203 protein-coding genes, 1 tRNA gene, 2 pseudogenes and 1 other annotated feature (2 of these 207 running past the window's edge) are annotated in these 229,110 nt (G+C 62.4%); of the genes and pseudogenes, 143 read left to right on the plus strand and 63 right to left on the minus strand.

Annotated features, from left to right (window positions below; all coding sequences use genetic code 11):
* The 9 genes from frr to rpmE form a co-directional block, all read left to right on the plus strand.
* A protein-coding gene (frr, locus tag ASE85_RS11370) for a ribosome recycling factor (protein WP_056687882.1) crosses the window boundary here: on the plus strand, positions 1 to 355 show its 3' portion. The gene continues 203 nt to the left of window position 1, outside the view; only the last 355 of its 558 coding nucleotides appear in the window; its start codon lies off the left edge, out of view; its stop codon occupies positions 353 to 355.
* Positions 356 to 398: 43 nt separating this feature from the next.
* Positions 399 to 1,139, plus strand: a complete 741-nt coding sequence (locus ASE85_RS11375) for an isoprenyl transferase (protein WP_056687885.1) — start codon at positions 399 to 401, stop codon at positions 1,137 to 1,139.
* Between the two features lie 4 nt (positions 1,140 to 1,143).
* Entirely contained in the window at positions 1,144 to 1,923 is a 780-nt protein-coding gene (locus tag ASE85_RS11380; protein ID WP_056687888.1) for a phosphatidate cytidylyltransferase, read from the plus strand.
* Entirely contained in the window at positions 1,920 to 3,077 is a 1,158-nt protein-coding gene (locus ASE85_RS11385; protein ID WP_056687892.1) for a 1-deoxy-D-xylulose-5-phosphate reductoisomerase, read from the plus strand. The genes ASE85_RS11380 and ASE85_RS11385 overlap by 4 nt, the downstream gene beginning before the upstream one ends.
* Positions 3,074 to 4,207, plus strand: a complete 1,134-nt coding sequence (rseP, locus tag ASE85_RS11390; protein WP_056687895.1) for an RIP metalloprotease RseP — start codon at positions 3,074 to 3,076, stop codon at positions 4,205 to 4,207. Before ASE85_RS11385 ends, rseP begins: the two co-directional genes overlap by 4 nt.
* 90 nt (positions 4,208 to 4,297) lie before the next feature.
* Positions 4,298 to 6,970 (plus strand): outer membrane protein assembly factor BamA, encoded by a 2,673-nt coding sequence (bamA, locus tag ASE85_RS11395; protein ID WP_200928340.1) that lies wholly within the window; start codon positions 4,298 to 4,300, stop codon positions 6,968 to 6,970.
* Positions 6,970 to 7,626, plus strand: a complete 657-nt coding sequence (locus ASE85_RS11400; RefSeq protein ID WP_056687902.1) for an OmpH family outer membrane protein — start codon at positions 6,970 to 6,972, stop codon at positions 7,624 to 7,626. Before bamA ends, ASE85_RS11400 begins: the two co-directional genes overlap by 1 nt.
* 7 nt (positions 7,627 to 7,633) lie before the next feature.
* Positions 7,634 to 8,110, plus strand: coding sequence for a 3-hydroxyacyl-ACP dehydratase FabZ (gene fabZ / locus ASE85_RS11405; RefSeq protein WP_056687905.1), 477 nt, complete (start codon positions 7,634 to 7,636; stop codon positions 8,108 to 8,110).
* A 139-nt stretch (positions 8,111 to 8,249) separates the two neighbouring features.
* Entirely contained in the window at positions 8,250 to 8,474 is a 225-nt protein-coding gene (rpmE, locus tag ASE85_RS11410) for a 50S ribosomal protein L31 (RefSeq protein ID WP_056687908.1), read from the plus strand.
* Positions 8,475 to 8,925: 451 nt separating this feature from the next.
* On the opposite strand, the gene aroB is transcribed toward rpmE, so the two are convergent.
* Together aroB and ASE85_RS11420 are read right to left on the minus strand one after the other, a co-directional pair.
* Positions 8,926 to 10,035 (minus strand): 3-dehydroquinate synthase, encoded by a 1,110-nt coding sequence (aroB, locus tag ASE85_RS11415; RefSeq protein WP_056687911.1) that lies wholly within the window; start codon positions 10,033 to 10,035, stop codon positions 8,926 to 8,928.
* A complete protein-coding gene (locus tag ASE85_RS11420) occupies positions 10,026 to 10,574 on the minus strand; it encodes a shikimate kinase (protein ID WP_056687915.1) in 549 nt (182 codons plus the stop codon). The genes aroB and ASE85_RS11420 overlap by 10 nt, the downstream gene beginning before the upstream one ends.
* A gap of 95 nt (positions 10,575 to 10,669) precedes the next feature.
* Between ASE85_RS11420 and ASE85_RS11425 the strand changes: the two genes are divergently transcribed.
* The 5 genes from ASE85_RS11425 to ASE85_RS11445 all read left to right on the plus strand — a co-directional run bounded on the left by ASE85_RS11425 (position 10,670) and on the right by ASE85_RS11445 (position 16,221).
* Positions 10,670 to 10,858: a hypothetical protein gene (locus tag ASE85_RS11425; RefSeq protein ID WP_056687919.1), complete on the plus strand. Its 189-nt coding sequence runs from the start codon at positions 10,670 to 10,672 to the stop codon at positions 10,856 to 10,858.
* 5 nt (positions 10,859 to 10,863) lie between these two features.
* Entirely contained in the window at positions 10,864 to 12,693 is a 1,830-nt protein-coding gene (locus ASE85_RS11430) for a hypothetical protein (protein ID WP_056687922.1), read from the plus strand.
* A gap of 34 nt (positions 12,694 to 12,727) precedes the next feature.
* Positions 12,728 to 13,660 (plus strand): tyrosine recombinase, encoded by a 933-nt coding sequence (locus ASE85_RS11435; protein WP_056687925.1) that lies wholly within the window; start codon positions 12,728 to 12,730, stop codon positions 13,658 to 13,660.
* Between the two features lie 10 nt (positions 13,661 to 13,670).
* Positions 13,671 to 14,615 (plus strand): acetyl-CoA carboxylase carboxyltransferase subunit alpha, encoded by a 945-nt coding sequence (locus tag ASE85_RS11440; RefSeq protein ID WP_056687928.1) that lies wholly within the window; start codon positions 13,671 to 13,673, stop codon positions 14,613 to 14,615.
* Positions 14,616 to 14,742: 127 nt separating this feature from the next.
* Entirely contained in the window at positions 14,743 to 16,221 is a 1,479-nt protein-coding gene (locus tag ASE85_RS11445; RefSeq protein ID WP_056687931.1) for a M48 family metalloprotease, read from the plus strand.
* 168 nt (positions 16,222 to 16,389) lie between these two features.
* Here the strand turns inward: ASE85_RS11445 and ASE85_RS11450 are convergent, their stop codons facing one another.
* Both ASE85_RS11450 and ASE85_RS11455 read right to left on the minus strand, forming a co-directional pair.
* Positions 16,390 to 16,551 carry a Flp family type IVb pilin gene (locus ASE85_RS11450; protein WP_056687935.1) on the minus strand — a complete coding sequence of 54 codons (162 nt, stop codon included), beginning with the start codon at positions 16,549 to 16,551 and terminating at the stop codon, positions 16,390 to 16,392.
* A gap of 139 nt (positions 16,552 to 16,690) precedes the next feature.
* Positions 16,691 to 16,876 (minus strand): Flp family type IVb pilin, encoded by a 186-nt coding sequence (locus ASE85_RS11455; protein WP_056687938.1) that lies wholly within the window; start codon positions 16,874 to 16,876, stop codon positions 16,691 to 16,693.
* A gap of 82 nt (positions 16,877 to 16,958) precedes the next feature.
* On the opposite strand from ASE85_RS11455, the gene ASE85_RS11460 reads away from it, so the two are divergent.
* Positions 16,959 to 17,366 (plus strand): (deoxy)nucleoside triphosphate pyrophosphohydrolase, encoded by a 408-nt coding sequence (locus ASE85_RS11460; RefSeq protein WP_056687940.1) that lies wholly within the window; start codon positions 16,959 to 16,961, stop codon positions 17,364 to 17,366.
* Positions 17,367 to 17,534: 168 nt separating this feature from the next.
* On the opposite strand, the gene bfr is transcribed toward ASE85_RS11460, so the two are convergent.
* The 3 genes from bfr to ASE85_RS11470 form a co-directional block, all read right to left on the minus strand.
* A complete protein-coding gene (gene bfr / locus ASE85_RS11465) occupies positions 17,535 to 18,014 on the minus strand; it encodes a bacterioferritin (protein ID WP_056687943.1) in 480 nt (159 codons plus the stop codon).
* Positions 18,015 to 18,163: 149 nt separating this feature from the next.
* Complete coding sequence (locus ASE85_RS22415) at positions 18,164 to 18,334, minus strand: (2Fe-2S)-binding protein (RefSeq protein ID WP_082462762.1); 171 nt, start codon at positions 18,332 to 18,334, stop codon at positions 18,164 to 18,166.
* A gap of 59 nt (positions 18,335 to 18,393) precedes the next feature.
* A complete protein-coding gene (locus ASE85_RS11470; RefSeq protein ID WP_056687946.1) occupies positions 18,394 to 19,635 on the minus strand; it encodes a DUF418 domain-containing protein in 1,242 nt (413 codons plus the stop codon).
* A gap of 151 nt (positions 19,636 to 19,786) precedes the next feature.
* Here ASE85_RS11470 and ASE85_RS11475 point away from each other — a divergent pair, with 151 nt between their 5' ends.
* From ASE85_RS11475 to ASE85_RS11485, 3 genes are all read left to right on the plus strand, one after another.
* A complete protein-coding gene (locus ASE85_RS11475) occupies positions 19,787 to 20,566 on the plus strand; it encodes a methyltransferase domain-containing protein (protein ID WP_056687949.1) in 780 nt (259 codons plus the stop codon).
* An 89-nt stretch (positions 20,567 to 20,655) separates the two neighbouring features.
* Positions 20,656 to 22,074, plus strand: a complete 1,419-nt coding sequence (locus ASE85_RS11480; RefSeq protein WP_162237442.1) for a GGDEF domain-containing protein — start codon at positions 20,656 to 20,658, stop codon at positions 22,072 to 22,074.
* Positions 22,075 to 22,265: 191 nt separating this feature from the next.
* Entirely contained in the window at positions 22,266 to 22,790 is a 525-nt protein-coding gene (locus ASE85_RS11485) for a GNAT family N-acetyltransferase (protein ID WP_235523496.1), read from the plus strand.
* Between the two features lie 35 nt (positions 22,791 to 22,825).
* On the opposite strand, the gene purL is transcribed toward ASE85_RS11485, so the two are convergent.
* Both purL and ASE85_RS11495 read right to left on the minus strand, forming a co-directional pair.
* Positions 22,826 to 25,003, minus strand: coding sequence for a phosphoribosylformylglycinamidine synthase subunit PurL (gene purL, locus ASE85_RS11490; protein WP_056687958.1), 2,178 nt, complete (start codon positions 25,001 to 25,003; stop codon positions 22,826 to 22,828).
* A gap of 415 nt (positions 25,004 to 25,418) precedes the next feature.
* Positions 25,419 to 25,802 carry a hypothetical protein gene (locus ASE85_RS11495; protein WP_056687960.1) on the minus strand — a complete coding sequence of 128 codons (384 nt, stop codon included), beginning with the start codon at positions 25,800 to 25,802 and terminating at the stop codon, positions 25,419 to 25,421.
* Between the two features lie 281 nt (positions 25,803 to 26,083).
* Between ASE85_RS11495 and ASE85_RS11500 the strand changes: the two genes are divergently transcribed.
* The 5 genes from ASE85_RS11500 (at position 26,084) to queA (ending at position 29,763) form a co-directional block, all read left to right on the plus strand.
* Positions 26,084 to 26,338 (plus strand): exodeoxyribonuclease VII small subunit, encoded by a 255-nt coding sequence (locus tag ASE85_RS11500; protein ID WP_056687963.1) that lies wholly within the window; start codon positions 26,084 to 26,086, stop codon positions 26,336 to 26,338.
* Positions 26,339 to 26,343: 5 nt separating this feature from the next.
* Positions 26,344 to 27,261, plus strand: coding sequence for a polyprenyl synthetase family protein (locus ASE85_RS11505; RefSeq protein ID WP_056687966.1), 918 nt, complete (start codon positions 26,344 to 26,346; stop codon positions 27,259 to 27,261).
* A 5-nt stretch (positions 27,262 to 27,266) separates the two neighbouring features.
* A complete protein-coding gene (gene coaD, locus ASE85_RS11510) occupies positions 27,267 to 27,779 on the plus strand; it encodes a pantetheine-phosphate adenylyltransferase (RefSeq protein ID WP_056687969.1) in 513 nt (170 codons plus the stop codon).
* Between the two features lie 97 nt (positions 27,780 to 27,876).
* Entirely contained in the window at positions 27,877 to 28,632 is a 756-nt protein-coding gene (locus ASE85_RS11515) for a peptidylprolyl isomerase (protein WP_056687972.1), read from the plus strand.
* A 90-nt stretch (positions 28,633 to 28,722) separates the two neighbouring features.
* Positions 28,723 to 29,763, plus strand: a complete 1,041-nt coding sequence (gene queA / locus ASE85_RS11520) for a tRNA preQ1(34) S-adenosylmethionine ribosyltransferase-isomerase QueA (RefSeq protein WP_056687975.1) — start codon at positions 28,723 to 28,725, stop codon at positions 29,761 to 29,763.
* Positions 29,764 to 29,925: 162 nt separating this feature from the next.
* Here queA and ASE85_RS11525 read toward each other — a convergent pair whose 3' ends face one another.
* Positions 29,926 to 30,111 (minus strand): hypothetical protein, encoded by a 186-nt coding sequence (locus ASE85_RS11525; protein ID WP_056687978.1) that lies wholly within the window; start codon positions 30,109 to 30,111, stop codon positions 29,926 to 29,928.
* Between the two features lie 141 nt (positions 30,112 to 30,252).
* On the opposite strand from ASE85_RS11525, the gene ASE85_RS11530 reads away from it, so the two are divergent.
* Complete coding sequence (locus tag ASE85_RS11530; RefSeq protein WP_056687981.1) at positions 30,253 to 30,507, plus strand: hypothetical protein; 255 nt, start codon at positions 30,253 to 30,255, stop codon at positions 30,505 to 30,507.
* Between the two features lie 4 nt (positions 30,508 to 30,511).
* Here ASE85_RS11530 and ASE85_RS11535 read toward each other — a convergent pair whose 3' ends face one another.
* Together ASE85_RS11535 and ASE85_RS11540 are read right to left on the minus strand one after the other, a co-directional pair.
* On the minus strand, positions 30,512 to 30,850 hold the full coding sequence (locus ASE85_RS11535) for a DMT family protein (protein ID WP_056687984.1): 339 nt from the start codon (positions 30,848 to 30,850) through the stop codon (positions 30,512 to 30,514).
* A gap of 122 nt (positions 30,851 to 30,972) precedes the next feature.
* The gene (locus ASE85_RS11540; RefSeq protein WP_056687986.1) at positions 30,973 to 31,905 is read right to left on the minus strand and encodes a DUF2171 domain-containing protein; all 933 of its coding nucleotides are present in this window, start codon (positions 31,903 to 31,905) and stop codon (positions 30,973 to 30,975) included.
* A gap of 235 nt (positions 31,906 to 32,140) precedes the next feature.
* Between ASE85_RS11540 and ASE85_RS11545 the strand changes: the two genes are divergently transcribed.
* The 3 genes from ASE85_RS11545 (at position 32,141) to ASE85_RS11555 (ending at position 33,795) form a co-directional block, all read left to right on the plus strand.
* Positions 32,141 to 32,216: transfer RNA gene (locus ASE85_RS11545), tRNA-Ala, on the plus strand.
* Between the two features lie 67 nt (positions 32,217 to 32,283).
* On the plus strand, positions 32,284 to 33,066 hold the full coding sequence (locus ASE85_RS11550) for an NUDIX hydrolase (protein WP_056687988.1): 783 nt from the start codon (positions 32,284 to 32,286) through the stop codon (positions 33,064 to 33,066).
* 3 nt (positions 33,067 to 33,069) lie between these two features.
* On the plus strand, positions 33,070 to 33,795 hold the full coding sequence (locus tag ASE85_RS11555) for an extensin-like domain-containing protein (protein ID WP_056687991.1): 726 nt from the start codon (positions 33,070 to 33,072) through the stop codon (positions 33,793 to 33,795).
* A gap of 47 nt (positions 33,796 to 33,842) precedes the next feature.
* Here ASE85_RS11555 and trpE read toward each other — a convergent pair whose 3' ends face one another.
* Together trpE and ASE85_RS11565 are read right to left on the minus strand one after the other, a co-directional pair.
* Positions 33,843 to 35,366, minus strand: a complete 1,524-nt coding sequence (gene trpE / locus ASE85_RS11560) for an anthranilate synthase component I (protein WP_056687994.1) — start codon at positions 35,364 to 35,366, stop codon at positions 33,843 to 33,845.
* 1 nt (position 35,367) lies between these two features.
* Entirely contained in the window at positions 35,368 to 37,317 is a 1,950-nt protein-coding gene (locus ASE85_RS11565) for a SurA N-terminal domain-containing protein (protein WP_056687997.1), read from the minus strand.
* Positions 37,318 to 37,517: 200 nt separating this feature from the next.
* Here ASE85_RS11565 and tpiA point away from each other — a divergent pair, with 200 nt between their 5' ends.
* The 3 genes from tpiA (at position 37,518) to ASE85_RS11580 (ending at position 40,631) form a co-directional block, all read left to right on the plus strand.
* Positions 37,518 to 38,279 carry a triose-phosphate isomerase gene (gene tpiA, locus ASE85_RS11570; RefSeq protein WP_056688000.1) on the plus strand — a complete coding sequence of 254 codons (762 nt, stop codon included), beginning with the start codon at positions 37,518 to 37,520 and terminating at the stop codon, positions 38,277 to 38,279.
* A gap of 255 nt (positions 38,280 to 38,534) precedes the next feature.
* A complete protein-coding gene (secG, locus tag ASE85_RS11575) occupies positions 38,535 to 38,909 on the plus strand; it encodes a preprotein translocase subunit SecG (protein WP_056688003.1) in 375 nt (124 codons plus the stop codon).
* A 90-nt stretch (positions 38,910 to 38,999) separates the two neighbouring features.
* Positions 39,000 to 40,631: a CTP synthase gene (locus ASE85_RS11580; RefSeq protein ID WP_056688006.1), complete on the plus strand. Its 1,632-nt coding sequence runs from the start codon at positions 39,000 to 39,002 to the stop codon at positions 40,629 to 40,631.
* A gap of 188 nt (positions 40,632 to 40,819) precedes the next feature.
* On the opposite strand, the gene ASE85_RS11585 is transcribed toward ASE85_RS11580, so the two are convergent.
* Together ASE85_RS11585 and ASE85_RS11590 are read right to left on the minus strand one after the other, a co-directional pair.
* A complete protein-coding gene (locus ASE85_RS11585; protein WP_056688008.1) occupies positions 40,820 to 41,932 on the minus strand; it encodes an NADH:flavin oxidoreductase/NADH oxidase in 1,113 nt (370 codons plus the stop codon).
* Positions 41,933 to 42,061: 129 nt separating this feature from the next.
* Positions 42,062 to 43,195, minus strand: a complete 1,134-nt coding sequence (locus tag ASE85_RS11590; protein WP_056688011.1) for a PQQ-dependent sugar dehydrogenase — start codon at positions 43,193 to 43,195, stop codon at positions 42,062 to 42,064.
* 204 nt (positions 43,196 to 43,399) lie between these two features.
* Between ASE85_RS11590 and rimP the strand changes: the two genes are divergently transcribed.
* The 9 genes from rimP to ASE85_RS11635 all read left to right on the plus strand — a co-directional run bounded on the left by rimP (position 43,400) and on the right by ASE85_RS11635 (position 52,186).
* Positions 43,400 to 43,924, plus strand: coding sequence for a ribosome maturation protein RimP (gene rimP / locus ASE85_RS11595; RefSeq protein ID WP_056688015.1), 525 nt, complete (start codon positions 43,400 to 43,402; stop codon positions 43,922 to 43,924).
* 13 nt (positions 43,925 to 43,937) lie between these two features.
* Positions 43,938 to 45,509 carry a transcription termination factor NusA gene (gene nusA, locus ASE85_RS11600; protein ID WP_056688019.1) on the plus strand — a complete coding sequence of 524 codons (1,572 nt, stop codon included), beginning with the start codon at positions 43,938 to 43,940 and terminating at the stop codon, positions 45,507 to 45,509.
* A 252-nt stretch (positions 45,510 to 45,761) separates the two neighbouring features.
* The gene (locus tag ASE85_RS11605; RefSeq protein WP_056688022.1) at positions 45,762 to 46,424 is read left to right on the plus strand and encodes a DUF448 domain-containing protein; all 663 of its coding nucleotides are present in this window, start codon (positions 45,762 to 45,764) and stop codon (positions 46,422 to 46,424) included.
* 83 nt (positions 46,425 to 46,507) lie between these two features.
* Complete coding sequence (infB, locus tag ASE85_RS11610; protein ID WP_056688025.1) at positions 46,508 to 49,120, plus strand: translation initiation factor IF-2; 2,613 nt, start codon at positions 46,508 to 46,510, stop codon at positions 49,118 to 49,120.
* A gap of 189 nt (positions 49,121 to 49,309) precedes the next feature.
* Positions 49,310 to 49,711, plus strand: coding sequence for a 30S ribosome-binding factor RbfA (gene rbfA, locus ASE85_RS11615; RefSeq protein ID WP_056688028.1), 402 nt, complete (start codon positions 49,310 to 49,312; stop codon positions 49,709 to 49,711).
* Positions 49,712 to 49,742: 31 nt separating this feature from the next.
* The gene (locus ASE85_RS22420) at positions 49,743 to 49,946 is read left to right on the plus strand and encodes an AbrB/MazE/SpoVT family DNA-binding domain-containing protein (protein WP_082462763.1); all 204 of its coding nucleotides are present in this window, start codon (positions 49,743 to 49,745) and stop codon (positions 49,944 to 49,946) included.
* A 20-nt stretch (positions 49,947 to 49,966) separates the two neighbouring features.
* Positions 49,967 to 50,842, plus strand: coding sequence for an alpha/beta hydrolase family protein (locus ASE85_RS11625; RefSeq protein ID WP_443018518.1), 876 nt, complete (start codon positions 49,967 to 49,969; stop codon positions 50,840 to 50,842).
* Between the two features lie 214 nt (positions 50,843 to 51,056).
* Positions 51,057 to 51,635, plus strand: a complete 579-nt coding sequence (locus tag ASE85_RS11630) for a thymidine kinase (protein WP_056688034.1) — start codon at positions 51,057 to 51,059, stop codon at positions 51,633 to 51,635.
* Positions 51,632 to 52,186: a GNAT family N-acetyltransferase gene (locus tag ASE85_RS11635; RefSeq protein ID WP_235523497.1), complete on the plus strand. Its 555-nt coding sequence runs from the start codon at positions 51,632 to 51,634 to the stop codon at positions 52,184 to 52,186. Before ASE85_RS11630 ends, ASE85_RS11635 begins: the two co-directional genes overlap by 4 nt.
* Positions 52,187 to 52,228: 42 nt before the next feature.
* Here the strand turns inward: ASE85_RS11635 and ASE85_RS11640 are convergent, their stop codons facing one another.
* Positions 52,229 to 52,924: an HAD family hydrolase gene (locus ASE85_RS11640; RefSeq protein WP_056688040.1), complete on the minus strand. Its 696-nt coding sequence runs from the start codon at positions 52,922 to 52,924 to the stop codon at positions 52,229 to 52,231.
* 60 nt (positions 52,925 to 52,984) lie between these two features.
* Here ASE85_RS11640 and truB point away from each other — a divergent pair, with 60 nt between their 5' ends.
* From truB to ligA, 8 genes are all read left to right on the plus strand, one after another.
* Positions 52,985 to 53,935 carry a tRNA pseudouridine(55) synthase TruB gene (truB, locus tag ASE85_RS11645; protein ID WP_056688043.1) on the plus strand — a complete coding sequence of 317 codons (951 nt, stop codon included), beginning with the start codon at positions 52,985 to 52,987 and terminating at the stop codon, positions 53,933 to 53,935.
* A complete protein-coding gene (gene rpsO, locus ASE85_RS11650; protein WP_056688046.1) occupies positions 53,932 to 54,201 on the plus strand; it encodes a 30S ribosomal protein S15 in 270 nt (89 codons plus the stop codon). The genes truB and rpsO overlap by 4 nt, the downstream gene beginning before the upstream one ends.
* Before the next feature lie 215 nt (positions 54,202 to 54,416).
* Positions 54,417 to 56,750 (plus strand): polyribonucleotide nucleotidyltransferase, encoded by a 2,334-nt coding sequence (gene pnp, locus ASE85_RS11655; RefSeq protein ID WP_056688049.1) that lies wholly within the window; start codon positions 54,417 to 54,419, stop codon positions 56,748 to 56,750.
* Between the two features lie 159 nt (positions 56,751 to 56,909).
* Positions 56,910 to 57,923, plus strand: coding sequence for a sensor histidine kinase (locus tag ASE85_RS11660; RefSeq protein ID WP_056688052.1), 1,014 nt, complete (start codon positions 56,910 to 56,912; stop codon positions 57,921 to 57,923).
* A 54-nt stretch (positions 57,924 to 57,977) separates the two neighbouring features.
* A complete protein-coding gene (locus ASE85_RS11665) occupies positions 57,978 to 58,766 on the plus strand; it encodes an outer membrane protein assembly factor BamD (RefSeq protein WP_056688721.1) in 789 nt (262 codons plus the stop codon).
* A gap of 174 nt (positions 58,767 to 58,940) precedes the next feature.
* Positions 58,941 to 60,605, plus strand: coding sequence for a DNA repair protein RecN (recN, locus tag ASE85_RS11670; RefSeq protein WP_056688056.1), 1,665 nt, complete (start codon positions 58,941 to 58,943; stop codon positions 60,603 to 60,605).
* A gap of 85 nt (positions 60,606 to 60,690) precedes the next feature.
* Entirely contained in the window at positions 60,691 to 61,077 is a 387-nt protein-coding gene (locus ASE85_RS11675) for a putative quinol monooxygenase (RefSeq protein WP_056688058.1), read from the plus strand.
* 225 nt (positions 61,078 to 61,302) lie between these two features.
* Positions 61,303 to 63,420, plus strand: coding sequence for an NAD-dependent DNA ligase LigA (gene ligA, locus ASE85_RS11685; protein ID WP_056688065.1), 2,118 nt, complete (start codon positions 61,303 to 61,305; stop codon positions 63,418 to 63,420).
* Positions 63,421 to 63,480: 60 nt separating this feature from the next.
* Here the strand turns inward: ligA and chrA are convergent, their stop codons facing one another.
* Both chrA and ASE85_RS11695 read right to left on the minus strand, forming a co-directional pair.
* A complete protein-coding gene (chrA, locus tag ASE85_RS11690; RefSeq protein ID WP_056688068.1) occupies positions 63,481 to 64,797 on the minus strand; it encodes a chromate efflux transporter in 1,317 nt (438 codons plus the stop codon).
* A gap of 138 nt (positions 64,798 to 64,935) precedes the next feature.
* Positions 64,936 to 65,334 carry a winged helix-turn-helix transcriptional regulator gene (locus tag ASE85_RS11695; protein ID WP_056688071.1) on the minus strand — a complete coding sequence of 133 codons (399 nt, stop codon included), beginning with the start codon at positions 65,332 to 65,334 and terminating at the stop codon, positions 64,936 to 64,938.
* 109 nt (positions 65,335 to 65,443) lie between these two features.
* Between ASE85_RS11695 and ASE85_RS11700 the strand changes: the two genes are divergently transcribed.
* Positions 65,444 to 66,055 carry an NAD(P)-dependent oxidoreductase gene (locus ASE85_RS11700; RefSeq protein WP_056688724.1) on the plus strand — a complete coding sequence of 204 codons (612 nt, stop codon included), beginning with the start codon at positions 65,444 to 65,446 and terminating at the stop codon, positions 66,053 to 66,055.
* 118 nt (positions 66,056 to 66,173) lie between these two features.
* Here the strand turns inward: ASE85_RS11700 and yghU are convergent, their stop codons facing one another.
* Positions 66,174 to 67,043, minus strand: a complete 870-nt coding sequence (gene yghU, locus ASE85_RS11705) for a glutathione-dependent disulfide-bond oxidoreductase (protein ID WP_056688073.1) — start codon at positions 67,041 to 67,043, stop codon at positions 66,174 to 66,176.
* Positions 67,044 to 67,129: 86 nt separating this feature from the next.
* A complete protein-coding gene (locus ASE85_RS11710) occupies positions 67,130 to 67,564 on the minus strand; it encodes a universal stress protein (RefSeq protein ID WP_056688076.1) in 435 nt (144 codons plus the stop codon).
* Between the two features lie 389 nt (positions 67,565 to 67,953).
* Here ASE85_RS11710 and groES point away from each other — a divergent pair, with 389 nt between their 5' ends.
* Positions 67,954 to 68,241 (plus strand): co-chaperone GroES, encoded by a 288-nt coding sequence (gene groES, locus ASE85_RS11720; RefSeq protein WP_056688082.1) that lies wholly within the window; start codon positions 67,954 to 67,956, stop codon positions 68,239 to 68,241.
* Positions 68,242 to 68,371: 130 nt separating this feature from the next.
* Positions 68,372 to 70,018 carry a chaperonin GroEL gene (groL, locus tag ASE85_RS11725; RefSeq protein WP_056688085.1) on the plus strand — a complete coding sequence of 549 codons (1,647 nt, stop codon included), beginning with the start codon at positions 68,372 to 68,374 and terminating at the stop codon, positions 70,016 to 70,018.
* A 140-nt stretch (positions 70,019 to 70,158) separates the two neighbouring features.
* Here the strand turns inward: groL and ASE85_RS11730 are convergent, their stop codons facing one another.
* Positions 70,159 to 70,851: a GNAT family N-acetyltransferase gene (locus tag ASE85_RS11730; protein WP_056688088.1), complete on the minus strand. Its 693-nt coding sequence runs from the start codon at positions 70,849 to 70,851 to the stop codon at positions 70,159 to 70,161.
* Between the two features lie 114 nt (positions 70,852 to 70,965).
* Between ASE85_RS11730 and ASE85_RS11735 the strand changes: the two genes are divergently transcribed.
* Positions 70,966 to 72,945, plus strand: coding sequence for a putative bifunctional diguanylate cyclase/phosphodiesterase (locus ASE85_RS11735; protein ID WP_082462764.1), 1,980 nt, complete (start codon positions 70,966 to 70,968; stop codon positions 72,943 to 72,945).
* 21 nt (positions 72,946 to 72,966) lie between these two features.
* Here the strand turns inward: ASE85_RS11735 and ASE85_RS11740 are convergent, their stop codons facing one another.
* Positions 72,967 to 73,950, minus strand: a complete 984-nt coding sequence (locus ASE85_RS11740; protein WP_056688730.1) for a crotonase/enoyl-CoA hydratase family protein — start codon at positions 73,948 to 73,950, stop codon at positions 72,967 to 72,969.
* A 238-nt stretch (positions 73,951 to 74,188) separates the two neighbouring features.
* Between ASE85_RS11740 and ASE85_RS11745 the strand changes: the two genes are divergently transcribed.
* Positions 74,189 to 74,368, plus strand: coding sequence for a hypothetical protein (locus ASE85_RS11745; protein WP_056688092.1), 180 nt, complete (start codon positions 74,189 to 74,191; stop codon positions 74,366 to 74,368).
* A 47-nt stretch (positions 74,369 to 74,415) separates the two neighbouring features.
* Positions 74,416 to 75,546 (plus strand): tRNA guanosine(34) transglycosylase Tgt, encoded by a 1,131-nt coding sequence (gene tgt, locus ASE85_RS11750; protein WP_056688095.1) that lies wholly within the window; start codon positions 74,416 to 74,418, stop codon positions 75,544 to 75,546.
* 6 nt (positions 75,547 to 75,552) lie between these two features.
* Here the strand turns inward: tgt and ASE85_RS11755 are convergent, their stop codons facing one another.
* Both ASE85_RS11755 and ASE85_RS23355 read right to left on the minus strand, forming a co-directional pair.
* Positions 75,553 to 77,058, minus strand: coding sequence for a sensor histidine kinase (locus ASE85_RS11755; RefSeq protein ID WP_056688733.1), 1,506 nt, complete (start codon positions 77,056 to 77,058; stop codon positions 75,553 to 75,555).
* A gap of 88 nt (positions 77,059 to 77,146) precedes the next feature.
* Complete coding sequence (locus ASE85_RS23355; RefSeq protein ID WP_156358286.1) at positions 77,147 to 77,401, minus strand: NepR family anti-sigma factor; 255 nt, start codon at positions 77,399 to 77,401, stop codon at positions 77,147 to 77,149.
* Positions 77,402 to 77,677: 276 nt separating this feature from the next.
* Between ASE85_RS23355 and ASE85_RS11765 the strand changes: the two genes are divergently transcribed.
* The 8 genes from ASE85_RS11765 to ASE85_RS11800 all read left to right on the plus strand — a co-directional run bounded on the left by ASE85_RS11765 (position 77,678) and on the right by ASE85_RS11800 (position 86,902).
* Positions 77,678 to 78,469 (plus strand): response regulator, encoded by a 792-nt coding sequence (locus ASE85_RS11765; RefSeq protein ID WP_056688105.1) that lies wholly within the window; start codon positions 77,678 to 77,680, stop codon positions 78,467 to 78,469.
* A 75-nt stretch (positions 78,470 to 78,544) separates the two neighbouring features.
* The gene (locus ASE85_RS24215) at positions 78,545 to 78,676 is read left to right on the plus strand and encodes a hypothetical protein (protein ID WP_056688108.1); all 132 of its coding nucleotides are present in this window, start codon (positions 78,545 to 78,547) and stop codon (positions 78,674 to 78,676) included.
* 117 nt (positions 78,677 to 78,793) lie between these two features.
* Positions 78,794 to 79,444: a sigma-70 family RNA polymerase sigma factor gene (locus ASE85_RS11775; RefSeq protein WP_056688111.1), complete on the plus strand. Its 651-nt coding sequence runs from the start codon at positions 78,794 to 78,796 to the stop codon at positions 79,442 to 79,444.
* 52 nt (positions 79,445 to 79,496) lie between these two features.
* A complete protein-coding gene (locus ASE85_RS11780) occupies positions 79,497 to 79,769 on the plus strand; it encodes a hypothetical protein (protein ID WP_056688114.1) in 273 nt (90 codons plus the stop codon).
* A 248-nt stretch (positions 79,770 to 80,017) separates the two neighbouring features.
* A complete protein-coding gene (locus tag ASE85_RS11785; RefSeq protein ID WP_056688117.1) occupies positions 80,018 to 81,406 on the plus strand; it encodes a TIGR03013 family XrtA/PEP-CTERM system glycosyltransferase in 1,389 nt (462 codons plus the stop codon).
* A 14-nt stretch (positions 81,407 to 81,420) separates the two neighbouring features.
* The gene (gene prsK / locus ASE85_RS11790) at positions 81,421 to 83,493 is read left to right on the plus strand and encodes an XrtA/PEP-CTERM system histidine kinase PrsK (RefSeq protein ID WP_056688120.1); all 2,073 of its coding nucleotides are present in this window, start codon (positions 81,421 to 81,423) and stop codon (positions 83,491 to 83,493) included.
* Entirely contained in the window at positions 83,493 to 84,857 is a 1,365-nt protein-coding gene (gene prsR / locus ASE85_RS11795) for a PEP-CTERM-box response regulator transcription factor (RefSeq protein WP_056688126.1), read from the plus strand. The genes prsK and prsR overlap by 1 nt, the downstream gene beginning before the upstream one ends.
* Before the next feature lie 5 nt (positions 84,858 to 84,862).
* Positions 84,863 to 86,902, plus strand: a complete 2,040-nt coding sequence (locus ASE85_RS11800; RefSeq protein WP_056688129.1) for a tetratricopeptide repeat protein — start codon at positions 84,863 to 84,865, stop codon at positions 86,900 to 86,902.
* 130 nt (positions 86,903 to 87,032) lie between these two features.
* On the opposite strand, the gene ASE85_RS11805 is transcribed toward ASE85_RS11800, so the two are convergent.
* Both ASE85_RS11805 and ASE85_RS11810 read right to left on the minus strand, forming a co-directional pair.
* Positions 87,033 to 87,377, minus strand: a complete 345-nt coding sequence (locus ASE85_RS11805) for a GntR family transcriptional regulator (protein ID WP_056688131.1) — start codon at positions 87,375 to 87,377, stop codon at positions 87,033 to 87,035.
* A gap of 73 nt (positions 87,378 to 87,450) precedes the next feature.
* Positions 87,451 to 88,029 (minus strand): nitroreductase family protein, encoded by a 579-nt coding sequence (locus ASE85_RS11810; protein ID WP_056688134.1) that lies wholly within the window; start codon positions 88,027 to 88,029, stop codon positions 87,451 to 87,453.
* Positions 88,030 to 88,173: 144 nt separating this feature from the next.
* Between ASE85_RS11810 and ASE85_RS11815 the strand changes: the two genes are divergently transcribed.
* The 4 genes from ASE85_RS11815 (at position 88,174) to ASE85_RS11830 (ending at position 94,189) form a co-directional block, all read left to right on the plus strand.
* The gene (locus ASE85_RS11815) at positions 88,174 to 89,697 is read left to right on the plus strand and encodes a peptide MFS transporter (protein WP_056688137.1); all 1,524 of its coding nucleotides are present in this window, start codon (positions 88,174 to 88,176) and stop codon (positions 89,695 to 89,697) included.
* Positions 89,694 to 91,091, plus strand: coding sequence for an amidohydrolase (locus ASE85_RS11820; RefSeq protein WP_056688139.1), 1,398 nt, complete (start codon positions 89,694 to 89,696; stop codon positions 91,089 to 91,091). Before ASE85_RS11815 ends, ASE85_RS11820 begins: the two co-directional genes overlap by 4 nt.
* A 59-nt stretch (positions 91,092 to 91,150) precedes the next feature.
* A complete protein-coding gene (locus ASE85_RS11825) occupies positions 91,151 to 92,440 on the plus strand; it encodes an amidohydrolase family protein (RefSeq protein ID WP_056688141.1) in 1,290 nt (429 codons plus the stop codon).
* 137 nt (positions 92,441 to 92,577) lie between these two features.
* Positions 92,578 to 92,633, plus strand: a sequence feature (sul1 is cis-regulatory element that is thought to sense ions involved in sulfur or methionine metabolism; They are found in Alphaproteobacteria).
* A gap of 65 nt (positions 92,634 to 92,698) precedes the next feature.
* Positions 92,699 to 94,189, plus strand: a complete 1,491-nt coding sequence (locus ASE85_RS11830; protein WP_056688144.1) for a SulP family inorganic anion transporter — start codon at positions 92,699 to 92,701, stop codon at positions 94,187 to 94,189.
* A gap of 218 nt (positions 94,190 to 94,407) precedes the next feature.
* Here the strand turns inward: ASE85_RS11830 and ASE85_RS11835 are convergent, their stop codons facing one another.
* The gene (locus ASE85_RS11835) at positions 94,408 to 94,905 is read right to left on the minus strand and encodes an SH3 domain-containing protein (protein WP_056688736.1); all 498 of its coding nucleotides are present in this window, start codon (positions 94,903 to 94,905) and stop codon (positions 94,408 to 94,410) included.
* A 121-nt stretch (positions 94,906 to 95,026) separates the two neighbouring features.
* On the opposite strand from ASE85_RS11835, the gene ASE85_RS11840 reads away from it, so the two are divergent.
* Positions 95,027 to 96,022 (plus strand): 2-hydroxyacid dehydrogenase, encoded by a 996-nt coding sequence (locus ASE85_RS11840; protein WP_156358287.1) that lies wholly within the window; start codon positions 95,027 to 95,029, stop codon positions 96,020 to 96,022.
* A 173-nt stretch (positions 96,023 to 96,195) separates the two neighbouring features.
* Here the strand turns inward: ASE85_RS11840 and ASE85_RS11845 are convergent, their stop codons facing one another.
* Entirely contained in the window at positions 96,196 to 96,702 is a 507-nt protein-coding gene (locus ASE85_RS11845) for a PA2169 family four-helix-bundle protein (protein WP_056688154.1), read from the minus strand.
* Positions 96,703 to 96,815: 113 nt separating this feature from the next.
* Between ASE85_RS11845 and ASE85_RS11850 the strand changes: the two genes are divergently transcribed.
* The 8 genes from ASE85_RS11850 (at position 96,816) to uraH (ending at position 106,910) form a co-directional block, all read left to right on the plus strand.
* Positions 96,816 to 97,001 (plus strand): DUF1328 domain-containing protein, encoded by a 186-nt coding sequence (locus ASE85_RS11850; protein WP_056688156.1) that lies wholly within the window; start codon positions 96,816 to 96,818, stop codon positions 96,999 to 97,001.
* Positions 97,002 to 97,006: 5 nt separating this feature from the next.
* The gene (locus ASE85_RS11855; RefSeq protein WP_056688159.1) at positions 97,007 to 97,210 is read left to right on the plus strand and encodes a DUF5818 domain-containing protein; all 204 of its coding nucleotides are present in this window, start codon (positions 97,007 to 97,009) and stop codon (positions 97,208 to 97,210) included.
* 54 nt (positions 97,211 to 97,264) lie between these two features.
* On the plus strand, positions 97,265 to 99,025 hold the full coding sequence (locus tag ASE85_RS11860) for a DUF885 domain-containing protein (protein ID WP_056688162.1): 1,761 nt from the start codon (positions 97,265 to 97,267) through the stop codon (positions 99,023 to 99,025).
* Positions 99,026 to 99,242: 217 nt separating this feature from the next.
* A complete protein-coding gene (locus tag ASE85_RS11865) occupies positions 99,243 to 102,008 on the plus strand; it encodes a bifunctional aconitate hydratase 2/2-methylisocitrate dehydratase (protein WP_056688165.1) in 2,766 nt (921 codons plus the stop codon).
* An 801-nt stretch (positions 102,009 to 102,809) separates the two neighbouring features.
* The gene (acnA, locus tag ASE85_RS11875) at positions 102,810 to 105,479 is read left to right on the plus strand and encodes an aconitate hydratase AcnA (RefSeq protein WP_056688169.1); all 2,670 of its coding nucleotides are present in this window, start codon (positions 102,810 to 102,812) and stop codon (positions 105,477 to 105,479) included.
* A gap of 72 nt (positions 105,480 to 105,551) precedes the next feature.
* Complete coding sequence (locus ASE85_RS11880; protein WP_056688172.1) at positions 105,552 to 105,806, plus strand: CBU_0592 family membrane protein; 255 nt, start codon at positions 105,552 to 105,554, stop codon at positions 105,804 to 105,806.
* On the plus strand, positions 105,803 to 106,477 hold the full coding sequence (locus tag ASE85_RS11885) for a cyclase family protein (RefSeq protein ID WP_056688175.1): 675 nt from the start codon (positions 105,803 to 105,805) through the stop codon (positions 106,475 to 106,477). Before ASE85_RS11880 ends, ASE85_RS11885 begins: the two co-directional genes overlap by 4 nt.
* 31 nt (positions 106,478 to 106,508) lie before the next feature.
* The gene (uraH, locus tag ASE85_RS11890) at positions 106,509 to 106,910 is read left to right on the plus strand and encodes a hydroxyisourate hydrolase (protein ID WP_056688177.1); all 402 of its coding nucleotides are present in this window, start codon (positions 106,509 to 106,511) and stop codon (positions 106,908 to 106,910) included.
* Positions 106,911 to 106,920: 10 nt separating this feature from the next.
* Here the strand turns inward: uraH and ASE85_RS11895 are convergent, their stop codons facing one another.
* The gene (locus tag ASE85_RS11895) at positions 106,921 to 109,248 is read right to left on the minus strand and encodes a GH92 family glycosyl hydrolase (RefSeq protein WP_056688180.1); all 2,328 of its coding nucleotides are present in this window, start codon (positions 109,246 to 109,248) and stop codon (positions 106,921 to 106,923) included.
* A gap of 110 nt (positions 109,249 to 109,358) precedes the next feature.
* Here ASE85_RS11895 and ASE85_RS11900 point away from each other — a divergent pair, with 110 nt between their 5' ends.
* Complete coding sequence (locus ASE85_RS11900) at positions 109,359 to 110,060, plus strand: glutamine amidotransferase (protein WP_056688182.1); 702 nt, start codon at positions 109,359 to 109,361, stop codon at positions 110,058 to 110,060.
* Positions 110,061 to 110,120: 60 nt separating this feature from the next.
* Positions 110,121 to 111,473, plus strand: coding sequence for a glycoside hydrolase family 27 protein (locus ASE85_RS11905; RefSeq protein ID WP_056688186.1), 1,353 nt, complete (start codon positions 110,121 to 110,123; stop codon positions 111,471 to 111,473).
* Between the two features lie 66 nt (positions 111,474 to 111,539).
* On the opposite strand, the gene ASE85_RS11910 is transcribed toward ASE85_RS11905, so the two are convergent.
* Together ASE85_RS11910 and ASE85_RS11915 are read right to left on the minus strand one after the other, a co-directional pair.
* The gene (locus ASE85_RS11910; protein WP_056688189.1) at positions 111,540 to 113,198 is read right to left on the minus strand and encodes a M28 family metallopeptidase; all 1,659 of its coding nucleotides are present in this window, start codon (positions 113,196 to 113,198) and stop codon (positions 111,540 to 111,542) included.
* Positions 113,199 to 113,235: 37 nt separating this feature from the next.
* The gene (locus ASE85_RS11915; RefSeq protein WP_056688192.1) at positions 113,236 to 113,892 is read right to left on the minus strand and encodes a glutathione S-transferase; all 657 of its coding nucleotides are present in this window, start codon (positions 113,890 to 113,892) and stop codon (positions 113,236 to 113,238) included.
* Between the two features lie 128 nt (positions 113,893 to 114,020).
* On the opposite strand from ASE85_RS11915, the gene ASE85_RS11920 reads away from it, so the two are divergent.
* A complete protein-coding gene (locus tag ASE85_RS11920; protein WP_056688196.1) occupies positions 114,021 to 115,244 on the plus strand; it encodes a polyhydroxyalkanoate depolymerase in 1,224 nt (407 codons plus the stop codon).
* A gap of 303 nt (positions 115,245 to 115,547) precedes the next feature.
* On the opposite strand, the gene ASE85_RS11925 is transcribed toward ASE85_RS11920, so the two are convergent.
* Positions 115,548 to 115,901 carry a YbaN family protein gene (locus ASE85_RS11925; RefSeq protein WP_056688201.1) on the minus strand — a complete coding sequence of 118 codons (354 nt, stop codon included), beginning with the start codon at positions 115,899 to 115,901 and terminating at the stop codon, positions 115,548 to 115,550.
* A gap of 430 nt (positions 115,902 to 116,331) precedes the next feature.
* Between ASE85_RS11925 and ASE85_RS23900 the strand changes: the two genes are divergently transcribed.
* Positions 116,332 to 116,814: an Arm DNA-binding domain-containing protein gene (locus ASE85_RS23900; protein WP_235523500.1), complete on the plus strand. Its 483-nt coding sequence runs from the start codon at positions 116,332 to 116,334 to the stop codon at positions 116,812 to 116,814.
* A complete protein-coding gene (locus ASE85_RS23905) occupies positions 116,726 to 117,493 on the plus strand; it encodes a tyrosine-type recombinase/integrase (RefSeq protein WP_443018519.1) in 768 nt (255 codons plus the stop codon). Before ASE85_RS23900 ends, ASE85_RS23905 begins: the two co-directional genes overlap by 89 nt.
* Here ASE85_RS23905 and ASE85_RS11935 read toward each other — a convergent pair.
* On the minus strand, positions 117,474 to 117,791 hold the full coding sequence (locus ASE85_RS11935) for a hypothetical protein (protein WP_056688204.1): 318 nt from the start codon (positions 117,789 to 117,791) through the stop codon (positions 117,474 to 117,476). The genes ASE85_RS23905 and ASE85_RS11935 overlap by 20 nt on opposite strands.
* Positions 117,792 to 118,385: 594 nt before the next feature.
* Here ASE85_RS11935 and ASE85_RS11940 point away from each other — a divergent pair.
* The 11 genes from ASE85_RS11940 (at position 118,386) to ASE85_RS24400 (ending at position 131,399) form a co-directional block, all read left to right on the plus strand.
* Positions 118,386 to 118,640: a hypothetical protein gene (locus ASE85_RS11940; protein WP_056688207.1), complete on the plus strand. Its 255-nt coding sequence runs from the start codon at positions 118,386 to 118,388 to the stop codon at positions 118,638 to 118,640.
* A 35-nt stretch (positions 118,641 to 118,675) separates the two neighbouring features.
* Entirely contained in the window at positions 118,676 to 122,839 is a 4,164-nt protein-coding gene (locus tag ASE85_RS11945; protein ID WP_162237443.1) for an RHS repeat domain-containing protein, read from the plus strand.
* A 59-nt stretch (positions 122,840 to 122,898) separates the two neighbouring features.
* On the plus strand, positions 122,899 to 125,475 hold the full coding sequence (locus ASE85_RS11950) for an RHS repeat-associated core domain-containing protein (RefSeq protein WP_162237444.1): 2,577 nt from the start codon (positions 122,899 to 122,901) through the stop codon (positions 125,473 to 125,475).
* A complete protein-coding gene (locus ASE85_RS22985; protein WP_156358288.1) occupies positions 125,472 to 125,765 on the plus strand; it encodes a hypothetical protein in 294 nt (97 codons plus the stop codon). The genes ASE85_RS11950 and ASE85_RS22985 overlap by 4 nt, the downstream gene beginning before the upstream one ends.
* A 425-nt stretch (positions 125,766 to 126,190) precedes the next feature.
* Entirely contained in the window at positions 126,191 to 127,378 is a 1,188-nt protein-coding gene (locus ASE85_RS11955) for a site-specific integrase (protein ID WP_235523502.1), read from the plus strand.
* Entirely contained in the window at positions 127,375 to 128,604 is a 1,230-nt protein-coding gene (locus ASE85_RS11960; RefSeq protein ID WP_056688216.1) for a tyrosine-type recombinase/integrase, read from the plus strand. The genes ASE85_RS11955 and ASE85_RS11960 overlap by 4 nt, the downstream gene beginning before the upstream one ends.
* Positions 128,594 to 128,845, plus strand: coding sequence for a hypothetical protein (locus ASE85_RS11965; RefSeq protein ID WP_156358289.1), 252 nt, complete (start codon positions 128,594 to 128,596; stop codon positions 128,843 to 128,845). Before ASE85_RS11960 ends, ASE85_RS11965 begins: the two co-directional genes overlap by 11 nt.
* Positions 128,846 to 128,909: 64 nt before the next feature.
* Positions 128,910 to 129,833 carry a HEPN domain-containing protein gene (locus tag ASE85_RS11970; RefSeq protein ID WP_056688742.1) on the plus strand — a complete coding sequence of 308 codons (924 nt, stop codon included), beginning with the start codon at positions 128,910 to 128,912 and terminating at the stop codon, positions 129,831 to 129,833.
* A 107-nt stretch (positions 129,834 to 129,940) separates the two neighbouring features.
* Positions 129,941 to 130,321, plus strand: a complete 381-nt coding sequence (locus ASE85_RS11975) for a type II toxin-antitoxin system RelE/ParE family toxin (protein WP_056688222.1) — start codon at positions 129,941 to 129,943, stop codon at positions 130,319 to 130,321.
* Entirely contained in the window at positions 130,305 to 130,634 is a 330-nt protein-coding gene (locus tag ASE85_RS11980; protein WP_082462767.1) for a helix-turn-helix domain-containing protein, read from the plus strand. Before ASE85_RS11975 ends, ASE85_RS11980 begins: the two co-directional genes overlap by 17 nt.
* A gap of 198 nt (positions 130,635 to 130,832) precedes the next feature.
* Positions 130,833 to 131,399 carry a tyrosine-type recombinase/integrase gene (locus ASE85_RS24400; protein WP_443018522.1) on the plus strand — a complete coding sequence of 189 codons (567 nt, stop codon included), beginning with the start codon at positions 130,833 to 130,835 and terminating at the stop codon, positions 131,397 to 131,399.
* Here ASE85_RS24400 and ASE85_RS11990 read toward each other — a convergent pair.
* The gene (locus ASE85_RS11990) at positions 131,396 to 132,229 is read right to left on the minus strand and encodes a DUF3800 domain-containing protein (protein ID WP_200928341.1); all 834 of its coding nucleotides are present in this window, start codon (positions 132,227 to 132,229) and stop codon (positions 131,396 to 131,398) included. The two genes, ASE85_RS24400 and ASE85_RS11990, sit on opposite strands and share 4 nt — an antisense overlap.
* A 56-nt stretch (positions 132,230 to 132,285) precedes the next feature.
* On the opposite strand from ASE85_RS11990, the gene ASE85_RS11995 reads away from it, so the two are divergent.
* From ASE85_RS11995 to ASE85_RS12025, 9 genes are all read left to right on the plus strand, one after another.
* The gene (locus ASE85_RS11995) at positions 132,286 to 134,109 is read left to right on the plus strand and encodes an N-6 DNA methylase (protein WP_056688231.1); all 1,824 of its coding nucleotides are present in this window, start codon (positions 132,286 to 132,288) and stop codon (positions 134,107 to 134,109) included.
* Positions 134,096 to 135,406, plus strand: coding sequence for a restriction endonuclease subunit S (locus tag ASE85_RS12000; protein ID WP_056688234.1), 1,311 nt, complete (start codon positions 134,096 to 134,098; stop codon positions 135,404 to 135,406). Before ASE85_RS11995 ends, ASE85_RS12000 begins: the two co-directional genes overlap by 14 nt.
* Positions 135,403 to 138,333 carry a type I restriction endonuclease subunit R gene (locus ASE85_RS12005; RefSeq protein ID WP_056688237.1) on the plus strand — a complete coding sequence of 977 codons (2,931 nt, stop codon included), beginning with the start codon at positions 135,403 to 135,405 and terminating at the stop codon, positions 138,331 to 138,333. The genes ASE85_RS12000 and ASE85_RS12005 overlap by 4 nt, the downstream gene beginning before the upstream one ends.
* The gene (locus ASE85_RS22430; RefSeq protein WP_082462770.1) at positions 138,333 to 138,626 is read left to right on the plus strand and encodes a M48 metallopeptidase family protein; all 294 of its coding nucleotides are present in this window, start codon (positions 138,333 to 138,335) and stop codon (positions 138,624 to 138,626) included. Before ASE85_RS12005 ends, ASE85_RS22430 begins: the two co-directional genes overlap by 1 nt.
* Positions 138,627 to 138,731: 105 nt before the next feature.
* On the plus strand, positions 138,732 to 138,902 hold the full coding sequence (locus ASE85_RS22435) for a hypothetical protein (RefSeq protein ID WP_235523503.1): 171 nt from the start codon (positions 138,732 to 138,734) through the stop codon (positions 138,900 to 138,902).
* A gap of 832 nt (positions 138,903 to 139,734) precedes the next feature.
* Positions 139,735 to 140,718: a restriction endonuclease-related protein gene (locus ASE85_RS12010; protein ID WP_156358291.1), complete on the plus strand. Its 984-nt coding sequence runs from the start codon at positions 139,735 to 139,737 to the stop codon at positions 140,716 to 140,718.
* 56 nt (positions 140,719 to 140,774) lie between these two features.
* Positions 140,775 to 144,113, plus strand: coding sequence for an ATP-binding protein (locus ASE85_RS23360; RefSeq protein ID WP_056688244.1), 3,339 nt, complete (start codon positions 140,775 to 140,777; stop codon positions 144,111 to 144,113).
* Positions 144,088 to 153,375 carry an RNaseH domain-containing protein gene (locus ASE85_RS12020; RefSeq protein ID WP_162237445.1) on the plus strand — a complete coding sequence of 3,096 codons (9,288 nt, stop codon included), beginning with the start codon at positions 144,088 to 144,090 and terminating at the stop codon, positions 153,373 to 153,375. Before ASE85_RS23360 ends, ASE85_RS12020 begins: the two co-directional genes overlap by 26 nt.
* Complete coding sequence (locus tag ASE85_RS12025; protein WP_156358292.1) at positions 153,368 to 155,011, plus strand: AAA family ATPase; 1,644 nt, start codon at positions 153,368 to 153,370, stop codon at positions 155,009 to 155,011. The genes ASE85_RS12020 and ASE85_RS12025 overlap by 8 nt, the downstream gene beginning before the upstream one ends.
* A 103-nt stretch (positions 155,012 to 155,114) precedes the next feature.
* On the opposite strand, the gene ASE85_RS12030 is transcribed toward ASE85_RS12025, so the two are convergent.
* On the minus strand, positions 155,115 to 156,230 hold the full coding sequence (locus tag ASE85_RS12030; protein WP_156358293.1) for a tetratricopeptide repeat protein: 1,116 nt from the start codon (positions 156,228 to 156,230) through the stop codon (positions 155,115 to 155,117).
* A 174-nt stretch (positions 156,231 to 156,404) separates the two neighbouring features.
* Positions 156,405 to 156,530 carry a DUF1819 family protein gene (locus ASE85_RS23915; RefSeq protein WP_235523504.1) on the minus strand — a complete coding sequence of 42 codons (126 nt, stop codon included), beginning with the start codon at positions 156,528 to 156,530 and terminating at the stop codon, positions 156,405 to 156,407.
* A 110-nt stretch (positions 156,531 to 156,640) separates the two neighbouring features.
* Here ASE85_RS23915 and ASE85_RS12035 point away from each other — a divergent pair, with 110 nt between their 5' ends.
* The 3 genes from ASE85_RS12035 (at position 156,641) to ASE85_RS12050 (ending at position 163,347) form a co-directional block, all read left to right on the plus strand.
* The gene (locus tag ASE85_RS12035; RefSeq protein WP_056688257.1) at positions 156,641 to 156,913 is read left to right on the plus strand and encodes a hypothetical protein; all 273 of its coding nucleotides are present in this window, start codon (positions 156,641 to 156,643) and stop codon (positions 156,911 to 156,913) included.
* 375 nt (positions 156,914 to 157,288) lie between these two features.
* Positions 157,289 to 159,937, plus strand: coding sequence for a PD-(D/E)XK nuclease family protein (locus ASE85_RS12045; RefSeq protein WP_056688262.1), 2,649 nt, complete (start codon positions 157,289 to 157,291; stop codon positions 159,935 to 159,937).
* Positions 159,937 to 163,347: a UvrD-helicase domain-containing protein gene (locus ASE85_RS12050; protein ID WP_056688265.1), complete on the plus strand. Its 3,411-nt coding sequence runs from the start codon at positions 159,937 to 159,939 to the stop codon at positions 163,345 to 163,347. The genes ASE85_RS12045 and ASE85_RS12050 overlap by 1 nt, the downstream gene beginning before the upstream one ends.
* Before the next feature lie 176 nt (positions 163,348 to 163,523).
* On the opposite strand, the gene ASE85_RS12055 is transcribed toward ASE85_RS12050, so the two are convergent.
* From ASE85_RS12055 to ASE85_RS12070, 4 genes are all read right to left on the minus strand, one after another.
* On the minus strand, positions 163,524 to 165,167 hold the full coding sequence (locus tag ASE85_RS12055; RefSeq protein WP_156358294.1) for a hypothetical protein: 1,644 nt from the start codon (positions 165,165 to 165,167) through the stop codon (positions 163,524 to 163,526).
* A gap of 78 nt (positions 165,168 to 165,245) precedes the next feature.
* Positions 165,246 to 168,254 (minus strand): C-terminal helicase domain-containing protein, encoded by a 3,009-nt coding sequence (locus tag ASE85_RS12060; protein ID WP_162237446.1) that lies wholly within the window; start codon positions 168,252 to 168,254, stop codon positions 165,246 to 165,248.
* Between the two features lie 32 nt (positions 168,255 to 168,286).
* Positions 168,287 to 170,134, minus strand: coding sequence for a phospholipase D family protein (locus ASE85_RS12065; RefSeq protein WP_056688273.1), 1,848 nt, complete (start codon positions 170,132 to 170,134; stop codon positions 168,287 to 168,289).
* Positions 170,131 to 171,324 (minus strand): DUF6361 family protein, encoded by a 1,194-nt coding sequence (locus ASE85_RS12070; protein WP_056688276.1) that lies wholly within the window; start codon positions 171,322 to 171,324, stop codon positions 170,131 to 170,133. Before ASE85_RS12070 ends, ASE85_RS12065 begins: the two co-directional genes overlap by 4 nt.
* 759 nt (positions 171,325 to 172,083) lie before the next feature.
* On the opposite strand from ASE85_RS12070, the gene ASE85_RS12075 reads away from it, so the two are divergent.
* Together ASE85_RS12075 and ASE85_RS12080 are read left to right on the plus strand one after the other, a co-directional pair.
* Positions 172,084 to 172,404: a single-stranded DNA-binding protein gene (locus ASE85_RS12075; protein ID WP_056688278.1), complete on the plus strand. Its 321-nt coding sequence runs from the start codon at positions 172,084 to 172,086 to the stop codon at positions 172,402 to 172,404.
* Between the two features lie 282 nt (positions 172,405 to 172,686).
* Positions 172,687 to 174,870, plus strand: a complete 2,184-nt coding sequence (locus ASE85_RS12080; RefSeq protein ID WP_235523505.1) for a hypothetical protein — start codon at positions 172,687 to 172,689, stop codon at positions 174,868 to 174,870.
* Positions 174,871 to 175,842: 972 nt separating this feature from the next.
* On the opposite strand, the gene ASE85_RS12085 is transcribed toward ASE85_RS12080, so the two are convergent.
* Complete coding sequence (locus ASE85_RS12085; protein WP_056688281.1) at positions 175,843 to 176,601, minus strand: DUF6118 family protein; 759 nt, start codon at positions 176,599 to 176,601, stop codon at positions 175,843 to 175,845.
* Between the two features lie 17 nt (positions 176,602 to 176,618).
* Complete coding sequence (gene traA / locus ASE85_RS12090; RefSeq protein WP_056688284.1) at positions 176,619 to 179,612, minus strand: Ti-type conjugative transfer relaxase TraA; 2,994 nt, start codon at positions 179,610 to 179,612, stop codon at positions 176,619 to 176,621.
* A gap of 173 nt (positions 179,613 to 179,785) precedes the next feature.
* On the opposite strand from traA, the gene ASE85_RS12095 reads away from it, so the two are divergent.
* Positions 179,786 to 180,091, plus strand: coding sequence for a conjugal transfer protein TraD (locus ASE85_RS12095; protein WP_056688285.1), 306 nt, complete (start codon positions 179,786 to 179,788; stop codon positions 180,089 to 180,091).
* Between the two features lie 22 nt (positions 180,092 to 180,113).
* Entirely contained in the window at positions 180,114 to 180,344 is a 231-nt protein-coding gene (locus tag ASE85_RS12100) for a conjugal transfer protein TraD (RefSeq protein ID WP_056688288.1), read from the plus strand.
* Here the strand turns inward: ASE85_RS12100 and ASE85_RS12105 are convergent.
* Positions 180,341 to 181,855, minus strand: coding sequence for a HEPN domain-containing protein (locus ASE85_RS12105; protein ID WP_056688291.1), 1,515 nt, complete (start codon positions 181,853 to 181,855; stop codon positions 180,341 to 180,343). The genes ASE85_RS12100 and ASE85_RS12105 overlap by 4 nt on opposite strands.
* Positions 181,852 to 182,268, minus strand: a complete 417-nt coding sequence (locus tag ASE85_RS12110; protein WP_235523506.1) for a hypothetical protein — start codon at positions 182,266 to 182,268, stop codon at positions 181,852 to 181,854. The genes ASE85_RS12105 and ASE85_RS12110 overlap by 4 nt, the downstream gene beginning before the upstream one ends.
* Positions 182,269 to 182,622: 354 nt before the next feature.
* Between ASE85_RS12110 and ASE85_RS12115 the strand changes: the two genes are divergently transcribed.
* Together ASE85_RS12115 and ASE85_RS12120 are read left to right on the plus strand one after the other, a co-directional pair.
* Entirely contained in the window at positions 182,623 to 182,880 is a 258-nt protein-coding gene (locus ASE85_RS12115; protein ID WP_082462776.1) for a hypothetical protein, read from the plus strand.
* Positions 182,881 to 183,257: 377 nt separating this feature from the next.
* On the plus strand, positions 183,258 to 183,656 hold the full coding sequence (locus ASE85_RS12120) for a VOC family protein (RefSeq protein WP_056688298.1): 399 nt from the start codon (positions 183,258 to 183,260) through the stop codon (positions 183,654 to 183,656).
* A gap of 217 nt (positions 183,657 to 183,873) precedes the next feature.
* Here ASE85_RS12120 and ASE85_RS22995 read toward each other — a convergent pair whose 3' ends face one another.
* Positions 183,874 to 184,257 carry a hypothetical protein gene (locus tag ASE85_RS22995; protein ID WP_156358296.1) on the minus strand — a complete coding sequence of 128 codons (384 nt, stop codon included), beginning with the start codon at positions 184,255 to 184,257 and terminating at the stop codon, positions 183,874 to 183,876.
* An 888-nt stretch (positions 184,258 to 185,145) separates the two neighbouring features.
* Here ASE85_RS22995 and ASE85_RS12130 point away from each other — a divergent pair.
* Positions 185,146 to 185,568, plus strand: coding sequence for a hypothetical protein (locus ASE85_RS12130; RefSeq protein WP_162237447.1), 423 nt, complete (start codon positions 185,146 to 185,148; stop codon positions 185,566 to 185,568).
* A gap of 158 nt (positions 185,569 to 185,726) precedes the next feature.
* Here ASE85_RS12130 and ASE85_RS12135 read toward each other — a convergent pair whose 3' ends face one another.
* Together ASE85_RS12135 and ASE85_RS12140 are read right to left on the minus strand one after the other, a co-directional pair.
* Entirely contained in the window at positions 185,727 to 185,990 is a 264-nt protein-coding gene (locus ASE85_RS12135; protein ID WP_056688306.1) for a hypothetical protein, read from the minus strand.
* 475 nt (positions 185,991 to 186,465) lie between these two features.
* Positions 186,466 to 186,837 carry a hypothetical protein gene (locus tag ASE85_RS12140; RefSeq protein ID WP_162237448.1) on the minus strand — a complete coding sequence of 124 codons (372 nt, stop codon included), beginning with the start codon at positions 186,835 to 186,837 and terminating at the stop codon, positions 186,466 to 186,468.
* A gap of 217 nt (positions 186,838 to 187,054) precedes the next feature.
* On the opposite strand from ASE85_RS12140, the gene ASE85_RS12145 reads away from it, so the two are divergent.
* Complete coding sequence (locus ASE85_RS12145; protein WP_056688312.1) at positions 187,055 to 187,417, plus strand: hypothetical protein; 363 nt, start codon at positions 187,055 to 187,057, stop codon at positions 187,415 to 187,417.
* A 721-nt stretch (positions 187,418 to 188,138) separates the two neighbouring features.
* Here ASE85_RS12145 and ASE85_RS23005 read toward each other — a convergent pair.
* Positions 188,139 to 188,663 (minus strand): hypothetical protein, encoded by a 525-nt coding sequence (locus tag ASE85_RS23005; protein WP_156358300.1) that lies wholly within the window; start codon positions 188,661 to 188,663, stop codon positions 188,139 to 188,141.
* Between the two features lie 439 nt (positions 188,664 to 189,102).
* Positions 189,103 to 189,924: a hypothetical protein gene (locus tag ASE85_RS12150; protein WP_056688315.1), complete on the minus strand. Its 822-nt coding sequence runs from the start codon at positions 189,922 to 189,924 to the stop codon at positions 189,103 to 189,105.
* Positions 189,925 to 190,134: 210 nt separating this feature from the next.
* Between ASE85_RS12150 and ASE85_RS23010 the strand changes: the two genes are divergently transcribed.
* The 7 genes and pseudogenes from ASE85_RS23010 to ASE85_RS23020 all read left to right on the plus strand — a co-directional run bounded on the left by ASE85_RS23010 (position 190,135) and on the right by ASE85_RS23020 (position 193,905).
* The gene (locus tag ASE85_RS23010; RefSeq protein ID WP_156358301.1) at positions 190,135 to 190,596 is read left to right on the plus strand and encodes a hypothetical protein; all 462 of its coding nucleotides are present in this window, start codon (positions 190,135 to 190,137) and stop codon (positions 190,594 to 190,596) included.
* Between the two features lie 246 nt (positions 190,597 to 190,842).
* A pseudogene (locus ASE85_RS23920) lies at positions 190,843 to 190,983 on the plus strand (DUF5818 domain-containing protein); the annotation flags it as partial.
* Between the two features lie 22 nt (positions 190,984 to 191,005).
* Entirely contained in the window at positions 191,006 to 191,200 is a 195-nt protein-coding gene (locus ASE85_RS23015) for a DUF6961 family protein (RefSeq protein ID WP_156358302.1), read from the plus strand.
* A gap of 103 nt (positions 191,201 to 191,303) precedes the next feature.
* Positions 191,304 to 191,804 carry a MucR family transcriptional regulator gene (locus ASE85_RS12155; protein WP_056688319.1) on the plus strand — a complete coding sequence of 167 codons (501 nt, stop codon included), beginning with the start codon at positions 191,304 to 191,306 and terminating at the stop codon, positions 191,802 to 191,804.
* Between the two features lie 286 nt (positions 191,805 to 192,090).
* On the plus strand, positions 192,091 to 192,324 hold the full coding sequence (locus ASE85_RS12160; protein ID WP_056688753.1) for an excalibur calcium-binding domain-containing protein: 234 nt from the start codon (positions 192,091 to 192,093) through the stop codon (positions 192,322 to 192,324).
* Between the two features lie 341 nt (positions 192,325 to 192,665).
* The gene (locus tag ASE85_RS24405) at positions 192,666 to 193,082 is read left to right on the plus strand and encodes an excalibur calcium-binding domain-containing protein (protein ID WP_443018523.1); all 417 of its coding nucleotides are present in this window, start codon (positions 192,666 to 192,668) and stop codon (positions 193,080 to 193,082) included.
* A gap of 262 nt (positions 193,083 to 193,344) precedes the next feature.
* Positions 193,345 to 193,905: a hypothetical protein gene (locus tag ASE85_RS23020; RefSeq protein WP_156358303.1), complete on the plus strand. Its 561-nt coding sequence runs from the start codon at positions 193,345 to 193,347 to the stop codon at positions 193,903 to 193,905.
* A 22-nt stretch (positions 193,906 to 193,927) separates the two neighbouring features.
* On the opposite strand, the gene ASE85_RS12170 is transcribed toward ASE85_RS23020, so the two are convergent.
* The 3 genes from ASE85_RS12170 to ASE85_RS12180 all read right to left on the minus strand — a co-directional run bounded on the left by ASE85_RS12170 (position 193,928) and on the right by ASE85_RS12180 (position 196,416).
* On the minus strand, positions 193,928 to 194,263 hold the full coding sequence (locus ASE85_RS12170) for a GrlR family regulatory protein (protein WP_056688324.1): 336 nt from the start codon (positions 194,261 to 194,263) through the stop codon (positions 193,928 to 193,930).
* A 230-nt stretch (positions 194,264 to 194,493) separates the two neighbouring features.
* Positions 194,494 to 194,979 (minus strand): toll/interleukin-1 receptor domain-containing protein, encoded by a 486-nt coding sequence (locus tag ASE85_RS12175; protein WP_235523507.1) that lies wholly within the window; start codon positions 194,977 to 194,979, stop codon positions 194,494 to 194,496.
* A gap of 306 nt (positions 194,980 to 195,285) precedes the next feature.
* Entirely contained in the window at positions 195,286 to 196,416 is a 1,131-nt protein-coding gene (locus tag ASE85_RS12180; protein ID WP_056688329.1) for a hypothetical protein, read from the minus strand.
* Here ASE85_RS12180 and ASE85_RS23365 point away from each other — a divergent pair.
* On the plus strand, positions 196,415 to 196,804 hold the full coding sequence (locus ASE85_RS23365) for a hypothetical protein (RefSeq protein ID WP_056688332.1): 390 nt from the start codon (positions 196,415 to 196,417) through the stop codon (positions 196,802 to 196,804). The two genes, ASE85_RS12180 and ASE85_RS23365, sit on opposite strands and share 2 nt — an antisense overlap.
* Positions 196,805 to 197,391: 587 nt before the next feature.
* Here ASE85_RS23365 and ASE85_RS12190 read toward each other — a convergent pair.
* Positions 197,392 to 199,158, minus strand: a complete 1,767-nt coding sequence (locus ASE85_RS12190) for a ParB/RepB/Spo0J family partition protein (RefSeq protein WP_056688335.1) — start codon at positions 199,156 to 199,158, stop codon at positions 197,392 to 197,394.
* Positions 199,159 to 200,707: 1,549 nt separating this feature from the next.
* On the opposite strand from ASE85_RS12190, the gene ASE85_RS12195 reads away from it, so the two are divergent.
* The 10 genes from ASE85_RS12195 to ASE85_RS12235 all read left to right on the plus strand — a co-directional run bounded on the left by ASE85_RS12195 (position 200,708) and on the right by ASE85_RS12235 (position 206,871).
* The gene (locus tag ASE85_RS12195; protein WP_056688338.1) at positions 200,708 to 200,947 is read left to right on the plus strand and encodes a helix-turn-helix transcriptional regulator; all 240 of its coding nucleotides are present in this window, start codon (positions 200,708 to 200,710) and stop codon (positions 200,945 to 200,947) included.
* Positions 200,934 to 201,131 (plus strand): hypothetical protein, encoded by a 198-nt coding sequence (locus ASE85_RS12200; protein WP_056688341.1) that lies wholly within the window; start codon positions 200,934 to 200,936, stop codon positions 201,129 to 201,131. The genes ASE85_RS12195 and ASE85_RS12200 overlap by 14 nt, the downstream gene beginning before the upstream one ends.
* Positions 201,132 to 201,175: 44 nt before the next feature.
* The gene (locus tag ASE85_RS12205) at positions 201,176 to 201,460 is read left to right on the plus strand and encodes a toxin-antitoxin system TumE family protein (RefSeq protein WP_056688346.1); all 285 of its coding nucleotides are present in this window, start codon (positions 201,176 to 201,178) and stop codon (positions 201,458 to 201,460) included.
* Positions 201,457 to 201,798: an HVO_A0114 family putative DNA-binding protein gene (locus ASE85_RS12210; protein WP_056688348.1), complete on the plus strand. Its 342-nt coding sequence runs from the start codon at positions 201,457 to 201,459 to the stop codon at positions 201,796 to 201,798. Before ASE85_RS12205 ends, ASE85_RS12210 begins: the two co-directional genes overlap by 4 nt.
* 29 nt (positions 201,799 to 201,827) lie before the next feature.
* The coding region (locus ASE85_RS23520; protein ID WP_235523508.1) for a recombinase family protein at positions 201,828 to 202,785 on the plus strand (958 nt) is incomplete at its 3' end.
* A gap of 69 nt (positions 202,786 to 202,854) precedes the next feature.
* On the plus strand, positions 202,855 to 203,568 hold the full coding sequence (locus ASE85_RS24410) for a zinc ribbon domain-containing protein (RefSeq protein ID WP_443018524.1): 714 nt from the start codon (positions 202,855 to 202,857) through the stop codon (positions 203,566 to 203,568).
* Positions 203,569 to 203,667: 99 nt separating this feature from the next.
* On the plus strand, positions 203,668 to 204,102 hold the full coding sequence (locus ASE85_RS12220; protein WP_056688351.1) for a DUF7684 family protein: 435 nt from the start codon (positions 203,668 to 203,670) through the stop codon (positions 204,100 to 204,102).
* A 466-nt stretch (positions 204,103 to 204,568) separates the two neighbouring features.
* Positions 204,569 to 205,243 carry a glutathione S-transferase family protein gene (locus ASE85_RS12225; RefSeq protein WP_200928344.1) on the plus strand — a complete coding sequence of 225 codons (675 nt, stop codon included), beginning with the start codon at positions 204,569 to 204,571 and terminating at the stop codon, positions 205,241 to 205,243.
* Between the two features lie 4 nt (positions 205,244 to 205,247).
* Entirely contained in the window at positions 205,248 to 205,901 is a 654-nt protein-coding gene (locus tag ASE85_RS12230) for a hypothetical protein (RefSeq protein ID WP_056688354.1), read from the plus strand.
* A gap of 124 nt (positions 205,902 to 206,025) precedes the next feature.
* Complete coding sequence (locus ASE85_RS12235) at positions 206,026 to 206,871, plus strand: sulfite exporter TauE/SafE family protein (RefSeq protein WP_056688357.1); 846 nt, start codon at positions 206,026 to 206,028, stop codon at positions 206,869 to 206,871.
* 96 nt (positions 206,872 to 206,967) lie between these two features.
* Here ASE85_RS12235 and ndk read toward each other — a convergent pair whose 3' ends face one another.
* Positions 206,968 to 207,390: a nucleoside-diphosphate kinase gene (gene ndk, locus ASE85_RS12240; RefSeq protein ID WP_056688359.1), complete on the minus strand. Its 423-nt coding sequence runs from the start codon at positions 207,388 to 207,390 to the stop codon at positions 206,968 to 206,970.
* 431 nt (positions 207,391 to 207,821) lie between these two features.
* Between ndk and ASE85_RS23370 the strand changes: the two genes are divergently transcribed.
* Entirely contained in the window at positions 207,822 to 208,061 is a 240-nt protein-coding gene (locus tag ASE85_RS23370) for a hypothetical protein (protein ID WP_162237449.1), read from the plus strand.
* 335 nt (positions 208,062 to 208,396) lie between these two features.
* Here the strand turns inward: ASE85_RS23370 and ASE85_RS12245 are convergent, their stop codons facing one another.
* From ASE85_RS12245 to ASE85_RS12260, 4 genes are all read right to left on the minus strand, one after another.
* Complete coding sequence (locus ASE85_RS12245) at positions 208,397 to 209,704, minus strand: sensor histidine kinase (RefSeq protein WP_056688363.1); 1,308 nt, start codon at positions 209,702 to 209,704, stop codon at positions 208,397 to 208,399.
* Positions 209,705 to 209,951: 247 nt separating this feature from the next.
* Positions 209,952 to 210,617: a response regulator transcription factor gene (locus tag ASE85_RS12250; RefSeq protein WP_056688368.1), complete on the minus strand. Its 666-nt coding sequence runs from the start codon at positions 210,615 to 210,617 to the stop codon at positions 209,952 to 209,954.
* A 51-nt stretch (positions 210,618 to 210,668) separates the two neighbouring features.
* A complete protein-coding gene (locus ASE85_RS12255) occupies positions 210,669 to 211,016 on the minus strand; it encodes a hypothetical protein (protein ID WP_056688373.1) in 348 nt (115 codons plus the stop codon).
* A 73-nt stretch (positions 211,017 to 211,089) separates the two neighbouring features.
* The gene (locus ASE85_RS12260) at positions 211,090 to 211,821 is read right to left on the minus strand and encodes an SIMPL domain-containing protein (RefSeq protein WP_056688376.1); all 732 of its coding nucleotides are present in this window, start codon (positions 211,819 to 211,821) and stop codon (positions 211,090 to 211,092) included.
* A 140-nt stretch (positions 211,822 to 211,961) separates the two neighbouring features.
* Between ASE85_RS12260 and ASE85_RS12265 the strand changes: the two genes are divergently transcribed.
* The 5 genes from ASE85_RS12265 (at position 211,962) to ASE85_RS12285 (ending at position 217,199) form a co-directional block, all read left to right on the plus strand.
* Positions 211,962 to 213,743: an ABC-F family ATP-binding cassette domain-containing protein gene (locus ASE85_RS12265; RefSeq protein ID WP_056688382.1), complete on the plus strand. Its 1,782-nt coding sequence runs from the start codon at positions 211,962 to 211,964 to the stop codon at positions 213,741 to 213,743.
* Positions 213,744 to 213,793: 50 nt separating this feature from the next.
* Entirely contained in the window at positions 213,794 to 214,504 is a 711-nt protein-coding gene (locus tag ASE85_RS12270) for a VIT1/CCC1 transporter family protein (protein WP_056688385.1), read from the plus strand.
* 42 nt (positions 214,505 to 214,546) lie between these two features.
* Positions 214,547 to 215,092, plus strand: coding sequence for a glutathione peroxidase (locus ASE85_RS12275; protein WP_056688387.1), 546 nt, complete (start codon positions 214,547 to 214,549; stop codon positions 215,090 to 215,092).
* Positions 215,089 to 216,432 carry a M20/M25/M40 family metallo-hydrolase gene (locus tag ASE85_RS12280; protein WP_056688390.1) on the plus strand — a complete coding sequence of 448 codons (1,344 nt, stop codon included), beginning with the start codon at positions 215,089 to 215,091 and terminating at the stop codon, positions 216,430 to 216,432. The genes ASE85_RS12275 and ASE85_RS12280 overlap by 4 nt, the downstream gene beginning before the upstream one ends.
* A gap of 116 nt (positions 216,433 to 216,548) precedes the next feature.
* The gene (locus ASE85_RS12285) at positions 216,549 to 217,199 is read left to right on the plus strand and encodes a trimeric intracellular cation channel family protein (RefSeq protein ID WP_056688393.1); all 651 of its coding nucleotides are present in this window, start codon (positions 216,549 to 216,551) and stop codon (positions 217,197 to 217,199) included.
* A 68-nt stretch (positions 217,200 to 217,267) separates the two neighbouring features.
* On the opposite strand, the gene ASE85_RS23030 is transcribed toward ASE85_RS12285, so the two are convergent.
* The gene (locus ASE85_RS23030) at positions 217,268 to 217,651 is read right to left on the minus strand and encodes a hypothetical protein (protein WP_156358305.1); all 384 of its coding nucleotides are present in this window, start codon (positions 217,649 to 217,651) and stop codon (positions 217,268 to 217,270) included.
* Positions 217,652 to 217,751: 100 nt separating this feature from the next.
* Positions 217,752 to 218,165, minus strand: a complete 414-nt coding sequence (locus ASE85_RS23035; RefSeq protein ID WP_156358306.1) for a hypothetical protein — start codon at positions 218,163 to 218,165, stop codon at positions 217,752 to 217,754.
* Between the two features lie 139 nt (positions 218,166 to 218,304).
* On the opposite strand from ASE85_RS23035, the gene ASE85_RS12290 reads away from it, so the two are divergent.
* A complete protein-coding gene (locus ASE85_RS12290; RefSeq protein ID WP_056688394.1) occupies positions 218,305 to 218,550 on the plus strand; it encodes a helix-turn-helix domain-containing protein in 246 nt (81 codons plus the stop codon).
* 269 nt (positions 218,551 to 218,819) lie between these two features.
* On the opposite strand, the gene sppA is transcribed toward ASE85_RS12290, so the two are convergent.
* Positions 218,820 to 220,703 carry a signal peptide peptidase SppA gene (gene sppA / locus ASE85_RS12295; protein ID WP_056688397.1) on the minus strand — a complete coding sequence of 628 codons (1,884 nt, stop codon included), beginning with the start codon at positions 220,701 to 220,703 and terminating at the stop codon, positions 218,820 to 218,822.
* Positions 220,704 to 220,966: 263 nt separating this feature from the next.
* Between sppA and gpmA the strand changes: the two genes are divergently transcribed.
* From gpmA to ASE85_RS12335, 8 genes are all read left to right on the plus strand, one after another.
* On the plus strand, positions 220,967 to 221,653 hold the full coding sequence (gpmA, locus tag ASE85_RS12300; RefSeq protein ID WP_056688402.1) for a 2,3-diphosphoglycerate-dependent phosphoglycerate mutase: 687 nt from the start codon (positions 220,967 to 220,969) through the stop codon (positions 221,651 to 221,653).
* Positions 221,654 to 221,872: 219 nt separating this feature from the next.
* Positions 221,873 to 222,361, plus strand: a complete 489-nt coding sequence (purE, locus tag ASE85_RS12305) for a 5-(carboxyamino)imidazole ribonucleotide mutase (protein WP_056688405.1) — start codon at positions 221,873 to 221,875, stop codon at positions 222,359 to 222,361.
* A 12-nt stretch (positions 222,362 to 222,373) separates the two neighbouring features.
* Complete coding sequence (locus ASE85_RS12310; RefSeq protein ID WP_056688409.1) at positions 222,374 to 223,444, plus strand: 5-(carboxyamino)imidazole ribonucleotide synthase; 1,071 nt, start codon at positions 222,374 to 222,376, stop codon at positions 223,442 to 223,444.
* A gap of 2 nt (positions 223,445 to 223,446) precedes the next feature.
* The gene (locus ASE85_RS12315; RefSeq protein WP_056688412.1) at positions 223,447 to 223,926 is read left to right on the plus strand and encodes a dihydrofolate reductase; all 480 of its coding nucleotides are present in this window, start codon (positions 223,447 to 223,449) and stop codon (positions 223,924 to 223,926) included.
* 126 nt (positions 223,927 to 224,052) lie between these two features.
* Positions 224,053 to 224,979 carry a bifunctional riboflavin kinase/FAD synthetase gene (locus tag ASE85_RS12320; RefSeq protein ID WP_056688415.1) on the plus strand — a complete coding sequence of 309 codons (927 nt, stop codon included), beginning with the start codon at positions 224,053 to 224,055 and terminating at the stop codon, positions 224,977 to 224,979.
* A gap of 147 nt (positions 224,980 to 225,126) precedes the next feature.
* Positions 225,127 to 228,153 (plus strand): isoleucine--tRNA ligase, encoded by a 3,027-nt coding sequence (gene ileS / locus ASE85_RS12325; protein ID WP_056688418.1) that lies wholly within the window; start codon positions 225,127 to 225,129, stop codon positions 228,151 to 228,153.
* Positions 228,150 to 228,659, plus strand: a complete 510-nt coding sequence (gene lspA / locus ASE85_RS12330; RefSeq protein ID WP_056688423.1) for a signal peptidase II — start codon at positions 228,150 to 228,152, stop codon at positions 228,657 to 228,659. The genes ileS and lspA overlap by 4 nt, the downstream gene beginning before the upstream one ends.
* The gene (locus ASE85_RS12335; RefSeq protein ID WP_056688426.1) at positions 228,659 to 229,069 is read left to right on the plus strand and encodes a DUF3035 domain-containing protein; all 411 of its coding nucleotides are present in this window, start codon (positions 228,659 to 228,661) and stop codon (positions 229,067 to 229,069) included. The genes lspA and ASE85_RS12335 overlap by 1 nt, the downstream gene beginning before the upstream one ends.
* A gap of 29 nt (positions 229,070 to 229,098) precedes the next feature.
* Here the strand turns inward: ASE85_RS12335 and ASE85_RS12340 are convergent.
* Positions 229,099 to 229,110 (minus strand): annotated as a pseudogene (locus ASE85_RS12340) (ArsR/SmtB family transcription factor); its annotated part runs 276 nt beyond the window's last position; the annotation flags it as partial.

Consider the following 229,110-nt stretch of genomic DNA (forward strand, 5'->3'; position numbering starts at 1 on the left):
GGTGTGGGACAAGATGAATGTCGGTCCGTGCGACAAGGCGATCCGCTCCGCGGGCCTGGGGTTGAACCCCATCGTGGACGGACAGACGCTGCGCCTGCCGATCCCCGACCTGACCGAGGAACGGCGCAAGGAACTGGCGAAGCTGGCCAGCAAATATGCCGAAGGCGCGCGCGTGGCCGTGCGCAACGTCCGCCGCGACGGCATGGACAGCCTGAAGACCGACGAGAAGAAGGGCGAGATCAGCGAAGACGAGCGCAAGCGGCTGGAAACGGAAGTCCAGAAGATGACCGACAGCACCATCGCCGATCTGGACGCGCTGGCAACCGCGAAGGAAAAGGAAATCCTCGGCCAATAAGCCGGGGCTTTCCTTTCGCGGCCAAAACACGCATGCCTATCTGATGGCCACTCAAGCCAAGCCCGATCTGACCAGCGTTGCGCCTGTCCATGGCGCGCGTCATGTGGCCATCATCATGGACGGCAATGGCCGCTGGGCTAAGAAGCGGCTGTTGCCGCGCGTCGCGGGGCATCGCGCGGGCGTCGAGGCGGTGCGGCGGGTGGCGCGGGCGGCGCAGGAGTTGGGGCTGGAGTGCCTGACGCTCTATGCCTTTTCGTCCGAAAACTGGAAGCGGCCGGCGAGCGAGGTCGCGGACCTGATGGGGCTGCTGCGCCATTTCATCCAGTCCGATATCGACGAATTCCATGCCAATGGTGTGCGGTTGCGGGTGATCGGCAATTATCGTGCACTCGACCCGTCGCTGGTGGACCTGATCGAGGGCGCCATGGCGCGGACGGCGGGCAATAGCGGGCCGATCATCGCGATCGCGCTCAATTATGGCGCGCAGGACGAGATGGTGCAGGCGGTGCAGGTGCTGGCGGCGAGGGCGGCGGCCGGCGAGATCGCGGCCGAGGCGATCGACGCGGCCGACATCGACGATGCGCTCTATACGTCGGGCCTGCCGCCGCTGGACTTGCTGGTGCGCACATCGGGCGAGCAGCGGCTGAGCAATTTCATGCTGTGGCAGGCGGCCTATGCCGAGTTGTATTTCACCGACACGCTGTGGCCGGATTTCGGCGCAGACGCCCTGGCGCAGGCGCTGGATGCGTTCCGCATGAGGGACCGCCGTTTCGGCGGATTGTGATCGAATGACGAGCGAATTGCGGACCCGCAGCATCGTGGGCGTCGCGTTGATCGCGGTGGCGCTGGGCGCGCTGCTGTCGGGCGGCCTGATCTTCTGGACCCTGCTGTCCGTAGCCGGCGTGCTGATGCAGGGAGAGTGGGGCGACCTGACGGGCGCGACACCGGAGCAGCGCAAGTCGGCGATGTTCGCCGTGTCGATCCCGCTGGCCTTGCTGTGCCCCTATGCGGCCGGGATCGACTGGCCGGTGCTGATCGCGGCGGCGGCGGCGTTTTTCTTCGTCCTGTTCACCAGTCGCAAGCCGAAGCTGGCGCTGGGCATCCCCTATATCTGCCTGCCGATCGTGGCTTTGCTCTATCTGCGCGGGCAGGCGCCGAATATCTTCGGGCTGCTGCTGGCCTTCTGGGCGCTGGGGCTGGTGTGGGCGACCGACATCGGCGCCTATTTTGCGGGCCGGTCGATCGGCGGGCCGAAGCTGGCGCCACGGATCAGTCCGTCCAAGACCTGGGCGGGACTGGCGGGAGGCGTGCTCGCTGCGCTGGTGCTGGGTTTTCTGCTGCATCGCTTTGCCGACCTGCCGATCCAGTTGGCGGCGGCGAGCGGCCTGCTGGCGGTAGCGGCGCAGGCGGGCGATCTGCTGGAAAGCCATATGAAGCGCCGGGCGGGGGTCAAGGATAGTGGCACGCTGTTGCCCGGCCATGGCGGGGTGATGGACCGGCTGGACGGAGTGGCGACGGGCGCGCCGCTGGCTGCCATCCTCTATTGGCTATTGGTCGCAGGCGCATGAAAAGCATATCGATTTTCGGCGCGACCGGATCGGTCGGCCTGTCGACGCTGGACCTGATCCGGCGGGAACCCGATGCCTATCAGGTCGTGGCGCTGACCGCGAACAGCGATGTGGACGGTCTGGCGAAGCAGGCGCGCGAGACGGGCGCGCGACTGGCAGTGATCGGGCAGGAACGGCTGTACGGGGCGCTGAAGGGCGCGCTAGCCGGGTCGGGTATCGAGGTTGCGGCGGGCGAGGAGGCGCTGGTCGCGGCGGCGCAGGCGGGCGCGGACTGGACCATGGCGTCGATCGTGGGCTGTGCCGGGCTGCGTCCGACCATGGCGGCGCTGCAAGCCGGCGGGACCGTGGCGCTGGCGAACAAGGAATCGCTGGTGTCGGCCGGGGCGCTGATGATGGAGGCCGCGACCGCATCCGGCGCGACCCTGTTGCCGGTAGACAGTGAGCATAATGCGATTTTCCAGTGCCTTGCCGGCAGCAGTTTGGAGGATGTGGCAAGGATCACCCTGACCGCGAGCGGCGGGCCGTTCCGCACCAAAAGCCGGGCCGAGATGGCGGCGATGACCCCGGCGCAGGCGGTGGCGCATCCCAACTGGTCGATGGGCGCGAAGATCAGCGTCGATAGCGCGACGATGATGAACAAGGGGCTGGAACTGATCGAGGCGGCCTATCTCTTCCCGGTCGGACTCGATCGGATCGAGATATTGGTGCACCCGCAGTCGGTGATTCATTCGATGGTCGAATATCGCGACCGGTCCACGCTGGCGCAGCTTGGATCGCCGGACATGCGGATTCCGATCGCCCATGCGCTGGCCTGGCCCAAGCGGATCGCGACGCCGTGCCAGCCGCTGGATTTGGCACATATTGGCAGGCTCGATTTCGAAGCCCCTGATATGGAGCGCTTTCCGGCGTTGCGTCTGGCGCGGGATGCGGCGCAGGCGGGCGGGGCGACCCCGGCCATCATGAATGCCGCCAATGAAGTGGCGGTCGCCGCTTTCCTTGAGGGGCGGATCGGCTTCCTTGATATCGCCATGATTGTGGAGGATGTGTTGAACCGCTATAGCGCGGCCAGCCCTTCCGCGATCGACGATGTGCTGGCGGTGGACGGACAGGCGCGCAAGGAAGCGGGCCTAGCGATGGAAAGATTGACGGTTTGATCCACAATCCCGGTTTCCTGTTGACCGCACTGGCCTTTGTCGCGGTCATCGGAACGCTCGTCTTCGTGCATGAGCTTGGCCATTATCTGGTTGGGCGCTGGTGCGGGGTGAAGGCGGAAGCGTTTTCGATCGGCTTCGGGCCGGAACTGTTCGCCTGGGTCGACCGGCGCGGCACGCGCTGGCGCATCGCGGCGCTGCCGCTGGGCGGCTATGTCCGCTTCAAGGGCGACATGAACGCGGCGAGCATGACCGATCCGGCCTGGCTGGAAATGTCGGCGCAGGATCGGGCGGACAGTTTTCCCGCCAAGCCGCTGTGGCAGCGCGCGGCGATCGTCGCGGCCGGCCCGGCGATCAATTTCCTGTTCGCGATCCTGATTCTGGGCGGCTTTGCCGTCGTCCATGGCGAAAGCCGAACGCCGGCCGTCGCCGGCCTGATCCAGCCGGGCAGCGCCGCGCAGGCCGCCGGCATCCGCGTCGGCGACCGTATCCTGTCGTTCAACGGACGCGGGATGGACACCTATGGCGACATGGTGATGTACACGCTGTACCACCCCGGCGAGGCGGTGGACATCGTGATCGAGCGCGCCGGCGAGCGGATCGAGACGAAGGCGACGATCGCCGTCGTTGAAGAAAATGACGGTTTTGGCGGTAAGGCGCGTATCGGCCGGCTGGGCATCGGCGCTGGCAAGCCGGTGGTCGAGCGCGTACCCCTGTGGCGCGCGCCGGCGGTGGCGGTCGACCGGCTGGGCGACATCATCCGCAACATCGTCGAAACGATGGGCCAGATCCTTAGCGGGCAGCGGTCGGTCAAGGAAATGGGCGGGCCGCTCAAGATCGCGCAGGTTTCCGGGCAAGCGGCGACGCTGGGTCTGGAATCGCTCGTCCTGCTGATGGCGTTCGTGTCGATTAACTTGGGGTTCATCAACCTGTTGCCAATTCCCATGCTGGATGGCGGGCATCTGCTCTTTTACGGGATCGAGGCGGTACAGCGGCGTCCGGTCAGCGCACAGGCGCAGGAATGGGCCTATCGGTCCGGTCTGGCGGTGCTGATGGCGATGATGCTGCTGGTGACTTTCAACGATTTGTCGTCTTTCGGGCTGTGGAAGAGCCTGTCCGGCTTGATCGGTTGACGCGCATCGGGCAGGGAAGCCCGGTTTGGCGTCGTCTGTGTCGGCGGAAACATTTTAGTGCGAGTTTTTGAGGTGATGCGGGTGACAGCGATGAAGAGCAGCTTGAGGCAGCGCCCGGTCGTGGCCGCCCTGTTGGCGACGACCATGATCGCGGGCTTGCCGGCCGTTCCGGCTATGGCCCAACAGGCGGCGGCCCAGCAGACGCCGGCCCCGGCCGGTACGCTGGCCGCGCCCGCAAGCGCGCCGGCCGCCGCGCCGATACAGGGCACGATCCGCGCCATCAGCGTGATCGGCACCCAGCGCCTGGAGCCGGACACGGTGCTGTCCTACACCAAGCTGCGCATCGGCCAGCCCTACACGCAGGAAAGCCTGGATCAGGGCCTGCGCGACCTGTACGAGACGGAATTGTTCGCGGACGTCCAGATCCGTAACGACAATGGCGCCCTCACCGTCGAGGTGAAGGAAAACCCGGTCATCAACCGTATCGTCCTTGAAGGTAATAAGCGCCTCAAGGAAGACAAGATTCGTCCCGAAATAAAACTGGCTCCGCGCCAGATCTATACCCGGTCGAAGGTGCGTGCGGATGTGGCCCGCATCGTGGAGCTGTATCGCCGGCAGGGCCGCTTTGCCGCGACGATCGAGCCGAAGATGGTCCAACTGGACCAGAACCGCGTCGATATCGTGTTCGAGATCAGCGAAGGCCCCAAGTCCAAGGTCCGCCAGATCAACATCATCGGCAACGAGAAGTTCAAGGACGGCGAACTGCGCACCCAGATGGTGACCAAGCAGTCGCGCTGGTTCCGCCTGTTCTCGTCGGGCACCAGCTACGATCCCGATCGCCTGGCCTATGACCAGCAGAAGCTGCGCCAGTTCTACCTGACCGAAGGCTATGCCGATTTCCGCGTGATTTCCGCCGTGGCGGAACTGACGCCCGACAAGCAGGACTTCATCATCACCTATGTGGTGGAAGAAGGCGATCGCTATAAATTCGGGGACGTGAAGGTCGAATCCGACATTCGCGACCTGTCCGGCGACGGCCTGACCAAGCGCCTGCCGATGAAGAAAGGCGACTGGTACAACGCCAAGCAGGTCGAGGATACGGTCGATACGCTGAGCGAGACGGCGGGCCTGTTCGGCTATGCCTTTGCCGACGTGTCGCCGGACTTCAACCGCCAGAAGGACACGCTGACGATGGGGATCAATTTCCGCATCGCCAACGCGCCGCGCGTCTATGTCGAGCGGGTCGACATCAACGGCAATACGCTGACGCAGGACAAGGTCGTGCGCCGCGAGTTCCGTCTGGCCGAAGGCGACGCCTTCAACAGCTTCCTGGTGAAGCGGTCGAAGGACCGGATCAACTCGCTCGGCTTCTTCCAGGAGAAGCTGGACGTCGAGCAGAAGCCGGGTTCCGCGCCTGATCGCATCATCCTGGAAACCAACGTGCAGGAAAAGTCGACCGGCGAATTGTCGCTGTCGGCCGGTTTCTCGTCGCTGGAACGCTTCATCGTGTCGGCGTCGATCACGCAGCGCAACTTCCGCGGCAAGGGCCAGGAACTGCGCACCTCGGTCAATTATTCGGCTTATTCGAAGTCGGTGGAAGTGGGCTTTACCGAGCCCTATTTCATGGACAAGAATATCGCGCTGGGCGGCGACATCTATCGCCGTGACTTGAACAGCTTCCGCTATCTGACGAGCAATACGCGCGATACGACCTATGAGCAGTCGACCACCGGTTTCCAGATCCGCGCGGGCGTGCCGATCACCGAATATATGTCGCTGGCGCTGCGCTACAGCCTCAATTACGACGATGTGACGCTCGACAAGGACACTTACTACACCAACGGTACCTGCGATCCGATCCTGGCTGGCCGCTATCTGTGCGATGCGATCGGCAAGCGGACCACATCTTCGCTCGGCTATTCGCTGATCTACGATACCCGCGACAACCGCATCCGCGCGACCCGTGGCCAGAATTTGACGCTGAGCCAGGATTTTGCGGGCCTTGGCGGCAGCGTGAAATATGTCCGCACCCGTATTCAGGGCGCGAAATATGTACCGCTGGGCAGCGGTTTCATCTTCTCGCTGTCGGGTGAAGGCGGCTATATCCACAGTCTGGAAGGGACGCGCCGCGACGCCACCGGCGCAGAAGTCGATCCCGTTCGCCTGACCGATCGCTTCTTCCTGGGTGAACCGCAGTTCCGCGGTTTCGACATTCGCGGCGTCGGCCCGCGCGTGAAACGCTATTATCTGCAATCGCAGACGGTGGATGGTACGACCAGCTATGTCCGCGATACCAGCAACAACAACGTCACCGACGACGCATTGGGCGGCCGTGTCTATTATCTGGCCCGCGCAGAAGTCGAAATTCCGCTGGGTTCGGGTGCGCGCGAAATGGGCCTGCGTCCGTCGATCTTCATGGACGCGGGTGCCGTCGCTGGCCTGAAAAATCCCGGCCTTATCAATGGCGACGGCAGTTTTGCCGGCTATTGCGACCCAGGCACCGACGCCCCGACCGGTTCGACCCGCGTCCGCGCCACGGGCACGGCACGTGCGCCGGTTTGCGGCACGAACTACACGTTCGCCGGCGGCAATTTCGAAGAAGAATTTCTCGGCAACACGCTCAAGCCGCGTCTGTCGGTGGGCTTTGGCGTCAACTGGAACTCGCCGTTCGGCCCGTTCCGGATCGACATCGCCAAGGCCCTGCTCAAGGAACCAGGGGACGACAACAAGCTCATTACCTTCAACGTAGGGACTCAATTCTGATGAAGACGATTTTCAAGGCCGCGGCGCTCGTTTTCGCGCCCATGACCGCCATTGCACTGACCGCCGTTCCGGCCGTTGCCCAGACCAAGTCGGGCATCGCCGTGGTGGATCTGGAAGAAGCCGTGGGCAAGAGCGCTGCCTTCACCACCGCGATGAGCCAGATGCAGACCACCTACAAGCCGCAGATCGACGCGATCAACACGCGCCGCGCCGCGATCGAAACCGACCTCAAGACCAAGGGCGACGCGCTTCAGGCCGCGCTGAAGGCCGCCGGCAACAAGCCGACCCCGGCGATCGAGACCCAGTATCAGCAGTATCAGCAGGCACAGCAGGCCGCCCAGGCCGAATTGCAGCGCATGGGTCAGCCGGTCGGCCTGGCCCGCGCCTATGTCGAGCAGCAGATCGTCGCCAAGCTGGACGACGCGCTGAAGGCTGCGACCGCCAAGACCAAGTCGGAAATCGTGTTCAAGAAGGCCGCGACCGAAAGCTTCGGCGCTGGTGCGGACATTACCCCGTCGGTCATCACCGAACTCAACGCGCTGGTCCCCAGCGTCAGCATCACCCCGCCGGCCGGCTGGCAGCCGGGTGGTCAGGGCCAGCCGGCCGCTGCCGCACCCGCTCCGGCGACCCCGGCGCAGGCGCCCAAGTCGCGCTGATCCGGGCATGACAGGGGAGGTTGAAACGACTGCGCTTGGCCCGATGGATGTCCGTCGGGTCATGGCCGCGCTGCCGCATCGTTACCCGATGCTGCTGGTCGACCGTGTGGTGTCGCTGGTGCCAAGCCAGTCGATCCACGCGATCAAGGCAGTGTCGGTGAACGAACCGTTCTTTCAGGGGCATTTCCCGACCCGGCCGATCATGCCGGGCGTGCTGATCGTGGAAGCGATGGCGCAGGCGGCCGGCGTGCTGGCGGTGGTATCGATGAACCTGGCCGATTCGGGCAAGCTCGTCTATTTCATGAGCATCGACGGTGCGAAGTTCCGTACTCCTGTGGAGCCGGGCTGCCTGCTGGACCTGCATGTGGAAGTGACGCAAAATCGCGGCGCGATCTGCAAGTTCAGCGGCAAGGCGCTGATCGATGGCAAGCTGGCGGCGGAAGCCAATTTCGTCGCGATGATCAGCGATCCGCCCAAGGATTGATAACCGCCATCGTCCCGGCCTGTACGGGGACGATGGCTTAAGCCTTGCCAAGGCGCGCCGAACCCGCTAACGGCGCGCCTTCGCTATTTTCTACGCATCCACAGCCGGTCGGAACCGGCACTTTACGGAGCATTACGCCATGAAGGCCGATACCCACCCCGACTACCACCTGATCAACGTCCAGATGACCGACGGCACCATTTTCCAGACTCGCTCCACCTGGGGCAAGGAAGGCGACACGCTGGCGCTCGACATCGATCCCAAGTCGCACCCGGCCTGGACCGGCGGCAACCGCCAGCTGGACACCGGTGGCCAGGTGGCGCGCTTCAACAAGCGTTTCGGCGGCCTGACGCTGAAGAAGTAATCGGCCCTTACAGGCATGATATCGGAAGGGCGCCTGCGGGCGCCCTTTTTTTGTGCCTGCGTGGGGTCGGGGCAAAAAAAAGGGCCTCCAGCAAATATGCTGGAGGCCGAGGTTCAGGGGAGAGTCAGCGGCGACAGAGGGGGTCTGTAGGGGATGCCGCTGACAAGGAGGGATGTAGGCCGCGCATGATGCAGGCGAATGTCCGGCTTGTTACGAAGCGGACGGATGGGTGAAATTTTTGGCGGGTGGCAGGGACTTGGCGACAGCCCATCCCGCTGCGCCTAGCGCGCGCTGCGTTGAATCCGATGCAGGTCGCGCGCTCTTATTTTTTGTTTTCGCATCGTTTTAAGCGAAAAACCGGTTCCCACTTCTCCGCACGATGCTCTAACGCGCTTCGCGCATAAGTCTCGCTGCCACTCCCGCCTGCGGGCGGGGGGTGCTGGTGGTCGCCTTATCCCGTCGTGCGATCTGCGTCCAGGAAGGCGGCAACGTCGTCCAGCACGACGTCCTTCGACAGAAACGTCTGGCCGATGCCGCGCGCGAGCAGGAAGGGCAGGGTGCCGGCGTCCATTTTCTTGTCGTGCAGCATATGGCCGACCAGTTCGGCGCCGTTCGCGCGCACATGGGCGGTAGCGAGGTCATGGGGAAGGCCCACGGCCCAGAGGTGGTCAGTCAGGCGGTCGGCATCCGCCTGCGGGCACAGGCCGAGGCGGGCGGAATAGCGGAAGGCGAGCGCCATGCCGGCGGCGACGCCCTCGCCATGCAGCAGCGTGTCGGAGAAGCCGGTGTCGGCCTCCAGCGCATGGCCGAAGGTGTGGCCAAGGTTCAGGAGGGCGCGGCGGCCGGAGGTTTCCCGCTCGTCATCCGCGACGATCGCGGCCTTGGCCTGTACGCTGCGGGTGATGGCGTAGGTTCGGGCTTCCGGGTCGCCGGCGAGCAGCGCGGCGGCGTTGGCATCGCACCAGGCGAAGAAGGCAGGATCGTCGATCAGGCCATATTTGACGACTTCGGCATAGCCGGCGCGGGTTTCGCGCAGCGGCAGGCTGTCGAGGGTCGAGGGGTCGATGAGGACGAGGGCGGGCTGATAGAAGCTGCCGATCAGATTCTTGCCGGCCTTGGCGTTGATCGCCGTCTTGCCGCCGACCGACGAATCGACCTGCGCCAGCAGAGTGGTGGGCACCTGGATGAAATGGCAGCCGCGCTTGAGGATCGAGGCGGCAAAGCCGACCAGATCGCCGATCACGCCGCCGCCCAATGCGACGATATGGTCGCCGCGCTCGACCTCCAGTGCCAGCAGCGCGTCGAGCAACTGTTCGAGGTGACGCCAGCTCTTGGTCTGCTCACCCGGTGGCAGGATGATCGGTGCGATCGCGACATCGGCGGCGCGCAGGCTGGCATGAAGGCGCGGCAATTGCATCGCGGCGACATTGGCGTCGGTGACGACGACGAGGCGGCCCTTGCGCGCATAAGGGGCGAGCGTTTCGCCGGCGCGGTCGAGCGCGCCCTGTTCGATCAGGATATCATAGCTGCGCGCACCCAGCGCGACGCGGACTAATGCCATGCGGTCAGTTGCTCCATGATGCTGTCGACCGCGACTTCATGCGGGGCAGCGATGCTCTTCACATGAATGGGCGCGAGCGCGTAGATGGGGTTGCGGAGCGCGGCCAGTTCCGTGAGCACGGCGCGCGGGTCGCGATTCTTGAGCAGCGGGCGGCTGTCGCGGCGACCGACGCGGTCGACCAATATGTCGATGTCGGCGTCCAGCCAGATGGCGGTGGCGGCCTCCAGGATCAGGCGGCGCGTTTCATCCTGCATGAAGGCGCCGCCGCCCGTCGCGATCACCTTTGGCGCGCCGTACATCAGCCGGGCGATGACGCGGCGTTCGCCGTCGCGGAAATAGGGTTCGCCATAGCGTTCGAAAATCTCCGCCACGGACATGCCGGCGGCTTTTTCGATTTCCTCGTCTGCGTCCACGAAATGCAGGCCAAGGCGCGCGGCAAGACGGCGGCCGACCGTGGATTTTCCCACGCCCATCATCCCCACCAATACGATGGGACCGCGTCGCGCCGGGCCGTCGGGGATTTTGCTGTTTCGCTGCATGGCTTGCGGGGCTATACAGCCAGCCGTCACAGAGGCAAATCGCATCTTTTCCTTTCCCCCGGCCAAGTTTCCGGGCCAGTCATAGCCAAGGACTTATGAAGAATAATCGCAACTTCAGCAGTTTCGAGGGCGGCCAGCGTCGCCGTGGCACCCGCCTGCCGATCATTCCCATCGCTTTGGTCCTGTTGCTTGTCGCACTGCTGGCCTTTTTCTGGTCGCGCGGTGGTGAACAGCCGCAGCAGCGCGTCGAAAAGGTGATCCCCGCCGAGAAGCTGGGCCAGTAAGGCGGATGCGCTGGCCGCGGGCGAACGCGAAATGGGCGCTGGGTAGCTTTGCGCTGGCGCTGACGCTGCCGGTCGTCGCGCAGCAGGCGCCCGAATCGCTATTGCCGCCCGGTTTCGGCGACGCGCCCGAAGCACCGCCCGCGCCGCGCCCGGCCCAGCCAGCGTCGGGTGCGCCTGTGGCCGTCCGGCCGCCGGGTGCTGCGCCGTCCGCCCCCATGGTGCAGCCGCTCAATCCGGCGGTACCGCCCGACCTGTCGCTGGTGCAGAATGCGGCCGAAGACGCGCTGACGCCCGAGGAAATCGCGGCGCAGAAGGCAAAATATGACCTGCCCGAAACGGCGCGTCGGTCGCTCGACCGGATCGGGCCGCTGACGCCGCAGACGCGCGGGTTCGAGCCGGATGCCTTTGGTGGTGAGTCCGGCAAATATCTGGCCGCGCTGATGAAGCAGACCCACGCGCCGATCGTGTCGCGCTGGGCCTCCATCCTGCTGCGCCGGGCGCTGATGACGGCGGTGGATACGCCGCGCGACATAGATGGGGCGGACTGGGCGGCGGAACGCGCCTGGCTGCTGCTACGCATGGGCGAGGCGGACAATGCCCGGTTGATGGTGCAGAGCGTGGATGCGGATCGCTATTCCCCGCGCCTTTATGCCGTGGCGATGGAAACCTATCTGGCGGCGGCCGATCCGGCGGGGCTTTGCCCGCTGTCGGCGGGGGCGCTGCGGTTCAGCAAGGCGCCGGGATGGGACATGACGCGGGCGATCTGCCCGGCGCTGTCGGGCGATCAGGGCACGGCCAGCGGCGCGCTCAATCAGGCGCAGCGCAAGGGCGTGGTGCGCGGCATCGACTATCGGCTGGCCGAGAAGGTCGTCGGCACCGGGTTCAATGCGCGCCGTTCGGTGAAGATCGAATGGGACGGCGTGGATCGGCTGACGGCCTGGCGCTTTGGTCTGGCGACGGCGCTGAATGTCGAGATACCCGATACGCTCTATGGCACGGTTGGTCCGCATGTGCGGGCATGGGAAGCGCGCGCGCCTGCGTTGAGCGCGGTGAAGCGTCGGCCCGGCGTGGAAATCGCGGCGCGGCTGGGCGTGCTGTCGAGCGCGGCGCTGGTCGGCTTCTATGGCCAGTTGGGGACGGATGGCGATGCACCGGCCGATGCCGCCGACCGGATCGAGTCGCTGCGCACGGCCTTTTCCGGCGCGACCGTGGGCGACCGGATCGGCGCGATGCACAGCATGTGGGGCGAGAACGGCAAGCCTGATTATCTGGGCCTGATCGCGACGGCGCGGGCTGCGGCGGCGCTGCCGGTGGCGCAGGCCGATGCGCAGGATGCGGCCAATCTGGTCGGGTCCATGCTGACGGCGGGCTATGACCGCAACGCGGCGCGCTGGGCGCGGGCGCTGGGGCAGTTGGACGGGGCTGGGGCCTCGCAATTCTGGGCGCTGCTGGCAGTCGGTGCGCCGAGCGTGAGCGTCGAGATCAACAGCAGCCGCGTGTCCGGCTATGTCGGCGATGTGGGCGCGGACAAGGGGCGGATGCTGATTGCGGCGCTGGCGGGGCTTTCGCGCCTGTCGGCGTCCGATGCCGCCACGTTGGCGCAGGATAATGGCTTTGCGCTGGGCGCGAACAGTCGCTGGGCGCGCGCCATCGGTGCGGCGGCGCAGCGGGGCGAGAAAGGCACGGTCGCGTTGCTGGCGGCGGTGGGGATGCAGGGCAGTGACTGGAGCCGGCTGCCGGCCGGGCACCTCTATCATGTCGTAGCCGCGCTGCATCGCGTGGGGCTGGACCCCGAAGCGCGGATGATCGCGGCCGAGGCGATCAGTCGCGCCTGACCATGACAGCGCCTGACCATGACAGCGCCTCACCATGACAGGGGATGACGCCGTCCTGATCGACCGCTTTCTGGAAATGATGGCGGCGGAGCGCGGCGCGTCCCGCAATACGCTGCTGGCCTACCGCGCCGACCTGAATGGCGCGGGCGACCTGCTGGGCGGCCTCGCGGGGGCGAGCAAGGACGGGTTGGGGACGCTGGCCGCGGCCTGGGCGGAACTGGCCGCGTCGTCCGTGGCGCGCAAGGCGTCGGCGTTGCGGGCTTTTTACGGCTTTCTGGAGGAAGAGGGGCTGCGCGCCGACAATCCTTCCGCCGCGTTGCCGCGACCGGTCACACGCCGCGCCTTGCCGAAGATATTGTCGGTGGCGGAGGTGGACCGATTCTTCGCGACGATCGCCGAACGGTTGGCGGTGGAGCATCCGGTGCCGGCGGACCTACGGCTCGCCGCGCTGATCGAGCTGCTTTATGGGTCGGGATTGCGCGCGACCGAACTGGTGTCGTTGCCGCGCCGGGCGCTGTCGCATGACCGGCCGTTCCTGATCCTGAAGGGGAAGGGCGCGCGCGAGCGGCTGGTGCCGATTTCGGATCGCGCGCGGGCCGCCGTCGCCGCCTGGCTGCCGCATGTGCCGGTGGACAGCATATGGCTGTTTCCTTCGGGCAAGAGCCATTTGAGCCGCATCCGGCTGTATCAACTGGTCAAGGCATTGGCGGCGGCGAGCGGCATCGCGCCGGAGCGGGTCAGCCCCCATGTGCTGCGCCATGCCTTTGCCACGCACCTGCTGGAGGGGGGGGCGGATCTGCGTGCGTTGCAATCCATGCTGGGCCATGCGGACATTGGCACGACGCAAATCTATACCCATGTGGATAGTCGGCGGCTGGTCGAACTGGTCAACCAGCGGCATCCGCTGGCGGGGATGAGCGCGAAGAAGCCGCATCCGCGCGTTGACGGCGACGCGCCAGCGCCTTAACGCACCGGCCATGGTAAGCTTTCTGGAATTCGAAAAGCCGATCGCTGAGCTGGAAGCGCGCATCGTCGAACTGCGCGCCACCGCCAGCGTGGGCGACATCAACATCGACGGCGAGATCGCGACGCTGGAACAGCGCGCGGCCAAGCTGTTGTCCGACACCTATGCGAAGCTGACGCCCTGGCAGAAGACCCAGGTGGCGCGGCACGCCGAACGCCCGCACTTCAAGGACTATGTCGCGGGCATGTTCGACAATTTCATGACGCTGGCGGGCGATCGCGCCTTTGCCGACGATCAGGCGATCATCGGCGGCTTCGCCACGCTGGGCGAGCGCAAGGTCATGGTGATCGGCCATGAAAAGGGCGACGACACCGCCAGCCGCGTGCGCCACAATTTCGGCATGGCCAAGCCCGAAGGCTATCGCAAGGCGATCCGCCTGATGGAACTGGCCGACCGGTTCGGCCTGCCGGTGGTGAGCCTGGTCGATACGTCGGGCGCATTCCCCGGCGTGCAGGCGGAAGAACGCGGCCAGGCCGAAGCGATCGCGCGCTCGACCGAGGCCTGTCTCAAGCTGGGCGTGCCGATGGTCGCGGCCGTGGTGGGCGAAGGCGGTTCGGGCGGCGCGATCGCGCTGGCCGCCGCGAACCGCGTGTTGATGTTCGAACATGCGATCTATTCGGTGATCTCGCCCGAAGGCTGTGCGTCGATCCTGTGGCGTACCGCCGACAAGGCGAGCGACGCGGCGACGGCGATGCAGGTGACGGCGCAGCACCTGAAAGCGTTGGGCGTGATCGACCGTATCGTGTCGGAGCCGGTGGGCGGCGCGCATCGTGACCCGGTGCAGGCGATCGCCAATCTGGGCGTAGCGATCGAGGCGGAACTGGATGCGCTCGACGGGATGTCGGCGGATGCGCTGCGCACCGACCGGGCCGACAAGTTCCTCGCCATCGGGGCCTGACGGAATCTTGGCTGGACCCCGGCCTTTGCCGGGGAACAGGCTCCATTGACCGTTTAACGACTGGCCTTTTCTGGAACGGCTCGCCATGTCCATCGTTACGTTGGGGTAACGTCGAGGGTGGAGAGACATGGACTGGAAGTGGAAGCTGGGCGCTGCGGGCGCGGTGCTGGCGATGGCGGCGAGTGCGCCTGTGGTGATCGGGCAGCAGCGGGCGATTCGCACGGTGTCGAACATCAGCGCGCAGGACAAGGCAAGCGGCGCCAAGCAGCATCCTGAACTGCTGAAGGAGTTTGGCGGCGCCTATGCGGGACCGCAGGCCAAATATGTCGAGGGTGTGGGGCGGCGCATCGCGGTGCAATCCGGCCTGTCCAATGCGCAGGGCGACTTTACCGTCACGCTGCTCAATTCACCGGTGAACAATGCCTTCGCCATTCCCGGCGGCTATGTCTATGTCACGCGCCAGTTGATGGCGCTGATGAATGACGAAGCGGAACTGGCCGGCGTGCTGGGCCATGAGGTGGGCCATGTCGCGGCTCTGCATGGCCAGCGGCGACAGAAGGCGGCGCAGCGCAATGCGGTCGGTGGTGCATTGCTGGGCGCGCTGGCGGGCGCGTTGCTGGGCGATTCGGGCTTTTCGGGGCTGATTCAGAAGGGGATCGGCACCGGCAGCCAGTTGCTGACGCTCAAATTTTCGCGCACGCAGGAATATGAGGCCGACGACCTTGGCATCCGCTATCTGGCGAGCGGTGGTTATGATCCGCGCGCGCTGTCCGACATGCTGGCATCGCTGGCCGCGCAGGGCGATCTGGACGCACGGGTGACGGGTAACGCCCGGTCGACGCCGGAATGGGCGAGCACCCATCCCGATCCGGGCGCGCGCGTGCAACGGGCAGCAAGGGCGGCCGAAGCGACGCGGGTGAGCAGCAAGGTGCGCAATCGCGACGCCTTCCTCAATGCGGTGGACGGCGTACTCTATGGTGACGATCCCAAGCAGGGTGTGATCGAGGGCAATCGCTTCCGTCACCCCGACCTGCGCCTGAGCTTTGCCGTGCCGAGCGGGTTCGGCATGGAAAATGGCGCGGATGCGGTGTCGATCACCGGATCGGGCGGGCAGGCGCAATTCAGCGCCGCACCCTATTCCGGCAATCTGGATGCCTATATCAACAGCGTCTTCGCCAAGCTGGGTGGCGGCGATGGCGGCGTGCCGGCGGGTGAGGTCAACCGTACGACGATCAACGGCCTGCCCGCCGCCTATCGCACGGTGCGGGCTTCCACCCAGTCGAGCCAGGTGGACGCGACCGTCTTCGCCTATGATTTCGGGGGCGGAAAGGCCTATCATTTCCTGGTGCTGACGCCGGCGGGGCAAGGGCTTGGCGCCTTCAGTGCGATGGTCCAGTCGATGCAGCGGTTGAGCGTGCAGGAGGCGGCGGCGATCAAGCCCCGCCGGGTCGATGTGCTGACGGTGAAGACCGGCGATACGGTGCAGTCGCTGGCCAAGCGCATGGCCTATAGCGATTATCAACTGGACCGGTTCCTGACCATCAATGCGCTGAGCGCGAACAGCGTGTTGCGGGCGGGCCAGCGGGTGAAGATCGTGACATGGTGATCGCTTAGAGCAGGTTCCGATCCGATTGCATCGGACCGATTGCTCCAAGTTTTTAATTTGCCGCGTTTTCCGAGTCAGCAGGTGATTCCACCTGCTTGGAAAACGCTTTTAACGAAAGGAGGCGGCGGAATTGCTTCCGCCGCCTCCTAATTCGACAAACGTCTGGGCTTACTTGAGGTTGCCCGAGACGTTGTTGAAGGTCGAACCCAGCTTGGTGCCCAGGCTGGTCATCGCGCCGATGGCGGCGACGGCGATCAGAGCGGCGATCAGGCCGTATTCGATCGCGGTTGCACCCTTTTCGTTCTTCAGCATCTTACGGATGAACTGCATGTGACGTCTCCTTGGAATGGATTACTACGTTTAACTACCCGGCCGCCCCGCATGGATAATTCGTGGTCAGCAAGGATCGAATTAGAGAAGTCCGGTTGAAAAACTCTTAATGCGGACAGTGTCTGTCAAATATTGATGGTTAATGCTTGGTAACTTCGGTTGCGACGTTGTTCCACATGCCGGTGGTCTTGTTCGCGACGTTATTGAGCGCGGCAATCATGGCGAGTACGACCATCGCGATAATCAGCGCATATTCGACGGCCGTCGCTCCGCGTTCGCATCGCGAGAGCTTCCATCGGGCGATGATTTCGACAAGCGCGCGCATATGATCCCCGTTTCGCTACAGACAGTCCCCGATCAACGTGTAAAGGAAGCACGGTTAACAAAGCCCTCCCGACTGGACCGATATGCCCCCTTTTTCTCCCTTGCTGGTGGTAGCCGTAGCGTTGGTGGACGCCGATGGGCGCGTGCTGCTGCAACAGCGGCCACCGGGGAAGGCGATGGCCGACCTGTGGGAATTTCCCGGCGGCAAGGTGGAGCCGGGCGAAACGCCTGAAGCGGCGCTGGTTCGCGAACTGGAAGAGGAACTGGGGATCGAGACGCATGCCAGTTGCCTGGCGCCTGCGACCTTTGCCAGCGAGCCGCTGGGCGACCGGCATCTGTTGCTGCTGCTCTATGTCTGTCGCAAGTGGAAGGGCATGCCCGAGGCGCGCCATGCGACCGCTCTCAAATGGTTCAAGCCGGCGCAGATGTATGCGCTGGACATGCCGCCGGCGGACCTGCCGCTGATCGGGCTGATCGAGGCGCTGCTGTAAAAGCAAAGGGGCGCCCGGATGGAGTGCCCCCTTATTTGGATCAAGATTGGCGTTCCCCGGGGCAGGGCGGGGTTCAGTTCAAAGCGTGGAACTGGACCCCGGCCTGCGCCGGGGAACGTGATCAATAAGTCGGTCTGATCGCGCGCGCCGGACCGAACAGGTCAGGAATCAGTCTTCCTTGGCCTTGCTCTGCAACTGGACATAATTCTGGATGCCCATGCGTTCGATCATTTCGAACTGGGTTTCCAGCGTGTCGACATGCTCTTCCTCGCTTTCGAGGATATATTGGAACAGGTCGCGGCTGACGAAATCCTTGATCGATTCGCAATAGGCGATGGCTTCGCGCAGGACCGGCAGCGCCTCATATTCCAGTTCAAGGTCGGCCTTGAGGATTTCCTCGACCGTTTCGCCGATCTTCAGGCGACCGAGCAACTGGAAATTGGGCAGGCCGTCGAGGAAGAGGATGCGTTCCGCCACCTTGTCGGCATGCTTCATCTCATCGATGGACTCTTCATATTCGAACTTGGCCAGCTTCTCGATGCCCCAATGTTTGAGGACGCGATAGTGCAGGAAATATTGGTTGATCGCGGTCAGCTCGTTCTTGAGCACCTCGTTCAGATATTCGATGACTTTCAGATCGCCTTTCATGGCGCTTTACTCCGGCAATGGGGGTTGCCGGCCCGTATATCGTTTCGGACAGGAACTGTTAAGTCAAAAACCCTTGGAAATCAGGGCTTTTTTCATGCGCTATTGCGTCAAGGTCGCGATTGACCATTGAGGTTGATTCGCAATGCTATTCAGGCCGAGGCGCGTTCCGCCGCGATGATGGTGCGGGCGAAGGGGACGCACTGGCCGCATTTGGGGCGACGACCAAATCGGGCATAAGCGCTGCAAGGGGTATCGGCCCCGTTTCGCGCGGCTTCCCGTACATCCTTTTCCCGAATGGCATTACAAACGCAGACGACCATCGACCACACTCTCCTGACGAATCCGAGATAGCGTGTATGATAATGGGTCGCAATAGTATTCAGTCGCTTTTGCGAATCTTTTGCGATCGACCGTTGATGAGGCTGCGCCATAGCCATTCGGCCGGACCCAGCGCGAACCGATTCGCATAGGGACGCGACCAGGCCAGCATCGCGACCCAGCCGGCGAGAACGAAGAGCGGCAGGGCGGCGGGCGGTACACTGGCGAAGAGGCCGAGGCCCCAGCCGTAAAAGAGTGCGGTCATGACGAGGCTGGTGGCGAGATAGTTGCTGAGCGTGAGGCGGCCGGCGGCAGCGAGGCGGCCGACCAGTGGATGGCCAGGATGGCGGGCGGCAAGCCAGAGGATGAGCGCGGCCCAGCCAACGGTCAGCGGGATGCGGAAGGGCAAGGACCAGGCGAGGGCGACGCCATAGGCGGGGAGCGGCGCGAAGCCGCTGAGCGCTACCCAGAGCGCCAGCGCGGCCATGGGCGGTACGCCGATCAGGAAGCAATGGCGCGCAGTGCGGCGATATTGCTCCATGTCCCAGTTGCCGGTGAGGAAGCCGCCCTTCAGCATCGCCATGCCGAGCAGCATGAAGCCGAGCGTTTCAAAGGCGGTGAAAAGGAAGCCCCAGAGCCAGTCGCCCGGCAGGCCGATCAGCTTGTGCTGGAGGATGGTGGCGAAACTGCCGCGATAGGTGAGGATTTCCGCTTGCGTCGAGGGGCTGACGGGATCGGACAGGGCGGCCATGAAGGTGGCGTAGCCGTCCCGCATCGCGCCGGTGGCGTCTGGCGCGGCGGCGGCATGACCCCAGAGATAGAGGCTGGCGATGAAGGTGGCGCACAGCAGGAACTGGAGGAAGAAGAAGAGCAGGGCGCGCTTGACCAGGGCGAAGGGTTCGAGGTTGACGAACAGCAGCGCGAACAGGCTGACGAGCGCATAGACGCGCAGGATATCGCCCCACCAGAGCAGGAAGAAATGCGCGCAGCCCAGCACGAACAGCCAGCCGGCGCGGATCATCTGCGCCCGGCGGCCGTCGCGTCCGGCCATTTCTTCCCGGTCGATCAGCAACAGCATCGACGCGCCGAACAGCAGGGCGAAGAGGCCGCGCATCTTGCCGTCGATGAAGATGAGGCTGACTGCCCAGGCGACGATGTCGGCAAGCGAGGGCGTGCCCGCCACCGCCGGGTTGAAATAGGCGTTTTGCGGCAGGGCGAAGGCGGTGATGTTCATCCACAATATGCCCAGCACGGCGCAACCGCGCAGCACGTCCATGGCGGGAATACGGGGGGAGGCGGTCATGAGGCGGATGGTCCTGCTGATACTGGCCAAAAGGGCAAGGCTCTGCCAATGCGCCTAGAGCCTTTCCACAATCGGTGGAAAGACTCTTGTTTCCTGCGGCCGCATTTTCCAAGGCGTTAACCGTGACCGGTCAACTGAAAATGCTTCATCCATGAACGAGGCCCGCAAGCAACGGATAAGCGACGCATTCGGCGCGGCGGCGGCGCATTATGACGCCTATGCAGGGCCGCAGCGGCTGGCCGCTACATTGGTGGCGGACCTGGCGCAGCGGCAGCGGCCGGACGGGGTGACGCGGATCCTGGAGATTGGCTGTGGCACCGGCTTCTTGACGCGGGACATCCAGGCGCGCTGGCCGGGGGCGGAATTGACCGCGACCGATATTTCGCCCGGCATGCTGGAGCAGGCGGCGGCGAATGGCAGGGTGGCGGGCCGGTTCATGACCATGGACGGGGAAGCTCCGCTGTTCGATGGGCCATGGTTCGACCTGATCCTGTCCAGTCTGGCGTTCCAGTGGTTCGATGATCTGGAAGGCGGCATTGCGCGGCTGGCGCGGCTGTTGCGGCCGGGGGGGAGCCTGATCTTTTCGACCATGGGACAGGGCAGCTTTGCGCGCTGGCGCGCCGCCCATACGGCGTGCGGACTGGTGGCGGGGGTGCCGGACTATCCTTCACTCGATGCGCTGCGGGGCATGGTGGGGAGCCATGCGGACGGGTTTGCCTTTGATGAGGATTATGCGCTGGCCTGCGGCGGGGCGCGCGGGCTGATCGCGCATTTGAAGGGCATTGGTGCGGTGGTGCCAAGCGAAGGGCACAGGCCGCTGACGCCGGCCGACCTGCGCCGGGTGATGGCCGCGTTCGAGGCGGACGGCGGCGATGATGGCTATCAGATTTTGTTCGGCCGGGTGACGCGGCCGCTGTCGGGGACGGCCTGAGGAAAGATTAACTTTTTGCGGGTTAGGGTCGCGCCATGGAGATGGCAGGCGCCCTTGATCGCGCTTCAGCGCAGGCGAAAGTCCCGGCTATGCGCGTTGTCGCCTGGCCGCTGGCGTTCCTGTTGCTGCACGCCCTGCTGATCGGCCTTGCCGGTGACGAGGCCGAATCCGTCTCTCTCCACATGCTGATCGCGGCGCCGATGATGGCGGGGCTGGCATGCCTGTGGCGCGGATGGCGGGACGGCTGGGAAGGATGGGCGGCGCTGGCGATCGCCATGCCGCTCTGGGCCGGGGGCATGGCCGCGAGCATGGTCAGCATCGTCTGGCTGAGCGCGCAGGGCGAGGGCGGGGCCAGCATATTGCTCTATGTCCTCTACGGCGTGCCGCTGATCTTTGCGCTGGCCAGTCCGGCGGACGAGCCATGGCCGGTCCGGCTGGTCGATGGCGTGCTGGCGGCGGCGCTGGGCTATTTCTTCTTTCGCTACGTCTTCACCCAATCGACCCTGTCGGGCACCGGGGACGGGAATATCGCGGCGATCCGGCTGCTGTTCGATCTGGAAAACGCCTATATCGCCGCCTTCGCGCTGATCCGCCTGCTGGCCTGTCAGGATGCGCGTTTCCGGGGTTTTTTACGGACGCTGTGTCTTTATGCGGCGGCTTATCTGCTCGTGGCTTTCTACATCAATCATTTCGAATGGCAGACGGCGTTCGGTTCCTGGCCCGACCTGATGATCGACCTGCCCTTCCTGATGCTGGCGGTCCTGGCGATCATCGGGGGCGAGGGACAGGCGATGATGCGGACCGGGCGGCGTTTCGCCCATGTCGTGCGGGCGGGCAGTCCGTTGCTGTTGCCCGCGACGTTGCTGACGGTATCGGCGCTGTTGCTGCGGCAGGATGCGGGGCTGGCGGTGGCGGGGTGCATCATGGCGACGCTGGGCTATGGGCTGCGCAGCATATTGGTACAGTTGCGCAGTTATGACGAGCAGGACCGGCTGGAGCGTCTGTCGCACTTCGATGGGCTGACCGGCGTGGCGAATCGTCGCCGCTTTGACGAGATGCTGCGCCGCGAACTGGCGCGGATGCGGCGGCAGGGCGGGGCGCTGGCGCTGATCATGGTGGATATCGACCATTTCAAGCTGCTGAACGATCATCATGGCCATCTGGTGGGCGATGCGCGGTTGCAGGAGGTGGCGGCGACGCTGGCGGCCTGTGCGCGGCGGGGTGGCGATCTGGTGGCGCGCTATGGCGGGGAGGAATTTGCCGTGCTGCTGCCCGGCGCAGACGCTGTGGAAGCCGCCGAGGTGGCGGAACGGATGCGCGCGGCGGTGGAGGGGCGTGTCCTGGTGTCGCCGGCGCCGGACGGGGTGGTGACGGTCAGTATCGGGCTGGCGCAGGCCGGGGCGGGGGAGGAGGCGCAGGCGCTGGTCGACCGGGCGGACCGGGCCTTGTACGATGCCAAGCGTGGCGGGCGTAACCGGGTGGGGGTGGCAGTGATCGCGGGGGCTTAACTTCGCACATTTCCCGCAGATTGCGACATTTTATTGCGTGGGCCTGATCCTATCGGGAAGTGGGAGAGCCAGTATAGCGTGCCGGACGGGTGTAGGACAGAAGCCCTTCGACAGGCTCAGGGCGAACGCAGGTGGAGGCGCATCGGTCGGCTTGTTTGCAAGGCGCTTCCGGGCATGGCATGCGGAGCGCTATGTTGACCATTCGCTCTGCCGTCCCGTCTGATGCCGCCGTCTTGTCCGTGCTGAAACTGACGGCGTTCCGGCAGACCTTTCTGGATGACTTTGCCGTGCCCTATCCGCCGGCCGACCTCGCTGTGTTCGAGCAGGACAGTTATGGCGTGGAGCGTGTCGCGGCGGAACTGGCCGACCCGTCTCATGCGACCTGGGTGGCGGAAACGGCGGACGGGCAGATGCTGGCCTATGCCCATGTCGGCCCGTGCAAATTGCCGCATCCCGATGCTTCGGCGGATCAGGGCGAGTTGTACCAGCTTTATGCGCTCTATGCCGCGCAGGGGCAGGGTATCGGGCGGGCGCTGATGGATGTGGCGCTGGACTGGCTGGCGGCGGAAATGCCAGGGCCGGTGTGGCTGGGCGTCTGGTCCGGCAATGAGCGTGCGCAGGCGGTCTATGCCAAACGCGACTTCGTGAAAGTGGGCGATTATGGCTTTCGCGTCGGCGCGTGGACCGACGAGGAATATATTTACCGCCGGGGATAGGGCGGGAGCGGGCGCTGCTCCCGCTCCCTTATCCTTTACAGTTCGCTGTCCATGAGGGCGGGGAAGAAGCCTTCATGGGCGGTGCGCAGGGTTTCGAGGGCGACGCCCGCGACGGTGCCGCCGCCGACAGCGCCGATCTTCACCGCGCCGGGGACGTCCACGCCCGCCGCGGTGGTGACGACATAGCGGCCCTGATCCTCGCCAAAGGCCGACGCGGTGGTGAGCGTGACGTTCAGCGTCGCACCGATCCTGCCGGCGAGCGCCATTTCCGCGATCGTGACGATCAGCCCGCCGTCTGCGATGTCATGTACGGCGGTTGCCTTGCCGTCGGCGACCAGGGCGCGGACGATGTCGGCGTTGGCGCGCTCTGCGGCGAGGTCTACCTTGGGCGCTTCACCCGCTTCACGGCCGGCGATTTCGCGCAGCCAGATGGTCTGGCCGAGGTGCGAGCCTTCGCCACCGATGAGCCAGATGGCGTCGCCTTCAGCCTTGAACGCGACGGTCGCCATGACGTCCACATCCGCGAGCAGGCCGATGCCGCCGATCGCCGGGGTCGGCAGGATCGCCGAGCCGCCGCCGGTCGCCTTCGATTCATTGTAGAGCGACACGTTGCCGGACACGATCGGGAAGTCCAATGCGCGGCAGGCGTCACCCATGCCCTCCAGGCAGCCGGTGAGCTGCGCCATGATTTCGGGGCGCTGCGGGTTGGCGAAGTTGAGGCAGTTGGTGACGGCGAGCGGCGTGGAGCCGACGGCGCTCAGGTTGCGGTAGCATTCGGCGATCGCCTGCTTGCCGCCTTCATAGGGGTCGGCATAGCAATAGCGCGGCGTACAATCGGTGCTGATCGCGATGCCCTTTTGCGCGCCATGGACGCGCACGACGGCGGCGTCGCCACCGGGGCGCTGCACCGTGTCGGCGCCGACCATGTGGTCGTACTGCTCCCAGATCCAGCGGCGGCTGGCGATGTCGGGGCTGCCCATCAGCGTGACGAGGTCCGCGCCGATGTCGGCGCTTTCCGCGATGTCGCCCAGCGGTTCGACCTTCGACCACAGCTTATATTCGTCCTTCGGCATGGAGGGACGGTCGTAAAGCGGCGCGTCGTCGGCCAGCGGGGCGAGGGGGATGTCGCAGACGATCTCGCCCTTATGTTCCAGCACCATGCGGCCGGTGTCGGTGACATGGCCGATGACGGCGAAGTCGAGTTCCCACTTCTTGAAAATGGCTTCGGCGAAGTCTTCGCGGCCGGGCTTGAGCACCATGAGCATCCGCTCCTGGCTTTCCGACAGCATCATTTCATAGGTGGTCATGCCGGTTTCGCGCTGCGGCACGTCGTCCATCTTGAGGTGGAGGCCCACGCCGCCCTTCGACGCCATTTCCACCGAAGAGGAGGTAAGGCCCGCCGCGCCCATATCCTGAATGGCGACGATCGCGTCGGAGGCCATCAGTTCAAGGCAGGCTTCGATCAGCAGCTTTTCGGTGAAGGGGTCGCCGACCTGCACGGTGGGGCGCTTGGCGTCGGCGTCGTCGCCGAAATCCGCGCTCGCCATGGTCGCGCCATGGATGCCGTCACGGCCGGTCTTGGACCCGACATAGACGATCGGATTGCCGATGCCGCTGGCGGCGGAATAGAAGATCTTGTCGGTGTCGGCGATGCCCACGGTCATCGCGTTGACCAGGATATTGCCGTCATAAGCGGGGTGGAAATTCACCTCGCCGCCCACGGTCGGCACGCCCACGCAATTGCCATAGCCGCCGATGCCATGCACCACGCCGGCGATCAGATGCTTCATCTTGGGGTGGTCGGGGCGGCCGAAGCGCAGCGCGTTCATGTTGGCCACCGGGCGCGCGCCCATGGTGAAGACGTCGCGCAGGATGCCGCCGACGCCGGTCGCCGCACCCTGATAGGGTTCGATGTAGGACGGGTGGTTGTGGCTTTCCATCTTGAAGATCGCGGCCTGACCATCGCCGATATCGACCACGCCGGCATTTTCGCCGGGGCCGCAAATGACCTGCGGGCCGGTGGTCGGCAGCTTCATCAGGTGGATCTTGGAGGATTTATACGAGCAATGCTCCGACCACATGACCGAGAAGATGCCCAGTTCGGTCAGGTTCGGCTCGCGGCCGATCGCCTTCAGGACGCGGTCATATTCTTCCGGGCTGAGGCCATGTTCGGCGACGACTTCCGGGGTGATGTGGGGCGTGGTGCTGGACATGCCCGCGCCTTTAGCGAGGGCGGGCGCGCAGGGCAATGGTGGGCGTGGCGAATGCGTCGGTCGCAGCGCCTGTCCCGCCATGTCATCGGTTCATCCCGGCGGTAACCTTTCGTTAATCGCTTTCCCCAAAGTTCATGTCAGAGAGGGGTGGAGATTCGACGGAGATCGAGGCCACAGAGAGGTTTTCCATGCGAGGGAGTGACTTCTTTTATTTTTCCAGTCGTTGCAAGAAGCAGCGTCTGATGGAGCAGGCGTCCACATCGGAGCGCGCCAAGGCCGCACACCGGCGACTGGCGGCGGCTTATGCCAATCGCGCCGCGCTGGCGATGCTCAACAGCGAGTGACGGGCGACAGGCAATAAAAAGGCCGGACCTTCGATGAAGGCCCGGCCCGGTAATCAGGAAAGTCGTGCGACTCAGACGTGGCAGGCCTGCGCGCCCTTGCCCGGTATGGCGATGGTCACATCGTCGCCCGAACCCTTGACTTCATAGCCGCCCTCGGCGGTGAAGGGCTGGCCGGCTTCGGCAGCCTTGAGCGAGGTGGCGGTGCCGCCCTTTTCAGTGCGCAGCAGGGCGGTCTTGTCGTCGCTCATATAGTCGACGAAGATCAGGCTGTTGTCCTTGCAACGGAACTGCTTGTTGGCTTTCACCGACGGCGGCAGCTCGACCGGCGCGGCGTTGGCAAGTTGAGCCGCCATCGGGTCGGCAGGGCCGCCCACGACTTCGGGTTCGTCATTCTTGTTGCAGGCCGACAGCAAAGCGACGCTGGCGACGGCGATCAGGGGGAGATAATGTTTCATAGCGATCCTTTTATGTGCATGCGCAACATGGTGCGTCAACGCAAAACTGCGACGTTCCCGCTATGCCCCCTGAAATGAGGTCCTGACCGTTTGATGACAGCGATTGCGGTACGGAGTCATTTGGAAAATGCGCGAAAGAGCGCATTTTCGATGCCGCACCGGCCCGCGCTCTCACCCGACCGCCGGTCGAAGCCGCACCGGCCCGCATTTCCAAACAGCCTCCAAGGGCTTATTGCCGGGGCGGGCTTGACCGGGCGTGCAGTGGCGGCCAATGCAAAGCCATGGCTGAGGAAATTTCCACCCCCGACACCGAAACCCTGTCGTTCGAGGATGCGCTGCGCGCGCTCGAAACGATCGTCCGCCGGCTGGAAAGCGGCGACGTGCCGCTGGACGAGTCGATTTCGCTCTATGCGAAGGGCGAGGAACTGCGCAAGCGCTGTACCGAACGGTTGCAGGCGGCCGAGGCGCGGATCGCCAAGCTGACGGTCGACGCCAATGGCGCGGTGACCGGCGCCCAGTCCTTCGGCGCGGACTGATCCGCATGACGGGGGAAGTCGGGGCGGCCTCCGCAACAGCGCTGGTGACGGCGGCTGCGGCTGACGTCGCGCAGGCGATCGACACGGCGTTCGACCGGTTGTTGCCGGTGCCGCAGGATGCGCGCGCCCGCCTGTATGACGCGATGCGCCATGCGGCGATCGGCGGGGGCAAGCGGTTGCGCCCGCTGCTGGTGCAGGCGACCAGCGACCTGTTCAACATTTCCCGCGAATCGGCGCTGCGGGTCGGCCTCGCGGTCGAGTGCATCCATGTCTATTCGCTGATCCACGACGACCTGCCGGCGATGGATGATGACGATATGCGGCGCGGCAAGCCGACCGTGCACAAGGCGTTCGACGAGGCGACCGCGATCCTGGCGGGCGATTGCCTGCACGACCTGGCGTTCGATATATTGGCCGACGAGGAGACGCATCCCGATCCGTTCGTGCGGATCGAACTGGTCAAGGCGCTGGCCGCGTCGAGCGGGCCGGCCGGCATGGCGGGCGGACAGATGATGGATCTGGAAGCGGAAAAGACCCGCTTCGACCTCGCCACCGTGACGCGGTTGCAAAATCTCAAGACCGGGGCGCTGATCGCTTTCTGCGTGGAGGCCGCCGCGATCATGGCGCGCCTGCCGCATGAGGCGCGGACCGGGCTGCACGGCTATGCCCGCGACATCGGCCTGGCCTTCCAGATCGCCGACGACCTGCTGGATGTAGAGGGCGACGCGGCGCTGGCGGGCAAGGCGCTGGGCAAGGATGCGGCGGCGGGCAAGGAAACATTCCTGTCGTTGCTGGGCGTGGAGCGGGCGCGTGAACAGGCGCATATGCTGGTCGATCAGGCCAAGGCGCACTTGCACGGGCATGGCGCGGAGGCCGACCTGCTGCGCGCGATTGCCGACTATATCGTGGAGAGGGACCGCTAAAAGTCATGAGCAAGCAGCGTATCGGCGTCTATCCCGGCACTTTCGACCCCATCACATTGGGCCATATGGACATCATCCGGCGCGGCGCGAAGCTGGTCGACAAGCTGGTGATCGGCGTGACCACCAATATCAGCAAGTCGCCCATGTTCAGCGACGAGGAGCGGCTGGAGATGGTACGGCGCGAATGTGCGGGCATCGACACGGATATCGTCGTCACAGGCTTCAATTCGCTGCTGATGGACTTTGCCGAATCGCAGGGCGCCGGCGTCATCATCCGGGGGCTGCGCGCGGTCGCGGACTTCGAATATGAATATCAGATGGCGGGCATGAACCAGCAGATCAATGGCCGGATCGAGACGGTCTTTCTGATGGCGGACGTCGGATTGCAGCCGATCGCGTCGCGGCTGGTCAAGGAAATCGCGCTTTATGGCGGGCCGATCCACAAGTTCGTCAGCCCGGTGGTGCGCGACGAGGTGGTGGCGCGGGTCGAAAAGATCGGACGAAAAGGGACGGTTTGAGGCGCGCTCAGCGCTCGTTCAGTTGCCAATCGCGATCAGGGCGCTATCAGGGCGGCTTGGCCCTATGGCTTTTACGAGATCAAGGAACTGCTGCTCCATGCGTTTGACTAGCGCGCTCAAGACTCTGGCGATCACGTTCGCCCTTTCTGCGTCCGGCGTGGCTCTGGCCCAGGGTGGCGGGGGCGGCAATGGCGAAGAGATGAAGAAGGCCGAGGCCGCGGTACGGGCGCAGGACAATGCCAAGTCGCTGGGCACCGACCTGACGCCGAAGCTGCCGCCCGCCACCGTGCCGGCCGATCCGCAGAATATCTGGGATCTGGACCTGTCGAGCGGGGGCCGCGTGCGCATCCAGTTGCGCCCCGACATCGCGCCCAACCATGTCGAGCGGATCAAGGAACTGACGCGGCAGGGCTTTTACAACGGCCTGAAATTCCATCGCGTCATCCCTGGCTTCATGGCGCAGGGCGGCGATCCCAAGGGCGATGGCACCGGCGGTTCGACGTTGCCGGACCTGAAGGCCGAGTTCAATCCGATGCCGCATCTGCGTGGCACGCTGTCGATGGCGCGCGCGCAGGGTGAGGACAGCGCGAACAGCCAGTTCTTCATCGTGCTGCTGCCGCGCATGCAGCTCGACAAGAAATATACCGTCTTCGGCCGCGTGATCGAGGGCATACAATATGTCGACGCGATCCATCAGGGCGAGCCGCCGGCCGACCCGACGGTGATCCTTCAGGCGTCGATCGAGAGCGACGGCAAGCCGCCGGTGACGGCTGCGCCCCCGCCGCCGCCGGCACCGCCCGTGTCGATCATCGACACCCCCGCGCCCAAGAAGGTTGCGCCGAAGAAGAAATAAGCCGGTTCGGCTTTTGCTGTAGTTTCAAGGCCCCGGTCGCTTCTTTGGAGGCGAGCGGGGCCAAGCTGTTTGGATGAAGCGTTTCCAGCCATGCGCGTAGACCTGTTCGATTTCCACCTGCCACCGGACAATATCGCGCTGCGCCCGGCGTCTCCGCGCGACAGCGCGCGGATGCTGCTGGTGCAGGGCGATGGCGCGATGCAGGACCGGATCGTGCGTGACCTGCCGTCGATGCTGCGCCCCGGCGATGTGTTGGTGTTCAACGATACGAAGGTCATTCCCGCCCAGTTGGAGGGCATGCGGGGCGAGGCGCGGATCGGCGCGACGCTGCACAAGCGGCAGGGGCTGCGGCAGTGGCAGGCCTTCCTGCGCAATGCCAAGCGGGTGCGTGCCGGCGACCGGATCGATTTCGGCGCGGGCGTAACGGCGATCGCCGGGCCGCGCGACGAGGATGGCGGCGTGACGCTGGACTTCGAGGGCGACGAGCCGGTTGAGGTGCTGCTGGAGCGGGCGGGGCGGATGCCTTTGCCGCCCTATATCGCCAGCAAGCGCCCGACCGACGAGCGCGACCGCAGCGATTATCAGACCATGTTCGCGCGGGAGGATGGCGCAGTGGCTGCGCCGACCGCCGCGCTGCATTTCACGCCGGAACTGATGGCGGCCATCGCGGACGCCGGCATCGCCACCGAGACGCTGACGCTGCATGTCGGGGCGGGCACTTTCCTGCCGGTCAAGGCGGACGATACCGACGACCATCGGATGCACGCCGAATGGGGGCGGATCGATGCGGCGACGGCGGATCGGCTGAATGCGGCGCGGGCCGCGGGTGGTCGCCTGATCGCGGTGGGCACCACATCATTGCGGTTGCTGGAAAGCGCGGCGGGGGAAGATGGCTTGCTGCGCCCCTTTGCCGCCGAGACCCGCATTTTCATCACGCCGGGCTATCGCTTCCGGGCGGTGGACGGGCTGATGACCAATTTCCACCTGCCCAAGTCCACGCTCTTCATGCTGGTCAGTGCGCTGATGGGGACGGAGCGGATGCAGGCCGTCTATGGCCATGCGATCGAAACGGGATACCGTTTCTACAGCTATGGCGATAGCAGCCTGCTCCTGCCCGATCGCAGCGTTTAAAGCATATTCCGATCCGATTGCATCGGACCGGCTGCTCCAGGTTGTTGGTTTGCCGCGTCTTCCGGGCCAGCAGGGGATTCTACCCGGCTGGAAAACGCTCTAGTTTTTTGTTTTCGCATCATTTCAAGCGAAAAACAGGTGCCCAATTTTTCGCACGATGCTCTAGTTGCGAATGCGGTTGCGGGCGAAGCTGAACACGCCGTAGCCGACCGCCGCGAGCGTACCGATCTTGGCGACCGTCTTGATCGCGCCGGACGTCACATAGCCCAGAATCGCGCCCTTGACGCCGCTGTCGCCGTCCTTGCGATCGATGGCTGCGCCGACGAGCGTACCTACCAGATTCTTCATATATGCTCTCCGTTGTTGCAGGAGGGCAGCGTTTTGGCGCGGTGAAAGTTCCGCCGCTGGTGCGGACGGTCCATTTGGTTCGCGGGTGAAACCTTTTGCGCCTCATGCGTTGTTTTAACAGGCAATATGAGGACAAGGCCCATGCAGACCGTTTCCCGCACGGCGCGGCCGCCCTTCGCATCGGGCTTCAGCCCGCTTTATCATGCCGGCGCCGCCAATCATTGCCCGTCCTGCACCCGCCAGCAATGGATCGTCGGGCGGATGGTCGCCGAATGCGCCTTTTGCGGCACGGCGCTGCCGCTCAAGCATTTCAGCACCTATAGCGCCAGCCCACGCTTCGCCTGCCAGGGGCCGAGTGGCGACGATAGGCCGGACGAATTGCGCCCGGTATCCTGAGCGATCAGGCGCGGCCGACGAACAGGAAGCCGACCGCGCCCATGATGCAGGCGAAGGCGGCGATGTGGCGCCAGTGGAGCGGTTCGCCCAGCACCGTGACCATGAATCCGCCGAAGATGATGAGCGCGATCGCTTCCTGCGCGACCTTGAGCTGGCCCGCGCTCCAGCCGCTGGCGAAGCCTATACGGTTGGCAGGAACGGCGAGGCAATATTCGAACAGCGCGATGCCCCAGCTTATCAGGATGACCAGAAGGATCGGCTTGTCCATCCCGCCCTTCAGATGCCAGTACCAGGCGATGGTCATGAAGATGTTGGAGATGATCAGCAGGATGATGGTCGGCATGACAGCAGACTCGCGCAGGGAGGGGCCGCTGCTTTGGCACCGGAGGTGGCTCCGGCGCAAGCGGGCATGAAAAAGGCCCGGCGTGGATGCGCCGGGCCTTTTTTCATCTTCAGGTGTGTGTATCAGCGATAGCGCGTGCTGCTGTCGCTGGTGTTGTTGCTGCTGGCACTGCTCTCGCTGCTCCAGCCGCCCTGATCGCGATCACGGTCGCCGAACAGCGCATTTTGCTCGCGCTCGGTGCGCCAGGCGTCCTGCGCCTGCTCGGCGGTCTTTTCCAGCGTCACCTTCGTCGCGTCGACGGACTTGATCCAGCTCGACGGGATGGAATGGTGGACGCCGCCGGCTTCGCTGTCGCTCTTGGTCAGGATGATGCGGTCGCCGCGCAGCTTGTCGACGGTGCCGACATGTGCGCCGTCGCTGCCGACCACTTCATGATGTTCGCGCACCTGCTGGATCGCCTGCCGCTGTTCGCCGCGACGGTTGCGCCAGGTGCCGAATTCGCTGTTGAAGCGGTCGCGATTGTCGCGCTGATATTCCGCATAGTCGCGGTCCAGTTCCTCGATCCGCTGCTGGCGCCAGCTATGGTAGTTGCTGTCATGATGCGCCCCATAATCCTGCTGCGGGCCGAAGGCGCGGACGCGGTGATCCTCGCTGGCATAGCCGCTGCGTTCGCCGGTATAGGGGGTGTAGCCGCGATTGGGGAGATAATCGCTGCGCGCCGCGCTGGCATATCCAAGGCGGCTCGACTGGTCGCGGGGGTCCCCATAGGGGCGGTTGTAATATTCGTCATATTCGCGGCGGCGCTCTGCTTCCTCATCGCCGAACCAGCTGCGGATTTCGTCGCCGGCGCGATCGAAGAAGCCGCGATCGTCATAATCATAGTCGCCGGGAGGACGGCGATAGTCGGGGCCGCCAAACTGTCCGCGCGTGCCGTAACGATAGCCCTGATCGCCGCGTCCATAGTCGCGCTGGCCGCGATAACGATCGCCTCCGCGATCCAGATTGCCCGAATACCGGTCTTCGCCACCATAGCGGCGTCCGCCTTGGTAACCCATCGTCCTTCTCCTTCTGCATTACGGCGCTGCATGGCACCAACGCAGCATCAATGAGTGGGCTGGGGGCATCGTTCCGGGCGTTACGCAGGGGTAATGTCCCGCCTTACGGGCGCTCTGTCGCGCCGGAAGGGTCGCCATCGGCGCGGGCTTGATGCAGATCAGTCGGCGGCCGCTTTTTTTGTGCAAAATGCTGTTGCAAGGGCCAAATCGCTATCCTATAGGCAGCGCTCCTTCGGGGGCCTTAGCTCAGCTGGGAGAGCGCGTCGTTCGCAATGACGAGGTCAGCGGTTCGATCCCGCTAGGCTCCACCAACCCCCTTCCCAGGGTTGATTCCGAAGGACTTTACCGCAAGCGCCGGATGCGCGTAGAGCGGTTTCCATGACAGATGAAAATAATGCGGCCGAGGATAAGGGCCGGCCGGCCGCCACGGTCGTCATCGTGCGCGACCGGCATGATGGTGCGCCCGAATTGCTGATGGTGGAGCGCGCGTCGAGCATGGCCTTTGCCGCCGGCGCGCTGGTTTTTCCCGGTGGGGCGGTGGATGACGCGGACCATGACCTGGCTGCGCGTATCGGGCATGGACTGGAACCGGACGAGGCGGCGGCACGGATCGCCGCCATTCGCGAGACGATCGAGGAAGCGGGGCTGGGGATCGGCCTTACCGGCGCGGTGGATGCGGCGGCGGTGCTGCGGCTGCGCGACGGGCTGCACGACGGGCGCATTTTGGGTGACATGCTGGAGCGGCTGGGGCTGGGGATCGCGCTGGATGCGCTGACGCCCTTTGCGCGCTGGCATCCCGCGCCGTTCGAGCAGGCGCGGCGGGTGTTCGATACGCGCTTCTATATCGCCCGCGCGCCCGAGGGGCAGGTGGCGAGCGTCGATACGACCGAAAATGTCCGGCTGTGCTGGAGCAGTGCGGCCGACACGCTGGCCAAGGCGGCGGCGGGCGAGGTGCAACTGGTGTTTCCGACGCGGCGCAATCTGGAGCGGCTGGCGCTGCATGATGGTTATGTGGCGCTGATCGAGGATGCGGGCGCTTATCCGGTCGAGAAGGTGCGGCCGTGGCAGGAAGAGCGGGACGGGGAGGCGCATTTGTGCATCCCCGATCATCTGGGTTATCCGGTGACGGCGGAACCCATGGCCCGCATCCGGCGTGCCTAGACTGTGCGACGATTGCATCTGACCCTGCGCCGCCTGCTCTGGCTGGTAGCCTTCGTTTGTGTTGCCCTGCTGGCCTATGGCGCGATGCGGCAGCGGCCGCAGGATCTGCCCTGGACGCCATTGGATATGGACCAGCCCGTCGGCCTGTTCACCGGGCGCAAGCTGGCGGCGTTGACCGGCGATGCGGCAGGGTGCGGGGCGTTGCTCGACCGGGCGGGGGTGGATTATGTCGCGATGGAGCCCGGCGGAGCGGGGCAGTGCCGCTATGCCGATGCGGTGCGGTTGCGCGCTGACAAGGGCGCGATCGCGCTGGCGCCGGCGGCGGTGGCGCCTTCCTGCCCGGTGGTGGCTGCGTTGAAGCTATGGGAGTGGCAGGTGGTGCAGCCAGCCGCCCAGCGTATCTATGGCGCGCCGGTTCGGTCGATCCGCCATTTCGGCAGCTATAGCTGTCGGCGGATGTACGGGCGCAGCGCGGGCGATTTCAGCGAGCATGCGACGGCGGATGCGATCGACATTGCGGCCTTCGTGCTGAAGGACGGGCGGCAGGTGAGCGTGCTCAAGGACTGGAAGACGTCGGGCAAGGACGCGGCGTTTTTGCGCGCGGTGCGGGACGGGGCATGCGGCCTGTTCTCGACCGTGTTGTCGCCGGACTATAATGCCGCGCATCGCGACCACTTCCATCTGGATCAGGCGGAGCGCGGCGCGATGGGGTGGCGGGCTTGCCGGTAGGACTGCCGTCTTTCAGCATGACGGCGTAAGTGGGCCAGTCGGGCGCTTTACTGCCCGAAGCTGCTTTCCCGTGCCAGCGTTACCGCCTCGCGCGCGGCCGCGAGCAACGCGCCGCTCTTGGCTTCGCATTCGCGCTGTTCATATTCGGCGGTTGAATCAGCGACGATGCCGGCGCCGGCCTGGACGTGCATGACGCCGTCCTTCAGCACGGCGGTGCGCAGGACGATGCAGCTGTCCATATTGCCGTCCGGGCCGAAATAGCCGACCCCGCCAGCATAGGCGCCGCGCGTTTCGGGTTCCAGTTCGGCGATGATCTCGCACGCGCGGACCTTGGGCGCGCCCGACACGGTGCCGGCCGGGAAGCCTGCGAACAGCGCGTCGATCGCATCCTTGTCGTCGCTCAGGCGGCCGACGACGTTCGACACGATGTGCATGACATGGCTGTAAAATTCGACGGTGTAGCTTTCCGTCACCGTCACCGATCCGGCCGAAGCGACCCGGCCGACATCGTTGCGGCCCAGGTCCAGCAGCATCAGATGCTCGGCCCGTTCCTTGGGATCGGACAGCAGGCTTTCGCGATTGGCGGCGTCCTCGACGGCGTTCCTGCCGCGCGGGCGGGTGCCGGCGATCGGGCGGATCGTGACTTCGCCATTGCGCGCGCGCACCAATATTTCGGGCGACGAACCGATCAGCGCGAAGCCGGGCAGGTCGAGATAATAGAGGAAGGGGGAAGGATTGATCCGCCGCAGCGCGCGATAGAGGGCGATGGGCGGCAGGGTGAAGGGGCTGGTGAAGCGCTGGGCGATCACAACCTGAAAGATGTCGCCGGCGACGATATAGTCCTTCGCCTTGTCCACCATCTGCGCATAGCGGCCCGGTTCCAGCACCGGCGTGACTTCCACGTCGGCAATGTCGGCCGGCGCGGGAACGGCGGGCAGGGGCGCGGCGAGGCGGGCGGCGGTGGCGTCGATCCGTTCCAGCGCGCCTTCGATCGCCTTGTCGGCGTCAGTGAAACTGCCCTTCCACACCGGTGCGACCAGATAGAGGGCGTCGGCCAGACGGTCGAACACGAGGATCACGGTGGGCCGCACGAACAGCATGTCGGGCACGCCGATCGGATTTTCAGCCGGGCGGGGCAGTTTTTCCACCAGCCCGACCGTTTCATAGCCGAAATAGCCGACGAGGCAGGCCAGCGCGGCGGGCAGGGCCGGGTCCATATGCGCGCGGCATTCGGCGACCAGATCGCGGAGTGCGTCGAGCGCGCCTTTGTCCTGCGGGACGAAGGCGTTTCGGTCGGTGGCCCAGAGACGGTTGATTTCGGCCTGCCGGCCATTGGCGCGGAAGACGAGGTCGGGGGCGAGGCCGATCAGGCTGTGGCGGCCGCGCACGGCGCCGCCCTCGACCGATTCCAGCAGATAGTCTCCGCGGTCCGGCTCGAACAATTTGAGCGCGGCGGAGATGGGCGTGTCGGTGTCGGCGATCTGGCGTTTCCACACCAGTGCCGATTCGCCCCGTGCCAGCGCGGCGCGCGCGGTCGTGATGCCGTCCGTCATCCCACCGATCGCGACCATCTTACTGTTCGCCGCTGTTGGTGGCGGCCAGCGCGTTGCGTACCTGATCAACCGCCTTGGCATTGCGGGTCACGCCCAGATCCTTTTCGACGGCGCGTTCGAACTGCTGGCCATATTCCTGGCCGACCACTTCCGAAAGCTGGGTGCGGACCTGATTGAGCAGGTCTGGCTGGCCCTTGGCATCGCCGCGCTCGATCTTGTTCAATTGCACGACGAAATAGCCGCGATCCTGACCGATCGGCAGGGTCTTGACCGTGTTGGCCGCCATCGAGAAGAGGATGGCGACTTCGGCCGGGGGACGCTGCTGCCCGCGCATGATGTCGGCGCGGCGGCCGCCCAGCATCTGCGGCGCAGGCAGCTTGACGCCCGCCTGAGCGATGGCGTCGGCCAGTTTCGCGCCCTTGGCGACCTTCGCCTGGATCTGCTCGGCCAGCGCCTTGGCCTTCTGGCTGCCTTCGTTGAGCTTATACTGGGCCAGCACCAGTTGCTTGACCTCGGCCAGCGGCGGCGGGGCGGCGGCGACGATTTCACCGGGCGCGGCCAGCGCATAGCGCTTGTCGGCAGCGATCGGGATCAGTTGCGCGTCGTCGTCAGCACTCATCGAGAAGACCGGGGCGAGCAGCGGCTGGAGATCAGGGCCGGCAGTGAAGGCCGAATCCTTGACCTGCTTGCCCGTGGCCAGCACCAGCGGGCTGGTTTCCAGTTTCAGGCCGTTATCCTTCACCACTTCGTCGAAGGTGCCGCCATCAGCGATCGCATCCTCGATCTTGCCGGTGAAGTCGGTCAGCAGCTGCTTCTCCTTCTGTACGCGCAGGGCGGCGACGATGTCGTCACGGACGGCGGCGATCGGGCGGGCAGGGGTTTCCTTGACGGCGGTGACGCGCACCAGCAGCCAGCCGAGCGAACCACGGATCGGGCCGATCAGGTCGCCCTGCTTGCCGGCGAAGACGGCGTCGGCGACGGTCTTGCCGGCCGATGCGGTCAGTGCCTCGCGGCTCTGGTCGGCGAAGGTGGCGGCAGCGAGGCCCGCGCCCCTGGCGGCGTCGGCGAGGCTCTTGCCGGCCTTCACCTGATCGGCGATCGCCTTGGCGCCGGCCTGCGTCGGCAACACGAGCTGTTCGACACTGCGGCTCTGCCTGGCGGCGTAGGTGGCCTTGTTCTGGCTGTAATAGGTGCTGATGTCCGCATCGGTCGGCTGGGCCGCCTGGGCGAAGCGTTCGGCGTCGATCACGGCATAGCGGATGCGGCGCTGTTCGGGGATGGTAAAGCGGCTGGCATTTTTCTTGTAGAAATCGGCCAGTTGGGCGTCGCTCGGCGTCTTTTCGTCGAGGAAGGCGACGGCCGGGATGGCCGCGACGGTACCTTGACGCGCTTCCAGCAGGAGCGAGGCATAGGGCAGGACGAGGCTGTCGGTCAGCTTGACGCCGAGGCCCACGGGGCTGAGCAACTGGCGCTGGAGGATGTCGCGGCTGATATCGTCGCGCAGCGCCTGTTCGGTCAGCCGTTCGCGGGCCAGCAGCGCGCGGAAATTATCGTTGCTGAAATTGCCGGCCGCATCCTGGAAAGCAGGGATCTGCGCGATCTGCGCATCGACCAGCCGCTTGGAGATATGTACGCCCTGATCGTCGGCAAAGGCGCGCAGCGTCAGCGAGGCGACCAACTGGTCATAGACCTGCTTGCCGCCGCCCTGCGCGAAGAAATCGCCGATCTGGATGCCGGGGTTGGAGCGACGCGCATTTTCGAACACGCGCTGGACCCGATCCTGCAGTTCGGATTCGCTCAGCTTGTAGCTGCCCGCCTTGGCAGCGGTGCCGCCGCCGCCGATGGAGTTGCCAAATTGCCCACTCGACAAATCCCCCAGGATGAAGGCCGCGGCGATCACCCCCAGGAAGAGGATGGCGAAGAGCGCGCCGAACTTGGAGCGGATGAAGCTGCGAAAGACAGAAAGCATGGGGGTTCCGGAACTGCGGCTGTGTGGCGGCCCGCTTTAAGGGCGGATGCGCGCGGCGGCAAGGCTTGGACTGGACAAATGCGCGAGCGCCGTTCATCGGCTTTGGCAGCATCCGGCTCTTTCGAGGAGACGTGCGGGTAAAGGCCCGGCGGCGAAGGGGCAGGGGGCGACGTGCAGCAATAATCACAAGGAAGTCTTTGATGGGCAGGCGCAAGCTGGTTGTCGGCAATTGGAAGATGAACGGGATGCGCGCGCATCTGGACGAGGTCGAGGCGATCGGTGCGGTCGCAGCGGCGCATCCGAACGTGGAAGTGGGCCTGTGCCTGCCCGCGACGCTCATCATGGCAGGGTCCGAACGGCGCGGAGCCGCCTTCATCGGGGCGCAGAATTGCCATATGGATTTCAGCGGCGCCTATACCGGATCGCTGTCGGCCGAGATGCTGGCCGAAGCCGGCGCCACCTGGGTCATCACCGGCCATAGCGAACGGCGCGAGGCGCGCGGCGAAACCAATGCCGACATCGCCGCCAAATCGGTCGCCGCGCATAATGCGGGCATCAATGTGATCCTGTGCGTGGGCGAAACGCTGGCCGTGCGCGACGCCGGACGGGCGGAGCAGGTGGTGGCGGACCAGTTGCTGGCGTCCCTGCCCGAAGGCGCTGCGGCCGACTGGCTGGCGGTCGCCTATGAACCCATCTGGGCGATCGGCACCGGCCGCATCCCGACGATCGAGGCGGTGGCCACCATGCACGCGGCCCTGCGCGCGGCGCTGGCCAGCCGGATCGGCGTGGAAGCGGACAAGGTGCGCATTCTCTACGGCGGGTCGATGAATGGCGACAATGCGGTCGACCTGATGGGAATCGCCGACGTCGATGGCGGGCTGGTCGGTGGGGCGAGCCTGACTGCGGCGAAATTTGCGCCGATCATAGAGGCGGCGGACGGCAGGCTGGCGGCTGCGGCCTGAGCCGGCCAGTTTGCCGACAGATTCCGTTCGTGCCGAGCAGGGGCTGAGCCTGACGAAGACCGGTATCAAAGCATCCTTCGATACGCCATTTGCCCTTCGGTCGTCTTCGACTCCGACTTGGCTCAATGGCTACTCAGGACGAACGGCGTTTTTGATTGTTCTGCCTGCGCCATGAAAGTGTGCAATGGTTGCCCCCGCGCGCCATCGTCGCTATGTGCGCGGCAACGCACCCATTTGACCGGACACTTTGTCGCCATGTTCACCTTCCTTCTCGTCGTTCAGGCGATCATCGCCGCCCTGCTGGTCACCGTCATCCTGATGCAGAAGTCGGAAGGCGGCGGTCTGGGCGTGGGCGGCAGCCCGGCGGGCCTGATGTCGGCGCGCGGCGCGGCGGATTTCCTGACCCGTTCGACCACGGTGCTGGCCAGCATCTTCGTGCTGCTGTCGGTCGTGATGGCGGTGATCGCCGCGGTGCGCCACGCGCCGAGCGACATCGACACCTCGCTGGTGAAGCAGGCCCCGGCGACGCAGGGCGCCCCGGCGACCCCGAACGCTGACCCGCTGGCCGGCGCGGCGAGCAACGCGGCGTCCGCGCCTGCGGCCAATGGCGCGGTTCCGCTCGCCAACTAAACATTCCGTCGATCTTTCGATCTTTTTTCAAGCGCGCGTGGATTCGCGCGCTTGCCCTTTGTTGTTCCGAAAGGCTAAGCCTCTCTTCCCATGACGCGGTATATTTTCATCACCGGCGGCGTGGTCTCCTCGCTTGGCAAAGGCCTTATGGCCGCTTCGCTTGCAGCTCTGTTGCAGGCGCGAGGTTTCCGTGTGCGAATCCGGAAGTTCGACCCCTATCTCAACGTCGATCCGGGCACGATGTCGCCCTATCAGCATGGCGAAGTCTATGTGACCGACGACGGGGCGGAAACCGACCTCGACCTGGGCCATTATGAGCGGTTTACCGGTGTTTCGGCGCGGCAGTCGGACAATGTGACGCAGGGCCGCGTCTATCAGACGATCATCCAGCGCGAACGGCGCGGCGACTATCTGGGCGCGACGGTGCAGGTCATTCCGCACGTCACCGACGAGATCAAGGCGTTCGCCACCGCCGACACCGAAGACCTCGACTTCGTCCTGTGCGAAATCGGCGGCACGGTGGGCGACATCGAGTCGCTGCCCTTCATGGAAGCGATTCGCCAGCTGCATAACGATCTGGATCGTGGCCAGTCGATCTTCGTCCACGTGACGCTGGTGCCCTATATCGCGGCGGCGGGCGAACTGAAGACCAAGCCGACCCAGCGCAGCGTGCGCGACCTGACCTCGCTCGGTATCCAGCCGGACATCCTGCTGTGCCGCTGCGAGCATCCGCTGCCCGACAGCGAGCGCAAGAAGATCGCGCTGTTCTGCAACGTGCGTCCCGAAGCGGTCATCCCCGCGCTCGACGCCAGCAGCATCTATGCGGTGCCGCATCAATATCATGCCGAAGGGCTGGACGAGGAAGTGCTGCGCGCCTTCGGCATCAAGGATGCGCCCGCGCCCCTGATGGATCGTTGGGACGACATCATGGACCGCCGCCAGAATCCTGAAGGCGAAGTCACGATCGGCGTGGTCGGCAAATATGTTGGCCTGCTGGACGCCTACAAGTCGCTCTTCGAAGCGCTGAGCCACGGTGGGCTGGCCAACCGAGTGAAGGTCAACGTCAAGTGGATCGACGCGGAGCTGTTCGAAAAGGGCGATGATATCGTCGCCAGCCTGGAGCCGATGCACGGCATCCTGGTCCCTGGCGGCTTTGGCGTGCGCGGGTCGGAGGGCAAGATCGAATCGGTCAAGTTCGCGCGCGAACGTGACGTGCCTTTCTTCGGCATCTGCCTTGGCATGCAGATGGCATGTATCGAAGGCGCGCGAAACACCGCGGGCATCGCCGCCGCGTCCACCACGGAATTTGGCGAGACATCCGAGCCGGTCGTCGGCCTCATCACCGAATGGATGGGCAAGGAAGGGTTGCAGAAGCGCACCGCCGACACCGATCTGGGCGGTACGATGCGTCTGGGCGCCTATCCGGCGAAACTGGACGGCAACAGCGTGGTCGCGGGCATTTATGGCAGCAACGACATCAGCGAGCGGCATCGCCATCGCTATGAGGTCAATGCCGGCTATCGCGATCGTCTTGAAAAGGGCGGCCTGATCTTTTCGGGCATGTCGCCGGACGGCACGCTGCCCGAAATCGTCGAACGGCCCGACCATCCCTGGTTCGTGGGCGTGCAGTTCCACCCGGAATTGAAGTCCAAGCCGTTCGATCCCCACCCGCTCTTCGCCAGCTTCATCGCGGCGGCGGTGAAGCAGAGCCGGCTGGTATAGAAGGAAACGGGGCCGGTCAGGCCCCGTTTTTCGTTGCGGCCTGTTCTTTCGAGGCTGGAGTCAAGGGTAGATCGCCGCAATTCTGTTCCCCGGCGCAGGCCGGGGTCCAGTCCCACGGTTGCAACTGGACCCCGGCCTTCGCCGGGGAACAGCATGGGCCGGGGAACAGCATGGGCCGGCGCGCAGCTTCAGTCCTTCGGCGCGTCGAACAGATGCCGATACTGGCGCGGCTGGCAGCGCAGATATTGCGGAGCGGCCTTCACCGATGCGCCGAGATGGGCGGCGGCGTGCCATGGCCAGCGCGGATCGTAGAGGATGGTGCGCGCGATCGCGATCAGGTCGGCGTCGCCGGTGCCGATGATCGCTTCGGCCTGTTCATAATCGGTGATGAGGCCGACGGCGATCACGGGAATCGCGACCGCCTGCTTCACCGCGCGGGCCAACGGCACCTGATAGCTGGGGCCGACGGGGATATCCTGTTGCGGGTCAAGGCCGCCGCTCGACACATGGATGGCGGCGCAACTGCGCGCCTCCAGCGCTTTGGCGAAGACGATCGTCTGCTCGATATCCCAGCCGCCTTCCACCCAGTCGGTGCCCGACACGCGCATCGTCACCGGCTTGTGCGCGGGGAAGGCCGCGCGCACCGCGTCGAAAATCTCCAGCGGCAGGCGCATACGGTTTTCCAGCGACCCGCCATAATCGTCATCGCGCCGGTTGGAGAGGGGCGAGAGGAACTGGTGCAGCAAATAGCCATGCGCGCCATGCAACTGGATGGCGTCGATGCCCAGATTGTCGGCGCGTCGGGCGGCCGCGACGAAAGCATCACGCAGTCGGTCGATGCCGGCCTTGTCCAGCGCCGTCGGTGCGTGGGTGCCGGGGGTGAAGGGCAGGGCGGACGGCGCCACCGTCTGCCAGCCATTTTCGGCGTCGGGGGCGATCTGCGCGCCGCCTTTCCATGGAACATGGGTCGACGCCTTGCGCCCGGCATGGCCGAGCTGGATCGCGATCGGCATGTCGCTATGGGCGCGCACGCCGTCCAGCACCCGCTTCATCGCGGCCTCAGTGCGATCGTCCCACAGGCCGACATCGGCATGGGAAATGCGCCCTTCCGGCAGGACGGCGCTGGCCTCGATCGTCAGCAGAGCCGCGCCCGACAGGGCAAGCTGGCCCAGATGGATGAGGTGCCAGTCGGTCATTTCGCCATCGACGGCCGAATATTGGCACATGGGCGCAATGACGATGCGATTGTCGAGTTGCAGGTCGCCGACGGGGAAAGGTTCGAACAGCTTGGGTCCGCTCATGATATCTCCGGCTTTTTATGGAGACGAAAGCCGGGGACCAGTTTCGCGCGTCGAACTGGACCCCGGCCTTCGCCGGGGAACGGGAAGCACTCTATATAGGGCGCCGTCCGTCCCCTGAAAGGCGCCAGATCAGCCCGCCGGGGTCAGTTTCAGCATCCGGCCCTGCGATCCCTGGCCGCCATCTTCCAGCAGCCACAGCGCGCCGTCCGGGCCTTGCTCCACTTCGCGGATGCGGGCGCCCATGTCCCACTGGTCGGCCTTTTCCGCCTGCTCGCCGTTCAGCTTCACGCGGACGAGGCTCTGGCTGGACAGGCCGCCGATGAACAGCGAGTTTTTCCACTGGGGGAAGAGGTCGCCCGAATAATAGAGCAGGCCACCGGGTGAAATGACCGGGTTCCACCAGACTTTGGGTGCCTCGAAGCCGTCGCCGGGGGCATGGTCGGGGATCGGCTTGCCGTCATAATGATCGCCGTTCGACACCTTGGGATAGCCGTAGTCGAGGCCGGGCTTGATGAGGTTGACCTCATCGCCGCCCTTCGGTCCCATTTCCTGCTCCCAAAGGCGGCCGTCCTTGTCGAAGGCTAGCCCAAGCAGGTTACGATGGCCGTAGGACCAGATGGCGGGGTTGAAACCCTTGGCCGCGAGCGGATTGCCTGCGGCCGGCGTACCGTCGAGGTTGAGGCGCAGCACCTTGCCCAGCGTCGACTTGGGGTCTTGCGCGGGGTCGAACTTCTGCCGTTCGCCATTGGTGAAGAAAAGATATTTTCCATCGGGCGAGAAGGCGATTCGGCCGGAATAATGGCCGTTGCCTGCCACATAGGGGCTGGCGCGGAAGAGGACGGTCACTCCCGCCAATACGGTTTTACCTGCGCGGTCACGAGTAAGCCCGCCCTTGGCCAGCGCCACGCCCTTCACCCCGTCGCGCTCTTCGGAGAAGCTGAAATAGACGGCCTTGTCCTTGGCGAAGGTTGGCGAGGGCGCCACGTCCATCAATGCGCCCTGGCCCGCGCTGTCGACGGCCGGGATGCCCGCGACGGGGATTTTGGTGCCGTTCTTGGGATCGAACAGGATCATCTCGCCCTTCTTCTCCGTCACCAGGGCGCGGCCGTCGGGCAGGAAGGTCATCGCCCAGGGCGAATCGAAATCGGCGATGACGGAGGTCTTGAACGGTTTGTCGCCGGCTGTGGTAGTCTGGCTGTTGGCGCCTTCGCCGGAGCAGGCGATCAGGAGGAGGGGCAGGGCGGCGAGCGTCAAATGGCGCATATTCGTCTCCGTGAAGGGGCTGGGGGCGCAGGGTGATGCGCAGGAAATGATCGGGCACGAATAATGTTGCAGATTTCCCGCACCATGCCTATATCGCTCTTGCTTCCTTACATCGTCAAACATGTCAGGGTCGCGGGCAGGACGCTCGCGGCTACGGAATGTTGCATGGGCGGGAAGCGCGCATATTTTATTTTCGGAGACTGCATGGCGGACATCGCCGAACTGACCGCGCTGATCGAACCTGAGGTGAAGGCCTTGGGCTTCGACCTTGTGCGCATCAAGCTTTTCGGGTCGGGCGACGAACATACGCTCCAGATCATGGCCGAAAATCCCAGGACCAAGCAACTCGTGATCGAGGATTGCGCGGCCATCTCGCGCCGCATTTCGGACGTGATGGATGAGCATGACCCGATCGAGGAAGCCTATCGTCTGGAAGTGAGTTCGCCCGGTATCGACCGGCCGCTGACCCGCCTGTCCGACTTCATGGAGTGGGCCGGGCATGAGGCGAAGATCAGCGCCGCCGAGCTGGTCGAGGGACGCAAGAGTTTCCGTGGTATCCTGAATGGCGTTGAGGGCGAGGATATCCTCTTCACCGACGGCAAGGCCGGCGATGTCGCCATTCCGTTTTCGCTTGTCAGCGACGCCAAGCTGGTGCTGACCGACAAGCTGATTTCTGCTAGCATGCCGCTCTCTTCCGATGGGGCGGATGAATTTGAAACCGAAGAATAAGGGTTCATAAGTCATGGCCAACGCCATTTCCGCCAATCGGGCCGAACTGATCGCCATCGCCAATTCGGTGGCCAGCGAAAAGATGATCGACAAGGCCATCGTCATCGAGGCGATGGAAGATGCGATCCAGCGCGCCGCGCGCGCCCGTTATGGCGCCGAAAACGATATTCGTGCGAAGCTGGACCCCGAAAGCGGCGACCTGCGCTTGTGGCGCGTCGTGGAAGTGGTCGAGCTGGTTGAAGATTATTTCAAGCAGGTGGACCTCAAGCAGGGTCAGAAGCTGAAGAAGGACGCCGTGATCGGCGACTTCATCGTAGACCCGCTGCCCGCCATCGATCTGGGCCGCATCGACGCCCAGTCGGCCAAGCAGGTGATCTTCCAGAAGGTCCGCGACGCCGAGCGCGAGCGTCAGCATGAAGAATATAAGGATCGCGTGGGTGAGATCATCACCGGCGTCGTCAAGTCGGTCGAGTTCGGCCATGTGGTCGTGAACCTGGGCCGCGCCGAAGGCGTGATCCGCCGCGACCAGCAGATCCCGCGCGAAGTCGTTCGCGTCGGCGATCGCATCCGTTCGGTCGTGCTGAACGTGCGCCGCGAAAATCGCGGACCGCAGATTTTCCTCAGCCGCGCGCATCCTGAATTCATGAAGAAGCTGTTCGCGCAGGAAGTCCCCGAAATCTACGACGGCGTCATCACCATCATGGCCGCCGCCCGCGATCCGGGTTCGCGCGCCAAGATCGGCGTCATCAGCCGCGACGGCAGCATCGATCCGGTCGGCGCCTGCGTCGGCATGAAGGGCAGCCGCGTACAGGCCGTCGTGCAGGAAATGCAGGGCGAGAAGATCGACATCATCCCCTGGTCGGAAGATACCGCGACCTTCGTGGTCAATGCGTTGCAGCCCGCGCAGGTCGCCCGCGTCGTCATCGATGAAGAAGAAGAGCGTATCGAAGTCGTCGTGCCCGACGATCAGCTTTCGCTCGCCATCGGCCGTCGTGGCCAGAATGTCCGCCTCGCCAGCCAGCTTACCGGCAAGGCGATCGACATCATGACCGAGGCCGACGCCAGCGAAAAGCGCCAGAAGGAATTCGTCACCCGCTCCGAATTGTTCCAGAACGAACTGGACGTGGACGAGACGCTGTCGCAGCTGCTGGTCGCCGAAGGTTTCGGCGAGCTGGAGGAAGTCGCCTATGTCGAGATCGACGAACTGGCCGCGATCGAAGGCTTCGACGACGAACTGGCCGGCGAGTTGCAGAATCGGGCGCTCGAAGCGCTGGAGCGTCGCGAACAGGCCGCCCGTGAGGAACGCACCAACCTGGGCGTCGAGGACGCTCTGGCCGACATCCCGCACCTGACCGAAACGATGCTGGTCACGCTGGGCAAGGCGGGCATCAAGACGCTGGACGACCTCGCCGACCTGGCCACCGACGAACTGGTGCAGAAGAAGCGAGTCGATCAGCGCCGCCGCAAGACGGACAGCAACAGCGACGACAAGGGTGGCATCCTGGCGGCCTATGGCCTGTCGGATGAGCAGGGCAATGAGATCATCATGGCCGCGCGCGCCCACTGGTTCGAAGAGGAAGCGTAAGTCTCCATGGCTTTTGTCGACATCCGCACGGCTGGCAACGCGATCATCGCCGACGCCACCTGGTCGCCCAGTGGGCGGCCGGGACAGCGGGCGGCTGTTTTTCTTGCATCGCTAACAAGGCCTGCGACTCTAACAAGGCCTGTGACTCTAACAAGGGAGGACGCCAATGTTGCGGACACTCCCCGATGAGAGAATAGCGCCCCCGAACAGCGTTGGACTTGCCCTTTCATCCGTTTTGGCGGAGGGGCGCGCATGACCGAACGCAAATGCATATTGAGCGGCGATCGCGCCGACCCTGAAACGCTGATCCGTCTGGCGATCGGCCCGGAGGGTCAGGTGCTGCCCGACATCCGCGCCAAGGCGCCGGGGCGGGGTGCCTGGGTCGGCGTGTCGCGCGCCGAACTGGAAGTTGCGCTGGCCAAGGGCAAGCTGAAAGCCGCGCTCGCCCGATCCTTCAAGGATGGGACGCTGGATATTCCGGCCGATCTGCCCGCCCTGATCGAATCGGGGCTGCGCAAGGCGCTGCTCGACCGGCTGGGGCTGGAAGCCAAGGCGTCCATGCTCCTGACCGGCTCTGAAAAGATCGACGTCGCTTGCCGAAAGGGGCAGGTGCAGTTGCTGCTGCACGCCGCCGATGCGGCGGCGGACGGCAATCGCAAACTGGACCAGGCGCTGCGCGTCGGACAGGAAGCGGAAGGCACGGATTTGGCAGGCATCACCTTGCCTGTGGACCGCGATGCCCTATCTATGGCAATGGGGCGCGACAATGTCGTCCATATCGCGGTGACCGACTCGCGGGCAGCTTCGCGCCTGCGCGCGGCCATAGGCCGCTTGGAAAGCTATCTGGGTTGCGCTAACGGGGCGTCCGTGCATGGGGAGACTGTCTCCGCTGATGCACCGGCCGTTCCTGATTAGATTTTGCCGACAGGTATTGAAGTTGAAAAGGCGTCGGCGGGCCTATCCGGCCGAAGCGGAAGTGAAGGGTTAAGTTCGATCGTATGAGTGACAGCAAGGAAGACAAGCCGGTTCTGGGTCGCAAGCCGCTGGGCATCAAGCGGACCGTGGAATCCGGCCAGGTGCAGCAGCAGTTCAGCCATGGCCGCAAGAATACGGTCGTGGTCGAGGTGAAGCGGCGCCGCGTCCTGGGCAAGCCCGGCGAGACGACCGGTGGCGCGCCTGCGGCTGCACCCCAGGCCGAAGCCGCCCCGGCGCCCGTCGCGCCCGCTCCGCGTCCCGCCGCGCCTGCGCCGCAACAGACTCGCGCGCCCCAGCCCGCGCCGGTGCGTCAGGCGCCGCCGCAGAGCCTGATGTCGCGTCAGGAATTGCAGGCCAAGCTGCTGCGTGAGGCCGAAGAGGCCCGCATGACTGCGCAGGAAGATGCGCGCCGTCGTGAGGATGCCGCGCGCATCGCCGCCAGCGAGGAAGAAAAGCGCCGCGCCGAGGAAAATCGCCAGGCTGCCGAAGCGGCCGAAGTCGCGGCGGCTGCGCCCGCGCCGGTCGAAGAGCCTGCGCCGCAGCCTGTCGCCGAAGCGCCTGCCGCGCCTGCGGCTGAGCCGACGCCTGCCGCAGCACCCGCTGCCGCACCGGCCAATGCGCCTGAACGCCCTGCCGGCACGACCGCCGCCGTGCCGCCGCCGCGTCGCTTCACCCCGGTCACGCCGGCCAAGCGCCCCGAGCCGGCCAAGCCCGAGCGCGCCAAGAAGGGCGATGACAATCGTCGCCAGTCCGGCAAGCTGACCGTCACCAAGGCTCTGGCCGATGATGACAGCGCCCGCGCCCGCAGCCTCGCCGCGCTCAAGCGTGCGCGTGAGAAGGAGCGTCGCGCCCATTATGCCGGCGGTGCGCAGCCGCGTGACAAGCAGGTCCGCGACGTCGTGGTGCCTGAAGTCATCACCGTGCAGGAACTGGCCAACCGTATGGCCGAAAAGGGCGCGGACCTGGTCAAGTCGCTGTTCAAGATGGGGCAGGCGGTCACGCTGAACCAGCCGATCGATCAGGATACCGCCGAACTGCTGGTCGAAGAATTCGGCCACCGTATCCAGCGCGTGTCCGACGCCGACGTCGAAATCGGTATCGAAGGCGATGTCGATGCGGTCGAAACGCTGAAGCCTCGTGCGCCTGTCGTCACGATCATGGGCCATGTCGATCATGGCAAGACCTCGCTGCTCGATGCGCTGCGCGGGACCGACGTGGTTGCTGGCGAAAGCGGCGGCATCACCCAGCATATCGGCGCCTATCAGGTGACGACCAAGAAGGGCGATGTCATCACCTTCCTCGACACGCCGGGCCATGAAGCCTTCTCCGAAATGCGTGCCCGTGGCGCCAACGTCACCGACATCGTCATCCTGGTGGTGGCGGCCGACGACGGCCTGATGCCGCAGACGATCGAGGCCATCAACCATACCAAGGCGGCCGGCGTGCCGATGATCGTCGCGATCAACAAGTGTGACAAGCCCGACGCGAACCCGCAGAAGGTGCGTGAGCGCCTGCTGAGCGAGGAAATCGTTGTCGAGGATATGGGCGGCGACGTTCAGGACGTGGAGGTTTCGGCGCTCAAGAAGACCGGCCTTGACGAACTGATCGAGAAGATTCTGCTTCAGGCCGAAGTCATGGAACTGACTGCCAACCCCGATCGCGCCGCCGAAGGCAATGTGATCGAAGCGCAACTCGACAAGGGCCGTGGCGCCGTCGCCACCGTTCTGGTGCGCAAGGGTACGCTCAAGATCGGCGACACCTTCGTCATCGGCGCTGAAAGCGGCAAGGTCCGCGCGCTGGTCAATGACAAGGGGCAGCAGGTGAAGGTCGCAGGCCCCTCGACCCCGGTCGAGGTGCTGGGCCTGTCCGGCGTTCCCAAGGCGGGCGACCAGCTTACCGTCGTGGAAAACGAAGCCCGCGCCCGCGAAGTCGCCGCCTATCGTCAGGAACAGATGACGCTCAAGCGGACGGCGTCGGTACCGACCAATTTCGAGAGCATGTTCTCGGCGCTCAACACGACGATGATCGAATATCCGGTCGTCATCCGTGGCGACGTGCAGGGGTCTGTCGAAGCGATCGTCACCGCGCTCAACCGTATCTCGACCGACGAGATCAAGGTGCGTATCCTCAGCTCCGGCGTCGGTGCGATCACGGAAAGCGACGTGACGCTGGCTGCGGCCAGCCGCGCGCCGCTGATCGGCTTCAACGTTCGTCCCAATGCCAAGGCGCGTCCTCTGGCCACCCGCGAGAAAATCTCGCTGCGCTATTATGACGTGATCTACGACCTTCTTGAAGAAGTCCGCGGCGAAATGGCGGGCCAACTGGCGCCCGAACGCATCGAAACGATCGTGGGTCGGGCCGAAGTTCTTCAGGTGTTCCCGGCGGGCAAGAAGGACAAGGCGGCTGGCCTGCTCGTGCTGGACGGTATCATCCGCAAGGGGCTCAATGCGCGCCTCACCCGGTCCGATGTCATCGTGTCCAAGACGGTCATTCACTCGCTGCGTCGTTTCAAGGACGATGTATCCGAAGTGCGCGCCGGCATGGAGTGCGGTGCGGTGTTGCAGGACACGAACGACATCAAGGCTGGCGATACGCTGGAACTGTTCGAGGTCGAAGAGCGCCAGCGCACGCTGTAACGCAAAGAGAAAGCCCCTCCCTTCCAAGGGAGGGCGATCAGGATAAACAGCATGGGATGCTTTTTACCCTGATCGGGGTGGGTGCGAGCGAAGCAAGCTTCAACCTGTCCCGATAGGTTGCTGGCGATTGCGGACGCAATCGCACCCACCCCCGACCCCTCCCTGGAAGGGAGGGGGGAGATTTAGGCTATGGCTCAACAACAATCCGAAGGCCCATCCGTCCGCCTGCTGCGCGTGGGCGAGCAGGTGCGCCATGTCCTGTCCGACATTCTCCAGCGCGGCGACGTGCATGACGATGTGCTGGACAAGCATGTGGTCAGCGTCACCGAAGTGCGCATGTCGCCGGACCTGCGCCACGCGACCGTCTTCATCAAGTCGCTGCTGGGGCAGGATGAGGAAGCGGTGCTCAAGGCATTGCGCACCAATACCGCCTATCTCCAGCGCGAGGTGGCGCATCGTATCGCGCTCAAATATGCGGCGAAGCTGAAATTTCTGGCCGACGAAAGCTTCGACGAGGGCAGTCATATCGACAAGCTGCTGCGCGATCCCAAGGTCGCGCAGGATCTGGTGAAGGATGAGGGCGAGGATTGACGCATATGACGGTAAGACGCATCCTGCCGTCATGATCGCCAAGACCAAATTGTCGGCAAAGGGGCAGGTCGTCATCCCCAAGGAGGTGCGCGACCGGCTTGGCTGTGCGCCGGGGCAGGTGCTGGACGTGGTGCATATCGTTGCTTCCATTCGCGCCGACAGCTTCGTTACCTTCGATCGCGCCATGTCAAGACGACTCGGCGATTCTCCTTTGCCAATCGAGGTTTTGAAATGATGCGCGTGATATTGGCCTGCATGATTGGCTGTGCAGCAGTCGTCCCCGCTGCCCTTGCCAAAGAACCCGCCATCCATCACGCCGTCATCGCCGATCCAAAGCCTGACGCAGCCTATCCCGCCGGCATGGCCGCCTTCGTCATCCCGGTCGAGGATGGGGCGATGAATGCGGTGATGTATACCGCCGCCGGATCGGGCCTGCATCCCACGCTGCTGCTGCTGCATGGGTTTCCCGGCAATGAGCAGAATCTGGACCTGGCACAAGCGGCGCGGCGGGCCGGATGGAATGTGCTGACGCTGCATTATCGCGGGTCGTGGGGCAGTCCCGGCACCTTCTCCTTCGGCCATGCGTCGGAGGATGGCTTTGCCGCCCTGCAATATCTGCAACAGGCGTCGGTCGTGGCGAAATATCGCATCGACACCAGCGCGATCGTGGTCGCGGGGCACAGCATGGGCGGCTTCATGGCTGCCGATGCCGCCGCCGCCGATCCGCGTGTCGCCGGCCTGTTCCTGATCGACCCCTGGGATCCGGCGCAAACCGTCGCGTCGCTGGCCAGCGCAGAGGGCGAAGCGGGCTGGAAGGCGGAGGTGGCGGGCGACCTGCCGCCGCTCCATGGCGCGACCTATGAAAGCCTGACTGCCGAGATCAAGGCGGACGGGCAGAAATTCGATCTGGGTCGGCAATTGGCCGGCTATGCTCGCCGGCCGTTGACCATTATCGGTGCGGAGCGGGGAATCGGTGCGATGGCGCGCAAGGTTGCCGCTGATGCGCAAGGCGCCAACCCGGATTCGCGGCTGATGGTCTGGCCGACCGATCATAGCTTCTCCGACAGTCGCATCGCGCTGGCCGATGCGCTGGTGCGGTTCCTGGCGGGCGTGGCGCCGACGATGCGCTGAAGAGGCGAAGGCTGACAATCCGTTTGGGCTGAGCCTGTCGAAGCCTGTGCTGAGCGTTGACGGCGGTTACGTACCTGCTTTGAACGTCGGCAGGCAGTCGAAGGGGCTTCGACAGGCTCAGCCCGAACGGAGGTGGGGTGAGGGTGTGCGCCGATCCCTGCCGTTACTGCACGGACATTTCCATCCGCCGTGAAATCGCTCTATGCGCAGGGGCATGGCGAAACTCTATTTCTACTACAGTTCCATGAATGCGGGGAAATCGACCACCCTGTTGCAATCGGACTTCAACTATCGCGAGCGCGGCATGGATACGATGCTGTGGACCGCCGCGCTGGACGATCGCTATGGCCATGGCCGGATCGTGTCGCGCATCGGGCTGGAGGCGCAGGCCCATCTGTTCGATCCGCAGGTCGATATCTTCACCGCCATCGCCGCGCAGCATCAGGCGACGCCGCTGTCCTGCGTGCTGCTGGACGAGGCGCAGTTCCTGACCGAGGCGCAGGTGTGGCAGTTGGGCGCGGTGTGCGACCGGCTGGGTATTCCGGTCCTGTGCTACGGCATCCGCACCGATTTTCAGGGGCAGCTTTTTCCCGGCAGTGCCGCGCTGCTGGGGCTGGCCGACTCGCTGAGCGAGATCAAGACGATCTGCGAATGTGGGCGCAAGGCGATCATGAACCTGCGCGTCGATGGAGCGGGCAGGGCGATCCGCCAGGGCGACCAGACCGAGATCGGCGGCAACGACCGCTATGTGGCGCTGTGCCGCCGCCATTTCGTGGAGCAGATGCAGCGATGAGCCGAATGGAAGACTTGCTGGCGCCGATCGCCGCGCCGGGCCTGTATCTGGAGCAATTGCGGGAAGAGCATCGCGAGACACTGCGCGCGTTGTGTCCAGTGGACGATCCGGTGTGGGAGATTTTTCCGGCCAACTGGTCGGGAGATCATTTCGATACGATTTTCGATGCGACCATCGCCAACCCGGACCGTTTTCCCTTCCTGATCGTGGCGGATGGCGTGCCGGTCGGCATGTCCGGCTTCCTGCGGGTGGCCGCCGCCGACAATTGGCTGGAACTGGGCGGCACCTATATGACGCCGGCGGCGCGCGGCACGGGCCTGAATGGCCGGATCAAGCCGCTGCTGATCGGCCGGGCGCTGGATTGCGGCTTCACCCGCATCGAATTCTGCATCGACCAGCGCAATGTCCGGTCGCAAAAGGCGGTGGAGAAACTGGGCGCGGTGCGTGAGGGCGTGTTGCGCAAGCAGCGCATCACCTGGACCGGGCATGTGCGCGATACGGTGATCTACTCGATCCTGGCGGACGAATGGCGGGGGCGTTTGAGTGAGTGACTGTTCCCCGGCCTGCGCCGGGGAACCATTGCCAGACGTGATTCAATCGATCGTCGCGATCCAGTCCGGGAGGTCGGCGAGCCGTTCCAACTGTGCGAATTGCGGGTGGTCGGATGGCGCCTTGGCGCTTTCATGCGACCAGCCGCACTCTTGCGGGATGAACGCGGCCCATGCGCCGGCCTCCAGAGCGGGCAATATGTCCGACCGCATGGAATCGCCCGCCATCACAGCCTCTTGCGGGGCGATATTGAAGCGCGAGAATAGCGTGCGGAACGTGTCCGCCTTCTTGTCGCTGACGATTTCTATGCCGGAAAACAGGTCGCCCAGACCCGATGCGGCCAGCTTGCTTTCCTGATGCAGCAGGTCGCCTTTCGTTACCAGCACCAGCGGGCCGATCTTCGCCAGCCGCTCCAGCGTGTCCTGAACCCCGTCGAACAGATCGACCGGATGGGCGAGCAGGGCGCGGCCGGCCGCCAATATCCCCTCGATCATCGCGGTGGATAGCAGGTCGCCAGCCAGTTCCGTCGCCGTCTCGATCATCGAGAGGGTAAAGCCCTTGGCGCCATAGCCATAGAGCGGCAGGTTGCGTATCTCGCACGCGATCAGCCGCTCGCGCGTTACGTCCGCGTCAGCAAAGGGGCGCAACATGTCGAGCAGCGCGTCTTCGGTGGCGTTGAAATGGCGCATATTGTGCCAGAGCGTATCGTCGGCATCGAGGCAGATGAGCTTGATGGTCATTGGCGCGCCCTAACGCATTAGGGGCTGACAGGACAGGGGCGGGCAGGTAAGCGCGCGGCCATGCACGGCTGGATCATCCTCGACAAACCCCATGGCCTGGGTTCCACGCAGGCGGTCAGCGCGGTGAAGCGCGCGTTGCGGACGCAGCGGGAACTGCTGGGCGGCACGGAGAAGTGGAAGGTCGGCCATGGCGGCACGCTCGATCCGCTGGCGACCGGCGTGCTGCCAATCGCGGTGGGGGAAGCGACCAAGCTGGCCGGGCGGATGCTCGACAGCGACAAGATTTATGACTTCACGATTCGGTTCGGTGCGCAGACCGATACGCTTGACCTGGAGGGGAAGGTCATTGCGCAAAGCGATCATCTGCCCAGGCTGGCCGAGGTGGAGGCTGTGCTGCCGCGCTTCACTGGCCCGATCGAGCAGGCGCCGCCGGCCTATAGCGCCATCCTGATCGACGGCCAGCGCGCCTACGACCTTGCTCGCAAGGGGGAAGAAGTGGAGATGAAGCTGCGGTCGGTGACGATCCATTCTCTCCGCGTCTCCGCGGCTCCGCGTGAGCAAATGGGATTTGGGGGCGTTGGTGAACTGGCGGAAGTCACTCTCCGCGCCCATGTCTCGAAGGGTACCTATATTCGCAGCCTTGCCCGCGACATCGCGCTGGCGCTCGGCACGGTCGGCCATGTCACCATGTTGCGCCGGATCAAGGCCGGGCCGTTCACCCTGGAAACCGCGATTTCGCTGGACAAATTGGACGAAGCTGCTAGGGGCGGCACCATCGGTGGGCTTATGCTGCCGTTGACCGCAGGGCTGGACGACATCCCGGCTTTTGCAGTCTCTCCCGATCAAGCGCTCGCTCTCCGACAGGGGAAGGTGCTGTCGGGGTCCGACATTGCCACCGGCCTTCATCTGGCGTTCGACGGGGTCATTCCCGTGGCGCTGGTCGAAATGCTGGACGGAGACATCCGGGTCGTGCGCGGATTTAACCTGATGCCGAAGGAAGATGATAGATGACGATTACTGCCGAGCGCAAGGAAGCGCTGATCAAGGAATATGCCCGCGCTGAAGGTGATACGGGTTCGCCCGAAGTTCAGGTTTCGATCCTGACCGAGCGGATCACCAACCTGACCGAGCATTTCAAGGGTCACCACAAGGACAATCACAGCCGTCGTGGTCTGCTGATGATGGTCAACAAGCGTCGTTCGCTGCTGGACTATCTCAAGAAGAAGGATCAGGCGCGCTATGTCGACCTGATCGGTAAGCTGGGCCTGCGTAAGTAAGTCCGCCATAAAGGGACGGCCCCATTCGGGGCCGTTTCCGATTCTGAAACATGGCGTCGGGCAATTCGGCACGGCGCTCATGATCCGGGGAACACTTTCCCGCCCCGTCGCAACCGCGACGGAGGAGAGCGTGAAGCTCTCCATTCATGGAGCCGCATCGGCTCCGCCAAAGGCCCCGCCCGGCAATAGGGCCGACGCGGGCGAAGGAAAAAACTATGTTCGACGTCAAGAAAGTATCCATCGAGCTGGCCGGCAAGACGCTGACCCTCGAAACCGGCCGTATCGCGCGTCAGGCTGACGCCGCCGTGCTGGCCACCTATGGCGAAACCGTGGTGCTGTGCGCCGTGACCGCCGCCAAGAGCGTGAAGGAAGGGCAGGACTTTTTCCCGCTGACCGTTCACTATCAGGAAAAATATTCCGCCGCCGGCCGCATCCCCGGTGGCTTCTTCAAGCGTGAGCGCGGCGCGACGGAAAAGGAAACGCTGGTTTCCCGCCTGATCGACCGCCCGATCCGCCCGCTGTTCCCCGAAGGTTTCTATAACGAAATCAACGTGATCGCGCAGGTTCTGTCGTTCGATGGCGAAAGCGAGCCTGATATCGTGGCGATGATCGCTGCGTCGGCCGCGCTGACCCTGTCGGGCGTGCCCTTCATGGGTCCGATCGGCGCCGCGCGCGTCGGCTACAAGGATGGCGAATATATCCTCAACCCCTCGCTGGACGAAGCCAAGGCCGGCGAACTCGACCTGGTCGTCGCCGCCACCGGCAACGCTGTTATGATGGTCGAATCCGAAGCCAAGGAGCTGTCGGAAGAGATCATGCTGGGCGCCGTCCTGTTCGCCCATGAAGCCAGCAAGAAGATCGCCAACGCGATCATCGACCTGGCTGAAAAGGCCGCCAAGGACCCGTGGGAAGTCGCCAAGGGCGACAATCTGGACGACCTGAAGAAGAAGCTGAAGAAGCTGATCGGCAAGGACATCACCGCCGCCTACAAGCTGACCGACAAGTCGGCCCGCTCGAACGCGCTGAACGAAGCCCGCGCCAAGGCGAAGGCAAGCTTCACCGCCGAAGGCCTGGACGCCCAGACCGTGATGGCCGGCATCAAGCTGACCAAGAAGCTGGAAGCGGAAATCGTGCGCGGCGCCATCCTGAAGGACGGCAAGCGCATCGACGGTCGCACCACCACGCAGATCCGTCCGATCGACGCGATGGTCGGCTTCCTGCCCCGCACCCATGGTTCGGCCCTGTTCACGCGCGGTGAAACGCAGTCGATCTGCACCACCACGCTGGGCACCAAGGACGCCGAGCAGATGATCGACGGCCTCACTGGCCTGCATTATGAAAACTTCATGCTGCACTATAACTTCCCGCCCTATTCGGTCGGTGAAGTTGGTCGTTTCGGCGCGCCGGGTCGTCGTGAAGTGGGTCATGGCAAGCTGGCATGGCGTGCGCTGCACCCCGTGCTGCCCAGCAAGGACGAGTTCCCCTACACGATCCGCGTCCTGTCCGACATTACCGAGTCCAACGGTTCGTCCTCGATGGCGACGGTGTGCGGCGGTTCGCTGTCCATGATGGACGCCGGTGTGCCGTTGAAGCGCCCCGTGTCTGGCATCGCCATGGGCCTGATCCTGGAAGGCAAGGACTTTGCCGTCCTGTCCGACATCCTGGGTGATGAAGATCACCTCGGCGACATGGACTTCAAGGTCGCAGGCACCGAAGTCGGCATCACCACGATGCAGATGGACATCAAGATTGCGGGCATCACGCGCGAAATCTTTGAAGCCGCGCTGACGCAGGCGAAGGAAGGCCGTGCGCACATCCTGGGCGAAATGGCCAAGGCGCTGTCCTCGACCCGCACCGAGTTGTCGGCGCACGCCCCGCGTATCGAAACCTTGCAGATCGACAAGTCGAAGATCCGTGAAGTCATCGGCACCGGTGGTAAGGTGATCCGCGAAATCGTCGCCGAAACCGGCGCGAAGGTGGACATTGACGACGAAGGCCTGATCAAGATCAGCTCGTCCGACCCGGCGCAGATCGAGGCCGCCCGCAAGTGGATCCTCGGCATCACGCAGGAAGCGGAAGTCGGCAAGGTCTATGACGGCAAGGTCGTCAACATCGTCGATTTCGGTGCGTTCGTGAACTTCATGGGTGGCAAGGACGGCCTCGTCCACGTTTCCGAAATGAAGAATGAGCGCGTCGAAAAGCCGACTGACGTCGTGTCGGAAGGCCAGGACGTGAAGGTCAAGGTTCTCGAAATCGATCCTCGCGGCAAGGTTCGCCTGTCGATGCGCGTCGTCGATCAGGAAACCGGCGAGGAACTGGAAGACACCCGTCCTGCTCGTGAACCGCGCGAACCGCGTGGTGATCGCGGTCCGCGCCGTGATGGCGGTGGGGATCGTGGCCCGCGTCGCGAAGGCGGCGAAGGCCGTGGCGATCGCGGTCGTGGCCCGCGCCGTGATGGCGGCGATCGTGGTCCCCGCCGCGAACGCAGCGAAGGTGGTAACGATGACGGCCCTAGCGGCGGTCTGCCCGACTTCCTGACTCAGGACTAAATGATCGCTCCGGCCGCAAGGCCGGGTGACGGAATGGAAGCGGGGCGTCCGGCCAACCGGGCGCCCCGTTTTTTGCGTGTGCGTTTCCGCGCGCTAACTTCGATCAAGGAATCCGGACAAAGTTCTGATAGTGTAACGACGGTCTGAAAGGGGATCGTAGTGCAGCGAGGAAATGAACGCTTTGTCGAACGCCTGCCGCTCGTGCTCGACCGGCCGCTCTATGCTTATGGCCTGACGACCGTCTTTTGCGCGTCTGCGTTGCTGCTGCGTATCGCGGCGGAACCGCTGCTGCCTTCCGGCTATCCTTTCGTCACCTTCTTTCCCGCCGTCATCCTCTCTTCCTTTCTGTTCGGCGTGCGGCCCGGCATCTTTGCCGGCCTGCTGTGCGGGCTGATCTCCTGGTATGTCTTCATCCCGCCGCATCATGTCTTCGCGATCAACCCGGCGGTCATGGTTGCGATGCTCTTCTATACCGGGGTGGTGGCGATCGACATCGCGTTGATCCACTTCATGCAGCGCGCCAATTTCAACCTGGCGGTGGAGCGGGAACGCAGCCGGACGCTGGCCGATAATCGCGAACTGCTGTTTCAGGAATTACAGCATCGCGTATCGAACAATTTGCAGGTCGTGGCGGCGATGCTGTCGCTCCAGCGCCGCCATGTCGATCATGATGTCGCGCGCCGCGCGCTGGACGATGCGTCGGAACGGCTGGCGCTGGTCGGACGGATCAGTCGGGCGCTTTACGATCCCTCGGGGGCTGGACAGGATATGCACGGTTTCCTGTCGGCCCTGACCGCCGACATCATGGACGCCAGCGGGCGGCAGGACGTCGCCCTGACCGTGGCGGCGCCGACCGGGCTGCGGCTGGACCCCAATATTACCGTGCCTTTGGCGCTGGTCGTGGCGGAATCGGTCAGCAACGCAATCGAACATGGCCTGCCCGATCGTGCGGGCCATATCCATGTCAGGCTGGCACAGACGGATGGCGCGCTGGCGCTGGAGGTCGCCGACGACGGGCATGGTCTGGCGCCGGGCGGCGGTGCGGGCGAATCCCTGGGCCTGCGTATCGCCCATGCGCTGGCGGCCCAGTTGGGCGGGCGTTTCGCCCTGACCGCCGCGCCGCAGGGCGGGGCGATCGCCCGGCTCGACCTGCCCGCTGCGCCAGCCTGTTGACGAAGGCGCATTCTGCCGCTTGGCGAGGGCGTGTCCCTCGGCTATGACCCGGCCATGCTGACGAAAACCCTGACGCGCATCGGCGCGGCCACCACCCTGGTCCTGATCGCCTCGCCCGTGCTCACCGGCTGTTCCACATCGAAGAACAAGGCCGACACCCAATATGTCGCCCGCGACGTGTCGACCCTGTATAACAGTGGCAAGGACCGTCTCGATCGTGGGCAGTACAAGCTCGCCGCCGCCCTGTTCGACGAGGTGGAGCGCCAGCATCCCTATTCGCCCTGGGCGCGCCGGGCGCAGCTCATGTCCGCATTCAGTTACTATATGAACCAGGACTATAATGAGTCGATCGCCGCCTCGCAGCGTTTCCTGTCGATCCATACCGGCAACAAGGACGCGCCCTACGCCTATTATCTGATCGCGCTCTGCTATTATGAGCAGATCGCCGACGTCACCCGCGACCAGAAGATCACGCAGCAGGGCCTGGACGCGCTGGGTGAATTGATCCGCCGCTATCCCGACACCCGCTACGCCGCCGACGCGCGGTTGAAGGTCGATCTGGTGAACGATCACCTGGCCGGCAAGGAAATGGAAGTCGGGCGTTTCTACCAGCGCCGTGGCCAGTGGCTCGCCGCCACGCTGCGTTTCCGTTCGGTGGTGGATAAGTATCAGACCACGACTCACACGCCCGAAGCGCTGGAGCGTCTGGTCGAATCCTATCTTTCGCTCGGCATCCCCGCCGAAGCGCAGAAGGCTGCCGCTGTGCTGGGCCGCAACTATCCCGGCACCAAATGGTACGAACGCAGCTACAAGCTGATGCAGCAGCATGGCGGCAAGGCCTGATCGGGGTCTGGAACTGGCAGGCTTGACCTGTTCCCCGGTGAAGGCCGGGGTCCAGTTGCCATGACGTCTGGACCCTTGATGGGAGTCACGTGCCTCCCGCCAACTTCGCCGGGGAACGGCATTGCCGAACTTGTTCGTTCCTAATCTGTTCAGTGGCGGTTATAGGCGAATGTCATGCTAACCTCGCTCGCCATCCGCAATGTCGTGCTGATCGAGGCGCTGGACCTGGAGTTCGGCGCCGGCCTGTCCGTGCTGACCGGTGAGACAGGGGCGGGCAAGTCGATCCTGCTCGATTCGCTGGGGCTGGCCTTGGGCGCGCGCGCGGACAGCGGTCTGGTCCGTAATGGTGAGGCGCAGGCCAGCGTGGTTGCTGCCTTCGAGCCGCCGGCTGCCGATCATCGCGTGACCGCGCTGCTGGTCGAAAACGGCATCGACATGGAGCCGGGCGAACCGCTGCTGATCCGTCGGCTGGTAAAGGCCGATGGCGGCAGCCGGGCCTTCGTCAACGACCAGCCCTGTTCGGCCGCATTGCTGCGCGACCTTGGCGGATCGCTGGTCGAAATTCACGGCCAGCATGACGATCGCGGCCTGCTCAACCCGCGCGGCCACCGGGCGCTGCTCGACAGCTATGGTCGCTGCGAAGCCGGGCTGGTCGCGACGGCGCATGCCGGCTGGCGTGCCGCCACCCACGCGCTGAGCGCCGCGCGCGAGACGGTCGAGAATGCGGCGCGGGATCGCGACTATCTGACCCACGCGGTCGAGGAGTTGCGCAAGTTCGCGCCCGAACCGGGCGAGGAGGCGACACTCGCGCAAGAGCGTGCGACCATGCAGAAGGGCGCGCGGCTGACCGATGATCTGAGCGCCGTCGGCGACTGCCTGACTGGCTCCGACGGCGGCCTGGCCCAGTTGCGGCAGGCGGCGCGCCGGCTCGATCGCATCGCGGGCGAGGAGCCGCTGCTCAATGCCGTGCTCGAAGCGCTCGACCGCGCCGTGGTCGAAGCGGGCGAGGCAGAGGATCGGCTGGCCGAGGCCGCCGAGGCGCTGAGTTTCGACCCCGCACGGCTCGATATGATCGAAACCCGCCTGTTCGACCTGCGTGGCCTGGCCCGCAAGCATCAGGTGCAGCCTGACGATCTGGCTGCCCTGCGCGACGAGATGGCGGCAAAGCTGGCTGCGATCGAGGGCGGGGAGGAGCATATCGCCGCGCTGGAAAAGGATGTGGCCAACAAGGCCGACGCCTATCGCGCCGCCGCGCAGGCCTTGTCGGTCGAGCGTCAAGTGGCGGCCGGGCGTCTGGACGCGGCGGTAGCGTGCGAGCTGGCGCCGCTGAAGCTGGACGCGGCACGGTTCCGCACGGTGGTTGCTGAACTGGACGAGGGTCAGTGGAGCGCGCAGGGCATGGACCGGGTGGAGTTCGAAATCTCGACCAACCCCGGTGCGCCGTTCGCGCCGTTGGCGAAGATCGCATCGGGCGGGGAATTGTCGCGCTTCATCCTGGCGTTGAAGGTGGCGCTGGCGGAGCGGGGCGGGGCGGACACGTTGATCTTCGACGAGATCGACCGTGGCGTGGGCGGCGCGGTGGCCGATGCGATCGGTGAGCGGCTGTCGCGGCTGGCGCAGAGCAACCAGATATTGGTCGTCACCCATAGTCCGCAGGTCGCGGCGCGGGGCGCAAGCCATATGCTGATCGCCAAGTCCTCCGATGGCACCGTGACGCGCACCGGCGTCCATGCGCTGAGCGACGCCGAACGGCGGGAGGAAATCGCGCGGATGCTGTCGGGCGCGGAAATTACGGCGGAAGCGCGGGCGCAGGCGGAACGGTTGCTGGAGCGGGTCTGACCGTTCCCCGGTGAAGGCCGGGGTCAGTGTCACCCGGTGGCTGGACCCCGGCCTTCGTCGAGGAACGGTGTAGAAGGAGGGGTATATGACTCATAACCGCAGAGACATGCTCGGCCTGACTGCCGTCGCGATAGCTGCCAGCGCCATCCCCGCAGCCGCGCAGGAGGCCAAGCCGCGCTATGGCCTGATCGGCCAGATGCTGAGCGCACCCGGCAAGCGTGACGAACTGGTCGCCATCCTGACCGACGCGACGGGCGCGATGCCCGGTTGCCTGTCCTATGTGGTGGCGCTCGACGCCGCGAACCCGGACGCGATCTGGATCACGGAAGTTTGGGACAGCCGCGAAAGTCACGCCGCATCGCTGAAATTGCCTGACATCCGCGCGGCCATCGCGAAGGCGCGCCCGATCATCGCGGGCTTCCCCCAGCATTTTGAAACGGTGCCGGTGGCGGGGGTGCAAGCATGGAAATGATGTGGCCCTCAATGATGGCTCTTCTGTTCGCGGCCCTGATCTTGTTGGTTCGCGCCTTCATCGACGCTAGAAGGAAGCAGTGGTTTTGGGCGGCTATCAGTTTTGCTGGAGCCTTGGCTATTTTATGTGCTCCCATCCAGACACATGCTGTCAAAATCGACCTTCCGCGGTCGAACGGCTGATAGTGGCCTTTCTGGCCGGCGCGGGCTTCGCTAAAGCATCCTCATGACTAATCCCGCGCCCCTCTCCGAAGCCGAAGCCGCCAACCGCCTCATGCGCCTTGCCAGGGAGGTGGCGAAGCATAACCGGCTCTATCATGATCAGGACGCGCCGGAGATCAGTGATGCCGACTATGACGCGCTGATCCGCGAGAACAACGCGCTGGAGGCCGCCTTTCCGCATTTGGTCCGCGCTGATTCGCCCAATGCGCAGGTCGGGGCCGTCGCCACGTCGGCGTTAAAGAAGGTGCCGCATGCCGTCCGCATGATGAGCCTCGACAATGGCTTTTCCGACGAGGATATCGGCGAGTTTCTGGCCCGCGTCCGCCGCTTCCTCGCGCTACCCGAAGAGGCACCGCTGGCGCTGACCGCCGAGCCGAAGATTGACGGTCTGTCCTGTTCGCTGCGCTATGAGCAGGGCGTGCTGGTGCTGGCGGCGACGCGCGGGGACGGTGCGACCGGCGAGGACGTCACCGCCAATGTCCGTACGATCACGGACATTCCGCAGCAATTGACCGGCCCCGGCATCCCCGACCTGTTCGAGGTGCGCGGGGAGGTCTACATGGCCAAGGCCGATTTCGTGGCGCTCAACCAGCGCCTGCTGGCCGAGGCCGACGATCCCGAAAAGGCGCGTCAGTTCGCCAATCCGCGCAACGCCGCCGCCGGATCGCTGCGCCAGAAGGACGCGACCGTCACTGCCGCCCGCCCGCTGCGCTTCCTGGCCCATGGCTGGGGTGCGCACAGCGCGGTGCCCGCCGACACGCAACTGGGCGTGATGCAGGCGATCGCAAGCTGGGGCCTGCCGGTGTCCGACATGCTGGCCTGCGTCGACAAGCTGAAGGCGCTGATCGGCCATTATCGCGGGATTGAGGCGGCACGCGCTGAGCTGCCGTTCGACATCGACGGGGTCGTCTACAAGGTAGACCGGCTCGACTGGCAGCAGCGGCTGGGCTTCGTGGCGAAGGCGCCGCGATGGGCCATCGCGCATAAATTCCCCGCCGAACGGGCGCAGACCACGTTGGAGGCGATCGACATTCAGGTCGGTCGCACCGGCAAGCTGACCCCGGTCGGCCGCCTGACGCCCGTGACCGTGGGCGGCGTGGTTGTTTCCAACGTGACGCTGCATAATGCCGACGAAATATCGCGGCTGGGCGTGCGGCCCGGCGACCGCATCGTGGTGCAGCGCGCGGGCGACGTCATCCCGCAGGTGGTCGAGAATCTGACCCGCGAGGAGGACCGCCAATCGTTTCCTTTCCCCACCCACTGCCCCGTCTGCGGCTCCGAAGCGGTGCGCGAGGAGGAGGAAGTCGATTTCCGCTGCACCGGTGGCCTGATCTGTCCGGCGCAGCGGTTCGAGCGGCTGCGCCACTTCGTCAGCCGGGCGGCGCTGGATATCGAAGGGCTGGGTGAAAAGACGATTCAGGAGTTTCTGGACCTGGGCTGGATAGCCGAACCAGCCGATATCTTTCGTTTGAAAAAGCATCGTCCCGACCTGATCGGCCGCGAAGGCTGGAAGGAAAAGTCGGTCGACAACCTGCTCGCCGCGATCGAGGCGAAGCGCGCGCCCGATGCCGCCAAACTGCTCTTTGGCCTGGGTATCCGCCATGTCGGCGCGGTGACGGCGCGCGACCTGCTCAAACGCTATACGACGCTGCCGGCGGTTCGCGGACTGGCCGAAGAAATCATCGCTCTGCGCGCCGCTGCCGACCCGGCGGAGACGCAGGCCAAGCGCGACAAGGCGATCGCCGAACATATCGGGGTGGAAAATGTCGGTGCGGCGGTGGGGCATGCGCTGGCCGACTTCTTCCATGAACCGCATAATGTGGAGGCGTGGGAAGACCTGCTTGGCGAGGTTTCTCCGCCCGATTATGTGGTCGAAACCACCGCCAGCGCCGTGACCGGCAAGATCGTCGTCTTCACCGGCAAGCTGGAGACGATGAGCCGCGACGAGGCGAAGGCGCAGGCTGAACGGCTGGGCGCGAAGGCGGCAGGATCGGTCAGCGCGAAGACGGATCTGGTAGTCGCGGGGCCAGGTGCGGGCAGCAAATTGAAGCAGGCCGCCGCGCTGGGCATAGAGGTCATCAGCGAAGAGGCATGGGCGCAGATCGTGCAGGCGGCGGGGTAACAGCCGACCATCATGCTGTTCCCCGGCCTGCGCCGGGGAACAGCCACTATACAACCCGTATCAAATTTCCTGCACCCCGCTCACCGCCAGCCCCGCAACGGCGCAAATCGCCAGCACCGTCATCACCCCGCGCCTTGCGACAAAGATCAGGAGCGCAGCCCCCAGCGCGATGGCGGCGATGCGCCAGTCGATGCTGGTCCAGTCGGGCCACCACAGTCGTACCGGACCAACAGCCACCCTCTCGCCGCGCATGAACAATATATGCAGCGCGAACCAGACCGTCAGGTTGCCGATCACCCCCACGATCGCGGCGGTCAGCGCGGCCAGCGCCCCTTGCAGGCGGGGCGCGCGCTCCAGTCGCTCCATCCAGGGCGCGACGCTGAAGATCCACAGGAAACAGGGCGCGAACGTCACCCAGGTCGTGAGCAGACCGCCCAGCAATCCCGCCATCAGTGGCGTAAAGGGCGCCGGCGCCCGGAACGCGCCCAGAAAGCCGACGAACTGCGTCACCAAAATCAGCGGTCCCGGCGTCGTTTCGGCAAGGCCGAGGCCATCGGTCATTTCGCCCGCCGACAGCCAGTGCATCGATTGCACGGCCTCCTGCGCCATATAGGCCAGCACCGCATAGGCGCCCCCGAACGTCACCACCGCCAGTTGCGAGAAGAAGGCGCCGATCTTCCACAGCACATGATCAGGGCCGAGTGTCAGCAGGATGGCCAGCATCGGCGCGGCCCAGATCGCCGCCCATAGCAGCAGGGATCGCAGGGTCTGGCGCCATGGCAGCGGCCCGACCGGGGCGTCACCCGCCGCCTGGCCATGGGCATGCAGCCAGTCCGGGCGTAGCCGTGCCAGCAGGAAGCCGATCGCTCCCGATCCCAGCACGACCAGCGGGAAGGGCAGGTTGAACAGGAACAGCGCCAGGAAGGCGGCAAAGGCCAGCGCCCGTTTGAACCCGCTGTCCAGTGCGCGCCGGCCGATGCGGATCAGCGCCTGCACCACGATCGCCAGCACGGCCGCCTTGATCCCCAGGAACAGCGCCGCCACAGGCTTCAAATCGGCGGCGAAGGCGTAGAGCATCGACAGGCCGATCATGATTGCCGCGCCGGGCAACACGAACAACAGGCCGGCGATCAGGCCACCGATCGTGCCGTGCATCCGCCATCCGATCCAGGTGGCCAGTTGCTGTGCCTCCGGCCCCGGCAACAGATGGCAGACATTGAGCGCGCGCAGGAACGCGCCTTCCTCCACCCATTGCCGTTCTTCCACCAGTTCGCGGTGCATCAGCGCGATCTGGCCGGCCGGTCCGCCAAAGCTGATGAGGCCGATCCGTCCGAAGACTCGGAAAAGTTGCGATACATCCGGTTGCGACACACACATCCCCCCTTCGGGTCAGACACGCAGAGCGCGCCGGAAGCCCGATATAGTCGCAATGCTTGGGCGGGGAGTGCCTGAACGGGAGATTGCCTTGTCCCGTATGCGCATCATGCGATGATGGCGGAGGCCGCGCAAGCGGATTTACGCCGCCAGCGCATCACCCCGGTCATGCGCGCGGCGCGATGCCATGATATCGCCGACATGGATTTCGGCCCAATGGGTGATCTGGTCCAATATGCCGATCAACCCGCCGGCCAGCGGCGTCAGCCGATATTCCACCGTCACGGGCACAGTAGGGAAGGCGGCGCGGCTGACGAGGCCGTCCCGCTCCAGGCTCTTCAACGTCTGCGACAGCATTTTCTGCGAAATGGCGCCGATCCGCCGACGCAGGTCGTTGAAGCGCACCGGCCCGTCCTTCAGCGTCAGCATCACCAGCACGGCCCATTTGTCGCCGATCCGGTCCAGCACGTGCCGCGTCGGGCAGTCGGGATTATAGGCGTCGCCGATGCGGGGCGGGGGAGAGTCCGGGGTGGAGAACATGGGGTGGTTTCCTCGACGTAAGCTGATGATGGCGAAGTGCCCTCTTGCGGTCATGATATCCTGATCGCTATCTGGTTTCTATTAGTAACTACCTATGGAGACATGCAGCATGAAAGTAGCGATCATCGGCGGCACCGGCCGCGCCGGCACGGAAATCAGCGCTGAACTGGCGCGTCGCGGGCATCAGGTTACGGCCATTTCGCGCCATCCCGAAAATGCGGTCAAGGTCGATGGCGTCACGGCGGTCGCCGGCGATGTGCAGCAAGCTGACGCCCTCGTCGAAACGATCAAGGGCCATGATGTGGTGGTCAGCGCGGTCATGTTCTCCGACACCGATCCGGCCTCGCTGGTCGGCGTGGTGCGCGACTCCGGCGTGCCGCGCTATCTGGTGGTCGGCGGGGCTGGCAGCCTGGAAGTCGCGCCGGGTGTTGCCCTGATCACCACGCCGGACTTTCCCGAAGTCGCCAAGGTCGAAGCGGGCAAGGGCGCGGACTTCCTCGATTATCTACGCGGGGTGGACGACATCGACTGGACCTTCCTTTCGCCATCGGCCTATTTCTTCGTTGGCGTTCGCAAGGGCAGCTTCCGCCTGGGCAAGGACGCGCTGCTGGTCGATGCGGATGGCAATAGCAGCATATCCTATGCCGACTATGCCATCGCACTGGTCGATGAGATCGAACAGCCGCGGCATAGCAAGGCGCGGTTCACGGTGGGCTATTGAGCATCGGGGTATAAAGGAAGCCGTTCGGGCTGAGCCTGTCGAAGCCTCTTTCCGTCTCAAGAAGAAAGAGGCTCTTCGACAAGCTCAGGGCGAACGGAAATCTATCATGGAAGGGAGCCTAGGCGGCCCCTTCCAGCTTATCCTGCGTCTTCGTGGCGAAGTCGCCGGCGTCATGCCGTTCGTGCAGTTGCTCTTCCAGCGGACCGTTCGCCTTGTTGACCATGCGGCCACGCTTCACGGCGGGGCGGGCGTCGATCTGTTTGGCCCAGCGCAGCAGGTTGGTGTAGCTGCCTGCGTCCAGAAACTCCGCCGCGCCATAGGCCCGGCCCAGCACGACGCCGCCATACCAGGGCCAGATGGCGATGTCGGCGATGCTATAGTCCGCGCCGCCAATATAGTCATTGTCCGCCAGCCGCTTGTCGAGCAGGTCCAGTTGTCGCTTCACTTCCATCGTGTAGCGGTTGATCGGATATTCGTATTTTTCCGGGGCATAGGCGAAGAAATGGCCGAAGCCGCCGCCCAGCAGCGGACCGGCGCCCATCTGCCAGAACAGCCAGTTCAGCGTCTCGGTCCGCCCGGCGGGATCGGTCGGCAGGAACTCGCCGAATTTTTCCGCCAGATAGAGCAGGATCGAGCCGGATTCGAACACGCGCTGCGGCGGCGACACGCTGCGGTCGAGCAGGGCGGGGATCTTGCTGTTGGGATTGACGTCGACAAAGCCGCTGCCGAACTGGTCGCCATCGCCGATCCTGATGAGCCAGGCGTCATAGTCGGCGGCGGATACGCCCGCTTCCAGCAATTCCTCCAGCAGGATGGTCACCTTCTGCCCATTGGGCGTGGCGAGCGAATAGAGCTGGAGCGGATGATCGCCGACCGGCAGATCCTTTTCATGGGTCGCGCCGGCGATCGGCCGGTTGATATTGGCGAAGGGGCCGCCATTTTCCCGGTCCCAGGTCCAGACTTTGGGCGGGGTGTAGCTGTCGGTCATGCGGGCTGGCTCCGATAAGGGGATGTGGCCCGCAGGTAGGAAGCAGCACCGCCGCCCGCAACCAAGCGCCGCTCAACTATCCATGATTATTTCGAAACCGTTCGGACCGTCAGCACGCTGATCGGCGACTGGTGGACGATGGCCGATGCGTTGGAACCCAGCAATTTGGACGAGAGCGATGGTTGATGCGATCCGATGACGATCAGATCGGCGTTGCGCCGCTCCGCCTCGATCAGCACTTCGTCCCGCACACGGCCGCGCCGGGTGAAGATCTGGGTACGGGCCGGGTCCAGCCCTGCGTCGTCCGCCCAATCCTGCATGGCGACCATGGCGTCTGCCTCTTCCTGCTCATCGAAGTCGATCGCCAGCAATTCGGAGTAGCGGGTAGGGAGGTAATAGCGGACATAGAGGATATGGACGGTGCCGGTGGCGCCCGCGATTTCGGCCGCGCCGGCAATGGCTGCATGGGCAAGGTCCGGGCTGTTGACATCAACAGCGGCCAGGATCGTGGTATAGGGCATCAATCTCTCCTTCTGCTTATGTCCCTCTCAACCGGCGACACGCGCGAGCGATGCCGCTGTCATCAAAGATTCCTTAAACGACATATATAAGGAACAGCCGCAATATCCGCGCAATCCATCGCGCGGCGGATGACGATGGCGGGCGCCGCGCCTATCGAAACCAACGCGCTGGCCCCGGATCGGGACGGGCAGGAAATTTTTCGGGTCGCGCACCCTTGACCAGCGGACCAAATTTTCCATATTCATGCCGCTAGCACTCCTTGTCAGTGAGTGCTAACAAAGACAGGTTCATCGGGAGAAGGACAGGCGAACAAGGCATTTCGGGGCACGACTCCGTTTTCCTACTCGCTGCGCCCTATCCCAAATACGCCAAGGGAAAGGCAACCAATATGGCATTTCGTCCATTGCATGACCGCGTTCTCGTCCGCCGCATCGAAGCGGAAGCGAAGACCGCCGGTGGCATCATCATCCCCGACACCGCCAAGGAAAAGCCGCAGGAAGGCGAAATCGTCTCCGTCGGTTCGGGCAGCAAGGCCGAAGACGGCAAGGTGACCCCGCTCGACGTCAAGGCTGGCGACCGCATCCTGTTCGGCAAATGGTCGGGCACCGAAGTCAAGGTCGACGGTGAAGACCTGCTCATCATGAAGGAAAGCGATATCCTCGGCATTGTCGCCTAAAGGCGACGGGCTGGGCGTCGTGGCGTAAAGCTGCGAACCGGATATCCATTCCAGATTTAGGCGGAAATTCGCGCCCTGTGACGGTGTGAACTTCGCAAATTTTGCAATTCTCAAACGAAGGTAAAAGATCATGGCAGCGAAGGACGTAAAGTTTTCGCGTGACGCTCGTGAGCGCATCCTGCGCGGCGTCGACATCCTGGCCGACGCGGTCAAGGTGACCCTGGGGCCGAAGGGCCGCAACGTCGTCATCGACAAGAGCTTCGGCGCGCCCCGCATCACCAAGGACGGTGTTTCGGTCGCCAAGGAAATCGAACTGAAGGACAAGTTCGAAAACATGGGCGCCCAGATGGTGCGCGAAGTGGCTTCGAAGACCAACGACATCGCCGGTGACGGCACCACCACCGCGACCGTGCTGGCCCAGGCCATCGTGCGCGAAGGCATGAAGTCGGTTGCCGCCGGCATGAACCCGATGGACCTGAAGCGTGGTATCGACCTCGCCGTCATCAAGGTCGTCGAGGACATCAAGGCGCGTTCGAAGCCGGTTTCGGGTTCGGCCGAAGTGGCCCAGGTCGGCATCATTTCCGCCAATGGCGACCGTGAAGTCGGCGAAAAGATCGCCGAAGCCATGGAAAAGGTCGGCAAGGAAGGCGTCATCACCGTGGAAGAGGCCAAGGGTCTCGACTTCGAGCTGGACGTTGTCGAAGGTATGCAGTTCGACCGCGGCTACCTGTCGCCCTACTTCATCACCAACCCGGAAAAGATGGCTGTCGAGCTGGCTGATCCGTACATCCTGATCCACGAAAAGAAGCTGTCGAACCTTCAGTCGATCCTTCCCATCCTGGAAGCCGTCGTTCAGTCGGGCCGTCCGCTCCTGATCATCGCGGAAGATATCGAAGGCGAAGCGCTGGCGACCCTGGTCGTCAACAAGCTGCGTGGCGGCCTGAAGGTCGCTGCGGTCAAGGCGCCCGGTTTCGGCGATCGTCGCAAGGCCATGCTGGAAGACATCGCCGTCCTCACCAAGGGCGAAGTGATCTCGGAAGACCTGGGCATCAAGCTTGAGTCGGTCACGCTGGGCATGTTGGGCACCGCCAAGCGCGTCACCATCGACAAGGACAACACCGTCATCGTCGATGGCGCTGGCGACCATGACTCGATCAAGGGCCGTACCGAGCAGATCCGTCAGCAGATCGAGCACACCACCTCGGACTATGACAAGGAAAAGCTTCAGGAACGTCTGGCGAAGCTTGCTGGCGGCGTTGCCGTCATCAAGGTTGGCGGCGCGACGGAAGTCGAAGTCAAGGAACGCAAGGACCGCGTCGACGACGCCCTGCACGCCACCCGTGCAGCCGTCGAAGAAGGCATCGTCCCCGGTGGCGGCACGGCTCTGCTGTACGCGACCAAGGCGCTCAATGGCCTGACCGGCGTCAATGACGACCAGACCCGCGGTATCGACATCGTTCGCAAGTCGCTGACCGCTCTGGTTCGCCAGATCGCGCAGAATGCGGGCCATGACGGCGCCGTCGTGTCGGGCAAGCTGCTGGATCAGGACGACACCTCGTTCGGCTTCAACGCTTCGACCGACGTCTATGAAAACCTCGTCGCGGCCGGCGTCATCGACCCGACCAAGGTCGTGCGCACCGCGCTCCAGAACGCTGCCTCGGTCGCTGGTCTGCTGATCACCACCGAAGCGGCCGTTTCGGAACTGCCGGCCGACGACAAGGCGCCGATGGGCATGCCCGGCGGCGGCATGGGCGGCATGGGCGGCATGGACTTCTAAAAACGATCGTGCGGGTGGGGCCTGGCTCCGCCCGCAGATCGAAGTCCTTCGCTGTCTGCGAACATCTGAAAAAGGCCGGTGGAGCGATCCACCGGCCTTTTTCTTGTCCTATTTTCCTGTCCTACAGCGGCGGGGCCATCCTACGGCGCCGGATACCCGCCGCCTGTCACCACCATCATCGGCAATTCCGCCCGCACCTCAAAACCCAGCGAGCAATAGAGGGCGATCGTCTTGTCATGGGCGGCATAGGCGTGAAGGAAGGGCGTCTTGCCGCGGTCGAGTATCGCCTGCGCCACCACCCGCATCAGCGCGCCGGCGAGGCCCCGGCCGCGCCAGTCGGGATGGGTGCAGACGCCGCTGACTTCGGTGAAGCCTGGCAGGCGCATGCGTTCGCCGGCCATGGCGACCAGCCGGCCATTCTCCCGTACGCCGATGAAACGGCCCAGCCTGCGGGTGTGGGACCGGAACGGGCCGGGCTTGGTCAGCAGCGCCAGGGCCAGCATGTCCGCCGCGTCGCTTTCGCCCAGCGGTACCCAGGCGGGTGGCGGCGCGGTGGCGGGCGTGATGGATGGGGCGACCATCTGGGCCAGCATGGCGGTGCGAGTGACGATGACGCCGGGCGGCAGGGTCAGAGCTTCCGGCCCGATCATCCATAATTCGCCATCTGCGGGGACCAGCGCGGCAATGGCGGCGAGGCTTTCTGGATGCTCGTCTGCCGTTGCGCCGAACGGGCCATAGGAGGGGTCGAGTCGGCGGGCATGCTCATCGCCTTGCGCCAGTGCCGCCCAGCCACTCGACAGGCTGTTCCAGACGGGGCGATCGAGCGGGTGCATTTATGGGGAACTCCTGTTTTCCGGGGCAATGATCGGATTGACGCCTAACAACAATGTTAACCGAAAAATAAACGGGAAATGCGATGACTGGAGCGGGAACCGGAGACCCGCCATTTGCGCGTGCTGAAAACATTTCTTGAAAGGCGCAGGGCGCGGGACACGGGGCAGGACGCCGATGTGCGGCGGAGCCTGGTCGAATCACTCTATGCCTCGCCCCGATCGCTGACCATCGGCGCGGTCACTGGCGTGGCCGTCGGCATCGTCATCAGCACCATGTCGGCAGCCGGACCGATCCAGTTGGTCGTCACGGCCCTCTGCCTGGTGGCGACCCTGCGTGTCATTTCCGCCGTTTTCTTTCATCGCCAGCTCGTACGCGGCACCGCTGTCGCGTCGCGTAGCTGGGAACTGATTTATGAGCTGGGCGCGTGGGGCTATGCTGGCCTGCTGGGCCTGATGAGTTTCGTCACTCTGCTCGGATCGCCCAATCCCGTCACCCACATGCTCAGCGTGTCGATGGCGACGGGCTATGCCGGCGGCATTTCCGGTCGCAATGCGGGCCGCGTTCAGATCGCCATCGGTCAGGTCTGCCTGACCCTGCTGCCGACCGCGACCGGCCTGTGGTTGCAGGGATCAACCGGCTATCGCGTGCTGTCCGTAGCGATGGTGATGATGGTGCTGGGGCTGGCGGAAATCAGCTCGACCATCCATCGCATCGTCGTGCAGGCGCTGGTCGGCAAGCGGGAAAAGTCGCTTCTGGCCGAGAAGTTCGAGCGGCTGGCCCGCTTCGACAGCCTGACCGGGCTTGAAAATCGCATGGCGATGCAGATGCGCCTGCGCGAGATATTCGACGCCAACCAGAAGCGGAACGACGCCGTCACCATCCTGTGGATGGACATCGACCGGTTCAAGGAGATCAATGATTCGCTGGGCCATATGGTCGGCGACCAGCTGCTGCGCAGCGTTGCGGAGCGGTTGACCGACGTGGTGCAGGGACGCGGGCGAATCGCCCGCTTCGGCGGCGACGAATTCGTTGTCATTTGCCCGGACATGGATCGCGTGACGGCGGCCGCGCTGGCTCAGGAGATTATCGGCTACTTCGCCCATGGCTTCGACCTCAGCGACAATCATCTCCAGGTCACCGCCTCGATCGGCTATGCGGTCGCACCGCAGGACGGGCGCGACATGGACGAACTGATGCAGCATGCCGACTTGGCGCTGTATGAAGCGAAGCGGGAAGGGCGCAACCGCGCCGCCAGCTTCAACTGGTCGCTCAAGGAACGGTTCAACCGCATCCATGAGATCGAAACGGGGCTTCGCCGCGCGCTGGACGGCGACGAACTCAAATTGCTCTACCAGCCGATCGTAGATCTGGAGAGTGGGCATATCGAAGCTTGTGAAGCGTTGCTGCGCTGGGATCATCCGGTGCTGGGGCCGATCCCGCCGTCCGAATTCATCCCGATTTCGGAAAGCATGGGCATGATCGAGGCGATGACCGGATGGGTGCTGCGCGAAGCCTGTAACACTGCCGTCGCATGGCCGGGCGAAGTGCGCATCGCGATCAATATTTCGCCAGCGTCGCTCAAATGCACGGAATTGCCGGCCAATGTCATCGCTGCGCTGCTGGAATCCGGCTTGCCTGCCCGGCGGCTGGAGTTGGAGGTCACCGAATCCATCTTCCTCGACAATAGCGGGCAGACAAACAGCATCCTGCGCGAGTTGCAGCGGATCGGGCTGCGGCTGGCGCTGGACGATTTCGGCACCGGCTACAGTGCCTTGTCCTATCTGCGCTCCTACCGGTTCGACACGCTCAAGATCGACCAGAGCTTCATGGCCGGCGTCAGCGCCAATGCCGAGGATCGCGCCATCGTCCGCGCCATCGGCAATCTGGCGCGTGACCTCAACATGGACACGGTGGCGGAAGGGATCGAGACGCCCGACCAACTCACCCATGCGCGCGAAGCCGGCTTCACCAATGTGCAGGGCTATCTGTTCAGCCGACCGGTCCCGCGCGAGCGAATCGCCGAACTGATCGCGGCGGGGCCGCTGGCCGGCAGCGAACGGCCCGACCCGGTGCAACGCCGCCGCCGCGCCTGAACGCAGCGGGGCGTCTTCATCTTATCTGCGCAGACGGGTTTGCGCTGCGGCGAGGCGGCGCATCATACGCAGGTCGCGATCAGACAGGGCCAGGGCGGTGTCGGTCCAGGTTTCGACGATATCCACCAGTTCTTCCAGCGTCATCGGGTTCACCCGGCGCCCGGCGCGGTTGATGCCGACATAGCCGGCATGGTGCGACGCATGGTCCTTGATCCACCGGGCGGTAGCGGCTTCCCCTTCCCCGGTTTCGACCACCTGCGTGACGATGCCCATGTCGCACATTTCCTCGGCGGTATAGATGCGTCCTGCCGTCAGCATCTGCCGCGCCAGGACGGGGCCGACCCGGCGGGACAGGATGGAATAGGCACCCATGCCGGGGAACAGGCCGAACAGCACTTCGGGCAGGCCGAATCGCGCCTGTCGTTCGGCGATGATGACATCGAAGCACATCAATGCTTCAAGCCCGCCGCCCAGCGCATCGCCCTGCGCCAGGCCAATATTGATGATGTTCATGTCATTGCAATGCCAGATACGATCGACGATTTCGCAGCAGGCAATGCCATATTTCAGCAGCGTCGCGCGATCGCGGCGCTGGATGCACTCGGCGAACATCTCCAGATCGCCGCCCAGGTTGAATACGCCCGGAAAGCGAGACCCCAGCACCATGAATTTCAGCAGGCCGCTCCCGTCGCTGGCCCGCTTGCCGTCGAACGCCAGTTTGCTTTCACGCTGCCAGGCCATGGTGTCGCGAATCAGGCCCATATTGCTGTTGGGCCGTTCCAGCGGCGTCATGAATGCCCAGAGCGTCGACAATTCATCGTCCCAGCGCACATCGATCTGCCCCAGGTCGAACAAGGTGGACTGGCGGAACGCCCGTTCCAGTCCCGTCTCCGGCCCGGCTTCCGTAACGGCAAGCGGCGGAAGTTCGGCGCTGCCTGAGAAATCGTCTTCGAATGCAGCTTCAGCTTCATCCCTGGTCGGATTAAACCGTCCTGAATCAATCATCTGCGACCCCGTTTTGTTATTCGGCATGAAAAGATCAGGCTTGCACGCAGCATGCAATCAAGCCGAACATGATTGACAGGACGTTAACCATTTTTGCTGCCGACTGTTGCAAGGAGGTCGCCCCAAAAGCCGCCGAACCCGATCCAATGTGGCGCGGATGCCACAAAGACCGTTGGTATACAGATGTAAAATTCCGTGCTCAGGTCTTTGTTAACCTTTGTTAATTATGCCGAGGGCCATGAACGAGTCACGACGGAACAGTCCCAGCGTTACCCTGGCCCTGCATGACGAGCAGGGCGATCCCTGGCCGTTGCGCCTGTCAGCCGATTGCCTCCGCTTCATCGGTCCCTATCGTCGGGTGGAAGGGTTCCATATTGATGCGATGGCCCTGTTCGAGGGCGTGCGCAGGGCGGGCTGAGCCGGCTGGTCCTTGAACCTGCGCAGGTTCGCCATTAGAGCGCGGCGATGACCAAGCCCCGTTTTTCCTTCTCCATCAGCGCCACCGACGGCAAGGCCCGCACCGGCGCGATTCATATGCGCCGCGGCGAAATCCGTACGCCTGCCTTCATGCCGGTCGGCACCGCCGCCACCGTCAAGGCGATGCGCCCTGCCGAAGTCCGCGCAGCCGGCGCCGACATCATATTGGGCAATACCTATCATCTGATGCTGCGTCCCGGCGCCGAGCGTATGGCACGGCTGGGCGGGCTGCATGGTTTCATGGGCTGGGACCGGCCGATCCTGACCGACAGCGGCGGCTATCAGGTGATGAGCCTGTCCGCGCTGACCAAGATGAGCGAAGAGGGCGTGGCCTTTTCCAGCCATATCGACGGTTCGAAGCATATGCTGACGCCGGAACGATCCATGGAGATCCAGCGCCTGCTCGACAGCGACATCGTCATGGCGTTCGACGAGTGCACCAAAAATGGCTGCACCCATGACGAGGCGGCCAGGTCGATGGAGCGCTCCATGCGTTGGGCGAAGCGGTCGCGCGACGGGTTCGACGCCGGTGGCGAGCATGCCGAGCGGGCCGCGCTGTTTGGTATCCAGCAGGGATCACTGGACGAGGGGTTGCGCCGTATTTCAGCCGAAAAGCTGACCGAGGTTGGTTTCGACGGATATGCCGTAGGCGGCCTGGCGGTGGGAGAGGGGCAGGAGGCGATGTTCGCAACGCTCGATTTCGCGCCCGACATGCTGCCGCAGGACAAACCCCGCTATCTGATGGGCGTAGGCAAGCCCGACGATATCGTCGGCGCGGTGGAACGGGGCATCGACATGTTCGATTGCGTGTTGCCGACCCGGTCGGGCCGCAACGGGCAGGCCTTCACCTGGGCCGGGCCGCTCAATATTCGCAATGCCAAGTTCAACGAGGATCAGGGACCGCTCGATCCGCGCTGTCGCTGTCCGGTCTGCGCGACCTGGAGCCGCGCCTATCTGCATCATCTGGTCAAGGCCGGGGAAATGCTGGGCGCGATGCTGATGACCCAGCATAATATCCATTTCTATCAGGAACTGATGCAGGGCCTGCGCGACAATATCGCCGCCGGGACGCTGGCCAGTTTCACGGCTGATTTCCGGCGCGACTATCAAAAGGTTTGACAGAGTTCAGGGGATGATAGTGATGGCTATGGCGTAGCTGCCCGCTTCGCCGTCATAATCAAGCGGCGCGCGCAACTGTCGCGACAGGCCGGTCAGGACACGACCATAGCGTTCGTCCAGATAGCTGACCATGTCGTCCGACGTCTTCAGCCCGGCCGATCGGACCATCAGCCGCGCCCGATCGTCGCGATCCGGCTCCAACTGCATGGAAATGCGCATGGTTGCCTGAGGCGCGAGCATCATCGCCATTTCTACCAGCTCGGTCAGCAGGAATGCGATCGGGACAGCCACGTCCTGGCTGATATGGAGATTGTCGCAGTCGATCTGGATAGCGAAGCGGCGTGCTGGGGCAGGGGCGGTGCCGCGCAGGCTGGCCGACAATTCGCTGATAAGCGGACGGACGCCGACGCCGCGATTTTCCTCCAGTTCCGCAAAATGGTTGCGATGAACCACCGACAGCGCATCGACCCGGCGCTGGATCGACGCATAGGCTTCCGATGCCTCGACATTATGGGCGGATCGGGCATGCAGGTTGATGAGGCTGGCGATGATCTGGAGGTTGTTCTTGACGCGATGGTGCACCTCGCGCGTCAATTTACGCTGGGTTTCCAGCCCCTCGGCCATTTCCGCCTCATGGGTGGCGACATCCTTGCTGATCTCGTGGAAGGTGTCGCCCAGCGCGACGATTTCCTGCGCAGGCGTGCGGATGCGTTGTAGCGGTTCCAGCACTTCGCCGGGCTGATAGGCGGCGACTGCCCTGCGTAGCAGCACCAGCGGGCGGATCAGCAGCCGGTTGACCACGAACCAGCCGATGGCGGCGGCAGCGAACCACATGACGAGCGGCAGGAACAGCGATAGCATCCTGGCCAGCGTTGCGGGCGGTTCGCGCACGGTCATGGTCAACAGGACATCGGGCGGCTCCAGTCGGGCGGACAGGCTGCTGCTGCTGTGGCCGCTGATGCTGCCGCCTGGCCGGCTGACGACCAATTGGCTTGTGCCCTGACGCAGGGTGAGTTGCCGATTTTGCAACGCTGTCGCGGGATCGGCGACGCTTTCCAGATGGGCGCGTGAATAATAAGAGAGGGCGACCATCCGGCCGTTGTGGCTACGGACCCGGCTGACCAGATGCGTCGGCAGCAATTGGATGATCGGTCGGTCGAAACGGTTTGCGGCGGTGATGCCCGCAGGTTCCGGCCGGGTCGAATGACAGGGGGTGCGGCCGGCGCGGTCGTAGATGTAGAATTGACCGCCTTCGGCATCATGGGAGGTCAGGAAGAAGGCCAGGCGCCGGCACATGCCGTTGTCAGCGGCGCCGTTGGCGATCGCGTTGACAGTGAGTTCAAGTGCGGTGCGGTCCGATTGCAGATCCGCCGTCAGCTTGCGCGCGCTCTGCGTCACGGCGACGCGCAGCAGCGCTTCCTTTTCAAGATCGGCGGTGCGGATCGCCTGCAACGAGGCGACCAATGCGATCAACCCGAGCGGCAACAATGCCAGGGTCAGGATGAGAAACATCTTGACCCCGGTCGATCGGAAAAAAAGCAGCAAGGGCTCGATCATCGAGCGGGCTGCCGGAGGAAGGCTGCCCCCTAACATAAGTGTCTCAGTCCAGCTTGCTCAGCAAATCCAGCATTTCGGAAGGAATATCCTCCTCCACGGCACGCTGATATACCGTGCGCAGTGCATTGGAGACGTTACCATCTTCCTTGTCCGCGCCGGAGCGGCGTCTGCGCTGGGCGGCGGAACCCTTCACCTTTGCTTCAAGCGGTGCGACGTCGGCATTCCTGTCGTCATCGGTCACGCCCCGCTCTGTCATTGAAGAAACCAAAATCAGCCCCTCTGCAGCAATTTCCGCCATGCCGGCACGCCCGTTTCGCGGGTTTCCGTCATGACGTCAATTCGCTCAACCGTGCAATCCATGGGAAAATCACGATATCGTCGAAAAAACCATCTGGATGCGAAACAAATCCGTGTGTCGATGGTTCCGTCATCCGAAGCATTTTTTACGCCGCACAAGTCTGCGCGGCGATGGGGCAGGCGGGGGGTTGTCATAATGTCATGGACATTCCATCCTTCGCGACGTTCCCATGCTTCGGGACAATGATGCCCAAGAGGGCAGGGAGAAGACTTGACGATGTCGCTTGGACAGCAACTGCACCCCCATCTTCCGTTCCTGCGTCGCTATGCCCGCGCGCTGACCGGCAGCCAGAATCATGGTGACGCCTATGTTCGTGCCGCACTGGAAGCGATCGTCGCGGCGCCGGAAGAATTTCCCAGCGACGTCGATCCGCGCCTTGGCCTCTACAAGACCTTTCAAGCGATCTGGTCGTCCGCGCATCTGGAAGACCTGCCCAGTTCCGCTGGCAATGGTCGCGAGGCGATCGCCCAGGCACGGTTGGCACGGCTGACGCCGCTGCCGCGTCAGGCGCTCCTGCTCACCGCGCTGGAAGGCTTTACCGTCGATGACGTGTCCTATCTGATCGATCTGGACAGCAGCGATGTCGAGGCGCTGGTCGAGGAAGCGTTGGGCGAGATCGAGGCGCAGACCCGCGCCAAGGTGCTCATCATCGAGGATGAGCCGATCATCGCGATGGATATCGAGACGATCGTCCGCGATCTGGGCCATGACGTCACGGCAATCGCCGTGACCCGCGAAGATGCGGTCCGCGAGGCGCTGGCCGACCGGCCGGGGCTGGTGCTGGCGGACATCCAACTGGCCGATGACAGCAGCGGCATCGATGCGGTGAAGGATATTCTGGCGGAATTCTCCGTACCGGTGATCTTCATCACGGCCTTCCCGGAGCGGCTGCTGACCGGCGAGCGGCCCGAGCCGACCTTCCTCATCACCAAGCCGTTCCAGCGGGCGACGGTGAAGGCTGCCATTTCCCAGGCCCTGTTTTTCGACGAGGCAACGGCGCCCGCCTGACGAGGCGGATCAGAAAGTCACGGAACCCCGATCGGAGCGCTGCGTTAATGATGCGTAACGATCGGGAGACGTGTCATGGCCGAACAGGAAAGACATATCGCAACCGATGACGCGCGCGCAGGCGCCACGCCCCACGTGGTGCGCTACGTACTCGCCATCTCGCTGGCGTTGGCGGTTCTCGCCATGCTGCTGGTGATCTGGCGATAGGCAGCGGAACGGAAAGTTGGTTGTTGACATTGATCGGTTTAGGGTACGGATGCACTTATGGCTTTGACGACGTCGGTTCATGCGGCGGATACAGAATCCGACACGGGGGGTGTTCCCATGGGTGAGGACGTTGGCGAAATCAGCGGGATCGAGGAGCGTGCGACGCTGTCCGATTCGGATTTCAAGCGCGAACTGGCTGCCGTGATCCCTCATCTTCGTGCCTTCGGACGGTCGCTCTCTGGCAACCGCGACGTGGCGGATGATCTGGTACAGGAAACGCTGCTGAAGGCATGGGCGGCGCGTAACCGCTTTCAGGCTGGCACCAACATGCGCGCCTGGACCTTCATCATCCTGCGCAATCATTATCTCTCTCAGATGCGCCGGTCGCGCTTTCGTGGCGAATGGGACGATCTGACCGCCGATCGCATCCTTGCCGCACCGGCCGGACAGGACAAGCATGTCGAACTGTCCGACATGCAACGTGCGTTGTTGCAATTGCCCCAGCCACAGCGCGAGGCGCTGATCCTGGTGGGCGCGGGTGGCTTCGCCTATGAAGAAGCCGCCGAGATTTGCGGCGTCGCGGTCGGTACGATCAAGAGCCGCGTGGCGCGTGGCCGGGCTGCGTTGGAACAGATATTGGAGAGCGGGTCTTTGCCGTCCCGTCGTACTCAGGAAACCACCGAGACGGCGGTGCTGGACGAGATCATGGACGATGTCGATCGCCTGAGCCGCGGGCGCCCGTCCGGCCCCGCGAAAGAGGATGATTGACCGGAACGTTCGGCTCCCCTTGTCCGTTGTCTGGGCATGAAGGAGAAAATCCATGGGTGACGCACCCTCCGGCCGGGACGGGCAACAGCCGCCGGTTTCACCGCATGTCTCGGTCGTCCAGCGGTCGCGGGGAAGCGGCGTCGTTTTTGCATTGGTGGCCATTGCGCTCATTCTCGCCATCGCTTTTTTCTACATGACCAATGAACGACGTGGAGACCGCCAGGCCGATAAGGTGACGCAAGCCGCCGGATCGGTCGATGACGCGGCGAAAGTCGTGGGCGAGGCGGCCCGCAACGCCGCCGACGCACTGCGCAACGACCATTGAGGTCCGTCTGATCCGTCCGATCGGCGGAGCAACCATCGCTATCTTTCCCATCGCAAAGCCGGACTGACGGGATGGCGTTCATGCAGACTTGCACCGGGATCGCCTAAACAGTTGCCTGCGGATTCAGCATTTCTTTGCCATTGTCGGGCAGGGTGCATCCACTGTCGGATTATCTTACAGGCATTGTAAGAAAAGTCCGGCTCCCCGGAAGGTGCGCCAGTTTGGCGGCCAGCAGGATATGCGCGACGATGATAAGGCTGTTCAAACATTATGTGCCGCATGCGGTGCTGCTGCTGGGACTGCTCGATTTCGCGCTGCTGCTATGCGCCGCAGAGGGGGGATGGATATTGCGTGCGCGCCAGATCGGCATGGATGTCGATCATGTGATGACGCGCATGGGACCGCTGTTCAGCTTCGCCATCGCGATCCAGACCGGCATGATCGCGGTCGGCGTCTATGGTCCCGAAGCGTTGCAGTCGATCCGCTTCGCTTTTGCGCGCCTGCTGGTGGCAGTGTCGCTGGGCGTCATCTTCCTGTCGGTTCTTTATTTCCTGCTGCCCGGCATGACGCTGTGGCGCTCCAACTCGCTCTACGCCATGGGCCTGGCCATTGGTCTGCTGGTAATTGTACGACTACTGCTCGGCTCGATGCTGGGTGGGGAGGCGTTCAAACGGCGGCTGGTGGTACTGGGAGCCGGCAATCGCGCCAACCGCATCAAGGAACTGGAGCAGAAGCGCGGCGCCGGTTTCCTGGTGGTTGGCTTCATCGCGATGAATGACGGGCCGCAGGTGATCCCCGAAGCGATCAACCGCGACGCCGTGTTCAATCTTTCCGATTTCGTCGTCCGGCTGAACGCCAGCGAAGTGGTGCTGGCGCTGGAGGAACGGCGCAACGCGATTCCGATGTCCGATCTGCTGCGGATCAAGACTACCGGCGTTCATGTCAACGACCTGTCCAGCTTTTTAGAGCGGGAGACGGGGCGCGTCGATCTGGCCAGCGTCAATCCAAGCTGGCTGATCTTCTCCGACGGCTTTTCCGCCGGCCGGCGTTTGTCGAGCATTGCCAAGCGGCTGTTCGACGTGATCGCCAGTTCCATCCTGCTGGCGCTGACCGGTCCGGTCATCCTGCTCGCCGCGATTCTGGTCAAGCTCGACAGCAAGGGGCCGGCTTTCTACCGCCAGCAGCGCGTCGGCCTGTTCGGGCAGGAGTTCTGGATCGTGAAGCTGCGGACGATGCGGCTGGATGCTGAAGTCAACGGGCAGGCGGTCTGGGCTGAAAAGGACGATCCGCGCATCACCCGCCTGGGCTATTGGCTGCGCAAGCTGCGCATAGATGAACTGCCGCAGACCTGGACGGTGCTGAAGGGCGAGATGAGTTTCGTCGGTCCACGCCCTGAACGGCGCCAGTTCGTCGAGGATCTGGAACAGCATCTGCGCTATTATGCCGAGCGCCATATGGTGAAACCCGGCATCACTGGCTGGGCACAGATCAACTATCCTTATGGCGCGTCGATCGAGGATGCCCGGCACAAGCTGGAATATGACCTCTATTACGCCAAGAATTATACGCCCTTCCTCGATCTGCTGATCCTGATCCAGACGGTACGGGTCGTCCTCTGGCCCGATGGCGCGCGCTGAGGCGATAGCGGACGATGGGCGCGCTTCTTCAATTTGTCGGCGACTGGGGCCATGCTCTGGCCGCGGTGCTGTTTGCGGCGCTTGGCATCTTCCTGCTCCGTCGCCGCGACGAGGCGCCTGAGCCGCGCCTGCTGGCCGCTGCGCTGCTGCTGACTTCCTGCTGGGCGCTGTACGTCTCCTTCGGCGGGGTGTCGAAGCCGCTGTCCGGTGTCGGCGAAAGCATCCGCAACGCGGCCTGGCTGCTGGCCATGTATGTCATGTTGCGGCGCGGGCCGGTGGGCCGGGCCGGGCCGACCATGGCGGTGAGCGCCGTCTATGCGGCGGTTTCGGGCCTTATCCTGCTCCAGACCTTCACCGACCTGACCTGGCGGCAATTGTCGCCGGCCAGCGACCTGCATCATGCGCTCGTTAGCTGCTCGCTGATCCTGCGCATGATGACGGCCATCGGCAGCCTGTTGCTGGTTCACCACCTCTACACTGCATGGCCGTCGCGGGCGCGAGGCGGGGTGTCGTTGCTGCTGGGATCACTCGCGGCGATGTGGACCTATGATCTCAACCTCTACGCCATTTGCTGGTTTGCGCCACATCGGGTGAGCGAGCTTTATGCGCTGCGCGGCTTGCTGATGGGGCTGGTCGCACCGGTCATTGCGGTCGGCATGCGCAAGGGGATGGCGGGGCGGCTGCAATTATCGCGGGCCATCACCTTCCAGTCACTGTCGATCTTTGCCGTTGGTCTTTATGTCGCAGTGTTGACCGCTGCGGCCGTGCTGATCGAACTGATCGCCGGCCCGTATGCGCGAGTGGTGGAGATCGCCGCCGTCTTTTTCACCGCCGTTACGGCGCTGGTGCTGCTGCCCTCGCCGCAGGTGCGGGCGCTGTGGAAAGTGCAGGTCGCCAAGCATTTCTTCCAGCATCGTTACGACTATCGCACCGAATGGATGCGCTTTGGCGACACGATCGGCCGTCCGGGTGAAGACGCCGCGCCGCTCGGCGAGCGCGTGGCGAAGGCGATGGCGGATATTACGGATTCGCCGGGCGCGCTGCTGTTGCTGCGCGACGAGCAAGGCGGGTTGGCGTTCGAGACGCAGTGGAACTGGAGTAGCGACCTGTCCGATATCGGCACGGTCGCCCCTGCCATCGTGGCGCAACTGGAGCAGAGCGGCTGGATCGTAGACCTGGGGCGCCTGAAGGCCGGTGATGGTGCGCTCGACCTGCCGCAGTGGATGACGCGGGAGTCCCGCTTCTGGGCGCTGGTGCCGTTGATCCATTATGGCCGCATGATCGGCGCTTTGCTCCTGGCGCCGCCGCCGATCGACCGGCGGCTGGACTGGGAGGATTTCGATATGCTGCGCGCCGCCGGACGGCAGGCGGCGACCCACATCAGCGAGGCGCAGGGGCAGCAGGCGCTGGACGACGCCCAGCGGTTCGAGGAGTTCAACCGCCGCTTCGCCTTCATCATCCATGACGTGAAGAATCTGGTGAGCCAGTTATCGCTGCTGTCGCGTAATGCGGAGCGACACGCCGATAATCCCGAATTTCGCGCCGACATGGTGCTGACGCTTAAGGAATCGGTGGGCAAGATGAATGACATGCTGGCTCGGCTGTCGCAGCACAACAAGGGGCGGGCGGAAGAGCCGCGCCCGGTGGTGTTGATCGACCTCCTGCAACAGGTCGCCCGCACTCGCGCGCGCCAGCATCCGGTCCATGTCAGCGGTGATGCGCCGCTGGCGCTGGCCGACCCGGCGCGAGTCGAGCAGATCGTCACCCATTTGCTGCAAAATGCCATAGATGCCAGCACGCCGGACAGCCCGGTCGACCTGCGCCTGTCTGCGGAAGCCGGCGAGGCGGTGGTCGCCATCATTGATCGGGGCAAGGGCATGAGCGCGGAATATATAAGGCGCGACCTGTTCAAGCCCTTTTCGTCCAGCAAGGCCGCAGGCTTTGGCCTGGGCGCGTTCGAGGCACGGACCCTGGCGCAGGCCATGGGCGGCCGGATCGACGTGGAAAGCAAGCCCGGCGCCGGGAGCCGCTTCACATTGCGCCTGCCGCTGGCGCCCCATAGCGACACACGAGAGAAGGCCGCCTGATGAGCGACACCCGCCCCAAATTGCTGATCGTGGAGGATGATCCGGGCCTTCAGCGCCAGTTGCGCTGGGCCTATGAGGATTATCAGCTCTTCATCGCCGGCGACCGGCAGGAAGCGATCGAGATGCTGCGGGCGGAAACGCCTGACGTGGTTACGCTCGACCTTGGCCTGCCGCCCGATCCCGATGGCACCAGCGAAGGCTTTGCCACACTGGCGGAGATGCTGAAGATCAAGCCTGACACCAAGGTCATCGTCGCGTCCGGCCATGGCGCGCGGGAGAGCGCGCTGGATGCGATTTCGGGCGGGGCCTATGATTTCTACCAGAAGCCGGTCGATATCGACGAACTGGGCCTGATCGTCCGTCGCGCCTTCCACGTCCATGCGCTTGAACGGGAAAATGCGCGGCTGGCCGAAACCGCGCCGGAGGATAGCCGGGTGCTAGGGCGCATCATATCCGGTGCGCCGGAAATGATGAAGGTGGCGCGTACGATCGAGCGGGTTGCGGGTGCGCAGGTGTCGGTATTGTTGCTCGGCGCCAGCGGCACCGGCAAGGAGTTGCTGGCGCAGGGGCTGCACGATGCCAGTCCGCGCGGTAACGGAGCCTTCGTCGCGATCAACTGTGCGGCGATCCCGGAAACCCTGCTGGAATCCGAATTGTTCGGCCATGAGAAGGGCGCGTTTACCGGCGCGATCAAGACCACGCCGGGCAAGATCGAGCAGGCGCAGGGCGGTACCCTGTTCCTGGACGAGGTGGGCGACATTCCGCTGGCCTTGCAGGTCAAGCTGTTGCGCTTCTTGCAGGAGCGGGTGATCGAGCGGATCGGCGGGCGTCAGCCCATCGCCGTCGACACGCGGATCGTGTGCGCGACCCACCAGAATCTGGAGCAAATGATTGAATCCGGCAGTTTCCGCGAGGATCTCTACTATCGCCTCGCTGAGATCGTTGTACGCATTCCCGCGCTCAAGGACCGGCCCGGCGACCCTGCGCTGCTGGCGCGCCACTTTCTCACGCGGTTCGCGCGTGACATGAACCCGCAGGTCAAGGGACTGGCGCCCGATGCGCTGGCGGCGCTCGACGCCTGGGGATGGCCGGGCAATGTCCGCGAACTGGAAAACCGGATGAAGCGCGCGGTCATCATGGCGGATGGCAAGCTGATTACCGCCGCTGATCTGGATCTGGACGATGAGCGCGCCGATGGCGGCGATGTCGTCAATCTGAAGGCGGCGCGGGAAATGGCGGATCGCCGGGCGATCCGTCGCGCGATCGCACGCACCGACGGCAATATTTCCGGCGCGGCCAAGATGCTGGGGATCAGCCGGCCGACGCTCTACGATCTGCTCAAACAATATCAGATGCAGGGTTGATCCCGATGCGAAGGTCTCGTCTGGCCCTGATCGCGGGGGTAGCGTTGCTGGCGCTGGGTGGCGCCGGGCTGATGCAATGGCGCGCGCATGAACGCGATGGCAGTGCGGCGCTGACGCGCGGGCTGGCTGCGCTCGACCGGGGTGACGCGCGCACGGCGCGGGTCGAACTGATGAACGCGATCAAGCGCGATCGCAAATCCGTGGCGGCCCACGCCGCGCAGGCGCAGGCGCTGGTCGATCTGGGCGACGGGGCGGGGGCGCAGACCGCCGTCGATCGGGCAAGGGTGCTGGGCGGATCACCGGCGGCGACGCGCGCGGTCATGGCGCAGGCGTTGTTGTTGCAGGGTGATCTGGACGGGGCATTGCGTGAGGCGCGCGCATCCGACTTGCCTCCCGAAGCGCGCGTCGTGGCAGACCGCGTAATTGCGCAGGTAGCCTTGGCGCAGGGTGACCTGCAAGGCGCGCGCGTGGCATTGCAACGGGCATTGGCGAGCGCGCAGGGTGATCCGGCCAACTGGGTGGAACTGGGCCGGTTGCAGATCGTGGCGGGAGACCAGGCCGGAGCGATCGCGGCGGCGGACCGGGCAGTGGCGCTGGCACCCAGCGACGCGAAGGCGCTGACCCTGCGCGGCGAACTGACCCGTGCGCAATATGGGCTGACGGCATCGCTCCCCTGGTTCGAGCGGGCGCTGGCGGCCAATCCGGATTCCGTGACCACGCTGGAACAATATGCAGCCACGCTGGCGGACGCCGGGCAGTCGAGCCGGATGCTGGGGCTGACGCGCCGGTTGCTGGCGCTTGACCCGTCCAATCCGCGTGCGTGGATGATGCAGGCGGTGATGGCGGCGCGGGCGGGGCAGGGCGATCTGGCACGCAAGCTGCTGGAGCGGACCAAGGGGCGGCTGGATGACGAGCCGGCGACACGTCTGCTGCGCGGGATACTGCAATTGCAGGATGGCAATCCGGTGCTGGCGGCCGAAGCGTTGGCACAATTGGTTGCTGCCCAGCCGGACAACCGAACGGCGCGCACGCTGCTGGCGCGGGCGCTGTATGCTAATGACGATTTCCCGTCTGCTGCCACGATATTGGCGCCGATCGTGGCGCAGCGGGACGCCGATCCTTATGTGCTGACGCTTGGCGCGCGGGTGCAGGAGGCGCTGGGCAACCTTGCGATGGCGGGAGACATGCTGGCGCGGGCTACCTGGCCGGTGCGGGCTTCGAGCGATGCTTTTGCCAGTGCGTCGGACAATGGGCTGGCGTCCGGTTCGGGACCGGCGAGCAGTGCGACCGCGCGCGACAATATACCCTATATTCGCGCGCTGCTGAGCACAGGCCGGACGGGTGACGCGCTGGCACGGGCGCGGTTGCTCAGTCGCGCCAATCCCGGCGCGCCGGATGCCTGGTTGATTCTGGGCGATACGCTCAGTGCGGCGGACCAGCCGCAGGAGGCAGCGCGCGCCTATGCGACGGCGGCCAATATCCGGTTCGATCGCGCGGCGGCGCTGCGGCTCGCTGCCATCTGGACCCGTATCGGCAACCCGGCCCATGCGCGGCAGGTGGTGCAACTGTTCCTCAACCAGAACCCCAATGATGCCGAGGCGCAGCGGCTGGCCGCCGACATGGCGATGCAGGCGCAGGATTGGCGCAGTGCACGCCGAATGTTGCAGGCGGTGCGCGCACAGATTGGCGATAATGACGCAGTACTGATGGCCGATCTGGCCCGTGCGGCGATGGAGGATGGCGATGGTAGCGCCGCGCGGGCCTATGCCGCGCACGGCTATCGGTTGATGCCCGGCAACCCGGTCATGGTCGACATGCTAGGCTGGGTCTTGCTGCGCACCGGTGAAAAGGGGACGGCGGCGGTAGATCTGCTGGAAAAGGCGGTGGCGCTGGCGCCCGGCGCGCCGGCGCTGCAACTGCATCTGGGGCAGGCCTATGCAGCGGCGGGGCGCAAGGGGGAGGCGAAGCTGGCTCTGGGCCGCGCGGTTGCGGCGCGGGGCTTTACCGGCCGACAGGAGGCGTCGGACGCGCTGGCGGCCCTATAAGGGTCAGCATCGGACAGGCTAGAGCGCGCTGCGTTAAATCCGATGCAGGTCGCGCGCTCTAGTTTTTTGTTTTCGCATCGTTTTAAGCGAAAAACCGGTTCCCACTTTTCTGCACGATGCTCTTGGGGCGTCAAGCCTTCGCCAAATCCAGATCTTCGATCCGCAGGCCCAGCCGCCTGATTTGCGCTGCGACTGGCGGCCACACGCTGTCGAGGAAGCGTTCGCGTTCGGCTTCGCGCAGGCGGCGGGTCGCGCCATCGGCGACGAACATGCCGACGCCGCGCTTCACCACGACCAATCCGTCATCCTGAAAACTTTGATAGGCCTTTGCCACGGTCAGTGGGTTGGCACCCTGCGCGGCGGCGAAGGCGCGCACCGACGGCAACAACTCGCCATCGGCATAGTCCCCATCCAGGATGGAGGCGGCAATGATCTCACGCAGGCGGAGATAGACGGGTTTGGATTCGTCGGCCATAGTGCATCAGTGCCATAATACAGCCATGCGGGTCAATCCGCAGAGGTTGTCCGGCAAAGCATTGCTGTCGTAATTATCTGTCCCAGGTCGATACGATGGCGTCATATTCTGGCCGGGGCCGTTCTTCCTGTTCTTTGCCCGGAGTCCCTATGAAGACGAAGCCGGCGATTTTTTCGCCGGCCTTGCCAAAGGCGTCGCGGACATCATGGTTGAAACTGGGCCAGCCGGTCAGCCAGCCGCCGGCAAAGCCCAGCGCATGGGTGGCATGGAGCAGGTTCATGATCGCCGCGCCGGCCGACAATTCCTGTTCCCAGAGTGGAATCTTGCTGCCGGCGACCGGGGAGGACAGAGCCACGACCAAAGTCGGCGCCTGATAGGCGAACTGGTGCATCGCTTCGATCTCAAGACGGCCGGCGTCGGGCTTTTCGGCGCGGTAGGCGGTTTCCAGCACGTCCGCCAAAGCGGCGCGCTTGTCCTGCGACACGATCACGAAGCGCCATGGGGCCAGCTTGCCATGATCGGGGGTCCGTAGCGCGACCTCCAATATCTGGCGCAGTTGCGCGTCGTCCGGGCCGGGCGCGATGAGGTCGCGCGGTTTGCCGGAACGGCGGGTCTGGAGCAGGGCGAGCGGGGAGGAAAGATCGTTGAACATCGGCCCGACAGATGGCGTGTTCAACGCTTCGGCGCAAGGGGCCGGCCGCCCTTTTGACAGGGCGGACCGATCCGCTCTAGGTTCGCGTGCATAAGCGGTCCCCAGCATGGCGGGCCGGACACAAGAATAAGCAAAGGGTGCCGAATGGCGACTTCGGACATGATTTCCGCCGAGGCAGGGAAAACCTGGCTCGGCCATCCGCGCGGGCTGTATCTGCTCTTCTTCGCGGAAATGTGGGAGCGGTTCTCCTATTACGGGATGCGGGCCATCCTGATCTTCTATCTCACCAAACATTTCCTCTTCGGCGAGGACAAGGCCTATCTCCTCTACGGCGCCTATACCTCACTGGTCTATATCACGCCGGTCATCGGCGGCTATCTGGCCGACCGGTTCCTGGGGCCGCGCAAGGCGGTGCTGGTCGGCGGCGTGTTCATCGCCATCGGCCATTTCCTGATCGCCATCACCGAAGGGCCGGGCGGGCAAGACCCGCTGTTCCTGAACGGCTTCTATCTGGCGCTGGCGTCCATCATCGTCGGCACGGGTTTCCTCAAAGCCAATATTTCGGTGCTGGTGGGCGAGCTTTACGCCCGCGACGATCATCGCCGCGATCCCGCTTTCTCCATCTTCTACATGGGGATCAACATGGGCGGGATGCTGGGACCGATCGTGTGTGGCTTGCTCGGCGAACTCTGGGGCTGGAGTTGGGGGTTCGGTGCGGCGGGCGTGGGCATGCTGGCGGGTCTGGTCATGTTCGTGTGGCTGAAACCCTGGCTGCTGGGCAAGGGCGAGCCGCCTGCGCCGCAGCAACTGCGCGCGCCGACTGCCACCGGGCTTAGCCAGGAATGGACCATCTATCTGGCTGCGGCGCTGGGCGTGGCGGCTATCTGGCTGGTGATCCGCTATGCCGAATTGCTGGGCTATGCGCTGTTGGGTTTCTCGGCGCTGACCGTCATTTATATATTGTGGCGGACGGTCGGCACGCTGGGCAAGATCGACCGCGACCGCATGTTTGCGGCGCTGTTCCTGATCGCGCTCAATCCGCTGTTCTGGGGACTGTTCGAACAGACCGGGTCGTCGCTCAATATCTTCACCGATCGCAATGTCGATCGCAGCATGCTGGGTTGGGAAGTGCCGGCCTCGCTGTTCCAGTCGGTCAATTCGGTTTTCATCATTCTGCTCGCGCCGCTCTTTGCGGTGCTGTGGACCTTCCTCGACAAGCGGCGGCTGGAGCCGTCCTCGCCTGCCAAGTTCGGCATCGGTTTGGTGTTGTGCGGGGCTGGGTTTCTGGTGCTGGTCGCGGGCGCGGCGATGGCTGGTGAAAATTTGACCCCGGTGATCTTCGTGTTCCTCATTTATCTGCTGCATACCATGGCGGAACTGTGCTTCTCGCCCGTGGGGCTGTCCGCCATGACGCGCCTGTCGGTGTCGAACATGGTCGGGCTGGTCATGGGCACCTGGTTCCTTGCCATGGCGGCGGGTAATTTCATTGCGGGCCTCATCGCCCGCGCGACGGGGAGCGGCGAGGCTGGTAACGTCACGCAGGTTCTGGACGTCTACACCCGCATCGGCTGGTTCGCGATCGTGGTGGGGGCGCTGGTGTTGCTCGTCTCCCCCTATGTGAAGCGACTGATGCATCTCGATCTGATCGGTTCGGAGGAAAAGGCATGAGTGCAGGGGGCAAGTGGCTGCTGATCGCGGCTTTGCTGGCGGGGACCGCTGGCCCGCTCGCGGCGAAGCGGGAAAAGGAGGCGGCTCCGCCGTCGCAAGGCTCTTCGGCAGAGCCGGACAATCCCTATCCGTCGACATACAAACCCTATCCGGGGCGGCCGACGGTGATCCGCAATGCCACTATCTTCGACGGAGAAGGGGGCCGGATCGACAAGGGCGTGGTGTTCCTGAACGAAGGCCGGATCGTCGCGATCGGCGGGCCGGATACGCCGATCCCGGCGGACATCGCCGTGTTTGACGGCACCGGCAAATATGTGACGCCGGGCGTGATCGACATTCACAGCCATCTGGGCGTCTATGCCTCGCCCGGCGTCGATGCGCTGTCGGACGGTAACGAGATGACGTCGCCGGTGACGCCCCATGTCTGGGCGGAACATAGTATCTGGCCGCAAGATCCCGGCTTTGGCCGCGCGCTGGCCAATGGCGGCGTGACGACGCTCCAGATCCTGCCCGGATCCGGCAATCTGTTCGGCGGGCGCAGCGTGACGGTGAAGAATGTCCCCGCCCGCACCCAGCAGGGGATGAAGTTTCCCGGCGCGCCCTATGGGTTGAAGATGGCGTGTGGCGAAAATCCCAAGCGCGTCTATGGCGCCAAGGGGCGCGAGCCATCGACCCGTATGGGCAATATGGCGGTCGATCGCCAGACCTGGATCAAGGCGCGGGACTATCAGAAGAAGCGCGCGGCCGGGAAGGACCAGACCCGTGACCTGGGCATGGAGACGCTGGCCGACGTGCTGGAAGGCAAGATCCTGGTTCACAACCATTGTTATCGCGCGGATGAGATGGCCAATGTGATCGATATGTCGAAGGAGTTCGGCTACAGGATCACCGCCTTCCACCATGCGGTCGAAAGCTACAAGATCGCCGATCTGCTGCGCGAGAATGGCATCTGCTCGGCGATGTGGGGCGACTGGTACGGTTTCAAGATGGAAGCCTATGACGGGATCAAGGAGAATGTCCCGCTGGTGCAGCAGGCCGGTGCCTGCGCGATCGTGCATAGCGACGATCAGGATGGTATCCAGCGGCTGAACCAGGAAGCGGCCAAGGCATTGGGCGCGGGACGGCGCATGGGGATCAATATTTCCGACGAGCTTGCCTGGACCTGGCTGGCCATCAATCCAGCGCGGGCCATGGGCATCGACCAGCAAACCGGCAGCCTGAAGGTCGGCAAGATGGCGGACGTCGTGCTGTGGAACGGCAACCCCTTCAGCACCTATACGCGGCCGGAAAAGGTGTGGATCGACGGGGCGCTCATGTATGACAGCGGCAATCCCAAGCTGCGCCCGGTAAGCGATTTCGAACTGGGCCAGATCGGCGCGGGAGACGTGAAATGATGAAAACTTTCTCTCTCCTTCCGAAGAAGGCCGGTGTTTCGACAGGCGCGGCCCGAACGATGTTGGGGACATTGTTGTTTGCTATCTCCACCCCTGCATTGGCGCAGTCCATCGTGATTACTGGTGCGCGGCTGGCGATCGGGGACGGGTCGGAGCCGATCGAGAATGGCACCGTGGTCATCACGGCCGGCAAGGTGGTCGCGGCCGGGGCGGGCGTGGCTGTGCCGGCTGGCGCCAAGACGGTCGATGCCGGTGGCAAATGGGTGACGCCCGGCATCGTGTCCGGCTTTTCGCGCGTCGGGCTGGCCGAAGTGCCGGGTGTGCGCGAAACCAATGACATGCGCGCGACCAAGTCGCCCTTTTCGGCGGCGATCGATGTGGCGCCGGCGATCAACCCTTTCGCCAACCCGATTGCGATCAGCCGGACCGCTGGCGTCACCCGCGCCGTGGTCGCGCCGGTTGCCGCAACCAGCATCTTTGCCGGGCAGGGCGCGGTGGTCGATCTGGGTGCGGATGTGACGCCCATCACCAAGGCCCGTGCTTTCCAATATGTGGAAATGGGCGAGGCCGGCGCGGATGAGGCTGGCGGCAGTCGTGCGGCGACAGTCCTGACATTCCGCATGATGCTGCGCGAGGCGCAGGAATTTGCGAAAGCGCCGGCCAGCTATGACGGGCGATCGCGCGATGCGCTGCTGAACCGTGTCGACGCCGAGGCGCTGGTGCCGGTTGTGACGGGCGCCATGCCGCTAATGGTGCATGTCGAGAGTGCGCGCGATATCCTGACCGTGCTGTCGCTACGGCAGGATTTCCCGGCATTGAAGCTGATCCTGGCAGGCGCGGCCGAAGGCTGGATGGTTGCGCCGCAGATTGCGGCGGCCAAGGTGCCGGTCATCACCGCGGGCCTCGAAGACTTGCCCTCCAGTTTCGAGAAGCTGGCTGCGACCCAGAGCAATGTGGGGCGCATGGTGAAGGCAGGCGTCAGCGTGTCGATGGGCCTGCTGACCGGCGACGATGCGCTGCAATTGCGCGCGGCGACCCAGCAGGCGGGCAATATGGTAGCCCTGACCAAGGTGCCGGGCGCGACGGGGCTTAGCTGGGGGCAGGCGTTGCGCACCATTACTTCGGCCCCGGCAGAGGCGATGGGGCTGGGCGATCGGTTCGGATCGCTCAAGGCCGGCAAGGCGGGCGATATGGTGATGTGGGACGGCGACCCGCTGGAAATGACGTCGGCCCCGGTCGCGGTGTGGATCGACGGGGTCGCGCAGCCGCTGGAAAACCGCCAGACGAAACTGCGCGACCGTTATGCCACGCCGACCGAAGGGGCGATGCCCAAGGCGTATGAATGGTGAGGGGCGGGGCTGCCCCTTCAGGCTGGTAGCCGGAGGCAAAGCCCCACCCCAACCCCCTTCCCTGAAGGAGAGGGGCCTTTGTCTGGAAAGCCTGTCTTGATCCGCCCCCGCCTTTTCCGCTAAGGGCGTTTCATTCGCATGGACCCGGTGAAATTCCGGGTGGCTATTCCGGCCGCCGATCCGCCGGACAACATCCCACATGATCCAATTGATACTCCGCTCTGATTGCGGCGTCATGTGCCTTGTTGTGGATTTCCTATGACTGATATTTTGACTCGTTACCGTCGGCAGTGGTTTGTCGATGCTGCGGCCGCGCGGCGCGATGCGCTGGCCGGGATCGTCGTCGCGCTGGCGCTGATCCCCGAAGCCATCGGCTTTTCCATCATCGCCGGAGTCGATCCGCGTGTCGGCCTCTATGCCTCCGTCGCGATCGCCATGACGATCGCGCTGATCGGCGGGCGGCCTGGCATGATTTCCGCCGCGACCGCCGCCGTCGCCGTGCTGGTCGGGCCGCTGGTGAAGCAGCATGGCGTCGAGTATCTGTTCGCCGCCACCATCCTCATGGGTCTGATCCAGATCCTTGCCGGATTGCTCAGGCTCGACCTGCTGATGCAGTTCGTGTCCCGATCCGTCATCACCGGTTTCGTCAATGCGCTGGCGATCCTGATCTTCATGGCGCAATGGCCGCAACTGACCGATGTGAGCTGGCAAAGCTATGCCATGGTCGCGGCCGGGCTGGCGATCATCTATCTCTTCCCGCGGGTGACTAAAGCGGTGCCTTCGCCGTTGGTGGCGATCCTTTCGCTGACCGCCATCAGCCTGTGGCTGGGCCTGCCGGTCCATAGCGTGGGCGACATGGGCAAGCTGCCGGAAGGGCTGCCCGGCTTCGCCGTGCCACATGTGCCACTGACGCTGGATATGTTGCGGATCATCCTGCCCTACTCGCTGACGATGGCGGCGGTCGGGCTGCTGGAATCGATGCTGACGGCGCAGATCGTCGATGACATGACCGATACGGACAGCGACAAGAAGCGCGAGGCGATGGGGCAGGGCGGGGCGAATATCGTCGCGGCGCTGTTTGGCGGCATGGGCGGTTGCGCGATGATCGGGCAGTCGGTCATCAATGTGACGTCGGGCGGACGGGGGCGTTTTTCGACCTTCGTGGCGGGGGCGTTCCTGTTGTTCCTGCTCGCCGTGCTGGGGCCATGGGTCGGGCAGATGCCGATGCCGGCGCTGGTCGCGGTGATGCTGATGGTGTCGATCGGCACGTTCAGTTGGAATTCGATCCTGAACCTGCGTCGGCATCCGCCGACATCGTCCGTGGTGATGCTGGTGACGGTCATCGTCGTGGTCGTCACGCGCGACCTGTCGATGGGCGTGCTGGCCGGCGTTCTGCTGTCGGGCCTCTTCTTTGCCGGCAAGGTGCAGCGGATGTTCGCGGTCGAACGGATCGAGGAAGAAGGGCGGGCGGTCTATCGCGTGACCGGCCAGATCTTCTTCGCCTCGGTCGATCGCTTCACCCGCGCCTTCCAGTTGGAAGATGATGCCAGCCCTGTCCTGATCGATGTGTCGGGCGCGCATTTCTGGGATATTTCGGGGGTTGGTGCGCTCGACAAGATCGTGGCGCGGCTGCGCCGGGATGGGCGGCCGGTCGAGGTGGTCGGCTATAACCGGGCCAGCGCCGACCTGATCGACCGCTTTGCCCTGCATGACAAGACCGGGGTGGAACTGGGCGCGACGCCGCATTGAGACAGCGAGTTGGACAGGTATTCGGGCTTTTCGCGCTCAAGCCGGCGCGCAACATGATGTCCTATTCGCGCATGAAAATATCCTACAGGGCGCGGCGCTGGATCAGCCGATCCGATTGCATCGGACTGGCAGCTCCAAGTTTTTGGTTTGCCGCGTTTTAGCTGCGCTGGCCTTACGGCTCCGAGTCAGCAGGTGTTTCAACCTGCTTGAAAAACGCTTTATTTGTCGGTCGCGCCCCAGATATCGCTGATCTTCACATAGCCACGCTGGCCCTTCGCATCGAAGGCGCACCAGTCGCCCGAACAGTCGCTGAGGCGGCCGACAACGCCGCGTTCGGCACGGAACAGCGCGCGGGCGCCTTCGCTGGCGGATTCGCGCAAGGGGGCTTCGTCGGCGCGGACGATGGCGGTCGGCGTGTCGCTGAGCAGGCGGACGTGCATCCAGCCCTGCGCGCCGTCGGCATCCTCCACCTTGCGCCACAGGCCCAGCACCTGCACCACCTTCACCGGCAGGTCGCGGCGGCGGTAGATCCAGTTGGAGGGGTAATCGAGGCTCGGCCCGACACGCATGCGCGCCTCGTCATGCGAGAGCGATGCCCAATAGGGCACCTTCTTCGCGGAGCCGGCGATCGCCATGCCACTCGCCGCGAAGGCCGCAACCATGCCAGCGCCCAGCAGCAGACGCTTCAATCCAGACCCATTTCCGATGTTACCCATGGCTTTCCCATACTCCCTGCCGTGGCGCGGCGACAAGCGCTGATCTTGCCGGCCGCGCCATATCCGCTTGACCGGGCGCGTGGGCAGGAATAGCGGCAAGGGCATGGCCCAGAAACCGCGCATGACCAAACCGCGTCCCGCCAAGCCGCGCGTCATCGTCACGCGCCGCCTGCCACCCAATGTGGAGGCGCGCATGGCCGAACTGTTCGATACCAGCTTCAATGTCGGCGATGTCGCGATGAACCGGGCCGACCTTGCGCGGGCCATGGCCCAGTGCGACGTGCTGGTCCCCTGCATCAGCGATCCGATCGACGCGAGCCTGATCGAGGGCGCGCCGGAGCGGCTGCAACTGATCGCCAGTTTCGGCAGCGGGGTCGATCATATCGACCTGACGGCGGCACGAAAGAAAGGCATCATCGTCACCAACACGCCCGGCGTCCTGACCGAGGATACGGCGGACATGACGATGGCGCTGATCCTGTCCGTGCCGCGTCGACTGGCGGAGGGCGAGAAACTGGTGCGGACCGGCGAATGGCGCGGCTGGAGCCCGTCGGGTATGCTGGGCCACCGGATCGGTGGCAAGAAACTGGGGATCATCGGCATGGGGCGGATCGGTCGCGCCGTTGCCCGTCGTGCCCGCGCGTTCGGCCTGTCGATCGCCTATCATAACCGCCACCGCCTGCCGTTCGAGGTGGAGCAGGAACTGGAGGCGGAATGGCATGGCGATCTGGATGCGCTGCTGGGTGCGAGCGATATCGTGTCGATCCATTGTCCGCTCAATGCCGACAGTCGCGGGATGATCGACGGGCGGCGCGTGGGGTTGATGTCGGCGCATGCTTACCTCATCAACACGTCGCGCGCGGAAATCACCGACGAGCAGGCGTTGATCGCGGCGCTGGACGAGGGGCGTATCGCCGGGGCCGGCTTTGACGTCTATACCCATGAGCCGGCGGTCGATCCGCGATTGCTGGCGCTGTCCAACGTCGTGCTGCTGCCGCATATGGGGTCGGCGACGTTCGAGGGGCGCGATGCGACGGGCGCGCGAGTGATCGCCAACATCCGTACCTGGGTGGACGGTCATCGACCGCCCAATCAGGTGCTTGAGGGTTGGGTCTGAACGTTTCGACGGAATCGACGTTCGGTTTAATTCCCCTGTTTTTACCTGCCGCACATCGTCACGCTGGACATGTTTCAGCATCCATTTCCAGCCGCAAGCCGAGGGGCATGGTGCCCGATGGATATTGAAACATGTTCAGGATGACGTCGCTTTCACAGGCAAATCATGTGCGGTTACGCTGTCGCGAGTTGGTCCTTGAGGCCCTGGACCACCCTGTGGCCATGCGCCACTGATTCATGGGCCTGGCGCACGATGACCTGGGTTTCGGCGTCGATCGCCTCGTCCTTCAGTACGCGCTCGAATTCCTCGCGCAGATAATCTTCGCCCCGGTCGATCGCCTGAATGACGGCCTTGTCGCCGCCGCCCAGCGCCACGAAGATGTCCTCCATCCGCCGGTGCACGGTACCGGCCATGGAGCCAAATTCGTTCGGCTTGCCGCCCAGAGCACGGCTGCGCGCCTGCAAAAGGTTGACCGAACTGGTACGTTCGGTCGCCAGTTCGCGGAAGAGGCTCTGATATTCGGCCGACGTCGCCTTGTCGGCGCTATGTTCATATCCCTTCACGCTGTCGATCAACGTCGTGATCAGGTCATCCAGCTTGCTGACGGCATGGTTGTTCGACATCACCTTCTCCTTTTCGATCAGGCCACAACCCACCAGCAGCGCCGATTGTTCAGTCAAGACTCTGGTAATCGACCTTAATTTCGCATTATCCATCTTTGTGTCGCAGACGGAACAAGGAGAGCGATCGTCGGTTGAAAGGGGCATTACCATCCCATCCAAGGACGTTTTTCATGATTAAGCTCGCGATCATTTCCCTGGTCATCGCCGCAGTGCTGGCCCTGCTCGGCTTCGGCGGCGCGGCGGGCACCTTTGTCGGTATCGCCAAGATCCTGTTCTTCGTCGCCCTCGCCGTGTTCGTGCTGTTTCTGGTGCTGGGCGTTCTGGCTGGCAAGGGCATCAAGGATGCCATAGACTAAACCGCATGATGCAGATCGGCGCTGGAGTGGACGAGACAGGCAGGTTGCTGCGCGACGAGGCCGGTTTCCTGCTCCAGCGTGATCTGGGCGGCAGCTATCGTCTTGTCCTGTTGCGCGTGCCTGTGGATCATGTCGAGAAACGGGTGCGGGTGCAGGGCTATTATGCCGGTGAGGGCATAGTCGAGGCGGAGGGCGTCGCCGCCGCCTGATGACCGGATCAGGCCCCTTGCTAAAACAGCACGGACGCGCGAACCATTGCGTCCATGCGCAAGATTCTTTCTCTCCTTATCGCTGTTTCCGCTCCGGTCCTGGTTCAGGCGCAGACGGCGCCGCATGACCGGTTGACCAAGGTCATCGACGATCATTGGGCCTGGTATCTGTCGACCCATCCGGTCGAGGCGACGGCGCGGGGCGTGCGCGATCATGATGACCGCATCTACGACATGTCGCTGGACGCGCGCGACGCGCAGGTGAAGGCCGAGCAGGGCTTCGTCACGCGGCTGGAGGGAGTGCCTGTCGCACAACTGGATGCCGCCGACCGGGTGAACCGCGACGTGCTGCTATGGATGCTGCGCGACGACATCGACGGCGACCGGCATCCGGCCGAGCGGTTGATGCTGTTCACCACCTATTATGGCTGGCATCAGGGCTTTTCGGGCATGGCCGATGGCCTGCCTTTCTATAACCGCGCCGATTATGACAGCTATTTGAAGCGACTGGCGCTCTATCCCAAGCAGAATGGCGACGCGCTGGCGATCACGCGGCAGGCGATCAAGGGCGGTTATGTCCAGCCCTGTTCCGTGCTGCAAAATTATGCCGGGACGATCAGCGGTGTCGTGGACGGCAAGCCTGAGGAGACGCGCTTCTACGAGCCGTTCAAGCGGGGCAAGCCGCGCGATATAAGCGATGCGGACTGGAGGGCGATGCAAGCGCGGGCCGTCACACTGATCCGTGATGTGCTGACGCCGGAATATCGCAAATGGCACGACCTGTTCGTGGCTGACTATCTGCCCCATTGCCGCAAGAGCGACAGCGCGTCGGCACTGCCGGGCGGTGCGGCCTGGTATGCGGCCCGTGTGAAGGCACATACGACGACGGACCTGACGCCCGATCAGATCCACCAGATCGGGCTGGACGAGGTGGCGCGGATCGGCAAGCGGATGGACGAGATTGCGGCCAAGGCGGGCTATCCCAGTCGCGCTGCCTATATCCAGCATCTGCGCACCGATCCCAGCTATTATGCCAGGACGCCGGAAGAGTTGCTGCGCGTCGCGGCGCGACAGGCCAAGACGATCGACGGGCTGTTGCCCCGCTATTTCGGCACGCTGCCGCGCTTGCCCTACGGGTTGAAGGCGATCCCGGCCGCCGAAGCGGAAGGCACGACGACGGCCTATTATGGGCCGGGGGCGCCGGAGAGCGGGATTGCCGGCACCTATTGGGTCAATACGTCCAAGCTGGACCAGCGACCTTTTTGGGAAGTTCCGGCGCTGACCGCGCATGAGGCGGTGCCGGGGCATCACAACCAGATCGCGCTGCAACAGGAATTGCCGCTGCCGCCGTTCCGCAAATATCTGGCCGGGTTCACCGCCTATGTGGAGGGATGGGCGCTCTATACCGAATATCTGGGCGAAGAGATGGGCCTGTATGATACGCCCGAGAAGATGATGGGGCGGCTGTCCTACGAGATGTGGCGGGCGTGCCGGCTTGTGGTCGATACCGGCATCCATGCCAAGGGATGGGACAAGGCCAAGGCGGTGGCCTTCATGAAGAGCAACAGCGCCCTGTCCGACGCGAATATCGATGCCGAGGTCAATCGCTATATTAGCTGGCCGGGGCAGGCGCTGGGCTACAAGCTGGGCGAGATCAGGATCCGGGCGTTGCGGGCGAAGGCGGAGGCGGCGTTGGGGCCGAAGTTCGACCTGCGGCGCTTCCATGACGCGGTGCTGGCGCAAGGGGCGGTGCCGTTGACGATATTGGAAAGCCAGATCGACCAGTGGATAGCGGCGGAGAAGGGCAAGGGATAGTCGTCCTACCCAAGTCCATTCTTTACTCAGAGTAATGAAAAGCCGCAGTTTTCGGCGGATTTGTGCGGCTGGCAGCAACATTTTGCTGCGCTGCGGCGACTTGCCATTTTGCGTCTCTTGGCGTACCGGGGCGGCGTCAGCTCCCGGACCGGGCATATAAGTCGGCAAGTGGCGCTGCGCGTCGACTCCGTGCACTTTATATGACGTTGGGAACGAGATGAGCATCTACCTGGATTATCTGGCCGAAATCGAAAGCCGTAAGACACAGGGGCTCGCGCCCAAGCCGATCGACGATGGCGCACTGGTGGCCGCACTCATCTCGCTGATCGAAGATGCGGGCAGCGAACATCGCGCCGACGCGCTGCAATTCTTCATCTACAACACGCTGCCCGGCACCACGAGCGCCGCAGCCGTGAAGGCCGACTTCCTCAAGAAGATCGTGCTGGGCGACGTCACCGTCGCGGAAATCACCCCCGCCTTCGCGCTGGAACTGCTGAGCCACATGAAGGGTGGTCCCTCGATCAAGGTGCTGCTCGACATCGCGCTGGGCGATGACGCCGCGCTGGCCGTGCAGGCAGGTGAGGTGCTCAAGACGCAGGTGTTCCTGTACGACGCCGATATGTTCCGCCTGCGCGACGCTTATGCGGCGGGCAACGCGGTCGCCAAGGCGGTGCTGGAAAGCTATGCCCAGGCGGAGTTCTTCGTGAAGCTTCCCGACGTCGAGGGCGAGATCAAGGTCGTGACCTTCATCGCCGGCGAAGGCGACATTTCGACCGATCTTCTTTCGCCGGGCAATCAGGCGCACTCGCGTTCCGACCGCGAACTGCATGGCCAGTGCATGATCTCGCCGGCCGCGCAGCAGGAAATCCAGGCGCTCAAGATCCAGCATCCCGACAAGCGGGTGATGTTGATCGCCGAAAAGGGCACGATGGGCGTCGGCTCCTCGCGCATGTCGGGCGTCAACAATGTGGCGTTGTGGGCCGGCAAGCAGCAGAGCCCCTATGTGCCCTTCGTCAATTACGCCCCGGTCGTCGCGGGCACCAACGGCATCTCGCCGATCTTCGCGACCACGGTGGACGTGACCGGCGGCATCGGCCTGAACCTGAAGAACTGGGTCAAGATGACCGGCCCGGACGGCAAGGCGATCCTGAACAATGACGGCAACCCCGTCCTGGAAGAGAAATTCTCCGTCGCGACCGGCACGGTGCTGAAGATCGACGTCAGGAACAAGACGCTGACCGACGAGGCCGGCAACGAACTGGTCGACGTCGCCGCATCCTTCACGCCGCAGAAGATGGAGTTCATGAAGGCGGGCAGCAGCTATGCCATCGTGTTCGGCAAGAAGCTCCAGACCTTCGCCGCCGAGACGCTGGGCATCGAAGCGCCCAAGGTGTTCGCGCCGAACAAGGAAATCACGGTCGAGGGTCAGGGCCTGACCGCTGTTGAAAAAATCTTCAACCGCAATGCCGTGGGCGTGACGCCGGGCAAGGTGCTTCATGCCGGCTCCGACGTGCGCGTGAAGGTGAATATCGTGGGGTCGCAGGACACCACCGGCCTGATGACTGCGCAGGAACTGGAAGCGATGGCGGCCACCGTCATTTCGCCACTGGTCGACGGCGCCTATCAGTCGGGCTGTCACACCGCGTCGGTGTGGGACAAGAAGGCGCAGGCCAACATTCCCAAGCTGATGCGCTTCATGAATAATTTCGGCCTGATCACCGCGCGCGACCCCAACGGTCGTTATCACGCGATGACCGACGTCATTCACAAGGTGCTGAACGACATCACCATCGATGACTGGGCGATCATCATCGGCGGCGACAGCCATACCCGTATGTCGAAGGGCGTGGCGTTCGGTGCGGATTCCGGTACGGTCGCGCTGGCGCTGGCCACGGGTGAGGCGACCATGCCGATCCCGCAGTCGGTCAAGGTCACGTTCAAGGGCAAGATGCAGCCCTATATGGACTTCCGCGACGTGGTGCATGCGACGCAGGCGCAGATGCTGGCGCAGTTCAGCGGCGAGAATGTGTTCCAGGGCCGCATCATCGAAGTGCATATCGGCACATTGCTGGCCGATCAGGCCTTCACTTTCACCGACTGGACGGCCGAGATGAAGGCCAAGGCGTCGATCTGCATTTCCGAAGACGAAACGCTGATAGAGTCGCTGGAAATCGCCAAGTCGCGCATTCAGATCATGATCGACAAGGGCATGGAAAATGCTGCGGGGACGCTCAAGGGCCTGATCGCGAAGGCGGACCTTCGCATCGGCGAAATCCGTTCCGGTGTGAAGCCCGCGCTGACGCCCGACGCCAATGCGAATTATTTCGCCGAAGTCGTGGTCGACCTGGACCTGATCGACGAACCGATGATCGCCGACCCGGACGTCAACAATGCCGATGTGTCGAAGCGCTACACCCATGACACGATCCGTCCAGTGTCCTATTATGGCGGTACCAAGAAGGTCGATCTGGGCTTCATCGGATCGTGCATGGTGCATAAGGGCGACATGAAGATCCTGGCGCAGATGTTGAAGAACATCGAAGCCAAGGAAGGCAAGGTCGAGTTCAAGGCGCCGCTGGTCGTCGCGCCGCCGACCTATAATATCGTCGACGAGTTGAAGGCCGAAGGCGATTGGGACGTCCTGAAGAAATATGCAGGGTTCGAGTTCGACGACGCGCAACCCAAGAACGTCGCGCGCACCGATTATGAGAATATGCTGTATCTGGAGCGTCCGGGCTGCAACCTGTGCATGGGCAATCAGGAGAAGGCGGCGCGGGGCGACACCGTCCTCGCCACCTCGACCCGCCTGTTCCAGGGCCGCGTCGTGGAAGATACGGCGGAGAAGAAGGGGGAGTCGCTGCTCGCATCGACCCCGGTGGTGGTGCTTTCGACCATTCTTGGCCGTACGCCGAACATGGACGAATATAAGAGCGCGGTCACGGGTATCGACCTGACCAAGTTCGCGCCGTCCGCCGCGCATTGATCTGCGCCTGGGGCTGGAGCATCGTGCGAAAAAGTGGGAACCGGTTTTTCGCTTGAAACGATGAGAAACACAAAACTGGAGCGCGCGACCTGCGTCGGATTGAACGCAGCGCGCTCTAAGGCCCTTATGTGACAAGGCCGCCGTGATGCTTTCCACCTTATGGGGAAAATATGGCGGCGGCCTTGTTATTTATGGCGCAGTCATACCGACAGCCGCGGATGTGATTTTCGTTCTCCCGCGAAGGCCGGGGCCTGGATTGGAAGGTGGAACTGGACCCCGGCCTTCGCCGGGGAACATTCTGTATAGGCCAGTCTCATGGCTTTGTTGGATACTGAACGGTCAGACGCGGGTGGAAGCGTCGGCCCGGAGCGGCATCAACCATGCGCGATGTTGCGATGCAGCAAGGGGCAGGGGCGTGTCGCAATGGGCGCATTCGGCCACCACGCGCCCGACGATCCACTGATTGCCGCCGCAGTCCGGGCAAGGGGTTTTGCGACCCTGATAATATTGCGGATTGATAGCAGTTAACGCCGATTCGACTGGCGAAAAATGTGCATCCATGAGCATGTCCCCTTTTCTGCCGATGCAACGTTTAAAGGGACGAAACGTATCCCTACATTAGGGTTTCAGACTGCGATGCCATTTGATTTGAACCGATCGAATGTTATGGCACCGCAGCATCGGGACATATCTGCTTCGACCATCTGATCGGGGCGTATTCTTGCCACCTTGCCATCCGGCGAGCCTTTGGTGGAAACGCGCCATTTTCGGGCCGAGGCCATGCGAGGAGACGCACATCTTATGACCGCCATCGGACAGGACAGCTTGGGCACGCGCGACATATTGCATGTCGGCGGCAAGGACATCGGCTATTATTCGTTGAAGAAGGCCGCGGAAAAGCTGGGCGATGTGTCGCGACTGCCTTTTTCGATGAAGGTGCTGCTGGAGAATCTGCTCCGTTTCGAAGATGGCGTCACCGTCACGGTCGAGGATATCCAGGCGATCGTCGACTGGCAGAAGGACAAGGGCAAGGCCGAGCGCGAAATCCAGTATCGCCCGGCGCGCGTGCTGCTCCAGGACTTTACCGGCGTGCCCTGCGTGGTCGATTTGGCCGCGATGCGCGACGCGATGAATGCGCTGGGCGCGGACGCGGCCAAGATCAACCCGCAGGTGCCCGTGCATCTGGTTATCGACCATAGCGTCATGGTCGACGAGTTCGGCACGCCCAAGGCGTTCGAGCAGAATATGGAGATCGAATATCAGCGCAACATGGAGCGCTACGACTTCCTGAAATGGGGCAGCAAGAGCCTTGCCAATTTCTATGCCGTGCCGCCGGGCACCGGCATCTGCCATCAGGTCAATCTGGAGAATATCGCGCAGGGCGTCTGGTCGTCGGTCGATGCCGATGGCGCGACCGTCGCCTATCCCGATACCTGTGTCGGCACCGACAGCCATACCACCATGGTCAATGGCCTGGGCGTGCTGGGCTGGGGCGTGGGCGGGATCGAGGCGGAGGCCGCGATGCTGGGCCAGCCGGTGTCGATGCTGATCCCCGAGGTCGTGGGCTTCAAATTCACCGGCAATCTGAAGGAAGGCGTGACTGCCACCGACCTGGTGCTGACCTGCACCCAGATGCTGCGCGCGCGCGGCGTCGTGGGGCGGTTCGTGGAATATTTCGGTCCGGGCCTTGGCACCCTGTCACTGGCGGACCGGGCGACGCTGGCGAACATGGCGCCGGAATATGGCGCGACCTGCGGCTTCTTCGGCATCGACCAGAAGACGCTCGACTATATGTATCTGACCGGGCGCAGCGACGACAATATCGCGCTGGTCGAAGCCTATGCCAAGGAGCAGGGCTTCTGGATCGACCCGGATGCGGACCTGATCTTCACCGACACGCTGGAACTGGATCTGGGTACCGTCGTGCCGAGCCTGGCCGGGCCGAAGCGGCCGCAGGACCGCGTTTCGCTGCCGGAAGTGGATGATGTGTTCAACGCCGACATGGCGAACACATACAAGAAGGCGCAGGTCCGGGTTCCGGTGGAGGGCAGGGATTTCGACATTGGCGACGGCGACGTCACCATCGCCGCGATCACCAGTTGCACCAATACGTCCAACCCCAGCGTGCTGATCGCCGCCGGCCTCGTCGCGAAGAAGGCGAACGAACTGGGCCTGAAGCCCAAGCCCTGGGTCAAGACGTCGCTGGCGCCGGGGTCGCAGGTCGTGACCGACTATCTGGAAAAAGCCGGTTTGCAGTCGCATCTCGACGCGCTCGGCTTCAATCTGGTGGGCTATGGCTGCACCACCTGCATCGGCAATAGCGGTCCTCTGGCCGAGCCGATCAGCAAGGCGATCAACGAGAATGGTCTGGTCGCCGCCGCCGTCATTTCCGGCAACCGCAACTTTGAAGGGCGGGTGTCGCCGGACGTGCGCGCCAATTTCCTGGCCAGCCCGCCACTGGTGGTCGCCTATGCCCTGAAAGGCACGGTGATCGAGGATTTCCTGACCACGCCGATCGGCGTCAGCACGGCGGGTAACGACGTATATCTGAAGGATATCTGGCCAACCAATGACGAGATCGCGACCACCATCGCGGGCGCTGTCGACCGGCCGATGTTTCAGGCGCGCTACGCCAATGTCTATAAGGGTGATGCCCATTGGCAAGCGATCGAAGTGACCGGTTCGGACACCTACACGTGGCGCGCAGGGTCCACCTATGTCGCCAATCCGCCCTATTTCGAGGGGCTGAGCATGACGCCGGCGCCGGTGACGGATATCATCGAGGCGAAGCCGCTAGCGATCTTCGGCGATTCGATCACGACCGACCATATTTCGCCGGCCGGGTCGATCAAGGCGTCGTCGCCGGCAGGCAAGTGGCTGAGCGAGCATCAGGTCGCCCAGGCCGACTTCAACAGCTACGGGTCGCGGCGCGGGCATCATGAAGTGATGATGCGCGGCACCTTCGCCAATATCCGTATCAAGAATCTGATGCTGGACGGGGTCGAGGGCGGCATGACCCGCTATGAAGGCGAGGTCATGCCGATCTATGACGCGGCCATGGCGCACAAGGCGGACGGCACGCCGCTCGTCGTCATCGGTGGCAAGGAATATGGCACGGGTTCGTCGCGCGACTGGGCAGCGAAGGGCACCAATTTGCTGGGCGTCCGTTCGGTGATCGTGGAAAGCTTCGAGCGTATTCACCGGTCCAATCTGGTCGGGATGGGCGTGCTGCCGCTCCAGTTCAAGGATGGCGATACGCGTGATACGCTGGGCCTGACGGGGGACGAGACGTTCACCATTCAGGGCGTCGCGGCCCTGAAGCCGCGTCAGGATGTGGATGTGATCGTGAAGCGGGCCGATGGATCGACCTTCACCTTCACTGCACTATGCCGCATCGACACCGTCAACGAGCTGGAATATTTCCTGAACGGCGGCATTTTGCAGTATGTGCTGCGCAAGCTGGCGGCTTGATCGGCTGACGCGCTGAGTTAAGAGAAAAAGGCTTCTTCCGGGCGGAAGGAGCCTTTTTCTTATGGGGCGGGCATGGCGTTGTTCGTGGAGATTGCCGGATGGGGCGGCGCGTTGCTGGTGCTGGCGGCCTATGTCGGTGTATCGACCGGGCGCCTGTCGGGCGGGTCGGCGGCTTTCCAATGGCTGAATGCGGTCGGCGCTACCCTGTTCGTGCTCAACACATGGTGGCATGGTGCCTTTCCGTCGATGGTGCTGAACATCATCTGGAGCATCGTCGGCTTCGTCACCCTATGGCGCATCGGCCGCCGGAGAATAGCGCCCTCATGACCCGTTTCATCGACCTGAGCCATGCGATCGAACATGGCATGCAGACCTATAAGGGCGTCGCGCCGCCGCATATCTGCGATTACTGGACCCGCGAGCAGTCGCGCGCCAATTATGCCGATGGCAGCGCGTTCCAGATGGGCCGGATCGACATGGTGTCCAATACGGGCACCTATCTGGATGCACCCTTTCACCGGTTCGAGGATGGCGAAGACCTGTCGATGCTGGATCTCGACCGGCTGGCGAGGCTGCCCGCGATCGTTGTGCGGCGACCGTTCGAGACGGTCGGCCTGGCGACCGACGCGGCCGATCTGGACGGGATCGACGTGGCGGGGCGGGCGGTGCTGGTCCATACCGGCTGGGATCGGCACTGGCGCACGCCCGCCTATTTCGAAGAACATCCCTTCCTGACCGAGGCGGCGGCGCGTCTGCTGGTGGAGCGGGGCGCGAAGCTGGTCGGCATCGACAGCCATAATATCGACGATACCCGGCCCGGCACCGGGCGGCCGGTGCATCGCGAACTATTGGGCGCGGGCGTGCTGATCTGCGAGCATATGACCAATTTGGGGGCGCTGCCGGAGGATGGCTTTACCTTTACCGCCGTGCCGCCGAGGATCGTGGGGATGGGGACGTTTCCGGTTCGGGCATTTGCCTGTGTTCAATCCGGGTTGTAACGGTTCGTGCTCCAAGGCTGAGGAATATGTGATGCAGAACATTGTCGCTCTGGCTGTGGCGGGCCTCTTGACCCTGACGCCCGTCGTCGCCCACGCTGAAACCATCTCGACCCATGTTCTGGACCTCGTCCGGGGCGAAGGCGGTGCCGGTCTGCCGGTGACGCTGTCGCGGCAACAGGCCGATGGCGCCTGGACGCTGCTGGCGAGCGCGGTGACCGACGACAATGGTCGGGTCCGTGCCTTCGGTGACAATCTTCAGGCGGAGGCGGGGCTTTATCGGCTGAGCTTCGACATGTCGGACATGAGCAAGCCCACGCATTCGGCATTTTTCCCGGAAATCAATATCGTCTTTCGCGTCGCCGATCCAAGCCGCCACGTCCATGTGCCGATCGTGCTCAGTCCCTATGGCTATAGCACCTATCGCGGTAACTGACCGGGGGGCGTCAGCGTTTGCCATAACCCGTCAGGGAATAGGGCCGCGCCTTCACCCCCGTCGCCCATGTCTTGTTGGGCGTGGCCTGCATGGTGAAGCGTAGTTCGCCACCCGCGCGGATTTCGGCGTCGGTGATGAAGCCGCGGTCCAGCGCTTTGCCGTTCAGCGTGACTTTGCCGATGTAGCGGTTGGCGTCGGACAGGCCGTCTGCCGTCACGGTAAAGCGCTTGCCGTCGGGGAGCGCCATGTCGGCGCGGTCCACGAAGGGGCGGCCGATCACATATTCATTGCTGCCCGGCGCCACGGGGTAGAAACCGAGCGCGGTGAAGACGAGCCAGGCGGACATCTGGCCCAGATCGTCATTGCCGGCGAGGCCATCAGGTGTCGGCTTATACTGGCTGTCGACGATCTGCTTGAGACGTTCCTGCGTTCGCCAGGGCTGGCCGGCATAGCTGTAGAGATAGGCGACATGGTGGCTGGGTTCGTTGCCATGGATATATTGGCCGATCAGGCCGGATATATCTTCGGCATGGCTATAGTCGACCTTGCTGTTGTCATAGTCGAACATGGCGTCGAGTTTTGCCACGGTCATCGCGTCCCCGCCCAGCAGGCGGAACAGGCCGGCCTGATCGTGCGGCATGAACCAGCTATATTGCCAGGCATTGCCTTCCGTATAATCGGACCCATAGTTGATGGCGGTCGGATCGAAAGGGGTGCGGAAGGTGCCATCGGCCTTGCGTGCACGCAGGAAGCCGGTTTTCGCGTCGAAGCTGTTGCGCCAGTTTTGGGCGCGTTTTTCGAAGCGCCGGGCCGTGGCGCTGTCGCCCAACTGGCGGGCGAGCCGGGCGATTGTCCAGTCGTCATAGGCATATTCGACGGTCTTGGACGCCGCTTCGGGTTCGCGGTCGATGGGGACATAGCCCAGCTTCATATAGTCGCCAAGGCCGCCATAGGGGGCATAGTCGGCGCTGGCGACCATTGCCTTTAGCGCAGCGGCGCAGTCGATGCCCGCTATCCCCTTGAGGCAGGCGTCGGCGATCACCGGGACGGCGTGATAGCCGATCATCGTCCAGGTTTCCTTGCCGCCGAACTGCCAGACGGGGAGGATGCCGAAGGGGCTGGTCTTTTGCCCCGCGACCAGCGAGTTCACGAAGTCGGCATTCTTCGCGTTGGGCTGGATGAGCGTGAGCAGCGGATGTTCGGCGCGAAACGTGTCCCACAGCGAGAAGGTGGAGTGCATGGTGAAGCCTTCACCGGGATGCACCTGATCGTCCGGCCCGCGCCAGCGGCCGTCGGCGTCGCTCCAGACGCTGGGCGCCATCAGGCTGTGATAAAGGGCGGTGTAGATGTTGCGGCGCATGGGGGCGGGGGCGGCGATCTTGATTGCACCCAGGGCGTCATTCCAGGCGGTGCGGGTCTTGGCGCGGATTGCGTCAAAATTGCCGTCTTCGCTGGTTAGGTTGGCGATCGCGCCATCTTCGTCCACGCCGGACAGGGCCACCTTGACCTCAAGCGGCTTGGCGAGTTTGCCGAAGTCGAGTTGCGCGACGATGGCGCGGCCGGACAGGGAGTCCAGCGTTTCGGAACCACGGCCCGGTCCCTTGAACCCCTTGTAGAGGACATCCTTTTCGGTGCTGACGAACTGGTGCGCGGTCAGTGGTGCGGAGAAGCGCATCGCGAAGAAGATGCGGCGCGGGGTGGCCCAGCCGCGCACTTCGCGCGAGCCGGTGATGGTGCCGTCGGGACGGATGCGGATGGAGGACCAGAGGATCTTGCCGGGATAGTCGTAGATGATCGAGCGCAGGTCGAGGACCAGATGCGCGGCCTTGCCGGAGGGGAAGGCGTAGCGGTGGACGCCGATGCGGGTGCCGGCCGTCACTTCCGCGCGGACGCCCGGATCGGTCAGGGTGACGGCATAATAGCCCGGCGAGGCGATCTCATCGGCCTTTCGCGAGCGGTAGCCGGGCGTCTTGTCGTCACCGGATTCCCGCGGCACCGTGTCGCCGCTGACCGGCATGACGAGGATATCGCCGAGGTCGCTATGGCCCGCGCCGGAGAAATGGGTGTGGGAAAAGCCAAGGATGGTCGGGTCTTCGTGGCGGTAACCAGCGGCCCAATCATAGGTCTGGCGGGCGGGGCCGACATGGGTGTCGGGCGACAATTGCACCATACCGAAGGGCGCGACGGCGCCGGGGAAAGTGTGGCCTTCGCCCGATGTACCGATGAAGGGATCGACCGCCTCGACCGGATCGTCGCTCGCAGGGCTTTGGGCCAGAAGGGCGGTGCCGGAGAGGAGGCTGGCGGCGATGACGATGCGGGCGATGCGGAAAGCGTTCATGGCGCGGTTAGAACACGGCCTTTACCATTGTCCAATAGTGTTGATTTGCCGGCGTCAAGAAAGGCTGGGGTGGCGGTGGTCCGCAACATTGTCTAGCGTCCGACTCAGCAATGAAGAGAGCGTTGATCGTCCGTCATGTGCCGCGCGAGGGTGCGGCAGGGTATCTCCAGCCCATAGAGGCCGCTGGCTATCATATCGATCGGATCGATGTGGCCAGTCCCGATTTTGCGGATGTGAATCTGTGCGATCCCGACCTGCTCATCATGATGGGCGGACCGATGGGCGTTTATGAGCAGGAACTGCATCCGTGGATTCCGGTGCAGATCGAGAAGCTGGCGGCGCGGCTGGCGGCGGACCGGCCGACTTTGGGCGTGTGTCTGGGCAGCCAGATGATCGCGGCGGCGCTGGGCGCGCGGGTCTATCCGGGCGGGCAGATGGAACTGGGCTTTGCGCCGGTGAGTGTGAACGCGGCGGGGGCGGGGTCGCCTCTGCGGCATATCGATGGCGTGCCGGTGCTGCACTGGCATAGCGATACGTTCGATTTGCCGGACAATGTCCAATTGCTGGCGTCGACATCCAAATATGCGCATCAGGCCTTTCGGCGCGGTCCCAACCTGCTGGCGGTGCAATTTCATGCGGAGATGGGTGAAGACCCGCGCTTCGAGGATTGGCTGACCCATTTCTGGGCCGATCTGGATGTGGCGCAGCAGTGCGGGATCGCGTTGCGCGAGGATCATGGTCTGCACGGGCCGATCGCGGTGGCGGCCGGGCGGGCGATGATCGGCGAGTGGCTGGCAGGGATAGAGTCGTAGAGAGTCGGTTGTGACTTGATCTCGTCACGGCCTTCCTATTAACTCCGACAAATGACGAGGATGACCATGAAGGCCAGCCGCCGCGAGATGATCGCGGGTGGTATGGCAGGGCTTGCGGCTGCGGGAGCAGCGCGCGCGGGGGCAGCGCCGGTGGAGCGGGGCGGGGCGATATTGGCGCATCGACCGCCGATGGGGTGGAATAGCTGGAACAGCTTTGCCACCACCATTACCGAAGCGCAGGCGCGCGAAACCGCGAAGATCATGGCGGAAAAGCTGCTGCCCTTCGGTTATGACATCTTCACCGTCGATATTCAGTGGTATGAGCCGGATGCGTCCAGCTACACCTATAATGCCAAGCCGAAGCCGGCGATGGATGGCTATGGCCGGATGATCCCGGCGCCCAATCGCTTTTCCTCCAGTGCGGGGGGCAAGGGGTTCACGCAACTGGCGAAGGACGTGCATGCGCTGGGCATGCAATTCGGCATCCATGTCATGCGCGGCATTCCGCGTGCGGCGGTGGAGGCGAATTTGCCGATTTTGGGGACCAGCTATCGCGCGGCCGATGTTGCGGACAGAAACAGCATCTGTTCGTGGAACCCGGACATGTATGGCGTCGACATGAGGCGGCCGGGTGCGCAGGCCTATTATGACAGCATCTTTCGCCTCTATGCCGACTGGGGCGTCGACTTCGTCAAGATGGACGACATGAGCCGGCCCTATGACGCGCACGCGCCGGAGATCGAGGCGGCGCACAAGGCGATCGTCGCGACGGGGCGGCCGATCATCCTGAGCCTCTCGCCCGGCGAGACGCCGGTGATCCGGGGCGAGCATGTGCGCAAATATGCGCAGATGTGGCGTATTTCCGATGACTTCTGGGATGATTGGGGGATGCTGGAGGCGCAGTTCACCCGGCTGGAGAATTGGACGCCCTGGCGCGGGCCGGGGAGTTGGCCGGATGCGGACATGTTGCCGCTGGGGCGGCTGGCGCTGGGTGAGCGGGATACGCGCTTTACGCCGGACGAGCAGAGGACGCTGATGACATTATGGGCGATCGCGCGGTCGCCGCTGATCATGGGGGGCGATTTGCGGCATCTGGACGCGGCGACGCTGGCGCTGCTGACCAATCGCGATGTGATCGCGGTCAATCAGGCGAGCCAGGGCAATTGCCCGCATTTCGTCGAGGATGGCGTGCGGGTCTGGTCGGCGGTGCCGGAGGACGGCAAGGGGCGGTATCTGGCGCTGTTCAACACCGGCGACAAGGCGCGGGAGGTTGGCGTGACGCTGCGCGATCTGGGGATCGGCGGGCCGGTGGCAGTGCGGGATTTGTGGTCTGGCAAGACGCTGGGGCAGCAGGCGGCGCGGGTGGCGGCGATGCTGCCGGCGCATGGCGCTGGCTTGTATCGGTTGGGCTGAGTCCGAGATAAGCTGTTCCCCGGCCTTCGTCGGGGAACAGCGTGATTGCGTCCTGCGCGCGGCGTCCTACTTCCTCACGGCCGCGCTTTTGTCGCGGATGGTCTTGAACTCGGACCCGGCTTTCCATTGCGGCCAGCGGGTGGAGGTGGCGAGGTCGCGGCCGATGTCGAGCATCAGGTCGATGTCCTGCGCCGCGCCGTCCAGCTTCCATGTGTCGTCCACGGCGTCGCAGGCCTGATGATAGCATTTGCCGGTATAGGCGTCGATCCACGCCTGACCGGCAGGGCGACCGCCTTCGACCATGTCGGATGCGCCCGCGAGGCCCATCATCAGCAGCACGGGCACGCCGCGCTTGGCCATGGAGAAATGGTCGGCGCGGTAGAAGAGGCCGCGTTCGGGCAGGCTTTCCTGCGTGATAACGCGGCCCTGTTTGGACGCGAAGCTGGCGAGGTCGTCCTCCAGGCTGTTCTGGCCCTTGCCGATCAGGATCACGTCCTTCGCCTTGCCGGCGGTCTGTAGGACGTCGATGGTGAGGTTCGCGACCGTCTTGTCGAGCGGATAGACCGGGTTCTGGGCATAATGTTCGGAGCCGAGCAGGCCGCGTTCCTCTGCCGTCCAGGCCGCGAAGACGATGGAGCGGTCGGGCGCGGGGGCAGCCTTGAAGGCGCGGGCGATTTCGAACAGGCCAGCGATACCCAGCGCATCGTCATTGGCGCCGGCGCGATAGATGCGACCCTGCGCGTCGGGCTTGCCTTCGCCATAGGCGTCCCAATGGGCGCCGTACATGACCGTTTCGTCCGAGCGCCTGGCGCCGGGGATGCGGGCGAGGACGTTGGCGCTCTGCACCACTTCCTGCTTGACCGGGAAGGCCGCGGAGAAGGTCGCGCCCTTCAGGTCCACCGGCTTGAACTTGGCCGAGCGGGCCTGTTTGCGCAGGGCGGCAAGATCCTGGCCTGCGCCGGCGAACAGCGCCTTGGCGGCGTCGCCTTCGACCCAGCCCTGCACTTGCAGGCTGGTCAGCTTGTCGGCGGGGCGGACGAGGTCGTAATTTTCGCCGCCGGGGCTGACGACGACGTTCCAGCCATAGCCTGCACCGGGCGTGTCATGGACGATCAGCGCGCCGATCGCGCCGCGTCGGGCCGCTTCCTCGAACTTGTAGGTCCAGCGGCCATAATAGGTCATGGTCTTGCCGCCGAACTTGCCGAACGGGTCTTCGCCCTTGGCGGCTTCGAAATCCGGGTCGTTGATGAGGAAGACGGCGATCTTGCCCTTCAAATCCACGCCCTTGAAATCGTCCCAGCCGCGTTCGGGGGCGGACACGCCGTAGCCGACGAAGACCATCGGCGTGTTGGCGACGGCAACCTTGTCCTTGGGCTGGAGGGTGGAAAGATAGACCTGTTTGCCGAAGGTCCAGGGGGTGGCGGCGCCGTCCTGGGCGACTGACAGGGTTTCCGACTGGCCAAGGCGGGTGTGGAGCAGAGGCACGGTCTGCACCCACTGGCCGTCCGGGCCGCCCGGTTCCAGCCCCAATTGCTCGAAGCGGGCGACGAGATAGCCGATCGTGCGCTCTTCGTCGATGGTGCCGGGCGCGCGACCCTGAAACAGGTCCGAGGCGAGGGTGCGGACCGACTGTTCGAGGCGGGCCGGCTCGACGGTCTGGGCGTGAGCATGGAGCGGAAGGGCGGCGGTCAGGCCAAGGGCCGTGACAAGAGTGCGTATCGTCATGGCGATGCCTTAGCCCCGGCGTCCGACCGGGGAAAGGTCAGAACTCGGTTTCGAGTTCGATCATCTCGTCCGGTTCGGCGCGGGCATCCTCGATCCATTCGCGCATCAGGGGCCAGATATTGATCGTCTGGCAATAGGCGGCGGACCTGGGCGATACCGCCACGGTGTAGGTCAGGAAGCGTTGCGCCACGGGAGCGAACATGGCGTCGGCCACGGTCGGCTCCGCGCCGAACAGCCAGGGACCGCCATAGCTGTCCAGACATTCGGCCCAGATCGTCTCCACCCGCTCGATATCCGGGCGGACGCCGGGGAAGACGGGGAATTTGCTGTGGCGGACCTTGAGGTTCATCGGCAGGGCGGAGCGCAGGTTGGCAAAGCCGGAATGGATTTCGCCGGATACGGACCGGCAATGGGCGCGCGCCTTCCGATCGGTGGGGTACATGCCGACATTGGGATAGAGTTCGTGCAGATATTCCGCGATCGCCAGCGTGTCCCACACGCTCGCGCCCTCATGGGTCAGGCGGGGGACCAGCACGGAGGGCGAGAGCAGCAACAGTTCGGCGCGATTGTCCGGGTCGTCCAGCGCGATCGTCTGTTCGATGACACTGAGGCCCGCGAGCCGGCACAAAAGCCAGCCGCGCAGCGACCAGGACGAGTAATTCTTACTGGATAAAGTGAGTGTCGCGACCGCCATGGTGACTCTCCTACGATAGGCACAAGGTCACATTTATGATGATGCAGCGCAACATAAAAAGCATGTATAGCGTTGCACCAAAATACTGATTCGATTTCGGGTTCACAGGATAAGGCTCAGCCATCATCATGCGCATGCTTTACAGCGGTTATCAGGCTTTGAATGACATGCTGGCCCCGGCACGGTTCGGAGCGCAAATCGCGCTGGGTATGCGCGACAAGATGGGGCCGATGGCCGATTGGGCGATGCCGCGCCGCATGTTCGCGCTGATGGATGTGTTCCAGGGCGCAAAGCTGACCCATAAGCGGCCGGCCTATGAGATTCATAGCGTGACCAGCGGCAATGCTGACGTGCCAGTGCGCGAGGAGGTTGCGCTGGAGCTGCCGTTCGGCGACCTGCTGCATTTCGTGAAGGACGAGGTCGAGGCGGAGCAGCCGCGCGTATTGGTGGTGGCGCCGATGTCGGGGCACTTCTCCACCCTTTTGCGCAGCACGGTGCATACGCTGCTGCGCGACCATGACGTCTATCTCACCGACTGGAAGAACGCGCGGGACGTGCCGTTGGAGGCCGGGCGCTTCGGCTTCGACGATTATGTCGATTATATCATCCGGTTTTTGCAGGAACTGGGCGAAGGCGCGCATGTCGTGTCGGTGTGCCAGCCCTGCGTGCCGGCGATGGCGGCGGTGGCGCTGATGTCGGAGGACAAGGACAAGGCGACGCCACGGTCGATGACGCTGATGGGCGGCCCGATCGACCCCAACGCCGCGCCGACGGCTGTGAACGATCTGGCCAATGAGAAGCCGATCGAATGGTTCGAGGAGAATCTGATCTCCGTCGTGCCGTTTCGCTATGCCGGGCGCGGGCGCGAGGTCTATCCGGGCTTCCTGCAACTGTCGGCGTTCGTGTCGATGAACATGGAGCGGCATTCGTCGCAGCATCGCGAACTCTATCAGTTGCTGGCCGACGGCAAGGGGCAAGAAGCCGACAAGATCAAGAGTTTCTATGAGGAATATTTCGCGGTTCTGGACATGACCAAGGAATTCTACCTCGAAACCGTGGACATGGTGTTCCAGCGGACCTTGCTGGCCAAGGGCGAGATGACGGTGCGTGGGCGCAAGGTCGATCCGGGCGCGATCCGCAATACGGCGCTGCTGACGGTCGAGGGCGAGCGGGACGATGTGTGCGCGGTGGGCCAGACGTCGGCGGCGCATGGGCTGTGCACCGGGCTGCGGCCGCATATGAAGCGCCACCATCTGCAACCGGGCGTCGGCCATTATGGCGTGTTTTCGGGCAGCAAATGGGAAAAGCAGGTCTATCCGCAGGTGCGGAACATGATCCTGGCGATGAACTGAGGGTGAGGGCGCGCGATAGGAAAAGCGCGGCTTAACTTCGCATATTTCCCGTTGATTTCGACATTTTCATGCGTGCTGGAGACAGGAAGTTACGTGTCGTCTTCGGGGGCGACGGGCGTTGACGATGGGAAAGAGCCGACCGGCTTGTATCAGCGCGGCGTGATGTAGGACAGATTTTGGTGGGGCGGGCGGCGCTTGCTCAATGTTGAGCGGGCATGGCGGCGCAGCGTCTGCCATATCGTGATTCCCGGTGGTGCGGGCATAGTCTGGCCGGCGGTCGGGCGAATGGTGATGGCGGGGCGGTCAGCGTTCCGGGCGGGTCCATATCCAACTGCCGCCGATCAGCGCGGCGGCGACGGGGACCAGAAACCAGGGCCAGGGGGAGAAGATCAACGCGAGTATGACGCTGAAGGCGAAGGCGGCGAGGGCGGCCTTCTTGCCCCGGCGGCTGATCGCGCCATGTTCGCGCCAGCGGCGGATATGCGGGCCGAAATGCTTATGATCCAGTAGCCTGGCTTCGAGGCGCGGGCTGGAGCGGGCGAAGCAGAAGGCGGCGAGGATCATGAAGGGGACGGTCGGCAGCAGCGGCAGAAAGGCGCCGATCGTGCCGAGGCCGATCGAAAGGAACCCTGCTATGAGATAGAGATGCCGCCGCATGGGGTGTCCTGTGGGTGGGGATGGCGCTGCTATTGCTTCGCAGGGGCGGGGGTGGATGGCAAGGTGGTTGTGGGCAACGGGGGGAGTGGGAGGCGGACGCCTCAATTCTATACAGTCATACTCGCGGAGGCAGGGACATTTCTCCTTGGCGTTACACTTGACGCACGGTCGGGAGATGGGTTCCCGCCTTCACGGGACCACCAATGTTGTAACTCGCTGGAAATTGCGATCTGATCCGATGTAACTTGGCTGGTGACCGTAGGATCACCAAAATACTCTCCCAGAGAGTATCAGGTGCCAGGAACGGCGGATTTCTGAGGTTTTTCATGGTACAGGTTTCCCATACGGAGCGGTCTCGGACCACCGGATACCAGCAACTTGATGGTATGTCTGATGGTAGCGCGGCTCTCCTCGAAAAGGAGATACCATCATGGCGCTCACCGCCGCTGCGATCAAAAACGCCAAGGGCAAAGCGAAGCCCTATAAACTCACCGATAGCGATGGCCTTTTCCTTTATGTAGCACTTAATGGTGGGCGCTACTGGCGGATGAACTATCGCCACCTTGGCAAACAGAAGACGTTGGCGTTCGAGATCTATCCCGACATCGGCCTTGCTGACGCCCGCGAGCAGCGCGACGTCGCCCGCAAGGTGCTGGCAAAGGGGAATGATCCCGCCGAGAAGATCAGGCTGGATCGGATTGCCGCGACCGTGGCCGCATCCAACAGCTTCAAGGCGGTTGCCGACGAATGGCTGGTGAGAGTCGAGCGTGAAGGCCGCTCCTCCGTCACGATGAAGAAGCCGCTGGCTGCTGGCCTTTATCAATGTGTCGCTTGGCAAGCGGCCTGTCACCGCCATCACCGCGCAGGAGGTCTTGACCATGCTGCGCAAAATGGAGGGCAAAGGCCGCTATGAGACTGCCAAGCGCCTGCGCAGCACATGCAGCCAGATATTCCGCTATGCCATCGCCACGGCGCGCGCGGAGCGCGACGTGGCCGCCGACCTGCGCGGCGCTCTCATCGCGCCCAAGACCGTCCACAGGGCCGCCATCACCAGCGCGGACAATGCGGGCGGACTGTTGCGCGCCCTTGAGGCGTTCGAGGGCTTTGCAAAAACCAAAGCAGCGCTGCAACTGCTCCCGCACGTGTTCGTGCGCCCAGGCGAGCTACGCCATGCCGAATGGGCCGACTTCGATTTCGACAAGGCGCTGTGGACCATCCCGGCGCACAAGACCAAAATGCGCCGCGCCCATACTATCCCCCTCTCCCGGCAGGCATTGGCGATCCTTGGTGCCATCCAACATGATGCCGACTATAGCCGCTACCTGTTCCCGTCGCTCCGCTCGGTGGACCGGCCCATGTCGGAGAACACCATTAACGCTGCCTTGCGGCGCATGGGCTTCGCGCAGGATGAAATGACCGGCCACGGCTTCCGCGCGATGGCGGCGACCCTGCTCAACGAAATGGGACTATGGGCTTGCCCGCCGATCGCCAAGGCAGCGAAACATAGGCTTCCTGTGATGAACCGCATGTTTTGCATCTCCCCCGCACTTGCTGATCGCGCTCAATTTTCGGTCAAATCTCGATCAGGTTGATCGTACAGGTGGTGCCGGTCACGGTGTAATCCACCCTTACGATGGGCTGGCCGGTAGCCTGCGCCGTCAGTAGCAGAGCATAGTTTGCCCGGCCTGCATCGGTGTTTACCGCAATGTATAGGGTGTTGAAGGAGCACGTCGCGCTGGGGGCGACGGTGAATTGCACGTAGGCACTGCTGTTGGAGTTTTGCACGCCGACCCGCGAAATCGTTCGGTTGTTGTCGATGATAGCAAAAGCCGGAGTTGCTGACGCAAGCAGCGATGCAAAGGCGGTGAAGCATAGCAGCTTTTTCATCATAATTCTCCATTTACCAAGATACGGCAGTCCGCAGCTATGATGGTGGATGTCAAATTTCGTGGCTGTAGGAAAGATGAAAACGGGATGGACAAACCACACAAATCCTGTTCATCCTGAACGGACGTTATTTTTCAGTTGCAATGTAGGATTTTGCTTTTCATCATCATATTAACAACGGGGTTTCAGGGGAGGTCGGGCTGGTGTGCCTTCATGATTTTGAGGGTGATGGCCCACGTCTTCGGTATATGGAGGGGCGGATGAGATTTTTAAAAATATCCTGTGCATGTCTGGCTGCGCTCTCTAGTCCCGCATGGGCAACATGCGGGACTAACGCATGTAACAATGTTAATATTGTTCGGCTGTACGTCAGCACTGACAACAATATTTACGTCAAGATTTCGGACAATATAACGCCGTTAAACTGCGTGCCCTTGCAAGATGAATATCTGACGCTGCGGCGGTCGGAGCCTAACTCCGATGCGATTTACTCCATGTTGCTTACGAGTCAGGCCATGAACCGCATCCTCACTCGCATCAGAATAGTAGAGGGCAGTGGCGGGTGCACCGTCGCCTATGTTTGGCAGGATTAACGCGATGAAAGCTACCTTCATTCTCTTTGCATTAGGCATGTCGCTCCCGGCGCACGCCTCCAGCACTACTACCTACAGCTACGATGCGCTGGGGCGGTTGGTTCAATCCGACACCACCGGCACGGTCAACAATGGCGTACAGGTGACGACGAGCTACGACGCTGCTGATAATCGTGAAACCTACAAGGTTACCGGTTCGAAGAACAAGGTCGTGGTCGTGCCGCTGAATGGGTTTACGGTCATTCCCATTTCAGACTGACCACAGGTTTTTACGACATTATTGGGGGAATGTGCATGGGGCAGAAGTACTCCATCGCTCGCCAGGCTGTTCTTGGCCTGTTGCTTGGTACCGCCGGTCAATGCCTAGTGATCGCATCCGGCGGCGCGAACGCGATGGCCGCCAATCCGGCGGTGATGATACCGACAGCGCCGCTTATCACACCGGCCAATGCGCTCACCTACTATGGTAGCCCGACCAGCCCGACGCCGCCGTCCACGCGCGATCCTCTCGTGGCGGAAGCGGCGCGGTCGCTGCGCTATGATGTCGATACGATCTATGCCTTCGTGCGGGACAATGTGCGCCTGACCCCGGTATTCGGTCTTCAGAAGGGGGCGAGGGGCGTGGTGCTCGACGGCTATGGCTCGGCATTTGATCAAGCGCAGTTCATGGTCGATACGTTGCGCGAGGCTGACGCTGTAGCAAGCAAGGGTTATAACCCGGTCTACAAGCTGGGCACCATATCCTTGACCGCTGCCCAGTTCTCCGCTTGGACCGGCATAGCCGATGCTGCCATCGCCAACAAATATCTCGCCAATGGCGGCATACCTGCCAGCGTGACGGGAAGTGGTTCATCGTTCACGGTGTCGATGTTGCATATCTGGGTGCAGGTGACGATCGGCGGCACCAATTATCTGTTCGATCCCGGTCACAAGCCCAGTAGCTCCGTAGCGGGACTGAACTGGCAAGCGCAAACGGGCTATAATCAAGCGACCCTGCTGAGTGCTGGCGGCGGGGCCACAGCCACAACCGTCAATGGCTTCAACATCACCAATTTTCGCGCGAAGCTCGCAGACTATCGGGCAAGCCTTGAGAGCTACATTGCTACCAATGCCGCTGGCAAACGCGCACAGGCGGTCGTGGGCGACGACATCATCACTCCACACACCACGGCGGAGGACCGGCGCACAAGCCTGCCTTATGTCACTGCGACCAGCAGAAGCTGGAGTGGGCAGATACCGGACGCCTTCCGCACATCCTTCACGGTCAAGCTGAACGGTTCAGCATACAACACCTATTATGCCGATGTAGATGGCGGGGAAATACTTGGTTTCTCCTACTCCTATTCCGGCGCTCAGTTCATCAAGGGCAACCAACTTCCTTCGCCAGTCATTGCGTCGAGTTTCCTCGATGCCTGCGATCAATATCTGAGCAACAAAGCCACAGCCGCCACGCCCGCGACGGCATCGATCGACATCAATCATCCCTATGCTGCCAACTCAGGCGGTTATGCCGACAGGACGATCAGCCGTCAGATTGTGTCGCAGGTTTGCGCCAGCGGTCGCTTCTTCGTGTCCAATGACTGGGGCTTCACCGGAAACGGTGTGTCCCAGCGCATGGCCCCTGTGGCAGCAGCAATCCGATCAGATCCGAACAGATCGACGGAATTCACCTTCGGTCCGACCGTCGCGAATATCGCCAGCCAATATTCCAGCTTTCTCGATCTCGCAGGCAAGGCGCAATCGTCCGTATTTCAGGTGCATGACCTGATCGGCATCCACGTGCTCGACAATGTGAACTTCAACGTCGATCTCCCTTATTCCATGAGTCTGTCCACCAACCCGTCGCTCAGCTTTGAGGCAGCCGTGAGCGCCTACGGCCAGACGGGAACGACGGCGTCTGATATCACGGCGGCTTACACGGCGGGTCTTGGGCTATCTTATGCCGAGGGCGCGGTGCCCCGTCAGGAAACTGATTCTGTCTATGACATGGCAGCGCTCAGCCTTGTTACCCAGCAGGATGCACGCGCGACATCGGCCGGCACTTACACTACCTATCTGGCAAATCCTTCAGCGGTTCCAAATTGGTCTTCGGTTCAGGGAGCTTTATCAGACTATCCAAAGGACCCAGCAGGAAAAATTCTTGCGGCAGACGCTTATGTGTCTGAGGGCTATTCCCTCTTGATTCCGCAACGAGGCGCCCTTCGCCAGCCACCTATCGCCGTGCAGATAGCTAACACAAGCTCCTATCGAACCGGCAGGCTATGGGAAGGGGCCGGGCCGGGCAGCACCGCAAGTGAACTGACGCGTTCTGCTTTCCTTGCCTGGCGCCCATCCGCCGGGGCAGGCTCGGCGCCTGATCGCATTGCACTCGTCCTTTATGACCAGCGGCGGGGCAGTATCCTCAAGGCCGGGGTCGGTGTGCCTATCCAGACCGGTACAAACGCCGCCCCGGTGCGCAAGCCTGATGCGCCCAAGGTGGAAAGCAAGGATTTCATCCGTGCGGCGCTGAACGTCGATGGGAAAAGCGGGGCGCTGTCCTACGCACCGGCGGCTGACCTCACAGACGGCGCAGGCGATTTCCCTCGGTCGCTTAGTCTTCAGCGCGTCTATTCTCAGCGTGATCAGACTAACTACGGCTTTGGCATGGGCTGGAAAAGCAACTGGTACCAGCTAGCGACCATGTCCAACGACGGTCAACTCGCACTTGGAAATGGCGGCGCCCAAGCGGTTGCAAGCGCGCTCGTGGCAATTCAGACGATAGGTGATCTCACGACCACGCAGGATGCTCAGCATCTCTATGCAGCATTGCAAACAGCATCATGGTTGGCCGATCAGACCATAAACAACAGCATCGTTATCAGTCGCGGCCTTGATTCCGACCACGCCTTTTACAAGCAGGCATCAGGTAATTTTGTGAGCGCAAAAGCCGATGGCGCGACCCTGACTATGACCGGAGCGCCATCTGTCGGAATCATTAACCGGCGATTGTACCTCGACACCGATTTTTCTTTCGTCGATAGGGATGGCTCGGTACGTACCTATCCAAATTCCGCGGTTTCACCGCCGGACATTTCCGAGCCTGCAATCGCTAGCGCTTACACGCGTAAATTCGTCTATATGAGCAATTGGGCCTTCCCGAACGGGATCAAGATAGACACCGCATACACCTCGACCCTGCAGGCGGATATCTATTATCTTTTCCGGGCATCTAACAATCTGGGGGCCGCGATCAAAAGCCTGGATTATGTTGTCGGATCAGCGACCAATTTTCCGTACTGCCAGGTCAACGGGGGATTAGTTTACTACGATCCCCCTTACCCGGCAAAGATAAGCTATATCACGCCGAGCCGGCAGGTGAGCTTTAATATGGATGCGCAGGTGGGCTGGGAGCTTACCGTCGATCCGGATGGTGCGCGTTGTGCGCCGGGGACCAAGACCGTTCCCATGCGGCAGCTCCAATATGTCTCCTATCTGCGCAATGTGGTTGATCCTGCCAGCAATTCATGGCCGGTAGGATATGCAAGCGTTGGCGGCATGTTTGGCAACACAACCGGCTTGGGTCAGATATTCAAGCCAAGCAACACATCCCCTGACATCGCGATTGCCTATGGCGGCGACGGCAACGTGTGGAGCTTCACAAACCTACGCGGGAATAGCTGGAACTACTATTCTACACCGTTCCGCTCGGAAAGCGTCTCACCCCTTCAGGCTGCGGCGCCGGGCAGTGGCAACGTCACCTATTATGACCAATATGGTCAAGCGATCCGCTCGGTCGATCCCCTGCTGCGCACGACGACCACAGCCTATGATGATTGGGGCCGCCCGCAACTGGTGACCCAGCCGGAAGGCAATGCCACGCAGAGCGCTTATGACGCGCGCGGTAATGTCATCACCCAAACGCAAAAGGCGAAGCCGGGATCGGGCCTGACCGATCTTGTGACCAGCACGGCCTATGGGGAGGGCGTGAGCGTCACCACATGCGCGAACATCGTGACCTGCAACAAGCCGGTCTATACGATCGATCCACGAGCCTATCGTTCGGATTATGAATGGGACCCCATTACAGGTATGCCTCTGTCGGTGCGGCAAGGCTGGAACAGCGTGGGTACAGCTTGCCAGATCAGCACGGGTGGTGGCTGTCCTTCAGTGACGTTCGGCTATGGATCGGGCTTGACTGGCTTTGACCCTTACACCGGTGATACGTCAGGGCCGATCTATCTGCCGCTCACGCAGGTTGAAGCGGTGCAGAGCGGCACGACGACCACGGCTTATGGCTACACGCTCAAGGCATTCAGTTCGACCTATGCGCCTCTGAGCCTTCAGAATGTCCGCAAGCTGGTGCCTACGCAGATCACGGTCGACAATGGCGGCCTCAACCTCGTCACTTGCTTCGACTATGATGATGCGGGCAACGTCATATCCGACAGATCGCCGCGTGGGGGAGCGACTTGCCCATGAGCCGCGTCACTTTACCCTGGATCGCCGCATTGGCACTGTGCGTCCTGCCATGCGCATATGTGTCCACAACTGCAGATGCCCAGGCAAGCGCGGCGCCTTTCCAAACCGGCTATCGCTGGGACGCCGAGCGACGGCTGGTGGGCAAGATTTCGCCTTATCCCAACGATGGCAACACGACCTACTATCCGGCCGAGCGGTACAGCTATAATGCGGATGGCCAGTTGGTCAGCGTTGAGACGGGCATCCTCTCAGCATGGCAAAGCCAGACCGTGCTGCCGTCCGCCTGGACCGGGTTCACCATCCGCAAGACAGTTGTGTACAGCTATGATGCTGCGGGCAATCAGGTCGAGGAACGGGTCAGCACTGCCGGCGCTGTGCAAAGCGTCACGCAGATGACGAGCGACGCCGACGACCGGTTGCTTTGCTCTGCCGTGCGTATGAATCTTACGGCAATCCCAGCGACTGGCTCGAATGCCTGCGCTCTTGGCACGGTTGGCAGCAATGGACCGGATCGCATCGCGAAAACCATCTACGATACGGCCAACCAAGTTCTCCAACTTCGTCGTGGCGTAGGGACGTCGCTGGACCAGGGCAATGTCACCTATAGCTATACCGACAATGGGAAAAAATCCTTTGTCATCGACGCCAATGGCAATCGCGCAAAGCTTGCCTATGATGGGTTCGATCGCCAGTCGCAGTGGTATTTCCCGTCGAAGACCCGGCCCGGCACATTCAATTCGGCTACACCCGCCACCGCGTTGGAGACGGCTGGCAATGTCTGCGTCATCGGCGACCTCGGCTGCACGCTAGATTATGAGCATTATGGCTATGACGGCAATGGCAACCGCATCTCGCTGAGGAAGCGCGATGCACAGGTCATCGCCTACAGCTACGACGCGGTCAACCGCATGTCGGTGAAGGACATTCCCGGCGGGACGGCTTCGGACGTCTATTACAGCTATGATCCGCGTGGCCTGCAACTCAACGCCAAGTTCGTGTCGCTCAGCGGACAAGGCATCACCAGCGTCTATGACAAGGCGGGTCGGCAAACCAGCAGCGCCAATAACGTCGGCGGCACGAACCGGACCCTGTCCTACCAATATGATGCCAATGGCAACCGAACGCGGCTGACCTATCCCGACAGCAATTATGTGACCTACGAATATGACGGGATCGACCGGCTGGATCTGGTCAAGGAAGGTGCATCCACGACGGTCGCGACAATCACCTACAATAATGAGGGCGAGCGTACCGGCCTGACGGGCGGAGCGGCGACCAGCTATAGCTATGATCCATTGTCGCGGCTGGCTTCGATCACGCATGATCTTGCCGGTACGACCAATGACGTCACCTATTGCATGGGAACGATCAGCGGCAGTTGCACGCCATCCTACAGCCCCGCCAGCCAGGCGCTCAAACGCACGATCAGCAATGACCTGTACGCCGTGCGCGGGCAATATAATGCCAATCGCAGCTATGCCGCCAACGGCCTCAACCAATATACGGCCGCTGGCAGTGCCCGTCCGACCTATGATCCGAACGGCAATCTCACCAGCACCGAAGGCACGACCTATGCCTATGATGTCGAGAACCGCCTGACGAGCGCCACCGGGATCACCAACGCCGCGCTGGGCTATGATCCCATGGGGCGGCTGAACACGACGGTCAGCGGCGGCGGGACGACGCGGTTCCTCTATGACGGAGATGAACTGGTCGGCGAATATGATGGCGCGGGCACGCTATTGCGCCGCTACGTTCACGGCACCAATACCGATGAGCCGATCCTCTGGTATGAGGGAAGCGCGTTTGGGAGCGGCAATCGCCGCGTCATACGGGCAGATCATCAAGGTAGCGTCGTTGCCGTCGCCGATGCCTCTGGCAACAGCCTTGGCATCAACAGCTATGATGAATGGGGCAATCCGGGGCCGGACAATCTCGGACGGTTCGCCTATACCGGGCAGATCATCATCCCGGAATTGAAGCTTTATCACTATAAGGCGCGGGTCTATGCTCCACGGCTAGGGAGGTTCTTGCAAACCGATCCGGTCGGATATGATGATCAGTTCAATCTCTATGCCTACGTCGCAAACGATCCGGTCAATAAGACGGACCCCACAGGGATGGAGTCTCCGACCTATTCCCTAACAGGCCGAGGCCCGGAGCTTCAGGCGCCCTCCGCGGAGCGGGCACTTGGTGCATTGACTGCAACTGTCGCCCTTGTTGCTTCAATCTACGTTCCAGCAGCGCTACCAATGGTGGGGCTAAGTAGTTTAGGTGAACCGGGCCCAACGGGTGCCAGCGCAATTGGCGCTGGAGGGCGCGCTACTGAAACGGTTCAGCGTGCAATGTCTCGTGCTGAACTAAGAGCAACGCAGGATACCGGACTGTTAAGAGGTGGGCGGCCCGGCACACACTTTGCTTCTGACGCAGTGAATAGTTCCGCCGGACGGGCACAACAGCGGCTTGCATTGCCTCAACGTCCAGAAGTGCGGGTTTCAATGGAAGTGAACAAGGGGGCATTCTCAAAGCCGTCACGCGTTGAACCTGCGAACGGCATGAAAGGGGGCGGTATGGAGCGAACAGCTACAGGCCCCGTTCCAGTTCAAATCAAACGGATTGATGAGATGAAAAAATGATAAATCTCGATGTGGTGGTTTCAATAGATGAGCCGTGGGACGCTGGAGAAGCCTTAGGCTGGCCAAAAATATTTGGGCATCTATCTTACGATAGAGATAAGAAAAATGGAGTGTTGCGCCTTGCAGAGGTACTGTCTTGGAGTGGGTCATCGGCACGACAATTCGATGTGACCTTAAGGCACGAAAAAATTGATATTGATATAATACACAGCGGCGAAGAGGTGACGTTCAATGCTTTCGACTCATTGGGTGGTGTAATGAGATTTATTTTCGGCATTAAAAAGCATTGAATTACGCTGATCCTTTCTGAAATTTGGCTGCCGTTTTGCTGTCCATGCTACGGAGGAAGGCAGGGCAAGATAAAAGCATTGGCTCCCCCTGTGGGTTAAGCCATTGTCTGCACATCGAAATTTAGCGAGATAGGCGGCACTGGTAGCGAGACACCAGTGCCGTTTTTTGTGCCAAGCCATTGATGTTGCGGGCGGAATGGCGGTGCCGCGAGTCTCGCGGCCTGGTTGCCCGGCGAAGGCTGGTTCCCGGCTCGATCCGGCGACGGAACTGATCCTGCGCGATCGGGCCGGAAATGGCAGTGTAGGAAAGCACACCCTACGCACCAAGGTGCACTGACCAATTAGAAGAACGGCAGAAATCCGACGATTTTGGCCTAAGTCTTGTCCCAGATTTGGGAGCCGGTTCGAAGCCTCGAAATGGCCATGTGATCCGGCTTCGGGCTGATCCGGCCTGCGAATCATCTCAGCTTCCGGACGTTCGGCGCGAGCGGCTGACAGGGAATCTTGCTCGCCGAAAATTCTCTACGAGCGGTTATATCTGGGACGACGAACTCAAAGGTTTTGCGTTACGCCACACGGCGTCCGGCGGAAAGACCTGGGTCGTCCAATATCGCCATCGGCGCGATACTCGCCGCGTCACGGTCGGGTCCTTTCCGGCGATGAAGGCGGCAGAGGCGCGTCGAGAGGCGCGGCGTATCCTTGCGGACGCCTCACTAGACGGGCTGCCGACGCCACCTCGTAAAAGATCGCCTGATGCCGGGATGAGCTTCGCTGAATATGTACCCATCTTTTGGACGCACTATGCCGCTCATTGGAAGCCCAGCACCCAGCGAACCAATCGCGCATACATTCGAAACCACTTCATCCCGGCCTTTGGCGAACGCATCATCGGCTCATTGATCCGACCAGACATCGTCGCCTGGCGCGATGCAATGACGCGGAAGGAGGGGGCGTTCAACCGCGCGATACCCATCTTGTCCGTGATGTTGGGATATGCCGAGACTTTGGGCTATCGACCGCGAGGCTCTAACCCGTGCAAAGGTATCTCGCGCTACAAGCGTCGAGTTAAGGAGCGCTTCCTGTCAGCCCGTGAATATCAAAGGCTCGCTACTGTCCTGCACGCGCAGTCAGCGACGATGCCGATCGAGACTGCTGCAATCTGGCTCCTCGTTTATCTTGGCGCACGCAAGGGCGAGATCCTCGGCCTGCGCTGGGAGTGGATCGGTGAGGCATATATCGATCTGCCAGACAGCAAGACCGGCCCCAAGCGCCTATATCTCAACAGACAGGCTGCAATCATTCTGTCCGGCCTTACGCGGCAATCGAGCGGGCGCGTCCTGGGCGACGCGTTCCGGCCTCGGCGACTCGACAATGCCTGGGTTGAGATACGGTCGGTAGCCGGTATCCCGGATGTCCGCCTGCATGACCTGCGGCACAGCTTTGCCTCTGTCGCCATTGGGCATGGTATTTCCTTAAGCAAGCTGGGCGGACTGCTTGGACATGCGTTGCCGGAAACTACTGTCCGTTATGCGCATCTTGCCGATGACACGATAGGGGAGGCAGCGTCTCGTATATCGGGTTCCATGGCGCGCGTGTTGGGGTTGGTGTCATGACGGGCCTGTCGTTGCGGCAGATCGCCGAACGGGCTCTCGCCGACATTGCAGTCGCGCGGCTGGCTCGGGCAGGCTTTGGCAACGAACGCGAGACCATATGGTCGAGGGACCTTCCAGGGTTCGGCATTCGCAGATATGCCTCGGGTCGCCAAATCTATGTCGTCCAGGCGCGCATGGGCGGCAGAACGCGGACCGTCACCTTGTGCAACGCCGCGCTTATTTCGAAAGCTGCGGCGCTCGACGTGGCAAGGCGGATCTTGCTGCGCGCCCAAGTCGGCGAGGATACTGCTGATGCGCGTAAACGCACTCGCAAGACACCTCCGTTCGATCGCTTTCTCAGCCTCTTCTGGCAGCGCATGTCGCCGAAATGGAAAGCGTCGACGATCGTCACGCATGACAAATACCGGGTTCTTTATCTCGATGGCGCCTTTGGAAGGACAGGGGTGGATAAAATTACCCAGGCCGACATCGCGCGATGGTTTGCCCAAACGGCGAAGCGAGGAGGGCAGGGGGGCGCTAACCGCGCCATGGCCATCATGAAGGCCGCATTCAACAAGGCTGAGCAATGGGGGCTGCGTCCACCCAACAGCAACCCGTGTGCCGGCATCAAGTTATACCCCCAAATGCGGTTTGCGCGCTTCCTGCGGGAGGAGGAGCTGGGGCGTCTGGGAGCGGCGCTGCAAAGTGAGGAGGCCGACCGGCCATTACATGTCGCAGCTATCGCACTTCTGCTTCTCACAGGATGCCGATCATCGGAAATCACCGGCCTCCTCTGGTCGGAGGTGGCCGGTCGCCGATTGAAACTGACGGACAGCAAGACTGGGCCACGGACCGTATGGCTTGGGAACGAGGCGGTCAGATTGCTTCAGGCCATTCCTGCCTCTGGCAATAACGCTATCTTCTGGAATGCGCGGACGGGAAAGCCGATCAATCTGGCCAGTTTCTGGCGAGATTTTCGGCGGCGCCATGGCTTTGAAGGTCTGCGGATCCATGATCTGCGGCACAGCTTTGCCAGCCATGGGGCGGCGATGTCGGAGACGCTGCCGATGATCGGAAAGCTGCTTGGCCATACCAATATCCAGTCCACCGCTCGTTATACGCATCTGGATGATCGCGATCTTCGGCAGGCCGCCGCCAGCGTGGGCGACCTGATCGAGGCCTTATGTTCACCTCGCCCTGTTGTCTCCAAGCCCCTCGCGACGATGGAGGCGAACCATGACCTATGAGCATATCCCGCCTGACATGGATCGCGGCCAGGATAGACGTCGGCAAATCTGGATGATTGCCGGACCGCGAATGACCCGTCTTGCCGTCATTCTTTTGAGGCTGCGGGTAGGGCGCGAGTGGAGCACGGAGCGGACATGCAGGAGGCTTCATATCTCCCGGCGTGCTTTCCGCCGCCACATGGGCATCGCAGTTCGACAGATTGCCCTCGCTATTGCGGAACTCGAAAAGAAGAAAGGGTAAGCCATACGGGGCGATGCGCGCCTCGAAGAGTGCATCGCCCCGTATGGCTTGCTATGGGAAGCACGTGAGAACCGATCTGGACCATCTGCCGCCGGCAAAGCGCCGTGAACTGGAGCTTGTCGTTAAGCTCATATTTGAAGAGTTTGGCGATGCCGTCGCGCTCGCCCAACAGCCTTGGAAGAAGCAGGCCCGTATCCTCAAGATCATCCTGTTCGGCAGTTATGCGCGCGGCGGTTGGGTCGAGGAGCCGCACACTGCCAAGGGCTATCGTTCGGATTTTGACCTGCTGATCATCGTTAATCATGAGAAGCTGCTCGACCGGGGTGCCTACTGGAGCAAGGTCGACGAAAGGCTGATCCGGGAAGTGGATGTGACGGGCGCGTTGCGGACCCCTGTCAATTTCATTGTCCACACGCTTGGCGAGGTGAATGACGCTCTGTCACAGGGGCGCTATTTCTTCACGGACATCGTCCGTGAAGGGATCGCCATCTACCAGGCTGGTGATGAGGAACTTGCGCAACCTCAATCCAAGTCCGCCTTGGAAGCTCTGTCATTTGCCCAAGAATATGCGCGAGACTGGCTCGGGAGTGCCGAGGAGTTTCTCGACAATTATAGATTCAATCTCGCGCAGGGGCGGACAAACAATGCGGCTTTTCAGCTCCATCAGGCCGCTGAGAGAATGTACCATGGGCTCTTGCTCACGCTGACTTTCTACACGCCTCATACCCATCGGCTTTCCGCACTCCGCTCCATGGCAGAGCAAGCGGACAGGCGGCTGGTCGCTGTCTGGCCGCGGGAAACGCGCTCTGATCGCAGCCGGTTTGAAAAGCTGAAAGACGCTTACATCAAGGCGCGGTACTCCAAGCATTATGAGATTGGCGCTGACGATCTCGCGTGGCTTGGTGACCGGGTCGAGGAACTAGCAAATATCGTTGCGGTGATCTGCCGCGAGAGGATTTCGGCTTTAGAGGCCGCCACGCGGACTTAGATTCGGCGGTTCGCACGTGGTGTCGAGAATTTGGGCCAAAGCTGTTCGAGGACGACACTTGAAATATAACACTATGTGTTATACATGTCGTTAGGAGTGCAGCGGTTATGCGCGTCTTCAAAAATGGTTGGTTTGAGCGGTTCGCGCGAAAAGAACGGATTGCTGATTCTGCGTTGAGGGAGGCCGTGGAGCGCGCGGAGAGGGGGCTGGCCGACGCGGATCTGGGCGGCGGGGTGGTAAAGCAACGCGTCGCGCGCACTGGTGGCGGCAAATCCGGCGGCTACCGGACGTTGATCCTGTACCGACAAGGGGATCGGGCGATATTCGTTTTTGGCTTCGCCAAGAGTGCCCAGGTGAACATATCGAAGGCGGATCTCGCAATATTGCGTAGTGCTTCGGCTGAGGCTTTGCGATGGACTGATACGGAACTCAATCGGCTGGTGACATCAGGCGCGTTGGTGGAGATCGAAGATGACGGCGAAGATTGATAAGAGCTACCGCAGCGAGATCGCTGGCGCGATCCATGAGATGATGAGCGATGCCCATGATGCAGGCGTGGTGCCGATCGCCACGCTGAAAAGCTTCGATGACACCTGCCTGTCGCCGGTACAGATGCTTGGCGGGGACGAGATACGGGCTATCCGCGAGCGGGAGCATGTATCGCAGCCGGTCTTCGCGGCCTATCTTAATGTATCGCGCAATCTGGTTTCGGATTGGGAGCGGGGCGTCAAGCGGCCGGGTGGTCCGGCGCTCAGGTTGCTTTCGATCATAAACCGGAAAGGGCTTCAGGCGGTCGCGTGATCTCGTTCCGTAGGATATATCCGTTTTTGGGAAAGGAGCTCAACCTGTATAAAGGCAGAAGCATATGGACGTCTGCCGTTTGTCGGCAACGGCCGCCAGCTTCTGCTGACCTGATGTCGCAAGGCAGAGATATCAGACCGTCAATGGCAGGATGTGCGCGGCAACAAACTTAAACTACATCACGGTAAAATGACTCCGATGACAGTCGGCTGGGCAAAGAAGCGCGGGCGCTCATCGGCGCTCTGCCTCGTCGTGGCTATTCAGGAACGTTACCTACGTGCGACCGATAAGGGCATAATCCGTTGCTGGCATGAATTCCGGGACGAGGCCGATTTTGAAAGTCGGCGCATCCATAACCTGCACCACACATTTGCCAGCCATGCCGCCTTGAACAAGGAAACATTGTCCATCATCGGACGGCTGTTGGGCCACGCCAACCTGCAATCCACAGCGCGCTACCCTCATCTCGACGATGAGCATTTGCTTGATGCCGCCGATCAGATCGGAGCCGCGATCGAACGTCTGATGGCGTACCCGATCAAGCTCTACCGTCTTCGTTCTCGGACTCGAAACTGTTCCCACTTGTTGCCCTGCGGAGTGTCGCTGAGAAGCGCGCTCGCTCATCATGGGTCGGCGATAAAATGCGCCCGATGCACCGGGACAGGTTATCAACGCTTGCAATGTAAGGGGTCGCATCGCATATACGCGTCGTGGGCTCGGCCCCGGGGTTCGCCTTTGCGAGCCGAAATGAGGGGCTCGGCTTAATCGCCGGGCCTTTCGCCTTTCTGGATCAGGTCAAAGCAGCTGTACTTGATGCCAAGCGACGCTCGGCAATCTTCTGGCAGTAGCGCATCGATGACACGATTGGCGGCAAAAAGCTGATCATAAGGCGGATAGCCGTCCTGATAGCCCGCCTTGACCATAGGGTACAGGTAGAGATCGGCAATTTGGATCAGCGGTGAGCCCTTCTTCGTTACACGCTGCGGATCACCCAGAACGCCATTCTCAAACACTTCGGGTTTAAGCCCGGAGTATTCCGATGAGTTGCCCTGATCGAACGGCATGCCGTCTACTTTCAGGCTCTTATGGTATGCGTGAACTGCACGATCTTCTTGCTTACCCGCCTCTTCGAAGAATACCTCCAGATCGGCACCGGCCGTTATCGCGAATTTTAGCGATCGTTCGATCAAGATTGCATAGGCGGTTTTGCACATCAGCCAGCGCTGCTCGCCGTATTTCTCCGCATAGCGCCCATTGTAACCCGGTCGATCAATGACGCAGGCGATTCCCGTGACGGGCAGGCTAACAAGCAGCTCACCCAGTTCTCGATAGAAGCGCTCGGCCTGGACTGCGTCCTGCCCGAGCCACCGGAACTTGTCACGCCGTCCCCGAATTTTAGTTGAGTGGAGCGGATAGTCTATGCCCCAACGACTGACGAACGCGTCGAAATGTTCGAGCGCCAGTTTGCGATCAGCCTTGTCGATCAACATACCCCCCAGCGCAAACGAATCCATGCCGTCCGCGCGAGCGGCGTCGGGCTTGTGATCAGGGAAACGCGATCCGCTGTCGTCGAGGTAAAGTTGTAGCGTGGTCACAAAGGTCTTTCTTGATTCTATTTGACTCATTATCGCTTATAGCAGATATAACAAACATGACAAATATATCAAACTCTGCTGCGATGCTGCGGACTATTCGCGACACAATGGGGATCACGCAGGAGCAGTTGGCCGAGAGGCTGGGCGTTTCTTTTGCGACCGTGAATCGCTGGGAAAACGAACAAAATACCCCGCAACGCGCCGCCAGAGCGGCAATAATAGCGTTGGCGGTCGATGCCGGGTTGGACGTGGGAGAGGGTGCGGTGCTTCCTGCGCCTGTCGCTTCCCCCGGCCGTCGCGGGCGTCAAGCCGCTGGGCAGGCGCCGTCCACCAAGTCGATGGAGCAAATGCTTTGGGATGCGGCCTGTTCGATCCGTGGGGAGAAGGACGCACCGAAATTCAAAGATTACTTACTGCCGATGGTGTTTCTTAAGCGCTTGTCGGACGTGTTCGATGATGAGATTGCGCGCCTATCGGAGGATTACGGGAGCTGGCAGACCGCGCTAAAGATCGCCGCCGCCGATCATACCGTTGTGCGCTTCTATATGCCGCCTGAGGCCCGTTGGGCGATCATCAGCGGGCGTGAGCGTTTCGAGTGGCCGAAGGATGAAGCGCCACGCGATATCGGCGAGCATCTGACAAAGGCGATCCGCGCGGTCGTGAAGCAGAACCCTGACCTCGACGGCACGATTAACGTCGTGGACTTTGCCGCCGAACGGAACGGCGAACGCGATATCAACCCGGCCAAGCTGCGCGAGGTTGTCGAGACATTCTCCGATCCGCGCTACCGACTTGGCCTCGCCGATGTTGAGCCGGATTTTCTCGGTCGCGCTTATGAATATCTGCTGCGCAAATTCGCCGAAGGATCGGGTCAAAGCGCGGGCGAGTTCTTCACCCCGACCGAAGTCGGCTTCCTTATGGCCTATCTGCTGCGTCCCCGCCCCGGTGAGGAAGTGCATGACTATGCCTGCGGTTCGGCGGGCTTGCTGATCAAGCAACAGATCGTGTGCCGCGAATTAGACCCGCTCAGCAAGGTGCCGCTCAAGCTCTATGGGCAGGAACTGATGGCGGAGAGCTTCGCCGTCGCCAAGATGAACGGCATCATCCACGACATGTCGGTCGAAATCGCGCGTGGCGACACGATGATCAACCCCAAGTTCAAGACTGCACAGGGCGACATCCGCACCTTTGACATCGTGGTTGCCAATCCAATGTGGAACCAGCCGTTCGATCCGGGGCGCCTGAGTGCGGACCCCTTTGATCGTTTCCGCACGGCGGGCGGAGTGACGACCGGCAAGGGTGATTGGGCCTGGTTGCAGCATACGCTGGCCTGCATGAAACCGAATGGGCGCGCAGCGGTGGTGCTGGATACCGGCGCGGTGACGCGCGGATCGGGATCGAAGAACGAGGACCGCGAGCGCAACATCCGCAAATGGTTCGTAGACCGGGATCTAATTGACGGTGTGATCCTGTTGCCCGACAACCTGTTTTACAACACCAGCGCGGCGGGCATCATCGTGTTGCTCAACAAACGCAAACCCGAGGCACGCAAGGGCAAGATCACACTCGTCAACGCCAGCAAGCGGGTAAGGAAGGGCAAACCGAAGAACTACCTGCCGGATGATGCCGTAAAGGGCATCGCGGCGCTGTTCGTCGGCGGCGAGGCCATCGACGGCGAGGTTGCTGTGATCGATGCCGCGCAGGCTATTGAGGCGGACTACAATCTTAGCCCGAGCCGCTGGGTCGGTCAGGTCCAAGCAGAATCGTTCGGGTCGATTTCCGAACTTCTCAAGGCAATCTCTGATTTAGATGTCGCAGCAGCGCAACATTCGAAGACCTTGGTTCGACTACTCGGCGGAGTTTCAGATGCTGTTGCATGAATTCCTGGCGCAGCAGGAAGGCTCGACCACGATAGGCGAACTTTTCGAGGTGACGAAAAAGCCGCGCGGGCTTGACCTGTCCCCTCGAGCGCAGATCCCTTTCGTACCGATGGATGCGATTCCGCAGGGGGGGGCCTTCACCCCACGTTACGATATGAAGCCCTCAACCGAGAGCGGCACAGGCACCTATTTTGAGAAGTGCGATGTCCTCGTTGGGAAGATCACGCCATCCTTTGAGAATGGTAAGCAGGCGTTGGTTTGCGATCTGCCGTCTGAATTTGGGTTTGCAACAACCGAGGTAATTCCGCTGCGCCCAAAAGGTGCCGACCGGGATCGGCGTTTGCTGTTCTACTACCTACTGCACCCTGATATCCGTTCGTATGTCGCTGGTAGGATGGAAGGGGCTACGGGCAGGAAACGGGTGCCTGAGGATGTGCTTCTAGGATTGCCCTTCCCAGCTTTTGATAGCGAAGAAGAACAAGCCATTTCGAATTGCTTGAGCCGCATCCGTTCCAGCATCAACATTGAAGGCGCGCTTGGCGATCGATTGGCATCACTCAAGCGCACTGCGATGCGCGAACTATTTTCGCGGGGGCTGCGCGGCGAAGCACAAAAGGAATCGGAAATTGGACCTATTCCTGAAAGTTGGACTTTGGTTGAGTTCAGTCAGGTTCGAAGGCGTCTGCAATATGGAACGTCCATCCGTTGTAGTAGTGAGCTGTCGCCGCACCCCGTCTTGAGGATACCCAACATCGCGCCGGGCCGCGTTGACGCGTCTGATCTGAAATATGCGACAGTTTCAGAAAAGGAAGCGAGCCGTCACCGCTTAGAGGACGGAGATATTATCTTTATCCGAACCAATGGTGTGCTCGAACGCCTTGGCTGCTGCGCCGTGTTTGATGGCGATCCAGAAGGCGCATTGTTCGCGTCCTACCTCATTCGCGCACAGCCTGATCGAACGAAGCTTAATCCCTATTTTGCGGCTCACTTCTATAGCTCGCAGGTTGGTACTGCACTTGTGGCCGGACGCGCGACCCCAGCAGCCGATGGCAAATACAATTTGAACACGGGCATCATTGATTCATTGCCCTTGCCTCTGCCGCACTCGCTGATCGAGCAAGGTGAGATTGTCTCGATACTCGATGCCATCGACGCCAAAATCAACCTACATAAACGGAAGCAGGCACTTCTCGAAGAACTCTTCCGCGCTCTGTTGCACAAGCTGATGACCAGCGAAGTTCGCGTCGCCGATCTCGATCTGTCGGCGCTCGAAGCAAATTGCGAGGTGGCGACATGACGGACCTTGCTATCTCCGAAGCTGGCTCAGTCCAATTCCCGATGGTGCGCCATGCGGAAGAAATCGGGTGGACCCAGCTGACACCCGACGCTGCCCGCACAAAGCGGGGTGGCGAAGCTGCGATGTTCCTGCGCGACGAATTGGAAGGTGCGATTGCCCGGTTCAATACGTGGCTACCTTCGGATGCTGTGCGCTCGATCTTTGAAACGCTCGACGCCATCCCGGTGACAATCGAGGGCAACCGGACGATGCTTGGCTGGATGCGCGGCGAGCAGAGCTGGTATGACGAAAACGAGAAGCGCCACCGCTGCGTCACGCTGATTGACTATGAGAACATCGCCTCCAATGTCTTTCATGTGACGTGGGAATGGACGCTCAAGCCGCCCGCCCGCAAAGGCAACCGCGCCGATGTGCTGTTCTTGATCAACGGCCTGCCCGTCGCCATTGTCGAGCACAAGAACCCCAAGGACGGCAATGCGATGGAGCGCGCTGTCGTGCAGCTTCGCCGCTATGAAGCGGAAACGCCCGAATTGCTCGGCGCGCCGCAATTGTTCAACGTTACCCATCTGATCGATTATTGGTATGGCGTAACGTGGAACGCCAACCGGCGCTTCATCGCCCGGTGGAAGGAAGCGCGCGAGGAAACCTATCGCTTCGCGGTGCAGGCCTTCTTTGAGCGCACGGATTTCCTCCGCACGCTTCAGCATTGGGTGCTGTTCTATGTAGAGGACAACGAAACTCGGAAGTCGGTGCTGCGCCAGCATCAGCGTCGGGCGATCGATGCCGTGGTCGGTCGCTGTGCTGATCCTGACAAACGGCGCGGGCTGGTGTGGCATACCCAAGGATCAGGCAAGACTTTTACGCTGCTGACCGCCGCCAAGCTGATCCTTGAGGACAAGGAACGGTTCGACAATGCAACAGTGATCCTCGTGGTCGATCGGACCGAGCTTGAAGGACAGTTAAAGGGCTGGGTCGAGCGGCTGCTTGGCGAAATGCAGAAGCAGGATATCGCTACGCGGCGGGCGAACTCGAAGAACGACCTGCAAGCCCTGCTCGACGCCGATTTTCGCGGGCTGGTGATCGCGATGATCCACAAATTCGAGGGGATCACCAAGGGTAGCGCCGACCGTTCCAATATCCACGTGTTCATCGACGAGGCCCACAGGTCGGTGGCGAAGAATCTCGGCTCCTATTTGATGGGGGCGGTGCCGAACGCGACGATCATCGGCTTCACCGGCACACCGATCGCCGATACCGAGCGCGGAAAAGGCACGTTCAAGATTTTCGGTGCCGAGGACGAGAAGGGATATCTCGACAAGTATTCAATCCGGGAATCGATCGACGACGAAACCACCCTTCCCATCAAGCACGTCATGGCCCCAAGCACGATGACGGTGCCGCTGGAGCGGATCGACCGCGAGTTTTTCGCCCTGGCCGAAGCGGAGGGCGTGAGTGATATTGAGGAGCTGAACCGCGTTCTGGATCGCGCGGTGGGCCTCCGTGCCTTCCTCAAGGCCGATGAGCGCGTGGCGAATGTCGCCAAATTTATCGCCGATCACTTCCGGGAGAACGTGCTGCCGCTGGGCTACAAGGCTTTCGTGGTCGCCGTCGATCGGGAGGCGTGCGCCAAGTACAAGCGCGAAATCGACAAGCACCTTCCGCCCGAGTGGTCCGACGCAATCTATACGAGCAACGTCAACGATACGGTCGAACGTCCCGATGTAGCAGCGCTGCAATTGACCGACGAGCGGGAAATGGATGTCCGGCTGCTGTTCAAAAAGCCCGCCGAAGAACCGAAAATCCTCATCGTCACCGACAAGCTGCTGACCGGCTACGATGCGCCCGTTCTCTACGCGATGTACCTCGATAAGCCGATGCGCGACCATGTGCTGTTGCAGGCGATTGCGCGGGTGAATCGTCCTTATGTCGATAGCGAAGGGGTGCGCAAACCGATCGGCCTTGTGGTCGATTTTGTTAGCGTGCTGCGCGACCTCAAGAAGGCGCTCAAGTTCGACTCCGAGGATGTTAGCGGGGTGATCGAAGACCTCGACCTTCTACAGAACGACTTTCTTGCTAAGATTGCTACCGCCAAGGCCGAATATCTTGACGTTGGAGAAAGCGGCACTGCGGATGAGCGACTAGAAGCATTGGTTTACGGCAAATTTCTCGACCCAGAACCCCGGAAGGCATTTTTCGAGGCTTACAAGGACATCGAAAGCCTGTGGGAAATTCTGTCTCCGTCTGCCGAACTGGTTGACCACGTCAAAACCTATAAGCGGCTAGCGCAACTCTACGCAACCGTTCGCAATGCCTATGCCGACAGCATCGGTTTTGTTGCGGATCTTGCCTATAAGACACGCCGCCTGGTTGAGGCGAATGCTGAGCAATCGGGCCTCGGCAATCTGACCAAGAGCGTAACCTTCGACGTGAAAACGCTCGATACGCTTCGTGACGGAAAGGGCAGCGATGAGGGCAAGGTCTTCAATCTTGTGCGTGGTCTGCAAAAAGAAGTGGATGACGATCAGACCAACGCGCCGATCCTTCAGCCACTCAAGGACCGTGCCGAACGCATTCTGAAGGACATGGAAAGCCGGAACGTCAATGGGTTGGCCGCAATTGATATGTTGGGTGCATTGGCTGTTGAGAAGGAAGCACTCCTAGCGGAAGCTAAGGCGAGCGGCCTGTCTGCAGATGCATTCGGTGTCATGATCGCGCTACGCGACGATGTGGCGTTGGCGGGCGGCAATATCGATGTTCGGCAAGTTGCAGTTCTGATTGATGAGCTTCGAACGCGCTATCCCAATGCCAAGCTCAATGATGACGAACGCAGGCGATTGCGGGGTGCGCTCTATCTACCTTTGCTTGAACTGAACGATCAGGACCGTTCGAGGATCGTCGATCTGATCATGCGGTCGCTGCTGTCGTGATGCAGGAGGGTGGCGCGATCGATCTGAAAATGCGCGTGATAAGATGGTCGGTAAAGTTGAAGGTTAACCCGCGGATCGTGCGCATTTACCCCATGCGCCGAAAATGGGGTTCATGTTCATCTGCGGGTGTCGTAACGCTGGCAATGGACCTAGCGGATCGCGAGCCAGAGTTCCGGGATTTCGTGATCGCCCATGAACTGCTCCATTTGCGCTATCCGCATCATAATCAGCTGTTCAAAGCCGTAATAACTGCGCATATTCCAAATTGGCGTAAGTTGGATTTAAGCCGTTAAACACTGTGTGAAGAATGGCTGCAGGCGATCCAGTGCTATGGCATCTTTAATGCCTATACTGGGCGTGATGCGATCGAGGGATTGTTGCCTCACAGACGTCATAATATGCGGGACGTTTTTGCGACCCACATCCTGAAACACACCGGCTCATATGAACAGGCCGTCTATGCCATCCAGGATACACCAGAGATGGTCGTCAAACATTATGGCCGCCTCATTCAGGACAAGGCGGCGATGGCAGTGAAGATACTAAACCGGTTCTGGGGAGGCGCCTAAAAATCATTTGGCGCGACCTCCTGGCCGGGCCAAAGGGGAAACGGGCTTGGATTTTCATGCGGATCGTGCCGCGTTTGCAGCGGCAGCGGGGTGTTAAGCGACCGGGTGGTCCAGCGCCTAGGTTGCTTTCTATCATTAAGCGGAAGGGGCTTCAGGCAGTCGCGTGATCTTGTTCATAACTAGCCTCTTGTCGACACCTACCGTTCTGAGCTGACAGCATCGGCAGTTGGGAGCCCTCACAATCCGCCCTCAAGATCCAGAAAATGCGAAGAACTGTCAGCGGCTTATTACAAGGCAAAACTGCCTGAAAGCATAACGGAATTTGTCATGTCTTTATCGTAACAATTTGGCTGGCCCCTGCCTATGTCAGGATTTTCCGATGTCGTGGGGAAGGGCGCGCATGCGAAATGAAATCCGTCACCATTGCTGGATCATGGTTCGTCCTAAAACAGGGTACGAGGCCAGTTTATCGCACCGATATCTTTTTCAGGCCGATCCATTGCGGATAAAGGGTGGCAGGAATGAAAGAAAATCCCTTCCGTCCCAAGATGCGTTTCTTGCAGATCTTTGATCTGGCAACTTGCCTTGAAGATGCTTAGGATTTCGACAGAATGATAATGGGATAACTGTCAGATCGAACGAGATCCAAGGGGGGAAAGAGATTGGGTAGCGCGATGCTGTTGATGAACGCAGCGTACTGGCAGAAGCTGCGGGGGTGTCATTGACAGAAACGTCTAGGGCCATCGTCACGGCGTGCATGCTCGCCAGAGGCTTATGCGAAGTATATGATGGCATTGCCACTGATGGCGGCTCCGTTCAGCAGGATGCGAGCATGCCGATCATCATGCGCCGCGCACTGGCACGTCTTTCACGCCATTGTATCGAGGACGGCGTCGACGACATCGGCTCGAGCATTCACCTTCTCATGGAGCAGGCAACGGACGCGATGATCCGATGGGGCGTCCCGAGTTTTGCCGGCCAGTTCCGATATAGCGAGGTTGCGCTCGTCGATGGTGATCTGGGCGTACCCACCGAAGATTGCCGGGAACTGGCGCGGATCGGCGGGAGCGAACTCGACGCATGTGAAGATCTTCATCACGAGCAATTAAGAGCTGCGATCCAAAGCTATCCAACGTCCGGGCGGGAAGCGGCCTATACCGCGATCCGAGAATTTGTCGTTCGCAACCCCGTTGTATCGCTTGAAGCGCTCCATCGGTTCATGTCGGATGGGCACGCACACGCAGCGCGTATGATCAGCGGTCTTTACCGCAACATTCCGCGGGGTGCGATTGCCAGCGGTGCGTTCACGACCTGCGGTCGATGTGGTGCGCTGCTCTGGCCCGTCCGCGACCCCGCCTATCCGCTGGGCCGTTGCCAAATACGCCAATGTTTCCTTGAGGGGGAGACGCGCGTCGGCACCCAATGTGACGAGCCGGTCTCTCACCGTCTCGCCAGTGCCGCGCTGCTGGCATTCTGGGTGGGCCCAGGCCTCGATGAAATAGGGCTATATGACATGCTCAGGGCGGCCGGACGGCAGGTAGCGCTTTACCCGCTTATGGACGCCGCTGACGTCGGCATCGATGGCCTGGCGGTAGGCCTCGACGTCAAGAGCTATGCGAGCCCTCTCGTTCTTGGCGCGCGCCTCACGCGGGGGATCGGGCGGCTGGCCATGTTTGCCCGCAAGATAATCGTGGTCCCGGACTATAAAATCCGGCTCAATCCCCGCTATCTCGAAGATCTGCGTGCGGCCTATTGCGGGACGGACCCGCTCGAGTTCATGACCGTGGCGCAGACGATGCGGGCCTTTGCACGATGAGAGCCATGCCGCCCCGCTTCCAGGTCGCTCTTGGTGCGCAATGGCTATGCGCCGCAATGGACGTCCTGCTGGGCGCACGCGACTTGCGGAACGCGCCCGTCCTCATGTCTGGCTTTGGTTCCGTCCTCGATAGCGCGGTGGTCGCGCGCTTCGCGCCGGCCGCCACGGCGCTCCGCCTGCTCGGCGTGGTGGCCGCGTCCGAGATCCAGCTCAAGCAACTGGCCTATGCCGCTGTCGGCTGGGAGGAAGATCATCGCGATGACCCGGACTACCGCGAGCCACCCTATCGCATAGATGTTTCCGACCCGCGTCTCCCCTTTCACCGCCGGGTTCCGCTCGACGATCCGGAGCTGACAGCGATGATCGCAGCGCTCACCACCCCGCTTGGTCTGCGCCCCTCGACCGGCTTGCGCGCCGATCCAGGCAGGCCGATGGTGATCGAAGCCGGGATTCCGGGCGGGACTGACCGGATAACGGTTGACCTTGAAGGGCTTGATCCCGATCCGCCCCGGCAATTCGATCTCTCTCGCCAGCCGCGCGGTGCCATCGAGGTACCCGTCGGCGAACTCATAGCGGTTGCAGAAGAGCTGGACGAGGACGATCGCGCCCATCCTGAGCGACCGGGCGGCAACTGGGCCGCGCGCCTGCGGGAAGCCGACGGGACGATGAAACTGGAATTTCTCTCGCCTGACCGGGTCGAGGGACGCCTCTTGCCAGACAGCATGCTCCGGCTCGATGGGCTGCGTCACCTTATCGGCCTGCCCGGAACCGGCAAAACGACCCTGATCGTCCTTCTCCTGATGTGGCTGGATGCCCGGGGCTATCGCGCCGTGGTCCTGCTCCCCTCTATCGAAACGTCGCTCAACCTCCTGGCGGTTCTTCGCAGCTACGGTGCGGACGTCGGGCTGCTGATGGGGCAGTCGCCGCAGACACGTATCGAGCATGCGCGCAAGCTGGCAGACCGCATCGCGGCGGACGAAGCGCGCGGTTTTGGCCGGACCGGCAGCGGGGCCGAACTGCTCGCAATCAATTGCGCGCTCGGCGGATTTGAGGAGGATCCGCAAGTCGAGCGCGAATTTCCGCATCTTTCTCCACCCTGCCTCTCGGTCCTGCAGCGGCCAGCGCGCGCCGACGGCGGTCTCAAAGCGCAGGAATCCGCGCATCTCTGCCCGCTGTCAGGACAGTGCGGTCGCCTGCGTGCCCCGCGCGAACTTGTCGACCGCAGAATCTGGCTGGGTCATGTCCTATCGATGGACACGCGGATCAGTCCGCATTTCGCGGACCAGAATGTGCGACATTTCGAAGCGGTGGCAATGACAGCCGATCTGGTTATCGTCGACGAGGCTGACGGCGCGCAGGCTGTGCTCGATCGCAAGGCCGTCGCCTCGCTGGATCTGACCGGCAGCGAGTCCAGCTACGAGCATGCGCTGAACCGAGACCTGTTCCTGCCGCTTTCCGCCGGACGGACGGATATGGCGGCGAGCAATATCCAGCAATATGGCCGGGCTGCATCAGATTTCCGGAGCCTCAACCATAGTCTGGTGGGGCATCTCCAGCACCTGCGCGCAAGAAGCGGTGCCGAGACACCCCTGTCCCGCTTCGAGGACACCTTCGTCACCGGCAACAATATCCTGACGGCCATCTTCAGTCCGGCGGACATCTCGCTGCTGGCAGGCGCTGAGCAGGAGGCGGAGGAGCGCCGGTTCAACGCCATCCGCGCTTTCTGGGATGGCTGCGTCAGAGCCGCGCTCCTGCGACGGACGGATGAAGATCAGGATGTCGATGATTATGGCTTCGATCCAGGCCGGATCGCCGCCGACCTCGGCTCCGATCCCGACACGGTCGGCAGCGCGGCTGTGACCATTGCGGGCCTCACCCGCGACTGGATATCCGAACCGCTTGCCGCGCGCCGCGACGACTATCTTGAGGAAATCCGCGCGGCCTTTTTCAACCTGGTCGAGCCCAGCGCTGCACTGGGCAGGGACGAGCTGGTCGAGCTCTTTCGTTTTCTGGTGGGTGTCACCACAGTGGTCATGCAGTTTCTGGCGCTGATTCCCGCGCAGCAGGCCATGATCGCCGAAGGCATTCACCGCGAGCCGCTCTTCCAGCAAGGCATTTCAGAGGATCTCGGGCGGCTGGTTCCCGAGGCGCTGATAGGCCGGTTGTCGGGCGTCAGGTTCCGCTATGAGGAAGACGGCGCGCGCGCGCGCGTGCGCCTGCAATATGTGTCTTTCCGCGGCGCTCCCCGGACGCTTCTGTACCGACTGGGAGGCCTCCTGCGCCATCAGGGCCGCGAGCGTGGCCCCAACGTCCTTCTTGCCTCGGCCACCTCCTTTCTCGTCGATAGTCCAACCTTCCACATCCCGGTCGGACCCGACATCGTCCTCAGGCGCCCTGGCGCGCGCCGCGGCTGGTCGGCTTCCCGCTATGTGTTTGCACCCATCCCCGACCCGCTAAAGCCCAGCAGAATGCTACGTTTCAGCGGTTCCCCGCTGGGGGCGCGCGATCGCGTCCTGAGAAAAATGGTGGAACATTATTTCTCGGGCGACGATCCGCTCGCGCTCCAGATGACGCGGGATTTCGACGACGGCCGGAAGGTTGGAATCGTGGTCAACAGCTATGATCAGGTTGCGCAGGTCAAGGCGCTCATCAAGCGCATCCGGCCTGACGTGGACGCAAGGGTGATCGGTGTTACCAACAGACCGCCTGAGCGGAATGAAGGCGACTGGGTTACGGCCGCGCAGGTCGAACGGCTGAGCCTGAGAGACAATTGGGATGTGCTTGTCTTCCCGATGAAGGCCCTTGCGCGCGGGGTGAACATCGTGTTCGAAGATGGCCCGCGACGCAGAGATGCGTTGCTGGGGACGCTCCTGTTCCTCGCGCGTCCGCATCCCGCGTCCGAGAGCCTTGACCTTGTTGCGGGCATCGCTGGCCAACATTCCCTCGCCTTTGACATGCGTGCCTTCCCGAGGGACGCCGAGGTGGGAACGCTTGCGTCCGAGTGGCGGCAGGCCCGGCGCACGCTTTCAGGCGTCAGCCGCCGTCTTTTGCGTTTCCCGCTCCAGGCAAGCAGGCTGGGGGATCTGGCCATTCCCTTCACCGCTGACATTATGGTCGACGTCCTGCAGACGATTGGTCGCGCCATGCGCAACGGTTGCGCCGCAAGGGCCGTATTCGTGGACGCCGCTTGGGCGCCCCGTTCGGCTGCGGGCCATGCAGACACCGCGCGCACCAGCATGCTGGTTGCCATGCGCGACATTCTTCGGGCGCGCATGGCTGATCCCGACCCGATCGACGCCGAGATTTATCGCGCGCTTTATGAACCCTTTTACGAACCGCTCTCGCGCTGCGAAGGGCTGTATCTCTCCAATGGATTTGATGACGATGAAGCGTGAAGCGCTGCCCGAGACCCTGTATCGCAAAGTGAAAGGCAGCAGCGCGGCGGGACGCGCACCCATCGTCTGTGCCCTCCAGCACGATGGGACCGCGCCGGTCCGCGTTGATGCGGACAGTGTGTCGTGGAGTGCACGGGCGGCGGCCTTGCTGCGGGATCTGAAACAGGCTGGCGATGCGTCCGGGACGGCGCGCGGTCATGCGCTCCCCTTCGCTTCGCTGCGCGCGGCGATCGCTGCGGTTGTGCCTGAGGCCGTGACGCTGCAGCGCGACCTGGGCGCGCCTTGGATGGAGAGAGAGAAGGCCGAGCGTTTCCTGGAGGTCAGCGCAGTGACCCATTTGCAGGATCAGCTTGGCAGGGCCCTTTCCCTCTGGACGGCGCAAGCCCTGCGCCCGTGGGCCGAAAAGGTCGATGCCCCGGTTCTGCTTGTCGACACGCTGCAGGAAATGGGGAGCGCGGCATTCGAAATCGTCCGGCGCGAGGGCAGCTTGCCCGATGTTCTTGCAACCACCGATAAATTCGCGGAAGCGCGGGATGCTATCGTCCAGCGGTTCGCGGCAGCGCTCGAAGGCCGGGAGCTGTTTGACAGGCTAGGGCCCGTCTGGCGCATCGTGCGGGGCAACAGCAAGTCCAACGAACTCGAGTTCATAACATGGCCGTCTCGTCACGATGATGGCCTCTACTCCATGGTCGCCTGCATCAGTGTCGAAACCATCCCCTTTTCCAAGCAGCCGATCGTCAATGTCCGGGCCTCCCGGCGACGCTGGCTCGCGGCCGTGCCATCCGGCTATCCGCTGACCGGCCAACGGTCGGTCACCGTAACGCTCATGGGGCGGCAGGGGCCCCCTGTCGCGCTCGAAACCCCCGCGCCCGTCCGATCCCTCGCGGTGCAGGATCCGATCGCCCCGGAATTTCTCGGCCAGATGCTTCGGGTCAGTGCGGACACAGTCGGCGCGCCGCTGTCGGAACTGGTCGAGCGGGGCGCAGCTGGCGATACGTTCGTCGGCATCGCCTACTCGCCCAAACTCGGTGGCACGCACCCGATCGGTGCGGGCGCTTCGACCCGGGACCAGACCGATCTTTTCGATGCAGTCCAGGAAGCCGTAGACGCAATCGGTTTCATCCCGATCGCGTTTGAAGAAACCCCTTCGCTCAAAAGGGCACCAAAGCGGTCCTGCGAAGTGCACAAGGCGCTGGAGATGGAGGCGCTTCTCTCGGACGTGGCGATCTCGCTGGGACGCAATGACCTGGACGATGACGCGTCGATCGAAGCGGCTTGGTCTTCTCTTGGAATGAACGAAGAAAGGCCGGCCATTTCAGCGAAGGCAGCGGCGAAGGCGCGCGAGAAACTGGCGGAGGTTCGGGCGCTCAACGTCGCGCGCGTGGTACGGGTGTTCGGCGATCGCAGGCCCTCGGTCGTGGTCATCGCCCGCACAGACGAGGAAAGGCAGCTGCTGAAGACTGTCCTCGCCTCACTTTTTGGGACCTCGATCGACATATCCGCGCGGCCGCTTCCGGCAGATGTCCACGGGCCTAGATCCGCGCTGCCCGCGTCGGACGGCAAGACGCTCAAGCGCTTCGAGGCGCGCGTCGAGGCGTGGCATCCGCTCGCCGCCGTGCTGAACAAGGCGGAAGGGGGATGCCATGCGCTGGTCCAGGCAGAGGATCGTTATGAAAAGAAGCCCGACGACCCGGTGAACAAACCGGCCGGGCGCTACTCGCTCGCCACACAGGCCAACGCCAATGTGCAATATTTGCGTCCGCGTGGCCCTGGCCACCGGGGTTTGGCGAACTATCTCCATCGCGTTCAGGCCGCGATGTACGATCTTGTCTTTGGACATTCAGGTCTGGTCACCGAGATCAGGACAACCATTGCCAGCGCCTTTCAGGACGAGGCTGCACGGCCGACATCGGTCGTTGGCATTTCGGTCTTGTCTCAATCGCGGACCCGCATCTCGAGCCGCACCGGTAAACTGTGCCTCGCGACACGTATCGACTGTGAGACTGGCCGGACCACGGCGCGAGTGGGCTGGCATGATGGCGAGATGCGCTGGTCGGCCTCCTGGGAGCCATTGTTCGAAACGCTCAAGCGCATAGCCAGTCCGTCGATCAAGCCGTCTCTTGGTGACAGCAGAGCGCAAGAACGCACCAGCTTCCAGACATTTGTCCGCGAAATCCTGGATGAATGCACGGAAGTGGGCGATCGGCCGCTGGTGGTGATCGACAGTACGAACGCCGCCTCGCTCTGGCCCTGGCTCGCGGACGGGCAGATCGGAGGAGATATTTGTCTTGGTACCGAACGGCTCGACGTCTCGCGCCGCTGGCCAGGCATCCGTATCGTCCGCGTCAGGCTAGACCATGCGGCGCGCGTCGCGGAGCGCAAGACGGTCGACTATCGGGGGGTCGATACCGCGACCGGTACGGAAACAGGCGAAGTTTTCGAGCGCTATTGCCCTACCATTACCGCCCGCACCATCCGCCTCTCTGGCCAGAACGGCTCGCAGGCCCATTATTGGTCGACCGCAGGCTATTTCCAGATGTCCTTTCCCCGGGGCCTGAGTGTATACAGGGCCCTTGCGTCCCTTGTCCCGGTGGAGAAGGCGCTGCGTGACGTCACCGTGCCACCACACGCCAAGGGACTTCTGTTTCCCCTGGAAATCCCGCTCTACGACGTCAGCTATCGCCTGCCTAATCCGCTTGAAATGACGGTGGCGGTCATCTGCGAAGGGGATGAGCCCGATCGCATCGCCCATCTGGTATCCAGCCTGCGCTATGGTTATGGGCACACGCAGGCCTGGACAGCACTACCTGCGCCACTCTCTTTTGAATCCAAGGCGCGCGATTATATGACGCGCTTCGCGCTCGACATCTCCGATGACGAGGACGACGCGGCAACCCAGGTCGGTGCCGCCGCGCGACCGAGTGCTACAGCGACGGACACCGACGATGCGGCAGACGCTGAAGACGCGGCGTTCGGGATGACCGATCCGCGCGCTTGGCGCCAGCTCGTCGAAAAGGAAGACACCATGCCGATGAACAGCATGTCGCTCGCGGCTGGCCAGTTCACCAGCCGGGAGGTCGATGAAGCGGAGGGCGCAGGCGGCGAGGCCTCAGGCGCGCCATCGCAAACGGCTGGTGAACGCCATGATCGCGCACCGGCCGAACCATCGACGAGAGAAGCATGGTCGGCGCTGGCGCCCGTGATACGGCTGCCGGAATTCGTCACGGTCGAATGGCTCGCTGCGAATATTACTGTGCAGAACAGACAGTTAAGCGCGATCCACAATGAAAGGCACGATCTTGCCAGGCTGACCGGCTTCCATGGCTGGCCAGACGTCAGGCCCGATAGCCATGCGTTCGCCGAACTGTTGCATGAAGGCCTGCGCTATCCCCGCTTCGCAGCGGCGGTCACGCAGATGGCGAAGCGGAGCCTAGCGCACGGAAAGAAGAAACACTGGTCAATCTACAAGCATCTCGTGGCCAACGCTGAAGGCAGGGCGGCGGCGCTTGCACAGGAAGCCGGCAAAGCCCGCGGCTGGGGCAGGTCGGACCGGGTCATGGCCGAAATACTAGCCGACAGCGGCGAGACGGAGCTTGCGCTCGCTCATCTTTTCCGGCGCGCCTATGTCAGGCCCGCCCCTGCAGAGGTGAGGCGGCTGATCGAAACCGATGACAGATTTGCGCCACTCCGCGCCTTTGCGTCCGATACGGACTTTCACCTTCACCGTGACGATTATGCCTGGGAAGGCGATTTGCGCACGCTACCCACACGGCCAGGCGATAAGGCGCTTGAAGGGCCGCATCCCCAGGCGGAGCGCGAACCGACCTTGTCCCTGCAATCGCCAGAAGCAGAGCTGCCGGCCGTAGCGCCACCGTCCTACGATAGATCGATTGCGGCGCCGACCATGGCCTCATCACCCCGGATTCTCACGGAGCCGGAGGCCACAGACGGCACCGCCGAGTGGGCCGCCGCGATGGCGTCCATTGCTGCGGTCGCCAGTGCCGAAGTCTATCCAGATGAGGTCGTCCTGGATTGCATCGTCGCGCAGGTCCGTAACGCCAGGGCAGCCCTTGCGGCCTATATCGCCTCGCGGCCCCGGGGCATCGATCCTGCGGAGTTGATCGCTCGCGCGCAGGCGGTCCTGACGCTGGCGCGCCAGGTGCTCTGTCAGGCCGCCGAGGAGGATGGCCTGGCAAGCGCACCAGACGGCCCGTTCATCCCGGCGATCGAGGAGATGCTGGCGGAGTCGCTTGAAGCCGACGTCCAAGCCAGCGAGTCTCTGGCCGAGACGGCGCGCACGCATATCGCTCAGGCGCAAGCCATTCTTGACGGTTCGGACAAGATGGCACGCCTGCGTGAGGCCTTTGACCTTCAGGCCCAGGCGATTGCGTCGGGCCGCGAGGCGGGATCGCGCGCGGTAGCGATCCTCGATCGCCTGCTGGAGGACGAGCCGGAGGTTCCGGAGCCGCTTCCGCAAGCCGGCGATGGGCTGCTGGCGGTGCGAGACGAAGCATTCTACGATCTTGACGAAGCGATAGCCGGAGAGGCGGAGCCTGTCCCCGCCGGCGACTGGGACTCGACGCAAGAGGAAATATCGCCGACCGAAACCCTCGAGGATCAGATCTATGGTGCCATCGAAGGGGAGGTGGCCGAGGAAGAGGACAGATCCCTCGCTCAAGCCGACAGGGCGGTGCCGAAGGCCGAACCCCAGCCAGATCTGATGGCACCCCAAATGCTTGCCCGTTTCGAAGCGCTGGTGGAAGCGCGGCGATTTGGGCTGGCCTACCACCTCTGCGTGGCCTCCAAAGCGGCTGGCCTTTTCAGCGCATTTCCCATTTCCCCGACCGAGCTCCGCCTGGCGGCTGTATCGAGCCATGTGAACCACGCCGCTTTGCAGGGCAGTGATCTTGTGCATGGCCTCCTGAGGGACGCACATGCGATATTTGACACTCTGGAGGATGAAGCATCGAATGTGACGGCGCGACGGATCATCGCGCTTGCATCGCTCGCGCCCTTTGCATTCTACCATAATGACCCGGAAGCAAAGCTGGCGCTCGATGCCCTGCGCCAGGTGGCAGACGGGCTCGGTGACGCGGCGCACAAATTCCGCGAGGCGCTTGCAGCGCCCCTCAGGCAGGGCATCGCCATGAGCCCTTCGCTCATGCGGCTGGCAAATGAGGAGACCCGCGAGGACGAGCATGCCCAGCAGCTGGGCGAACATATTCTGGCAGCGCTCGAGGATTTTTCTCTCAAGAGCTACAAGTTCCAGCTCGGCAATAAGCTTCGCGTGGTCTTGATGCGCGGTGACGGCGAAATGGGGCGTCTCCGCGAGAGAATGACCAGAGGTGGGTCCGCCGCACTTGAGGCATGTCGCGAATTTGCAGCGAATTATCGGGACCGTGCCCAAATATTGCGCTTGCTCGGCGACGCGGAACTGCGCTCCAACAACTATAAGATGACCGGCATCGATGGCATCGCGCGCGAGCGGATGCTGGGCCTGATCCAGAACATTGCGGCACAATGTGCTGAATATGTCGAAACCGTTGAAGCGGCACCGACCATGCGGCGCACGCTCGCCACCCTGCGGAGGTTGCAGGGCGCTATCGCTGACACGGTCACGGCGCTCGACGGCGCGCTTGAGCGCTTCGAGGTGCAGACACCGCTGGAAGCCGGCGCATTGGGGTATGCGCGACACGCGCTGGCGCTCTTCGCCGAAACGGTGCAGGGGCGGGGCCGCTTGCCGGCCCCGACTGAACATATGATGGCGCTACATGGACCGCTGCTATGGTTTTCAACGCTTGATTTCGGCCTGGGATGGTTGCCGGCACCCTATGCGCCGGAGATCCTGGTGGACGCCATTTTGGGCCTCGATGCCCTGTCGCCTGATGGTCCGGTCGACGCGGATGCCTTCGTAAAGCTGGTCGAGAACCGCATTGAGGCCGGATCCCATATCGGAGCGTCGATGCTCATCGACATGGCTGAGTTCCTGTCGATACCTGACGCGCTCGCCGACACGCTGACCCTGGGTCGTCAGGTAGATATCGCGTCGCGGCGCGACGCCCTGACAGCGGTTCTGCGCGACGCGCGGCTTGCTGTTGACCGCGTTCAGCGGATGCGCGGCGCAGGATCTCAGGATGACGCCCAGTCTCTACTCTCCCTGCTCGATCGTATCGCACCCGAGGAACTCCCCAATGTCGTGCCGATCGAGTCCCGCGGCGAGGTCCCAGAGCCCGAGCAGATCCTGGACTTCAAGGCTGCCTATGGCCTGATCGCGGACGTACGCGCCAGGGTCGACCTGCTTCTGAAGCAGCCACGTGACGAGCTCATGGTGCGGATCAGGGACATGGCGCACTCAGGTTCGGCCGTCGAGGCGGACCTCGAGAAGGTCCGCGGCCTGGTGGAGCGGGACGACCTCCTCACGGCGATGGAATATCTCGAATTTCTGAAGGATGGCAGGGCCCTTCCCGAGACGACCTCCCCTAATCCACGCTTCCTTGCCTATTTTCCTGACGTTCCCAAACGCCTCGCTGCGATGCCACGGGAAGACCAGGACGCTATTCTGCAAGCGGTCGACCATGGTGGCGAATTTGCGGGTCTGAACTTCGGGCGCATCCCCGGCGATCGCCGTTCCGACGTCAAGGACGCGCTTGAGGCATGGGGCGAGCTCCGCCGCGCTGTGGTCGCTCTGCGCGCGGAATCGGATGTTACCGGAAAGCTCGTGCGTATGCTCGAGCGCTTTGGCCTGAAGGTCGATATCCTTTCGACACAGAGCAGGAATAACCGGCGCATTTACAATGCCGACTTGCGGATTGACCTGCCGATGGACCGCACATCGGTGCTTCTGCCCGACTTTGGCAGTCAGACAGGCGGGAGCTACAGGGTCTGTATCGCCACGAAAATGCCGAGCGACTCCGAGATACGCGGCATCCAGAATGATGCAGGCGCGCTTCGCGTCATCTTCTTCGTCACAGAGACAGTATCGCCCGAGCGTCGCCATCAGCTGCATCTTTCCTGCCTGGAGAACCAGACAAGACTGCTCATCATCGATGAATCCATGGTCTTTTTCGCCTTGGCTGAGCCGGAACTCAGGGGGGTGACCCTTGTTGAGCTTGCGCAGCCTTTCTCCTTTGCCGATCCGTATAAGGATTATGGGAATGGTGCCGTGCCGCGCGAGATGTTCTTTGGTCGTTCGGCGGAAGGACGAAAGCTCAAGGATCCTCATGGCAGCTGCATCGTCTATGGCGGTCGACGCCTCGGCAAGACGGCCCTGTTGCGGCACATTCAGACTGAAACAAATGATCCGGCAGCCGGGGTGGCCGTCGCCTATGTCAGCGTACGCGACCTTGGCGGCAAGGCGGGTGAAAACCAGATATGGGAATATATGTCTGGTGAACTGAAAGCTATATTCCCCAAGCCGGTCGAACAGAGCGACCGGTTTAGCGAGGCGGTCCGGGCCTGGCTGGGCGGAGACAGCAAAAGGCGCATATTGGTGCTCCTTGACGAGTCCGACCGGTTTATCGAAGCCGATGCAAGCGAGGCGTTCACGCAATTCATCCGCCTGCAAAAGCTGATGGACGAAACGAACCGACGCTTCAAATTCGTGCTCGCAGGCCTGCATAATGTGACGCGCCTGGTACATACTGAAAATCCGCCGCTCAAGCAGATCGCGTCAGACCCTCAGCGCATCGGACCGCTCATGGATGAGGAACTTGGCGATGCTGAGGCGCTGGTCACGCGTCCCATGGCAGGCATGGGATATGAGTTCCAGAACCGCGAGGACGTCTGGAGAATTCTGAGCTACTGCAACTATTATCCCGTACTCGTCCAGAAATTCTGCAAGGAACTGCTGCAGGAGCTAGTTGCCGAGACGAAGAAAAAGCGACGTGCGATCGACAAGATTACCTCGGAACATATTCGCGCGGCGCTCGAAAATGAGCATATCGCAAAGGAAATCGGCGAAACGTTCGACACGACCATCAAGATTGAGGACCGTTACTCCCTTATTGCGCACATTGTCGCAGACCGGGCCCTGCGCGACGCTCAAAATGGTCGCATCGGCGAGGGCATGTCCGCTGTCGAGGTCCGCGATGCCGCTGCCAGCTGGTGGCCCAAGGCTTTCAACGAAGCGAACCGGCTGGCGGTCGTCGAAGATCTGCTCGACGAAATGGAAGGGCTGGGTGTTCTTCGCTGTGTCCAAGGGAACCGCTGGGCGCTCCGCTCGCCCACCATCCTGCGGCTGCTGGGAGACGACGATAAGATTGCTGCCAAGCTTGGCGAGTTCATGGACCGCCCGGCACCGCCCGTATTCGATCCGCGATCGATGCGCCGGCAACTCAAGGCCAGTTCGACGATGCGGGTCGTCGAAGGCGCCACTTGTCCCCTTACTCTGGGACAGGAACATGACCTGTTGCGTGATCGGGCGCCTGTGACGCTCATTTTCGGAAACGCCGCGTCGGACATCGGCATGGTGACCGGCGCTCTGGCCTCGATGGGCGAGGGCAGCGATCAGCGCCGTGTCGCGGAGGTGTCCGCCCGTTCCTTCCCGGACGCAGAAGCCATGACGAAAGACTTGAAGGGCGCCGCAGCGGGTTTGCCGGCGATGCTGCATGTCGTATCGGACCTTAGCCGGTGGAATCCGCAATGGGTTGAACGGGCGCTTCGCGCAAAAGCGGTACGGGAGGGACGCGCACGCGTGATCTTCGTGGGTCGGCCCGAACATGCCCTGGAATGGGTGCGCAGCCCGTTGAACCCCATGCTGGCGGCTGAGGTAAAAATCCTGCCTCTTCAAACCTGGTCGGCGACGCTTACCGACGAAATGTTGCAGCGGGACCATCTCGACGTGGATGCGTTGCGCGGTCCGCTCCGCGATGCAACGGGCGGTTATAACCAGCTGATGCACGATGTATTTTCCGCAGGTGCCTCCACGAACAAGGCGTTCAGCACCCGCCTGCAGGCCATACAAAGGCGGCATCGCGATGTTTCGCTGCCGCTCGATCTCGGCCTCCTTGGCCAGATGGCAGAGGTCTTCCAGGCTATCGTCCGCTTTGCCGGCGGTGAAATCGTCACGGCCTATGAAATCGGCGAGGGCCCGGTACTCCAGCTTGATCTGGACCTAAGCGGCCAGCGCGTTGTCGATTTCGGGCTGTTGATGGGCTTGCTTGAACCGCTGCCAGCCAGCCGGGACGAGACGGAGGACGCTCGCCCCTTCCGCGTGAACCCACTCCTCGTCAGGCTCTTCGGTGCGGGCAGCGGGCGTGATTGACTGGGCCCATGTCGACTGGTGGGATCTTCCCGGGCCGTCGCGATTCCTGATGCGGGCGATTGCGCGGATTGCGTCCGATGAGGGCGGGATCGTCGGGTTGTCGCTGCCGGAACGGCGCCCCTCTGGACTTATGGATGCGCTTGCCAAAAAGCTCGAAGCCGAGCGGGCTCTGCGTGTCGCTGTCGTCCAGCCCCAGGCCGCGGCGCACTCTGCGCGCTCGCCCGCCCATGCGCTGGCTGCCGCAGCGGGCGCTGAACCAGGATCGATCCGGTCGACCGCTGATTTCGTCCGTTCACGCGAGCTGGCCGATATGGTTTTTATCGTGGACGCCGTTCCGGCCGAGGATTGGGGCAGGTGGGGGCTATTCTTCCGGTCCTTCCGCGCCGAGCGGGCGCGATTGGGACGGATTACCGCTCCGTCGCTTCTGGTGGTTGCCCCGAGGCAGATACCCACTGCAGAAATCCTATCGGCTCTGGGGCGCGACCAACTCACCTGGCGCCACGCAGTGTCTCGCGGGGACATGCAGCTCTATGTCGAGTCGCTGCTCGGCCGTCCGAGCGGCCTGGCCGAACGGACGGCCGCAGCAACCGTGGCGGAGGCAGCCTGCTGGGATCCGGCAATCGCCACGCATCTTGCCTCTCTGCCGCTCGAGGACCAGATCGATCCGCGAGGAAAGCTGGCTGCTCTCGGTCTGACATTGGGCTATCCCTCCTGGGCCAATGGCTTGATCGACATGATGGACGGGACGCCCCATACACATACGCTCGCGCTGCTGGGCGAGCCGGAACGTCTTGCGCGGAGAATCTGGCGCGCGCATGTGAGCGTCGTATTTGCTGTGGTGGAACAGATACGCCAGGCCTTCGTGCGCATGTATTTCGATCTGCTCGCGAGCAACCTGCCCCACACGAAAAGCTTCCAGAACGGCGTCCAAAGGCATTATGACGATCCGATGCAATTGGAGGTCAACGAGGTCACCTATTTCTTGCGGGATCATATCGCCGGGTGGGAAAAGGATCTGCTTTGGAATCTCAAGACGCTGCGAATGTCGATGGCGCACATGGAGCCGGCGGATCCGACCATCCTCATCTCAGCCTCCAGGGCGTGGGACCGCATAGTCGCCAATATCGACGACGTCGCCGACGTGCAGGGCTGGGACTGGCCCCGCTGCGGTCAGCGTCTCGTGCTTCTTGTCGGCCCGTCCGGTGCTGGCAAAACGACATATGCAGCCGCGAATTTTGTCGACGAGACGGTGCTCTCGTCTGATGCGATCCGCGAGGAACTATATGGGTCTTTGGGCATGACAGGCAGCCAGGAACATGTGTTTGCGGTGTTAAGAGGCAGAGCACGCGACCTGCTTGCTGCGGGCCGAAGCGTCGTCGTCGATGCCACAAATCTCAGGCGCGAGGACCGGCTCGCCAATGTTAATCTGGTGCCTGACGATATCCCTGTCGAATATATTCTCATCGACCGGCCAATGGGTCAGAAAAAACGGGACGGGGGATGGCGCCTCGAGAGACCAGGACTCCTCGATGGCCATGCGCGAAGCTTCCAGGCAGAACTTACTGCGCTGCTGGCTGGCGACGGTCTGATGAACGTCACGGTCATCGATAAGAGGATCCTCGAGGATGCAAAATAGGCGGGGCATGGGGCGCAAGCACAGCGGCGTCCGCCGGAAATCCTGTCATGATATCTGCAATGGGGTCTTGCGGTCGGAACGCCGAGATTATTCCTCAGGGTTGTCAGAGGCGCCACCAAGGCAGGACCGATCGTCCTTCAGCTGTCCTGCGATAGCCTGTAAGGGTTTGGGATAGCTGTTCGTCAAACTGATCGCGCAAGATCTGTTTCTGCCATTGGATATGCTGTCTGGCGATAACATCATGCTCCCATGCCAATCGTTCGTCGCAATCCATAAGAGCCGCCCGTTCCGCCATGATCTTGGGCTGATGAAACAGCCAGTGGAGAAAGGGCAATGCGTCGTGCGTCTTATGCCAAAGCGTCCCATAATATTCGACATAGTCCTGGGCCACCTCCAGCGATGCGAATGTGCCATGCCAGATTGCGAGCGGCGCGGGCGCGGGATGGCCGCACAGCATCTCGGCGACATAGGAATTGGCCATGAAAGCGAGCCGTAAAATTGTTGCGGCTGCGGCGTGGCGATGCTCTCTGAAAAGCATCAGCCCCAGATCATAGGCACAGGGCGGATAGTCAGTGGCCCAGCTTTCGAGCAAAAACCGCGCTTTTTCCGTCGCGCGTGCTCGCAGATATTCTGATCCCAAGAGCAATCGGATGTTGAGTGCGTCGGCGGGATTAAGCGTGAGGCTGCGTTCCATCAGAGCAATGGTTTTCTTGCGATTGCCAAGGCGACGCTGGCAGGTCGCGGCTCGGCAAAGCGCGCGCAAAAACGGACGGTTAGCAAGATCCCAGGACAGCCTGCCGGTATAGCCGGCAGGGATTGCTGCCTCCCCGAGAAGCACAGCGCGTTGATAGGCGACCAGAGCGGCCTTAGTACCGCCCTCGGCCATTAGGGTGTCTCCGATATGAACATGCGTCTCGATATGGTCGGGATGATTCACGATGATCTGCTTGAGACCAAAAAAATAGGCTGCGGTAGAAAGTCCTCCACCCTCATATTCTTCGAGAAGGTCCGACAGTCTGGTTTCCACCTCGGCATGGTTGGCGCAGTGGCCAAGTCGGCCTTCATCGTCGATGATCTGGAACAGCGCCACGCTCTTGCCTTCCCTCATATCTTCACTGAGCGCTATTTTAAGCAGATGGTATTCTCTACCAACGCGGAAAATGCGGCAACGCAAAAACGGGAGAATGGTTATAACGAAAGCTTTAACGGCCTGACGCATCTACCCCATGCGCCTGAAAAACATGCTTGGCGATATCCAACCCGATTATGCTAACTTCCGACACGGACGCCTCCCTAAAGTGGTGTTCAACACCTCCACTGTGGCCCATCGATGCCGTCGGGGGGCGTCCACCCCATCACTAACAAACAAACCGGTCCACTCGGTGCGAGCAGATCAGCCCGCCGGATTACTCTCCTCGATCAGCCGCTTCATGTGCCCTGACAACCAGATTGGCTGAATTCTGCCCTCGACACTTCTCATGCCAGCTTCACGCGATATCCGAAACAGGACCTGGCGCAATTTCTCATAAGTTGAAGCTGAAAGCTCAGAATGCCAGGATCACTCCCGCCTTTCTCCGCCAGAAAGCGGTTAAAAACCTCAGATCCAAGCCAGGCTGAAATGGAACGGACGTGCTTGAGACTTTCTCGGTGGCAGCGTCACATGTCGCGCCGGGACGGCATAAGCCTTGGCGGGAAAGCGACGATTGGGCGATCATCGACAATGATCGCCCGGCCTCGTCTGAATTGGACTGGTTTGGATACCGGGCCTACGACAATAGGTTTCCGGACGGCAAGGTCATGAACGTCACCGGCTTCCCGGCGGACGTGTTCGGGACCCATTCCGACCTTGATGCCGCTGGCCTGAGAGGGACCGGCTTCAAGTACATGGATTCGGGCTACTAAGCGGACGTGAAGCCCAAGGTGATCACCTACACTATCACGACAGCGGCCGGAATGACTGGCGTACCGGTCTTCTTGACTGTGGCCTTGAAGCGTTTCGCGATCGGGATCCACACGCAAGGGCGCGGAGATCGCAACCTAGGCCGTCGGATCGACGACGATCTGCTGGCAACTCTAGACTCGTTCTGGGTGTGATCAGGCAGCCGCATTTTGGCTGAGATCCGCCTTCCACCTACGCGCCGTAAGCACGCAGCGAGTCAATGGCGCGAAATACCAGCTTTTTTCAGATGATTGCGCACGCTTTGAACGTGCCCGACATTGATTCCGAGTCATCGTCCACCTACTCTGGGCCAAGTTGGCAACAATCGGAAGTATTGCATGCAGCGGCAGACCTATATTGCGCACGGTCGTCTCGCATCCCGTGAAATCCGTCTAGATGCTGCACGGCACCAGCATCACGGCATACAGGTCATGGCCTTCGAGCAACTGGCAGCGCGCCTTGCCGGCGGTTTCAGGCAGCCCATCAACGCTGAGATGCTGCGCGATGCGATTCAGCGCGTGTTGCCTGACATCGATCTCGGCGAGTTAGACGCGATCAAGCTGCTTCCGGGCATGGTTGGCGCGACCGCCGACACGCTGCACAAGGTATGGCGAACTGGGATCGATCTCTCTGCGCGTGCCGGCGACCATCCCCGTCTCGCCGCGATGGCGACGCTCGAGGAGGCGGTGCTCGCGATGCTGCCGCCAGCCATGCTCCGGCCTGTCGATCTGTCATTGCAGGCGTTGGCGCGCATCCAGCATGCGCCCGCTTTGTTCGGCGAGATCCACATCCAAGGGATCAGCGAGTTGTCGCCGTGTTGGCGAGAACTGCTGATCGCGCTAGCCGCGACGACGCCGGTCCGCTGGAATGCCGGCCCGCGCTCGGTACCGGCATGGCTGGAAGGATCGGGCGTCGAGGTAACCCGGTCCGAGCCGACCACCCCGGAAGTTGAGGCGGTCAGTACGGCCAATGGCTATCATGAAGCGATTGAGGCGCTGCGCTGGGCGCGCGAGCTGATTGCAAGTGGAACGGCCAAGCCGTCTGAGATCGCGATCGCAGCCGCCGCACCCGCCGCCTATGACGACGAGTTCATGGCGCTGCGGGTCGACGCCAATATCGATCTGCACTTCGTCCACAGCATCCGCGTGGTGACGACGCGCGATGGCCAGACAGCCGCCGCGCTCGCCGATATCCTCGTACGCGGCGTCACTCAGAGACATTTGCGACGTCTCGCGACGCTGCTCGCAGGTGCGGGCCCGTTCAAGGCGCTCCCGGACGGCTGGCAACGCGTTCTCCCGCCCGATGCGCCGTTGTCTTCTCCCGGCGCCTGGACGCGAATCCTAGGCACCCTTAGTGCCGAGCGCTGGCCGGATGGTGTTGATCATACCGACGATTTGAGCGCGATCGTCGAGACGCTTTCGGGCGGTGTCGCGCAGGCTGAGGAGATTGGTCGCGCTTTCCTGTCGGGCGGGGCACTGCGCATCTGGCGCAAGGCGCTGCTCGCGGGAAGCCCAGCGGCGATCGATGTCACGATCGATGGTCTGCGCCAAGAGGATGCTTGCGAAGCCTGCGTGTCGGTCGCGTGGATGCCGGCCTCGGCGCTGGCGGCCTCGCCGCGCAAATTCGTGCGCCTGCTTGGGCTGACCTCGGCCGGCTGGCCGCGGCGGATTTCGGAAGACCGGCTTTTATCGGACCATATCATCCCGACCGCGGAGCTTGATCCGCTGCCGGTGACCGCCGCCGATCGCCGCGATTTCGAGACGATCCTGTGTACGACCAGCGCGCAGGTCGTGCTCTCGCGGCCGCGTCGCGACGGGGAGGGCCGTCTGCTCGGCAAGAGCCCCTTGCTGCGCGGCCAGCCCGAGGCGCGCTATTTGCGCCGCAACCGGCGGCCAGCACATGCAATGAGCGAAACCGATCGTCTGGTCGCGCGCCCGGCCGACTTCGCCGCCACGCCGCAGGCAGCCTCGGCGACAGGCTGCTGGCAGGATTGGCAACGCCCGGTCGTCACCGCCCATGATGGTCTGCTGCGTGCCGACCATCCCGCAGTGCTGGCAGCGCTCGAACGGGTTCAGTCGGCGAGCTCGCTCGCCAAGCTACTGCGCAACCCGCTCGGCTTCACCTGGACTTATGCGCTCGGGGTTCGGGCGCCGGAGAGCGCTGAGGAGGCGCTGGTGCTCGATGCCCGACAGAGCGGCATCCTGCTCCACGACACCCTCGATCACGCCGTGCGCCTCCTGGAAGGAGAGGGAGGGCTCGCGGTCGCGCGCCCTGACCAGCTCACCGTCGCGATCGAGTCCGCCGCCGCGGCAGTCACGAGCCGCTGGCAAGGCGCGCAGGTGGTGCCGCCTCTCGTCGTATGGCGTCGCACTGTCGAGGAAACCAAGGAGACCGCGCTCAACGCGTTGCAGCATCCCGAACCGCCGCTCGAGGATCAGAGAAGCTACACCGAGGTGCCGTTCGGTGGTGAGGCGGCGAAGTCCGACGGCGCGATCCCATGGGATCCGACGACGACCGTCGCGATCACCGACACCGGCTTCGAGATCTCCGGCTTCATCGATCGTCTTGATCTGTCGGGCGACGCCGCCAAGGCGCGGGTGATCGACTATAAGGGCGGCAAGATGCCATCCAAGCCGGTGATCCTACAGGGCGGCAAGGAGCTGCAGCGTTGTCTCTATGCTTATGCGGTGAAGGCGCTGCTCGGTGACTGCGTAGAGATCGACGCGGCACTGCTCTATCCGCGCGACACCGAGGCGCGGCACCTGGATGCTCCAGCCGAGGTGCTGGAGGAGCTTGCCGGACATCTCCGCGCGGCGCGCGCGAGCCTCCTCGCAGGGCACGCGCTGATCGGCGAGGACAATGGCAGCGACTACGACGATCTGAGCTTTGCGCTCCCGGCCAATGCTCTGAACGGCTATTGTCCGCGCAAAATCGAACCTGCCCGCGCGACGCTTGGTGACGCGGCCCTCGTCTGGGAGGCGATCTAATGACTAACGCGACACCCGTCCTGAGGGACGAAGCCGCCCGCCTCGCTGCGATGACGGCGCATGACCGCTCGGTGCTGGTCGAAGCCGGCGCCGGCTCGGGCAAGACGGCGGTTATGGCCGGACGGCTCGCACTGCTGCTCGCCGGTGGCACCGCGCCCAGAACGATCGCGGCGGTGACCTTCACCGAATTGGCGGCGAGCGAACTGCTCGCGCGCGTCCGTGACTTCGTCGACGAGCTGCTTGACGGACGGATCCCACGCGAACTGCGCATTGCCCTGCCGGACGGTCTCTCGGCCGAGCAGCGGACGCATCTCGATGGGGCAGCGGCCGCGATCGACGAAATCACCTGCTCGACGATCCACGGCTTCTGCCAGCGCCTGATCAAGCCCTATCCGGTCGAGGCGAATATCGACCCGGGCGCGGCGCTCATGGATCCGGCGCAGGCAGAGCTGGTGTTCGGCGAAATCGTTGATCGCTGGCTGCGCGAGGTGCTCGATGTCGGTGACGACAGCCTAGTCGCCGAGCTCGTGTTTCAGAACCCAGCGAAGGCGACCGAACTCATTGCGACGGCGGCCATGGCGCTGCGCGACAATCGTGTGCTTGTACCACCACTCACGGGCGCGATCCCGCCGCTGGTGACCGCGTTCTGTGAGGCTGCCGACGCTTATCGCGCCTTCGTGGTGGGCTTGGCTGCACAGGAAGAGGAGAGCATCGCGGGCGCGAGGGCCTTCGTCGACATGGCAGCGGCGGTGGCCTTCGCCACGACCGACCAATCGCCGGCCGCGCTCGTCCGGCTTCTGGCATCTACTCCGCACCCGTCGCTTTGCACCGCCAAGGGCGGGTTCAGCGCTTACAAGAAGAAGGGGAAGTGGGAGGCCGCAGCCAAGATCGCAGGCCTCGCCAAGTCCGAGGGCGGCGTCCTCAACACGCGCGCCGAGGAATTGCATCTCGCCTGCACGCACAGCTGGACCGCGATGCTGCAGGGTGCGGCGGCTCGCGTGCTCGCCGACTTGCTCACCGCGATCCAGCCGATCGCGGATAATTTCCGCGCCTATAAGCGGGCGGCCGCTTTCCTCGATTTTGACGATCTGATCTTTGCCGCCCGCGATCTCTTGCGCGATCATGATGCCGTCCGTGGGGCGCTCGCGGGACGCTATGCGCATGTGCTGGTCGATGAATTCCAGGACACCGACCCGCTCCAGACCGAGATCTTCTGGCGTCTGTGCGGCGATCCGGCGCCTGGCGCCGATCTGCTCGACTGGGCGGCATATCGCATCCGGCCCGGCGCGCTGTTCCTGGTCGGTGACCCCAAACAGGCGATCTACCGGTTCCGCGGCGCCGACGTCGCCGCTTATGTCCGGGCGCGCGAAGCGATCCGCGCGCTTAATCCGGGCGACCTGCTGTCGATCTCGACCAATTTCCGCTCGTGCGCGGCGATCCTCGCTTATGTTAACGACCGCTTCGCCCCGCACCTGTCTGAAGAGAAAGGGCAGCCGGGCTTCACCGCGCTCGACAGCTTCCATCCCGATCATGGCGAGGGCCTGTGCGTGGCGGCGCTGCCGGTCGCGTGCGCCGGCGAGGACGGCAAGGCCAAGTCCGGCGTGCAGCGCGACTGCGAGGCGGAGGCAGTCGCAGAGATGTGCAGCCGGCTGATCGGCAGCCAGATCATCGTCGATCGCAAGACCAACACCAAGCGTCCCTGTCGTCCGGGCGATATCGCGCTGCTGGCTCCTGGCGGCACCGAATTGTGGCGTTACGAGGAGGCGCTGGAGAAGCGCGGCGTACCGGTCGCGACACAGGCCGGAAAAGGCTTTTACAGGCGGCAGGAGGTGCAGGACCTCATCGCGATCACGCGCGTGCTTGCCGACAGCCGCGACAGCCTCGCGCTGATGGCGCTGCTGCGCGGGCCGCTGGTCGGCCTGACCGAGGAACAGCTTCTCGATCTGGTCTGGAGCCAGCCGCGCGATCCTGAGCGGCCCGACGCCCGGCCCCGGCTCACCATCCATCTCGATGCCGAGGCGATCGCCGACGCCCATGCCCGCGACATCGTCGAGAAGCTGCAGGCGCTGCGGCGCGGGATCAACGGCACGACGCCGCACCAGTTGCTTGCTGAAGCGGTTGATCTGCTGCGCTTGCGCCCGGTTCTGCTCCAGCGCCATGGTGGGCAGGCGGAGCGTCCGCTCGCCAATGTCGACCTCTTCCTGAGCTTGGCTCAGCCCTATGGCGTGCGCGGTCTGCGCGCCTTTGCTGATGCGATGACGGCTGCCTGGGAGGGCAAGACGCGCTCGGCGGAAGGCCGCCCTGATGCCCAAGAAGAGGCGGTGTCGCTGGTCACGATGCACGCCTCCAAAGGTCTGGAATGGCCGATTGTCGTGCCGATCAACACAATGACGTCGGGCAATGATGTGCGCGATCCCGTAATCGACGGCGACACCAAGACGATCTTCCTGCCCATCTTCGGGGTCGTGCCTACCGGCTATGAGGAGGCCAAGGCGGCGGAAGTCGCGGAGCGCGAGCGCGAACGATTGCGCCTTTGGTATGTCGCGGCAACCCGGGCGCGCGAATTACTCGTCCTGCCCAAGCTCGACGTGGCGCCAGCAAAGAGCAGCTGGAACGCGTTGATGGATTTCGATCTCGACGGCCTGCCAGCGATCGCGATCGACCATCATCCCGAAGGGTTCGACACGGCCGACGGCGATCCCGCCAATGATCAGACGCGCGAGATCTTCGCGGGCGAAGCGGCGCGCGTGGTCGCGGCGACCACGCGCCTGCGCTGGCTCGCGCCCAGCCGCGACGAGAATCCGCAAGGACCGCTCGTGGTAGCAGCCGAACCGCAGATCGTGGTCACAGCCGAGGACGCGTCCGAGTCCGAGGTGATGATCGCGGTGCAGGGCGGACGCGAGCGTGGGCTCGTCATCCACAAGCTGTTCGAGGAGGTGCTGACGGGCGAGACGGCCGACGACCTCACCGCGCTCACGGCGCGCGCAACGGATCTGGTACGCGCGCTTGGACGTGAGCCCGGCGCTGACGCGGGCGCGAGCCTCGCGCCGGACGAGATGGCGGGGACAGTCGCGCGCACGTTGGCCTTGCCGGAGATCGCTGCGCTGCGCCTGCGTCTCATCGCCGAGCTCCCGGTCTATGGCCTCGGCGAGGAGGACGGCGTCGAACTGGCGACCTTCGGGATCGTCGACGCACTTTCACTGGGCGAGGACGGCACGCCCGAGCTGGTGATCGACTGGAAGAGCGACGTCAGCCCGAGTGTTGCGGCGGCCGATCATTATCGACAACAGGTTCGCCGCTATCTCGAGGTCACCGGCATCCCGGCGGGCCTCGTCGTCTTCGTCACTACCGGCGAGCTGCTGCAGGTTGCAGCGCCAGCGCGTGATACACTGGTCGCTGCTACCGTCTAGTCCATGGGTCAGAGAATTCTCTCAATGCGAAGTGAAGATAAGGCGAGTCAGGAAATCTGGAGCAATGCGTGCGGGGCGCTCTCAGACGATGCTTTCAATGATCTACCGTTCAACGTTCAGAGAACGTGCAGTCGGGTCCATTTCAGTTCCACCATTTTCGAAGAAGTGATAGGAGTTCAACGCATTCGCGTTGCAACGATGATCCCATCTTCAATTTTCAAATCCATCGAGAGGGGGGTTTCGTGAATGGAGATATCAGTGTTTATCGTCTGGAGGCTATCGAACACAGTGGCGCCTTGAGTCGAAATTCGATTCAATAGAGCGTTTTCATTCCGCAAAATTTTGAATCGCTCAGCCGGGTTAGTAACTGCTTTGATTTTCTCGCGGAGGAGCTGGTCTAGCCCGATGGCAGCGTCGCCCTGCGGCAGCAAGGCTAGTACAGAGGCTCTGATGTCCTGAAGGCGATCTCTTTTACGCTGTTCACGGCCAGGGAAGGCAGAAAAGAGCTGCCAACCACATGCGCGCGCCCGTAGGCACAACAGCATTTCACGATAGAGTTTATCCAGCGCCGTTTGTTGCTCGTCGAGCGCCTTGATATACTTACCCTGTCCGACCCACTCTGCATCCTTCAGGATTTTCAGGGCTTCATTTTGGCTACGGATGTCGATGGCAAGATGGTCCTGCACCTCAAGCAGTTTGGTCTCGTGCATTTCGATGAGGTGAATCACCTCATCTGAGAGCTCCCCAGACATCACTGAGCCAGCAATCTGTTCGAAATAGCGGATCGATCCTGTCAGGATCGATCGACGCTCGTTCTTTTGGAACGCGGCGACATCGTCAATGGCTTCTTTAATGTCCGACAGCTTCTCGCTGATGTCGGCGAGATGTTTTTGCGCCAGAAGAGCAGATGCAATATTGAGAGCAGCGCCGGAAGTGGCTAGGGCCGAAAGCTTCCCGACATCGAGTTTGGCGGCTCCGGCGAGTTCGGGCTTGCCGATTTTGCGGAGCGTGCCGATGAGGCTACCGTGCTTGATGCTCTCCACCAGCTCGGTCCCAGCCGGGACGATCACATTCATGTAATTGCTGGTCCTAACTTCAACGGCCGTCGCCATGCCGGGGACAGCCTGCAAAAGCGGATTTAATCGACTAATCCCCATGTCATCCTTGCTGACCTTGCGCCATCCAGCGTCCGAATCAGATAAGCCGATCTGGGCGAGCGTCAGGACAGGTGTTCCGCTATCGTTGCTGATGACCAACGCATCGCCTTGACTGACAGGCGCTGGTGACGAGCTTTTCTTCTTGGCCACCTTATTCGCACACGCGGCTTCAGTATGCATGCTGCGTAGGAATGCAATTTGCAAAAGGGAGGCGGCTAGAGGAAGCCATTCTGCGGCACTAAAAAAGCTTTTGGCACTCTCGGCAGCTGCTTGACGAGCCTCGTTCACCGCCGCTTGCTGCTTGTCCGCCGTGATCGACGAGAGCCGTTGCGGCGTGAAGAGGTTCAGTAGTGCTGTCTCATTGTCTGCCAGTTCATCCTCTTGGGCGGGCAACCCCACCTGTTTGCATAATGCGCTGATCATCCCTTGATACGAGGGACGGCTACCATCCGTGATATTCAGCGCCTTCTGCCCAAGGCGGTAAATCTCATCGCCGATTTGATCGGTATACTGACTGTGATCTGGGGCATGCCGTTCATAGGCCCAGCAAATCTTGAGTATGCTGACAGGCGTCTGCGTGAGCGTGTCGACCAATGGTGCTAATTGATGGTCGCTGCTCATACCGAGAATCTCGTAGATGACGGGAACGGCGGTGACGTTCACTGGGGCGTTCATGCAGGCTATACCGATCTTCGCTTGAAAAAATGGCTCGATCCGATGTCCGTCAGGACCCGATGGCGGTCAAGATATTGTCATTTTTTTCAAATTCTTTAGGTTCGCTCCGGCTACTGGTCGGAGATCAAGGGCAAGAGCGCTGAGTGCGGCAATCTTCTCGTCGCTACCACGCGCAAGGTGATTCACCAGATCCTCTTGGTTCGGCTGGCCGAGCGCCAGGCGATAGAGCAAACGCTGGCGCTGAAGGTGATCGAACCGCGCAATGTCACGGCTCTTGGACAATGCCAGAACATGTCGGTCGATGTCGGCGTTCTCGAACGTCCACCATGGTGACAGTCCGGTGTCGTTAGGAAAGCGCGCCTCCCCAAGGGCCGCAGCCGCGTTCCACGGCGACTGCCCGCCCTTGCCTGCCGCCACTGCGTCCTCGCGCACCTTTGCGCCAAGCGGCCGGCGGATCAACAGGCCGCCATAACGGGAGATGCGACCTTCGCGTTGTTCAAGATCGACCGGATTCGATGGAAGATCCCAATGGACGATCCGCCGACACCAACTGTGGAAATCGAGCCCCTCCTGGCCGATCGACGTCGTGGCGAGAACATGCGGCCAGAACGGCGTGTTGAACGCCCGCCTCAAACCCTCGGCACGCGGTGGGGTGCCTTCTTCGGAATCGGAAAGGGCGCGTTCGGTCGTCTCGGCGTCGGCTTTATCCGTCCCGCTGAACGGCACGGCCGCGTGGCATCGCAGGCGGATCGGGCTCCCGGTTGCCGGTAGGCCGCGGAAGGTGAACCAGCCCAGCGAAGCGTGCAGCGCCGAGCCGAGTTCGTCCAGCAACTGCGCTGCCTCGACCTGCCCTTGCGCGAGCCAGAAATGTTCGTCGAGCACGCTTTCGAGACCGCCATCGCGTACCGCGGCCACCAGAACCTCGGTAATGCTGCCGCCCCCGAGCCGTCCCCAGAAGACGCGATTGTCGAGATAGGTCCGGAGCCGGTGCCAGCAGAACCAAATAAGGTCGTAGATATGCTCAGGGTCGATCGCAGTCGGGAGATGGCGTAACAGCGCGCGGCCCACAGTGACAGCGGGCGACGACAGCGCGATCTCGGCGAGGCGATCCAATTCCCTGCTGCTGATCCACTCGATCGCCTCTACGTCGTCCCGCTCCTCGACGATTCGCCCGAGCACGGCCTCATCGCCTGCCGTTGCGACCCATGCCAACTGGGTGGCATCGTAGTCGCCCGACTCCCGCTCGATCGCGGCCAGCAGGTTCCAGAGCGGCCTGGAGCGCTCCGCGTCTTTCTTCGGCCTGTCACGGATTTCGATCTTGAGACGGCCCAGCGCACGGCGGAGCTGATTGGCCACCGTCTTAAGCGCCGTGTCCGCGGTCGCGTGGTGTCCCTTGAGCGGATCCGTCACCCGGATCAGGAACGGCGAGGGGTGGAATAGCCCCATCACCGGCAGGCCGGACTGCGGCGCCAGACGCTTGCTCTCCCAGTTCCGGCGGCGATCGGTGCCTGCCGCATTGAGATAGGCGTTCTCGACCCCAAGGCTCATCAGCGCCGCCACGCTCTGCGGCGTCGCGCGGAAGCGGCTGAAGAGAAGAGTCTTCTGGGAGGGCGCGCTCGCCCACGGCCCGGCCAAACGCCACCAACGTATCGACGGCGCGACCCATGGCAGGGCTAGCTCCGGATTTTTCGCAATTTCCTGCAGCGCGCGCAACTTCGCGCTTCCCCAGCCTTGCTTCGCCTCGGCGAGTTGCTTGCCGGCGCGCAGGAATGGTGCGCCGGGCTCGCGCTCGAACGGTCTATCTTCGGCAATCTTGTAGCGGGAGCCCAACGCCTGCGCCGGTAGCGGGACCGACAGCCAATAAGCCGAAGCAGCGGTCTTGTTCCGGTCGGTTACCTTGCCGGCAAACTGCTTGAACACCCGTAGATCGCCCGGCAAGATGGGGAGGGGAGCGCGGCGTGTCCGATAATCCTCGCTGGTCGACGGCGGGCGCTCCGTGCGGGCGATGCACGGCCGCAGCAGCGCATCGATTCGGTCACGCGTCGCTTCGGCACGATCGCGAAGCAGCGGGTCGATACCGTCCCCTTTCGCATCGCCGATCGCCCGCAGGATCTCGCCAAAGTTGGCGAACAGCTGCTCGGCCTCCGCGCGGGTCTCCTTGTTCCGACTCAGGAACTCGATCGTCTCGAACAGTTCCTCATGCGCCTGCGGTCCATCCTTGCCATCCCAGGACTCGCCGTAGAGGCGATAGGGCGTCGCCGAGAGAAGCAGCATCGCCGGTCTCTTCCTGCCGATACCGAGCAGTGCCTGCCCGAGACGGTCGCCAGCTGCGGGCGCCAGCATCTCCCGGAAGCGCTGGAATTCGTCGAAGATGATGAGATCGGGCGGCGTAGCCTCCAGGCAGGCCTCGGCAAGGAGCCGCCTCAACACGGTCAGGGTGCGTGAATGGGGCTTTTCATTCGCAGCTTTGGCAATGCGGTCGGCGAGGCTGGGCCGCTTGCCTTCCGGATTGAAGCGCGCCTTAAGCGCGTTGCGATAAGTCTCGACGAGCTTGGGATCGATGCCACCCATAAGCCGATCGGCGGTACGACACGCGCCCTCCCAGCTCTTCACGGCGCGCTGCTGAATGAACAGATTGGGCAGCTTCTCCGAAGCCCCTGGCACGGCGCGTTCGAGCAGGCGGCCGAGGAACGCCCGCTCGACAGCGGCCCCGGGAGACTGGTGTTTGCCCTCGGCCGGAAACGAGGTCTGCGGAGCGAGCGAATAGAGACGTAGCGGAGAGCGTGGCTCGCCCGGCGGCCGTTGGTCGAGTGGGATCATCGATAGCCGATCGACCTTGGAGAGGGCGCGTTTCCTCGCATCCTTGTTCCCGAGGAAGTCGACGAGGCGCGACGCATTCTGATCCGAAACACGCGTGTTGTTGGTGACATAGAAGGCTGTGAACGCCTTGGTGCCTCCTTTTGACAGATGTCGGAGAGCTTCGCGCGCGACCGTGGTCTTTCCCAGCCCGACCTCGTCCGCAACGAGGAACCGGCGGCTCCCCTTGCCGGTAAGTGCCTCGACGGCAGCGGCCACCGTTGCCTCCTGGAATGCGCGCGGGGTGCTGCTCATTTCTTCAACAACACGTCGCGTGCGACGCCCCACGTTTCCTGGAGCGCCCTGAGATCTGCGCGATCCTCGTTCGAAAGATGCTCGCCGTGGGCAAGTACGGCTGCGACGTATCGATCAAGCATCGCATCGACCCGCTTGAGAGCGTCGGTCTTCTGCATCTGTTCCTTCGCCCAGGCCGTGAGGATATCCTCGAGCGCGAAGCCGTCATGCTTCCAGCTCTCGCGTCGCCCCGCGCCGGACACCGGCTCCACATCCCAATCGTCCTCGGCACCTGCGCCGGCCTCGCCCTCCAACAGTTCGCGCAACCAGACCTGCAGGCCGGCGACGCTGAGGAAGCGGCTGATCGCCGCGGAATCGCGGTCCCCCTCGATCATCGGTGAGATCGGCACCCGCATCATCCAGGAAGCGGCTGGCAAGTCGCCCATCACGAGGCGGAACTGGACGAGATCGGTCTGTAGGGACAGTGGGACCTCGCCCAATGCGACGCTCCGGGCACCACCTTCCCATGGGTGCATCACCATCGTTGCGAGACCCACTTCGAGGCGGGCGGACGCCGGCAGCGTAGGTGCTTGCTCACCCTCGACAGTGAACAGCTTGCCATCGCGCCGGAGGCTCAGGGGCATGTCCGCCAGCATCCAGCGGACCTGTTCCAGCTGCAGCTCGGACGCCTCGCCCTCACCCTCATCTAGAACCCCCTCCAGCAGCGCCGGCGCGATCGGGGTTGCGGAGCCGACGATCGCCAGGACCCCGTCGATCTCTGCGGCACCGCCGCTGAACCGGGCGGCCACCTCTGCGTTGCGGCCAGACCAAGCGCGATCCGTCGCGTTGGCGCTGCCGGCGACGATGTCGATGCGGTTGCCGGTAATCGAGGCGAACAGCTTGGCATGCAGGCCGGAATGCGCAGGACCTGCTTGGCCTTCATCCTCCTCGTTGGTGGCAGGCTCGCACGTGGTGTCGATCGGGACCTCGTCCGCCGCGCTCCCGTCCGGGCTCGGCGCTGCGAGCGACAGCAGCTTGAAACCGGACAGGTCGGCGCGTCCTTCCGCCCTCAGCTTGCGCACCGCCGGCAAGGTCGTGACGAGGGTGCGATCGGGACACCCCGCCGTCATGCGCCCAAGTGCGCCGGCGAACGTGTCGCACAGAAAAGGGCTCAGTATGATGATCTTGCCGGCCTTCGACGCGGCGAGCGGGGGCGCCGGCTCCCCGCCTCGCGTCCACAGGTCGATGCTATCGACATGGATCCCCTCCGGCGCGATCCATCGAACTGTCTTCAACTCATCGGAGAGCGTGTCGGGATCGAGGTCGGGAAGCTTCGCCTCCAGGGCAAGCGTGGCACCGAGCGCGTCGATCCCGCTGATCGCCTGACTTCCTTTGCGCCGCTTGCTCTCGCCGTCGAGGACCAGCCCGAGATCGAGGTCCCGGCTTGTCGTGAGATTGCGGCTTCCGATCCAGAGTCGCCAGAAACAGTGCGACTTGTCGTCCTCGTAGCAGATCAGTGCGGCCTTTGGGTGCCAGCTGTTTAAACGCTCCCGATACGGCGTTTCGATTACGAACTGGTCGAGCACCGCAGCGATCCGGGGAAGCTTCGGGCCGCGGTGGATGCGGCCGCGCTGGACGATGAACCGGACACGGTCGCGCAGCGCCTCGACGGCACCGGCGAAATCGGACTTGTTGCCGCCCGCACTATCGCGGCCGCGAGCATGCAGGTTCAGCAGGGCGCCGCCAAGCACGATCGGATCGGCCGAATAGGCGGCGAACAGCGCGAACCGCGTGCGCGTGAGCTTTGGCGGTCGCAACAGCTCGAGAAAAGCCTGGCCCGGGAACTCCTTCGGTGGCTTCTTCATGCGCCGACCAGATCCCTGAGCAACATCTGCACCCGGTCCCAACGATAGTGAAGCGGCGCGCCGATCGGATGGTGATCATTGTCCCAGTCCGCGCGCTGATCGACGCCGAATTGGGTGAGCGACAGCCGCGCGCGGCGCCCCTTCCGGCCGATCTCGGCGTTCCGATAGACCTCCTCAAGCCGCATCGGATCACTGTGCCCGTCACGGATCCACGAGAGCGTATCGCGCAGCGCGATCGAGACGACGGGGGAGAACTCGCTCTTGTCGTTCATGTCATCGAGAAAGGCTGCCCAGTCGAGCCGGTCCGCCTGCGTCCGCCACCGCTCCAGCACCTGCGGCAGCGCGTCGCGCTGCGTAGCGGTGCGCTTGCTGCCGTCGATGGTCTCACACAGCGTCTCGACCTGTGCGGCATAGACCGCACGGCCAATCGCCGCCAAGGCGGCTGCTTGCCCTGAGCGTTCGAGAGCCGGTCGCTCGGTTTCGGCTAGGTCGCAGATCTGGGGACTCCACGCAGTTCGGCTCGACAACACGTCGTGCCCGACCAGAAGCGAGAATATCGACCGCGCGCCCGGGTTCTTCGGCGAGGTGAGGCTGCGTAACCGCTTCGCCAGGAACTTCTTCTCCTTCGCGGTGAGTTCGAAGCTGAGCGTGCCTTCGCCAGTCTGGTTCCAGTCCTCGGGCGGTTCGGGACACACGAACGGCCAGGACATGCCGTTCAGCGGTGTCCCCTCGTCATCCTTCAACGGGCCGCCGGGCTTTCCGGCAACGATGCGCTCGACCTGATAGCGGCTGAGCGGCCCGGTCCCCTCCTGCTCGCGCACCAGCCCCCAGCGCTGCAGTGCGCCCCAATATACCTGGCTTGGGCGCTGATCGACCGGCAACGGATAGTTCCCGCTTCCGATGACGCCCACCGGCTCGTTGATCAATCGTCCCGTCAGCAGATATTCGCGGCGCTTCATGCTGTCCTGGGTTCGCATGCCCTTGGTGGGCTTGGCCTGCTCGTCGCGGTAGAGCCAAGGCACGAACAGGACGTAGCGCAGCCGGGTGTGCAGGACCGAGGTGCCGGGGAAGAAGCGATCGGCGTAACGCTGGTGGACGATTAGGAAACCGATCTCGTCGCGGACACCTTTCTGGTCCGCGTTCATGAATTTCCGTGCCTGGCGCATTGCGTCCGGCGACAGGTATGTCATCCCGAAGGAAGCCAAGCTCCACCCTCCAAAGCCTAATAACTGAATAAATGATGGAGAAATCTACGTCAAAGCAATGAATTGCTCAAGCTTGTACTTTTCCGCGTTCCTTTTGGAATCCGATAATCGCAACTTTTTATGCCCAACCAACAGTCAATCCACCCACTTACGATCTTTGCAAAACATGCGGAGGCACAGATTATTTCGACGCGATTATCCGGTCGCACGCGGGCAACAATTGTCAGTGCGCCTGCACGAAAAATTCGACGTACCTTACGCGAGCCCATCACACTGTACATCTACTTTTAAAAAGACCTGCTATTTGGAAAATTTGTCGGAAATGGCAGCAAAATTCCAAACCACGTCATTCCGAATTCGGCGCGGACAGATGCCCTTTTCCCGCCAATCTCACGTCCGATAACTGTGATTTCCGGGCACAACGACAAAGCCGCCCTATGTTGGCCGAGAGGCGGATTAAAGATCAAGTCTTGGCTGGCCGGTATCGACGCTGAGCCGTCATCCATAATGAACCTCAGGTTGGATTGGTATCCGCAGCTCCTCCGCCTTTGACGTGACACCTGCGACGAGACGTTGACGGATCACAACCCCCTCCGGGCGCCCGTGTTGCCGCTGCGCGGCGGCCCGCGCCAGCGCCCTGCACGGGTTCCCTTTCGCTACGCTTCGGTGTGATCCGCCACCGCGCGCCGCTCATTCGGTGTCACCGGCGGGAAGGCTGCCGGAACCAACGAAGGAGGCACTATCATGAACGTCGTCAACCTCGCAGGCCGCATCGCCAAGGATCCTGAAATACGCAACAATGTCACCACCCTCATCGTCGCGACCGATCGCGTGAAGCTTAAGGACGGCAAGACCTATATCGACCAAGCCACCGGATACACAGCGAAGTCGACCGAGTTCCATAAGGTGACCTGCTTTAACGGGCTCGGTCAGGCCGTCGCTACCCGTACCAAGGGTTCTGTCGTCGCGGTGGGCGGCGCCATTCATTACTCGACCTGGCAGGATCGCGAGGGCATCACCCGCTATGGCTGCGAGATCATCGCCGACCGGATCGATTTCTTTTGATCGGCCTGATTGGGCGGCTCCGGCCGCCCAATCGATGTGCAGATATCCGGCATGCCTTGACCCAAAAGAAGATATAGAAATAGGGCGCCAGGAGGAGAGGGCAGGCTGCCCCACTGAGAGGGAGTTTCTCCCACTGGTTTCCAAGCCTGTCGTTGAGGACACCACTGCGTCAAAGATGCGTGGTACCCCCAATTTCGCGGCTTCGGCTACGCCTTCGTCCGTGACCCGGCGGCGCCCTCAACGACCCCTGTTGTCCCATCATTTTTGAAACAGGAGGTTCCCATGCATATCATGTCTGACGCTGCTGCGCAGGACGCTTCGCTTTACCTGACCGCTGTTGCTTACGCGGAGCGGCGCGGGCGGATCGCTGAGAGCTCACCCTTTCCGCTTACTACCGATGCCGATGGCCACGATAAAGCGCGCTTGCTGTCGTCATGCATCTGCGCCTGCATTCTAGGCGTGTCCGGAAGAGAACGGGCTGATACCTATGAAACTGGAATTTCCTTAATGGCAATGAATAGCCGTGATGACGGCGATGCGATCCACGCTGTTTCGTTAAAGCGCGGTCCCAAGGCACTACCGACCGTTGACCGGCCAACACCGCGCCTTAATGAGTGGATTGATCCGCCAACCTTCCGTGAAGCGCTTGTCTTGCATCTGAGCCGCTTTTCCGAAAGCTACTATCAACTCCACCGCGCTATCATCCAACCGGGCGAGAAATTCGATCGAACCACACTGCGCTCGTGGATTGAGGGGGACCGTACGCCAGGAAGTGCCGCCAGTTTGGCTCTGCTCACGCGCATTGAGCATCGTTATGGCCTCCCAAACGGGTATTTCAAAGCGAAGCTGCCAAATCGCACCCGCGCGCCGTCTGGTCTCGAGGCCAAGGGCCTGTCCAAGGCCGAACAACGGCGTGTAGCCTGGCACCTGCCCGATGACTTCAATTTCAGATCGCTTCCTGAGCAGAAGAAGATACTGGATTGGGTCCAGAACGTCGTGATTTCTGGCGCAACGGAATATCGTCGTTTTCAGGCCCAGGCCTTGAAACTGCGCTACGCTGTCCGGTTTCCTTCTGTGACCGGCAAAAAGGTCAGAGGCGGGTTATCTGGCGAACAAATCTGTGATCTCGATGACCAAGCTGATCATGTCGGCGTGGTAGATGCGCCACCTCATCTTGTGTCGGAACTGGCCGAGCTTGTCCGCTTCAAAACGGCCACGCTTACCGACATCGGCTTTCAGCGCAGCGGGGTCTGGAATGAAGAAACCACGGCCCAGAAGATCGAGCATTTCGGATTGATGTTCGGTGCCTTGGCAGCCTCACCAAAGGGGGCTGTGCAAGGCTGCGGCGTACCACTTAGGAATTTGACGTTCGCCATGCTTGTTTTCCCGCGCGTTTGGGATTGGTATGTCCAGTGGCGGGAACGGCGGCGTGGCTTCTTCACCCGCTGGGAATGCGACATGCTTCGCAACGCTATGGCATTGGTTCGCACCGACACGGGTTGGATACGCCAACATCCAGAACTAACTTCGCGTCTTGTTCCAATCGAAGGCTTGATATCGGCGGCGGAAATTGAAGCGGCAAGCGCTGACTGGCAAGCCGCCTGCGACATTCTCCATGCCCATGCCGGCGCTAGGGTGAAGGAAGTGGATCGCGTCGCACGCGTGCATCGCGACCCCTTTGAGCCGATCCTATCTATTCTCGAAGCAGACAGCCCCGTGGCGGAGTATCTGAAGATCGCCGACGAGATTTTGAAGCTCCGTCCGGACGCGCGACGCTACCCCCGTGCGGCTGCTGAGATGGCACGCTCCTACTTGATAATTCGATTAGGTCTTCATCTCGGCTTGCGGCAGAAAAATCTTCGCCAACTGATGGTTTGCCCACGCGGGCAGCTGCCGCGATCAGAGCGGCAGCTTGAGTTGCTGAAGCGCGGTGAAATCCGCTGGAGCGAGCGCGAGCAGGGCTGGGAGGTTCTCGTGCCAGCAGTAGCTTTCAAGAATGCCCATTCATCCTTCTTTGCCGGTAAGCCTTTTCGGCTGATATTACCCGATCTGGGGGACCTCTATAATCATATTAGCGCCTACATAGATCGGCATCGAACCGCCCTGCTGAACGGTGCCGACGACCCCGGTACTTTCTTCGTGAAAACGGTAAAGACAACTAGCCGTGACGCTTCCTACAATCAGACGACATTCTATGAAGCATGGCGGCTGGTAATCCAGCGCTATGGCATCTTTAATCCCTATACCGGCCGAGGTGCGATCAAGGGATTGCTGCCGCATGGGCCTCATAATGTACGGGACATTTTGGCTACCCATATCCTCAAGCATACCGGCTCATACGAGCAGGCCAGCTACGCGATACAGGATACGCCAGAGATGGTCGCCAAACATTACGGCCGCTTCCTTCCGCAAGATAAGGCGGCGATGGCCGCGAAGATATTGAACCGGGTTTGGGAAGCCGCCTGAGTCTCATTTGGCGCGGCCGTTCGGCCGCGCCATTCAAGATCGGAAAAGAAGAAAATGGACTTGGGTGTTCACGTGGCGCCGACACGATTTTCACCGATATTTTGAGATCAAATAAAGCCATCTTTTGCACTTCATCAGCAAAGAATCAGTGGTTTGCCAAGCCCAGAAACGAACAGGTAGTTTGGAGAGGTAAGATGGCTATTTGCTGCCTATACCCGGACAAAGCAGGAACACATTCTTTATTTCAAGCGCCAGATAGGCTATGAAGTTACCCGCCGGAACTAGAAAACGGCACATTTCTGAGCAGTATGACTAGACGCCCAAGCAGGAGGACGTGGCTGTGATAATAAGCACACCCTACGCACCGAGGTGCATGAGATTATGCTTGCGGAACAAGGCATTGCGCGTCGCGGCGCGTGTGTTCTCCTGTAGTACGGCTTTAGCGGGATCGGAAAACTCCGCCCGATCAACGGCTTGCCTGTAGTCTGGGAGACTACGCCTTTGCCTGCGCTTCCTGCCATGATGATCGGCGCGAAGTCTGCTTGAGCAGACCGTGGAGCGAGGGGGTGTGCGGGGATGTGCGGGGATGTGCCGGATAGGCTTGCCGCCGGTGATGTATGACAGATGGGCATTGTGTGCCGGGCCGGAAAGGTGGGCTTGAGCGGTGCCGTTTGTTCTCCATGCTACGATGGGAAGCAGGGCGAGATAAAAGGCCCGCCGTCGCTTGGGGCCTATGTGGTTGGTCTTGTTGAGGCTTTTGCGCCGTCGCGGAAATGGTGCCGCCGTCGCCTGCGTCGAAATCCTCTGGAATATCAATGTCGGGAGCGCTGGCACGGGCGCAGGCGTTGGAGAGCACGGCCGATCGAGCGCCTCAACCCCGCTGCGCGCCCTTCGGGCTGCGGCTGCGCCGCAGGGGTTGACCCACTCGCCCGCCCGCGCTGCTGGTGTGGCATGGTCGCTGTCGCGACCCGCTCAAGATTGCGGCATCGTTACGCTAACCGAGCAACTCACCGGCTGCTTGGCCCTAGCGGCAGCCTTCTGACATGCGACAAGGGTGTCGCGGTTCTCCCGCGCAAGGTCGGCGGCGTCCACAATCGCCTGCCAACCGTCCGGGTTCCCGGCGCGCATGAGTCGGATACCGGCATCCCATAGTGACGGCTCGCCCAGCGTGCGACGGGCAACCCTTTCCGGCCAGAGCCAGCTTTGCGGACCGATGCTGGCCGCCCAGCCGGGATAGATCAGCCACAAAAGCGAGATGGCCAGTGCAGCGCCACCGCCGCAATAGAACATGTGCCTGCGCTGTTCCCGCTTGGTCCGAACGGTGCCGATCGCGCGCATCTGATCCGCATGGGCTTGATGATGCAATTCCAGCGATTTCTTGACGGTAGCGCGGTCGCTCGTGCGCGCGGCTTCCGCCGCTAGGCCGATCCGCTCCGCCATGCTCTCTGGCGTCAACTGCATGGCGGGCGCATCCATGATCGTCTTCGTCTGCCCAGCAACCGTCGCGAGAAAGCCGTTCATCTTGGCGAGTGTCGGCCCATAGTCAGGGTATTCGAGGCTCTGCTTCTCGATTGCGATATGCTCAAGTGCGCGGGCCATCACCGCCATGCGCCCGTCCAACCGCTCCTCCATAGCGGCCACGCGCTCCGAGAGTTGCGCGAACGCCTGCGCGGCGGCATTGGGCCGAGGTTCCGGCTCCGGTTCGTTTAGAAGGCTCTGTTCGTCGTCCATGATGTCGTCTCCTTGGGTTAGCGGCTCATGCCGCGACTGATGTCGCGTCCGTGATCGAAGGGAATGGAGGATGCGAGATCGTGGGACAGGCTGCGGCCAACCTGCTGGCCGATCTCAAGCCCAAGTTCGCGACTGCGCAGGCCCAGCACCGATTCAAGCTGGGCATCGCGCTCAAGGCTTTTCGCCATGCCCGCCATCTGCTGCGCGGCACTCTTCGCCCCCCGGAAATTGCCGCCGCGCACCAACTCGGCATGATGGCGCTGCAACTGCTGCCACCCTTCCACGAACCTGTCGGCCCGCTGGAACGGGTCCATGCGGATTTCGGTTTCCAACTGCATTGCCCGCACGGCGGCCTGGCCGCGCCCCTCGTCCGCCTCGTGGACAAGCTTCGGGCTGCTGCGGAAGGCGCTGTTCAGGTCCGAAGAACCTTCAGGGCGGATGGCCTCCAAGGCATCCCGCGCCGTGTCGAACGCCTCGCGCTGGTGGGGCATGGCATCCAGACCTTGCGCGCGCGTCTGCTGTATCGCGTCCAGCGCCTTGGCGTAGCGCTCCACCGCACCGCGCACGCCGCCAGCCCGAAGCGGCTGCATGGCATGTTCGGGTTGGCGCTGAACGGCCCGCTCCTGCGCGGGCGGCTCAGCCTTCGGCTGAAAGCCCGCAAATATGTCGCGCTCCTGCTGCGGCTGGATATTCGGCCGGAAATTGTCAAATATCCCGCGTGCCTTTTCGACAATGGGTCTAACGATTTCCGCGATCCGCTCACCAAAGGTTATGCCACGCCGCTCGGCATATTCCTTTGCCGGGTCGGTCTTCTGGTAATCGGTGGCCATATCCTTGCCGCGCTCGCGCGCGAGCGTGCGAACAAGCCGGGACTGATCGCGAAAATCGTCGCGGCCATAATGGAGCGCCATACCGTCACGATGGCGAGACATGGCAACATAAGCCCCGTGCCGATCCATCCCCGGCGTCGCCAGCACATGCGCCCTGTCCACGGTCATGCCCTGCGCCTTGTGGATGGTGGCGGCATAGCCGTGGTCGAGGTCGCGATAGTCTTTTGTGTCGAACGATACGACACGCCCGTCATCGGTGCGGACGGACATATGGCCTTCACTCACATGTTCGATGGTGCCCAGCGTGCCATTCTTGACCTCAAGGCTGCGCTCGTTGCGCAGGAACATGCTGCGGTCGCCGGACGCGAATAGCCGGTCGCCGCGCTCGGTCTTCACCTGGCACTCGTCGCCTAATTCGCCCGCATTGCGCATCGCCGCGCGCGCGGCCTCGTTGAGGTCGCGCACCTCCGCATTGGTGTGGGTCAGGATGATGCGGCTCGCATCGGGGTCGGATTGCCGTTCGCGGTCCCAGCGCTCGATAAGATCGCGCCGCGCCTCCTCACGCGTCTCGGCCTGATGCACCAGGCCCTTGTCGGCGTAAGCGGCAATGGCCTCGCCGGTCCTGCCCGTGGCCAGATGCCGGGTAGCATCCTGCTGCCATCCTTCATGCTGGCGGCGAACCTGTGTGATCTCGACGCCGCCATGGCGCTCATGGATCGCGCGGAACGCCGCGCCCGCTTCGATCGACTGCAATTGCTGCGGATCGCCGACTAGCACGACCTTCGCGCCAACGTCGGCGGCATGGGACAGCACGCGCTCCATCTGGCGCGTGCCGACCATGCCCGCCTCGTCGATCACCAGCACGTCGCGGGAGGTTAAAAGATCGCGACCCTGCGCCCAGCTATGCTCCATGCTGGCGATGGTGCGCGACGCGATGCCGGAACCGTTTTCCAGCCCCTCGGCAGCGATGCCCGCAAGCGCCGCGCCGCGCACGTTGAGGCCCGCACTTTCCCATACGTCGCGCGCCACGCCCAGCATGGCGCTTTTGCCGGTCCCGGCATAACCCAGCACCAGTGACAATCCGCGCCCGTCCGTTATATGGCGCAACGCGGCTTCCTGCTCTGCTCCCAGAGCAAGGCCACCACTCTCGGCGGCGCGACTGGCGTAGGTCGTCGCCGCCGAGAAACCATCGCTCCGGTCCATCGCAAGCCGGTCAGCGGCGCGGCCCATCCGCTGTTCGGTCTCGATCATTTCGCGCGAGGTGAACCGCTCGTCGCCGCGCCCATCCTTGCCCAGCGCAATCAGGTCTGGCGATCCCCTAACCGCGCGCATGGCGGCGTTGAACTGCTCCTGCCCGTCGCTATGCCGGTGGATGAACATCGCCATATCGCGATTGGTGAATGTCGCCTGTTGATGGGTGATGGCGTTGAGCGCGATGCCGGGATCGGCAATGATGCGCTCGCCATTCTCCCGCGCGATCTCGCGGTGCATTTCGGCGCGGTCGGCTTCGAGCCCTTGGGCTTCCATCCGGTGCGCAGGGCCGCCGATCTTGCTTTGCGGTTCAAGGTCGATGCCCTGATCGGCAAGGCTGCGGCGGTCGATGCGCGCGTCTATATCGAGTTCGGCAAGGCGGGAGTTGACGTGGGTCTCCCAGCGTTCGCGCCAGCGCTCGACATTGCCATGCTCATTCCATTCGCGGACCTTCGCCCCGAAGCCAATGGTGCCGTCCTCGCGCTGCACAACCTCCCGCATGGTGAGCATGACATGGGCGTGCGGTTTGGGCTGGCCGTCCGCGTCGATATCCCAATGCACATTGAGGTCGGCGACCATGCCCCGATCCACAAACTCGCCGGACACGAAATCGCGGGCCAGTTCGATGCCCTGCGCCTTGGTCATTTCGCGGGGCATGGCGAACTCGACCTCGCGGGCAAGCTGGGCGTCCTTGCGCTTCTCGAATGCCTCGACATCGTTCCACAGGCGTTCACGGTCGTGCCAGTGTTCGGGCGCGCCTTCGGGCAGCATAATTTCGCTATGCTCGACGCCGGAGCGGGCGCGGAAATCTTGGGGCCGGTCAAGGCGCTCGTCGTGCAGGCGTTCGCCCGCACGATAGGCGGCAGCGGAGACGGCGGAACGGCCTGCCGCGCGACTGATGACCTGAACGGAGAAATGGAAGATCGCCATGATGGCAATCCATCTACGCCATCAAAGTGCACGTCGGAACGACGTATAAGCGCGCCCTTCTCGAAAATTTCTCGGACGGGACTAGGCGGTGTCAGACTGTCCCGGCGACTCTACTGCGCGGCGGGTCGGTTCATCTTATCATAGCGCCATCGTCACTCAATGGAGACTTTGCGATGCGCAAACCGCGTGATTTTGATTCGGAACTCAAAGCCCTGGCCGACAAGGCCAAGGCACTCAAAGAGCGGCGCGTGCGCCAGCTTGGTGAACTGGTGACCGCGACCGGTGCCGATGCGCTTGACGCTGATGTGCTTGCCGGGGCGCTGCTGAATGCCGCCACGTCGAAGGACCCCGCGACAAGGGAGGGATGGAGGAAGGCGGGCGCAGGCTTCTTTCTCGGCAAGGGCGGCAAGCCTACGGGCGGATCTTCTGGCCAGCAAAGCGGGGCACTCCCGCTCGACGGCGGCGTGGCATCGGCTTGAGGCCCGGAAGGCGCGAACCGACATGAGGGACTGGGCCGTCGCACGCCGTCAACGCACGCGGCATCTGATCGAATTGGGCGGCCTTGTCGTCAAGGCGGGACTGGTCGATCTGACCGACGATGACCGCGCTACGCTTTACGGCGCGTTCCTCACGGTCGCCGACAGATTGCGCGGCGACGAACGCGCCAACGCACTTGCCGTCTGGAAGCGCAAAGGCAAGCGGGCGTTCGAGGCGGAACAGGACGGCGGTTAGCGCGACACCGACAAGCGCACATTGCTGTCCGGTTCTGCCTGATACTCGACCATCGGTGCCATGGGTGGGCTGCTCTTGTCGCAATAGCGCACGGTGATGAAGTCTTCTCGGATCGCAGGACACAGGCCGGAGCCATAGAGAATGTCCGCCAGCGCGTCGAAGGTCGTCGCCTTGGCGCGATAGGCACCGGTCCACCGCACGGTCCAAATGTCTTCATTGGCCTTGACCCGGTATCCCGCCCTTTGCGCAACGTGCATGACCGCGCCCAGCACCGTGTCCGCGCGCACGTCGAAGTCCAGCACGGCGGACAGGTCGGCGGGTTCGGAACGGACGGCTTGCGCGGACTTTAAACGCCATAGCGTTGTCTCCGCGCCAGCCATGAAGAAGCACAAGCAGACAATCGCCAAGGGCAGATGGTCAACCCAGCCCATGAACCTGTCGGAGCGCCAGAACCGGTGAACGGGAACGAGCTGATTCCATCGGCCTTGTAGCGGGGCGACACGTCGCACGATCCGCCATGTCCTTTGCAGCATATTGGCGCGGCGCACAGGTCGGGAAAGCGCTATCGCTGTCGTCGGCGCTGGCGGTGGTGGAATCATCGGTGCTGGCAGGCTCACGGTAAGTGAAGTCTGATGATCTGCGCAGGCGGACGCTGCCCGTTTCTGCAATATCTCCACCCGCGCGAACGCCCATGACAGTTCCTCGCCCGAAATGCTGTAGGATCGCCCATAGCGGGCTTCGACATAGGCGCGGCGAATACAGCCGAATGCGCGGCGCTCGAACTGGCTATTGCGCGGCCATGCCGAACACAAGCGCGGGTCTAGCGTTTCCGCCGCTTCGCGCAGTTCATCCAACGCATGGGTGCGCGGCGCGTGCAGGCTGATCGACCGCAAGACGGACAGATAGAAATGCTCGCACGCCTGATGCAGCAGCAGCGCCGCCATCGGCGCATCGCCCCGGTCCCGATAGAAAGCCGCGCCAGCCAGAAATCGGGTTCCGCGTTTATGCCACCGGATAAACTCCGCTACACCCCGAATAACCCGTTCCCGCGCCGGAAGGCGGTGCGGCTCTTGCAGGCGGAAGCCCTGCATCTGGTAGAGCGCGATACCCTGCTCGGCGATGGTGACGAAATGCGGGACGCCTTCGACAAGAGCGCCGTTGACCCGCTCAAGGCTTTCGACCGTCAGCCGCACCGGGCGGGTAATGTCGCCATGCTCCCATGCGCGCCGCAGCCGGTCACGCACCAGTCGCCAGTCGTGTTCGCTGCGGGCAAGCCGGGAATAGTTGACGATCGCCAGCAGCCGGAACGCTTCCCCCGGCGCGACCTCTTTCCAATCCTTCTCGGCGTGGGGACCATGCAGAATCAAGGTGAGGATGCGGCCCGCCCGGAAATGTTCGGAGCAACGGCCTTTGGTTGTTTCCTCGAATGCCTCGAACAGGATCATGGTGACGTGAAGAAGCTCGTCCTGGATATGCAGGGGCAGATGGTCGGCGTCGGTACGCAGCATCATGACCGCGCCTCCTGTGGGCGACGCTGGCAACCCTTCGGGCGCGGGTGGCCGGTCACGTCATGCACGCGATCTACCAAGGTACGGACAAGGGGCGTGATCGTGGCAGGGATGAAGCCGCCCGTGCGGGGCCGGTCTTCCTCCCAATCATGATAATAATAGCCCCATTTCCAATAGGGCGAGAGAACCCCAGCCAGCCGCGCCATGTCGGGGCAATCATGACCAAAGCCGCACGCCTTGGCGTAGGCCAGCGCCTTGGCGATGTCTTGCTTGATGTGGTGGGCGTTCCACGTATCGGCAAAGCCCACGTCCAGCAGGTAGGCGCACAGGGCCTGCTGGGTCACGAAACCGGCCTGATGCAGCGCTTCCTTTGCATGTCGCGGCTCGATGAGGAAATCTGCTTCCAGCGTGGTCATCCACCGTTCCGCATTGTGATAACGGAAGCGGCTTATGCTCCGGCCTTCTTTCGTCCGAACAAGTGTCGCGGGTTCGTCTTCATGCCGCAGGTGGAGCGATGCCAGGGTCTTGGCACAAGGCGAGGCGATGGCTGACGCGGCAACCGGAGCGATAGTTAATCCGCGCAGCAGGGCGCGGCGGGATTTGGAGACAAGCATATGCACCTCCGTTCCGCATCCATCGCAGGGAAGCGAGATATGACGGGCGGATACGGAACGGTCCCGGCACTCCCACATGATTCGCGATGCCGGTTGCGCAAAAGCCCTTTAAGAATGGACCTTGCGGCATATACGCCATCGTTTACTCAATAAACGATGGCGTATATTCAAATAAACGGTGGCGTCAATAGGTTTGATTTGGAAATTGAGTTTCTACCCGATAGCGACGAGTTGATGGGACGCCCGCCACTTGGAATGAAGCCGACGACGGTCAGGCTAAGTACCGACACGATCCGTCGTATCGAGGCGCTTGTAGGCAACCGCAGGCTCGCCTTGTTCATCCGCGAGGCGGTTGAGAACGAATTGCAGCGCCGCGAGAATCCGGAAGCGTCCACGGGTCTGGGCAACCTCTGAACGAAAGCACTTCGGCGGCAGTTGTCGGACGTCTGGCCAATCCGACGGTTATTGCCTGGAACTCCGCGAGACAGCTTAGCCACGCGGCACCGATTGTCATGGTATCAACGCAAGAATGCGCCACTAGTGGCCGATTTCGGAATGTCGGCTCACCGGAGGGTAAGAAGGCATAGCCGCCGGTCCTCTCTGGGGCAGGCGACACGATCGTAGGCGGCAATAGCTGCCTGTCGCCCATTGGCCAAGGTGCGACCTCTGTCCCTATCGATTCAATCATGCCAACGTCAGCCCAACGATCCAAGCGTGACCGCGCGTTCGATCCTGCTATGGCCGAGGCGGGCAGTGTTCAATCATGGCGTGGCCCAAGTAGGAGAAGATGCATGCTTTTTCACACGATGGTGGGGTCGAACGACATCGACCGGGCGAAGCGCTTTTACGACACGGTGCTCGGCACCCTCGGAGTTGGGGAGGCGACGATCAACGTGGCCGACAGTGGCCACACGCGCCTGATCTACAACAGTGGAAATGGGGCCAATTTCATTGTCACCCAGCCCATCAATGACGAACCGGCATCCGTCGCGAATGGCAGCACCGTTGCTTTTTCATGCGATTCGCCAGAACAGGTGAAGCAGTTTCATGATGTTGCAGTCGCCAATGGTGGCACGTCGATCGAGGTAGCGCCCGGTCCTCGCGAAACAGCGTCTATGGGTACGATCGTACTCGCGTACTTCCGCGATCCAGATGGAAACAAGCTATGCGGCATCCACTTCCCCAAATAACCCTGCTTTGCATCGTTTAGCCTGAGTCAGCTGCCCGCCAATGCTTTGGTGGGGCAGCTGGGCGCTCTCTTCCCGTTCCATTTTTCGTCCGAAGGTGGATAATCCGTTCACTGCAAGGCCGTAGCGATTTAGGCGGGCGATATGCCCTCAATGGGTGGAAGGCGGACTGTCCGGTTTTTGGAAGCGGTTGCCGATTAGCAGACGTTCCGCTGGCCGATCACATCGTGCTCCGCTGTAGCGCGTCAATTACGCCATTATCCTTGTCGACCAAAAACACGAGATTAATGTCAGTTATTCCGGCAGGTTCAAAGGCCAGATAGTATCGGGTCTCGGACACCTTTCTTGCATCCACCATTTGAATGGAATGGTGAGGCCCGAAATAAGGGTGCGCGGCCCAGCATTGTTGGACATTCGCAACAATCGCATCAGGAATTTGATCGTCGGAAAACGCTGGTAGTCGATAATATTCACCGGCAAAGGGCCGGTATCCGTCAGCCAAATACGAACATTTTTTGCCTTCGGCATGATCCCGCAATGTCCAGCCAGCAGCCGCACCTAAACAAGCCACCGCTATCGCTGCAATGGGGATAATAGGCTTCATGCTGGGTTGATATAGCACCATTGAAAAATCGAAAAGCTCAATCGCGGATCAGGGTGGTTAGGGGACGGTCAGGTTTGCGCTGATACAGGCGAATAGCGGATGCTATTTCAAATTCGCAACGGTAGATAGGAACGCTTGCCGCTTCGCCTGTTTCTTTAAGCGCCGCCAACGCAGAATAAATCCCACCACGCCAAATGGAACGCACCATAATAATGCGATGCCCATGTGCGCAAATATCTCATGCGCTCGGTCAGGATTGTCATTTACCTCAATTCCGTCTGCGAGAATCGCTAAGGCGGACATGACAATCCACAGCACGAAGAAAACTCGTTCATGGATCGCAGACGGGACTGATTGGTGGGACGGATAACGCTGCATCAGGTCATGGTGCCATCGACCCAGAATGTCCGCAATCGAGAACGGTTGAACGCGGTTCCACCGGCGAACAATGGTCGTTTCAGTTCGTCCGTTTCAGCCATCGGTCAAGAAGTCCACGCTTTCGAATTATCTCGCCAGCCCCCCACACAGGGGTGTGGTGATCGGGATCGAGAAAGCCTTGAACCTTGATGAGAATTGCGCCGCCAGCCTGTCGTTTCCAATCGGCATCCCAAGTGACTGCCATGTAGCGCCCGTCGGCCTCTGGCCTGACATAGGTCCACCCTACTGGAACGCGCCTTGCTAAATCTTCCCATGCGAACCCAGCAACCTCATAAAGGACGTCGCTGACTCTCGCTTCTAATTCATCCCGTTCGGCGTCTGTGGGAGCGTCCATGAACCCTGCTTATCCTAGCCGATGAATGTCTGCTATCCGGCGAGTGAAATTGCTTCATCAATGACAATAAATGGTCGGTCGCTGCCCACCTTTCCCCTTTCTGGTAGAAATCTGCAATGGATGCTGCCAGATCTTCTCCAGAAGGGGCGAACGAAATGAATTTACGCGCATTTTTTCTGGCTCCAGTGCCAGCAGCAATCATTGGTGGCATTGTATCTTGGGCAACCGGCGGCTTTCCGCGCCCAATACCAGTGGCAATCTTCTATCTGTTTCTGTTGTATGGAACTCAGATTATCCTTGGGCTGATCATCCGTGCTTTCCTCTTACGAACCAACCGCCGCTCTCCAATACAATTTGGAATGGGCGGATTGTTCATGACCGGCGTTCCGTCAGCCTTGTATCTCGTTTGGGCGACGACCAAACATCCCGCATCCTCCGCGAACGCTCTGTTTGTATTCGCGCTGTGGTCAGTGCTCGGTGCCATGACAGGCTTGTGCTACTGGTTTCTAGCCCAGCGGCACCATGGAAAGCCTATCTGAACGTCTGCAAACCGGAACTCGTTTTCGGGGTCAGAGCGGCAATAAATGGTCGGCGGCAGCCTGTCCGGTTCTCACGCACCAATATGAAGCGGTTTTTTGCCGTTCTGGACGGGATCGGGTGGGGAGCGGACCGTCCGGTTTCGATACGGTGACTGTGGTTAGCTGCCGGGCGGTTTGATTTGAACCCAGATGGTAGGCACATCATATTTCGCCGCCCAATTCTGCGCGGCAGCCAAGGCAGCTTCCAACGAGCCATCATTTTCAGCAAGGGAGACATATCCCACCCAATCGCCGTTGGCTTTAAATGAACCGCCCGTGCCAAAGAACTGACGATCGTCCGATTCCTCAATTATTAGCCAACGCATATCGTCGCCATGATCCGGCATTGCCTCACCAGGCAAAAGATAGACGATATTGACCATGAAGCGATCCTGCTTAGCTTGGCGAATGACTGCAAGCGGGAAACCCGACTGAATTGTTCAAGGTCAAAAAATGGTCGATTTTGCGGGCGGCGACGGATTAACTGTTAGCGAACCATACGAACATGCCAACTGAGGCGATGACCCAAGCAGCCACACCAACTCCTAGGCCGCCAAGGACGCCAACGGCAGCATTCCAGCGGCGAGTTAGGAAAATGGCACTTCCGAACGCCAAAAAGAATATCATCAATACAATTGCCACGGTCGCCATAGCAAAAGGTATTGCAGCGCCGGACAATGTCCGCAATCAGGAATGACGCTCAACCGATCCAATGACAATATCTGGTCGGTTCGCCCCGGTCTGCTTTCCTGCCCAAATCCGGACAGGCCGGTCATCGGAAGGCCACAGCGCTGCGGATATCTGCGCCGCCCGCGATGGGTGGGGAGCGGAAGGGCAGGTTTGACGCAAAAAACCTATTTAGCTGCCATGCGGCAATCCACATTGTCTTTTGAACCCCCTCCAAACCGCATTCGCAACGCGACGGTTGCTCGCTTCCATGAAGACCGAACTAAAATTAGCGTCGCCGTCAAAGTAGGCCATCAGGACAGGTGGCGAGCGTTTCGTGTCTGGTGCGGCACGGAGCATCAACCGGATCAGTCCACCCTCGGGGTTGCGTCCCGTCTCGCTAACGACATCGCCAAATTGACTCAGCACACGAGCCGCGCATCTCGTTGTAAATCCGATGGGACGGTTCGAGAACCCCTGCCATTCAGGCACCGGCCGATTGGCATTGAGCAACAGCATAATTATCAATGTGACGGCTGACCGACCGAGGAAGCGTTGGCTCATGCCGCCATTGTCATCCAGAATGCAGATGCACACAACGTCCGCTTTCGGGGAGCGCCGAATCATCTTCGTTCGTCCAAAAATTGGCCGATTTCGGAATGTCGGCTTACCGGCGGGTAAGCGGGGATAGCCGCCAGTCCTCTTTGAGGGCAGGGGACACGATCGTGGGCAGAAATAGCTGCCTGTCGCCCATCGACCAGAGTTTGCCGTAGAATAGGCGATGCGCTCCGTCTTAAAGCTGAAATTGACGCATGAGGGAATGCAGGCACTTTCGCCCAAAATTGCGGGGGCAAGAATGATAAAAGGCTGGCTACTTCTGATGGGTTTTGCGTTCCTTGGCGGGTGCGGCTCTTCATCCATAAAGGCACAGGCTGGATCACTAACCCAAGATCAAGCAGATGCCATCTCCGCCAAGTGCGGTGCGTCAAAGGAAATGTTGGCAGTCAGAAATGGCGAACTCACCCTTGCACAGGCGCAAAATTTTGAAGTCACGAATTGCATGATGAAAAGCCTTGATAAGGCTGGGATAACTAACTTTGCTGGCTTAACGGGCAACGAAATGTACCAAGCGCCGGACAAATAACCTTAAATTTCATAGTTTGGCTGAACGAAAAACCGACATGCTGCCGTCGACCATTTCTTGCCAGTCGTCCCGTATGCCGTAATTCTTGATTGCCGACGTTCTGTGCATAGTTCAAATTCAGAGAATGGCCGATCTGTCTAAATCTGAGCGCATGGAACTGCGGCGAGCGTTGGGAAACCGAGTTGTTCATGAGCCATATGTGCCTCCTCGGCATCGTGGCCCGGAATGCCTTTGGCCACATGCTTGCTTCGAATGCCGGAAGTCATGGAAGCTGGCAGAGGAAGCGAGCGCCATATGCCCGGAATGCAGGGCTAACCTCCATTGGATGGGGCGTGCATTTAAGGTGCCTCGAAAATCAGACGTTGAGCAATGGGCCAAGGTCCAAGCCCTCTGGAACGCGGGATTTCGCTTTATAAATCATGCGCGATGGCGAGATATCGAGGCTATGCCAGAGCGGCTAAGCGACGTTGAGGATTTCATTCTGCGCAATCCCCAGCATCCCTTCCGAGTCAGCGGGTAACGTCTGCTATCGGTGAATTTTTCCGAAAACCAGACTGTCCCCTAACCACCCATCCCGGCGATTTGGGCGGGTCAAAGGCGTGGCGAGTCACGCCGATGCTGCCGGTCCGGTTCATATCCGCATGAAATCCAACGCGATAACGGCGGTGACGGGTGGGGAGCGGACGGTCAGCTTTACGGCCAAATCTACTCAAAGCGGACCTCATTTTGAGAAAGATGGCTGTTTCCACATGCCGGGATCGGCCGATATATATGCGGGGCGCACGCGCTTAACTAACCGGTCTATTTCGACGTTGTATGGCCTTCGTGCATTTCCGTATCCATTGAACGATTGCTCTGCTCGATACATTTCATGACTACCCGTGAGGAGTATTCTTATTTTTTCTCCTTTTTTCTGAAGCGCAATATCGCAAGAGCTGAGAAAGATGACGAACACGAAGTCGTCTTTCTTATGTGGTCCCTTCCATGAATTTAAGACCCTCAATACTGCCATTGGTGTGAGGCCATCTTTCCACGCGGAGCCAACGACCATCGGCGAAAGCACTTCAGCGTCGATTACCGAATCACTTTGGGAAAATGCGATTTGGGCGGCATGTTTGATTTTCGCAGGGGATGTTTCGTTATGAGGGAAGGAGCATGCGTACGCTGGCAAGCTGGCGAGAAATAAGACGGGCAAAAGTGACGAAAAAGACAAAGCCGATCGAAGGGGAATGGTATTAAGTTTCATCTGCGAATGATGTGGCAAGATACAGGTTGCAGCAAGACCCGATAACGCATGTCAGCTTTAGCGATGCCCGCAGAAGCATTTTGGTGGCAGCCTCTGGTCGATTGCACCCTGTCCGCTTTCCTTTCCGAAACCGGACAGGCCGTTAAATCGGAGGGCGCTGCGCTTCGCAGAGCAGCAGCACCCGCGATGGGTGGGAAGGCGACGGTCAGCTTTGGAGGTGATGATCGACCATAGCCGACGCTGCGTGGTTAAAAATCATTTGGCCGACATGCCACTTGTGCCCAGACCAAGATTTAGGGCTGGGACCGAATACGCCGGAAATCTGAGGTTTCCCGAATGAGCGTCGGGAGGCTTGTATTAGGCTTTCGTAGTAACTGAGCCAAGATGTTGGCCTATTTTGACCATTGATAGTGACTCGAACCGGATGGAGAAAGGAAGCTCAGGCGGGTGACATGCCAAGGACGATCTTAGAGGTAGCACCGCACTGATGACAGGTAACATCGTCCCGCCGTCTCACATCACTATGCCAGATTTGCAACCGATTGCCGCAGCCATCATTTTGGCATTTCGCGTATGTAAGCTGCGGATTGATGAGAACGGCATTCTTGCCATCTTTCATCACGTCATACGTCGCGGCACATTCAAAGCACTCCACGACGTTGCTATATGCGCTCGCTACAGGCTGCATTGAAAATGCGTTCATCCTCCGCCTTATGTTCGACGAACACCCCTCTCTCATGCATTGAAAATCGTAAGGGATTGCTAGAGAGAATGACCAATTTTCGATCGCAAGAACGCTATCTATCTCTTCAAGTATAGCTCGACATTTCGCTACCTGCTTATCAAGATTTATGATTTTGCCGCTGCGTAGCTGGCCGATGGTTGGGGTATGAAGGAAATTGCCAAGGGCATGATAATTTCCTTGCAATGACTTCATGCTCAACGCTTTGTCTTCGCCGAGTAGCACCCAGACCTTTTCATCGTCAGCGGCATCGACTTCAACCATAAGTCTGCGAGTGTAGGCTACGCCGGGGTCGATGCACGCGACCGTTTCCAAGACCTTGGGAGCCTGCCATTCATTAAGTCGGCGAGGTGGAATGTCATCTATATAATCTTGTAACCGCCCATAAGCTATTGCTTCAATGGCCATCCTTAACTCGACTGCAACATATGCGACAGAAGCAGCGGGAACGGTTAGTAGGTCGGCGGCTCGCTTGGCATGATGTCTTGCCATACCCCTGTAATCGATTATTGCCACCATGATATTCGCCTTGCTGCCGTGGTCAGGATGTCCAATCGTTACGACTGGACAAATGCTAGAGATTTTCCGGGAGGCAATCAAACAGTCCTGAGCGCGGTTTGACACCGTTCCAGAATCGCCAAACGAGCGCTTGGGAGCTTTTGTGGTTGGGGCAAAACGTCCTCTTCCCGCCAGATTTAGCCGTTCCACCTTCGACTTGCCCCCGAATGAGTGACTGGTTTCAGGGATGCTTATGGCACGAGCAAACTGCAAAAAATGGTCGCTAACGGATCGTCCGACGTTTCAGATAGGCCGACTGAGTTGCAGCTTCATCCAGTGTGTAAAAATGATCTGGAGCATCATCAATCGGCTCGTAATCACCATAGCCAAGGCGTGCATTGCGGGCTTGCATCGCTTCTCGCCAAGACGACGCCCATATCTCAAACACACGTCGTGCCCCCGGATTTAGGGTCGGTCGAATTTCGTCAGCTCGCTCTTGCACAACTGCGAATTCGCCCCCTTGGTCGTTTTCCCAATACTCATGAAGCAACGCAGGCATCTTTCCAGCATATAGGGGCCGATGAATGTCTGCAATCGGGGACAGCAGCAGCAGCATGGAACGACAAAAAATGGTCGGCGGCCGACCGGCAGCTTTTCCCTCGCCAGATGGGGCGGTGGAATCTGACCGAATGACCGCTTCCGAGAGATGAAAATGAGCCGCTGAACGGCGACAAATGGCGCAAACTAGCCATCCCAAAACCGCCCACCCCGGCCAGTTGTTACGTTAATACCCCCTCTGGACATTCGATTTTAATGAGGAGATCAGGTTCAAAAGGGGCACAATATATTTACAAACGTGTCTCGATCTCCTGACCTAACGTAACAACGTAACAGGCCCGCCAACCCATGCCCCGCGAACGCCCCATCACCCTGAAAGGCATGCTGCTGCTCGCCGGCCGCCAGCTGATCCTACAGACGCCAGACGGCGGACAGTGGCTGCTGCTGGCCCTGGGCCGCCATGACCGTCTGCTGGGCCGAAGGGTGCGCGTCGAGGGTGTCCGGCAGGGCCACGACGTGGTGGCCGTGGACAGGACACTCCCGCGTGACGCTGACCCCAGATCAGGTGCCCTGGGGCGCTGCGTCCATGCTGCTGCGTCAACACGGCGAGCGCGCTGCCTCTGTTGCCGCCGCGCGTGTCGAGGAGTTGGAGCGGGTAGGCAACGCAGGCGGTGTCGCGATGTGGAAGAAGATCGCGAGCTGCCTGACCAAACTGTCGCGGCCTGACTGCCTGTCCTAAAGTACGGTGGTCGCCTTTCCACGTCGTCCATGCTATGCGCGCCCTGCATCAAGCAATCCAAGCCAATCAAAAATCTCTTTCCCTAAATAGAGAGACAGGTCGCATGTCCACAGAATCTTTAGCGCAAGAAACGCTTATCAACCTGACCGCCGACATTGTGTCGGCGCACGTGTTCAATAACTCCGTTAGCGTGAGCGACGTTGCCGGACTGATTGCCAACGTCCACTCTGCCCTGTCCGGTCTGGCCGCCCCCAAGGTGCAGGAGGCGCCCAAGCAGGAGCCTGCCGTCTCCGTTCGCGCGTCGATCAAGCCGGACCATCTGGTCTGCCTGGAAGACGGGAAGAAGATGAAAATGCTCAAGCGCCACCTGATGACGGCCTACGGCATGACCCCGGCCGACTATCGGGCCAAGTGGGACCTGCCGTCGGACTATCCTATGGTAGCCCCCAACTACGCCGCCCAGCGCAAGGAGTTGGCGCTCAAGATCGGCTTGGGCCGCAAACGTGCCGATTCCGTCACTGCTGAGCCAGCGGCAGAGCCTGCCGCCAAGGCACCCGCTAAGCGGGGTCGCAAGCCCAAAGTGGCTGAGCCTGAGCTCGCCTAATCGGCGGAAACCTTGTCTTTACCGTGGGGCGGCATAGTGCCGCCCCATGTCGTTCAGGAAACCCCTCCGCGCCGTCCCTATTCGGGAGGGTGCCCACTACGCAGCCCAGCGGCGCAAGCGTCGGCGGGAGCGCAACGCCCTCCAGCTGTTGATTGGCGCTGTGCTGGCGGCGGCCGTTGGCCTTGGCTCACAGCTGCTCCCCAGCGACCGCGACGATAGCGCGGGGCAGCGGGCATCCGACATGGCGGCGGTGGCAGACACAGTACCGTATGTGCCGCAGCCGCTCATGTCAGCCGTAGAACTAGACGCTCAGCAGCCCAGCGCCGCCAACGCACGCGCCTCCGTTGCGCCCCGCGCAATAGCGCCTGTGGCCGCAAGCGGTGGATGGTCATACCGCAACTGTCGAGAAGCGAGGGCCGCTGGCGCTGCGCCGCTATACGCCGGGCAGCCGGGCTACGGGCAGCACATGGACGGCGACGGCGACGGTATAGCCTGCGAGCCTTACGTCGGGCCACGCTGACGTGAGGCCACATGTCCGTCTGCCACAGTCGGGCGGCTTTCTCCCATAGCTGGTGTGTTAGACGATATCGCAGGGGTGGCAAGAGGATCGCAAAGGTTGGTTGATAATGCGGCCTGACGTGGCCCACTTGAACATATCCCCCGCGCCGATACTGTGGGGCGCAAGGGGAAATCGCGATGGCGCGAAAGGCCGACGGCAATGGAGGGTGTGGGCTGATTGCCCTATGTCTGGTGGTCATGTTCGCCGTGGGAAAGTGCGGCGGGTCGGCGGACAGTCCGCCGGGAGCCCAATCCCCCGTGTCGCGGATCGGCCAGGACACGGCGGCTGTTGCCACCACCACCATGTACGTCACCACCGCGACGCTTAACTGCCGGGCCGATCCAAAGCCGGGCGCGTCAGTGATAGAGAAGTTAGCGCGCGGCGACGCGGTGTCGGCTGGCGAGACGAGTGACGCGTGGGTCAGCCTTGACCGCGTAGGCCAAGACTGTTGGGTCGCCCAGCACTTTCTGTCCGAAAACCAGCCGGAACCCGAGCCCGCGCCAGCAACGCGGCCAACCCGGCTCTACTCGCCGTCATCAGAAAGCTTGGGCGCGCTGTCGTCCGGCCGAAGCGGTAGCAGTGGCGGCAGTAGCTGCGGATCAAAACGGACGTGCGGCGAGATGAATAGCTGCGCCGAGGCTTATCACTATCTGAACGATTGTGGCCTGGGGCGGCTGGACCGGGACGGCGACGGGATTCCGTGCGAGAGTATTTGCTAAAAAGAAATAGTCAGCCCTTTGCGACGAGTTAAGAGTGTTTGGAAATTTATGCTGGTAGTCGGGGCTGCTACAAAGAGGGGGATTCGAGATGCCGCGCGTAGCTGAAGCAGAATGCGCAACTTGCCATCATATCCGTCCGAAAACAGAGATGCGCATGGTTACGGTACGCCGGAAATCAACCAGCTCTTACAGGACCAGTATAGGGCTATCAAAGAACAGGGGCCATAGTGTTGGAACCCGAGACACATATCGGCATGATCGCGTGTTCGTCTGTGCAGATTGCCGCGCACCACGTTCGGACGGCGGTTTTGGTTTCTTCTTTCCTGCAGTCATTGCTGCATCCGTTGTCGGCTATCTAGCCTATCCAGCTGCGGTTGGAACAAGGGCGGTGGACGCAGTAGCTTCGTCATCGTTATCGCCGCTGACGAACGAGACTACTGAAGGTCAAATCGATCAGGTTGTGACGAGCCAAGAGCCCGAACCAGCCTATGCTGCCGAATCCAGCGGCCAGAAGGCAGAAGCGTCGCAATCCCCGCCCGACGAGCCCGGCAGTTTGCAGGGACAGTCGAATGCCAGAAGCAATTTCAACTTCAATCTGGTCGAGATAGCCGACGCAGAGCGGCGATCGCTAGAGGTTGAAGAGCCGGTCCGTTGGTCAGTAGCCGGGCTGAGCGGGTACAGCATAGCAAGTACCGCCACGGTAGCAAATGGCATCGCGTGCCGTAACGTTTATTCCGTGGAGGATGCGTCGTCTGCGACATCGCCCACCAAGCGGTATTGTCGGGCAGAGGACAGTTCCTGGGTGGCTGCAACCCAGATATGATGCCATAAAGTAATCCGGTCTGTCAGTCCGCAATATGCGTCAGCCGCGCCTCGAACCGCACCCCTGGCACCTGCTTTGACGTGCCGCGCATCCGCAGCGCGCCGTCGTCGGCCCTCCCCGCTATCTCTACGACCACGTTGTTGAACCCTATCACGCTTACTACCCCCGGAATGGGACGATGCTGCGTCACACTGACCTGCATGGTCAGCACTTCCCGGTCCTCCTCGTAGGTGCCGACATAGGCGTTGCCGCTGTCGCCGCCGCGCAGCTTGCCACCCTCCTGCAGGACCAGGACACCAAAGTCGGTGCCGTAGGCGGAGGTGAAGGCTATCTTGTACAGGCCGGTGGGTAGGGACATTCTCTGGCTCCTGCTGTCGGACAGCTGGGCCGGAAGGGCTGGGCGTTTGGCGGCCGGGTCCGGTCCGGCTGGGGATGTGGAGGAGTCGATAGCGGGATGGGGTGGCGGGGACCAGTGATGGCGGGGACTGGCCGAAACTGGCTTTTTCGATTGGCGAATGTGCGCCATATTCCGCCATTGAGCACTGCCTTTCCGCTTCCTAAAAGCAGACGCTCATTTATCCCATCAGGCTAAGCTGCGACTAATTCAGCGATCTTAGTGGCAACCATTGCCATTGACTCTTCGGAGGTGCTCAGCCCAGCCCGAGATGCGAGCAAGAGGCTGACCTTTTCAAGCTCCTCATAGGTCGTCCCATGCACCACTGGAACAAGGCGCTCCCGGCGCAGTAGAGCCGATAGCTCCTTGTCAGCAACACCCTCTGACGGAAGCCGGCGTAGCATCGCGGGTGTCACGAGCACGATCCCAACACGAGAGTTCACCAAGCCCTTGTCGATCGCCCGCATCATCGGCACGCCAAGGCCGAGGTCCTTCTCGCTAAACCACACCCGAACGCCGCGCGCCTCAAGCAGGTCATGAAGGTCTTTTGCTGCCCCCTGACGATCATCCCAAGCGTGGCACAGGAAAACGTCTCGAAGGTCAGGTTGCGCAACGGCGAGACTTTCGACCTCTTCTCGAACCGGGGTTAGCGCCCGTACCTCTTCGGGGGTATACCACACTCCGGACCCGGACGGGGACCAACGCGGCTTTGAGCTGCGCCGCCCGGTGCCACCGGATGAAGAGGGGGATGGGGTAGGGCTATAGCCTCCGTAGCCGCTGTAACCGCCGTATCCACCATAACCTCTCGACCGACCACCACAGGCAGGACAATCGGCTGCCGCTGCCGCTGAACGGTGCCCTCTAGTCGGTGCAGTACATCTTGCCATACGAATTTGCCCCCTTCTTGTTGATATACGTCCGCGCTGAGGTGGTTACTTAGTCAATCGTTCAATGCGGATTTTTATCCGGTCTGGTGCTTCCAATCATTATCGACCGCGACGTTTTGGCCGGTAACCGTTCCGTCGCCTTCGCAATCCGCGCTCGAACAGCTTATCATGGAGCAGAGCAGTCAGCCGCGCTTGCCATCCGTCCGTATGCACGACCCGATCGAAGTGAGCGTCTTGGTCGCGGAGAAGGTCAAGACGCGATCGTTGGGATATCTCGCTCCAATCCTGGTAGAGCAGATAAATGGCGTTGCCATACTTCAAGTTCTCGAACACGACTAAATCGTCGGCAAACTGAGCTCCGAAATAAGATCCGAAGCCACCTTGTCCACGGATGTAAGCCTTCGGCCGGAACTCCTCGAACAGTCGCACCCGCTCTCGCACGTGCTTCTCGAAATCTGGTGCGTTGGCTGGGTGCGCCGATCCTACCAGCCGCGCCACAACCTCATCAGCCGTACCTGGCGGGAATATCTGCCAGTCGAGTGTGATTGTAGCAGCGTACTCCTCTCTGCTCGCATCGCTCGCGAATGCACCGGTAACCCCGCTATTTTCTTGGAGTACGTTGATCGACCAAAGTAACATCAGGTCGAACTCAGGCATTCCCCGTTCTAGCATCGGAGATAGAGCGAACTTCACCACGACCGCATTGCCGCCGCGATCTTCAAGTACGCTTGGTTCAACCGTCATTCCCTGTGGCTCGAAAATCTGGTGTTGATAAACGTCCTTTGTCCAAGAACGCATCGTCCACCCATTGCGTGCGCCATCGCCAAAATTCGGTGACTCAAAGGTCCATGTCTTTTGAACCATAGGCCAGTCTTGGCGCTTGCGATCCCAGCCTAAAGCATTTCGTTCCGACCATTTACCAGCGTCAGCAGGGGGCGGGACCGTGCCAGATGTAACAACTTCGCCGTTCTCGATCCGCAAGCCAACATGAGCGTACAGGCCTGCGGCGATATCATCGCGGGATATTTTCTTCGTCGCTGCAACCGCGATCAGGTCACCGTCGATGGCATCAACAGATGCTCGGACATTCGGCGGGACTTTCTGATAGTTCCCTTTCCAAGGAAAACGTGACGGCATCTTCTCAAACCTCCCATTCCTTTTCGGAACATAACGGCCATTGGCCGTGGCTTCGTAGAAATAGAGCGCCTCGACGCTGGCGACCTCATGCATGTCGATGGAAACGGAAAGCCAAGCTGCGCTGTTGAGCGCTTATGGCCGTACCAAGGCAAGAGAACAGCGTAACCGGTTATTCCCGGCCCACTCGCTGGATTGCTTCCAGGACAAAGGCCATCAGAAGGTTCAAGCCGCAACGATCAATCCCGACCTTACGACGCTCTCGACCCTCCAATCCCCCGGCCGCGTCCTGAAGGGCAGCGATAAGCGGCCCGCGCTGATCACTTGTAGGACCAAACAAACTGAAGTCGGTTTCGCCAGGATATCGGGCCGCCAGATCTTCAAGCACCGATCCTGCCTCGATCATTCGATAGACCTCGTCAAATTCGAGGTCGCCCGGATGTTCTTGGATCAGAGAATTAAGGTAAAATCCGACAAAGGTTAGCGAGGAAACGCGTAATGCCATATGTCCGCTCCGTCTGTTTCCGGCAACTTAGCAAATGGGAACAAAATGGCAACCATTTGCCACGTGATCTGCTACGTCAACGCCATAGGCCGATCCCCTGCTCCTCACAGCCAGGAGCGAGTTCAACATGGTCGCGGTCGCGTCGAAGAATATCACTGGCGGGTCAACTGGAAGCATTTGTCGATACACGAGGAGCCTCCGCCGACCGGGTCCCTGGAGCTTGAAGACCGTAAGTTCGGTCGGCTCAGATCGCGAGCGAGGCACGCTATTTCCCTCTCGTCGAGCACGCGGACTTGATAGCCTCATTAGACCCCTTTCAGCTGCACTCCTCGAAGCGTTGCCCTGACCTGAGAGGCTTCTTGGTCAAGTGGCAGTGGGAGGAAGGGCCGCTATCGCGGGTTGCGGATCCGAAAGCAGACAGGGTGCAAACGGCCATTGCACGACAATCGGAAGAAATGCGTCCGGTAGAGCCGGACGCATGAATTTTTGTAGAATGCACCGCGAATATCTATGGAGGTCGCTCTAACAGGAACCCGGAGGCGTAAACGTCGCCGGGTTCGTCACAATCAAGCCGCCTGCGCCAAGGGCCGTTGCTCGTCATCGCAAGCCTGGGTTTCGCTATCGAGCAAACGGGAAATGTTATTCCACCGTTCTACGCTAACGGCGCCGCCCCGGTCCGTATAACTGGAAGGCGGAAAGGCCATCCAGCGCGGCACCCAGCTATCCACTTTGGCGCGTCCGCCCGTTCCCGCAAGACAATCGCGCACGATGTGGCGCTGCACCTTGACGCTCTCTCCGGCATTGGCCGTTGCTACGGCATCGCCCGCGACCTCCGCGACAATACGGCCGATCACTTGCTTGTCGCGGATGCTATCGAGCAGCGCATCATCGGCCTGCCAGACCGCCGCCATATCGACGCTGAGCAATGCGCCCACCAATTCGACTATCGCGCTTCCCGCCGTCAGCGTCTCGCCCATCACGATCGCGAGGATCGACAGCACCGCCTCATCGGGCAATTCCAGCAGATGGACGAACAATCCCGGCAGGCCATCGTCGCTCGCATAGCCACCCGTGACGGTGGGCGTGTCGGGATCGAACCCCAGCAACGCCAGTACCTCGCGCCTTCCGGCGTCAAACATCGCTTCCGAAACACAGACCTCCACGCTCTCGGCGATGGCGTCCGTGTTGGCGCGCTGCTTCTCCACATCCACCCGCCACATCGGCGAACCGACGATCGCGTGGGCGACCATCAAACGTAGCGCCATGGCAGGTTGCGAAAGCAGGGAAGCGCGCACAGCGGCATGACGGTGCAGATCGACATAGTTCTGGATCGGCGCGCTAATCTCCAGGCGCGCTGGCTTGGTTCTGGCATCGCCCCCTTCAACATGCTTCTCGCGCCTCCGGGCTTCCTTAGTGGTCAGATACCCCTCATGGAAGCTGACCTCGCCGCGATGACTGATGGCGACATAGACCCGCCCGCCTTTCTTCTTCGGGCAGCGGTCATACTCCCACGTGTGGAAATATTCGCCGCGCTCCATGACGACGACCTCCGGCCATCCCGCTGCGCGATAGCCTGCGGCTCGTTCCTCGACCGCCGCCATCTGCGCCGTCCAGAAATCGGAGGGACGCGCGAAATAGCTGTCGTCGCCGAACAGGTCGGAGACGATCTCGCCGGAATAGGTGGCAAGGTCAAACAGCGCGACCTTGGTGGAAATGGCCGCGCCACCCATCAGCCATGATTTGAGATTCTGACCCATTGGGGCGTGATCGGTCTCACTGTCGAACAATGCCAACCAATCCCGTTGTTGCCCCTTGGTGGCAAGGGTCAGGTGCCGGACAGTGACGGCATTGATCCTGTCGGACCGATAGAGATTGCGGATTCGCGGCATGAGATTGCCTAGCGCGAGAGTGCGCTTCACCTGCAAGGTCGTCAGACCAAAGGTAAGGGAAATGTCCTCCACGTTGCGCCCCTCCCGGACCAGCCGGGTGAAAGTTTCGCATTGGGTCATCTCGTCGGGGTCCAGACGTGCGATGTTCTCGATCAAGGAGGCCTCCAGCGCTGCCGCGTCATCGCCCGCTTCCATGACGGCGCAGGGCAGCGGGTCGATGCTCCCGCTTTCCTCCGCAATCGCCAGCGCGGCATGATAGCGCCGCTTGCCCGCAACGATCTCGTAGGTGGTCGGCGATCCGTTCTGTCGCACGATCAGAGGCACAAGGATGCCCCTTGCCCGAACCGATGGGAGGATGTTGTCGAGGTCCGGTGCCTTCTTCACGCCGCGCATGTTGGTGGGCGAAACCGAGAGGCAGGCGATGTCGATATGCTTGAGTTCCATGTCCTTTACTCCTTGCCAAAACACCGGCCCCGGAATGCGGGGTGGGCGGCAAGAGCGACCGGAAGGCACGTCGGCAGAGGCGGGCTGCACCTGCAAGGCTGAAACGAAGAGGAAGACCCGGCACCGCCGGGTTGCGGTCCGCCGCGACGGGCCTAGAGGGTAGCGACGCCCACACCGCTTGCCGGAGCCGCTTAACGCCATCGCGGTCGCCGCGATGTCCCCATGGGGATTGACCTGGCGATCCCCCGCGTCATGCGATCGTGACGCCGAAGGCGACGAGACGGCGCGCAGCGGTGGCTCGGTGGAGCGAAGCGGAATAGAGCGCGGTCCGTGCGGAATGCGCGGGAACGCCCGCCATCGGTTCATGAGAACAAGCCCTGCCATGGCGACCTTGCAGCGAACTATTGTAAGGGGGGGGGCTTCCAATCAATTCCATGTTGGCAGAAAGCCCTGTGTGTTAAAGTCAGGCGGGCGCGAACATGCCACTATCCCCGACGTAGGCTTACCCCGCTGGGAGCCACAACGGAATAGATTGGCATTTCATCTGCGTTGCATCGCACGGATACGGCTGAGCGGGCGACGGTTTGGGACAGTAATGGCACTTTGCAGCACCGTGTCGCCCAAAAGGAGATTGGAACTGTTGGATGTGAAGCGGCCACCGAAGCGAGCGCGACAGGCTCAATGCGCTGTCTGCGGGCGGCGTATGTCGGGAAAATGGGCTAAGCTGGATGGAGTGATGACCCTCATACCTCGTTTTCACAGCAGGATTGGAGGTCGCACCTGTCCAGGAACCCGCCAAGCCGCAATTCTTCTCGATCATCTATGTGCGGATGCGGCGGGCCATTTTTTGACCGCATGATTATGGGGCAACTGCGGTGAAGATCACCCGTTCTTTTGTGGCGGTGAATGGAAGGCCCCTTAACCCGCGCAACCTCGACGCCTGCTTGCAGCGTCGATAGCTTTTACCGGTTCCCGCCACATCTCTTTTATCGCGGCGATGGTGGTGGGGACACATCATTCTACAGCGACGCGTAGCAATAGCGCAGTCGGACGTTTTCGGCGCGTCAATTCGGCCTGCGCGGCTGTAAGGCAGGAAGCGCCCCCGTCATGCCAACATAGCAGGCGCGCCTCGGCAGTTTTAAAACACAATTGGAGGAATTAGCGCGATATTGGCGCAGTCGGCACTTCAGTACCCGCGCCCTTGCGGGGTGGGATCGTTTGAGGCAGATTGATTCGCGACGGGCAGGCCATCGAAAAGGACGATGGATATGCTAAATACATCATAGCTCAGACGATCTGCGGGGACCGGCGAGCGTAAAAATCGTGGCAATCAGGCAACAGTGCCTGAGAAAATGCGCATGGGTGATGAGGCAGGCAAATCCCCGCCAATTCCCTCTACGTCCGCCGATGTCCCTCACCGTCCCTCTACAGCCCTACGACATGTATCCGGGCGGCCTGACAGGCTGCAATGGATGTCTTGTCTTGCGCGAAAACTCCGCCAATTCTGGCTTTAGGGGGCTTTGGCAACGCATGACTTGAAAGCTCTCTTATGCCCAACACCGATCGTATCATTCGACTGAAAACCGTTCTCGACCGTACCGGCCTTTCCCGGTCCACCATTTACCGCAAGATCGCGGAAGGGACATTCCCCCGGCAAGTGCCAATCAGCGTCCATGGCGCTGGCTGGCATGAGTCCGCCGTCAATCGCTGGGTCGCCGATCCCGCCGCTTACCGGCCGGACAACGACAATCCTCCATCGCTTTGGAAGTCCGGCCATGGAGAAGGGTGACAACGCCGCGCCGCCCAATCGACTGGCCGCCGCCAACGATAACGGGACGGGCCCTGAGCCGCCCAGCGTGGACATAGATGCGGCGCTGATCCGCATCGCGGAGTCTATCGGTCGCCATATTGCGCGCCAACATATCCGCGCGTGCAGGGCGGCCAACGACAATGAGCCGGACGAAACAGAATGATGGAGCCATTGACATCAATGCTATTCGATGGCATATAACCCATCATGAAGGCGGAACCGTTGCTCAACGAACGTCACCAGCTTGATGCGAAGTCCTTCGTGGAGCTTCGTATCTGGCGGGTGCCGCAGCCGGTGAAGGGATCGATGCACGATCTCAAATATGCTCTCGCCTATATTGTCGATAGTATCTGCGTGCTGCGCTACGACAATGAGGCGGGCAAGGGCGATCACCGACATATCGGCGAGAGCGAAACGGCCTATGCCTTCACGACGCCCGCTGCATTGCTGGCGGACTTCTGGAAGGACGTGGAACAGTGGAGGCCAGAATGAACATCGTGACGCTCTCCGTCGCCAGCCGCGACGATGTGACGCGCCGTGCGCTTGCCGCTTTCGCGGGCGAGGCCCAGGGCGCGCATCATAGCTTCGCCAGTCCCGATCTGCTGTGGCAGACGCTCACCCGTAAGCGCTGGGATTTGATCCAGGCGATGACCGGACAAGGCGTCATGTCGATCCGTGAGGCCGCGCGGCGCGTGGGCCGGGATATGAAGGCGGTGCATGGCGACGTGCAGGCGCTTATTAGCGCTGGTGTAATCCATAAGGAGGGGCGCGGCATCGTCTTCCCCTATGATGGCGTCCATGTCGATTTCATGCTGACCAAGGCCGCCTGACGGCGGAATGGATCACAGGAGCTTTTCTCATGACCCGTATTGCTCTTTATGCCCGCTACTCCTCCGACCAGCAGAGCGCCGCGTCGATCGAGGATCAGCTGCGCATCTGCCGCGAGCGCGCCGAGCGTGAGGGCTGGCATGTCGTCCACAGCTATCAGGATGCCGCGATCTCGGGTGCGAGCATGATCCTGCGTCCGGGCATCCAGTCGCTGCTCCAGGACGCGCAGGCGGGTAAGTTCGACATCGTTGTTGCCGAAGCGCTCGATCGTGTGTCGCGCGATCAGGCGGACGTGGCGACGCTCTACAAGCATCTTCAGTTTGCGCGCGTGCCGCTGGTGACGCTGGCCGAAGGCGAGATCAGCGAATTGCATGTCGGCCTCAAGGGAACGATGAACGCGCTGTTTCTCAAGGACCTGGCGAAGAAGACCCATCGCGGTCAGCGCGGGCGGGTGGAAAAGGGTTTTTCGGCGGGGCCGGTGGGTTATGGTTACCGCAATGTTCGGCGGCTTTCGAGCGAAGGGGAACTGGTGCGCGGCGAATGCAAAATCGAGCCGCCCGAAGCGTTGGTGGTGAACCGCATCTTTCGCGAGTTTGCTGCTGGCAAGAGTCCCCGCGCTATCGCCCGCGATCTCAACGCGGAAGGTGTCACCGGCCCTGCCGGACGCGCGTGGAGCGACACGACCATGATCGGCAAGCGTTGCCAGGGCGTGGGTATCCTCAACAACGAACTCTACGCTGGCTTGCGGGTTTGGAACCACAAACATTACCTCAAGGATCCGCGCACCGGCCGCAGGATCAGCCGGACCAATCCCGAGTCCGAATGGATCCGGGTTGAAATGCCGCAACTGCGCATCGTCAGTGACGATCTGTGGCAGGCGGTCAAGGACAGGCAGGATGCCTTGGCTGTCCGGTATAAATCGACGATCGACGGCGTCCATGCCACACAGGCCAGCCGCATGCATCTGGCCCGCCGCCCTGTCCATCTGTNGGCAGGATGCCTTGGCTGTCCGGTATAAATCGACGATCGACGGCGTCCATGCCACACAGGCCAGCCGCATGCATCTGGCCCGCCGCCCTGTCCATCTGTTGTCCGGTCTTATCGAATGTGGTCTGTGCGGCGGTAAGATCGGAGTGGCCGTCAACGGTCGCTATGGCTGCCTCAACCATCATCGTCGCCATATCTGTGCCAACAACCGGACCATCCTTCGCGGAAAGCTGGAACAGCGTGCGCTGTCGGGCCTTGCCGAACGACTGGTCTCACCGGACAAGGTGCAAGCCGCCGTCTCCGCCTATGCCGAATATATCAACCGCAAGAACCGCGAACAGCGGACGCAGATGGACGCGGATGCCCGCGCGGTGGAGAAGATCGAACGCGCCGTTGGCGGGATCATGTCCGCCATCGAGGACGGGCTGTATCAACCTTCCATGAAGGCCCGCATGGACGAGCTTGAACGACAGAAGGCCGATATTGCTGCCCGCATGGCACAGGCACCGCAAGCAATCCCCGACGTGCATCCCGGCATTGCTGAAATCTATAACCGGCAGATGGATCGATTCAGCCAAGCGCTCGAAGACCCGGAAACCCGGCTCGACGCCTCGGAGGCCATCCGCTCACTAATCGACCGGATCGTCCTGCATCCGGGCGATAAGCGCGGAGAAATCCACGCCACGCTCCATGGCGCGCTCATGGGCATTCTCGACTTTGTGCAAGTCAACCCTCGACCTGTAGCCGCTGTTACGACAAAGGCGGCTTCGGGTTCGCGGGAATGACGAAAAGGGGTGGTTAGCGGAATGGCGGCTTTTTGGTCGCGCTGGGCCGTTAGCTGCCGTTCCGCTTGCACTTGGTAGAGCCGAGATTAAACTTGCGCGATGACGCTAAATTATCTGCATCTATCGCTCGACCATCCCCTGCCCAGTGCAGAGGTTCGGCCTTACCGAGCTGTTTTGATTTCCGAACAGTCTGTGAGCGAAGTGTGGCGGAATGAAGTGGCCTCTTGGCTCTTGGAGAGCGGATGCCTCTACTTTATTGCTTGGGGTATCGACTGCGAGGCTTGGCACGACACAGTAGATTGGGCCAACTTGAAAGCCTTTGATTTCGGGGAAATTCCGGACGACAGGTTTGTGATGACGACATGGCATGACAAAGAGCCGCTATCAGAGGCTCTTTGGTTCGCTGGTAATTGTGCGTCGCACCCTGACATCGAACTTTTGGACACGGTGATCGTGCATGTGGCGCGCGAAGAGCGACGAGTCGCCACATTAGAGCTTTATGATGAGAGCCAAACAATGGTCGACGAGACCTGATCCTGCGTCCGATTTGGGGAGCCGCAGGACGACATGACAACGGCGAAAATTGGTCGGGAGGAGGCGCAACGCGAACGGTAGCTATCTGCGGACCATGCTCCGAAGCACACGTTCGCTTATCGATCATCAGCCAAGCCTGATGAAAAGACAGCGGAGGATGGTCGGCCTGTGAGCAGGCCCGCTGGATACTGGCGGCACCCTGTTTGATCCGCATACCCAGCGCCACTCCTGGTCCGCTCCCTTGTGCCTGACATGGCTATATAAGCAATTGGGAAACCAATGTGATTCGTGATTCCGGCATGACCGAACCATGGCCCTCTGCGGGGGCCATCGGCTCATCTGATTTTCGATGGGTATCTGAAAATCGACACGGAATTATTCTGGATTGGATCCCGGCCCGGCACATTTTACCGGCGCTGGACCTTCCTTCTCGACTTGCCGCGCATCCGCCGTCTAAGAAGGCGGCATGATGAAGCTGTTCATTGGCAACAAGGCCTATTCGAGCTGGTCGCTGCGCGGCTGGCTGGCGTGCAAGCTGTCCGCCCTGCCGTTCGACGAGGTGGTCGTCCCCCTCTATGACGAAGCGTGGGAAAAGCGGCGCGAAGGCGACGAATTCGCCCCCTCCTCCGGCAAGGTGCCGATCCTGTGGGATGGCGACGATGTCGTCGTGTGGGACAGCCTGGCCATCGTCGAATATCTGAATGAAAAGACGGGGGGCGACCTGTTCTGGCCGACCGATCCCGCCGCGCGCGCCATGGCCCGCTCCATGGCCGCCGAAATGCACAGTAGCTTCGCTGCGCTGCGCCGCGAGCACAGCATGAACATCCGGCAAATCTACCCTGCCGTGCCGCCATCCGAGCCTGTGGCGCAGGATATCGCCCGCATCATGCAGCTTTGGGCGCAGGCCCGCGCCCGCCATGGTGGCGAGGGCGACTTCCTATTCGGCCAGTTCGGCGCCGTGGATGTGATGTTTGCCCCGGTCGTCACCCGGCTCATCACCTATCAACTGCCCGTCGCCCGCTTTGCCGAAGCCTATATGCGCGCCGTCATCGCCCACCCCTGGATGCAGGAGTGGATCGGCGGCGCTCAGGCGGAAGACTGGGTGATCGACCGGTTCGAAATTCCGCCGCAGACGGTGTGAGGCCATGAGCGACACGCCCGAAACCCCGAAAGAAACACGCGCGGCCGAAGCCGCCGCGATTCGCCGCCGGTGGATTACGCTGGGCGAAGTGCTGGCGGTGCTGGCCGTATCCATTTCCGCCCTCACCCTGTACCTCAACTGGGCCGACAAGAAGGATGAGCGCGCGGACAAGGCGGCGGAACGGGCCGCCGAAAGCCGCAAGGCCAACAGCCGTGCCGCCGCGCTGGTGCTGAACGCCGATTCGGTGAAGGACGACCGGATCGCGCTCAGGCCCACCGACCCCGACCAGGTGATCCAGAGCCAGACCATCCTGTTCCCCCGCGCGCTCGGTATCGCGCCGGTCGACACCACCGGCGATCCCCGGATCGAGGCCGGCTGGTTCGACGGTGCGCTCAAGAAGGCGCGGGCCAAGGCGAAGCTGCCCGATGACAGCGTGGGCGACGAACGGCTGCCGGTCGTCATCACCACCCGGTTCGTGGTGGCCGGCGACGCGCATGATAATGTCGCCCTCTACGATATCGGCTATGGCATAGCGGGCCGCTGGATCGCGGGGCACAGCCTGGCGCTGCGCGGCATATCGCGGGTCGAATCGGTTCAGGTCAGCAGCGCGCAGGCGAGGGTGGACGCCCGCTGGGCGCGCCTCACACAGGCCCGGTGAAGCCCTGCTTCACCCCCTGAAACAGGAAAACCGCTTGTCTTGCGGCGGCGAAACGGGTGGAAGACCCGCGCAGGGTAGCAGGCCATGATAATAGGGCCATGATAATCAGGACAGGGCGGGCGCGATGAGCGTGATGGGATCTATCGACCTCTTCCATGCCATGGCCGGCCTCCTGGTCGGCGTGCTGGTGGGGGTGACCGGCGTTGGCGGCGGATCGCTGATGACGCCGCTGCTGGTGCTGATGTTCGGCGTCAGCGCCAAGACAGCCGTGGGCACCGACCTGCTCTTTGCCGCCCTGACCAAGATTGTCGGGTCCGCCGTCCATGGCAAGCGCGATACGATCGAATGGCCGATCGTCCGGCGCATGGCCGCGGGCAGCGTGCCGGCTGCGCTCGTCACCCTGCTGGTGCTGGGCTGGATCGGCGACGTCGGCAAGTCGACCGAACATATCATCCTGCTCTCGCTCGCCTCGCTGCTGGCGCTGACATCGGTCGCGGTGATCGGTCGCAAATGGCTGTTCCGCCACCGTGGCGACCTGGGCGCTGCCCATTCGGCCGGCGCCACCTTCTATGGCACGACGATACTCGGCGCGCTGATCGGCGTGGCCGTGTCGCTCTCCTCCGTCGGCGCCGGCGCGATCGGCGTGACGGTGCTGCTGGTGCTCTATCCGCGCCTGCCGGTCGCCCGCATCGTCGGCTCCGACATCGCCCATGCCGTGCCGCTGGCGCTGATCGCCGGCACCGGCCACTGGCTGATGGGCGACGTCAACGGCGTGCTGCTGGTGAACCTGCTGATCGGCTCCATTCCCGGCGTGATCGTGGGCAGCTATCTGTCGTCCCACGCGCCCGACAAGGTGCTGCAACCGCTGCTGGCCGCAGTGCTGGCGGTGTCCTCCTGGCAATTGTTCGTGAAGGCGCGCACGCCCGACCCGGTCAAGGTCGAAGCCCCGGCACCGACCCGGCCGCGCTGATATTTCCCGTGATTGCGAGCGGGCTATCCCAACAAAAAGCCCGGCCACTCCATAGGGAGCGCCGGGCATTTTTCGTCCGTCGAAACGGATCGGTGATTAGCCGACGATTTCTTCGGGCTTGAAGAAATAGGCGATTTCGATCGCGGCATTGTCTTCGCTGTCCGAACCATGGACCGAATTGGCTTCGATCGATTCGGCCAGTTCCTTGCGGATGGTGCCGGCATCGGCGTTGGCGGGGTTGGTGGCGCCCATGACGTCGCGGTTGCGCTTCACGGCGTCTTCACCTTCCAGAACCTGGACGACGACCGGGCCGGAAATCATGAAGGCGACCAGATCGGCGAAGAAGGGGCGCTCCTTGTGCACGGCGTAGAAGCCTTCGGCCTGTTCGCGGCTCATGCGGATGCGCTTGGAAGCGACGATGCGCAGACCGGCTTCCTCCAGCATCTTGGCGACCGCGCCGGTCAGGTTGCGACGGGTCGCGTCGGGCTTGATGATCGAGAAAGTGCGCGTGACGGCCATGGGCCTCAATACTCCGGATGGTTGGAAATAAAGTTGCGCGGCCTTTAGACGCGAGCGCGCCGGCCCGCAAGGGGCTTAACCTAGAGGAGTGAATGCTGACGGGCGGGCGGGTCAAGCCGGCAGGTAGCGGACGGCGAAAACGGGTGGGGAGCGGACTGTCTGCTCGCAGAAGACTATGACTTGATAGCTGTCATTCAATGGGCGACGGAAAACCCAGGTTGAGAGGTTTTCGGGCACTTTCCCAATCCGTTGGTGTTTTTCGGCTATGGCAACGATGCCATGGCAACAGCCTGCCAACCTCTCGAAGGTTGATCATCATGTGGCTTCCGACAGGAAAAAGCGGTCGGTCGCCCATCGACCATTTGTTGCCATTCAGCCGCTGATTTATGCTCGCCATTTGCGGATAGGCCGGTTTCGGATATCATGAACGCATGAAAATTTGGCTGCGAACATTGGTGATATTAGGTTCAGTGGGATGGATCATACCCCTGTGCATAGCCTTTGCAATTGGCCGCAGCTTTGCTTGGCTAACTTTCAGAATTGCAGTGGGCGAACATGTAATGGTATCCTGGCATCCCTTTGAAGCCATAGCCGCACTGTTCTACGGCGCAATGATTTGGCTCGCAATTGCAATCATTTGCTGGACATTTTATCTCACCAAGAAGGTGTGATGCTGCCCGAACACCGCCGCATCCCGGCGCACAAAACGTCGGCTATCACGGGCCGTTGTTCGGAAAGCCGCCAGTCCGCTCCCCGCCCATCCAAGCCATCGGCGAAGGACGCACGACAATCAGGTGTTTTCCGTCGTCGTCGGCTTTCAAGCATCGGAGGAAGCTACACGATCGGCAATGTCTGGTAATCAGCGGCGGGTTCGATTTAGCAGCCGGTCGAACAGGTTTCTTGTGTCCGGGCGGTGTGTGCGGAGAAGCGGGGCCCTGGATCAAGCCTGCCCTGAGCCTGCCGAAGGGGCCGGGGTGACGATGTGTTTGGCCATCTACTTCTCTTCTCACGCCGCCGGCAGTCTCAACCGCACCAGCAGCCCGCCCAGATCCTCGCTTTCCTCCAGCGTCACCGATCCGCCGTAGATTTCGGCGACGTCGCGGACGATGGCGAGGCCGAGGCCGGTGCCGGGCTTGCCGCTGTCCAAACGCACACCACGGTCGAAGATGCGGACGCGGTCGGCTTCCGGTATGCCCATGCCGTCATCCTCGACCTGAATTTCCACCATGCCGCCGCTGCGGGCGACGACCGTGGCGAAGACGCTGCCGCCGCCATATTTGGCGGCGTTTTCGATGAGGTTGCCGAGCATTTCGTCGAGATCCTGCCGCTCCACGCGGACGGCGGCGTCCTTGTCGCCGTCCATGTCGACGCGGGCTTCGGGATAGAGGCGCTGGACGGCGCGCTCGACGGCGGTGAGGCTGGCCCAGACTTCCGCGCGGCTCTGGGCGGCGCCGCGACGGCCGACGGCGCGGGCACGGGCGAGGTGATGGTCGACCTGCCGCCGCATCGTCGTCGCTTCGCGGATGACCGCATCGCCAAGGTCGGGCGCCTGCGCAGTGGCGGCGTTCATGATGACGGTCAGCGGAGTCTTGAGCGCATGGGCGAGATTGCCGGCATGGGTGCGCGCTTCTTCCGCCTGCCGCTCATTATGGGCGAGCAGGGCATTGAGTTCCTCGACCATGGGGAGGACTTCGGCGGGCATGGGTTCGGTGACGCGGCTTTTCTGGCCGTCGCGCATCTTGATGATCTCCATCCGCACCTTGCGCAGCGGGCGCAGGCCATAGATGGTCTGGAGCGTGGCCAGCATGAACAGGCCGACTGCCAGCAGCGCAAAGCTGTTGAACAGGGTGGTGCGCAGCGTCCGTATCTGGCCGTCCAGCCCTTCGCGCGCCTGCGCCACCATGAACAGCCAGCGGGTGTTGGAGCCGGGCAGGACGACGGTGCGTTCCATGATGCGCAGATCCTCACCGGGGAACTGCTTGCTGTTGTAGGTGTGGAGGTGGCGGTCATTATGCTGGGCCGGCACCTTGAGCGCGCGGTCCCAGAGCGAGCGGGAGCGCCAGTCTTCATGGCCCTTCGCGCTGACCTGGTAATAAAGGCCGCTGCTGGGTTCCAGGAAGCGCTGGTCGGCCAGTTCGCGGTTGAACAGGACTTCGCCATCGGGCCCGATTTCCGACGCCGCGATCATCGCGGTCAGCACATAATTCATGCCGTCGTCGAAATTGCGGGTGATCGCGTCGGCCAGAACCCTGTCCAGCGCCACGCCGCCGCCGATCAGCAGCACGCTGATCCACAGCGCGGCGATGCCGATCATGCGCCGGCTGATGGAGCCGGTGGAGCGGACGGGGGGAGGGCTTACTGCGTCAGTCACAAAAAGGCCGTTCGCCCTGAATAGCCACTGAGCGAAGTCGAAGTGGCATATCGAAGGGTTCGTGCGAGATGCTTCGATACCGTATCAGGTGAAACATCCCCCGGATGTTTCAGGATCGTCCGGGGGACGATCCGACCTGACACGCTTCGACTTCGCTCAGCATCTTAACAGCACGAACGGTGCAAGGAAATCAGCGCCCCGGCTCGTCCAGGCTGTAGCCCAGGCCACGGATGGTGGTGATGACGTCGGCGCCCAGTTTCTTGCGGATGCGGGTGACGAAGACTTCGATCGTGTTGGAGTCGCGGTCGAAATCCTGATCGTAAATATGTTCGATCAGTTCGGTGCGGCTGACCACCTTGCCCTTGTGATGGAGCAGGTAGGAGAGCAGCTTATATTCCTGCGCGGTCAGCTTTACCGGATCGCCGTTCAGCGTCACCTTCCCCGATCGGGTGTCGAGGCGGACGTCGCCGGCGGTGAGTTCGCTCGACGCATTGCCCGACGCGCGGCGGATGAGCGCGCGCAGGCGGGCGATCAATTCCTCGCTCTGGAAGGGTTTGGCGAGATAATCGTCGGCGCCCGCGTCGAGTCCGGCGACCTTGTCCGACCAACTGTCGCGCGCGGTGAGGACGAGGACGGGGAAGGTTTTTCCCTCCTTGCGCCAGCGGTCCAGCACAGTGAGGCCGTCGATGGTGGGGAGGCCCAAGTCGAGCACGACCGCGTCATAGCTTTCGGTCGTGCCCAGAAAATGGCCGTCTTCGCCATCGGTGGCGAGGTCCACGGCATAGCCTGCCCCTTCCAGCGTGTTCCTGAGCTGCTGGCCCAGATTCGGTTCATCCTCGACGATCAGCAGGCGCATGGGGCTTTTGTCCGTTTTCTGTTATGCGTGAATCTTAAAGCTGCGCGCCGGTCAGCGCGCCATGCCGATGATATCGCCTGTCCGGCCGTCGGCATCAACCCAAACCACTTTGCCGTCCTTCACATATTTCAGGCGATAGCGATTGGTGGCCGGATTAAATTCGCTGCCGACATAGGAAGCGCCGTCGACCGCCGCATCGACGCGGCGCTTGATGAGGGAGAAGGGCATGACCTGCCCGTCCAGCATCGCCCGGCGCGCGGCATCCTGTTCGTCGCGGCGATTGCCGGCGTCGGCGGGGATGGCCACCGCCAGAGCGAGGGCTGCCGTGAGCGCAGCGACCAGAGAGCGGGGCAGGCTGTTCCACTTCATATTCATGGACATGACATAGGTGAACGGCATTGAACAGGTGGTGAATGGCGCGAAGATGAACAGAAAAGGCGACGGTGCACAAGCGCCGCCGCCTTTCCAGATATTACTTATCCAGTGCGTACTGCACCGTCAGGGTGACGGACGCGCTGACCTGACCGGGTTCGACCGGCGTGGTCGGGGCCGCATCCGCCTTGAAACGGGCGCTCTGCATCATCGGCATGGGCGGTTGGCCACCGCTGTTGCTTTCGCTGATCGACACGAGGCGTGCGGTGCGGAATCCCGCCGCCTGGGCGTAGAAATCGGCCTGCGCCTTGGCGCTCTTGAGCGCGGTGCCGCGGGCCTGTTGGATCATCTGCGATGGATCGTCGATCGAGAAGCTGGGGCCGTTGATGTTGGTGGCCCCGGCCGCGACGAAGGCGTCGAGCGAGGCGCCCACTTTCTTGATATCACGCAGCTTCACGGTGAGCTGGTTCGACGCTTCATAGCCGATGAAGCGCGGGCCTTCCGGCTGGCCGTCGCGATTGCTGTAATCATATTGGGCGGACAGGTTGATGCCGCTGGTCTGGATATCCTTCTTGGCGATGCCGACTTTGGCGAGGGCGGCGATCAGCTTTTCGGTCTTGGCGGCATTGTCCTGCATGGCGGCCTGCGCGGTGAGGGCGCGGGTCTGGACGCCGGTGCCGACGGTGGCGACATCGGGCGCGGCTTCGACGCTTTCGGTGACGTTCAATGTCACGACCGGCGCCGTCTCGGCGATGGTGACGCTGGTCTGGGCAAGCGCCGCCACGGGGAGGGCGGCAACGCCGAGCGCCATCAGGGCGAGAGCGGATTTCATGGACGTTTCTCCTCTGTAAGTCCTTGCCCCCATATTTGGCCGGGGTGCGATGAATGGACGCTGTCCTGCGTTGAAAGCCGTCTGAAAGCTTTCCGGTTCCGGTCTTGCTCATAAGCGTGGGAGCGCTTAGCTGCACCTTCATGGCAGCTCCTATTCTCTCGTTCGAAAATCTTGGCCTCTCGCAGGGTTCGCACTGGCTTTTCCGTGGCCTCAATATCGCCGTCGGCGCGCGGGATCGGCTGGCGCTGATCGGGCGCAACGGCGTGGGCAAGACGACCCTGCTGAAATTGCTGGGCGGGCAGATCGAGGCGGATGAGGGCGTGCGGTCGGTGCAGCCGGGCGCGCGGGTCATCACGCTGGAGCAAGACCCGGACGTCACGCCGTTTGCGACGCTGCATGATTTCGCGCTGGCCGGCGAGTTCGCGCCGCCCGCGCATGAGGTGGAAGCGATTGCCGACCAGTTGGGTATCGACTTGTCGCGGGAGGCGAAGACGGCGAGCGGGGGCGAGCGGCGTCGTGCCGCGATCGCCCGCGCGCTGGCGAGCGAGCCGGACCTGCTGCTGCTGGACGAGCCGACCAACCATCTGGATATCGCCGCGATCGACTGGATCGAGAATTGGATGGCGCGTTATAGCGGCGCGTTCATCGTCATCAGCCATGACCGCGCCTTCCTGACCCGGCTGACGCGCCAGACATTGTGGCTGGACCGGGGGCAGATGCGCCGTAACGAGATCGGTTTCGGCGGCTTTGAACAGTGGATGGAAGCGGTCTATGCCGAAGAGGCGCGGGCGGCGGAGAAGCTGGACGCGAAGCTGAAGATCGAGGCGCACTGGCTGGAACGGGGCGTCACCGCGCGGCGCAAGCGCAACCAGGGGCGGCTGGCCAAGCTGTGGGAGATGCGGGAGACGCGCGCCGCGATGCAGGGGCCGCAGGGGACCGCCAAGATTGCGGTGGCGAGCGACGACAGCAAGACCAAGAGCGTCATCAAGGTCGAGCATGTCACGAAGACATTTGGCGAGCGCACGATCATCGATGACCTGTCGATCCGCGTGCAGCGGGGCGACCGGATCGGCATCGTCGGCGGCAATGGCGCGGGCAAATCCACGCTGCTGAAGCTGCTGACCGGCGAACTGGCGCCCGATAGCGGCAGCGTGACGCTGGCCAAGACGCTGGACATGATCTTCATCGACCAGCAGCGCAGCCTGATGCAGGGCGACAAGACGGTGCGCGACGTGCTGGCCGAAGGGGGCGACTGGATCGACGTGCGCGGAGTGCGCAAGCATATCCATGGCTATCTGAAGGACTTTCTGTTCGATCCGAGCCTTGCGGAGGCGAAGGTAGCGACCCTGTCGGGCGGCGAGCGGTCGCGGCTGTTGTTCGCGCGGGAATTTGCGCGCGAATCGAACCTGCTGGTGCTGGACGAGCCGACCAACGACCTCGACCTGGAAACGCTGGACCTGTTGCAGGAAGTGATCGCCGATTATGACGGCACCGTCCTGATCGTCAGCCATGATCGCGATTTCCTGGATCGGACGGTGACGGTGACGCTGGGGCTGGATGGCACCGGGGTCGTTGACGTGATCGTGGGCGGATATGCCGACTGGATCGCCAAGCGCGATCCGCGCAAGGCCGCGAAGGTCGAGAAGAAGGACGCCGCGCCACCGCCACCGCCCAAACCCGTTTCGGCCAAGCTGACCTACAAGGATCAGCGCGACCTGGACCTGCTGCCCAAGCGGATCGAGGAACTGGAAGCGGCGATCGTGCGCGATGAGGAGGCTTTGGCCGATCCGGCGCTCTATACGAAAGATCCCAAGACGTTCGCTGCCCTGACCGGTGCGATCGAAAAGGCGCGGGCCGATAAGGATGCGGCCGAGGAACGCTGGCTGGAACTGGCGGAGAAGGCCGAGGGGTTGGCGGGGTAGTGTTCCCCGGCGTAAGCCGGGGAACGCGATAGGGGCGAAAGGCGATATCCATGGACACGCAAGCTACACCGATCGCCCATCACGCCGTCCATTATGTCAACCGGGTCGGCTGGCTGCGCGCGGCGGTGCTGGGGGCGAATGACGGGATCGTGTCGACCGCCAGCCTGATGACCGGGATCGCGGCGTCGGGGGCCTCTTCGCAATCCATATTGCTGTCGGGCGTGGCCGCGTTGGTCGCGGGCGCCATGTCGATGGCGGCGGGCGAATATGTGTCGGTCAGCGCGCAGTCCGATACCGAGCGCGCGGACCTCGCCAAGGAAGAAAAGGCCTTGCGCACCCAGCCCCATGCCGAATGGGTGGAGTTGCGCGATATCTATGTGGAGCGCGGGCTGACGCTGGACCTGGCGGGGCAGGTGGCCGAGCAGTTGATGGCGGCCGATGCGCTGGGCGCCCATGCGCGCGACGAACTGGGCATATCCGATCTGGCGACGGCGCGGCCGGTGCAGGCGGCGCTGGCTTCGGCCGCGAGTTTCGCCGCTGGCGCCGCGCCGCCGGTGGTGGCCGCGGCGCTGGCGCCGGCGGGCGGCGCGATCCCGGCGATCGTGGGCATGTGCCTGCTTTGCCTCATTCTGCTGGGCTATGCCGGCGCGAAGCTGGGCGGAGCGAAGCCGTTCCGGTCGATCGTGCGGACGCTTTTCTGGGGTGTGTTGGCGATGGCGATCACGGCGAGCGCGGGGCATCTGTTCGGCGCGGCGATTTGATGCCAAGGTCCGGCGCAACCTGATTCCATAAGGAGACGCGCCGTGACCGATATCCAGAACATCCCTCTCAAGACCATCAAGGGCGCGGATGCCAGCCTGGCCGATTATGCGGGCAAGGTGGTGCTGGCGGTCAATGTCGCGTCCAAATGCGGCCTGACCCCGCAATATGAGGGGCTGGAAAAGCTCTATGCCGAATATAAGGACAAGGGGCTGGTGGTCGCCGGCTTCCCCGCCAATGACTTCGGGGCGCAGGAGCCGGGCAGCAATGACGAGATCGCGACTTTCTGCACCACCAATTTCGGCGTGGAATTTCCGATGTTCGAGAAGATCGTCGTCACCGGGCCGGACAAGCATCCGCTCTACGCCGCGCTGACCAGCGCACAGCCCGATGCGCAGGGCGATGGCGCGGTGTTTCGCGAGAAGCTGACCGGCTATGGCATGACGCCCAATCCGGAGCCGGAGATATTGTGGAATTTCGAGAAGTTCCTGATCGCCAAGGATGGCAGCGTGGCGGCACGCTTTGCGCCGACGACCGCGCCGGACGATGCGGCGCTGATCGCGGCGATCGAGGCGGAACTGGCCCGATGAGGCCAAATAAAGTGACGGTGCGGTCCTTGATTGCCGCCGCCCTGTTGCTGGGTGGATCGTCGGTGGCCCATGCGGCGCTCAGCCCGGCAGAGAAGACGATCGGCGCGACCGTGGAGGCGGGCTATGAACCGTCGGTCGGCTTGCTCGAAAAGCTGGTGAACCAGAATAGCGGGTCGATGAACCTGGCGGGCGTGAAGGCGGTGGCCGACATGCTGCGGCCGGAGTTCGAGGCGCTGGGCTTTACCGTGACGTGGAAGCCGATGGATGCGGCCAAGCGCGCCGGGCATTTGATCGCAGTGCACACGGGTAAGGCCGGCAGCACCAGGATGCTGCTGATCGGCCATCTGGACACTGTGTTCGAGCCGGATTCGCCGTTCCAGACATTCGCGCGAGAAGGCGACGCCTCTGGTGGAGATTGGGCGCGCGGTCCGGGCGTCGCCGACGACAAGGGCGGGGTAGTGACGATGGTCCTTGCCCTCAAAGCCATGCAGGCGGCCGGGACGCTGAAAGGCGCGAATATCGAGGTCGTGCTGACCGGTGACGAGGAGGATTCGGGCGATCCGGTGGAGATTGCGCGGGCCGATCTGGTCGCTGCGGGCAAGCGGGCCGATGTGGCGCTCGATTTCGAGGGGCTGAGCCAGGAAAATGGCAAGGATATGGGCTCGATCGCCCGCCGTTCCTCCAACAACTGGACGCTGACCACGACGGCGAAGTCGGGCCATAGTTCGGGCATTTTCTCCGCCGAGGCGGGGGATGGCGCGGTCTATGAACTGGCGCGGATCCTGGTCGCTTTTCGCAAGGAATTGCCGGAACCGAACCTGACCTTCAACGCCGGGCTGATCGGCGGCGGGCAGAGCGCGGCGATCGACAAGGACGGCGTGCGCATCGCGGTGACGGGCAAGACCAATATCATCCCGTCGATCGCCGTGGCGAAGGGTGATTTCCGCACGCTGAGCGAGGCACAGACGAAGCGGGTGCGCGAGAAGATGCAGGGGATCGTGGATCGCGAGCATCTGAACGGTACGTCGGCGACGATCGCGTTCGACCAGGGCTATCCGTCCATGGCACCGACCGAAGGGAACAAGGCGCTGCTCGGCAAGCTGAATGGCATCAACCGCGACCTTGGCCTGCCGGAAATGGCGGCGCTCGATCCGTTGAAGCGGGGGGCGGGGGACATCAGCTTCGTGGCGGCCGATACGGATGGGCTGGTGGGGCTGGGTCTGGCGTCCAGCGGCGACCATAGCGCAGCCGAGAGGGCCGACCTGTCCACCATGAAGCGCCAGGCCAAGCGCGCCGCGATATTGATGAGCCGGCTGGCCGGGGACAAGGGGCGGAAGTAAGAGGGCTTTCAAAAGGGGGAGAGTTTCCCGGCGCAGGCCGGGGTCCAGTCCCACGCTCAGGACTGGACCCCGGCCTGCGCCGGGGAACTCATTGCCAAGGATATTGAATTTCGCCGATGCTTCCTCCCACGCCCTTGCTCGTCACATCCATCGGCCCCGTGCTCGAAAGTTTGAGCATCATGGGTACGTTCGTCTTCGCCGCGTCCGGGGCGCTGGCGGCGGCGCGGTTGCGGCAGACTTTGGTGACGTTCGCCTTCTTCGCGCTGGTGACGGGGGTGGGCGGGGGCACGGTGCGCGACCTGCTGATCGGGGCGCCGGTGTTCTGGGTGGTGGATGCGGTGCCGGCGATCGCCTGCATGGGGGCGGCGCTGATCGTGTGGTTCACGCCGCGCCGCTGGTGGAGCGACCGGGCGCTGGACTGGCTCGACGCGATCGGGCTGGCCGCCTTTGCCGTGTTCGGCGCGGCCAAGGCGATGAGTTTCGGCGTGCCGCCCTTCGTCGCCGGGATGATGGGGGTCGTCACCGGCTGCGTCGGCGGCATCATGCGCGACCTGCTGGCGGGCGAGCCGTCCATCCTGTTGCGGCCGGAATTGTATGTGACGGCAGCGGCGTTCGCGTCCGGGCTGTTCGTGGCGCTGCGCTGGATCGGGCTGGAGGTGCCGGTCGCAGGGGTGATCGCGGCTTTGCTGGGCTTCGGGCTGCGGGCCGTGGCGATCTGGCGCGGTCTGGGGTTGCCGATGTATCGGGGGGAGGGGGAGCGGGGCTGATTTGGGTGGATGGCGGACTGACCGATTTTGGGAAGCGGTTGCCGATTAGCAGACGTTCCGCTGGCCGATCACATCGTGCTCCGCTGTAGCGCGTCAATTACGCCATTACCCTTATCGACCAAAAACACCAGATTGATGTCCGTTATTCCGGCAGGTGCAAATGCAAGATAGTAACGGTTCGCAGACACCTTTCTTGCATCCACCATTTGGATGGAGTGATGATGCCCGAAATAAGGCTGCGCAGCCCAGCACTGGTAGACATTTGCGACAATCGCATCAGGGATTTGATCGTCAGGAAAAGCTGGTAGTCGATAATATTCACCGGCAAAGGGCCGATATCCGTCAGCTAAATATGAACATTTTTTGCCTTCGGCATGATCGCGCAATGTCCAGCCAACAGCCGCACCGAAACAAGCCACCGCTACCGCTGCAATGGGGATAATAGGCTTCATGCTGGGTTGATATAGCACCATTATAAAATCGAGAAGTTCAATCGCGGGTCAGGGTGGGAAGCGGACTAGCAGCTCCAAACGAGGCTTCGTAACAAGCCGACTATATCTTTCGGCGAATCCAGCGGGGTGGCTCGGCCCGCCGGAGATTACGAATATCTGTTGTTTTGACCACCAGACCTAGCGGAGCGTTATCGCTTTTTTCGGTAATGCCTTTGATATTTGCCCGAAAAAACTTAACTCCATACCAGTCAGAAGCACTTTGGTCTGCGCTCATTTGGTTCATGGCTGCCTTGCTTACTCTTAACCACAATGGGGCAGTGTCACAGTCTGCCGGGTGCAGGGTGGTTGCCCCGTCAAAACTATATCCGATGAACGCATTATAGGCGGTCACGCCCGCTCCTTCGGAAATCGAAAGCTTCTGGCGATCCCAGCATTGCGCGAGGTCCACATTGGGAGGCGCGGCTTTGCAGCTACTGAGAGCTATTACGATCGGCAGAATTTGACGCATCTGCATAGATATCCCTCCCCTGGTTGCTACCTCAACTTCTGCTAACGGATAGCATACGATGCGGGTTCAAAGGGCAAGAAATGGTCGATCTTGTCTAATTCGCCAGATAGCCTAAGGGCGCAGATGACGAACGAAAGGGATAATCATGGCCGCGCCAATGTCGATGGATGAGCGAATCGAGCATTTTGCTTTTTGCGTTCAGCTCTTCGGCGGGACCACCGCTTTCTCGCGGCGTCTTGGGATAGACGAGCGGGCTATCCGCCGGTTTATCAATGGGGAGCGCCCGATCAGCGATGGGCTTCTGGAAGATACGGCAAAGGCTTTGCGCGCGCTTATCGTTGAAGCGACCACGGCTGAGGGGCAGATTGCGGCGTCGCTGCGCGCCGACTGATCCGTCATCGGCTGATACGGCGCGCGTCGGTCGCGCTACAGCATCGTGCGGAAAAGTGGGAACCGGTTTTCCGCTTAAAACGATGCGAAAACAAAAAACTAAGCATCGTGCGGAAAAGTGGGAACCGGTTTTCCGCTTAAAACGATGCGAAAACAAAAAACTAGAGCGCGCAACCTGCATCGGATTTAACCCAGCGCGCTCTAGCCGATGTTGGGTGAACAGTCCCACGGACCGTTCACCCGACACTCGTAAACGGGAGCGGCGTCAAGTCAGCGTAGCCACCCCGCCAGCATCGTCATCATGCCGCGTTCGTCCGCAGCGCTCCGCTGTTTCGGTGCGCCGTAGCCGCGGCATTCCAGGCAGTCGGCGCGCACGCCGGCGCCCATCATCAGCGCCTTGACGTCCGACACGGCCTGCATCGCCCAGCTGCGCTGCATCCATGCCTGACGGGCGAGCATGTCGCGGGGCGCGGTGGCGCTGTCCTGTTCGCGGTCGGCGAGCGATTGGACGAACTCGGCGAATTTGTCGGGCTGCTTCTCGATATAATAGGGCCTGGCATTGGCGGGATCGAGTTTCGCGCGGCGGGCGGCTTCGGCGATGGCGTCTTCGAGGCCGCCGAAGCGGTCTACCAGACCGATCTGGCGGGCGGTGCCGCCGTCCCAGACGCGGCCCTGCGCGATGGCGTCGATGGCCGCCGGGGTCTTCCTGCGCGACTGGGCGACGAGGCCGACGAAGCGACGATAGATATCCTCGACCCCCAACTGCATGATCTGGTCGAATTGCGGCGTGGTGCCGCCGGTGACGTCGGGCTGCCCGGACAGCGGCGTGGTGCGCACGCCGTCGGTGGTGATGCCCATCTTCGCCAGCGTGCCTTCAAAGCTGGGGATGATGCCGAAGACGCCGATCGAGCCGGTGATGGTGTCCGGCTCGGCGAAGATGACGTCGCCCGGCGTCGATACCCAATAGCCGCCGCTGGCCGCGACATTGGCCATGGAGACGACCACGGGCAGGCCGGCGGACTTGGCTTGCAGGATGGCGCTGCGGATCTTTTCAGAGGCCATGACGGAGCCGCCCGGCGAATCGACGCGGACGACGAGGGCCTTCAAGTCCTTTTCGTCCAGCGCGGTCAGCAGCAGGTCGGAAATCGTGTCGCCCGCTGCGGTGCCGGGACCGCCTTCGCCATCGACAATGTCGCCGGCGACCGTCAGAACGCCGATCTGCCCGTTATTGGCGGGTTTGCGCGCCTTCACATAGGCAGCGAGGTCGATGGTGGCGAAGCTGCCGGCCTTGTCGCTGGAGGCTTCGCCCGCGATCTGCGCGACGCGCTTTCCGAAAGCGGATTCGTCGCCCAGCTTGTCGACCAGGCCGGCGGCCAGCGCGGCTTTGGCGATGTCGCCATTGGCGGCGCGGGCGGCGGCGGCGGGATCGGCGGCGTAGGCGGCGATCTTCGCCTTGGGCCGGGCCTTTATCACGTCGTCCTGCCAGCTTTGCCACAGCGCGCCGGCCAGCGCCTGATTGGCCTGTTTCGCTTCGGGCGACTGTTCGGTGCGGGTGAAAGGCTCTACGAAGCTCTTGTAGGTGCCGACGCGATAGACATGGGTGTTGACGCCCAATTTGTCGATCAGCCCCTTATAATAGAGTTGGGAGCCGCCCCGGCCGAGAATGGCGACGCCGCCGAACGGATCGCTCCACACTTCGCTGGCATGGGCGGCGAGTTGATAGCCGTCGTCGCTGTAGAGGGTGGCGTAGGCGAGCACTGGCTTTTTGGCGGCGCGCACGGCGTCCAGCGCCTTGCCCACGCGGCTCATCGCCACCTGTCCACCGCCCACGAAGCCGTCGAGGTTGAGGACGACGGCCTTGACCTTGGCGTCGTTCTTTGCCGCGTCGAGTGCGGTTACGATGTCGGAGAGGCGATATTCCTTCGCCTCCGGGCCGGAACCGCTGAGCAGGGCCATGGCGCTGGTTTCAGCGGGTTGCTCGACGATGCTGCCGTCAAGATCGAGCAGCAGCGCGCCAGATGACACGGCGGCGGCCGGCTTGGGCGAGAAGGAGAGGGCGGCATAGAGCGCGCCGAAGAAAAGCAGCAGGAAGAGGAGGACGAGGCCGTCCTTGATCGCGACCAATATGCGCCAGGCGCCCTTCACAAATGCCAAGTTGCTGCTTCCTTCTCGTTGGTCCGTCCGTGGCTATCGCATTGGCGGATCGACTGCAATGTGGGCGCGGCGCGACCGCTCGCAAGGCTTGCGCACAGGATTTTGCCCGTTATGGGAAGCCGTGCATGACGAAGCCGTCCTGGCTCCGTTCGCCCTGAGCCTGTCGAAGGGCGCGCAACGCCCTTCGACAGGCTCAGGGCGAACGGATGAGGGGGTGGTTGGTCATGCACTCATTTTCCGCGCTTGTGCAGGAGACGCGCCCCATGCCCACTCTCGTCCTTATCCGCCATGGCCAGTCGTCGTGGAATCTGGAAAACCGCTTCACCGGATGGTGGGACGTCGATGTGACCGAAAAGGGTGTGGAGGAAGCGCGCGCCGCCGGTCGTCTGCTCAAGGAAAAAGGGCTGGATTTCGACCAGTGCTATACCTCGGTGCAGAGCCGCGCGATCAAGACGCTGAACCTGGTGCTGGAGGAAATGGGCCGGCTGTGGCTGCCGGTCGAGAAGGACTGGCGCCTCAATGAGCGCCATTATGGCGGGCTGACGGGCCTGAACAAGGCGGAGACGGCGGCCAAGCATGGCGACGCGCAGGTCAAGATCTGGCGCCGCAGCTTCGACATTCCGCCGCCAGTGCTGGAGGCAGGCAGCGAATTCGACCTGTCGTCCGACCGCCGCTATGCGGGCATTCCCATTCCGTCGACCGAAAGCCTGAAAGACACGATTGCCCGCGTGCTGCCCTATTGGGAATCGACCATCGCGCCCGACCTGAAGGCGGGCAAGCGCGTCGTCATTTCCGCCCATGGCAATTCGCTGCGCGCGCTGGTGAAGCATCTGTCGAACATACCCGACGACGAGATCACCGAACTGGAAATCCCGACCGGCCAGCCGATCGTCTATGAACTGGCCGACGATCTGAGCGCGATCGAGCGTTATTATCTGTCGGAGCGGTAATCCTGCCCGCTGGCGGAGAGGGGGGCATTTGCGCAGCAAATGGGGGAGGGGCGTGGCCTCCGCGCGCCAACTCGCGCCTGGTCTCCTACCCCCTCCGTCGCGCTTCGCACGCCACCTCCCCTGAAAGGGGAGGAATAGCATTGCCCCCTGGCGGCCCGGCCGCTAAGGGGCTTGGCTTTCCGGGCGGGTGCCAAGTCCGCCCTGTTTGGGGAATAGGCTATGAGCGGGGCAGTCACAGTCGGCATCATCATGGGGTCGCGGTCCGATTGGGAGACCATGCGCCATGCCGCCGAGACGCTCGACGCGCTGGGCGTCGCCCATGAATGCAAGGTGGTGTCCGCTCATCGTACTCCGCAGCGGCTGTATGAGTATGCGACGGGTGCAGTGAATCGCGGCCTGAAGGTCATCATCGCCGGCGCCGGCGGGGCCGCGCATCTGCCGGGCATGACGGCTTCGATGACTCGCCTGCCGGTGCTGGGCGTGCCGGTCGAATCCAAGGCGTTGAAGGGCATGGATTCGCTGCTGTCCATCGTTCAGATGCCGGGCGGCATCCCCGTCGCCACGCTGGCGATCGGCAAGCCCGGCGCGATCAATGCCGGCCTGCTGGCGGCCTCCATCCTGGCGACCAACGATCCTGACCTTGCGGAACGGCTGGACGCCTGGCGCACGCGCCAGACCGACGCCGTCGCCGAAACCGTCGAAGACTGAAACGAAAGACATATGACGACCATCGCGCCCGGCTCCACCATCGGTATCCTTGGCGGCGGCCAGCTTGGCCGGATGATCGCCATGGCGGCGGCGCAACTGGGCTATCGGACCTGTATCTATGCGCCGGAGGACAGCGGCCCGGCGGCGGATGTTTCGCCGCTGTGGACGCGGGGCGCCTATGAGGACGCCGATGCGCTCGCGGCCTTTGCCGATGGCGTGGATGTCGTCACTTATGAATTCGAGAATGTCGACCCGGCCGCGGTCGAGGTGCTGGCCTCCCATGGGCTGGTGCGTCCTGGCGCGCAGGCTTTGCGGGTGGCGCAGGACCGGCTGGCGGAGAAGCGTTTCGTCTGCGATCTGGGCGGGCTGACCGCCCCCTTCGCGCCGGTCGAGAGCCTGGACGATCTGGAGACGGCGATCGAGCAGATCGGCAGCCGCGCGATCCTGAAGACCAACCGCATGGGCTATGACGGCAAGGGGCAGGCGCGCCTGTCCGAACCGGGCGATGCCGTGGGCGCTTGGAACGCGATCGGGCGGCAGAGCGCGATCCTGGAAGGGTTCGTGACCTTCGATCAGGAATTTTCCGTGATCCTGGTGCGTGGGGCAGATGGTGAGGTCCGCTTCTGGGACTCGGCGGCGAATGTGCATGTCGACGGGATATTGGCGACGTCGACGCTGCCGGCCGGGGCGGCGATCGAGGCGCAGGTGCCGGAGGCTCGCGTGATGGCCGCGAAGATCGCCGATGCGCTGGGCTATGTCGGGGTGCTGACGTGTGAGTTCTTCGCCAGTGCAGATGGCCCGGTGTTCAACGAAATGGCGCCGCGCGTCCATAATAGCGGGCATTGGACGATCGAGGGCGCGGTGACGAGCCAGTTCGAGAACCATGTTCGTGCCATTTGCGGCCTGCCGCTGGGCGACACGGCGCTGGCCGCGAAGGGCGTGGAGATGCGCAACCTGATCGGGGATGACGCGCATGGCTGGCTGGCGATCCTGTCCGACCCGGCGAACCATCTGCACCTGTATGGCAAGCATGAGGCGCGGCCCGGTCGCAAGATGGGGCATGTGACGCGGCTGAACCTGTGAGCATGGAGATCGTCCTCGTCCTTGCGCGCGCCGATAATGGTGTGATCGGCAAGGATGGCGATTTGCCCTGGCGATTGCCGGCGGATCTGAAGCATTTCAAGGCGGTCACGCTGGGCCACCCCATGGTCATGGGGCGCAAGACCTTCGACAGCCTGCCCGGACTGCTGCCCGATCGCCGCCACATCGTGCTGACCCGTGACCGGGACTGGCGCGCGGCGGGGGCAGATGTGGCGCATGATGTGGCTGGCGCGATCGCGCTGGCCGATGCGCCGACGCTGATGGTGATCGGCGGGGCGGAGGTCTATCGGCTGTTCCTGCCGCTGGCCGATCGGATCGAATTGACCGAGGTGCATGTCGATGCCGAGGGGGACGCCAGCATCGCCTACCCCGATCCGACCGACTGGCGGGAAAGCGTGCGGGCGGAACATCCGGCGGTGGATGGGCGACCGGCCCATAGTTTCGTGACGTTCGTGCGCGTTTGATCTTCATTGCTCAACGTATCGAAGGACTGATGCTTCGATACGGGTCTTTGGGTTTAACCAAAGGTGCCGGGACGGGTTTGCGCATCCCGATTGCCACGCTCCGCCCACCCCCCTATAGGCCGCGCCATGGAGCGGCTTTCTAGCAGCGCGCCGATCCCCGCGCATTTGCGTGGGAGCGTCATGGCGCTCGGCAATTTCGATGGATTTCACGCGGGCCACCAGGCGGTGGTCGGGCGTGCGATCGCGCGCGCGCGGGCGGAAGGGCGTCCGGCGATCGTCGCCACATTCGATCCCCACCCGATGCGGCTGTTTCAGCCCGATACGCCCAATTTCCGGCTGACCACGCTGGAGCAACGGGAGGCGCTGTTTGCGCGGGCCGGGGCGGACGCGATGCTGGTGTTCGATTTTACCGCCGCGCTGGCGGCGCTCGATCCGGCGGCCTATGTCCGGTTGCTGACCGATCAACTGGGCGTCAGCGCGGTGGCGACGGGCGAAGACTTCACCTTCGGCCGGGCGCGCAGCGGTACGGTGGCCAGCTTTGGCGAGCTGGGCCTGTCGGCGCAAGCGGTGGCGCCGGTGGCGGACGGGGAGGGCGTGATTTCCTCCAGCCGCATCCGTGCCGCGTTGCAGGCGGGCGATTGCGCCACGGCGACGCGGCTTCTGACCCGGCCCTTCGCGATCAAGGGGATCGTCCAGCATGGCGACAAGCTGGGACGGACGATCGGTTTTCCGACCGCCAATATCGAAATTGGCCCCTATCTGCGCCCTGCTTACGGCATTTATGCGGTGCGCGGGCTGCTGCCCGACGGGCGTGTGCTGGATGGCGCGGCGAATCTGGGTATCCGGCCGAGCTTCGATCCGCCCAAGGAGTTGCTGGAGCCGCATTTCTTCGATTTTGCCGAAAGCCTGTATGAACTGGCGATCGAGGTGCAATTGATCCACTATCTGCGGCCGGAGGCGAAATATGACGGGCTGGAGCCGCTGATCGCGCAGATCGCGCTGGACTGCGCCGATGCGCGGCAAATCCTTGCGGGAACGCCCCGGCTCGCTTAATGCGCTGCTCAGATTTCCTCATTCCCGTTCGTGCTGAGTAGGGACTGAGCGAAGTCGAAGGCCCGTATCGAAGCATCCTTCGATACGCCATTTCGACTTCGCTCAATGGCTACTCAGGACGAACGGGGTGTTTTATGCCGGATACCCATGACCGACCAGCCCGATTATAAGTCCACCGTTTTCCTGCCCGTCACCGACTTTCCGATGAAGGCGGGACTGGCCCAGAAGGAGCCGGCGATCGCCGCCAAGTGGGAGGCGATGGGCCTGTACGACCGGCTGCGCGAGCGGCGCGCGGGGCGCGAACGCTTCATCCTGCATGACGGCCCGCCCTACGCCAATGGCGACATCCATATGGGCCATGCGATGAACAAGGTGCTCAAGGACATCATCGTCCGCTCGCAATCCTTGCTGGGCAAGGACGCGCCCTATGTGCCCGGATGGGATTGCCACGGCCTCCCGATCGAATGGAAGATCGAGGAGGAATATCGCAAGAAGAAGCTGAACAAGGACGAGGTTCCGGCACAGGAATTTCGCGCCCAGTGCCGCGCCTATGCCGACAAATGGGTGGATGTGCAGAAGGAGCAGTTCAAGCGTCTGGGCGTGATGGGCGATTGGGCCGATCCGTACCTCACCATGAAGTTCGACGCGGAAGCGACGATCGTGGGCGAACTGCTGAAATTCGCGGAAAGCGGGCAGTTGTATCGGGGGGCCAAGCCGGTGATGTGGTCGCCGGTGGAGAAGACCGCGCTGGCCGAGGCTGAGGTCGAATATGAGGATGTGACATCGACCCAGATCGACGTGGCGTTCGAGATCGTGGAAGCGCCGAACGCGCCGGAGCTTGTCGGTGCTTATGCGGTGATCTGGACGACGACGCCCTGGACGATCCCGGTGAACCAGGCGATCGCTTATGGGGAAGAGGTTGAGTATGTTGCCTTTGACGTCACAGGATATGTTACTCCGGTTGTAACTTATGATGAAAATAGCGCGCCACCGTCTGCTCCCTGGCTTGACCAGATAATTGGTAAAAGGCTGTTGGTAGCTGGTGATCTAAAAGACAGTTTCATCTCCCGTCTTGGCCGAGGTTTTACTCCTGTAATTGAAGAACATGGGCGCTTCAGCGGTGCCAAACTTGCCGGAGCCATTGCCCGCCACCCGATGGCTGGTCGCCTTTCTTTACCCCTCCCCTTCAGGGGAGGGGCCGGGGGTGGGGCTTCGCCTCATGGCGAGGCGTCTGGGGCAACGCCCCACCCCAACCCCTCCCCTGAAGGGGAGGGGCTATCCTTCTTCGATCGGCCGCGTCCCTTCCTCCCCGCCGACCACGTCACGACCGACGCGGGCACCGGCCTCGTCCACATGGCCCCCGACCATGGCGAGGAGGATTTCATCGCCTGCAAGAAGCTGGGCATCGATCCGGTCTTCGCGGTCAACGATGCGGGCTTCTACCGCGACGATTGGGACTGGCTGCCGGGGCAGGGCAGCGTCATCAATACCAAGTTCAATGGTCCCGAAGGCCCGATCTGCACCGACCTGCGGGCTGCCGGTGCGTTGCTGAGCGCCAGCGACTTCCGCCACAGCTACCCGCATAGCTGGCGGTCGAAGGCGCGGATCATCTATCGTTGCACGCCGCAATGGTTCATCCCGATGGATCGCCCGCAGGAAGCCACGCTGGCCGATGTCGATGGCGGCGTGATGCCGACGCCCGTCATCGCCGGCAATGGCGCGACGCTGCGCGACATCGCGCTCGATGCGATCGCGCAGACTCGCTGGGTGCCGGAGCGGTCGACCAACCGCATCCGCTCGATGGTGGAAGGGCGTCCCGACTGGGTCATCAGCCGCCAGCGCGCCTGGGGCGTGCCGATCGCGCTCTATGTCCATCGCAAGAGCGGGCAATATCTGGTCGATCCGGCGGTCAATGCCCGCATCATCGAGGCGTTCAAGGGCGCGGGTGCGGATGCGTGGTTCGGCGCGGATCATCAGGCATTGCTTGGTCCCGATTACGACCTTGCCGACTATGAGCTCGTGAACGACATTCTGGACGTCTGGTTCGACAGCGGTTCGACCCACAGCTTCGTGGTGGAAGGGCGCTATGGCGAAGGCACCCGCGCCGATCTGTATATCGAGGGTTCCGATCAGCATCGCGGCTGGTTCCAGTCCTCGCTGCTCGAAAGCTGCGGCACGCGGGGGCAGGCGCCTTACAAGGCGGTGCTGACCCATGGCTTCGCGCTGGACGGCACGGGCAAGAAAATGTCCAAGTCGTTGGGCAATGTGGTCGATCCGCTCAAGATCATGAGCGAGAGTGGCGCGGACATTCTGCGTGTCTGGGTCGCCAGCACCGATTATTTCGATGACGTGCGCATCGGCAAGGAAGTGCTGGCCGGTTCGTCCGACGCCTATCGCAAATTGCGCAATACGTTCCGCTACATGCTGGGCGCTCTTTCCGACTATGATGAAGAGACGGAAGCGGTGTCCTATGCCGACATGCCCGAGCTGGAGCGCTATATGCTCCATCGTCTGGCACAGCTGGACGCGGAATTGCGCGCCGTGGTGGACAAGGCGGCGAAAAGCGAGAACTGGCTGGAGTTCAGCCGCTATACCCGCGCGATCTTCGATTTCGCCAATAGCGACCTGTCGGCCTTCTTCTTCGATATCCGCAAGGACTGCCTCTATTGCGATGCGAAGTCGGACCCCAAGCGCCGCGCCTATCGCACCTTGCTCGACACGCTGTTCCATGCGCTGGTGCGCTATGTGGCCCCGATCATCCCCTTCACGGCGGAAGAAGTGTGGCAGAGCCGCTTCCCCGATGATGCGGAAAGCGTTCATTTCCTGGAATGGCCGGAGATCGACCGGCACTGGATCAATGGCGATCTGGACGACAAGTGGACCGAACTGCGCAACCAGCGGGAGCAGGTGAACGAGGCGATCGAGCCGCTGCGGCGTGAAAAGATTGTCCGCTCCAGCCTGGACGCGGACGTCACCATGGGCGAATTGCTGCCGGTGGGCGACGTGGATTTCGCCGAAGTGGCGATCGTCGCGCGCGTGACCATGGGCGAAGGCGACGGCATCGTCGTGACGCCAAGCGACTGGCACAAATGCGGCCGTTGCTGGCGCAAGTTGCCAGAGGTCGTGGAAGACGGGACGTTGTGCGACCGCTGTGACGAGGTGCTGAAGGCATGAGCCTGGTCAATCATCGCCCGCTGGGCCTGACCGTCGCGATCGTGACGCTGGCTTTGGACCAACTGGTCAAATATAGCGTCACTTATCCATTGGCGCTGAAGAGCCGGCTGGAAGGCATTGATATATTGCCGATCTTCCGTTTGCGCTGGCTGGAGAATCGTGGCGTTTCGATGGGCTTCTTCCATGCCGATACGGATTTTGCCCGCTGGGCGCTGGTGGGCATGACGATGCTGATCGCCGGGTTCGTGGGCGTGTGGATGTGGCGCGAAAAGGCGCGGCAGGACGTCGCGGCGCTGGGGCTGGTGCTGGGCGGCGCGATCGGCAATATCGTGGACCGGATGCGGCTGGGCTATGTGGTCGATTATGCGGACCTGCATTTTGGCGAATGGCGGCCTTTCCTGATTTTCAACCTGGCAGATGCCGCGATCACCATCGGCGTGCTGATCCTGCTTGCGCGGGCGTTGCTGCTGCGCGACAAGGGCGCAAATACGGAGACTTTGAAGTAATGCGTAAACTGATCCTCGCCGCTGGTCTGGTGTCCACCCTGTCCGCATGCGGCGGCGGTGGCGGGTTGTTCAACCGGGAGCGCCCCGACGAATTCGCCGTTTCGCGCCAGGCGCCGCTGGTGATCCCGCCCGACTTCGCGCTGGTGCCGCCGGCGCCGGGTACGCCGGCCGCCGCTTCGGTCGATTCGAGCAAGGCTGCGATGGACGCCATGTTCGGTGGCCCCGCTGCGCGTAGCGCGAGCGAGAGCGCGACGCTCAATGCGGCGGGCCGTGGCAGTGCCGCCGCTGGTATCCGCTCTTCGGCCGGCGATCCGGGCACGGAAGTCGTGGACAAGGGCGCCACCACCCGCGACATCATCGCCGCACCAGAAGGCGACGGTCAGGACGCGCGCGCCGCGACTCCGCAATAACAGGATATCCCGGCTGATTGTGGAGGGGGTCAGTCCTCCTC

The organism is Sphingobium sp. Leaf26 (genome assembly GCF_001421665.1).
GTDB lineage: Bacteria > Pseudomonadota > Alphaproteobacteria > Sphingomonadales > Sphingomonadaceae > Sphingobium.

Excerpts from the sequence above, each read along its gene's own strand:
- ASE85_RS12085 (WP_056688281.1), bottom strand. The coding sequence starts at position 176,601 with ATGGACGACGAACAGAGCCTTCTAAACGAACCGGAGCCGGAACCTCGG.
- ASE85_RS12045 (WP_056688262.1), top strand. The coding sequence starts at position 157,289 with ATGCAGCGGCAGACCTATATTGCGCACGGTCGTCTCGCATCCCGTGAA.
- pnp (WP_056688049.1), top strand. The coding sequence starts at position 54,417 with ATGTTCGACGTCAAGAAAGTATCCATCGAGCTGGCCGGCAAGACGCTG.
- ASE85_RS11825 (WP_056688141.1), top strand. The coding sequence starts at position 91,151 with ATGTTGGGGACATTGTTGTTTGCTATCTCCACCCCTGCATTGGCGCAG.
- ASE85_RS11920 (WP_056688196.1), top strand. The coding sequence starts at position 114,021 with ATGCGCATGCTTTACAGCGGTTATCAGGCTTTGAATGACATGCTGGCC.
- aroB (WP_056687911.1), bottom strand. The coding sequence starts at position 10,035 with ATGGCATTAGTCCGCGTCGCGCTGGGTGCGCGCAGCTATGATATCCTG.
- rimP (WP_056688015.1), top strand. The coding sequence starts at position 43,400 with ATGGCGGACATCGCCGAACTGACCGCGCTGATCGAACCTGAGGTGAAG.
- ASE85_RS11675 (WP_056688058.1), top strand. The coding sequence starts at position 60,691 with ATGACTCATAACCGCAGAGACATGCTCGGCCTGACTGCCGTCGCGATA.
- ASE85_RS22435 (WP_235523503.1), top strand. The coding sequence starts at position 138,732 with ATGCGGGACGTTTTTGCGACCCACATCCTGAAACACACCGGCTCATAT.
- ASE85_RS12150 (WP_056688315.1), bottom strand. The coding sequence starts at position 189,924 with ATGGTGGCAATAATCGATTACAGGGGTATGGCAAGACATCATGCCAAG.
- ASE85_RS12190 (WP_056688335.1), bottom strand. The coding sequence starts at position 199,158 with ATGGAACTCAAGCATATCGACATCGCCTGCCTCTCGGTTTCGCCCACC.
- ASE85_RS23360 (WP_056688244.1), top strand. The coding sequence starts at position 140,775 with ATGGACGTCCTGCTGGGCGCACGCGACTTGCGGAACGCGCCCGTCCTC.
- ASE85_RS12250 (WP_056688368.1), bottom strand. The coding sequence starts at position 210,617 with ATGCGCCTGCTGATCGTCGAGGATGAACCGAATCTGGGCCAGCAGCTC.
- ASE85_RS12155 (WP_056688319.1), top strand. The coding sequence starts at position 191,304 with ATGTCCACAGAATCTTTAGCGCAAGAAACGCTTATCAACCTGACCGCC.
- ASE85_RS11900 (WP_056688182.1), top strand. The coding sequence starts at position 109,359 with ATGAAGAGAGCGTTGATCGTCCGTCATGTGCCGCGCGAGGGTGCGGCA.
- ASE85_RS11965 (WP_156358289.1), top strand. The coding sequence starts at position 128,594 with ATGACCTATGAGCATATCCCGCCTGACATGGATCGCGGCCAGGATAGA.
- prsK (WP_056688120.1), top strand. The coding sequence starts at position 81,421 with ATGGGCGCGCTTCTTCAATTTGTCGGCGACTGGGGCCATGCTCTGGCC.
- ASE85_RS12120 (WP_056688298.1), top strand. The coding sequence starts at position 183,258 with ATGCTTTTTCACACGATGGTGGGGTCGAACGACATCGACCGGGCGAAG.
- ASE85_RS11445 (WP_056687931.1), top strand. The coding sequence starts at position 14,743 with ATGGACTGGAAGTGGAAGCTGGGCGCTGCGGGCGCGGTGCTGGCGATG.
- ASE85_RS11425 (WP_056687919.1), top strand. The coding sequence starts at position 10,670 with ATGAAGAATAATCGCAACTTCAGCAGTTTCGAGGGCGGCCAGCGTCGC.
- ASE85_RS12100 (WP_056688288.1), top strand. The coding sequence starts at position 180,114 with ATGAGGGACTGGGCCGTCGCACGCCGTCAACGCACGCGGCATCTGATC.
- ASE85_RS12050 (WP_056688265.1), top strand. The coding sequence starts at position 159,937 with ATGACTAACGCGACACCCGTCCTGAGGGACGAAGCCGCCCGCCTCGCT.
- traA (WP_056688284.1), bottom strand. The coding sequence starts at position 179,612 with ATGGCGATCTTCCATTTCTCCGTTCAGGTCATCAGTCGCGCGGCAGGC.
- ASE85_RS11455 (WP_056687938.1), bottom strand. The coding sequence starts at position 16,876 with ATGCGCGCGCTTGTCGAAATCATCGCCCGATGGAAGCTCTCGCGATGC.
- ASE85_RS12005 (WP_056688237.1), top strand. The coding sequence starts at position 135,403 with ATGACGGACCTTGCTATCTCCGAAGCTGGCTCAGTCCAATTCCCGATG.
- ASE85_RS12230 (WP_056688354.1), top strand. The coding sequence starts at position 205,248 with ATGAGCGACACGCCCGAAACCCCGAAAGAAACACGCGCGGCCGAAGCC.
- ASE85_RS11925 (WP_056688201.1), bottom strand. The coding sequence starts at position 115,901 with ATGCGGCGGCATCTCTATCTCATAGCAGGGTTCCTTTCGATCGGCCTC.
- ASE85_RS11640 (WP_056688040.1), bottom strand. The coding sequence starts at position 52,924 with ATGACCATCAAGCTCATCTGCCTCGATGCCGACGATACGCTCTGGCAC.
- ASE85_RS23365 (WP_056688332.1), top strand. The coding sequence starts at position 196,415 with ATGTCGATGGAAACGGAAAGCCAAGCTGCGCTGTTGAGCGCTTATGGC.
- ASE85_RS11980 (WP_082462767.1), top strand. The coding sequence starts at position 130,305 with ATGACGGCGAAGATTGATAAGAGCTACCGCAGCGAGATCGCTGGCGCG.
- ASE85_RS11995 (WP_056688231.1), top strand. The coding sequence starts at position 132,286 with ATGACAAATATATCAAACTCTGCTGCGATGCTGCGGACTATTCGCGAC.
- ASE85_RS11590 (WP_056688011.1), bottom strand. The coding sequence starts at position 43,195 with ATGCGCCATTTGACGCTCGCCGCCCTGCCCCTCCTCCTGATCGCCTGC.
- trpE (WP_056687994.1), bottom strand. The coding sequence starts at position 35,366 with ATGGTCGCGATCGGTGGGATGACGGACGGCATCACGACCGCGCGCGCC.
- ASE85_RS11740 (WP_056688730.1), bottom strand. The coding sequence starts at position 73,950 with ATGATTGATTCAGGACGGTTTAATCCGACCAGGGATGAAGCTGAAGCT.
- ASE85_RS11580 (WP_056688006.1), top strand. The coding sequence starts at position 39,000 with ATGACGCGGTATATTTTCATCACCGGCGGCGTGGTCTCCTCGCTTGGC.
- ASE85_RS11800 (WP_056688129.1), top strand. The coding sequence starts at position 84,863 with ATGCGAAGGTCTCGTCTGGCCCTGATCGCGGGGGTAGCGTTGCTGGCG.
- fabZ (WP_056687905.1), top strand. The coding sequence starts at position 7,634 with ATGACAGGGGAGGTTGAAACGACTGCGCTTGGCCCGATGGATGTCCGT.
- ASE85_RS12245 (WP_056688363.1), bottom strand. The coding sequence starts at position 209,704 with ATGATCGGCATCGCCGCGCTGTGGATCAGCGTGCTGCTGATCGGCGGC.
- ASE85_RS23370 (WP_162237449.1), top strand. The coding sequence starts at position 207,822 with ATGAAAATTTGGCTGCGAACATTGGTGATATTAGGTTCAGTGGGATGG.
- ASE85_RS12315 (WP_056688412.1), top strand. The coding sequence starts at position 223,447 with ATGGAGATCGTCCTCGTCCTTGCGCGCGCCGATAATGGTGTGATCGGC.
- ASE85_RS12105 (WP_056688291.1), bottom strand. The coding sequence starts at position 181,855 with ATGATGCTGCGTACCGACGCCGACCATCTGCCCCTGCATATCCAGGAC.
- ASE85_RS11535 (WP_056687984.1), bottom strand. The coding sequence starts at position 30,850 with ATGCCGACCATCATCCTGCTGATCATCTCCAACATCTTCATGACCATC.
- ASE85_RS12000 (WP_056688234.1), top strand. The coding sequence starts at position 134,096 with ATGCTGTTGCATGAATTCCTGGCGCAGCAGGAAGGCTCGACCACGATA.
- ASE85_RS11440 (WP_056687928.1), top strand. The coding sequence starts at position 13,671 with ATGGTAAGCTTTCTGGAATTCGAAAAGCCGATCGCTGAGCTGGAAGCG.
- ASE85_RS12010 (WP_156358291.1), top strand. The coding sequence starts at position 139,735 with ATGCCGATCATCATGCGCCGCGCACTGGCACGTCTTTCACGCCATTGT.
- ASE85_RS11625 (WP_443018518.1), top strand. The coding sequence starts at position 49,967 with ATGATTGGCTGTGCAGCAGTCGTCCCCGCTGCCCTTGCCAAAGAACCC.
- ASE85_RS11855 (WP_056688159.1), top strand. The coding sequence starts at position 97,007 with ATGATGCAGATCGGCGCTGGAGTGGACGAGACAGGCAGGTTGCTGCGC.
- chrA (WP_056688068.1), bottom strand. The coding sequence starts at position 64,797 with ATGTGTGTGTCGCAACCGGATGTATCGCAACTTTTCCGAGTCTTCGGA.
- ASE85_RS11375 (WP_056687885.1), top strand. The coding sequence starts at position 399 with ATGGCCACTCAAGCCAAGCCCGATCTGACCAGCGTTGCGCCTGTCCAT.
- ASE85_RS12140 (WP_162237448.1), bottom strand. The coding sequence starts at position 186,837 with ATGAGCCAACGCTTCCTCGGTCGGTCAGCCGTCACATTGATAATTATG.
- ASE85_RS22995 (WP_156358296.1), bottom strand. The coding sequence starts at position 184,257 with ATGAAGCCTATTATCCCCATTGCAGCGATAGCGGTGGCTTGTTTAGGT.
- ASE85_RS11540 (WP_056687986.1), bottom strand. The coding sequence starts at position 31,905 with ATGGGTTACCAAGGCGGACGCCGCTATGGTGGCGAAGACCGGTATTCG.
- recN (WP_056688056.1), top strand. The coding sequence starts at position 58,941 with ATGCTAACCTCGCTCGCCATCCGCAATGTCGTGCTGATCGAGGCGCTG.
- ASE85_RS12095 (WP_056688285.1), top strand. The coding sequence starts at position 179,786 with ATGCGCAAACCGCGTGATTTTGATTCGGAACTCAAAGCCCTGGCCGAC.
- ASE85_RS23355 (WP_156358286.1), bottom strand. The coding sequence starts at position 77,401 with ATGGCGGAAATTGCTGCAGAGGGGCTGATTTTGGTTTCTTCAATGACA.
- ASE85_RS11400 (WP_056687902.1), top strand. The coding sequence starts at position 6,970 with ATGAAGACGATTTTCAAGGCCGCGGCGCTCGTTTTCGCGCCCATGACC.
- ASE85_RS11885 (WP_056688175.1), top strand. The coding sequence starts at position 105,803 with ATGACCCGTTTCATCGACCTGAGCCATGCGATCGAACATGGCATGCAG.
- ASE85_RS11635 (WP_235523497.1), top strand. The coding sequence starts at position 51,632 with ATGAGCCGAATGGAAGACTTGCTGGCGCCGATCGCCGCGCCGGGCCTG.
- ASE85_RS12220 (WP_056688351.1), top strand. The coding sequence starts at position 203,668 with ATGACGCTAAATTATCTGCATCTATCGCTCGACCATCCCCTGCCCAGT.
- ASE85_RS11805 (WP_056688131.1), bottom strand. The coding sequence starts at position 87,377 with ATGGCCGACGAATCCAAACCCGTCTATCTCCGCCTGCGTGAGATCATT.
- lspA (WP_056688423.1), top strand. The coding sequence starts at position 228,150 with ATGAGCCTGGTCAATCATCGCCCGCTGGGCCTGACCGTCGCGATCGTG.
- ASE85_RS12080 (WP_235523505.1), top strand. The coding sequence starts at position 172,687 with ATGCATATCATGTCTGACGCTGCTGCGCAGGACGCTTCGCTTTACCTG.
- bamA (WP_200928340.1), top strand. The coding sequence starts at position 4,298 with ATGAAGAGCAGCTTGAGGCAGCGCCCGGTCGTGGCCGCCCTGTTGGCG.
- gpmA (WP_056688402.1), top strand. The coding sequence starts at position 220,967 with ATGCCCACTCTCGTCCTTATCCGCCATGGCCAGTCGTCGTGGAATCTG.
- ASE85_RS24410 (WP_443018524.1), top strand. The coding sequence starts at position 202,855 with ATGCATCTGGCCCGCCGCCCTGTCCATCTGTTGTCCGGTCTTATCGAA.
- ASE85_RS12270 (WP_056688385.1), top strand. The coding sequence starts at position 213,794 with ATGGACACGCAAGCTACACCGATCGCCCATCACGCCGTCCATTATGTC.
- ASE85_RS23035 (WP_156358306.1), bottom strand. The coding sequence starts at position 218,165 with ATGCAGATGCGTCAAATTCTGCCGATCGTAATAGCTCTCAGTAGCTGC.
- ASE85_RS11780 (WP_056688114.1), top strand. The coding sequence starts at position 79,497 with ATGGGTGACGCACCCTCCGGCCGGGACGGGCAACAGCCGCCGGTTTCA.
- ASE85_RS11880 (WP_056688172.1), top strand. The coding sequence starts at position 105,552 with ATGGCGTTGTTCGTGGAGATTGCCGGATGGGGCGGCGCGTTGCTGGTG.
- ASE85_RS12110 (WP_235523506.1), bottom strand. The coding sequence starts at position 182,268 with ATGACCACGCTGGAAGCAGATTTCCTCATCGAGCCGCGACATGCAAAG.
- ASE85_RS11630 (WP_056688034.1), top strand. The coding sequence starts at position 51,057 with ATGGCGAAACTCTATTTCTACTACAGTTCCATGAATGCGGGGAAATCG.
- ASE85_RS12225 (WP_200928344.1), top strand. The coding sequence starts at position 204,569 with ATGATGAAGCTGTTCATTGGCAACAAGGCCTATTCGAGCTGGTCGCTG.
- ASE85_RS11830 (WP_056688144.1), top strand. The coding sequence starts at position 92,699 with ATGACTGATATTTTGACTCGTTACCGTCGGCAGTGGTTTGTCGATGCT.
- ASE85_RS12030 (WP_156358293.1), bottom strand. The coding sequence starts at position 156,230 with ATGCGTCAGGCCGTTAAAGCTTTCGTTATAACCATTCTCCCGTTTTTG.
- ASE85_RS12135 (WP_056688306.1), bottom strand. The coding sequence starts at position 185,990 with ATGGTCAATATCGTCTATCTTTTGCCTGGTGAGGCAATGCCGGATCAT.
- ASE85_RS11605 (WP_056688022.1), top strand. The coding sequence starts at position 45,762 with ATGACCGAACGCAAATGCATATTGAGCGGCGATCGCGCCGACCCTGAA.
- ASE85_RS12260 (WP_056688376.1), bottom strand. The coding sequence starts at position 211,821 with ATGAAATCCGCTCTCGCCCTGATGGCGCTCGGCGTTGCCGCCCTCCCC.
- ASE85_RS11420 (WP_056687915.1), bottom strand. The coding sequence starts at position 10,574 with ATGCAGCGAAACAGCAAAATCCCCGACGGCCCGGCGCGACGCGGTCCC.
- nusA (WP_056688019.1), top strand. The coding sequence starts at position 43,938 with ATGGCCAACGCCATTTCCGCCAATCGGGCCGAACTGATCGCCATCGCC.
- rpmE (WP_056687908.1), top strand. The coding sequence starts at position 8,250 with ATGAAGGCCGATACCCACCCCGACTACCACCTGATCAACGTCCAGATG.
- ndk (WP_056688359.1), bottom strand. The coding sequence starts at position 207,390 with ATGGCCGTCACGCGCACTTTCTCGATCATCAAGCCCGACGCGACCCGT.
- ASE85_RS11945 (WP_162237443.1), top strand. The coding sequence starts at position 118,676 with ATGGGGCAGAAGTACTCCATCGCTCGCCAGGCTGTTCTTGGCCTGTTG.
- yghU (WP_056688073.1), bottom strand. The coding sequence starts at position 67,043 with ATGACCGACAGCTACACCCCGCCCAAAGTCTGGACCTGGGACCGGGAA.
- ASE85_RS11565 (WP_056687997.1), bottom strand. The coding sequence starts at position 37,317 with ATGCTTTCTGTCTTTCGCAGCTTCATCCGCTCCAAGTTCGGCGCGCTC.
- ASE85_RS11505 (WP_056687966.1), top strand. The coding sequence starts at position 26,344 with ATGACGGGGGAAGTCGGGGCGGCCTCCGCAACAGCGCTGGTGACGGCG.
- ASE85_RS11475 (WP_056687949.1), top strand. The coding sequence starts at position 19,787 with ATGAACGAGGCCCGCAAGCAACGGATAAGCGACGCATTCGGCGCGGCG.
- ASE85_RS11480 (WP_162237442.1), top strand. The coding sequence starts at position 20,656 with ATGCGCGTTGTCGCCTGGCCGCTGGCGTTCCTGTTGCTGCACGCCCTG.
- groES (WP_056688082.1), top strand. The coding sequence starts at position 67,954 with ATGGCATTTCGTCCATTGCATGACCGCGTTCTCGTCCGCCGCATCGAA.
- ASE85_RS11940 (WP_056688207.1), top strand. The coding sequence starts at position 118,386 with ATGAAAGCTACCTTCATTCTCTTTGCATTAGGCATGTCGCTCCCGGCG.
- ASE85_RS22420 (WP_082462763.1), top strand. The coding sequence starts at position 49,743 with ATGATCGCCAAGACCAAATTGTCGGCAAAGGGGCAGGTCGTCATCCCC.
- ASE85_RS11435 (WP_056687925.1), top strand. The coding sequence starts at position 12,728 with ATGACAGGGGATGACGCCGTCCTGATCGACCGCTTTCTGGAAATGATG.
- ASE85_RS12310 (WP_056688409.1), top strand. The coding sequence starts at position 222,374 with ATGACGACCATCGCGCCCGGCTCCACCATCGGTATCCTTGGCGGCGGC.
- ASE85_RS11895 (WP_056688180.1), bottom strand. The coding sequence starts at position 109,248 with ATGAACGCTTTCCGCATCGCCCGCATCGTCATCGCCGCCAGCCTCCTC.
- ASE85_RS12195 (WP_056688338.1), top strand. The coding sequence starts at position 200,708 with ATGCCCAACACCGATCGTATCATTCGACTGAAAACCGTTCTCGACCGT.
- ASE85_RS11500 (WP_056687963.1), top strand. The coding sequence starts at position 26,084 with ATGGCTGAGGAAATTTCCACCCCCGACACCGAAACCCTGTCGTTCGAG.
- coaD (WP_056687969.1), top strand. The coding sequence starts at position 27,267 with ATGAGCAAGCAGCGTATCGGCGTCTATCCCGGCACTTTCGACCCCATC.
- ASE85_RS11850 (WP_056688156.1), top strand. The coding sequence starts at position 96,816 with ATGATTAAGCTCGCGATCATTTCCCTGGTCATCGCCGCAGTGCTGGCC.
- ASE85_RS12235 (WP_056688357.1), top strand. The coding sequence starts at position 206,026 with ATGAGCGTGATGGGATCTATCGACCTCTTCCATGCCATGGCCGGCCTC.
- ASE85_RS22415 (WP_082462762.1), bottom strand. The coding sequence starts at position 18,334 with ATGGTCGTCTGCGTTTGTAATGCCATTCGGGAAAAGGATGTACGGGAA.
- ASE85_RS12130 (WP_162237447.1), top strand. The coding sequence starts at position 185,146 with ATGGATGCTGCCAGATCTTCTCCAGAAGGGGCGAACGAAATGAATTTA.
- ASE85_RS24215 (WP_056688108.1), top strand. The coding sequence starts at position 78,545 with ATGGCCGAACAGGAAAGACATATCGCAACCGATGACGCGCGCGCAGGC.
- ASE85_RS11495 (WP_056687960.1), bottom strand. The coding sequence starts at position 25,802 with ATGAAACATTATCTCCCCCTGATCGCCGTCGCCAGCGTCGCTTTGCTG.
- ASE85_RS11730 (WP_056688088.1), bottom strand. The coding sequence starts at position 70,851 with ATGCACCCGCTCGATCGCCCCGTCTGGAACAGCCTGTCGAGTGGCTGG.
- ASE85_RS11470 (WP_056687946.1), bottom strand. The coding sequence starts at position 19,635 with ATGACCGCCTCCCCCCGTATTCCCGCCATGGACGTGCTGCGCGGTTGC.
- bfr (WP_056687943.1), bottom strand. The coding sequence starts at position 18,014 with ATGAAAGGCGATCTGAAAGTCATCGAATATCTGAACGAGGTGCTCAAG.
- ileS (WP_056688418.1), top strand. The coding sequence starts at position 225,127 with ATGACCGACCAGCCCGATTATAAGTCCACCGTTTTCCTGCCCGTCACC.
- rpsO (WP_056688046.1), top strand. The coding sequence starts at position 53,932 with ATGACGATTACTGCCGAGCGCAAGGAAGCGCTGATCAAGGAATATGCC.
- prsR (WP_056688126.1), top strand. The coding sequence starts at position 83,493 with ATGAGCGACACCCGCCCCAAATTGCTGATCGTGGAGGATGATCCGGGC.
- ASE85_RS23005 (WP_156358300.1), bottom strand. The coding sequence starts at position 188,663 with ATGAAACTTAATACCATTCCCCTTCGATCGGCTTTGTCTTTTTCGTCA.
- ASE85_RS11810 (WP_056688134.1), bottom strand. The coding sequence starts at position 88,029 with ATGTTCAACGATCTTTCCTCCCCGCTCGCCCTGCTCCAGACCCGCCGT.
- ASE85_RS12145 (WP_056688312.1), top strand. The coding sequence starts at position 187,055 with ATGCGCTCCGTCTTAAAGCTGAAATTGACGCATGAGGGAATGCAGGCA.
- ASE85_RS11785 (WP_056688117.1), top strand. The coding sequence starts at position 80,018 with ATGATAAGGCTGTTCAAACATTATGTGCCGCATGCGGTGCTGCTGCTG.
- ASE85_RS11525 (WP_056687978.1), bottom strand. The coding sequence starts at position 30,111 with ATGAAGAATCTGGTAGGTACGCTCGTCGGCGCAGCCATCGATCGCAAG.
- ASE85_RS11910 (WP_056688189.1), bottom strand. The coding sequence starts at position 113,198 with ATGACGATACGCACTCTTGTCACGGCCCTTGGCCTGACCGCCGCCCTT.
- ASE85_RS24405 (WP_443018523.1), top strand. The coding sequence starts at position 192,666 with ATGTACGTCACCACCGCGACGCTTAACTGCCGGGCCGATCCAAAGCCG.
- ASE85_RS11905 (WP_056688186.1), top strand. The coding sequence starts at position 110,121 with ATGACCATGAAGGCCAGCCGCCGCGAGATGATCGCGGGTGGTATGGCA.
- ASE85_RS12115 (WP_082462776.1), top strand. The coding sequence starts at position 182,623 with ATGGCGTATATTCAAATAAACGGTGGCGTCAATAGGTTTGATTTGGAA.
- ASE85_RS12180 (WP_056688329.1), bottom strand. The coding sequence starts at position 196,416 with ATGCATGAGGTCGCCAGCGTCGAGGCGCTCTATTTCTACGAAGCCACG.
- ASE85_RS12335 (WP_056688426.1), top strand. The coding sequence starts at position 228,659 with ATGCGTAAACTGATCCTCGCCGCTGGTCTGGTGTCCACCCTGTCCGCA.
- ASE85_RS11385 (WP_056687892.1), top strand. The coding sequence starts at position 1,920 with ATGAAAAGCATATCGATTTTCGGCGCGACCGGATCGGTCGGCCTGTCG.
- rbfA (WP_056688028.1), top strand. The coding sequence starts at position 49,310 with ATGGCTCAACAACAATCCGAAGGCCCATCCGTCCGCCTGCTGCGCGTG.
- ASE85_RS11960 (WP_056688216.1), top strand. The coding sequence starts at position 127,375 with ATGACGGGCCTGTCGTTGCGGCAGATCGCCGAACGGGCTCTCGCCGAC.
- ASE85_RS11820 (WP_056688139.1), top strand. The coding sequence starts at position 89,694 with ATGAGTGCAGGGGGCAAGTGGCTGCTGATCGCGGCTTTGCTGGCGGGG.
- ASE85_RS11840 (WP_156358287.1), top strand. The coding sequence starts at position 95,027 with ATGACCAAACCGCGTCCCGCCAAGCCGCGCGTCATCGTCACGCGCCGC.
- ASE85_RS11755 (WP_056688733.1), bottom strand. The coding sequence starts at position 77,058 with ATGTTTCTCATCCTGACCCTGGCATTGTTGCCGCTCGGGTTGATCGCA.
- ASE85_RS12205 (WP_056688346.1), top strand. The coding sequence starts at position 201,176 with ATGAAGGCGGAACCGTTGCTCAACGAACGTCACCAGCTTGATGCGAAG.
- ASE85_RS11700 (WP_056688724.1), top strand. The coding sequence starts at position 65,444 with ATGAAAGTAGCGATCATCGGCGGCACCGGCCGCGCCGGCACGGAAATC.
- ASE85_RS12160 (WP_056688753.1), top strand. The coding sequence starts at position 192,091 with ATGTCAGCCGTAGAACTAGACGCTCAGCAGCCCAGCGCCGCCAACGCA.
- ASE85_RS12170 (WP_056688324.1), bottom strand. The coding sequence starts at position 194,263 with ATGTCCCTACCCACCGGCCTGTACAAGATAGCCTTCACCTCCGCCTAC.
- infB (WP_056688025.1), top strand. The coding sequence starts at position 46,508 with ATGAGTGACAGCAAGGAAGACAAGCCGGTTCTGGGTCGCAAGCCGCTG.
- ASE85_RS12070 (WP_056688276.1), bottom strand. The coding sequence starts at position 171,324 with ATGACATACCTGTCGCCGGACGCAATGCGCCAGGCACGGAAATTCATG.
- ASE85_RS11865 (WP_056688165.1), top strand. The coding sequence starts at position 99,243 with ATGAGCATCTACCTGGATTATCTGGCCGAAATCGAAAGCCGTAAGACA.
- ASE85_RS11775 (WP_056688111.1), top strand. The coding sequence starts at position 78,794 with ATGGGTGAGGACGTTGGCGAAATCAGCGGGATCGAGGAGCGTGCGACG.
- ASE85_RS12280 (WP_056688390.1), top strand. The coding sequence starts at position 215,089 with ATGAGGCCAAATAAAGTGACGGTGCGGTCCTTGATTGCCGCCGCCCTG.
- ASE85_RS12200 (WP_056688341.1), top strand. The coding sequence starts at position 200,934 with ATGGAGAAGGGTGACAACGCCGCGCCGCCCAATCGACTGGCCGCCGCC.
- ASE85_RS12065 (WP_056688273.1), bottom strand. The coding sequence starts at position 170,134 with ATGAAGAAGCCACCGAAGGAGTTCCCGGGCCAGGCTTTTCTCGAGCTG.
- ASE85_RS12255 (WP_056688373.1), bottom strand. The coding sequence starts at position 211,016 with ATGCCGTTCACCTATGTCATGTCCATGAATATGAAGTGGAACAGCCTG.
- ligA (WP_056688065.1), top strand. The coding sequence starts at position 61,303 with ATGACTAATCCCGCGCCCCTCTCCGAAGCCGAAGCCGCCAACCGCCTC.
- ASE85_RS11665 (WP_056688721.1), top strand. The coding sequence starts at position 57,978 with ATGCTGACGAAAACCCTGACGCGCATCGGCGCGGCCACCACCCTGGTC.
- ASE85_RS12285 (WP_056688393.1), top strand. The coding sequence starts at position 216,549 with ATGCTTCCTCCCACGCCCTTGCTCGTCACATCCATCGGCCCCGTGCTC.
- ASE85_RS11975 (WP_056688222.1), top strand. The coding sequence starts at position 129,941 with ATGCGCGTCTTCAAAAATGGTTGGTTTGAGCGGTTCGCGCGAAAAGAA.
- ASE85_RS11915 (WP_056688192.1), bottom strand. The coding sequence starts at position 113,892 with ATGGCGGTCGCGACACTCACTTTATCCAGTAAGAATTACTCGTCCTGG.
- ASE85_RS11515 (WP_056687972.1), top strand. The coding sequence starts at position 27,877 with ATGCGTTTGACTAGCGCGCTCAAGACTCTGGCGATCACGTTCGCCCTT.
- ASE85_RS11550 (WP_056687988.1), top strand. The coding sequence starts at position 32,284 with ATGACAGATGAAAATAATGCGGCCGAGGATAAGGGCCGGCCGGCCGCC.
- ASE85_RS11935 (WP_056688204.1), bottom strand. The coding sequence starts at position 117,791 with ATGATGAAAAAGCTGCTATGCTTCACCGCCTTTGCATCGCTGCTTGCG.
- tgt (WP_056688095.1), top strand. The coding sequence starts at position 74,416 with ATGACCAAGCCCCGTTTTTCCTTCTCCATCAGCGCCACCGACGGCAAG.
- ASE85_RS11450 (WP_056687935.1), bottom strand. The coding sequence starts at position 16,551 with ATGCAGTTCATCCGTAAGATGCTGAAGAACGAAAAGGGTGCAACCGCG.
- tpiA (WP_056688000.1), top strand. The coding sequence starts at position 37,518 with ATGGGCAGGCGCAAGCTGGTTGTCGGCAATTGGAAGATGAACGGGATG.
- ASE85_RS11585 (WP_056688008.1), bottom strand. The coding sequence starts at position 41,932 with ATGAGCGGACCCAAGCTGTTCGAACCTTTCCCCGTCGGCGACCTGCAA.
- ASE85_RS12320 (WP_056688415.1), top strand. The coding sequence starts at position 224,053 with ATGGAGCGGCTTTCTAGCAGCGCGCCGATCCCCGCGCATTTGCGTGGG.
- ASE85_RS11380 (WP_056687888.1), top strand. The coding sequence starts at position 1,144 with ATGACGAGCGAATTGCGGACCCGCAGCATCGTGGGCGTCGCGTTGATC.
- purL (WP_056687958.1), bottom strand. The coding sequence starts at position 25,003 with ATGTCCAGCACCACGCCCCACATCACCCCGGAAGTCGTCGCCGAACAT.
- ASE85_RS12290 (WP_056688394.1), top strand. The coding sequence starts at position 218,305 with ATGGCCGCGCCAATGTCGATGGATGAGCGAATCGAGCATTTTGCTTTT.
- ASE85_RS11530 (WP_056687981.1), top strand. The coding sequence starts at position 30,253 with ATGCAGACCGTTTCCCGCACGGCGCGGCCGCCCTTCGCATCGGGCTTC.
- groL (WP_056688085.1), top strand. The coding sequence starts at position 68,372 with ATGGCAGCGAAGGACGTAAAGTTTTCGCGTGACGCTCGTGAGCGCATC.
- ASE85_RS11710 (WP_056688076.1), bottom strand. The coding sequence starts at position 67,564 with ATGCCCTATACCACGATCCTGGCCGCTGTTGATGTCAACAGCCCGGAC.
- secG (WP_056688003.1), top strand. The coding sequence starts at position 38,535 with ATGTTCACCTTCCTTCTCGTCGTTCAGGCGATCATCGCCGCCCTGCTG.
- ASE85_RS11430 (WP_056687922.1), top strand. The coding sequence starts at position 10,864 with ATGCGCTGGCCGCGGGCGAACGCGAAATGGGCGCTGGGTAGCTTTGCG.
- ASE85_RS12075 (WP_056688278.1), top strand. The coding sequence starts at position 172,084 with ATGAACGTCGTCAACCTCGCAGGCCGCATCGCCAAGGATCCTGAAATA.
- purE (WP_056688405.1), top strand. The coding sequence starts at position 221,873 with ATGAGCGGGGCAGTCACAGTCGGCATCATCATGGGGTCGCGGTCCGAT.
- ASE85_RS23030 (WP_156358305.1), bottom strand. The coding sequence starts at position 217,651 with ATGAAGCCTATTATCCCCATTGCAGCGGTAGCGGTGGCTTGTTTCGGT.
- ASE85_RS22430 (WP_082462770.1), top strand. The coding sequence starts at position 138,333 with ATGCAGGAGGGTGGCGCGATCGATCTGAAAATGCGCGTGATAAGATGG.
- truB (WP_056688043.1), top strand. The coding sequence starts at position 52,985 with ATGCACGGCTGGATCATCCTCGACAAACCCCATGGCCTGGGTTCCACG.
- ASE85_RS11815 (WP_056688137.1), top strand. The coding sequence starts at position 88,174 with ATGGCGACTTCGGACATGATTTCCGCCGAGGCAGGGAAAACCTGGCTC.
- ASE85_RS11460 (WP_056687940.1), top strand. The coding sequence starts at position 16,959 with ATGCCCCCTTTTTCTCCCTTGCTGGTGGTAGCCGTAGCGTTGGTGGAC.
- ASE85_RS11695 (WP_056688071.1), bottom strand. The coding sequence starts at position 65,334 with ATGTTCTCCACCCCGGACTCTCCCCCGCCCCGCATCGGCGACGCCTAT.
- ASE85_RS11835 (WP_056688736.1), bottom strand. The coding sequence starts at position 94,905 with ATGGGTAACATCGGAAATGGGTCTGGATTGAAGCGTCTGCTGCTGGGC.
- ASE85_RS12265 (WP_056688382.1), top strand. The coding sequence starts at position 211,962 with ATGGCAGCTCCTATTCTCTCGTTCGAAAATCTTGGCCTCTCGCAGGGT.
- ASE85_RS11745 (WP_056688092.1), top strand. The coding sequence starts at position 74,189 with ATGAACGAGTCACGACGGAACAGTCCCAGCGTTACCCTGGCCCTGCAT.
- ASE85_RS12020 (WP_162237445.1), top strand. The coding sequence starts at position 144,088 with ATGGATTTGATGACGATGAAGCGTGAAGCGCTGCCCGAGACCCTGTAT.
- ASE85_RS11765 (WP_056688105.1), top strand. The coding sequence starts at position 77,678 with ATGTCGCTTGGACAGCAACTGCACCCCCATCTTCCGTTCCTGCGTCGC.
- ASE85_RS11485 (WP_235523496.1), top strand. The coding sequence starts at position 22,266 with ATGTTGACCATTCGCTCTGCCGTCCCGTCTGATGCCGCCGTCTTGTCC.
- ASE85_RS12210 (WP_056688348.1), top strand. The coding sequence starts at position 201,457 with ATGAACATCGTGACGCTCTCCGTCGCCAGCCGCGACGATGTGACGCGC.
- ASE85_RS11860 (WP_056688162.1), top strand. The coding sequence starts at position 97,265 with ATGCGCAAGATTCTTTCTCTCCTTATCGCTGTTTCCGCTCCGGTCCTG.
- queA (WP_056687975.1), top strand. The coding sequence starts at position 28,723 with ATGCGCGTAGACCTGTTCGATTTCCACCTGCCACCGGACAATATCGCG.
- ASE85_RS24400 (WP_443018522.1), top strand. The coding sequence starts at position 130,833 with ATGACAGTCGGCTGGGCAAAGAAGCGCGGGCGCTCATCGGCGCTCTGC.
- uraH (WP_056688177.1), top strand. The coding sequence starts at position 106,509 with ATGCAGAACATTGTCGCTCTGGCTGTGGCGGGCCTCTTGACCCTGACG.
- acnA (WP_056688169.1), top strand. The coding sequence starts at position 102,810 with ATGACCGCCATCGGACAGGACAGCTTGGGCACGCGCGACATATTGCAT.
- ASE85_RS22985 (WP_156358288.1), top strand. The coding sequence starts at position 125,472 with ATGATAAATCTCGATGTGGTGGTTTCAATAGATGAGCCGTGGGACGCT.
- ASE85_RS23900 (WP_235523500.1), top strand. The coding sequence starts at position 116,332 with ATGGCGCTCACCGCCGCTGCGATCAAAAACGCCAAGGGCAAAGCGAAG.